A 227,190-nucleotide genomic window follows, 5' to 3' on the forward strand; every position below is an offset into this window, starting at 1 on the left:
GGTGTTAGGACGGTGTTGATATGAATAAGCGAGTTGCTGAAACCGCTGCACAGTTTGATCGCCTCGATCAGCTTCCAGAGGTTGAGGCCATAGCGACTTGCAAGATCGACGAGGTCGGCGACATTGGCTTGGTTCATGATCATCATGGTGTTGTTGAAGAGCTTAGCTGCCTGCCCCGATCCTGAATCCCCCAGGTAAACTACATGGCGGGAAAAGCTCTGGAATAAAGGCTCGCAACGATTTGCCACCGCCTCTGGTCCGCCCACAAGCGTTGTCAGTGTTTTTTCTTCCGCGCCCCGGCGCGCACCACTGACAGGCGCATCCAGGCTCTCGATGCGGTGCTGTGCGCATAATTCGGCCAGGTGCCCAGCATTTGCGGGTGTCCCCGTGCCGTGGTTGACGATAACTGAGCCTTTTTTTAGTCCGGTTAAAAGTCCGTTCTGTACGACTTCAAAGAGGTCGTCATCAGTGCGTAAGCAGAGAGCGACAACGGAGCAGGCTTGCGCGAGAGCGCCTAACCCGTCGTGCGCGGTATAGCGCACTTTCCCCAGATCCTTGTAGCTGAGGGGCCGGCGCGCCCATACATGAAGATCGAAGCCGCCCTCGGCCAGAGCCTTGGCCATGGGAAGGCCTTGATCCCCCAGGCCGATGAACCCCACCGACATTCCGCTTTGCATATGATTCATTGGTCGCTCCTGTTTCAACTGTTTTCATGGCGAACTTAAGGGAAATGCCGCCGCCAAGAGTGAGTGACCTGCACCAAAGGTGCCGCCAAGTGCCACGCCTTGGAGAGCTTCAGCCGAGACTGATATGAACCGCGGCATCCTCCCTGCTGGTCGTGCGAATTGTAGCGCGCGTTGATCGGACCTCCATAATCTGCATGGCGCAGGTGGCCCGAATGGAAAGTCCAAGCCGATTGCTGCACCCACAGCAATGTAATGCTGGGGCTATTGGCAATTTGCCCTTCTTGTTCGAAAGACGTGTTAGAAGTTGATGGCGATGCTGCCGCCGAATGTGAGTGGAGGGTTGGCAAACACGGTTGGGAAGCCAATATTCTGTTCGACCACGGATGTGATAACCTTTTCGTTTGCAAGGTTTTTTCCCCAAATCTTCAGGCTGATAGCATCGCCCGGCAGGTTCCAGGTTACCGAGGCATTGAAGAGGGTATAGGGGCTTTGCCGGACCAGATTGTCCGCCTGGAAGTAATAGTCGCCATTGTAATTTGCAGTGACGTTGAAGTCGAGCGACCCCGCCGGTAAGACGTGATGGTAATCAACTGCCAGCGTTCCGCTGAAGCTCTGCGCGAGCGGCAACCGGTTACCGGTGGCGTCGCCTGGCGCAAGCGTGTTCCCGAGCCCGCCGGGATTGGGATATGCGAACACGGCGCCATTAAAATCTGTGAACTCGGTATGCACGAGTTCGAATCCGCCGGAGGCACGCAAACCATCGGTGATCTGCGCCTCAAAGTCGACATCTACTCCATAAAGCTTGGCTTTAGGTCCGTTCACGACCTGCTGGGTCGTATTGATGAACTGGATCACCTGAAGATTGGTATAGTCGTAGTAGAAGCCTTCTACATTCAGGCGCAGCCGACGATCGAGCAGTTCCGATTTGAACCCGGCCGCGTAGGCCTTCAGCTTCTCTGGCAAGTAGCCAGCAGTTTGCGGCGAGACCGTGTTGAAGCCGCCACTTTTGAAGCCGGTACTGAACGAGGCATATGCCATCATGTCTGCCGAGAATTTATGATCAAGCGCAATGCGGATCGTGGGCTCGCTGAAGCGTACATTCTTCGCGAAGTTGGTAGTCGTCGTAACACCCAGCTTATTTGTCGAGATCACACGCGCATCCTTCAACTCACGGCGTTCATAGGTGTAGCGAGCGCCCAATGTGAGGTGCGTATCAGGGAGAAATTCCCAATTCATTTGACCGAATGGTGCGACGGATTCTGAATTTTCGGTCGCGTAGGACAGTGTCTGCGCAATTGACGTGGGACTTGGCGTGAACAGGCCGCCAAAGTTCCGCTGAATCGGATCCGTAATATTGTCGTAGTTGAAATAATAGACTCCGAACATCCAGTCCAGCCGGCCGCCGCCGTTCGAAATGACTTGGAATTCCTGGCTGAAGCTTCGGCTCGGCAGGCGGGGCTGACGAACGACCTGCAGGGCCGGGGCGTTCGGCGTATTGGGAACAGCAGTATTATCGAACACGTTCGCGGCCACCAAGTCGCGGTATGCTGTTATCGAGACCAGCTTCACCGCTTCGCCCCCGTGGTTTATAGCGAGGCTGACACCGCCACCGTGAAGCGCGATGTATGAGTCGGTGCCTGCGTAGGTATCGTACACAGACTTCAGCGGACTCGTCACATAGGGATTGTCGAATGACAGCCGCGTGCCCGGCAATGGCTGGCGGCTGTTCGCAAAACGCTTCCAGTCGGCATAGTCACCAGCGATCGTGGCGTCGGTATTCTCACCGAGCTGAAAGAACAATTTGCCGCGGATCGAAAAGTCGTGATCGATCCTGAAAGTATCTTTCCCGGTTGTGCGGTTCTTGCCCCAGCCATCGCCCTGCGTCCCGTAGGCGATAGCGAGGCTGGCTGCGACATTATCGCTTAGGCCCCCGGTCAGGTACGCGCCTCCTTTGACCGTAGCGTAATTGTCCACTTCCGCGTGCATCTTACCACTGAAATCAAAACTCGGCCGCTTCGTCGTGATCTGGATAACACCAGCTGTCGCATTTCGGCCAAACAACGTGCCTTGCGGACCCTTCAGCACCGCAATCTGCTCGATATCTTCGAATTCGCGCAGGCCTTCGCGCTGCTGAGGGATGTATACTCCGTCGATGTAAAGCGCGACTGGGTTCTCTGTCACCGTGCTCGCTGTGCCTATACCGCGGATCGAGGGCTGGAAAGAACCGGCATCAACGCGGACGTTAAGGCCGGGAACAACTGTGTTCAGGTGCATCGTGTCCGTGACGCCGCTGGCCGCTAGCTTTTCACCGGATGCTGCGGTGATCGCGATAGGGACGCGCTGAAGATTTTCCGACCGCTTCTGTGCGGTCACGACAATTTCTTCCAGTCCACGGTTGGATGCTGGGGACGGAGGCGAGGCCGCGTCTTGCGCAAGTGCAGTGCCAGAATAGACCGTCGCGACGGCGATGACGATAGAAGATGTTGTGCGGCTCATTTTTACTTCTCCCTCTCCTGATAATATTACCTATAGATGTCACAAAGGTTTAAATATTTTTGTGAGTAAAGTATTGTTTCTACCGCTATATTAATTCTATAGTATTCAATAGAATTTGGTATAGCTCTCAATTTTATTATTTATGGCGTTATTAGAGAAAGAGCTGGCGGAACTCGGCGACTGCACAAAACCTGCTCATCGCGATAAAGTTTTCGCCAATAATTAGCCATGGAACGGTTGACGCGGATCTACCGAGATTGTGTTCTGCACGACGTATTCGCGCTGCACCACAAATCCTTTTCCACGATGTGTTTGCAAGCTGTCACAATCCCCTCCTGCACCGCGTAGCGGCCTCTTTATGATCCACGTTTAGCCTAATGACAATTTGCAATCAACAAAAGTCCTCCATATAGAGAATATTGTTGAATTTATGATTGTGCGAACGCTTCAGGCGGTGCCGGTCGCGGGAAAGCAAGTGGGAGGATGGAATTGGCCAGATGGTTGGTCGGTGTTGATACCGGCGGGACGTTCACAGATCTGTTGGCGTTCGAACAAGAAACTGGCGCACTGAAGCGTGCCAAGGTGCCTTCGGTCCCGCAGGATCCGTCGCTCGCAGTCATTAACGCGCTAGAGGTGCTGTTCGCCGACGGGGTCGAGGCAAGGGACGTTGTGATGTTCACCCACGGCACAACCGTGGCGACCAATGCGCTGCTGGAAGGGCGGGGCGTCAAAACCGGTCTCTTGATCACGCGTGGCTTTAGGGCTGTCTACGAAGCACGCGGTTGGTCCCAGCCAACCGGAAGCGACCTTCTAGATACTTTCTACCAAAAGCCACCGCTTCTGGTGCCGCAATCCCTCACAGAAGAGGCGGTGGAACGGCTGGATTTCAGGGGCGAGGTACTCATCCCGCTCGATGAGGAGGCCCTTCGCCAGTCGGTACGCAACCTTCTCGCCAAAGGCGTGGAGGCGATCGCGATCTGTTTTCTCTACTCATTCGTCAATAGCACTCATGAGGAGCTGGCGGCGCGGATCGTGGCCGAAGAAGCCCCTAGCTGCCGCGTCTCGATTTCGTCGCACGTCTTGCCGGTCATACGCGAATATCCGCGGCTTTCGACGACGGTCATCGATGCGTATGTCGGCCCGAAGATCGAGGTCTATCTGATGCGGTTGACCGAACGGTTGCGGGAGCGCGGCATCGTGACGCCGCAAACCTTTCTGATGCAGTCCAATGGTGGCCTGATGCGGATCGCGCTGGGTGCGCGTCATCCCAACCAGACGCTACTGTCCGGGCCCGCCGCGGGGGTCATTGCCGGCGCCGACCTCGCGCGCGCGATGATGTGCGAACATGCGATAACCTTCGACATCGGCGGCACGTCCACAGACCTTGCCATCATTGTGAATGGCCGCCTGCCGGAGACGGCTCAGGGGGAGATCGCTGGACAAGACATCGGTACGCCGATGCTGCGCGTTCGAACATTGGGGGCAGGCGGGGGAACGATCGCTGCGGCGGGCAGGGACGGCCTTCTAAAGGTCGGGCCGCAAAGCGCCGGTTCTGTCCCTGGCCCCGCCTGCTACGGTCGGGGCGGTACGCAGGCGACGGTGACCGATGCCAATCTTGTCCTGGGCGCGCTCAGCGGCAAGGCACTGCTGGCAGGCACCTTGTCGCTGGACGAGGCGGCCGCACATGGCGTGATAGCCAACTTGGCGGCCGAGCTCGGCATCGACAGTATCGCCTGCGCATCCGGTATCCTGAAGATCGTCAATACGCAGATGGCGATCGACGTGCGGATCGCGCTGCAGGAACAAGGTCAGGACCCTCGCAAATTCACGCTGATAGCTTTTGGCGGCGCGGGGCCGCTACACGCCGCCGCCGTCGCGCGTGAAGTCGGCATCCGGCGCATCCTTGTCCCGCTCTATCCTGGTCTCAATTGCGCTATGGGTATGCTGCAGACCAGTGTGCGGCACTCGTATCTGAAGTCGGATATGGGCGGTTTGGCTGGCTTCCCTGCCGAGCGGATCGAGAGCATCTTCGATGGCCTGTGCACCCAGGCTTATGCAGAAGCCGAGGAAGAAGGATTCGAGAGAGATGCAGTTACGCTTACGCGCCTTCTGGATCTGCGATATCTTCACCAGGGTTATACATTGGGCGTGATTTGCCCGGACCGCATTAGCGGGGGTGATAAGGCCGGCATCAAGGCCAGCTTCGACGAACTTCATCATCAGATGTACGGCCAATCCGCTCCGGCGGAAGACATCGAGATCGTCACTTTCCGTCTGCAGTCGGAAATTTCGGTCCCGACCCTGAGCTTCTCCGATGCCTTGGTAGGCACCCCTGATCCCCTGAGAAAAGTCGAGAGCCGCGAACTCTTTGATCTCGAAAGCGACCGGTTCCTGAACGCGAATGTCTTCGACCGGGCCGACATGCAGCCCGGGCAAGTGATCGCCGGCCCGGCGCTGATCCAGCAATATGACTCCACCGTCGTAATCTTAGCGCGGCAGGACGCAACGGTGATGCCCAACGGCACCTTGGTCATCGAAGAACAGGAAGATCAGTAATCATGGATCCAATAACCACCGAAGTGGTCGGCAGCCGCCTGCGCGAAGCGGCCGCGACCATGGAACACGTCCTTTACCACAGCGGATATTCGCACATTCTGCGCGAATCGAAGGATGGGACGGCCGGGCTCACCGATCCACAAGGCCGGGTCGTCATGCTCGGAGGCGGACTGAAATATCACCTCGGCGCTTATGAGCAAGCCGTATGCGCGGTGCTGGAGCGTTTCCCCGCCGAGACCTTGAAGGAAGGCGACAGCTTCGTCGGGAACGATCCCTACATCTGCGGTTCGCCTCACGCGTCAGATTATGGTGCCATTACCCCCGCGTTCCACGAGGGCGTACTGATCGGCTTCGGCGTCAGCGTAGCGCACAAATCGGATATCGGCGGTATTGTGCCAGGCTCCGCAGGGGCCGCGGCGCGAGAAATCTATCATGATGGTGTCATTTTGCCGCCAGTTCGATTTCAAACGCCAGAGGGTGTCGTCGAAGACGTGGCTGCGATCATCGCGAACAACAGCCGCGTCCCCGATGTCGTCCTTGGCGATCTGCGCGCGCAAGTTGGAGCCACGCGCGTCGGCGCTGCCAGACTTAAGGATCTCTGCGACGAATATGGCCGCGACACGGTGCTTGCCGTGCAAACCGATCTTATCGAGCGCGCCTCGCGTCAAGTCAGCAGCGAAATTGCGCAGTGGCGGGATACAGAAGTCTCGGTCGACGGCTTTATGGACTATGACGAGGCAACGGCGACGACACCTGTTCGCGTCGCATTGAAGGCGACGAAAATAGGATCCCGCCTGATCCTTGATTTCACCGGCAGTGCAGGGCAATCAGACGGCCCGGTCAATCTAAGTGCCTCTACGACCCGGTCAGTCGCTTTGTTGGGGGTTGTCGCTGCAAGTGATCCCTCCATTCCGATCAACGCCGGCATTGCTGGTCCGGTGGAATTTATCCTGCCGGAGGGGTCGATCGTCAACGCCAGCCGTCCGGCGACGGTCAATCTATATTTCCCGCCCGCGCACATGGTCTATAATCTGGTTCTATCAGCACTTTCCGAACTGAACCCGAAGCGGGCTGTGGCACCATCGGGTTTGTGTGCAGGCGCGGTCTCTATCGGCTATGCCAAGGCGCGCAGCGGGAAACCGGCTGTGCTCTATGATCTGTTCAACACTGCCCTGGGCGGCGTCAGCAGCCATGACGGCGCTGCGATCGTGCAACCCATGAATCATTTTACGCCGGGGACAGCGATCGAACTCGTGGAAAGCGAATATCCGCTGCGAGTTCGGGCGTTCGAAATGTTGCGCGATTCAGCGGGTGCGGGCCGGTTCCGCGGTGGATCAGGCTATGCACGGGAATATGAACTGCTGGAAGACGCCAGCCTGACCATCCGTTCTTCGAGCCATCAATTTACGGCGGCTGGGGTGCTGGGCGGTGCGGCTGCCAGTCCGTCCAGGGTCATTCTCAAGCGAGCCAACGGCGAGGCCACCAATCTTTACCCGCTCGAAACGCGCCCGCTTCTGGCAGGCGACATCATCCGTTTCGAGCGGGGCGGCGGCGCCGGTTACGGAAACCCGGCTGAACGTTCGCGCGACATGGTCCAGGCAGATGTCGACAATGGGTATGTCAGCTTGCAGGCCGCGGGCGAGCTTTATGGCTTCCAGGCTGGAGGCGATGGCTGACAATCACGGTTCAATACCTTTTTTGCATAGGAGCAGTCGAGTGAGCGAGCGTCTCAATTTGTCTATCATGTCCGCTGTTTACGACCGTGTGCAGGCGTTGATGGACGGCCGCGTCAGGATCGAAGGATGTGACCACACATTCATGACGGCAGGCCATGAACAGATGTTTTTCCGTGCGTTCGAAACGGCCGAATATGATATTGCCGAACTTTCAATGGGATCGTACATTACTGCCGTTGCGCGCGGTGAGAACAAATATGTGGCCATCCCCGTATTTCTGTCCCGCATATTTCGGCATTCAGCCATATATTATAATGCCGACGCTGGTATCTCGAGCCCAGCTGATCTCATCGGCAAGAAAATGGGCGTCCCAGAATATCAGATGACAGCTGCTTTGTGGGCGCGGGGCTTTCTGGACGATGAATATGGCGTCTCGCCGAACATGATGCATTGGTTTCAGGGAGGACTCGACGAGCCCGGCCGGTATGAGAAAGTTCCGCTTACCTTACCATCGGGTACTAAATTCGACACTATTGCCCCGGACAAAACGCTGGATGCGATGCTCGTATCGGGTGAGATCGACGCGCTGATATCGGCACGGACGCCGAAATCGTTTTCGAGCGGAAGCCCGAACGTCAAACGCATGTTCCCTGATTATCCGGCGGCAGAAAAAGCCTATTATGCCAAGACCAAAGTCTTCCCGATCATGCATGTCGTCGGCATCCGCCGCGAACTCGTCGATAAGCATCCCTGGCTCCCGAACGCCGTATTCGACGCGTTCTGCGCCGCGAAGGATTTTGCCGTCGACTGGTTTTCGAACGTTGCAGCACTGCGCGTGACGCTTCCCTGGTTCGACGCGCAACTGGATGAGACCAAGAGGTTGATGGGTCCGAATTTCTGGCCGTACGGCATCAGCGCAAACAAGAAGACATTGTCGCTGATGCTCGACTATTCCTACCGTCACGGTCTGACTGACCGCCTCCTCACCTTGGAAGACCTGTTCGCACCTTCGACATTTGTGGAAGTCAAGGTTTAGGCGCAGGCGAGGCTTGCAAATTGAAAATGTCACGCGGGTGCGTGAAGTTATCGGAGAATATGACAATGGCTGGCAGTGCTATTCAGTTTCCCAAGGCAGAGGGGCTCTATTATGGCGGTGCTTGGCACAGCCCGATCGAGCAAGGCACCGCCATGGTCGAAAGCCCGGCGACCGGCGAGGTTCTGGCCAAGATCGCCTATGCATCTGTGGCGGACATCGATCCCGCCGTGGCGGCGGCCGTTGCGGGCCAGATCGAATGGCGCGACGTGCTTCCGTCCGAACGGGCGAAGATTCTGCGGGAGATCGCGGCGATCATCCGCAAGAACGCTGAGGAATTGGCGTTGCTGGATGCCGTCGATTGCGGCAATCCTGTGGCGGAACTGCGCCGGGATATCGAGCTTTCGGCAGAAGCGATGGACTTCCACGCGGGCTTAGTGACCGAGATGAAGGGTGCATCGGTTCCGATGGGGCCAGACTCGCTCAGCTTCTCTGTCCGTGAACCTTATGGTGTCGTGGCCCGTATCGCGCCGTTCAATCATCCTTTCATCTTTGGCGTCGGACGCGCCGCTGCGCCGCTCGCAGCAGGCAATTCGGTGGTGGTGAAGCCACCGGAGCAGGCACCCCTCTCCGCGCTGCGCGCAGCCGAACTGATCGGTCATCTGCTCCCCGCGGGCGCGTATAACGTCGTTCCGGGCGACCGCGATGTTGGCGCTGCACTCGTCGCGCATGGCGATGTCGCCTTGGTCGCGGTGACCGGAAGTGTGCCCACCGGCAAGGCTGTCATGCGCGCCGCATCCGGCTCGCTAAAGCGTGTCATACTCGAACTTGGTGGCAAGAACGCCCTGATGGCTTTGCCTGACGCGGACCCGGAAAAGGTTGCCGCTGCCGTAGTCCGGGGCATGAATTTCACCTGGTGCGGCCAGTCCTGCGGATCGACCAGCCGGGCGTTCATTCATGACGATATTTACGATCAGGTTCTCGAACTTCTTCCGAAATATGCAGCGAATTACCGTCCGGGTCTGCCCACCGACCCGCAAACCACGATGGGCAGTCTGGTCAACAAGGCGCAGCTGGAACGTGTCCTGGGCTATATCGAAAGTGCTAAAGCAGAGGGCGCCCGGCTCATTTTCGGCGGATCCCGACCGGAGGATCCAGAGTTGGCCAATGGCTGTTTTCTCTATCCAACTATTTTTGCTGACGTGACAATGGACATGCGGATCGCGCGCGAGGAAATCTTCGGCCCCGTATTGTCGGTCCTTCGCTGGTCCGACGAGGAGGAGGCGTTGCGCCAGATCAACAATATCGAATATGGTCTCACCTTTGCTGTCTTCACCGAAAACCTCGTCAAGGCGCATCGTATCATCGGACGCGCGCAGTCAGGCTTCTGTTGGATCAACGAAGTGTCGCGTCATGCCGTCGGCTCGCCCTTTGGCGGCTTTAAGCAGTCCGGCATCGGTCGTGAAGAATGTTTGGAAGAATTACTCTCCTACACGCAGGAAAAGAATGTTTTCATCAACCTGGCTGGAAAATAACTGTACGAAACAAAGAGCTGGGCTAATAGCCGAAATAGATGACGCGCTATTGCTGGGAACCATCTCATGTACTTCAAGATTTTACTAAATAATGCGCTGATCATCAGCGCCGATGACTTGGAGGTTTATTCAAGTATTTGAGATCATTTCTGATGTGCCCCCAGCGAGTGGATCGCGTTAAAACAAGGCCTAATAGGTCGCGGGTCTGCACCAAGTCGGCGCAACCGTAAAAGCGAGTCTGTTCCAATGGCACCCTCTGAAGCAAATGATCCCCGGCTCATTCTCGAAGACACACCAATGTCTCGGCCCCAGATTGTCGGCATACTCATCACCGCACTGTTGTCCGCCCTGGACGGCTATGACCTGCTTGCCGCGGCTTTCGTTGCACCAGCGCTCGCGCAAGAGTTCAAAGTAGGAGCCTCCGGCTTGGGTGTCCTGCTATCGACGGGGTTGGGCGGAACACTGGTCGGCGCTTTCCTTCTCGCCCCGCTGGCCGACCTTATCGGTCGCAAGCCAGTCGTGCTGGGGAGCCTCGCCATTATGACGGTGGGCATGCTCGCGTCCGCCCTTGTCTCGTCAATCGAGCAGATGGCAGCAATCAGGCTCATCACCGGGATCGGCATCAGCGCGACGATGGTCATTGTAAATCCTGTCGCCGCCGAGCTCTCGAACATGAAAAACCGAGTCTTCGTCGTTGCCATCAAGGCGATCGGTTCCGGATCGGCGGCGTGGTTGGTGGCTGGCTCGCCGCGGCGCTGCAGGAGCGTGTTGGCTGGCAGTCGGTTTTCCTTCTGGGCGGATTTGTCGGTTTTGCATCATCAGCTGCGCTCCAAGTCTCCCTGGACGGAGCGGAGTTGGCGGCTGAACAGTACAAGTGAAGCTGCCATCAACGTACAGAGCGAGATCATTACGGAGACACTCGGACGCTGGAGCCCGGCGGTGAACAGAAAACCTGCAAGCGCCGGAGAGATAACGCCGGCAAGCCTACCCACCCCCATGACAAAACCAGCGCCAGTTGCCCGACTGTCGACCGTGAAGCTGTTCACAATCAGACCATTTATCGCTGTCGTCCCACCATAGAGGAACGTGCCCGTAACCGCAACGAGCAATACGAGACCCATGGTGCTGAAGCCGCCTATACCAAATGCGGCGGTTGTGATGGAGAGCCCCGTCATAAGCCCTGCGGTGATCCAGCGGAGCGGAACATTGATGCCGATCAGCCCGATGGCCAGCGACGCAAGCACGCCAACCATCGCGCCCAGTGAGACTGCCATAGTGGCAAAGGCACTTGTGTGTCCTAGGTCGACAATTAGCTGCGGGGTCCAGCTAAGCACGTAATAGACGGTCATAAGGTACAGCATGTCGATAGCCGCAAGGGTAATTGTCACAGTCCATTGCCGATGGGCAAATATCGTCACATAGCTCGAGTGCTTCGGTCCTTCCGCGTTTGGCGCCGGCAGCTGCAATGCCGGCTCGTGACCGCAACGGCGCAGATAATCGTTATACAGTTCCAATGCGCGTGGCCCGCGACGGGCAATCAGAAAAGCAGGAGATTCTGGCAGCCAAAAATAAGCGGCGACAAGAAGCCCCAGCGTTGCGGCCGCTCCCAGCAAGAATACAGAATGCCACCCATGATATTGCAACAGGGCCGCTGCAGCGAACCCACCCAGCGTCGCCCCCAATGGAAATCCAATTGTCATGATAGCCAACGCAAGTCGCCGCCTGTGCACGTTTGAATATTCGATTGCTAGCGGCGCGATTATCGGGATCAGCGCACCCATGCCCACGCCAGTAAAAACGCGAAGGAGCGACAACTCGGTGACCGACCGCGAAAACGCGGTCAGCAATATACCAAGTCCCATAACAGCAAGAACCGCAAGGATCATCTTCCTACGGCCGAATTCATCTGCAAGTGGTGTGAGCGTCAGCGAGCCAAAGGCCATGCCTGCCAGCCCGCTGGAAAGCGCGATGCCCAGCGTTGCCTTGTTTATTTGCCATTCTTCCGTGATGCCAGGTGCGGCATACGCCATTGCCAGCACGTCATAGCCATCCACCGCTCCCATCAAGGCCGTTAGCGCAATCGCGATGATCTGGGTTCGGCTAAGCGGTGCCTCGTCGAGCGTCCTTTGTGTATCAGTCACGAACCCTCTCATCACGTCTCGGACGCTATCATTTTCATTTCGGCATTGGTTCGCCGCAGATGAGGATATGTCCATTAGCGGCACCTGTCCACACCACATTATAAATTCTCTATATGAGAGATTTATTCTATCGGCGCGACCTGGACGACAGTTCGTTGGCAACGGTGTTCTGGCATGAATTAATGTCTGTAGCTCGTTCCGATCACCGCCAGTCCCGCGCTGCGCTGGCTTGCCGCGCTTGATTTTCGACAAGGATGGACCCCGGCCGTGATACGGGCTTGCATTGGCGCGCAATGCCGTGGTCTTGGTTATGCTGGTTAACTCAAGCGTTCCCGCCGCTGCCGGATTGAGGTTTCCGCTAGGAGCGGGCTGGCGGTGTTCGGTAGTTTTGAATTCGCACCGCTCGGGAGCCGCCGCCGACGGGCTCTACCTGGCTAATCGGGTGAGCGCACTTTGCACCGTCTTGGCGCCTATATAAAAGATCGTGCTCGTGGCCGTTTAAAACTTGGTTCGCATGTCGGCGGCATAGTAGCGGCCGACCGCGTTGTAGCCAGATTAGCGATCGTGCAGTGCGCTGCGTAAATCATCGCGACATCGAGCGCTGAACGATAGCCGGTAAGGTCCTATCCAGCCGCCCAAGATTCGCCGTCCAGACCGAAACTGGGCAAGCATGTTCTAACGGTGATAGCTATCCTGTTTAATCTTTCGGCCGCAGCACAAGGTGGCCGACGGCAGTATTGCTCGCGGGAACGTGGTAGTGTCGGTGAAGGAGAGTGGTTTCGGCTCCCAAAGCGCCGCGCATGATCAACCACATCACCATCTCGATTCCTTCTGAGCCGGCCTCGCGCAGATATTCGATGTGGGGGATATGGCGAAGCTCGTCAGTGGTGCCGACCATTCGATCCAGGAATCGATTGTCCCATTCCTTGTTTATCAGGCCGGCGCGCTTGCCCTGCAATTGGTGGCTCATCCCTCCCGTTCCCCAGATCTGAACGTTCAGGTCATTTGGAAAGCTTGCCACCGCTCGCGCGATCGCTTCGCCTAGTGCCCAGCAGCGGCTGCCGCTAGGCGGCGGGAATAGAACCACGTTTACAGCAACCGGAATGACCTTGATCGGCCATGCACCGACCGGTCCAAACATCAGTGACAGAGGCACAGTCAGGCCATGATCAACCTGCATCTCGTTGATGACGGTAATGTCAAAATCGTTGAGGATGCAACTCTGCGCGATATGCCATGCCAGGTCGGGATGACCGATTACTTCCGGGACAGGCCTAGGTCCCCAGCCTTCGTCGCAGATAGGGAACCTTTCTGCGCATCCGACTGCAAAGGTAGGAATGATGCGCATGTCGAACGCGGAAGCGTGATCGTTATATACCAGGATTACGACATCAGGCTTTTCCTCAGCCATCCACCGCTTGGTCCATTCATAGCCGTCGAATGCTGGTTTCCAGTAGAGGTCGTTCGAATTGCCCTGGTCCAACGCGACGCCCATCGCAGGAATATGGCTGGAGGCGACGCCAGCGGTGATGCGCGCTATCATCTCTTTTCCTTGATGCTACGGTTGCCGTCCGGCGAACGGCCGCCGGCGATCATCATTGCGCGATAGGATTCGATATCGAGACCGCTCATGGTGCTGACGCATTGAAGCGTACTCAACCCATCGGTCGAGGCGATCTTCACGAGAAAATAGATGTTACCGCCAAGTTCAAGGCATCGATTGTAGTCGCGCGCCAAAATGGCGTCGCGTTGCTCATCACTGAGCGTCCATTCAGCGAGGTATGATCGTTCATCCGCTTTCCACCGTGTGCGGTTCTCTTCCTTCATCAACGACATTGCGAACTGATTCATGTGGAAGCCGGCACGGGCGCGTTTAGCATCGAAGATGTAGGTTCCGGGGATGTCATCTAGATCTGCCAAATAGGCTTCGACATCAATTGGCGGCCTTTCAAGCACTTGCATCTCTCCTGAATGAATCTGTACTTACTCGGTGCCGATACTGGCGAAGTTCGCGTCCTCCGACGATTGCTGGGCCTGTAAATTTTCAAGAATGAACGCGTGGAGCAGGGTCGTGAGCGCATCGGGCGCTTCGGCGGGGAGCATATGCCCAGCCACCTCGACAATCTCCAGTCTCGATCCCGAAATGGCGTGCGCCAACTCTTCGTGCTGGGTAGGGGATGCCCAGGTGTCTGCGTCTCCGGTCACTATGAGTGTCGGCAGGCAAAGGCTTGCCACAAAACGCAGCCGGTCGGGACGATTGAGTAGCGCATGCTGCTGCCCAGCAAAAACCTTCGCATCGGCGCGTTCAATCATGGCCTGTATCGCACGGCGTGTCTCTTCGGGAGTACTGGCGCTCATCATGCCGGGCATCCAAGCCCGCGCGACTGCGGTCATGCCGTCCGTGATTGCAAGATCAACCAGCGTTTGCCGACTGGCAGCTTCGGTTTCTCGCGCGCCATGGGCACCGGTGCTCACCAGTGCCAAAGCGATGACTCGGTCCGGCGCCCGCGCTATCATTTCGAGTGCGACGCGTCCGCCCATCGAATGACCGACGGCGATCAGTGGCCCTTGCGTAGTCTCGAGAATACGGTCCGCCATGTCGGCAAGCGTGGTAAGTCCGTCGTTGCAGGCAACATAGACTGGGCCCATCCGGGACAGGCTACCAAGCTGGCCTGTCCAAACCCAGCCGTCGTTCATCAGGCCGGGGATGAGCACGATGGTTGCGGCAGTCACAATCCCGGCTCCCGTGGGTAGGCGGCTATTAGATGCGGGATAAAGGCGTACGATGGTCGTCGTTGTCCTCGAAGGCACGCAGAGCCACATAGGCTTCGGGATCCGGAGCAGTGTGGAGCAGATCGCCCAATGCCGAGCGCAAGAGCTTCAAGAAACGCGTCTCTGGCCGGCTCGGCTGCTTGCCTGATGGACGAAGAATATAGAGCGTTCGCTCGATCACCGGATCTGTGATCAGCCGTACCGAGAGGTCGGGTGTCGAAGTTCCGGACATCGAAGCATAGGGCCCGATCGACCCGGCAATGCCGCGCCGGGCGAGGTCCATTCCGGCATGAGGCGAAGCAAGTTCGCAGGTGCCTACTACCGGCATGTCGATAGAAAGCGCGGCTCCCTCGATTGCTTGCCGAATAGAATTGAACTCCGCTGGGAGGGCTAAGGGCCGCTGCAGGACTTCCTCTAGTGGGATCGGTCCTGTCCGCGCTTCGGCCTTCGAGATATAAAACATCCGCTCGCGCAGGATCGGCTCGTAATCCACTGCGGTCGTCTCGAACAGACCGCAGGCGATGCCGATATCCGCACGGCCTGTCTCCACCCATTCTGCGATCGAATGGCTCAGCCCTTCCAGCAGTCGGATGGTGAGCTTCGGGCTCATAGACGCGGCCGACTGGATAATCGATCCTGCCAGCAAGTTCGTAAGGCTGGGCGTCAACGCAAGCGTAATCTGTCGGCTGCCTTCCTCGGTCATGTCGCGCAGACGGCGTTTGACCTCGTTCGTATGGGTCCAGACCGACCGTGCCCATTCGAGCACGATCTCGCCCTCCCTGGTCGTAGTGACGCCTCGGTGGCTGCGATGAAGCAGGAGCACTCCGAACTCGTCTTCCAGCCCACGAAGCTGCAGGCCGAGCGCCGGCTGGGCGATATGCAACTCCGCAGCGGCTCGGCTGATGCTTCCCAACTCGCACGCCTTGATGAAACATTCCAGTTGTCGGATTCGCACAGCACATTCCTAGCGTCTTAGCGGGCCGACACGGCGACAACCCTAAACAGATTTGGCTTACATCCAGATGGATTCGGCTTTGGTAAGGAGGCCGCACCTTGCTGTACCGCTGCGGCAACAGATCGCAAGACATATATAACGGGGAGGAAGAGTAGATGCTTGGAGCTAAAATACGATGGCGGACGGCGTGCAGCGGCCTTTCGTTGGTGTTTGTGATGATGACAGTAAGTGGTGTGCAAGCTCAAGTCGGGAACCCAACAGAAAATCTGCCCCAGCAAGTTCCGGCTAATAGCGACATGACTTTGCCATCAGCGGGTTCGAAGGATGCAAGTGCTATCGCCGACATCGTAGTTACTGCGCAACGTCGCTCCGAGAATCTACAGCGCGTCCCGATTGCGATTACCGCCGTTTCAGGGGATCAGCTCATGTCAGCGGGCGTGACGAGCACGCAGCAACTCAATATCGCTGTCCCCGGCCTCAACCTTCGCAGCAGTATCGGCGCCTTCCAACCTTCGATCCGAGGCATCGGGACCACCAGTAGCGTAGTTGAAAACCCTGTCGCGCTTTACGTTGATGGGGTCTATCTGCCGCAGCAGCGCGACGGCACGCGCGAACTGCCGGATGTCGAACAATTGACCGTTCTGAAGGGTCCGCAAGGTACGCTGTTCGGACGAAACGCGACGGGCGGTGTTATTCAGATTACAACGCGTAGGCCGTCGCACACATTCGGTGTGGAGGCCAAGGCTGAGTACGATAATTATGAGACGTTTCGTGGAAGCGCCTACCTTACCGGCGGTCTGTCACAAGACCTCGCAGCGAGCCTTTCCGTTCAATATGCCGATCAGGGCGAGGGTTACGGTCGCAACCTGACGACCGGCAACGACACATTCAAACTCCGCCACGCTTTTTCGGCGCGTGGCAAACTTCTCTGGGAGCCAGGTTCGGATACCAGCGTCATTCTCATCGGCGATTATATGGAGCGTGCCGATTTAACCAACAGTTTCCAGCCTTATCCAGGCACAACCTCACGCTCGCCGGGCATTGGCCCGTTGCGCAATCGCTATGACACCTATTCATCCACTGATCCGCGTAGCGCTTATCGTAGCGGTGGTGCCAGCGTGACAATTGAACACGACATCGGCTTCGCCGACATCACTTCGATCACCGCCTATCGACAGGGCAAGACCCGATATAATTTCGAGACCAGTGCGGCCCCTGTGCCTTACCAGACAGCGGGCACGAGCAATGGGCCTAACGAACTCTTTACGCAAGAACTCCAACTGTCATCGCAGGCCGGATCGGCCCTTACTTGGACTGTGGGCTTATTTTACTTCTACTATATCAATGAGCTATTCCCGATAACCCGCACATTCGCCGGATATTTGGCACCCAATCCCACCTCAAACGCACGCACGGATTCGTTCGGTTCTGAGAAAACAGAGTCCGTAGCCGCATTCGGTCAAGCTACATACGAGTTCTTGCCCGCTACTCGGCTGACGCTGGGACTCCGCTACAGTTATGAGCGTCGTGATTTTGAAGGGCGGGTCGACACGATACGCAACAATGGCAGCACGGCGTCCGCGCTCTACAATGGCCGGCTGGAAGTCGATGATCCCACTTGGCGGGTAAACGTGGATCATGACTTCAATGATCATATCATGGGGTATTTGTCCTGGAACCGCGGTAATAAAAGTGGCGGCTTCAATATTCAGCAGCCGCAAAATCCTGTCTACCAACCCGAACGGCTTGATGCGTTCGAATTGGGTTTGAAGACGCAGTTCTTCAATCGGCGTCTACGTCTGAATGCGGCTGCCTTCTACTATGACTATTCCAATCTACAGGTGATCCAGTTTCTTAATGCGATCCAGACGATCGTTAATGGCCCGAAGGCTGAACTCTACGGCCTGGATGTCGACCTGAGCGCCCGCGTCACTAATCGGCTAACTCTGTCAGGTGGATTTGCGCTATTGAGCGCGAAGTTCATTGATTATTCGGGCGCTGTTTTTTCGACGCCGCTTCCTACAGGAGGCTCCCAGGCGCGCCCCGGCGATGCCTCGGGAAATCGATTGCCCCAGGCGCAGAACGTTACCGCCACACTTTCCATGAATTACGAGCTTCCGACAAGGATCGGGAATTTCAATTTCAATCTTACCAACAATTATAACGGAGATTATTACGCGGAGTCTGACAATTTCCTGCGTCAGCCTGCGTATGTCATGACCAATCTCGGAGTGACATGGATATCTCCTGACGAAACGTACAGCGTCGGGGCCTTCGTCCGGAATCTCTGGGATGAGCGCATCGCGACACAGCTCTCAACATCGCCAACCATCTATCAGGCCGCATGGGGCGGCGCGCCTCGTACCGCTGGAATAACGGCCCGCATCAAAATGTAAGTCGCTGATCAGCGCCACAACCTCAGCAGCATCTGCCTTGATCGGCGACTTCAAATCTCAACCGCTCTTTTGCCTAAAGCTCCAAGGAATCGATGTGATATGACGACTGCCGCGTACACTCTCCCTCGTGAACGAGGTATCTATTACGGGGGGGGCTGGCACCCCTCTAAAGGTGGAGTCGTCACGCCGGTTCACAGCCCGGCAACCGGCGAATTACTTACGACCATTAACGAGGCGACGGCAGAGGACGTAGACGCAGCGGTCGCCGCCGCACGTGAAGGGTATAGAGTCTGGCGTGACGTAGCACCGAAGGAACGGGCGCGGATCATGCGTGAGATGGTGCGGGTGATCCGGGCCAATCTCGAAGAACTTGCGCTGATTGACGCGGCCGACTGCGGGAACCCGGTCGACGAGATGCGCCGGGACGTCGAGATGTCGGCAGGGCTGATCGAAATGTTCGCTGGCTTCTGGTCCGAGATGAAGGGCAGTTCGGTGCCGTTTGGCCCTGACATGCTTAGCTTTTCCGTGCGTGAGCCCTATGGCGTCGTTGCGCGTATCGCGCCGTTCAACCATCCCTTCGTCTTCAGCATCGGCCGGCTTGGCGCGCCGCTCGCAGCTGGAAATGCAGTTATCGTCAAGCCGCCGGAACAGGCGCCGCTATCAGCGCTGCGCGGTATGGAGTTACTCGATGGGTTACTTCCCAAAGGAGTGCTCAACATGCTGCCTGGCGGACGCGACTTCGGAGCGGCATTGACGGCGCATCCAGGCGTCGACTTTGTTGCGGTGACAGGAAGTGTCCCGACCGGAAAGGCGGTCATGCGTGCGGCTTCCGATCGGTTGAAGCGCACGATGCTGGAGCTTGGCGGCAAGAACGCGCTGCTGGCATATCCTGATTCGGATCCCGACAAGGTGGCGCAGGCCATGGTTCGTGGCATGAACTTCACGTGGTGCGGTCAATCATGCGGATCGACCAGCCGCGCCTTCGTTCATGAGGATATCTACGACGCGGTTCTGGAGCGTGTACCGACCTATGCGGCGCGCTTTAAGCCGGGGCTTCCGACCGATCCGGAGACAACGATGGGCTGCTTGGTTTCAAAATCACAGCATGATCGGGTTCTAGGCTACATCGCCAAAGCGAAAGCCGAGGGAGCAAGGCTCATTTGTGGCGGCAAGCAGCCCGATGCGCCCGAACTGGCCAATGGCTTCTTCATCGAGCCTACTGTGTTTGCCGACGTGACACAGGAGATGGCAATCGCCCGCGAAGAAATTTTCGGTCCGGTTCTGTCCGTTTTCAAATGGAACGACGAAAGCCAGGTCATGGCTGACATCAACTCGGTTGATTATGGGCTGACATTTGCGGTCTTCACCCGGGACGTTGCGGTAGCCCATCGGGCAGTGGCACGCGCCGAGGCCGGTTTCTGCTGGATCAATGAGGTATCTAAACATGCAATAGGCTCGGCCTTCGGTGGGTATAAGCAGTCGGGCATAGGGCGCGAGGAGTGCCTGGCTGAGCTTCTGACCTATACCCAGGAAAAGAACGTCTACATCAACCTGGAAGGTTGATGCCGATCGCACAGGAAATTGGGAGAGGCTGATGGATGTGAAGGGGAGCGCCGGCATTCTCAGCGATCTATCGATGACACGCCAGCAATGGATGGTCGTTGGACTTCTAATCGCGTTGAATGGGTTGGACGGCTTTGACGTTCTGGCGATCACATTTGCGGCACCGGCGGTTGCGGTTGAATGGCAGCTTCCGCCTACGGCGCTTGGTATCGTCCTATCGGCGGGGCTTGCCGGCATGATGTTGGGTTCGCTGGTCATTGGACCCATGAGTGATCGGCTCGGCCGACGGCCGGTGGTTCTTTTTTGCTTAGCCGTCATGGCTGCCGGTACCCTTTGGTCGGCTGCTACGGCTGACATCGGGTTGCTTGCATCGTCACGATTGCTGACTGGCGTTGGCATCGGTGGGTTGCTGCCGACGATGAACGCGCTTGTCGCCGAGTTCTCGAATACGAAGCATCGCGATCTCAATCTCAGTCTGATGGTCGTGGGCTATCCTGTCGGTGGCGTAATCGGCGGACTGATCTCGGCCCATCTGATAGAGGTCGGCGGTTGGCGCATGATATTCTACGCTGCCTCCGCTCTGAGCCTGTTGGGGTTGGTGAGTGCATGGAAGCTACTCCCGGAATCTGTCGACTTTGAGCAGCAACGTGCGAGTAGCACCAGCGATGTAGATGGCGTTAACCGCGTACTTGCACACCTGAAGCAAAGGCTTGCTGAATCGCTTCCTGTCGAACGACCGGAACGCCAGCGTGGCACATTGTTCGGCGCTTTCGCAGCACCATACACACGTGGAACTTCGGTGATCTTGGCGGCCTATCTCCTTCACGCACTCAATCTATATTTCTTCATTAGCTGGTTGCCTAAGCTATTGGTTGAGTCGGGCTGGAGCCAGCCTGCGGCGATCGCAACCGCCACATTTCTGAACCTGGGTGCCATTGCCGGAGGCGTCTTGTGTGGGGCGCTGTCGCACCGGCTGGGGCTTGATGCGGTATTGATTACTGCCTTGGGCACGAGCTCGGTGCTCGCAGTCATTTTCGGGGTATTTGGACCTTCGCCTGATTTCGCGTGGATACTTATCGCCGTTATAGGCGGGCTTCACCAAGCGGGGGTAGTCGGCTTCTATGCGTTGATTGCCCGCTTCTATCCGCCATCTCTTCGGTCGACCGGGGCAGGTGCAGTTCTTGGCCTTGGTCGAGGTGGTGCGGTTTGCGGGCCTCTTCTCGGTGGCGCTTTTCTCGCAGCCAATTTTCAGCCGCAGCAAGTTGTCCTGATTGTCGGATTTTCGTCTGCGTTATCCGCTCTCGTGCTCGTCTCACTACGATCAACGACCGCGCCGTCCATCAACTCTGAAGCGGCACCGCATCGGCGTGCCGCAAAACCATCCTGATGTGGGAGCATTTATGGCCAAATTGAGACTGTCTATCGCATCGGCGGCATATGATCGCGTTGCTGCCCTGCGCGATGGTCGCATTTCTGTTGAATGCTGCGATCATGATCATCTCGTGGTCGGTCATGAGCAGATGTTCCAGCGCGCTTTTCAGTTTGCGGAATATGATGTCAGCGAGTTGTCGATGAGTTCCTATCTCGTCAGCTTGGCACGCGACGACAGTCCCTATGTGGCGGTTCCCGTGTTCCTTTCACGGTTGTTCCGACATTCGGCGATCTACCTTAACGCTGATGCCGGTATCGTCCGGCCCGAGGATTTGCGGGGCAAGCGAATTGGCGTGCCGGAATATCAGATGACAGCGGCGCTTTGGGCGCGAGGACTTCTCGACGACGAGTACGGCGTGCCGCCCAGCGCGATGGAGTGGTTTCAAGGCGGCTTGCATGAGACAGGGCGCGCTGAGAAGCTGAAGCTCAACCTACCCGATGACATCAGGATTCGGTCAATCGCAGCAGACCGGACGCTCAACGATTTGCTCGCGTCGGGTGAGATCGACGCATTGATATCAGCGCGCGCTCCGCGTGCATTTCTTCAAGGCGATGGGTCGGTAACGCGTCTATTCCCCGAGTATCGTGGCGAAGAGCAGGCCTATTTCAGGAAAACCGGCATCTTCCCCATCATGCATGTTCTTGGCATTCGCCGTTCCCTCGTTGAGGAACACCCTTGGCTTGCCAGCAGTGTTTATGACGCATTTGTTCGTGCGAAGCTGGCTGCTGACGACTGGCTATCTGACGTGTCGGCGCTTCGGGTGACGCTGCCGTGGTTGGGCGCTGAACTGGACGAAACGCGAGCAGCGATGGGACGCGACTTCTGGCCTTATGGCGTAGAGCGCAATCGTACAACGCTTGAGCGGCTTTTCGACTATGCCTATCGCCATGGAACGGTCCCTAGGCGCTTCACGCTAGAGGAGGTGTTCGCGCCTTCAACCCTTATCGAAACGCGCATCTGACCACGGTGCCGGATGGGGTGCCTCCTCAACGACGCGCACCTCGATAAGGCGCTATGTAGCTGAAGCTGATGAAGGACTTGTATTCCTGCAGGTGGCGACATGTATGCTCGGTAGGGAGGATTCGCCGACATCCGGTAGTGGGGCCTCCCGCCATTGAGAGGCGCCCTTCATGCCGCCATCGATTGCGCCTCGTCTCCGTACAGCTCAAACGCCGTGTCGCTTCGCGGCATATCCAGTTCATCGGCCATCTCGTACAGTGCCGCAGGTGCCGTTTCGCCGCGGGCGGGGCAGGTCAGCGGCTGGATGATCCCCGTGTGGCGGAAACCGACCTTTTGCAAGACCTTGCCAGATGCCGGGTTGTCCAGGAAATGCCGTGCGGTGATGCCGCGCATCCCAGTTGCACGGGCGATCTGCATAACGGCCCGCGCTGCTTCGGTCGCAAAGCCCAGCCCCCAATAGGGACGCGCGATCCAGTAACCCAGCTCCAGCCCCGCCTGATCGTCGGTTGAGGATATTCCGCAGCCGCCGATGAGTCGCGGCGCACCGCGCGTGCGCGAGAAGATCAGGAAGTCGGGCAGATGCGATTCGCGTGCTGCCGCCAGAAACGCTCCCGCATCGGCTTCGCCATAAGGCCAAGGCGCGCGCGCCAGATTGCGCACGATGCTCTCTTCGCCAATGGCCTGCGCCAGCGCGGGCGCGTCCTCCATCCAGCCCGGCCTCAGCAGCAGGCGATCTGTACGTGCAAACATGGGAAGTCCTCTCTTGTTCTTTTCGCCAGTTCCGCAATCGATGCGCATGTGCGCGCATTTGATGACGACTTGGCGACAGCCTCATTCGGTGGAGGCTCGGCCGTGTGACGCATGAGCCGAGCTGTTGTTCCAGCAAAAACCATGAGGGAAAAGAAAAGGATAGAACATGAATTACCCCGGACATGGAAACGGGGCGCTACCCTTTCGGGGCGCCCCGTTTTTCCCTCATCCGATGGAGCTTTTCCGTTAAGGAGAAGCCTTCATCCGGGGCGCCCAATGGACGACCCGTTTGGAAAGTCGTCCGTTATTCTGCGGCTTCCGCCATCATGTCCACCGACACGTATTTGCGGCCCAGCTTGCCATCGTGGAATACCACGCGGCCTTCGGTAAGCGCGAACAGCGTGTGGTCCTTGCCGATGCCGACGTTACGGCCCGGATAGACGCGCGTGCCGCGCTGACGAATAATAATGTTGCCGCCGATGACGTCCTGGCCACCGAACTTCTTCACGCCAAGGCGACGGCCAGCGGAGTCGCGACCGTTGCGCGAAGAACCGCCTGCTTTCTTATGTGCCATTGTCTAAACTCCCAAATCTCTATCTGGTATCTCTAGTCGCGCTCAGGCTTCTGCAGCCGCTGCGTCTTCGGTCTTGGCTGCGGCCTTCTTCGGCGCTGCCTTCTTCTCTTCGCCGCCGATCGCAATGATCTTCAGGATCGTGTGACGCTGGCGATGACCGTTCTTGCGGCGATAGTTATGGCGGCGGCGCTTCTTGAAGACGATAACCTTCTCGCCCTTCGCCTGCGCAATGATCTCCGCAGCGACCGTGAGGCCTGCGGTGTCCTTAAGATCGCTGCCTTCGCCGGCCAGCAGGACATCGTCCAGCGTGATCTGGTCGCCGGCTTCGCCAGCGATCTTCTCGATCACGATCTTGTCTCCTGCGGCAACGCGATACTGCTTGCCGCCCGTGCGCACGACTGCGAACATGGCTTTTCTCTTCTAATCCAAACTGCGTGGCGCGAGACAAGGAGCATCAGCCCCGGAAGACCCGCGCGGGAAAGTGGCCCGTTATTGAATTGAGTCCGCCCTGTCAACTGAATTACCTTTTGCGCCGCCCCTTTTGGAGGAATGAAGCAGACGCATAAACTTGCTATCGATGCAGTAGCGACAGCACTGCGGCTATGGTCGCCACCGATGCCAGGGTCGTCACCATGATCGTTCCCGACGTCACTTTGCCATCGCGCGCATAGAGTTCGGCAATCATAAACGGACCTGTCCCGGTAGGGAGCGCGGCGACTGCAATCGCTGCTACTGCTATGTCGGCGGGCAATGCGAACACGTACCACGCCAGCCAGGCTGTGATCGCCGGATGCACGATCAGCTTGACCAGCGACAGCATACCGATAGCCGGACTTTGTACGGTCTGGCGCAAGGGCCGCTGGGCGAGGAACAGCCCGACCGCCACCAGTGCGACAGGACTCGCCACGCCACCTAACGTAGACAGAAAGCTGGTGAGAGGCGCCGGCAGCGTCCATCCCGACAACCAGAATGCGAGACCGGCGAGCGGTGATACGATGACCGGGTTGCGCGCCATGCCGGAGAAGATACGCAGCATAGCATGACCCATGCCGTCTGACGCGCCGGGACGATGGCTTCGCCCGGCTTCGATCAGGCCGACTCCCGCCACGAACAGGCAGGTCAGCGTTACCGTTCCTGCCACCACGACGAAGGGCCTGACTGCGCTTCCCAGCGTCAGCGTCAGCAACGGCAAACCAATATAGACGGCATTGCTATAGCTGGCGTTCAGGCCATCCACGCCCATGTCGGCAATCGACAATCCTCGCATACGGCCGACGATCAGGCCCAGCCCGAAGACCATGAAGCTGCCGATCAGCGACACGGCAGCGAACCCGGGATGCCACAATTTCTCCCAGTCGGTCGTCGCCACCACTTCAAACAGCAGGCAGGGCAGCGGCACCCACACGACGAAGCGGTTGAGCATCGTCGCTGCGCCTTCACCCAGCACGCCCGCCTTCCCCGCGATGAAGCCCGCGAGGAGGATCAGGAATACCGGCAGGATCGTGATGATATTGCCCAGCATGGGCGGGCGTTACGGGATTCACGGCGTCCTGCCAATCCGGGATGCTTTGTCCCCGGTCCCGGCGGCATTGCATGGATGCCCGACGCGCCCTAGATGCAATGCCCATGATGTTGCGTCCGCTCCTCTCCTCGCTCGCCCTGTTCCTTACTGGCTGTGCCGCGGCGGTCGGGGGTGGCGATGGCTATCCCTCGCTCGCACGGCGACCGGTTGAGTCACAGGATTACGAAACTCCGGCGGCAGCGCCCTCCGTACCGGCCCCTGCCGTCGCCGTCCCGGCTGACGATGCGGAACTCAGCCGCTATGCTGCGCAGGCGAGCGCGGGCGCTGCAAATTTCGACAAGGCCTATGCCGACGCGGAACGTCTTACGCGGGCGGCTTCGGGTGCTGCGATATCCAGTGATCCGTGGGTGGCGGCGCAGGCGGCGATCAGCGCCCTTGAAGCGGCGCGCAACGACAGCGTGTCTGCGCTGGCGGCGCTTGATACGCTGTACACGGAGCGGACGAATGCCATTGCCGACGGCAAGGCGACCGGCACTCTCGACGCGATCGACGCGGCGCGCGGGCAGGCTCTGGCAGCGGTCGATGCGCAGAATGATCGCCTCGACGCGCTGAAGGCGAAGCTCGCCCAGCCCTGACGGGCTTATTCGTCCAGCGCGGCGTTGACGGCGCCCTTATGAATCTGTGCATTGTGGACATAATGCACGACGCCCGCACGCATACCCGCCACCGCTTCGTCAGTCAGGTCGCGCATGAACTTGGCGGGACGCCCACTCCATAATTGCCGGCTTGGCAGGCGCTTGCCCGGCGTCAGCAATGCGCCCGCGGCCAGCATCCCGTCACTCTCGATCACGCAGCCGTCCATCACGATCGTGCCCAGTCCCGCAAAGGCGCGATCCTCCAACGTGCAGCCGTGTAGCATCACCATATGCCCGACCAGCACGTCCGCGCCGATAATCGTCGGAAAGCCGCCCGATCCATCCTTGTCGGAGTCGCAGTGGATTACGGTGCCATCCTGAATATTGGTTCGCGCGCCGATCTTCACCTGATTGATGTCGCCCCGTATCACGCAATTATACCATATGCTCGCCCCTTCACCGATCTCGACATCGCCGATGATCCGGCATCCCGGCGCGATGAACGCAGTTTCATGAATGCGCGGCGCAATGCCGTTCAGCGCGATGATGCTGGCGCCCGGATGCCGTTCCTGTTTCATGCGCCGAGCAGCCTCGCGGCCAAAGGCGCATGATAGGTCAGCACGCCGGTGCAGCCCGCCCGTTTGAAACTCATCAACGTCTCCAGCACCAGCGCATTGCGATCCCCTGCACCGGCAGCGGCCGCCGCCTCGATCATCGCATATTCGCCCGACACCTGATAGGCGAACACCGGCACGGCGAAGGCGTCCTTCACGCGCGTGACGATGTCGAGGTAGGGGAGGCCCGGCTTCACCATCACGCTGTCGGCTCCCTCGGCGAGGTCAAGCGCCACTTCGCGCAGGGCTTCCTCGCCATTGGCGGGGTCCATCTGATAGCTTTTCTTGTCGCCCTTCAGCAGCCCGCTCGATCCCACCGCGTCACGGAACGGGCCGTAGAAGGCGCTCGCATATTTAGCGGCGTAGGCCATGATTTGAACGTTGACATGGCCTGCGCCCTCCAGCGCTTCCCGGATGACGCCGACGCGTCCGTCCATCATGTCGCTCGGCGCGACGATGTCCGCGCCCGCCGCCGCCTGATTGAGCGACTGGCCTACCAGCACTTCCATCGTGGCGTCGTTCAGCACATAGCCTGTGTCGTCCAGCAACCCATCCTGCCCATGCGCGGTATAGGGGTCGAGCGCCACATCGGTCAGTATGCCGACTTCGGGCACCGCGTCCTTTATCGCGCGGATGGCGCGGCACATCAGATTGTCAGGATTAAGCGCTTCGGCCCCATCGTCGCTCCGACGCTCGGGCTGTGTGTTGGGGAACAAGGCGAGGCAAGGGATATGAAGGTCGCGGGCCAATCTGGCCTGGGCGACGATCCCGTCCACTGACCAGCGCGAAACGCCGGGAAGGCTGCCGATCGGCTCCTCGACACTACTGCCTTCGGTGACGAACAATGGCCAGATCAGATCGGCAGGGCTGATCCGATGCTCGGCATGCATCGCGCGGGACCAGGCGGATGCGCGTGTGCGGCGCAGGCGTAAAGCGGGGTAGGGGGCATAGGACATGGCGGGGGTTTAGGCGTGTGCCATCGCCGGATCAACCCGAGCGCGCGAGGCTATCGTCTCGCTGCAGCCTTGCGTTAATGCGCGCCCGACTTCAGCAATTGCGCTGCCATTTCAAGCTGCCGGGCATCCATCTCGGAATAGGCGAAATCGCCGCCCAGATCGACCGGCTCCTGAAATTCGGCGTAAGCGGCGAAGCGCTCATCCTCGTCCAAACCGGCGAAGATAGCGACGCATCCCTTGAACGTGCAACGGTAGCCCGGCTCGCCATTGCCAGGGTAAAAGCGGACGGGTGTATCCCAAGAAAGACTCATGCCAGCCCCCACTCGTTGTGGAAGCGTATCGTGTCACAGAATTGACGGAAATCAAGAGGAGCGGCAAAGAAACTTGACGGCGAAGCTGACTCTATTCGTCAGGTCGCTTGTGCAGCTTTTCCCACAGCGCCGACGTCCCCGCCTCCTGCGCGCGCGTATTATACTGCGCCGCGATCAGCCAGCCCTTGATCGGCCGCAGAGGAAGAACGGTGGTCAGCAACAGCACCGGCACACCCACCAGCAGATGCACCCACAGCGGAGGCCGCGCCAGAATCTCCAGCATGACGATGAAGATAACGCCGGGGACGCAGGCAAAAAGCTGTACGAATACGGCGGGACCATCGGCGGGATCGGCAAAGGAATAGTCGAGCCCGCATACCTCACAATGATCGCGAACCGTCAGGAACCCCTTGAAGATCTGCCCTTTCCCACATCGGGGACAAAGCCCACGCACACCCGTTTGAACGGCCGAGAGCCGTACCGGCGGCGCGGTTGGCACCTCTGTACCCTTGTCAATCCCGTCCATCACCAGCCTCCGGCACCCAGTTCCTGCGTATCGCAACTGGGGTCGATCTCCGCGCGGCGCAAGTGGACATTATGCCTAAGCATGAAGCGACCGGCGCGCCGGGGGCCAGCTTGGTCCATTTGCCGATACCGTCTCGAAACGCTGAATATCGCCGTAACAAAAAGGCCGGCTCCTTACGGGACCGGCCTCTTCGTTTTTAACCGTCAACTTCGCAGTCGACTTTGGCCTGCTATTTAGCAGCGGCGGCCATCACTTTTGTCAATGGCGCGACCGGCAAGAGCGCCTACGCCTGCACCAAGGACCGTGCCGGTGGTGCGATCACCGCGACCCGCGACCTGGTTGCCGAGCAGGCCACCAGCGATCGCGCCGATGATAGTGCCGCCCGTGCCGTTGTCGCGGCAGCGATAACGGTCGCCGCGATAGCCGCTGTTGCGATAGCCATCATTACGGTAGCCATTGTTCCGATAGTAGCGCTCGCTATTGTAGTTGCGGCGGTCGCCACCGCGATAATAGTCACTACGGTCATAGCCGCGCTCGTAACCGCGATAATGATCGCGAGCCATTGCAGGGGCCGAGGTGGCGACGAAAGACGCAACGCCCATTGCAAGCGCGGCACCCATGTTGAGGAAAGCGGACTTCTTCATGGCGTTACTCCTTTTCAAATTCTTCGAGAGCGTGACGTTTGCGAATCACCTTGCCTCTCGATGACACCCTTATGCAGGGATCGCCTTGAGGGGAGGCTGAACGCAGGTGACAGCCCTCGTTCAGTTAGCTGGCGTTCACACTAACCCCATTTTGAAGTGTGCGTCACAGGACAAATCCCCTATCGCCTGCATCCAGATGTCGCGCATTGCCCTCATTCTCCTGCTGGCCGTCCTCCTCCTGTCGCCGCCGTCGCCGCCGCACAAGACGGCGGCGCGCGTGGCGGGATCGTTGCTGGTGACCGCGCATCCGCTGCCGCTCGACAGCGATGATCCTGCGCTCGATCATGCGGGACCGTTTCGGTTCTTGGGTGGCTGGCAGTTGACTAGCACACATGCAGACTTCGGCGGCCTTTCCTCGATGCTAATCCACCCGGACGGCAGCATGTTGGGCCTTAGCGATTCGGGCACGCTGTTCGGCTTCTCGCTTGACGGGAAAACGGGGAGGCAGTTCGTCGCGCCCTTGCCGGTTCGTCCGGCGGAGAAAGATCTTCCCGGCTGGACATGGGATTCAGAAGCGCAGGTCTTTGATCCCGCTACGGGTAAGCATTGGGTTTCATTCGAGCTAATCCAGCGGATCTGCCGCTACTCCTCCGGCTTTGCCAGCGTCGAGTCCTGCAAGGAGTGGCCTGCCGTCAAGCGCTGGCCCGAAACCGGCGGGGGAGAAGCGATGGTGCGGTTGCCCGACGGCCGCTTCCTGCTGTTCTCCGAATATGGCTATGGGAAGGATGGCGGCAATGACGTGCTGCTGTTTCAGCAAGACCCCGCCGAATCGCGCAGCGTGCCGCCGCTGCGCCTCAGCTATCGCCCGCCGCAGGGCTACCGCCCGACGGATGCGGTTGCACTGGACGATACGCATTTGCTCGTCCTCAATCGCCGCGTGACGTTGCACGAGGGGTTCACGGCGGTCCTCGCATTGGTCAAGCTGCCGCCGCTTCGTGCGGGCGCGGTACTGGTCGCGCAGGATCTTGCCCGATTCGCGCCGCCCCTGCTGGCCGACAATTTGGAGGCGCTGGCGCTATCCACCGAAAATGGCCGCCGGGTGCTCTGGATAGGGTCCGACGATAATCATGAGTTCTTCCAGCGGACGCTGCTGTTGAAGTTCGAGGTTCCGGTGACACTCACGCAATAAAAAAGGCGACCCGCAGGCCGCCTCTCTTACATCGCAAAAGCCGAGTCGCTGCTTACGCGGCGACCTTCTGCTTCTTCACGATTTCGCGCTTCAGGCGCTGGGCCTTGAGCGAGAGCTTCTCGTCATTGGTCTTGACCAGCCAGTTGTCCAGGCCGCCGACATGCTCGACCGAGCGGAGCCCCTTCGTCGAAACGCGCAGCTTCACGCCCTTTTCCAGCACTTCGGACAGCAGGGTCACGTTCTGCAGGTTCGGCAGGAACACCCGCTTCGTCTTGTTGTTGGCATGGGACACGTTGTGGCCCACTTGGCGGGTCGTGCCGGTCAGCTCGCAAATGCGCGACATATCAAATCAGCCCTGTATGTTTAATGTTCGATGTGGTTCGGGGGTTGCCCGGAAAGCGGCGCGGATAGCCGGAACGCCTTCATCCGTCAACCCTTGGAGTTCGTTACGCATGGCAACCTTAATGGCTGCCCTGCGTTGGGCATGCTGTAGCTGGAGGAAGAAAAAATGATACGATTCTTATTGGGGCTGGTGCTTCTTGCCGTCATCGTCATCGGCGGTGCGATGGCGTTCGGGCTCCTGAAGGTCGAGCAGACTCGCGACGCGACGCTCCCCGCTGTTGCGGTCAAGGAAGGCACGCTCCCGGCGTATAAGGCGGATGTCGTGAAGGTCGATGTCGGCACGCGCAACGAGACGGTGCAGGTGCCCACAGTCAACGTCCAGAAGCCGCAATAACGCGCGACGCTTGCCCTAGGTGCGGCGCGGACGGTAGAGCGGCGCATGTCCGCGCCCTTTCCCCTGCCCGAATATATGCGCCGCGCGATGGAACTGGCGCGTGCGGCAGGGGAAGCGGGGGAAGTCCCGATCGGGGCTCTGGTGGTCCGCAATGGCGCCGTTATCGGCGAGGGCCAGAACCGCAACCGCCGCGATAATGATCCCACCGCCCATGCCGAGATCGTCGCGATTCGCACGGCTGCGACGGCTATCGGCGACTTTCGCCTGATCGATTGCGAACTCTGGGTGACGCTGGAGCCCTGCGCGATGTGTGCCGGGGCGATATCGCACGCCCGAATCGCGCGCGTCTATTATGGCGCGTCCGATCCGAAGGGCGGCGGAGTCGATCATGGCGCGCGGGTATTCGCGCATCCGCAATGCCTGCACCGGCCGCAAGTCTATAGCGGCATCGGCGAATCGCCTGCCGCCGCGCTGCTACGGGACTTTTTTGCCGCCCGGCGCTGAATAGTTGATGCGATAGAGGGTGTAGGGCAGGGCGAAGCCGGTCTTGAGGTTTACCGGCATCAGCCAGGACGGCACTTTGCCGCGCACCAGTTGCGCATAGAAGCCTCGCGGGCTGCGCGACTGATAGACGGTGCCTTCAGGGAAGTCCGGGCAGATCACCAGATATTGCGCGTGGTGCCGCGCTGCGATCGCGCGGAACCCGTCCGGCTGGCCGTCCAGCGCGTGATGGATGTCGAGGATCGCCGCGCCATTGCGATGATAGGGGCCGGCGATCGCACTGTGATGCGTCGTTGCAATGATGCGCGGGCCAAGGTCGACCATCGTGAAGATCGTTGCGGGCGGGAGTCGGTTCAGCGCCTCCAGCGCGGGGAGCGAGCGGCACCGGCCGTTGGCTTTGCGGATCGCCGCCGTTCGCTTGACCATTGCGGGGCGCGGCGGAGTTGGATGCGCGTCGGTGATGTCCGCGATCAGCCGGTTGGCCTCCGGATATAGCGGATAGGCGAACAGCACTGCCGCCACGATCAGCAGCGCCACGCCGCCCGCCAGCCGCCATTTCGGCCCGCCGAACAGGATGATTCGCGCCGCGCTCCACGCCAGCCAGGCCGCGGCCGGGATCGCGAGGAACTGCGCCGCTGGCCCCGCCCGCAACTGCCAGAACAGCAGGCCAACCGCGACGATCGTCATCAGCGTGACCGTCGCCCACGCCCATAATTTCTCGCCATCGCGCCGCACCGTCCAGCACGCGATCAGTGCACCGATGATCGCTATCACAGGCATTGCCAGCAGTGGGATCGCGACATTGCGCGCCTGCGCGGTGATCGGCTTGGCCTCGCGGATGTTGGCGAGCCACAGCTTCTGCAATTCGGGCGAAAGCTGATAGGCGCTCGTCAGGCATTGCGGCCATGACGCGAAGGCGAAAGCGGCCACCACCGCGCCGACGACCGCGCCCGCCGCCAGCCGCTGTTGCCAGTTCCGCAGCGGCAGGCAGGTCAGCAGCAACATACCGCCCGAGGCTGCGCCGAATATGCCCACCCACACCGGCGAAAGCGCATCGCACACTGGCGCGCGATTGGCGTAGCTGGCGGTCAGCACGAACAGCAGCCCGGTGCCGCCGCCGAGGCTGAGCGCATAGGGTCGCATCCGCCCCGCGGCGCCATCCTCGAACACCCAGCGCAGCGCGATGATGCCGCCCGCCGCGACAAGATAGACGATCATCTCCATGCCGATGGCGAGGGAAAAAGCGCTTGCCAGTCCGGCAACGATTCCGCCGCGCATCCAGTTGCGGTCCACTACGCCCGCCAGCGTCGCGACTGTCAGCGCCAACTGCCAGCCATGGTGATCGATCCGCATCGGCAGGTACATGCTGAGGCCCATCTGCGCCGCCAGAGGCGCGAACGCCGCGACGATCCAGGCATTGCTCCCGGCCAGCCGCCGCACGATGAAGGCGAGGCTCAGCATCATCGGCAATAGCGGCAGCATGGGCGCGACTGCGCAGGCGAGGCGATCTGCCGTCGGGATATCGGTGAACAGGCGGAAGAACATCATCAGTCCGGCGATCGGCAAGTCCACCAGCCGCGACCAGTGGATGTTCGCGCCGCCGGGCGGATCGAGCCGATATTGCCGCAGGTCGTACCAGCCTTGCCCCGCCAGCCAGTCCTTCACCTGCACGAAGCGGATATTGTCGTCGGTGTCGCTCAGCACCAGCCAGTGCACTTGCGACCACATGGCGACGACATAGAAGGACGCGATCCCGACCCAGATGACGAAGGTCAGGAATACCCATTCCTCGTCTGCCTTCGCCGACCAGCGTTCGAGCCGGGGCACCACCGCCTCGCGCCACCACGCCATCTTGCCCGTCGCTCGTCTGTCCATCGTCCCGTCGATCATGCCGCTTCCCATGTCATGCACGCGGGATTAGACCGCGCCGGGCAAAGCGCAAAGGGGTGTCGATGAAAATCATGGAGAAGGCCGCTGCGACGCTGGACGCGCTTCCGCCCGAACGCCGCGCGCTGTTCTGGCAGATCGTGCGCTATGGCCTCATCGGCCTCACCGTGACTGCCATTCAGTCCGTAATCTACTGGACGTTGGCGGCTATCGCGAATGTGCATCCGCAACTCGCCAATCTGGCGGGCTATGTCGCCGCAGTCAGCGCCGGCTATGTTCTCCATGGCGCCTTTACCTTCCGGGATCAGGCGCGCCAGAACCGCAGCGCCACTCGCGCGCCGCGCTTCGTCGCGGTGTCTGCGATCAGCCTCGCCCTCAATGCGCTATGGGTGTGGCTGTGCGTGACCCGGATCGGCTGGCCGGAATGGACACCGATCCCTGCGATGATGACCCTGACGCCGGCCTGCGTGTTCGTGCTGAACCGACAGTGGGTGTTCCGGTAAGCTCGGTTGCTAATCGGCTTCCGGGACTGGCAGTGGGAAGAACCCACGATAGGGTCGAGCTTCGTCCACGGCCCGCGCAAAGGATGGCCGCTCCAGCAATCTTGCACGATAGGCCAGGACATTGGCGAAGCGATCCGCCACGGGATGCACCCAGTGCGCATAGAAAAGGAACGGTGCCGCGCCGCAATCGGCCAGCGTGAACGTCTCTCCGCACGCCCATGTCCGGCCCGCCATCGCATCGTCCAGCCAGGCATAGGCGGTATCGAGCAGTGAACGCGCATCGCGCACGCCGGGCTCGTCCTTCTCGCCTTCAGGCCTCAGCGCATTAAACACGATCTTCTGTTGCGGCGTGGAAATATAGTTGTCGAAGAAACGGTCCATCATTCGCACTCGCAAGGCCGCATCACGATCTTCCGGGATCAGCCGAACCGGCCCCGGATAATGGATGTCCAGATATTCGACGATGATGCTGGCTTCGGCAAGCACCTGTTCCCCATCCTGAAGAACCGGAAACCGCTTTATCGGCCATACCTCCGCCCATTCCGCAGCATTATCCGGCTCGTCGGGCGAAACCATGCGGAGCGTGAACGGGATGTCGTTTTCGTAGAAAGCGATGATCGCTTTTTGACAATAGGAGGAGAAGGGGTGCCCAAATAATTGCAATTCGGCCATTCTCTTCTCCCCCGATTATCAGCGCAGCATCAATGTACGAAACGCGCCACCACGTCGCGGTAGCTGCGGCTGACCTTCACCTGCGCGCCGCTGTCCAGCACCAGGAAGCATTCGCCATTGGTGTGGGGTTTCACTTGCCGCACCTGTGAGAGGTTGACGATGGTGGAACGATGCACACGCTGGAAATTGCGCGGATCGAGGCGCTTTTCCAGATCCTTCATCGTCTCGCGCAGGATCAGCGAATTGTCGGCGGTGTAGATGCACATATAGTCACCCGCCGCGTCGATCCGCTCGATGCTGTCGACATCGACGCGGAAGATCTGCCCGCGATCCTTGATGTTGATGAGCTTCTCATAGCGGCTGGCGGCGTGACCGTCTTCCTCTGGCGCGAAGTCGCTCATCGCCTGGGGTGCGACTTCGGCCAATACTTCGCGCAGCCGCTCGACTTCCTGCACCTGACGCTTTTCATTGAGGCGCTGGCGCACGCGATCCAGCGCATCGGCGAGACGATCCGGCTCCACCGGCTTCATCAGATAATCGACGGCCTGCGCCTCGAACGCGCGAATCGCATGATCGGCATAGGCCGTCACGAAGATGAACAGCGGCGGCTCGATCTCCATCATGCCCTGCACCACCGAAAAACCGTCGAATCCGGGCATCTGTATGTCGAGGAAGACGAGGTCGGGCTTATGCGTCTTGATCGCGCGGATGGCCTCTCGGCCATTCTGGCAGGTTTCGATGATTTCCACATCCTCATGCGGTTCGAGGCGGAGCTGCATGCCCTGTATGGCAAGGCTCTCATCATCGACGAGGATTGTTCTGATTGTCATGCGGCCACTTTCATTGGATCTTCCGTAATCAGCGGCATTTCGATGGTGACCGAAAAACCGCCGCCGGGCGTGGAACGCGCTTCGAAGCTGTGGCGTTCCCCGTAGGCCTGAAACAACCTGTCACGAATATTCGCCAATCCCACGCCCGTCGAGAGACTTGGCCGAGGCGCGATTTCATTCAATCCCGGACCGGTATCGGACACGACGATCCGGACGTTTTCACCGGCAGGCTGCGCCACGACCGTGATTTCCGCGCCTTCTTCCTTGGGCGTCACGGCATATTTGATGGCATTCTCAACCAGGGGCTGAAGCAATAACGACGGGAGCCTGGCATGAGCCACCGCGGGATCGATGCTGAACGCGGGACGTAAGCGATCCTCGAACCGCATCTTCTCGATCTCCAGGTACAGCTTCAGCGTCTCGACCTCCTGCTCCAGCGTCACTTGCGCGGTAGGCTCGTTGATCAGCGTGTAGCGCAGGAAGGAGGACAGGCGCGATAACATGGCATTGGCGCGGTCGGTCTGCTTCAAAAGCACCAGCGTGGAGATGCTGTTGAGCGTATTGAACAGGAAGTGCGGATTGAGCTGATAGCGCAGCATGGCGAGCTGCGCGTTGCTTGCCTGTAATTCCAGCCGCTGCAACTGGTCGGATTGCTCCTCCACCGTCAGATAGAAGTTGATCGCATAATAGAGCGCCGACCATGCGCCGAGCAGGGTCACCGTCAGATAGAAAGCACCAAGGAAGAGTTGCAGCCCCGCCGTCGCGCTCGACTGGTTCTGCGTCGCGAACACCCATGCATCGATAAAAGCGCACAGGGCAGCGGCGGCTACCACCGAAATGATCGAGACGCCCCACGTCACGATCGGCCGCTGCTGGAGCAGGTTGCGGAAGATGACGGCCATCAGCAACGTCACCGAATAGCCCGATATGGTGGAGATCAGCACTGGGACGAGGAACGATAACTCCTGCCCGTTCGCTACGCCCGACGCACCGCGAAGCACGAAAGTGCCGAGCCAGCCAAGCGATTGCAGGTTCCAGAAGGCCCGGTTCTTGTCCGCGAAAAACGGCTGCGGCTGAAGGGGATTGACCGACATGGGCCGAGACTTAGCGGCTTTTACCCGGATCGAGAAGGCTCCTCATGATCCTTCTTCGACGCCTGTTGGCAGGATCAGGCCGCTAACGTCTTGTCCGCATCTTCGGGGACGCGGCTGCCGTTGGGCAATACCCAGACGAGATCCTCCATGGCCAGTTCGCGGCCGTCATGTGCGAAGATCTTAACGGGCTTAATGGGCTTGCCGTCGCGCGTGTCGCATAGCTGAGGCTTGGAATGAGCGCAGCACTCCCATTTTTCGCCCCATTGGCGCAGCGCGACCATCATCGGCGCCAGTTCCTTCGCCTTCTGAGTCATGCGATATTCAACCTTGCGCCGGTCGCAACTCATCGGCTCGCGCAGTAATATACCCTTCTCGACCAGCCGGGTCAGGCGATTGGCTAGAATGTTGCGGGCAATGCCAAGATTGCTCTGGAACTCTTCGAAATGCTTGAGACCACTGATCGCCCCACGCAAGATCATGAAAGACCAGCGCTCCCCCATCGCTTCAAGGGCGTTGGGAAACGGGCACTCCTCAAAGACCTCGTCGAGCTTCTCTATCATAACCAGCTATGTTAGTCCGATTCGCGGCGGGTTGCAAAAAGCAATTTATACATTCGCGCACATTGATCGGGAATTAACCTCCCAAAATGGTAATTTTTTGTTGCGTAACAGAGGCAACACCGCACAACGGGTGTCATGTTACGTCAGTACGAACTTGTTGAACGTGTGAAAAGCTACGATCCGGATGCGGACGAGGCAATGATAAACCGTGCCTACGTCTTTTCCGTTCAGAAGCATGGCAGTCAAAAACGCGCGAGCGGCGACCCCTATTTCAGCCACCCCATCGAAGTTGCAGGCATTCTGACTGACCTGTATCTCGACGATCAGACGATCGTGACTGCGTTGTTGCACGATACGATAGAAGACACACTCGTCACGTATGAAGAGATCGAGAGCGCATTCGGCAGGGATGTAGCGCGGCTGGTCGATGGCGTGACCAAGCTCAGCAAGATCGAGGCGCAGTCGGAAAACGAGCGCGCCGCGGAGAATCTGCGCAAGTTCCTGCTCGCCATGTCGGACGACATCCGCGTGCTGCTGGTGAAGCTCGCCGATCGGCTGCACAACATGCGCACGCTGCACTTCATCAAGAACCCGGACAAGCGCAAGCGCATCGCGAAGGAGACGATGGACATTTACGCGCCGCTCGCCGAGCGGATCGGAATGTATGATTTCATGCGCGAGATGCAGCTTCTTGCCTTCCGCGAACTCGAACCCGAAGCCTATGACAGCATCACCAAGCGTCTGGAGCAACTGAAGGAAGGCGGCGAGGACAAGGTTGCCCGCATCGCCGCTGGCCTGCAACTACTGCTCGGCAGCAACGACGTGCGCGTGACGGTCTCAGGCCGGGAGAAGCATCCCTTCTCGATCTGGAAGAAGATGCAGGAACGACATATCAGCTTCGAGCAACTGACCGACGTCATGGCCTTCCGCGTCATCACGGAAAGCACGGAGGAATGCTATCACGCGCTCGGCGTGATCCACCAGAAGTTCAAGATGGTGCCCGGTCGCTTCAAGGATTACATCTCGACGCCCAAGCGCAATGGGTACCGGTCGATCCATACGACCGTGATCCACGACGAAAACGCCCGTATCGAAATCCAGATTCGCAGCAAGGACATGCACCACAACAGCGAGTTCGGCCTTGCCGCGCATTGGGCCTATAAGCAGTCCACGCATGGCTCGGAAAAAAAGCCGGACGCGCAAGCGGCCTGGCTGCGCGATCTTGTCGAAATCCTGGAACAGAGCCAGGACGCCGACGAACTTCTCGAACATACCCGCATGGCGATGTATCAGGACCGCATCTTCGCCTTCAGTCCCAAGGGTGAGTTGCATCAGTTGCCGAAGGGTTCGACGCCAGTCGATTTCGCCTATGCTGTCCACACGCGCCTCGGCAACCAGACAGTCGGGGCGAAGGTCAACGGGCGAGTCGTGCCGCTGCGCACGCGCCTCGAAAATGGCGATCAGGTTGAGATCCTTAAGTCCGACGGGCAGGAGCCGCAGCCCGGCTGGCTGACGTTTGTCGGCACTGGCAAGGCGCGCGCCGCGATCCGCCGCCATATCCGCAATAAGCAGCGCGGGGAGCAGATTGCGCTGGGCGAAAAGCTGTACGAGGAAATCGCCAGCCGCCTGCCGGTAGAGATCGGCGAGAAGGGCATGAACGCGGGTCTCAAGCGCCTGAAGCTGGAAGACCGCGCAGCGCTGATGATCGCGATCGCGACGCATCGCGTCACCGATGCCGAAGTTATGGAAGCCCTCATTCCCGGTTCCACGACAGCGGAGGGATCAGAGGAAGCGCACCCGCGCCAGCATGAAGCCGTGTCGATCCGGGGTCTGACGCCCGGTATCGCCTATGTGTTGGGCGAATGCTGCCACCCTGTGCCGGGCGACCGCATCGTAGGCCTGCGCCGAGTCGGCGTGCCGATCGAAGTCCACACGATTGACTGCAAGATGCTGGAAAACAGTCAGGATGCCGACTGGGTTGATCTCGACTGGGACGCCAAGTCGAAGGGCGGCACCGCGCGTCTCTCGATTATCGTCAAGAACCAGCCGGGCGCACTCGCTTCGGTCGCCAATATCTTCGGCGCGAACAAGGCGAACATCCTGAACTTGCAGCTCGTCAATCGCGAGGGACCGTTCCACACCGATATCATCGATCTGGAAGTGAGTGACGCGCAGCATTTAATGCGCATTATCTCAGCCTTGCGGTCCCTCGATATCGTGGTGCAGGCAGATCGGGTCTAAGAGGACGGCGCTTAATTCGGCAGTGTTGTCGCCGCGTCCTCTTCGGCGCGCTGAATAGGCGGCGTTTCGACATCGCTGCGGGTTGTGCCGCGCGAGGATCTCACATCCTGCGACGCGGGCGGAATGACGCGATACTCGTCCACCAGCTTCTTGGTCCGGTTCTGCGCCTTGGCGACACCTGCCGCCGCGATGATATCGAGTACGGTGATGCCGACCACCATCGCCATCGCGATGAGAGCGGCGTCGCGTTTCGGATTGGTCGGCCGCAGCGCCGTTGCCAGCGTGGCGAGGTCCAAGCCATCGCCCAGCACACGGCTGACCAGCCCGGCTTTCGGATCGAGCGATAGTGTCGGCACCCCGGCGGCAAGCTCCCGCACACCATAAGCGCGCACCAGCCCTTCCTTGCCTTCCATGCCAAGCGCTCGGGTAATGCGCCCTGGCGCCACCAGTTCGGCAACGCCGAGGCCGACGCTGAACCAGCCAAGGAACCGCGCCAGCCGTTCGGGCTGCGTCATCGAACTTGGTGTATTGCGGGTGGAGGCGTCCCCTGATTGATGGGCACGTGAGATGTTGGTGATGGCGTTCATTTTCTCTCCTTTCCCTCTGGCTTCATCGCTGGAGCATCATTCCAAAGCCGGCGCCCGCCCGTCTCCGAACGAGCGGCTGTGAATCAGGAGAGACAATCGCGTGCGCGGGATTACGTTCCCTAACAAGGGTTTATGTCGGTCTGTATTGGCGCGTGCTTTTGTGGGAGGGTGCGCTACCGCTCTTCGCCGCCGCACAGCACTCGGCCCGCGCCGTTGTGCTTCACAGTGCACGCTGCCTTGCCCTGCACCAGCACATCGCCCGACCCGAACGCGCTGACGTCCGCTGTCGCCGAAGCCGTGGCGCTGATGCTCCCCGTCCCCTCATTCACCAGCCTGGCATCGCGCGAGACGAGCGCGTCGGCCGTCAACACGCCCGGCCCGGACACCCGCATGTCCGCGCGCCCGGCCTTGCCCGCTAGCGTGACGCGCCCCGCACCGGACAGCAGCACGCTGACCTGATCGAGCGCTACGGCACCGATGCTTATATCGCCGCCGCCGCCTAGCATGATGTCACCACGCTGCCCGCGCATCTTGTCGATCGTCAGCGATCCGCCACCGGTCAGCGTCGCCCGCCGCAAATCATCAGTCGACAACCGCAATGTCACTGGCCCGCCGCCGCCCTTCTCCTCGGGCCGTCGCGGCTTCATCCGGATGACGAGCAGATTGCCGGATACCTGCATGTCTACGCGGTCCAGCGCATCACGGTCGCCATCGCCCTTGGCCGTCACGCCCATGCCGGTCGTGACGAACACCCGGACCGGAGCATCCACCCGGATGCTGTCGAAGCGTGTGATCGTATAGCCTTGCGTCGCGGCGGCAGCGGGCGCGGACGCTGCCAGCAAGGGCAGGAGAAAAGCGAAGCGGATCATAATGCGCCTAGATCGCACAGCATTTATCACCACCGCGTTAACCCTAATCCGAACAATTCGCCTCGCCAGAGCCAATCACGGAAAGTTTGCACTTCGCGCCGCCGCGCACTGTCGCATTGCCCGATCCCATGATGTCGATCGACACCGCGCCGCCGGAATTGAGGCTCACGTCGCCCGATCCCAACACGTCGATGCTTCCGCCGCCCGCTTTCAGCGCCGAAGCGTCGATATCGCCCGATCCGGTGGCGGCGAGTTCAACCTCACGTGCCGCGCCGGCGAGCCGCATTGCGCCCGATCCGGTAAGATCTGCCTTCAGGTTCTCCAATGTTCCGCCGCCCAGGGTCAAGTCGCCGGACCCGGTGAGCGAGAGCGTCAGGCGCGGCCCCTTGGCCGTGCCGATCCGCATGTCGCCTGACCCCGTCAGCGCAGCTTTTTCGATCGCGGGCATGGCAACACGGATCGTCGCGCCCTTGTCGCTCACGCTCCATAACGTGTTGAGACCCTTTTTTCGCCCGATCTTGAGGGTGCCGCCGTCCACACCGATTTCAATGCGTTCCAGAACCTTTGAGTCACCTTCCGCCGTGACCTTGAACGCAGGTCCGACCGTCACGATCACATTGTCCGGGCCTGCCGATTCGATGCCGCTGAAGTTCTTGAATCCTGAGAGATCGCTCGTCGCGGCGACGCCATTCTCGATCCCGTCATCGCCCTTGATGTTCACCGAGCAGCCCGCCAGGCTCGCCAGCAAAAGGGGAAGCGCTAGACTCATGAGCAGGCTTCTGGACATTCTTCATCTCCCAACTGTATTGCCCGCATAATACAGAAAGGCTGTTCGGTGCAAAGTGGAAATAGCGGCAGCCTGGTCCTCAGGCTCCCGCAACGAAAAAGGGCGCCCCTCGCAGGACGCCCTTCCAGTGTCGCATTTGCCCTAGTGGGCTCAGTCGACCTTTTCCTTGTTATATTTGGGTGCAGCTTCATTAAGGATCTGCAGGATCTTCTTCAGCGCACCCGGTTCGTCCGTCTCTTCCATTGCCGCAAGTTCGCGGGCAAGGCGGCTCGACGCCGCTTCGAAGATCTGGCGCTCGGAATAGCTCTGCTCAGGCTGATCGTCGGCCCGGAACAGATCGCGCGTCACTTCGGCGATCGACACCAGGTCGCCCGAGTTGATCTTCGCTTCATATTCCTGCGCACGGCGTGACCACATGGTCCGCTTGACCTTCGGCTTGCCCTTCAGAGTATCCATCGCTTCTTCGAGCGTCTTGTTGGAGGAAAGCTTGCGCATCCCCACGCCTTCGGCTTTATTGGTGGGCACGCGGAGCGTCATGCGCTCTTTTTCGAAACGCAGTACATAAAGCTCCAGCTCCATGCCCGCGATCTGCTCTTTCTGCAGTTCGACTACACGGCCAACGCCATGCTTGGGGTAAACGACATAATCACCAACGTCAAAGGACAGCGCTTTGGCAGCCATTTGGAACCTTTCCATCACAACAGGAGAAACCGGTGTCGCGCAGCTGCATGTAATACGGGCATACATGCGGCGAATTCCGCAACGTCACCTTAAGATCATGGGACGATTTCACTCCACACGGACGCGACGGCGCCCGCTGCTGCGAAGCATATAGCAGATTCACAACAAAATTACCAGCCCGCGCATTATAAAGCGGTACGAGCGTCGCAGGAGAGTTAATATACTAAGTGCTCACCCGAACTTCTCGCGAATGTCAGTCGCCCGAACCGGGTTCTGCCGAGAAGTATTTCTCGAATTTGCCTTCTTCATCTTTGAAGGCGTCGGCATCAGCAGGCGCTTCGCCCTTTACGGTGATGTTCGGCCACTCGGCGGAGAATTTGGTGTTAAGCTCCAGCCACTTCTCAAGACCATTCTCGGTATCGGGAAGGATCGCTTCGGCAGGGCACTCAGGTTCGCACACACCGCAGTCGATGCATTCGCTCGGGTTGATGACCAGCATGTTCTCGCCTTCGTAGAAGCAGTCGACGGGACATACTTCGACGCAATCCATATATTTGCAGCGGATGCAGGCGTCGGTCACGACGTAGGTCATTGCAGGGGCCTTTTTTCCCGAATTCGGATTGCGCCCTGCTATGCGTCGCCTCGCCCTGCGTCAACAGGATAGGGCGATGCGCGGCACTGCTTTGTGTCAGCCGCCGACAACTATTTCTTCATAGCAGGCCTGCGCCTCCGGAGCGGGACCGCGCCGTTGCGGCAAGCTACTGACGCGCACCACGCGCACCTTCTGCCCATAGGGGAAGGTGATGAGGTCGCCCGCACGGACGATCGTATGGGATCGCTCGACCCTGCGGCCATTGATCCGGATGTGCCCTTCCTCCGCCAGCTTCTGCGCGCTGGTACGGCTGCTCGCCAGGCGCGTGAACCAGAGATATTTGTCGATCCGAAGCGTCGGGCTGCTCGCGCCCATGCTGAGGGCCCGCTCAGCCATTGCGCCCCAGTAGCGCCGCAAGTCCTGCAAAGGCGGAGCCTGCCGAAGGGGAAGGCGCGGCGGCAGGCGCAGGTTTTTGCGCCGGGCGCAGCCCGGTGTTGCTATTCCGTGGCTGCCGCTCCGGCGCTTTCGCCTTCTGCCGCCCGCGGAATGCCCAGTTTGGCTTGCCTTCCTCCCCTTCGACGGGACGAAAACCCGCCGCCCGCATCAATTGCAGGAAGCCGGGCTCCTGCAATCCCAGCGACACGATCCGGGGATCGGCGGCATGGAACGGCTCACCCTTGGCGATGGTCTCATGCGCCGCCCGCGCCATGCGTTCTGCCATGTCGATCCGCACGAACTGCGGGCCGAAGCCCCGGAACCCGGCAACCCGCGCGCCCGCTTCGGCATCGCGTCCCTCCAGCGCCAGCAACGTCGCGCCAGCCGGGGGCAGCGGGAGCATCGGCGTACCCTTACGCGCGGCGATCAAAGCCATCCGCCAGAGTGCGGCACCCGGCTTCAACAGGCCGGGATGGAAGATATCGAGCACGCCCACGGTGATGCCGGACTTTCGCAGAATATAGCGCTGATCCTTATCGAGATGCGCCAGCGCCTCGTCGATCTCGACTCGCTCGATGATCCCGCCGGCGTCCGCCAGTTGCGCGAATACGGCGCGCACCACGGGCACGACCTCGGGATCGCTCGCCGCCGCCGCCATCTTCACCAGCGGCAGAAGGTGGCGCTCCTTCTGCGCGGTCATCCATGCGCCGAGCCGGTCAGCGACGCGCTTCTGCACATCCTGCCCCAGCCCCAGCAGGCCGCGATCCAGCCGCAATTCGGGCGTCATCAGCGTCTGGCCATTGTGCAGGGTGGCAACGGGAACGCCATCCCAAAGGATCGTCGGCATGTCGCCCTGGCCCGGCGCCAGCACCAAAGCGGCATCGGGCGCCGCCAGTAATTCGTCCACTTTCACGCGCAATATCGCCCCAAGTCGTTTCTCTGCGGCTGCCAGCAACATGCGCCGGTCCTCTCCACGGGCATCGGGATCGACCGAGAAACGAAATCCGTCAAGCCGTCCAATCGATTCTCCGTCCATGTTGACCGATCCATCTTCGTCCACTGTGACCGGTAGTTGCGAGATATTCTGCCCCATATCGCGCAGCAGTACCGCCGTCCTCCGGTCCACGAAGCGCTGTGTGAGCGCGGCATGCAGCGCGTCCGACAGCTTCTCTTCCAGCGCCCGCGTCCGCTCCGCCATCTCGGCCGGATATTCGAGCCAGTCGGGGCGGTGCGCGATGTACGACCATGTCCGCGCCGCCGCGATTCGGCCTGAGAGCGTGTCGATGTCACCCTGCACCGTATCGAGCCCCGCGATGTGTTGCGCGAACCAGTCGCGGGGGATGTAGCCTTGCCCCTCGGACAGAAAGCGCCAGAGCCGCGAGACCATCCGCGCATGATGATCCGCGCCGAGCTTCTGGAAATCGGGTAGCCCGCAAGCGGACCAAAGACGCCGCACCTGCTGCCGGTTCCGCGCCCGCTCGATCACCAGCGGATCGTCGGCCATGCGTTTCAGGACCGAGAGATCGACGGCTTGCGGTGCGGCGCGGAGTTCGGGCACCTCCGGGCGTGCTTCCAGATCGGCGATCAGCCCTTCCAGCGTGTCGCAACGCGGCGCGCCGTCGCGCCAGTAGAGAAAGTCGAGCGACGGAAAGCGATGCTCCTCGATTGCCTCGATTTCCTCTGGCGTGAACGCAGAGTCGCTGCCTTCGCCGCCGAGCGATCCGAAGGTGCCGTCGCGATGATGTCGCCCAGCGCGCCCCGCAATCTGCGCCATTTCGGTGATCGACAGGCGGCGGGTGCGGTGTCCGTCGAACTTGCGCAACGACGCAAAAGCGACATGCGCCACATCCAGGTTAAGCCCCATGCCGATCGCGTCGGTCGCGACCAGATAGTCGACCTGGCCCTCCATGAACATCTTCACTTGCGCATTGCGCGTGCTCGGCGAAAGCGCGCCCATCACTACCGCCGCGCCACCGCGCAGCCGCCGTAGCATCTCGGCCACGGCATAGACTTCCTCAGCCGAGAAGGCGACGACGGCGGAGCGCTTCGGCAGGCGCGAGAGCTTCTTCGCACCGGCATAACTCAGCGTCGAGAAACGCGGACGGCCGATAATTTCCGCGTCCGGCACCAGCTTGCGGACCAGCGGCGCGATGATCGAGGAGCCAAGGATCATCGTCTCCTCCCGACCGCGTGCGCGCAGCAGACGGTCGGTGAACACATGGCCCCGCTCGGGATCGGACCCCAGTTGCGCTTCGTCCAGCGCTACGAATGCATAGTCGCCCTCCACGGGCATCGACTCGACGGTGCAAAGGAAATAGCGCGCCTTGGGCGGGCAGATCTTCTCCTCGCCGGTGATCAGCGCGACACTCTCGCGCCCCTTGATGGCGACGACCCGCTCATAGACTTCGCGCGCCAACAGGCGCAGGGGAAAGCCCATCATCCCGCTGGAATGGCCGCATAATCGCTCGACGGCCAAGTGAGTCTTGCCGGTGTTGGTCGGGCCAAGGACAGCAGTCACGGCGGATCGGGCGAACTGGGCCATGACTTTATGTCGGGCAAGCGATGCGCGGGCACAAGAGCCGAAGTCCGCTACAGCCGCAGAAAAAGCAGGTTCCACAATTCTTTTGTAGTTCAGCGGTCGCAAAGAACGGTTGGCCGCAGAAATTCGGGCTTTCCAAGGGTCTTAAATTGACTTTAACCTTATGTCTTCACAACGCGAATGCCAATGTCACGGCGCGGGGTCAGTGACAGCGAACACATCCCGGGGGATGCCGGTTGTTTCAGAAGAACGAGTTCGGGTCGTCGCAGGGCGGTGCTACGGCATCCCTGTGGCTGGCTGGCGCGGTCGCCAACCCCGGACCTCTGCATGATTCGCGCGACTGGCGCATGCGGCTCAAGGACTGGGCCGAGGATGTCGAACTGGTGCCCGATCTGGGCCAGCGCGTGGGCAGCCTTACCTGGTTCCGCGGCCTTGCGACCTGTACCGCCCTCTGTGCCAGCGCGATCTACCTCTCGCCGGGTTTCGCGCCGATCCCGGGCGCTTCCGATCCCGTCATGGATGCGCGGCAGTTCGATGAGGTCCGCAGCCAGACGATCACGCCACTTGCCCTAGGCGCAGACAGCGGCCGTCACATGGGCGCGACTGACGCCGTGTCGCCCTTGCGCGAAACGCCTGAACGCCCGCAGATCGAACTCACGACGCAGATCGGCAATGGCGACAGTTTCGCTCGGGCGCTCTCTCGTGCTGGTGTCAGCAGCGCCGATGCAGGCCGCGTCATCGGATTGACGGGCCTCGACATGGGCGATGCGCTAAAGCCCGGCACGCGCCTCGACATCACGCTTGGTCGCCGCACCAGCCGCACGATGCCGCGTCCGCTAGAGAGCCTTTCCTTCCGCGCGCGCCTCGATCTCGCCATCGACGTGACGCGCGTCAACGGCGCGTTGCAGGCGCAGCGCATTCCCATCCACGTCGATGATACGCCGCTGCGCATCCAAGGCACTGTTGGCGAGAGCGTCTATCGCTCGGCCCGCGCCGCCGGTGCGCCGCCCAAGGCGATCCAGTCGTTCCTGCGGACGATCTCACAGCAGATATCGATCGGTGCACTGAGTTCTGGCGACCGCTACGACATGATCGTCGCGCATCGCCGGGCCGAAACCGGCGACGTCGAGGTCGGGGACTTGCTGTATGCGGGCCTCAAGCGGGCGGGCGGCAAGAATATTGATATGCTGAAGTGGACGACCGGCGGCCGCACCGAGTGGTTCGAGGCATCGGGCGTCGGCGAACGCCGGGGCGTGCTCTCGCAACCTGTCTCGGGCCGTATCACGTCCGGTTACGGGATGCGCCGTCATCCAATTCTCCGCTTTACACGCATGCACGCAGGCATCGATTTCGCCGCGCCTTACGGTTCGCCGGTCTATGCCGCCACTGATGGCATCGTGGAATATGCCGGGCGTCACGGCGGCCATGGCAATTACGTCAAGCTGCGGCATGGCGGCGGAATTGCCACGGGCTATGCCCATATGAGCCGGATCGCGGCGACGCCGGGGCAGCAGGTCCGGCGTGGTCAGGTGATCGGTTATGTCGGCTCCAGCGGCCTCTCGACCGGGCCTCATCTTCACTATGAACTTTACCGCAACGGCCAGACGGTAAACCCCTCGTCCGTCAGCTTCACGACGACTGCGCAGCTTGCAGGGCGTGACCTTGCCGCTTTCCGCGCCCGCTTGGCGTCGTTGAAGTCGCTGCGGGTGGGACTGGCGGCGCAAGCGATGCCGAAGGACGGCTCCGCCACGGGCGGATGATCGGGGATTCCCCATCGCGCCTAATCGTCCTAGCGCAGGTGTCATGATTACTGACCAGATCCCCGACGATGCCCGCCTCACCTTACGGCCGGTCGGCTTTGTCGATACGCCAGTGGGGCTGGACGGCCGCACCGCGCGGATCGGCAATAGTCTCCTCTGGTTTCAGAGCTATGAAGTCGTCGCGATACGTCGGAATATGCCTCCACTTCGCCGTCAGCTTAGCGTGGAAGAGTTCGCCGGTTGGGTATCGCAACAATCGGAGCCGCTGTCGGAGCGCCTCGCAAGGCTCGCTGCGAATATCGCTGCGCCACGGCAGCCGCTTCAACTCGGCGCGCGAACGATCCGGCTCGATACACCGCAAGTTATGGGCATTTTGAACCTGACGCCGGACAGTTTCTCCGATGGCGGCAAACATGTCGGCGACGCGGCGGCGGCGGCGGACGCAGGCTTCGCGATGACAGCGGCAGGCGCGGCGCTGGTGGATGTCGGCGGCGAATCGACACGTCCGGGTGCCGAAAGGCTTTGGGAGGGCGACGAGATCGCACGCGTTGTCCCAGTGATCGAGCGGCTGGCGGCTTCTGGCGTCCCGGTGTCCGTCGATACGCGCAAGGCGGCGGTGATGGAGGCGGCCCTGGCTGCGGGCGCTTCGGTGGTGAACGACATCAGCGCGCTGCTGCACGACCCGCGCAGCATGGATGTGGTCGCCAAAGCGGGATGCCCCGTCATCCTGATGCATGCGCCTTCAACCGGCGACGACCCGCATGAGAATCGCGGCGGTTACACTGATGTGGCGACCGATGTGTTCGAATGGCTGGAGGCGCGGATCGCGGCTTGCGAGGCGGGGGGAATTGCGCGGGACAAGATCATCGTTGATCCCGGCCTGGGTTTCGGCAAGTCGCTGACGGACAATCTGACGCTGATAAATCGCCTCGCGCTGTTCTCCGCCTTGGGCGTTCCTTTGCTCTTCGGCGGGAGTCGCAAGCGAATGATCGGTGCGTTATCGAACGAAGCGCCTGCGTCGGACCGGCTAGGCGGTTCGATTACGCTGGCTGTGAAAGCGGCGGAACTCGGCGCGCAGATGGTGCGCGTGCATGATGTGCCGGAAACCGTTCAGGCGCTGCACATCTGGCGTGGCCTGCGCGACACCGCGCTCGCCGCCGCTGGATAGCCTGCGCTAATTGGAGGCGTTACTGGCGTTGGTTGCGTTGCCTGCCGCTTCCGGAGCGGCCTTAGATGTGCCGGCATCGAACACGCGCAGACTGTCGAGTGTCTGCTGCGCGATCCCCTGATACTGCTCGCTCAGCAGTTCGGGGTATACGAACGTCGCGCTTACCAGCGATCCGTCCTTCTTCCGGACCAGCCGCACGGCGATATTGTTGCCTTCGCCATCGTTCGCTGTTCCGCGATATTCGCTTTCCCCGACGAAATCGCCATCGACACCCTCGGCACGCGTGTTCATCGCCTCGACGACCTGCTGCAAGTCCTTGTCGTCGGCATTGGCGGACCAGAATACACGGATGTCCGCGCCGGCGCCCGGATCTTCCGACACGATGCCGTCGGCCGTCGTCGCTTGGGTGTTACGCGCCCAGCCTTCGGGTAAGGTGATCGAGAAGCCGCGCGCCTGATTGACGTAATTGCGCACTTCGGCGGCTTGAGCTTCGTTCGCGCCCGCGCGTTCTGCGGCGTTGTCGGCGGCTGCCTTGGCCGCCGCTGCGAGTTCCTGACTATCGGGAACTTCGGACACTGCCTCTTGCCGTCCGCAAGCCGTGACGAAGAGGAGGAAAGCGAGGCAGGGGAGGGCTGTCTTCATCCCACAGCCAAAGCATAGTGTGCCCATGATTTCAACCGCAGAGCGGCAAGCGTATCAGGCTGCGCTGTCGATCCCGAGTTCGGCGAGCTTCCGGTATAGCGTCGAACGCCCGATCCCGAGCCTGCGTGCGACTTCGCTCATGCGCCCGCGATAATGGCCGATGGCGAGCCGCACCACGTCCGCTTCGATGTCGGCCAGTTGCCGGACATGGCCATCCATCTCGAACAGGGTGATGCCCGCCGCTTCGCCATCGCTGACACGCGGCGCAGGCGTTGTGCTGCCCTTCTGGCGTATCATGATCTGCGCGGCGATCTGCGGGAAATCCTGCGGCGTCAGCGCGTCGCCCTCGCATAGCACGGCGGCGCGGAACAGGGCGTTCTGCAATTGCCGCACATTGCCCGGCCAGTCGTGCCGCATCAGCAAGGCGACCGCTTCTCCGGTGATACCGAGGCTCCGCAAACCCGGCTGCATGGCTATACGCGCCAGCAGATGACGGGCCAGCGCCGGAATGTCGCCTGACCGCTCGCGCAACGGCGGAATGGTGAGTTGCACGACGTTCAGACGGTAATACAAATCTTCGCGAAAACGCCCGGCCTCCACTTCGTCCAGCAGTCGGCGATTGGTCGCGGCGATCACACGTACATCGACGTGGATCGGCATACGCGCGCCGAGCGGCTGGACCTCGCCATCCTGCAAGACACGTAACAGCTTGACCTGCGCATCGAGCGGCAATTCGCATACTTCGTCCAAGAAGATGGTGCCGGTGTCCGCATCGAGGAAGCGGCCCGACTGCCGGTCGAATGCGCCGGTAAATGCGCCGCGCTCATGCCCGAACAACTCCGATTCGACGAGGTTGGCGGGAATCGCGCCACAGTTGACGGCTACCATGCGTTGGCGAAAGCGCGGCGAGGCGGCATGAATGGCGCGCGCGATCACGTCCTTGCCGACGCCACTTTCGCCCTCGATCAGCACGGGGATACGCGCGCGTGCGGCCTTCGCTGCGACGGCCAGTGCGGCCCGGAATTGCGGGGCCGACCCGACGATTTCCTCGAAAGCGAGCGGCGCGGAGATTTTCTCCGTCAATGGCCGCAATTCCCGGCTGTCCGGCGCGGCGCTGAGCGTAGCGTTCAACGCGGCGAGTAACTGATCCGGTGCGATAGGCTTGGACAGATAGTCGGTCGCCCCCGCACGCATGGCATGTACGGCCACCGCGACGCTGTTATGCGCGGTCAGGATCAATATCGGCAGGGAAGGGCGCTGTTCCCTTATATCCTGCACCAGATCGGTAGGATCGTAATCCGGGCTCCACTGATCGATCATCACGGCGTCCAGCCGCATGCCGTCCTGCGTGCCGAGTGTCGCCAGCGCCATTTCGCCATCGTTGGCGAACAGCGTGCGCCATCCTGCGCGCGCCGCCAATGCGCCGACAAGCCGCCGCTGGGCAGGCTCGTCATCGATCAGCAACAGCATGGGCGTGTCGTCACGCAAACCGTATTCCCCTCACTTCTGACAGGGCGTCATCAGTAGCAATGCGGGGTAAAGACGCGATTAAGCCTCCCACATAATTCTTTGGCCCCAGGCAGGGTTGAGGGGGGAGAAGGTTGTGAGTAAGAGGATGCCCAATGGCTGAACACTAAGAGGGCAAATATGGCTTCCGAAGGTAACATCAAGAACGCTGAGCAAACCTATTCCAGCTTTCTGAGCTTCATGAAGTGGGGCACGATCGTCAGCGTCGGGTTAGCGGCCGTCGTCGTTCTGCTCATCTCGACCTGAATGACACGGATCAATAAATTGGGCTGAACAGCCGGTCGAAGGAAGGCCGGGACAGCAGGGGGGATGCAGTTGAAGATAGTCATTGTCAAGGAACAGGCAGCAGGGGAGCGCCGCGTTGCCGGCACGCCTGAGACCGTAAAGAAGTTCATTGCACTCGGCGCGGAGGTTGCCGTCGAATCGGGGGCTGGCGTTACGGCATCCATCGGTGATGATGCGTATGCCGCGGCGGGAGCGACGGTAGCGGATCGGGTTACGGCCGTATCCAATGCGGATATCGTCCTGGCGGTCCAGGCTCCACCGGCGGAAAGCATCGGCAATGCAAAGCCGGGCGCTTTGGTCGCAGCTAGCTTCAACCCGTTCACCGAACGGTCGCGTGTTGATGGCTACGCTTCTGCGGGCTTTGAGGCGCTGGCGATGGAATTTATGCCGCGTATTACCCGCGCGCAATCGATGGACATCCTATCGTCGCAGTCGAACCTGTCCGGCTACAAGGCCGTTCTGGATGCGGCGGCAGAATATGACCGCGCTTTCCCGATGATGATGACGGCGGCAGGCACTGTGTCCGCCGCGCGTGTGTTCGTCATGGGTGTGGGCGTTGCGGGGCTGCAGGCGATCGCTACGGCCCGCCGTCTCGGGGCGCAGGTCTCCGCGACGGACGTGCGCTCCGCGACCAAGGAGCAGATCGAAAGCCTTGGCGCGAAGGCGATCTTCGTCGAGAACGTCAAAGGCATAGAGGGCGAAGGCTCGGGTGGCTATGCCACGGAAATGTCCGACGAATATAAAGCTGCGCAGGCCGAGCTGGTTTCCAGCCATATCGCCAAGCAGGACATCGTCATCACCACGGCGCTGATTCCGGGTCGCCCGGCGCCGCGACTCATCAGCGATGCGCAGATCGCTTCGATGAAGCCGGGCAGCGTTCTCGTCGATCTCGCGGTAGAAGCAGGCGGCAATGTCGAAGGCGCAGTCGCGGGCGAAGTGGTCGAACGCCACGGCGTCAAGATCGTCGGCCATCGCAACGTGCCTTCGCGCGTCGCCGCTGATACCTCGGCCCTGTTCTCGCGCAACCTCTACAACTTCCTGTCCGCCTTCTGGGACAAGGAAACAAACGCGCCGGTACTGGACGAGGAAATCGGCAACGCCATCCGCCTGACGCAGGGCGGGAAGGTCGTGAACGAACGACTTCTGTAGAAACAAGGGCGCAATCCGGGGAGTTCCGGATTGCGCGGGGCCGCAGCCAAAAAGCGGCGAGCCAAGGGGGCCAATATGGACTTCGTATCAATATTATCCATCTTCGTGATGGCCTGTTTCGTGGGCTATTATGTGGTGTGGTCTGTGACGCCTGCGCTGCACACGCCACTGATGGCGGTGACCAACGCCATTTCGTCCGTCATCATCGTCGGCGCGCTGGTCGCCTCGGCTGAGGCGGGAAGCGCGGCTGCCAAATATCTCGGGCTGCTGGCGGTGGTGTTCGCATCGGTCAACATCTTCGGCGGCTTTGCCGTCACGGAACGCATGCTCGCCATGTATAAGAAGAAGGAGCGCAAGTGATGCACGAAGCCGTCACCGCAGTTCCGCCCTTCGTCGCGCTGGCCTATCTGGTCGCAGGCGTCCTCTTCATCCTCGCGTTGCGCGGGCTGTCCAGTCCGGCGACCAGCCGCACGGGTAACCGCTTCGGCATGGCCGGCATGGCGATTGCCGTTGCGACGACGCTTTATACCCATGATCTGACGAGCCTTCCGGAAATCGTCGCGGCGATCGCCATCGGCGGTGTCATCGGCTTCATCACCGCGCGCAAGATTGCGATGACGGACATGCCGCAGTTGGTTGCGGCCTTCCACAGCCTCGTCGGTCTTGCTGCCGTGCTGGTGGGCGCCGCCGCTTACCTCAATCCAGCCGCGTTCGGCATTCTCGACACCGTGACGAACGAGATCCACAACGCCAGCCGTATCGAACTCGGCTTGGGCGTCGCGATCGGTGCGATCACCTTCTCCGGATCTGTGATCGCGTTCCTGAAGCTCAACGGAAACATGTCGGGCAAGCCGATCATGCTGCCGGGCCGCCATGTCATAAACCTGGGTACGCTGGTTGCGATCCTCGGCTTGATCGCCTGGTTCTACGTAATGGCCGCGCCGACGGTTGCTGCACCATGGCTGTTCTGGACCGTCATTGCGCTGAGCTTCATCATCGGCTTCCTGCTGATCATCCCGATCGGCGGCGCGGATATGCCCGTCGTGGTGTCGATGCTCAACAGCTATTCGGGTTGGGCGGCTGCCGCGATGGGCTTCACGCTGGGCAATAGCGCGATGATCATCACCGGCGCGCTGGTGGGTTCGTCCGGCGCGATCCTGTCGTACATCATGTGCAAGGCCATGAACCGCAGCTTCATCAGCGTGATCGCGGGTGGCTTCGGCGCTGCTCCCGAAGCGTCGGGTGGCGGTGCGGTCATCGACCGTCCCTACAAGCGCGGGTCTGCCGAAGACGCGGCGTTCCTGATGAAGCAGGCGGACAGCGTCATCATCGTGCCGGGCTATGGCATGGCGGTCAGCCAGGCGCAGCATGCGCTGCGTGAAATGGGCGACCTGCTCAAGAAGGAAGGCGTGTCCGTCAAATACGCCATCCATCCCGTTGCAGGCCGTATGCCCGGCCACATGAACGTGCTGCTGGCTGAAGCGAATGTGCCTTATGACGAGGTGTTCGAACTTGAGGACATCAATGGCGAATTTGGTCAGGCCGATGTGGCTTTTGTCATCGGCGCCAACGATGTCACCAACCCGGCGGCAAAGACCGACAAGACCTCGCCGATCTACGGCATGCCGATCTTGGACGTCGCCAACGCCAAGTCGGTGCTGTTCGTGAAGCGTTCGATGGGCGGCGCGGGCTATGCCGGCGTCGACAACGAAGTCTTCTATATGGACAACACCATGATGCTCCTTGCCGATGCCAAGAAGATGGTCGAGGAAATCGTGAAAGGCTTGGCGCACTAAGCCAGCTATGTTTAGGTGAGGACGCTCCCCTGCCGTGTGCCTCGCGCATTCGGCAGCGGGAGCGTTCTTGTACTCTGACCTGGGAATGACATGCGCAAAATCGGTTTGATCGGCGGACTTAGCTGGACCTCCACGGCCCGCTACTACCAGATCATCAACCAGGCCGTCGCACGCGCCAGGGGTGGGCTGTCTAGCGCGCCAGTTCTGATCGAGAGCCTGAACTTCGCCGACGTTGCCCGCAGCGCCAGTGCGGATGATTGGGACTCGGCCTCCCGCGAATTGATCGGCGCAGCGCAGCGGCTGGAAACGGCAGGCGCGGAGACGCTGCTGATCTGCGCCAACTCCATGCACAAGGTCTATGACGCTGTGGCAGCGGCGGTCGGCGTGCCGATCATCCACATCGCCGAAGTCGTCGGCGACAAGATGAACGCGGACGGCGTCAAGTCCGCCGCACTCATCGGCACGCGCAATGTGATGACGGAGAAGTTCTACCGCCAGCGCCTCGTCGCGCACGGCGTATCCTTGCTCCCGGCCGACATGAAGCTCGCCGACCGCATCGACACCATCGTCTATGACGAGCTGGTGCTGGGCAAGGCCACGCGTGAATCCGAACGCTTCATGAAGTCAGAACTGACAGACATCGCGAAGCAAAATGTGCAGGCAGTGATACTCGCCTGCACCGAGCTTGAGATGATCGTCGATGTGAAGGCGAATGTGCTCCCGATCTACGATTGTACGAACATTCACGCGATGGCGGGCGCGCGCTTCATTCTTTCGGAATAGACCTCAGCGCGCCGCAGCCCAGGTCTGCGTCTTGCAGAAGAAGGCAATGCAACCCTGCACTTTCAACGTGCCATTCGAGTTGCGCGTCAGTTTGGACGTGTAGGTCTTGCCCGACTGGGGATCGTAGATCTTTCCCTTCCACAGGCTGCCTGCATCCGTAAAGTCGCTCAGGATCGTCAGCCCCTCGATAGGCCGGGCGCGTAGCTTTTCGTCAGGATTGTTCGCATCGTTCCGGGGCGCGCCGGGCGTGGGTTTGATGACCTTCACGATCTGTCCGCACAGGGCCTTTCCACAGGGTCCGATCTGTACGAGCGCCTTCCCGTTCTCGGTCAGCCAGCGGCCCGCGATCGGCTGCGCAGCGGAGGCGGTGGACGATAGCAGGATAAGCGCCGCTGTAGATGCGGCGCGTGCGATCATAAGGAGTTTCAAGGCTTTTCCTCTCATGCGACTTTGCATGAGACATAAGCCCGTTGGCACAAGGCGGCTAGGGGGTAACGCATAATGCCGACCGGATGATCGCGGTTCTTTCCGCGGGACCGGCGCATTGCGACCACAAACTTAGTGCACTGATATTCTGTTGCCAATGAGGATGAACTCACAGGTCAGTGCCTTCGCAAGGTGCAAGCCTCCGGTAGTCTGAGATAGGCTTAGCCGTAGGCTGATAACGGCAACTCGGACCTAAAAACGGTCCTGATCGTCTCCGCCCTTTGTTTAACCAAGCATCGTCGCTTTGAGGAAGCGCCTCACTCAACACGTAAACGAGTGCCACTTCATTTTCTCGACTGAAGGACCACACCCTCGCAGGATTCTCGTGCTCGGTTATCCGGGAGGCCCTAGGTCATTTGTTGCTTACTCGGGGCGTAATCAAACTTTCCTGGAAACGCAGCGAAAACCGATATGGGTCGTCGCGCTGTCTATATGCTGAGGATGACGCGCCGCAGGGCGATAGCGCTGACAGTAATTGACCGCGCATAGATGTGATCCGCCCTTCAGCACCTTGCGGCCGATCTTAAATCCACCCGCCTCGTAGCTCTCCCCGACAGTGGCGCCGCGCGGGTTGATTGCTTCGCAGCATCCGCCGCGGCTCTTCAGCGAGGTTGGAGTACCATACCAGTCCTTGGTCCACTCCCACACGTTGCCGATCATGTCCGACAAGCCGTAGCCGTTAGGCGGGAAGCTGCCCACGACGCTAGTGCGGAAATTACCGTCGGCCTTGGTCGTCGTGAACGGAAACAGCCCCTGCCAGTAGTTGGCGAGCATTGCGCCTGCGGGTGCCAGTTCGCCGCCCCAGGCGAACTCGGCGCCTTCAATGCCGCCGCGCGCGGCAAACTCCCATTCGGCCTCGGTCGGCAATGCCTTGCCCGCCCATTTGGCGTAGGCTCTTGCATCCTCGAACGCGACATGGACCACGGGGTGATCGGCAAGTCCTTCTACACTGCTGTCGGGGCCGGTGGGATGCCGCCAGTCGGCACCGGCAACGAAGCTCCACCAACGCGAATGATCGTCAAGCGGTACGGGCGAACTCGGCGGATTGAAGACCAGCGATCCCGGGACCGCGAAGGCCGGGTCCATTCCGGGATAATGTTTGGGATCGGGCGGGATCTCGGCGGCGGTCCGATAACCGGTCGCCTCGACGAATGCCGCGAAGGCGGCGTTGGTGACGGGGGTCTCGTCGATCCAAAAGGGGTCCACCTTCACCCGCCGCAACGGGCGCTCTTCCTCGTAGAATTGCTCTGATCCCATAGTGAAGCTGCCGCCCGGGATCAGCCGCATTCCTTCATGCGACACTTGCGGCTTAGTCTTGTAAACGGACTTTTTCATGCCTGCGCTTTGCTGTGCAAATATCGGGCGGGCAAGGCCTGGACAAGGGCGCGGGCTCTGGCGTCAGCCTGTTCGGCGGTCAGGCGGGCATGTACAGCGCCTAGCTGAGACCAATCATGCGGCTTCCCCCCGAACCAGGGCTGCATGCTTTAGGGGCGCAATGCCTTCCACCGGAAACGCACGGATATCCTGGACCGCTCCGCGCGCATCGACGGCACAGAAGACGACGATTATGCGATCAATTTGCGGCAAACTCCTCACGCTCAGTCCTCTCCATGATCTGGCGGACAGCGCCGGAAAGTCAGCGAAAATATTTATCATATCAATGGTCTTGTTTAGCGGCGCTTTCGGCTTAACATGCTCCGGCCCCTATAAAGGCGGGAAAGGGAGCAGACCTTTGATGATTGCATCATCGACTTTGTCAGTGGACAGTTCGCCGCCTCAACTCGGTCGAAACCTGACATATGGCCTACTCGACAGTCTGGGGCGCGCGATCGTTACCGGGCAATACGAACAGCAGGCGTTCCCGACCGAGGCCGATCTCGCCAAGCAGCACGGCGTCAGCCGATCGGTGACGCGGGAGGCGGTGAAGATGCTCACCGCGAAGGGCCTGCTGAGCGCGCGTCCACGGCAGGGCACAGTTGTTGAACCAACTACTTCGTGGAATTTGTTCGATGCCGACGTCTTGCGATGGCTGCTCGAACGGCAATTCTCGATAAAGCTTCTCAAACAGTTTAATCAGCTACGCGTGGCAATCGAACCGGAAGCCGCGGCGCTTGCGGCGCAATTTGCCGACGCGGAGCAGCGAGCGCGCATTACATCCGGGTTGAAACGGATGAAAGCCGCAGAACTAGGGATGGAAGACGTGCTTGAGGCTGATATCGCTTTTCACGTCGCGATCCTACGCGCTTCCGGCAATCCGTTCTATGTCCAGTTCCGCGATGTGGTAAGCACTGCGCTGAGGACTTCCATCCGCTTTACGAACCGGATCAAGGGCCGTTCGGCGAACGTGGCAGATCACGCGGCGGTTCGCGATGCAATTGAGGTGCGAAATCCTGATGCGGCGCGAGCCGCGATGCGTGCGCTTATCGGTGACGTGCTATCGCTCATCGACGATGCAAAGACGAGTGAACTCAGCTGATTGCGGAATCTGACGCCCAAGCGATAGACGCTTTCTAGGAACCAAGTCTTCCAACGATAGACTTGGTTCTGAGCATTGAACTGGCGGCAGTTGTGAGATGCTGCACCAGTCAGATTATTAACGTTGAAAGTCAGCGTCACATTCAGTTGGCGAAAGCGTTCCAGCGAGTCGGGCGTCCTTCGGTCCTTCACGATTATGGAAACGCCGTGCCAAAGCACACCGGGCCGCGTCAGCGTATTCCGTGCGTGCCTGATGGCTTGGGTTGCCGCACAGAGGGCGCTGTCGGGCGCGCGATGTCAGGATCGCCATTCGCTGTCCAATTAACCCTGCTCAAAAAGGGCGAACGCTTGAGGGTGCAGCCCATGTTCGCAGCCGGGTTGGCATGATAGACGATCCATTGCTCGCGCCCGTCGGGCGAACGGAAGAAGCCGTTGTGCCCCGTGGCGAAGATGCCATTGGCGCTCGACAGCACCGGTTGTGGGCGCTTCGTCCAACTGCCCTTCGCCAACAGGTCCGCTCCGGCGGAGGCGCTTAGTAGCCCGAGCGAGTAATTATCCGACCAGCACGCCCCAGCTGAGTAGGTGAGGAAGATTTGCCCTTTCGGACCGGCCAAGAATTCAGGCCCCTCGAGGATGCGTCGGCCGCCCTGGTTCTCCCACTCCTTGTCGGGCTCAGCGATTAGGGTTTCCTCGCCTTTTATCGTCCATGGATTGGCGAGCTTCGCCAGAGCAAGTCCGCTGACTGCCCCTACATAAGGCGAATAGGCAAAATATAGCCCGCCACGATGCTTAAAGACGGTCCCGTCGATCCCCGCGCGCTTGGTATTTACGCGCCCGCGGTCAATCCATTCCCCCGCGAGCGGATCCTTGGACGCATTCTCCAGAACAAAGACGCCTCGATGCGCGTCGTCTTTGAACCCCGATTCCGTCGCAGAATAGTAGATATACCATTTGCCGTTCAGCCGGTGCAGCTCAGGCGCCCAGATCAGATGGGCGTTCTTCCCAACTTCCGGCGGCGTCCAAACTACCTTTCGCTCGGCATGCGCAAGATCGGTGATATCTCGGGTACGCCACAACGTGATGCGGTCGCGCATCGTGTGCGTATAGTAATAGACGCCGCGGTACTGGAACACCCAGGGATCGGGACCCGACGTCAGAAGCGGGTTCGTAAATGTTGCATCTGCTGCGGTCCGCGCGTGCGAAGTCGTTGAATTGGGCAAAGCAGCCAGCAAAGTGATCGCCGCCGACTGGACCAAGGCCTTGGTAATGAACGCTGCACGAGGAAGCGGGCGGTCAGCCATTAATCTCTCCATCATCTGCTTTAATATACGATAAATATCATATACTCTGGCCAGATCGAAAGCGAATTACAAGGAGAGGTATCTTGCATGCCGGAATCACGCGTCGTGGCGTTCTGCTGGCGGGCACCGCCGCGCTCATCACGCCCCCCGCATGGGGAAGAACGCGCGCAGCGCGGAAACCCAATATCATCGTGATCTATGCCGACGATCTCGGTTATGGTGACCTCAGTTGTTACGGCGCTGACACCATTCACACTCCCAATCTCGATATGTTGGCAGCACGGGGTACGAGGTTCGTCAACGCGCATTCGCCATCCGCGACCTGCACGCCATCTCGTTATGCATTGCTTACCGGGGACTATGCCTGGCGCGCGTCCGGCATTCAGATCCTGCCCGGCGATGCGCCGGCGTTGATCCGTCCGGGCAAATACACGCTACCGACGATGCTGAAGCAGGTCGGCTACGCCACCGGCCTAGTCGGAAAATGGCATCTGGGGCTAGGCAATGGCAAAGTCGACTGGAATGGAGAGATCGCTCCGGGGCCGCTCGACATCGGGTTCGACTATGGATTCTTCATGCCCGCGACGCTTGATCGCGTTCCAACCGTGCTGATCGAGAATAGCCGGGTGGTGAACCTCGATCCCACCGATCCGATCCGCGTTAACTACAAGGACAAGGTCGGCACCGAGCCAACGGGTGCCGAGAACCCTGGACTACGTAAATTCGGCGCTGACCCCGAACATTCAAACACGATTATCAACGGCATTAGTCGCATCGGCTACATGACCGGTGGGCGGCAGGCGCGGTGGAAGGACGAGGAGTTGACCGACGTGCTGCTCCGCAAAGCGCTCGACTTCGTGAAGACACGAAAGGACGACCCCTTCTTCCTGTATTTCGCGATGAACGAACCCCATGTTCCACGCGCACCGCACCCCCGTTTCGTCGGGAAGTCGGGCATGGGAACACGCGGTGATGCGATCCTCCAACTAGACTGGACGGTAGGCGCGCTTGTGGAGGAACTGACGAAGCTTGGCCTCGCCGACGACACGCTGATCTTCTTCAGCAGCGATAACGGCCCGATCCTGTTCGATGGCTATAGCGATCAGGCGGTCGAGCGCGTCGGCAGGCATCGCCCGTCCGGCCCGTTCACCAGCGGCAAGTACAGCATTTACGAGGGGGGGACGCGCGTGCCGATGATTGCCTGCTGGCCAGGCCATGTCCGCGCTGGCTATGTCTCACATGCGCTTATCGACCATGTCGATCTTACCGCCTCATTAGCCTCCCTCGTCGGCGCCACTCTGCCGCGTGACGTAGCGGTGGACAGCTTCGACATGCTCGCACCATTGCTAGGCGAGACGGATAGCGGTCGCGACTACGTGATCGAGGACACCAAAATGATGGTGACTACCGGTAGCACCGTGGCGAGTAGCGGGGCGCGCATCCTCGCCTTGCGCGAAGGAAAATGGAAGTTCATTCGGGGGAGCGTCCGACCACAGGAATTTCACGGGAATGCGATCGGCACGTCGCCCGCACATCAACTCTACGACTTGACGCGTGATCCCGGCGAGCGCTTCGACCTGTCGAAAAAGCTACCCGAGCGAACGCGCCAATTGGCGGCAAAACTCGACAGGATCGAGCGAGAAGGACGTAGTCGACCCTGACCCGTTACGCACGTGCGGCACAAAGCTTGCCTCCCGTCGAACAACTTATATGATTTATAGGAAAGATGGAGAGGTGTAGGTGAGTCGTTTCCCTCGGATCGCAAAGTGTGCAATTGCCCTGATGGCGGCAGCAACGATCGGCGCATGCACGCAAACGCTTCCAGTGCCGAATTCCGGCCTCCACAGTTCCACGCTCATCCCCACGAAACGACCGAACATTCTCCTCATTATGATCGACGACCTGAAGCCCACCCTGGGTTCCTTCGGTGATCGGACCGCGATCAGTCCTAATATCGACGCTTTGGCTGCGCGGGGCACACGCTTTGAGCATGCATATGCCAACCAGGCGGTATGCGCGCCCAGTCGCATCAATCTGATGACTGGTCGCCGCTCGACATCGACCGGCATTTACGATTTCGGTATGGACTTGAGGCAGTATGTTCCCAATGCCGTAACCCTGCCTCAGGCCTTCAAGCTGGCAGGTTATGAAGCGGAGAGCATTGGCAAGGTATTTCATGTTGGGCACGGCTCGCACGATGACGACGCCAGTTGGTCACGGCCGCCGATCCACGATCATGTGATCGAGTATAACGATCCGGAGAGCACCGGCGGGAAGCCGACACGCGAGCAGGCGCTGTTCAACGAGGTGCCCGTAGAAGGCAATGTCTGGAAATATGCAGCCACACTGAGCAGAGGCGCGGCGTGGGAGAGCCCCGACATCCCTGACGAAGCCTATGCAGACGGCCGCACCGCAAAACGGGCCTCGGACAGGCTGCGCGAGCTTAAGTCTTCAGCTTCTCCGTTCTTTTTGGCGGTCGGTTTCGCGCGGCCGCATCTGCCATTTTCCGTTCCCAAAAAATATTGGGACATGTACGATCCCTCCAAGCTGCCTATGCCTAATTTCGAGCGGCTGCCTGATGGAGCCCCCCCGTTCGCCGGTAAGGTAGGCGGCGAGATCGCAGCTTACAGGCCGATACCCGAAGGGCAGGTTCCCGGAAGGGATTTCCCGGAACCACTCAAGCGCAAGCTGATCCACGGCTATTATGCTGGAGTTAGCTATGTCGATGTTCAGATCGGCAGGGTACTGGATGCGCTTAAGCGCGAAGGACTCGCCGATAACACGATTGTGGTCCTGTGGGGTGATCATGGCTGGCATCTCGGCGATCACGGGATCTGGACCAAGCACACCAATTTTGAGCAGGCCGTTCGGCAGCCATTGATCATCGCTGGCCCCGGCACGGGACTTGGAGGCAGGGCGCCCGCGCAATTGGCGGAAACAGTAGACATCTATCCCACCCTCGCTGCGCTTGCAGGTCTCACGTTACCGCGGACGATGCAGCCGCTTGATGGGCTGAGCCTTGTTCCTGTGCTGCGCGACACACGGAAGATCGTCCGACCCTACGCCTACCACGCCTATCCTCGTCCTGGACACATCGGCCAGGCGATCCGCGGAGCACGCTATAGGCTTGTCCGCTGGACCCAAGAAACTACTGGCGAACGCAGTTACGAACTTTACGATCTTCAAGCCGATCCGGGCGAGACGCGCAACCAGGCGGACGTGCTGCCCAAGGTTCGCGCCCAGCTCGAGACCTATCTCGATGCGCAACCCAAGCCCGTGACTTTGAGACTCGCGGCAGAGCGGCCGACACGGCCGGGAAACTAGTCCAAGAACCAACCAGGGAGATGGAAATGCGGATTATAGGACGTGCGACATTCCTGGTATTGGGTGCCGCAGTAAGCCTCGCGCCGGTCGTGGCACTGGCCCAAGGGGCGCTGGGCGCAAATTACAACGAACATTTCGAAGACGTGGATTATCGCGATCTCAAAAAAACCGACACACAATGGGTCCGATTGTTTCTGCCGATGCCGCAACTCGATAGTGGCCCCGCCATTAATCACGGCGCCATCAAGACGATCCTAGACGTAGCGACCCACGGCTACAAGACGATCCTCACTCTCAAGTTCCCCTATAATCGCGTGGCGTTTCCTAAAGCAGACAGCCCAACCTTCGCGAGGGACCTAGCACGGTTGGACGCGGTGTTGCCGCTGGTGATGGGTAAGGTGGACATTCTGGTGATCGGCAACGAGCCTTACATCGAAAGCCGCCCCGAGGACTGGAATGAGAATTTCAACGTCTATTACGAAGCTCTGGCCAAGCGTGCGATCGCCTATCGCGCGCAGCACTGCGCGACCGGCTGCAAGACACGCCTTTATATGGGAGCGCTTAATCGGCTCGACCTCAAGCCAAACCAGAACGAATCCACTGAGCGTTGGATGGCGTTTGTCAAAGCAACGCCTGAAATCGACGGCGTCAACATTCACCCGCATATACCGACGATCGAGGCGTCCAGGCCTTTCCTGGACTTCATCCTGACGCGCATGCGGCCCGACCAGAAGTTCATCGTCACCGAGTTCTCGCTAATTTGGTGGTGGCAGCAAAATCTGCAAGGCAATATCCCCACCGCGTTCGCGGCGAAATATGGCGCGCCGGCTAATGCCCAGAATTGGCAGATCATTAAGGCGGCGTTGGAGACGCCTTTCTCAAAAACGCAGTGGGATGACTTCCTTTCGCAAAGTCCTTGGTTCGAGAACCGCAAGCACTATCTGCGTAATCAGATGAAGGCGTTCCGCGACACCGGACGCCTCGCAGTGGCAACGTACGGATTCAAACAGGGCAGCTCGATGGCCGTGAACTTTGGTCCGAATTCAACGCCTTGGCTGCTTAACAGCATCTTCGCAGGTCGCACGGTGAAGCCAAACCCTGACGGCAGTGCGGCATTCAATTATGCCTGGGTCGACGACTATAAGGCGTTGCAGAAGCAGTGATCTCCATGCGTCTAAATCAAATCCGTAGCCTCCTTCTCTTGGCGGCGCTCTCAGTAACGCAGCCGGCCTTTTCCCAGGCGCAAGAACTGAAAAAAGCTGTGGCTGACGATATCTTCGCAGACCATCCTTCGATGGATAAGAACGCTGTGGTGATGCCCGCAGCAGATGCGGAGCCAGTCGCACCGTTGTTCTCAGAGCGGGCTATCAGCGACGCGTCTATCGCGCGCACGCCCGATGGACTTTGGATCCTGACCGGTACGTCGCTGCGCAGCGCCCCGCGGCACGGCGTTGAGCTCTGGACTTCCAAGGACAGCAAGACTTGGAAGAGTATTGGGCCAGCGAACATTACCGGCAATGGAATTATGCCCGGCAACGTCTCCGAACGCTATCTAGCTCCGTCGCTGACGGTGGCGGGCGACAAGCTTTACCTTGCCTTTTCAGACAAGACTGGCTGCGCGCGCGTCGCCGCTGGCAGGGGCGCTGATCCGGGCGGCGCCTTCGCCGCGTCTCCCTGCCTCGTCGAGGACGCGTCCGACGTTTCGCTGTTCGTTGATACTGATGGCGAGGGATATCTGCTGTGGGGCGGCGGCATGATCGTGCGGCTGGCGCCCGGATTCACAAAGATCGCGGAATCGCCGCGCTTCCTCAAACCCGATCAGAAGCTCTTCGAGCAGCATCCTCCGGTCGGCAAGGACTGGCCAGTACGCACGCGCGTCGGTGGTGCCAGTGCGACCATGTTTCGCGATGGCGACCGCTATGTGCTTGCGGCCACTGAAGTCACCGGCCGCATGCGAACCGCTACCGAAGACTTGTTCATGGCAGAGGGCCCCACTCCCTATGGGCCCTTCGCAATGCGGATGCTAGCCGTTCCGCACGCGGGAACCGGGTCGATCGTACAGCTTGATGACGGTGCGCTCGCCGCCCTGTACAACCCAAGGTGCGAGGACGGGTTCGCCGTGTTCTGCGAGCAGGTGGGCCTGGTTCCTTTGGAACGCGCACCCGGGGGCCGGCTCCGCCAGGGGGCGGCAGTGATCACGGAGGACAGCGCAGTCGCCGCACGCAAGCCGCTGGTGACCACTGAAACGATGCGTGACCCTTCCGTAGCGCTGGGTGGCGACGGTAACTACTACCTCGTCGGAACGCTTGACGGTTACGGCTATCACAAGCCGGAAGGCGGCGTGAAGTTGTGGCGCTCGGCCGATTTGAAGAAGTGGGAGGAAGTTGGCTTCATTTTCAAATGGGAGGGCATGGGTTATGACTTCGGCGAGAATATCGCCGAGCTTTGGGCTCCCGAGATCAAATGGGTCGAACGCGATAAGACATATTACCTCGCCTTCTCTGTGATGGAGCGCGGCGCGGGCGGCAAGACGTGGCTTTACCGCTCGCGCAGCGGTAAAGCCGAAGGACCATACGAGAACGTCTCCAAGAGCTTCCTCGTCAACGGCATTGATGGGTTCCCGTTCGAGGATGACGACGGCCTGTATTTTCTTTGGGGCGGAGGCAGCATCGCCAAGCTCAATGCTGCGCGCAACGGATTCGATGGCCCCGTGCGCAAGCTGGTCGATGTCGATGGAGACGCGGTCGGCTATGAAGGCAATGGCTTGATCAAGGTAAATGGCGTTTATTTCCTCACCGGTGCTGAATGGAATGGCCCCCTGCGTACCCATGGCACGTACGACATGATGTACGGCACGTCGAAATCGTTGTTCGGCCCATACAGCCAACGCCGCATGGGCGCTCCGCACGGGGGGCACGGAACGCCGTTCAAGGACAAAAAGGGAAGCTACTGGTATACGATGTTCGGCAACGATCCGACTGCACCGTGGCGGATGCATTTTGGCCTGGTGCCAATTGACATCGGAGATCCCGCGTCCATAGGCGTGCCGCGCATTCGAGCAGCACGGGAATAGCCATGCTTACGCCGATATCCGGCGCGTGATCGAGTCGCTGTTATCCCATAAGCGGCGAGGCGTTTCATGCATCGATGATCGCGGGTGCTGAATGGCATCGTCCGGGTGCTAGGGTCCGGCGCGCCCCGTCGTAACGCCATAGCGCACATACAACAGCCGCTTCGTGCGCTAAGAGGCTGTAGCCTGGGACCAGATGCTCGAGGCGATCACCGCCGCGTATGATCTGTCAACGCGGGATGCTGGTGCTGCCGGCGAGGATTGAACTCGCGACCTCAGCCTTACCAAGGATGCGCTCTACCACTGAGCTACGGCAGCATACCATTTCCGCATGCGCATTGAGGTGCGGCTGGTTAGGCCGGACTGCGCGGGAAGCGGGCCTATGGCTTTGTTTGACCCCAATTGTCAAGCGCCCGATACGCTGTTCCACTTGCCAGCCTCGGCAGATTTTTCCTACACGCGGATTATGAGCAAAGAGGATGAACGCAAGAAGCGGCTGGCGCAGGCGCTGCGGGAGAATCTGCGGCGCCGCAAGGGACAGGCGCGCGAGCAGTCCGCGCCCCCTGCCAGCCCGTCCCAACGCAACGAGGAGCTATAAAGGCGCGCAGGCGCTTTCGAGCCACGTCTTTGCGTCGCCTTTCAGTTGTGGGCCGACAACCTCCAACACCTTTGCATGATAACTGTTGAGCCAGTCGCGTTCTTCGGCGGTCAACAATGCCAGGTCGATGACATTGCGATCGATCGGCGCAAATGTCAGCGTCTCGAAGCCCAGCATCTTCTGTTCCGCGCCGGCAATCTCGCGCTCTTCAACCAACACCAGGTTTTCGATGCGGATGCCGTATTCTCCGGCCTTGTAATAGCCAGGTTCGTTGGACAGGATCATGCCCGCACGCAGCGGCTCGTCGCCGCCGCCGAAGGTCGCGATCCGCTGTGGCCCTTCATGCACCGATAGGAAGCTGCCCACGCCATGTCCGGTGCCGTGCGCGTAATCGAAACCCTGCGCCCAGAGATATTGCCGCGCCAGCACGTCGAGTTGCCCGCCGCGCGTGCCCGCGGGGAATACAGCGCGCGCAAGGGCAATATGCCCTTTCAAGACCAGCGTGAAACGTGTGCGCATTTCATCGGACGGCGTCCCGACCGCAATGGTACGCGTGACATCGGTTGTGCCGTCAAGATACTGGCCGCCGGAGTCGACAAGATAGAGTGAGCCGCTCTTGATGGGCAGGCTGGAAGCCTCGTCCACTCTGTAGTGCGGACTGGCGCCGTTTGGACCGAAGGCTGAGATCGTGTCGAACGACAGATCCTTGAGCTTGCCTGTCTCCTCGCGAAATCCATGAAGCTTCGCCGCTGCACTCAGTTCGGTGAGTACGCCCTTTGGAGCCTCCACAGACAGCCAATGCAGGTAACGGCTGAGCGCTGCGCCATCGCGCGCCTGCGCGGCGCGATGACCGTCCACTTCAGCATCATTTTTGACGGCTTTTGCGAGCACGGCGGGGTCGCGCTGCGACAATATCTTCGCCCCGCCCTTATCGAGCAAGTCGAAGATCGCGGCCACGGCCCGCTCAGGGTCCACCGCCACGGTTTTGTCCACAAAAGATGCCAGAGTATCGGCAAAACCAGCACGGTCATGCACCCGCACGGCATTGCCCAGATGCTGGATCACATCGTCGCTAATCTTTTCTGGCGCGACATACAGGTCTGCGGTCGCGTCGGCATGGACTATTGCATAGGCGAGCGCGACAGGCGTACGCTCCACGTCAGCCCCGCGGATGTTGAACGTCCAAGCAATCGAGTCCAGCGCCGAAAGCACCACCGCATCCGCTTTGCGTGCCATGAGCCAGTCCGCCATATCCTGCCGCTTGTCGCGCGCGCTACGCCCTGCGTACACTTCGTCATGCCTAACGAGCCGCGCCTTGCTGGGTTCGGGCCGGTCGGGCCACACGGCGTCGATGGGATTGGTGTTCACGGCCACTAGCGTCGCGCCCTTTTCGGCCAACGCGCTGGTCGCCTGCTTCACCCAGGCGCTGGTGTGCAGCCATGGGTCGTAGCCGATGCGTCCGCCATCCGCGGCATGTTCGCCCAGCCAGCTTGCGACACTCGTCTGCGGCACACTCTGATATTGCCACAGATTGCCATCCACCTGCTCGCGCACCTGTAGTGTGTAGCGCCCATCCACGAAGATCGCGGCGGCTTCCGGCAGCACCACGGCGCTGCCTGCCGATCCCTGAAACCCAGTGAGCCAGGCAAGGCGTTGCGCATAGGCGCCCACATATTCACTCATATGTTCGTCGGTCAGCGGTACGACGAAGCCATCGAGCCGGTCCTTCTTGAGCTGTTCGCGCAGGGCGGCCAGGCGGGCTTCATAAGTAGACATGCAGTTTTCCAGTACGATACGCTATTACAGCAACATAGTCATACATGCACGGTTGCGCCAGCGCCCGCGTCAGGACAAAAGGCGCGCATGACCATTGCTCCTTCCGTTCCGCCCGTAGCTTCCAAGCGCCCCCACAGCTTCACCACCCATGGCATCACCATCGAAGACCCGTGGGCGTGGCTGCGCGATCCGGGCTATCCCAAGGTCACGGACAAGGATGTTCTCGATTATCTCGGCGAGGAAAACGCCTGGTTCGAAGCTGCCATGGCCCCGCACAAGGCGCTGACCGACGCGCTGTTCGAGGAGATGAAGGGCCGGATCAAGGAAGACGATCAGTCGGTGCCGCAGAAGGACGGCGATTACGTCTACTGGCGGGCGTTTGAAACCGGTGCGCAGTATCGCAAATGGTTCCGGCGTCCGGTCGCGGGAGGTGACGATCAGTTGATCCTCGACGAACCGATGCTCGCCGAAGGTCATGACTATTTCCGCCTCGGCGCGATGTCGGTCAGCCCGTGTGGCCGTTACCTTGCCTTTGCGATCGACACCGACGGGTCGGAGCGATTCGAGGCGCGGATCAAGGATCTCTCCACGGGCGAGATGCTGCCCGATACGATTCCCGGCACCTTGTCGTCGCTGGTGTGGACGAGCGACAGCAAGGGGCTGCTCTACAGCCTCGCCAACGAGAACTGGCGGACCGATAATGCCCGGCTGCACTGGCTCGGTTCGCCGATCGACAGCGATGTCGAGCTGTTCCACGAGGATGACGAAGGCTTTCGCGTCAGCATCGGCCTTACGTCATCTGAAAAGTGGATCGTCGTCGCGACGGGCGACCACGTGACGAGCGAGGCGTGGCTGCTCCCCGCGAACGATCCGCTGGCCAAGCCGCTGCTCGTCTCCGCCCGCAAGCCGGGCCGCGAATATGATGTCGATGAGCGGGATGGGGCGCTCTACATCCGCACCAACGACACGCATCCCAATTTCCGGCTGGTACAGGCAGCGCTGGACACGCCGGATCAGTGGGCCGAAGTGATCGCGCCGTCCGATCGCTTCTATCTCACCGATTTCACGCTGTTCAAGCAGTTCTACGTGACCGAAGGCCGCGACGACGGCCTCGATCAGGTCGAGTTGCGCGATTACGACACGCACATGGCAAAGCGTATCGCCTTCCCGGAGGCAAGCTACTCCGCGAGCCTGGACGACAACCCCGAATATGACGTGACGAAGCTGCGCATCGGCTATGAATCGATGGTGACGCCCGATACGATCTACGACTATCATCTGGACGATGGGCGGTTGGAAGTCCTGAAGATTCAGGAAATCCCTTCGGGCTATGACGCGTCGCTCTACGCGACCGAACGCCTGATGGTGCCCGCGCGCGACGGGACGCAGATCCCGGTGTCGATCGTGTACCCGAAGGACTTCAAGAAGGATGGCAGCAGTCCGCTGCACCTGTATGGCTATGGCGCCTATGGCATCGCGATGGAGCCGGGCTTTTCCACCGGTCGCCTGTCCCTGCTCGATCGCGGCTTCGCCTTCGCGCTCGCGCATATTCGCGGCGGCGATGACCTTGGCCAGCAATGGTATCTGGACGGAAAGCTCGACAAGCGCACGAACACGTTCAACGATTTCGTGGATGTGGCAAAGGGTCTAATTGACCGCGGCTACACGGCGAAAGGCCGGATCAGCATCTCGGGTGGTTCGGCGGGCGGTGAGTTGATGGGAGCGGTCATCAACAGCGATCCTGATCTGTGGGGCGCAGTCGTCGCGCATGTGCCGTTCGTGGATGTGCTGAACACCATGCTGGACGAGAGCCTGCCGCTCACCCCCGGCGAGTGGCCCGAATGGGGCAATCCGATCGAGGACAAGACTGCGTTCGAGACGATCCTGTCCTACGATCCGTACAACAATGTGAAGGCGCAGGATTATCCGCCGCTGCTGGTGACGGCGGGCCTCAACGATCCGCGCGTGACATATTGGGAACCGGCGAAATGGGTGGCGCGGCTGCGGGCAACCAAGACCGACGACAATGTCCTGCTGCTGAAGGTCAACATGGGCGCGGGCCATGGCGGCAAATCGGGGCGTTTCGAGAGCCTGCATGAAGGTGCAGAGGAGTTCGCCTTCATCCTTTGGCAAATGGGCCTGACGGGATAAGGCGATGCCCACCCCCTTCGCCACCACGATCACGGCGCTGCCCGAGCATATCGACGAAATGGGGCATGTGAACAACGCGGTGTGGGTGCAGTGGTTACAAGAGGTTGCTACTCGTCACTGGCAGGCCATCGCCGACCCGTTGCATGTGGATGCCTATGCCTGGGTCGTGAATCGCCATGAGATCGATTATCGTGGAAATGTGCGAGCAGGTGACGCGGTGACGGCGAAGACATGGGTCGGCGAAAGCCCACGTGGTGCGCGCTTCGACCGTTTCGTAGAGTTCACCGGTCCCGACGGAAAGGTGAAGGTCAGCGCCAAATCGACATGGGTGATCGTAGATCGCGAAAGCGGACGTATCCAGCGCATCCCGCCAGAGGTTGCAGCGCCGTTCCTGGCTTAGCCGACGATCAGCCGGGCGATAGTGCGGATCGCCTTCGGATCGGCGATGAACGCCATATGCGTGCAATCGAATTCCAGCGCCATATCGCGCTCGCCATCCTGACCACGCGCGCAAGCCGGTGCAACCACACCATCGCGCGCCGACCAGCAAGCGATGGTCGGTACAGACGGCTTCTGCGACAATGTGCACTGCACTGGCGGACTATCGACAGGATGCCCAGCAATCCGCTCATACATGCGCCAGGCGTTGTTCGCACGCGGATCACCCGAAAAGGGACTGCCCATCGTAATGACGCGGCTCACGCGATCCGGCGCCAGCTTGGCATATTCGCGTGCGATCAGGCCACCGAGGCTCCAGCCGACGATCGTAACCGGACGATCGACGGAAATCGCAGAGACACGCCGATCAATCGCTTCCAGCATATCGGCATTGACGCCCCGATTACGACCAAGGCCCCAACCGTGCACAGCAAAACCGGCCCCAGCCAAAGAGCGCCGTAGCCGCGCCGTCGTGTTGTCGGACGCCATGAAACCGGGAAGCACGAGGACCGGACGTCCTTCGCCTTGTACGGGCAAAGACACCGGACGCGCAAAAGCGGCAGCCCAGCGCATATGGACGAATGCCCGCACTTCGCTCGCCAACAACGCCTTGGAAGGCGCGGAGACGCCGATGGCGTGAGAATCGGTAAAGGCGACGGCGCGGGACATGCCGCCACCATAAGCAAATCGGAGATTTATGAAAGATTTATGACGTGACGATTGCGTATTTGATACGCTCTACTGAGCGACTCTCGCGGCGTTCAGGTCGGCGGGTACGACACGGACCGGCGGACTTTCCAATATCGCTGCCGTCTCGATCAGGTCGAGCGCGCGGCGCGCTTCCCGGTAACGGCGGGCCATTTCCAGCCAACGCTCTGCCGTCGCCTTGCCCGGCAGTCGCGCGATCTCTTCCATTGCAGGAGCAACCCGCCCGCTGGCCAGCAGGCGGGCGATACGCGGGATCGCGCGCTCCGGCAGCGGTGATGGCGTCGAAGCCTTACGGATGATGACAAGATCATGCGCCTCGCGCTGGAACGCCGTCCACCAATCGGTGCCAGGCGGCACTGTGCGGAGCGACGGCGCAATATCATCAAACCCAGCCTGCAAGTCGATGAGCGTAACCGGCTCCCGCGCGGCATTGATGATCGTGGCGACGGCGCGCGGCTGTGCCTGCCCGAAACGCAGCCGCAACTGGCCCTCCAGATAGCCAAGCGGCGAGCCGCTATCCAACGCTCGGCGCGCGGCAAAGGCGACCAGCATCCCTTCGGATCGCGTCGCATTGCCCGATGCGGCCTGCGCCGCCACAGATACGCGCGCCAGTCGATCCTCAAGCTCGCTCATGCGGAGCGCGAGCAAGTCTTGTCGCGCGGCATCGGCGGGCAGCGACACAGGCGCGTTGGGGCTGGACGCCTTCACTCCCGTCGCGACCATTACGGGCTGCGCCGTCCCATTCCACCAACCACTCAGGCGGGGGAAGGCGAGTGCGGCAGCGGCAATCCCTCCCAGGAAAGCCAGTACGATCAGTGCGACCCACAACGGCGCGTTGCTGCGCCGCTTCTCGCGAAATGCGCGCGGGGCGCTTGCAGGTGCATTCGCCGTGAAGGAGGAATCCGTATCATCGGGAGCCGCTACGTCGGCGGGCGCGGGCGCGGGCGTCGTGCCGAGCGGCAGCGGGCTAATGGCGTCTTGGCTCATGCCGTTTCCTTATCGACCCGTTCAGTCAGGAGCGCCACAGTCATTTGCACAATCCGGCGGCAAGGGCCAGCATCGCGTCGTCACGAGGGCTTCGCGCTGCGACGACGCTGGCCCATCCGGTGCCGCACAGGGCAAGCGCCGCTTCGCTGATCGCGACGACATGCAGATCGGATCGACGCGTTACGGGTACGAGTGCCTCCAGCCGCTCACCCGCGCGAGGCGAGTGGACCAGCAGCGCCATGCCTGGTGTCAGGAGCGCAAGGAGGTCTTCGGCATTGCCAATCTCGACCGCTGCATAGACGCAGGCCGACACCACGCGCAGTCCTTTGGGGTCGAACGTCCGGATGTCGCGACCCGAGATATGCAGGACACGATCATGTCCGCGCGCCGCAATCGTGTCGAGCAGTGACTTGACACCATCATTGCCGCTCGTGACGGACGCAAAGCCCGCCTCCGCTACGGCCTGCGCGGTCGCGCCGCCCACCGCAAAGGCAGGCAAATGCCTGTAGAGATAAAGCTGCTCGCCACTCAGTCGAGCAGCATTGGCGCTTGTGAACATGACTGCGTCCACAAGATGCGGCTCCGGTCCCGTCCACGGCAGACCGGTCGTCATGAACAGGGGATAGGCGTGCGCGTCGAAACCAGCCGCGCGCGCTCTTTGCACCGTGACGCCAGCGCCCGGCTCAGGGCGCAGGACGAGCAGGGGACGAGCGGCGTTTATGCCGAAGCCTCCGCAGCACCATCGAACAGGGCGCGAATGGCCGGCGAGGCTTGCGCCAGCAGACTGCGGCCCAGCGCCGACGCGGCGCTCAGGTCGCCCCGCTGCACCAATGTCGTGTCCGACACGCGCTCGGCGCCCTCAGCCGTCAGGATCTCGGCGATCAGGTAGATTGCGTCACCCTCGATCCGCGCCAGGGCGCCGATCGGCGAATGGCAACTGCCGCCCAACGCCAGCAACAGCGCGCGTTCCGCCAGCACGCAGTCCAAAGTGTCGGCATCCGAAATTGCAGATAACAGCGCGCTCATCTCGCCATTTGTCGCCAAGGTCTCGACACCCACGGCACCCTGCGCCGGCGCGGGCATCATCACGTCTACTGGAATAAATGCCCCGATATCATGCTGACCCAGACGGTCCAGACCCGCCGCCGCCAGCAGTGATGCGTCGACTTCGCCCGCGCTCACCTTCGCCAGTCGCGTCGCGACGTTGCCGCGAAACAGCGTCGTCGTCACATCGGGGCGCAGCCGGCGCACCTGTGCGGCCCTGCGCGGAGAGCTGGTTCCCACCACGGCGCCTTCGCGCAGTTCGGTGAGACTTTCTGCGCCAATCAGCTTGTCGCGCACATCGGCGCGCGGCAACATCGCGGCGATTGTGATCTCGGGCGGTCGGATCGTTTCCACATCCTTCATTGAGTGGACGGCGAAGTCGATTTCCCCATCCACCAAGGCCCGGTCCAATTCCTTAGTCCACAGCGCCTTGCCACCAATGTCCGCTAGCGCCCGGTCCTGAATCCGGTCGCCGCTGGTCTTCACCGTGACGATCTCAATAGCCTCGCTGTCCCAGCCGTGGGTCGCACAGAGGGCGGACGCCACCATATTGGCCTGCACCAGCGCCAAAGGCGATCCGCGCGTGCCGAGGCGCAAGGGAAGTCGGGAAGTTGGGGAAGCTGCAACCATATCGCGCTTCCTTCTATCCAGAGGTCGGACTAGAGGGAAGCCCCATGACGATCATCCTTGGCCTGGAATCGAGTTGCGATGAAACCGCAGCAGCGCTGGTGACGCAGGACGGGCGCATATTGGCGCACCGGCTCGCGACACAGGAGGAGGCGCATCGCCCCTTTGGCGGGGTCGTGCCGGAGATCGCTGCGCGCGCACATGTCGAGGTGCTGACGCCGCTTGTCGAAGCCGCCTTTGCCGATGCGGGATTGACGCTCGCCGATGTGGACGCAGTCGCTGCCACGGCAGGTCCGGGGCTGATCGGTGGCGTGATGGTGGGCCTCGTCACCGGTAAGGCGCTGGCGCATGCCGCGGGCAAGCCGTTGATTGCTGTCAACCATCTGGAGGGTCATGCGCTCTCGCCGCGCCTGGCCGATCCGTCATTGCGGTTTCCCTATATGTTGCTGCTCGTCTCGGGCGGGCATTGCCAGCTTCTGCTGGTGCGGGGCGTCGGCAACTATGCGCGCCTTGCGACCACTATCGACGATGCGGCAGGCGAGGCCTTCGACAAAACGGCGAAGCTATTAGGTCTCGGCTATCCGGGTGGACCCGCCGTCGAACAGGCGGCGTTGCGCGGCAACCCAAAGGCCGTGCCGCTGCCGCGACCGTTGCTCGGCGCGGCCGAGCCGCATTTTTCGTTCGCGGGCCTCAAGAGCGCCGTCATGCGCGCTGCCCAATCCGGAAATCACAGCGTCGAGGATATCGCCGCGAGCTTTCAGCAGGCCGTGATCGACTGCCTGATCGACCGCAGCCACCGCCAGCTTGCCGCTCATCCCGAAATCAGCGCCTTCGTCGTCGCGGGCGGCGTTGCGGCGAATCAGGCGATCCGGTGTGCGCTGGAAACGCTCGCCGCGTCCCATGACCTGCGCTTCGTCGCGCCGCCGCTCTGGCTGTGTACCGACAACGCCGCGATGATCGCATGGGCTGGCGCGGAACGCTTTGGGCTCGGCCTCACCGATGGCCTCGATTTCGCCGCGCGGCCTCGCTGGCCGCTCGACCCAGATGCACAGGCGGCGCGCGGCGCAGGAGTGAAAGCATGAAGATCGGCGTAATCGGCGCAGGCGCATGGGGCACGGCGCTCGCGCAAGTGGCGGCCTCTGGCGGCGAAACCGTGCCGCTGTGGGCGTTGGAGCCGGAGGTCGTAGAATCCGTCAACGCGCGGCATGAAAACAGCCTGTACCTTCCGGGCGTAACGCTCGGCGGCCATGTGCAGGCGACCGGCAACCTCGATGATCTGGCAGACTGCGATGCCTTGCTGATCGTCACTCCGGCCCAGCATCTCCGCACCCTGCTGGCGCAGGCACCGTGCGAGAACAAGGCGCTTATCATCTGCTGCAAGGGGATAGAAGCTGGCACTGGCCTGCTGATGTCAGAGGCGGCGCAAGCCACATGCCCCGTCGCGCCCGTCGCGGTGCTCTCCGGCCCTACTTTCGCGCATGAGGTGGGCCGCGGATTACCGACCGCAGTTACGCTCGCTTGCGAAGATGAGGCATTGGGCGCTCGGATCGCGAGCAGGATGAAACGCCCGTCCTTCCGTCCCTATCTATCGCGCGACGTAATAGGGGCGGAGATCGGCGGGGCGGTCAAAAATGTGCTCGCCATCGGCTGTGGCGTCGCGGAAGGCGCTGGCCTTGGCCTCAATGCTCGCGCGGCGCTCATCAGCCGGGGCTTTGCCGAAATGACCCGCTTCGGACTTGCGCGCGGCGCGCAGGCGGAAACGCTTGCGGGCCTGTCCGGCCTCGGCGATCTGGTCCTGACCTGCTCGTCCACCAATTCGCGCAACTTCTCGCTCGGCAAGGCGCTGGGCGAAGGGAAGTCCGCCTCCGAATTGCTAGCCAATCGCCGCACCGTTGCGGAAGGCGCATTCACGGCCCCGGTCCTGCGCGATGTGGCGCGCGCGGCAGGCGTCGACATGCCGATCGTCGAAGCGGTCTGTGCGTTGCTCGAAGGCAGCCGGCCCGTCGGGGATGTCGTCGAAGCGTTGCTTTCACGTCCCATTCGCGCAGAATCGACCTTGCAATAAGCATGGTGGACCGAATTGTTCTTTTACCCGCCCGCGATTCCAATACAGTCGCCCGTTAACGACGAGAGGGGCACTGATTTTTGGCCGTAGGGGCAAGTTCCGACGCGAATGGCGCGCGGCCTCTGGCCGATGCTGCCAACCACGCACGCACCGATGACGAAGATATCGCAGCGCTCGCCAAGGGTGGGCGCACGAATATCTTCGGCTTCCTGCTGCGCCTCGCCGCGCGCCTGCCGTTCCTGTTCATCGCAGGGCGTCTGTATGGCGCGGACGTGCTCGGCCGTTTCGCCTACGCGATCCTGGTCGTTGAATTTGCCGCCCAGCTTGCGACGATGGGCCTGAAGCGCGGTCTTGCCGGCGAACTCAGCGGCACGGAGCGTCCGCACGGGCACATCGTCGCCGAAGCGATGCTGGTGACGCTGCTGGCATCGCTGCTTGCCGCCGGACTGCTGATCCTGATGCCGCAGGCGATGTTCCCAAATAGCGGCATCAACGGCCTAGACCGCCTGCTCCCCCTCATCATCATCGCCGTCGCAGGATCGGACGTGGCGTTAGCCGCCTGCGCCTATCACTTCGACATCAAGGCCACCGTGCGCGCGCGCTCGATCATCGAGCCGTGGGCGATCAGCGCCGGCGCGCTTGGTTTCTACTTCTATTCGGTACGCGATGGCCTCATCCTCGCTTACGTCATCTCGATGATATTGGCGCTGATCGCCTCATTGGTGCCGTTGGTCCGTCACTATGGCATTCCGCGCGGTTGGACGCCGCACTGGAACGTGATGGCGAAACTGACGCGCCACAACCTGCCGCTTGCCGCTGCCGACGCCGTGGAGTGGGGATCGCGTCGCCTCGATCTCGCGATACTTGGTCTGTTCGCTACGCCGTATATCGTCGGCATCTATTATGTAGCGCAGCAGGTCGCGTCCCTGCCGCAGAAACTCAAAACCAGTTTCGAGCCGGTGCTCGGCCCGGTCATCACGCGCAACCTGGCGGAAAACAACCTGCCCGGCATCGCGCGACAGGTCAGTCAGGTCGGCTTCTGGATCATCGCCGCGCAGGCGGGGATCGCGCTGGCGCTCGGCATTCCCGGTGAGGCGGTTATGGGTCTGGTCGGCCCCAACTTCGTGGGTGGCACGGGTGCGCTCGCTTTCCTGCTCGCCGCCGAAGTGGTCGCCGCCACCGCCGTGGTGAGCGAATCCGCGCTGGTATACATGGCGCGGCTCCGCAACCTGGCGATCTCGCTGGCGATGATCGCCGTGCAGGTATGCCTCAGCTTTGCTCTCATCATGGCCGCGCGGCGCAGCGGGTTCAGCCCTCTGGTCGTCGCTGCTGCGCCTGCACTGGCTCTGACGATCGCGCTTGGCCTCAGCTCCCTCGTAAAGGCCAAGCTGCTGTCGCGCCTGCTCAAAGCGCCGGTGAATGCGTGGCGCTGGGCGTTGCTGTGGGCCGCCGCCGCCGCGACGCTGGCGGGCAGTGCGTTTGTCGCACTGCCGCCGCACATGGAGTGGGTCGAATTGGTGTTCGGCGTGCCGGTCGTGCTGGGCGTCTATGCGCTGGTCATCTGGCGGCGCGGCTTCGGACCCGAAGACCGCGCCTTGTTCCGCAAAGCGCCCAAGCCCTAGAGCTGCTGCGCGCGGAGCAGTTTCAGGTCCGCCTCGGGCCGTGCACCGTAATGCGAAATCACTTCGGCTGCGGCGATAGCGCCCAGCTTCAGGCTGTCTTCGACCGAAAGGCCATCGACATAGCCAGTGAGGAAGCCGGAGGCGAACAGGTCGCCCGCGCCCGTGGTATCGACGATCTGCGCGACAGGCGCTGCGGTCGTTTCCGAACGGACACCGTCGACAATCGCGATCGCGCCTTCCGCGCCGCAGGTGCAGACCAGCACCGGAACCTTCGGCGCGATCGCGGCTATCGCCGCTTCCAGGCTTTCCAGTTCGGTCAGCGCGCGGATTTCATCCTCGTTCGAAAACAGGATGTCGATCAGGCCCTCCTCGATCAGCGCAAGGAAGTCGGCGCGATGGCGGGCGATCACGAAGTCGGCGGAGAGCGTGAAGGCGACCTTGCGCCCGGCTTCCTTGGCATAGCCGATTGCGGTCCGCATCGCGGCGCGGGGCTCTTCGGGATCCCAGAGATAGCCTTCGAGATACAGGATCTTCGCGGCCTGGATGGTCGTCTTGTCCAGCGCCAGTGCGGGCAGGAATTGCGACGCGCCAAGATAGGTGTTCATCGTCCGCTGTGCGTCGGGCGTCACCATGATGAGGCAGCGCGCCGTCGGTGGCTCCTGCGTGCGGACGGGCGTATCGAATGCGATGCCGAGCGCGCGAATGTCATGCGCGAACACCTGCCCCAACTGATCGTCGCGTACCTGGCCGATGAAGGCGCAGGACTTGCCGAACGCCGCCATGCCCGCAAGCGTATTCGCCGCCGATCCGCCGCTGATCTCCACCGCCGAACCCATGGCATCGTACAGAAACTCCGCCGTTTCCGCGTCGAGCAACTGCATCGCGCCCTTGGTGAGGGCATGCGTGGCGAGAAAGGCGTCGTCTTCGCGGGCGATCACATCGACGATGGCGTTGCCGATGGCGATGACGTCATATTGGGCGGGGGTCTGGGTCACATAAAGTCCTGATCTGAAAGGCGGGCGTTGGCGGCGTCCTAATGAAAGGAAGCGGGGAGCGCAACGCGGCCATGTTGACGCATGCGACAGCGCCGCCGATAGTCGCTGCATGATCCTGTCTGCCGCCCTGCGTGCCTTCCCGCAAATCTTTCACCCGACGGCGCGCGCGGTGCTGTTCAAGTCGCTGGCGTTGACGCTGGTGCTGTTTACGGGATTGGGCTTTGGCTTATGGGCTGGCCTGCACTGGTTTTTTGCATGGATCGGGTGGGCGAGCACGACGGGCGGCTTCGTGGAAGCCGCCGCCGCATTCGTCATCACGCTGGCCACGACATGGCTGTTGTTTCGTGCCGTGGCGATTGCCGTCTTAGGGCTGTTCGGCGATCAGATCGTCGAGGCGGTGGAGCGCGAAAGCTACCCCGCCGCCGCTGCGGTGGCCCGACATGTGCCCTTCACGCGCAGCATGGCGCTCGCCGCGCGATCGATCCTGCGTACGGTTGGTTGGAACCTCGTGGCGCTGCCCTTCTACATCGCGTTGCTGGTGACAGGCGTCGGCACGATCGCGCTGCTGCTGGCGGTCAACGCCTACCTCCTCGGGCGCGACCTCGCCGACATGGTGGAGGCACGGCATCCTGATCTGCACGCCATTCCCAAGGGCACGCGGATGGCGATGGGCTTCGCTTCGGCGCTGCTGTTCCTGGTGCCGGTCGCGAACCTGCTTGCGCCGATCTGGAGCGCGGCTATGGCCGTGCACATCCTGCATGGCCGCAAAGGGAAGACCCATGGCTAAACGCATTTTTCTGGCGAGTGTGTTGGCGCTGGGCCTTTCCGCCTGCGCCAGCGTACCCGCCGCAGCGCCCGTGTCGACGCTTCCGCCACCCAGCGGGCCGATGGCCAGTGCTTATGGCAAGGGGCATCTGCTGATAGGAGCGGACGCGAAGAAGCTGATCCAGATGTTCGGCCGGCCGCGCCTCGACATTCGCGACCCCAGCGTGCGCAAGCTGCAGTTTGCCAACGGACGCTGCGTGCTGGACACCTATCTGTATGCCAGCGCCAAGGGCAAGGAGCCGGTCGTCACCTACGCCGATAGTCGCACGCCCGCGGGCAAGGACGTGGATCCCGCCGCCTGCGCTACGATGTTGACGGCGAAGTAGAGGCTAAAAACGCCAATTGCCGGACGGCCCAGTCAGCCGCCTCGGCAACTACTGGGTCGGCATCCGCTTTCAACGAATCCAACAGCGGTAGAAGGGTCGGATCCCTGCTGTTCCCCGCCGCGATCGCTGCATTGCGCACCATCCGGTTGCGCCCGATGCGCTTGATCGGGGAGCCGGAGAACACTTCCCGGAACCCCGCATCGTCTAGCGCCAGCAACTCGCGCAATTCCGGTGCGGCCATTTCCGCCCGGCCGATGAACGCGCGGTGCGTCGCCGCCGTCTGCGCGAACTTGTTCCATGGGCACACCGCCAGACAATCGTCGCAGCCATAGATGCGGTTGCCGATGGGCACGCGGAATTCCTCGGGTATCGGCCCCCTATGCTCGATGGTGAGATAGGAAATGCACCGCCGCGCATCGACGCGGTAGGGCGCGGGGAACGCATCGGTGGGGCAGGCCGTCTGGCAGGCGGTGCACGAACCGCAATGGTCGCAACCGGGCGAATCAGGCGTCAACTTCACCGTCGTGTAAATCGCACCCAGGAACAGCCAACTGCCATGTTCCTGGCTCACCAGATTGCTGTGCTTCCCTTGCCAGCCTAGCCCCGCAGCCTCGGCCAGCGGCTTTTCCATGACCGGCGCGGTATCCACGAACACCTTCAACTGGCAATCGGCAGCCTCTACCAACCAGCGGGCCAGCGCCTTCAGCGCTTTCTTGACGATGTCGTGATAATCCTGCCCTTGCGCATAGACGGAGATCCGCCCCCGATCCCGCACGTCTTCCAGCGCCAGTGGATCGCGTGCCGGGGCATAGCTCATGCCCAGCATGATGACGGACTGCACCTCCGGCCATAGCCCTTGCGGCGATCCACGCTGCGCGGCGCGCTCCTCCATCCACAGCATGTCGCCATGGCACCCTTCCGCGATCCACGCCTGCAACCGTTCGGCCGCGAGCGGTGCGGCATCGGCGCGCGCAATCGCACAGGCGGCAAAGCCGATGTCACGCGCGGCACTCTTCAGCCGCTCTTCGAGAGGAATAGGTTGTGTTGTCATGGAGCGCGGCTATCGTCGATCGGATGAACGGCCCTTCCGATCCTGTCCCCTATGCCCTTGAGGGGCATGGACTTGTCAAGCGTTTCGGCAGTTTCCGCGCAGTCGACGGCATCGACATCGCGGTGCCTGCGGGCAGCATCTACGGCGTGCTCGGCCCCAATGGCGCGGGCAAGACGACGCTGCTGCGCACCCTGCTCGGCATTATCGACCCGGATGAGGGCTATCGGACATTGCTCGGCGCGCGTGAGCCATTGAGCCAGGCGCGGATGGTTGGCTATCTGCCCGAGGAGCGTGGCTTGTATCCGGCGATGAAGGCACTGGAGGCGATTGCGTTCATGGGCGCTCTGCGCGGCCTACCTTTGAAAGAAGGGCGGCGGCGCGGGCGCGTGCTGATGCAGGATCATGGTCTTGGCGATGCCATCGACAAGCCGGTTCGCGCCTTGTCGAAGGGGATGGCGCAGACCGTGCAACTGCTTGGCACGATCGTGCATGCGCCGCGCCTGATCGTGCTGGACGAACCATTCTCCGGCCTCGACGCGATCAATCAGGGGAAGCTGGAAGCCCTGATCCGGCGGCAGGCGGCGGATGGCGTGACGATCCTGTTTTCCACGCACGTTATCGCGCACGCCGAACGGCTCTGCGAGCGTATTGCCATCGTCGCGGGTGGGCGAATAAGGTTCGAAGGATCGGTGAGCGATGCGCGGGATCGCTTGCGCCCGCAGGTTCGGCTGGAAACACGCCGCAGTCATGGACCTTGGCGAGAGGCGTTGCCGCTGAACGCGTTGGTCGAAGGCAATGTCTGGTCGTTTCCTCTGCCGGAGAATGGTGTCGAGCCATTGCTCAAGGCGCTGATGGATGGCGACGCGGGTATCGAAAGCCTGTCGATCGAGCGTCCCGGCCTGCACGATGCCTTCGTCGCCATCGCGGGTCCGGATGCTCTGCGGGACATGGGGTCCGACGCGCCAACGGAGGAAGCGGCATGAGGGAGATCCTGCGCGCCGCATTCGTGATCGCGCGCCGCGATTTCACGGCGATCATCTTCTCGAAATCCTTCATCCTGTTTCTGATCGGGCCGTTGCTGCCTGTGGTGTTCGGTGTCGCCTTCGGCACGATCGGGGATCGGATGGCCAACGACAGCATGCGTCCTGTCGTGGCCGTAGCTCTCTCTGCGGCCGAGTCGAAAGCGCTGGACGCGGCGCATCGGCGTCTCGACGCGCGCGGCGTTCCCGACCTGCGCCGCTATCCTGCATCGTCCTATCCGCAAGCGTTGCTGGCGGGCAAGGGGCAGGGGGTGATCGCCGTCCTGTCCGGAACATTGGCGCGTCCGGTCCTGACCGGCAGGCGTGGCGACGTCGACCAGATGCGCGGCGATCTTTCGCTCCTCATCAGCGTCGCCCGTGCAGGCACAACGCTCCCCGACACGCGGATCGCCACGCGCATTGTCGCCGAAAGCACTGGCTCCGACCGCCAGTCGCGCCTGCTGACCGGCCGCGCCGCGCAGGTGATCCTCTTCATGCTGACGATGTTGCTCGCGGGCATGGTGCTCTCCAACATGGTCGAGGAGAAAACGAACAAGATCATCGAAGTGCTGGCCGCCGCCGTGCCGGTGGACGCCATCTTTCTGGGCAAGTTGCTGGCGATGCTGGCGATGTCCTTTGTGGGGATCGCCGTGTGGGCGACGACGGCGCTGGTCGGCTATCTGCTGCTGTTCGGCAGTACAGTTCACAGTCCGGAACCCGCGGTAGGCTGGCCGATGTTCGTTATGCTGGGCGTGCTCTACTTCACTATGGCCTACACGCTGCTCGGCTCGCTGTTCATCGGCATTGGCGCGCAGGCGTCTACGGTGCGGGAAGTACAGACGATCTCCATGCCGATCACCATGGGGCAGGTGCTGATCTTCTTCTTCGCGAGCTTCAGTGTCGATCGTATGGGCCAAACGCCCGAAGTGATCGCCGCGATCTTCCCGTTCAGTTCCCCCTTCGCGATGATCGCCCGCGCCGCGCAGTCGGACGCGCTACTGCCGCATGTGCTGGCGCTGTGTTGGCAGGCGCTGTGGGTGGCGGTCATCATCCGGATCGGCGTCCGACTGTTCCGGCGCAATGTCTTGAAGTCCGGGACCGGCGAGAAGCGACGCGGAATTTTTTCGCGTGCGCTTGTATCCATCGGCCTTTCCCGAACGTAGCTGCTTCAAGTCTGTCAGGAGCGACCCCATGCCCGTTTCCAATACCCTCACGCGCCGCGCCTTGCTGGGCACCGGAGGCGTTGCCGTCATCGCCATCGCCGTTGGCATGTTGCCCGGCGAGAACGACACTGCCAACGCGGCGAAGTTTCCGGTCGCGTTGACGCCCGCGCAGTGGAAGAAGAAGCTTAATCCGCAGCAATATGCGATCCTGCGCGAGGCATCGACCGAGCAGCCCTTTTCCAGCCCGCTGAACAAGGAGTATCGGGCGGGAACGTTCTCCTGCGCCGGATGCGATCAGAAGCTGTTCTCGTCCAAGACCAAATTCGACAGTGGGACAGGTTGGCCGAGTTTCTGGCAACCGCTGCCGCGCGCCATCGCCACCAGCCGCGACAATGAACTGGGCTACAGCCGCACCGAAGTGCATTGCAGCCGATGCGGAGGGCACCTTGGCCATGTGTTCGATGACGGACCGAAGCCCACCGGCCTGCGTTACTGCATGAACGGCGGCGCGATGAAGTTCATGGCTGAGGCCTAGAGCTTCGTGTCGTAGCTGACGCGATACACCTTGATGGTTTCGCCGGGGCGCATGGGCACAGGATGCAGCCAGTCAGGCGGAGTTCCCGCTTCTAGCATGTGCATGAAACCCTTGGGGCCGAGCTTTACGTAATTGCCGACTTCAATGGCAGGGCAATAAGCGACATAGGACACGTGATGTCGGGCCATGATCGAGCGAGCTTGCGTGGCGGGTCCGATGAAGGATTGCATGACATCGCGCATGGAGAGATTGTTGCGGTGATGGCCAGTCGATACGACATTATGATGTGTGTACGCGAGGATCTTTGGACCTTGGTCAAGCGGCGCAAGAATCGTACCGCGTGGAAGGCTCGCAAGCGCGGCTAGCTTGTCCAGAACTAAGCACGGCTTTTCGGTGATAAGTTCATCCGGAACATTGTTTTGCGCGGTTGGCGACTCTTCACCGGGCAAGAAGATCGCGGCAACGGCGCCGATGCCAAGCGGCATGGTTGCGAACAAGGCTAAGGTCGCCGTTATGCGAGCAGGCGCCGTACGCAAGTTCTGTGCCTTGGGCAGAAAGAAGAGAATAACCGCCGCCAAGCCGGGAAGAGCGTAGACATAGGAGATCGACATCGCCCGCGCCACGAGCATCGACACGGCATAGGCACCGCTGCCAAGAAGCAGCATCTGGATCCACTGAAAGCGACGATCGGGTTGCTGCTCTTGCTTTATCGTAAGTAAGATGCCTGCCAGACCGACCAACGGCGGCGCGATGATGATGACCGACAGCAGCGGATTCTGTTCCCAGGCCGGACGACCTTCGCTGACGTTTAGATACCAGTATTTGTACACGAGCGGATCAAGCGCAGCAAAAGGACCGGTCCGGCATTCGCCTCCGGTTGAAAGATACGTTGCAGCCCCCAAGGCGGCTGCCATTGCAGGCGTGGCTGCCCGGCGCCACCAGTTTGCTACCCCAGCGAAATATCTTGTGCCAAGCAAGGCAAGAGTGACTGCGGTGATCGGCAGCAGATATATGGGCGAGATGGCGTCGCAATAGGGTTTGGCCGCTTCAGGCCAACCCCGCGTGCCTAGGAGCAACACCGCGGAGCCTATCGACAATGACATCATGTAGGTTGACAGCTTTGGCCAAGCCTGCCGACCACGCAGGAATGCCAGTGCGAAGACGCAGCCGAACATCGCGGCATAGGGCAGACCTTCGCTCGAGATATGCATCCAGAACGCCACGGCTAATCCCGCAACAATCCCCCCGCGCCTCTGGCGTGCATCGAAGGCGGCCCAGAGCGCCACTGCCGACATTAGGATCTGCCAGCCATGATGGTCAACACGCATTGGCCTCAATTGCGCCAAAACAGGCATCGAGGCGCTGATAAGAAGCATCGCAACTATAGCGGCCATGGTGCCTCCCAGGCGGCGCACGGCCAAGGCAACCATGAAGCAGACAGCGCAGAACAGCAGCAGCGGCACCACCGCCAGTGCGATCCGGTCTGCCATCCCCGTGCCTGCCAGCGGCCTGAACAGTAGCATGATGGTGGCGATGGGCAGGTCCACGATCCGCGACCAGTGCATGGGGCCGCCGAAGGGCATATTGACGCGGTGCTGGGAGACATCGAACCAGCTTTGCCCCGCTAGGAAATCACGAACCTCGACATAGCGTAGGGCATCATCAGGATCGTGAAATCCCAACGAAATGATCTTCGCCCAGTTCGTGCACACCATCATGACGCACATCATGGCCGCGAACAGGCTGACGACAGGCACCAGCCGCCATTCCGCCGGTGGCGGGAACCGGAACGGGCGGCGGGGCATCAGGCGAAGACTATGGTCTTGCGGAGGAGATAGGTGGCGTGGAAGCTCACGATGACGGCGGCGATCTTGGCGAGCCGTGCGTCAATTCCTAAGCCGTCGGCAAGGCCAACGATTCCAGCCGTTAAACCCAAGCCGATCAAGGCGGAACCCAGGAACAGCAGCCGCTGGCGGTGGCGCGTCGTTGCATAGCCGGGGCTTGTGAACACTGCGCGGCTGGAGAGCACCCAGTGCACCGCTATGCCGCAGATGTAGCCAACGGCGGACGACCCAGCCGCGTCCATCCCACTCGCCAGCAGCAACATGAAGACGGCAAGATCCGCCCCCAGCGCCGCAGCGCTGGCGACGATGTAGCGCGTGTAGGTCAACTGCACCCCCGCCGCGAGCCAGCGTGCCAGCATGGTCAGGCGGCCTTGCTGTCGCTGATGCGGCTCGGCACGAGCCGTTCGCTTGCCAGTGCCGCGCGCTCGCCTTCGTCGCCGGACTCGTGATATTCGGCGTCTTCGTTGACGCCCCAGATGTCGTAAACGCGTGCGCCCGCCTCGATATTGCGGACCGTCAGCATCGCCGTCATCATCGCGTGATCTTGATTATTGTAACGGTGCATGCCGTTACGCCCGACCAAGTGCAGCGTCGGATATTTCTCTTCCAGCTCGGATCGCATGGCCAGAACATTGGCGGCATAGCTATCGTCATAGACAGGGTACGCCTTTTCCTGCCGCACGACCGCGCCGCCCACGACATCCTGCGCCTTGCACAGGCCTAAGATCGCCATTTCCTTCTTGGCGAGTGCGATCAAGTCGTCGTCGGTCGAGGACCAGAGGCCGTCACCTTCGAAGCAGAAATATTCAAGGCCGACGCAGGCGATGCTGTCGTCCGGCACCATTTCGGGCGACCAGCTACGGAAGTTCTGCACGCGGCCGACCTTCACCTTGCTGTCGTGAATGTAGATCCAGTTGTCGGGGAACAGGTCTTCCGACTTTATCATGAGCGCGACTGTCAGGAAGTCGCGATATTTGAGGTCTGCCGCCTCGCCGGTCGTGGCGGGCATCGGATGGATACGGCTCGCCAGTTCGCGCATCGGCGCGGAGCTGATGACGTGGGCGGCGTTGACCGTGACGGTGTCGCCATCGGTTGTCGTTGCCGCCACACGCCAGCGGCCCGTCACCTGATCCTGCGCGATCTGCTTGAGGGCATGGCCCATCAGTATCTGATTGCCGCCCTTGACGATCCGGTCGCGCGCGGCTTCCCACATCATGCCGGGGCCAAGGCGCGGATAGCGGAAGGTTTCGAGCAGCGTCTTGGTCGCCATGCCATCATTGGGGCGCTTGTTAAGGCCAAGGCTGCGTTTCAGGCCGTCGAGCACCGCCGCGCCGAGGCTCAGCCCCTTGATGCGCTGCGCCGCCCAGTCCGCCGACATTTCGTCACACGGCATGCCCCACACCTTTTCGGTGTAGGTCTTGAAGAAGATCGAGAACAGCTTGTGGCCGAACTGATTGACGGTCCAGTCTTGGAAGGAGCGGACATTGTGGTTCGGGAACATCTTCGCCTTGGCAAAGCTCGCCATGCATAGCGTCGAGCGTAGGATGCCAAGGTTCCAGAGCGCTTCGAAGGCGCGCAGCGGATAGCTGTAGAATTTGCCCTCATAATAGATGCGGCTCATACGCGGGCGTCGGATGAAGTCGTCGGGCAATATCTCGTTCCAGAGATCCACGACTTCCTTGGACTTGGAAAAGAAGCGATGCCCGCCGATGTCGAAGCGGAAGCCTTCATGCTCCACCGTGCGGCTGATACCGCCGACATATTTCGAATCTTTTTCTATGACGGTGACGCTGTAGCCCTTCTTCGTCAGAAGGTAGGCCGCCGTCAGGCCCGCAGGGCCGGCACCGATGATCGCAACATCGACGCTCTTGTCCGTACGCAGCATAGAAAATCGTCCCCCGGATTGGTTCGCAACCCAGAGTGAAGGAAATCCTCTAAGGAATGGTTAACGAGACGTTTCGAAATGCCGTGGCCTTCGTTAAGGTCAATGCCGGAAGTGGCGCATTCCCGTGAAGACCATCGCTAGACCGGCTTCGTCTGCTGCGGCGATGACTTCATCGTCGCGAATTGATCCGCCCGGCTGGATCACTGCCGTCGCGCCCGCCTCGACTGCGGCGAGCAGGCCATCGGCGAAGGGGAAGAAGGCGTCCGACGCCACGGCGGACCCGATGGTGCGGGGCGTTGCCCATCCGGCCTTCTCGGCAGCGTCTATGGCTTTCCATGCAGCGATCCGCGCGGATTCAAGGCGGTTCATCTGTCCTGCGCCGACGCCTGCCGTGCTACCGTCTTTGGCGTAGACGATGGCGTTGGATTTGACGTGTTTGGCCACCGTCCAGGCGAACAGGCAGTCGGCCAGTTCCTGCTCGGTCGGCGCGCGCTTGGTTACGACTTTCAACGTGTCGCGCGTGATCTGGCCATTGTCGCGGCTCTGGAACAGGATGCCGCCCGCAATGCTCTTCATCGCCAGCCCCGCACGCTTCGGATCGGGCAACTCACCGGTCAGCAGCAGGCGCAGGTTCTTCTTGCGCGCGAAAATCTCGCGCGCCGCATGATCGGCGGCAGGGGCGACCACGACTTCGGTGAAGATGCCGCTGATAGCTTCGGCTGTTGCACCATCCAGCGGACGGTTCAACGCAATGATGCCGCCGAACGCCGACACGCTGTCGCAGGCAAGAGCGGCTTCATAAGCTTCGATCAGGGTTTCGCCGCTGGCAACGCCGCAGGGATTGGCATGCTTGACGATGACGACCGTGGGCGGGCCGTCGCGAAATTCGCTGACCAGTTCGAGCGCCGCATCGGCGTCATTGTAATTATTGTAAGAGAGTTCCTTGCCCTGAAGCTGGATGGCCTGCGCAATCCCCTTCGCACCCGGCGCGACGGGGACGTACAGCGCGGCGGACTGATGTGGATTCTCGCCATAGCGAAGCGTCGAGGAGAGGGTGCTGGCGACGGACAGGCTTTCCGGGAACATCGACCCCTGATCGGCAAAGGCAAACCAGTTGGCGATCATGCTGTCGTAGGCGGCAGTGGCGGCGTAAGCCTTGGCCGCGAGCAGACGGCGGAAGTTGTAGCTGGTGGCGCCGCTCTCCGCCATTTCTGAGATCAGGCGGGCATAATCGGCGGGATCGGTGACGATCGCCACGCTCTCATGGTTCTTGGCAGCGGAGCGGACCATCGACGGCCCGCCAATGTCGATATTCTCGATGATCTCTTCGCGCGACGCACCCTTCGCAACAGTCGCGGCGAAGGGGTATAGATTGACGATGACCAGATCGATCGCGCCGATCGCATGGTCCTGCATCGCCGCGACATGCTCAGGGTTGTCGCGCACGGCCAGCAATCCGCCATGCACGATGGGGTGGAGGGTCTTCACGCGGCCGTCCATCATCTCGGGAAAGCCAGTCAACTCGCTGATGTCCATCACGCTCAGTCCGGCGTCGCGCAGTGCCTTGGCCGTGCCTCCGGTCGACACCAGTTCCACGCCATGCGAAGCCAGTGCCGCGCCTAGCTCGGCCAGACCGCTCTTGTCAGAGACCGACAGGAGGGCGCGATTTATGGTGATGTCGGTCATGTGATGATTAGTCCCCGTTGGGCCGGTGCATGTCGCAGACCCCATAGTTTCATTTTCGCGAAATAATAGCCCCGTGAAGGGACAGCGTGCCTATCCGACGCGCTTGAGCAGCCATCCGGTGCTGGTGCCGCCCGGTTGCGCTTCGCCGGTGACGACGAGCTGTTGGCAGGCATGCGGCTGGCCGTCGCCGTCCACCCACAGGCTGTCCTCGATCGCCAGAGTGCCGCTGCCGGTGCGGAACTGCCAGAGCGCACCGAGATCGATGCGCAGCAGCGCGCCCATTGCGTCGGCGGTCAGCGTCGGCTCCACGCCGGGGGCCAAGTGGAAGCGGATGACGAACGGCGTCGCGGCGGGCTTGCGCCTGCGCTGGGCGGGGAGCAGCATGTCCTCGCCCCGGACCTCGCGCCCGTCCATGCTCAGCATCAGCAGGCGGCGATGCACATAGCCAATGCGGCGGACGTAGCCATCATGGCTGAGTTCCAGACGGCTGCCGGTCTCCAGCTCCTGCCGGTTCAGCTCGACTTCGGTGACGCCCTTGCCGAGCGTACCGTCGGCGAGAATGGCGGTCGAATTGCTGTCCGCCAGCACAAGCGTACTATGCGCCGCCGTGGTGCGCAGCCCCTGCGCCAGATCTTCAGTGATCGCCGCTCCGGCCAAAGCCGCGCCGCCGCAATTGACGATCAGGCGATGCGGGCCATCGCTCAATTCCATCGCGGCAGTCGAAGCGCATCCGGCGGCAGCGAGGCGCGCGATCGGCGGCGGTGCGGCATCCACCAGCAACACGCTGTTCCCGGCCGTCAGTCGTTGATAACCCCAGTCGCGGGCCTGCCGCAGTGGGCGGGCACGCACGCCGCTGGCCAGCACGACCGCTTCGACCAGCGCGGGATCGGTAGCGCCCGCGCCCTGCCAGCTACCCAGGCCCCGGTCGCCATGTGTGAGACCAAGCAACGCAGGCACGGCCTTGCTCAAGGCTTCGGTGATGAAGTGCGGCATCTCCTCGCGACGCACGTCATAGACGGCGCGCAACATGGCGAGCAGCATGATGCTGTCGAGTTGCGCCAATGGCGAGCGGGAGATCGTGCCGCCATCGGCGTGGAAGGCCGTGTCGAGTGCGCGGCGCAAGCCTGCCTCTCCGAAGACTTTGCGCGGTCCGCCGCCCGGCAGCAGCATCGAGGCCGCGACGATCGCGCCCCATGCGACGAGGCGCTGCAATCCGACCGGCGCTTTCTCGGCGCTCTGGTCGAGATGCCGCGCGGTGCGGGCGATGCAGTTCAGCATCAGCGAGCGATAGATGAGGTCGCTGGACGAGAGGATCAGCGGCGCCTGTGTCGTCCAGAAGAATAGCCGCCATCCGGCATTATCTGCGCGCCATGCGGGCTCGCTCGGCTTCTCGGCATGTGCCTCCAGCCATTTGCGCGTGATCGCCTCGGCAATGGGTGCACCCTGCTCACGAGTCGCGACGGTCGAGAGGTCGCGCAGCCAGAGGAAGCTGTGGATATAGTCCTGAAACGCGGGAGGCAGGTCGAGATTGGCGAAATCCAGCGCGTCGATCGGCTGCTTCAAACCCCGAAACAAGAAATATCCGGCGCGCAGTGCCTGCCCGGATCGCACGTCGCCGGGAATATTGTCGTTCGGTACCGCCAGCAGCTTCAGCGGGAACTTGCCCTTGAGCCGCATCGAATGCAGCGGCGTGCGCCATGTGAAACGATGGAAGCTGTCGGCGACACGCGCTACTAGCGAACGGCCCTTGTCATCCGACACGCGGATGAGGCGCTTGCCCTCTTCGATCTGCGCGCCTTCGTCAGGCTCGGGCAGATCGACTGGCTTTGCTCGGGAGCGGGTGCGTTCGCTCACCCGCCCCGCAACCTCTTGATATTGTCGGCATAGGCATCCGGCCCACCCCGGAACGTCGCTGTGCCTGCGACCAGCACATCGGCCCCGGCCTCGATCGCCCGCGGTGCCGTAGTGAAGTCGATACCGCCATCGACTTGCAGGCGAATGTCGCGACCGCTCTTGTCGATCATCTTGCGGATCGCCTCGATCTTGCGAAGCTGGTTCTCGATGAAGCTCTGCCCGCCGAAACCGGGGTTCACGCTCATCACGAGAATGAGGTCCACGTCATCGATGAGGTAATCAAGCATCTTGGCTGGCGTGCCGGGATTGAGCACCACGCCTGCCATCTTGCCCAGGCTCTTGATGTGCTGCACCGTGCGATGAATGTGCGGCCCCGCCTCGGGATGGACCGTCAGGATATCCGCGCCCGCCTCTGCAAAGGCGTCCAGAAAGCTGTCGATGGGCGAGATCATCAAGTGTACGTCGAGCGGCTTGGTCGTGTGCGGGCGCAGTGCCTTCACGACGGCAGGACCGATAGTGATGTTGGGCACGAAATGCCCGTCCATCACGTCGACATGAACCCAATCGCATCCGGCGGCGTCGATGGCGCGCACTTCCTCGCCCAGCCGTGCGAAGTCGGCGGAGAGGATCGAGGGAGCGATGCGGACGGCGCGGGGTTCGGTGACGGTCATTGACCCATCGCCTTAGACGCGCGAATCAGGTGGCGCAACCGCTGTTACGCGGCTTCAGTGACGAACCATGCGCGCGATGAAGAAGCCGTCCGTCCCGCCCTTATCGGCCAGCGGTAAGGGCAGGGTTCGGACCCATCCTTCCGCCGTAGCCGTCACGCCTTGCGGAAGTTCCTCGGCCTCGGGCGGAGCGATTGTAAATGCGTGGTTTTCGGCCAGGAAACGCGTGATCTGCGCTTCGCCTTCGGCCTGTTCGAGCGAGCATGTTGCATAAACGAGCGTGCCGCCGGGCTTCACCCAATCCGCCGCGCGGATGAGCAACGCCGCCTGCAATTCGGCAAGTTCAGCGATCTGGCGCGGCCCGATGCGATGGAGAACGTCAGGATGGCGACGGTAGATGCCCGTGGCGGTGCAGGGGGCATCGAGCAGCACGGCATCGGCAGGCGCTTCCGGTGCCCAGTCACGCAAGTCGGCGGTGACGACACTCGCCGAAAGATCGACGCGCGCCAGATTGTCCGACAGCCGCGTGAGGCGCTTTGCCGACTGATCGATGGCAGTCACGGACCATCCGGCAGCCGCGAGTTGCATCGTCTTGCCACCGGGTGCGGCGCAGAGGTCCAGCACATGGCGACCCTCGCCTGTGCCAAGCAGTCGTGCGGGGATCGAGGCAGCAATGTCCTGCACCCACCATGCGCCATCATCAAAGCCGGGCAGCTCCGTTATGGCATCATGCGCGGGCAAGCGGACGTGGCCGGGCGCGAGCGACTCGCCGCCCAGCCGTTCGGCCCACATCGCCGTCTCCGTGGGATCACGTAGCGTGACGTCAACGGGCGGACGAACCACGAAGGCCTTCGCCGCTGCTTCGGGCATGGCCTCGCCCCATTGCTCCGCCCAGCGCGCAGCAACTTCCGGCAGTAGGGCAGGAACGGCGGGCAAGGTCGCCGTGCCCCGCATCAGTGTCCCGAAAACGCCGTGCACCAGCTTGCGCGGACCGCCATCCACCAGCGGCAAGGCCGTGGCGATCGCCGCGTGGGGCGGGGTGCCCAGCACGAGCGCCTGCACCAGTGCGATCCGTAGCACCATGCGCGCCTTTGCATCGTCAGGGAGGCGATTGCGCGTGGCGCTGTCGATGAGAGCATCCAGATCGGGCAAGTGGCGGAGCGTCTCGGCCGCAATCGCGTGCACCAGCGCCCGATCCGCCCGATCAACGATCCCCTGACTTGCACCATGGAGGGCGATCTCCAAAGGATCACCTCTGCGCAACACGGCGTCCAGCAGGCGGAGTGCAGCGCGGCGGGCGGGGAGGCCGGGCGCATCGGGTGCGCGAGCGGGATATCGGGAGACAGGGGGAGTCGAAGCCATCGCGTCCCACTAGCGCCATTTGGCTTCGCCGTCACCCGCCGCTATGTCACGTCGTTAGAAGCCATCACTTGCCTCACACGGGTACAACACCCATGTCGCAGGTGCAGTGTGTTTGTGTGTACTGTGCTGGCATGCGTTCAGGAAGAAGGAAGCGAACATGGCGAAACGTCCCGATCATGTGAAGCCGCCCGCGCATTGGTCAAAGAGCCCGCCGGTTCCCACGCCTGATCCCATCGACAAACAACCTGCTATCCATGAAGAATTGAGTCCGACCCGCTACGGCGATTGGGAACGGAAAGGCATCGCCGTCGACTTTTGACGAGCTGTGCAACCTGTTGATTCGCTGAGGGACGACAGAGGTTTGTGACAATTTCACACAACTTAAGTTAAGTTGTGCCTGATATGCGGGGAGAGCCATGGTTGCCCCTCGATTTACCCTAGGATCGCCCGCCGCGCGCCGATACCCTGCATGTCTTGTCAGGGGAACCATTGCGTTGATGAAGCACGCGCCAGCATTTGCGGAATTGAACGCGCTGGACGACGATCTGCTTTGCGGCGTGGGGCGGCTCGTCTGCGCCTGGGGCGTGCTGGAACAGCGCCTGGAGCAGAAGATCAGCCTGTTGCGGGAAGCGGCGGGCGATGTGCGGACGCTGTGTTCGCGTTCGCGGCCCGGCATGGGAAAGCTGCTGGGTGAATTACGCGCGATGGTGTCGATACGTGACAAGCGCAACGCGACGGTGCTGGGTGAGATTGCAGAGCTTGAACGCGATATTCAGCGGATCGATCGCTTCCGTGGCCTCATCATATCGGGTTTCCAGGGGGCGGAGCCGGGTGGCTTTGCCTGTCGCGACCAGAAGAACGTACAGGCGCATGTGTCCTACGATCAATTGAACGCGGAGATCGTGAACCTCAATCGCATCGGCGAGCGGCTGCTGGCGCTGTAACGGCAGCTATTTGGGCGTGGCTGCGCCGACCGGCGCGCGCACGCCAGCGCGACCCCGTCTCGCGAGTTCGGCCTTCAGATGTTCGGGTTTGGGGGCGACAAGGAAGCCGAAGCTGACCGTGCCTGCCTTTGTCTCGACGGCATGATGCAGGCGGTGAGCCTGCACTATGCGCTTCATATAGGGGGAGCGCGGGACATAGCGATGGTCCACGCGTCGGTGCACGATGACATCGTGGAAGCCGAGATAGATCATCCCGTACGCGGTGATGCCCGCGCCGACGGCGGTCGCCCAATGCCCCCAGCCCCACTGCACGCCGCCCAGCAACAACAGGATCGCGGGCGCGGCGAAGATCACAAAATAGGCGTCGTTCAGTTCCCAGTTGCCGGTGCGCGGCCGATGGTGGCTCTCATGCAGGAACCAGCCGAAGCCGTGCATTACCCAGCGATGCATGACGTAGGCAAAGGCCTCCATGCCCGCGACGGTGAGCAGGAACAGCAGGATCAGCGAAGGCAAGCTGGTGAACATGCCGCCTATATAGCGATCCGCGCGCCATATTCGAACAGCAATATGTCGATGCGCGAGCGTACATAAAGAAAGGGCCGCCAACCTTCTGGTCAGCGGCCTCCCGTACGCTAGATCAGACGGATCAGAAAGCGACCCCCACCGAGCCGACTACGCCGGCCTTGCTGGCATTGCGGCCCGAAGGCGTGAACACGTCGCCGTCAGTATCGACATAGCTCACACCGAAAGTCAGGTGGTTCCAGGTGTAGCTCGCGCCAAGGCTCCAATCAGTGTAACCCTTGCTGAAGCTGGAACCTGCCGTCAGATAGCTCGGTCCGAAGCTGTGGCCGACATGCGCGGACAGGCTGACGGGCGTTTCAGGGATACCAGCGCCCAGATCGAACGCGGTGTACAGGTTGTCCTGGCGAGCCTTGCCGAGGCTGGCAAGCGCGTGTTGCTTAGGAGCATAGGCAGCCGATAGCTTTGCCGTGGCAGGGCCGAACGTGTGCGACACTGCGGCATAGGGTTCAATGAAATCGGTGTTGGTGCCGCCTGAACCGGGGTAGTAGTAATACAGAACACCCACGTCGAGCTTCGTGCCGTTGAAATCCTTGGCCCAACCGGCGATCAGGTCGATTTCCTGGTCGCTACCGGTGGCGATGTAATCGTCGATCGAGGAACCCCAGACGGTGGCGTAAAAGCCTGATTCGTGCGCGACAGTGAAGGTGCCCTGTACGGCGAACCTCTTGTCGGTCTGCGAAATGCCACGGAAGCGATAGTCGGTGACGACTGTCGCGCCGCCGGTCACGGTAACTGCGGGCGCCGGTTCTTCCTGTGCGAAAACAGGGCTGGCGATGGTCGAAAGAAGTACGGCCGTGAGGCCGATAATGGACTTGCGCATGATATTCCCCTTGATGGCTATGCGGCCGTCCCACCTGCGCTATGGCCCCCGCTTCTCTCTCCGGCTTTGGAAAGCAACGGAGGGAGCAGGCTTGCCGATAACGCGATCGCAATGCCCCGCTGTACCGCAGCGCACAAGAGGATTATGTCTAATTATGTCGGTTTGTTGCCCTATTGTTGCTGTCATGCAACAATGTACGACAGTCCAAAATTACATCGCTGAGCGCCAGCGTTTAAGACCTGAGGCGAGATCGGCGATCAGATCGGCAGGATCTTCAAGCCCGATACTGAGCCTGACGACCAGCCCTTCTGCTTCCCATCGCGTTGCGGTGCGGTAGCGTTGCGGATCGACCGGCAGGGCAAGACTTTCGAAACCGCCCCAGCTATATCCTATGCCAAAATGCGCTAGATCATCGATCAGAACGGCCCGCGCCTTATCGGCTTTTGCGCCGGAGCCGCCAGTCAGCACGAAAGAGAACAGGCCGCTCGATCCGTTGAAATCCCGCTTCCAGATTTCATAGCCCGGACATTCGGGGAGTGCCGGGTGGAGAACGCGGGCGACCTCAGGCTGTTGGGCAAGCCACCGTGCGACTTCGAGCGCCGCGACTTGGTGCTGCGCCAGCCGCACGCCCAAGGTCCGTAACCCGCGCGCGGCGAGCCACGCATCGTCGGGGCTGGTCATCTGCCCGAAATATTGCGCGCTGCTGCGCACCTTCTCCCATGTCGCGGCGTTGGCCGTGACCGATCCGATCATCACGTCGCTATGGCCAACGATATACTTGGTGCAGGCGAGGATGGAGATATCCACTCCGTGCGACAGCGGCTGAAAGTAGAGCGACGTGGCCCATGTGTTGTCGATCAGCGTGACGATATCGCGTGACTTGGCGACGGCGACGATCGCGGGCACATCCTGCACCTCGAAGGTCAGGCTGCCGGGGCTTTCCATGAAGATAGCGCGGGTGCGATCTGTGCAGAGATCGGCAATTCCGCTGCCGATCATTGGATCATAGTAGATCGTGTCGACGCCGAACGGCCGCAGGACTTTTTCGCAGAAGTTGCGCGTCGGGTCGTATGCGCTGTCGACCATCAGCAGTTCATCGCCGGGTCGCAGCACGCCCATCAGCGCGCAGGCTATCGCCGCGACGCCCGACGGAAACAGCGCCGTTGCCTCCGCACCGGGTTCGAGCGAGGTCAGCGCGTCCGCCAGCGACCATGCGGTCGGCGTTCCCTTGCGCCCGTAGAACAGCCGCTCATGCGTGTCGTGCACCGCCGAGCGTAAATGGGCGACATTGTCGTACAGGATGGTGGACGCCCGCCACACAGGCGGATTGACGATGCCGCCGGGTTGCCCCGGCATACCGGTCCATTCCGCCCTGCGCCCTGCCTGCACCATGTGGGTCAGCGGCTGGAGATCGTCCTTATCCTCGTTCATCGTCGCGCTTTCATGCAGGTCCGGTGGCCTTGGGCGTCGCAGGATCGGCGCCCCACTCGCTCCAGCTTCCATCGTAGAGCGAAATGTCCGTCTTCCCCAGCAGGTGCGCAGCGAACAGCACGTCGGCTGCGGTCACGCCGCTGCCGCAACTGACGATCATCGGCTTTTCCAGATCGACGCCCGCTTCATGGAACAGGCCGCGCAATTCATGGCCGCGTTTCCACCTTCCGTCCGCGTTGAACAGGCGGCTGTAGGGCAGGCACACCGAACCCGGAATATGGCCCGACGCCATGCCCGCGCGGGGTTCGGGGTCTTCGCCGGTGAAACGGCTCATCGAGCGGGCGTCCACGACCTGCGCTTGTCTCGTCGTGATGTTCGCCAGCACATCGGCCTTGGTGACGATCGTCGTGTCGTCCTTCCACACCGTGAAATGGCGATGGCGCGTCTCGGGCTTGCCGGTTTCCAGCGCGCGGCCTTCCGCCACCCATTTCTGCAAGCCGCCGTCGAGGATTGCGACCTTGTGCGCGCCGAAGACGTGGAACATCCACCATGCCCGTGCCGAGGTGCGCAGGGGAGAGTTGTCGTAGATTACGATGCGGCTACCATCGCCCAGACCCAGTGCGGCCATGCGGCTCGCGAACTTTTCAGGCGGCGGCAACATGCCGGGACGCGGATCGTTGAGGTCGGCCAACTCGGGCAGGTTCAGGAAGAACGCGCCGGGAATATGCCCCGAATCATATTCCGCTTGCGGATCGCGGTCGCTGCCCGGCAGAAACGCCGTCGCATCCACTATGCGCAAGTCCGAAGCCCCCGCTTGGTCCGCAAGCCAATCGGTAGAAACCAGCAAATCCATATATCGCACCCTCCGTCGCAGGGCTGCTTTATGCGTAAGGAACCAGACTGTCGAGGAAGGCTGACGCGCTATCGCGCACGGCCTGTCTGTCGCTCTCCGCCATCTTCTCCCATGTACGATACGGCATGGCGAGCCGTTGATTGTTGCGCAGCTTGCGGGTGTTGCGATCCAGGAAGTGCCAGTAGAGGGCATTGAACGGGCAGGCGTCTGGCCCGGTCCGCTGCTTCACATCATAGCGGCAGGGCCGGCAATAATCGGACATCCGGTCGATATAGGCGCCGCCCGAGCAATAGGGTTTCGATCCCAATATACCGCCGTCCGCGAATTGGCTCATGCCCAAAGTGTTGGGCAACTCCACCCATTCATAGGCATCGGCATAGACCTCAAGATACCAGCGATGCACCTGCGCCGGGTTCGCGCCGATCAGCAACGCGAAATTGCCGGTAATCATGAGGCGCTGGATGTGATGCGCATAAGCATGGTCGATCGTCTGGCCGATGGCCTGCGAGAGGCAATGCATGTCCGTCTCGCCCGTCCAGTAGAAGGCGGGGAGCGGCCGGTGCGCGTCCAGATGATTGCGCGTTACATAGTCCGGTCCTTCGCGCCAATACACGCCACGCACGAATTCGCGCCAGCCGATGATCTGCCGGATGAACCCTTCCGCGCTGTTCAGCGGCACCTTGCCGTCGCGGTAGCGCTCCTCCACCGCACGGCACAGCTCCAGCGGATCAAGCAGGCCGACGTTGATATAAGGCGAGAGTGCCGCGTGCCAGAGGAATGGCTCGCCGGCCAGCATTGCGTCCTGAAAGTCGCCGAATTGCGGCAGGGCTTCGTCGAGGAACGTCGCTTGCGCTTCAAGTGCCTGCTTTCGAGTCGTGGCGAAGGCGAAATGGTCCAGGCTGCCGATGTTATCCGGAAAACGGCCGCGCACTAGTTCGAGCACGTCCTGCGAGATCGCGTCGGGCGTAAAGTTGGCGGGACGCGGCATCAGCAGGGTGCGCTGAGCGGACTTGCGATTTTCCGAGTCGTAGTTCCATTTGCCGCCTTCAGGCTTGTCGCCGTCCATCAGCAGGCCGGTCTTGCGGCGCATCTCGCGGTAGAAGAACTCCATCCGCAATTGTTTCTTGCCCGCCGCCCAGGTGTCGAATTCGGCATGCGAGGCGATGAAGCGCGTATCGAGGCGGATGTCCACAGGCAGTCCGAAGCGGTCCGCCCATTCTTCCAGCATTGCCTGAACGCGCCACTCCCCGGCTTCGGTGACGACAATCCGGGCGGGGTTATGCCGCTCAATAGCGCGGGCCACTTCTCCGGTGAAGCTGCCGCTGTTGTCGGGATCGTCGAGCTTTATGTAATCCACCATCCAGCCCGCATCGCGCAGGGCTTCGGCATGATGGCGCATTGCGGAGAGGATGAAGGCGATCTTGGCGCGATGGTGCCCGACATATTCGGTCTCGTCCGCGACTTCCATCAGCAACAGGACGGTGGTGGCCGGATCGGCGTCCTCCAGCGAGGAGAGGTCAAAACTGAGCTGGTCGCCCAGCAAGGGAATCAGAGTCTTGGGCGTGCCGGTCATGCCCCTAAGTCGGACGGCGCACCTGCATTATCAAGCGGCCTCATGCAACACGGCTTCCAACGTCGCGATACTGGCGCGGTCCTTGATCAAGACGGAACGGTCCCATCTTCGGACGCGGCGGCGTGCTTTCCTGCCCCACGATAAACGTCGCGCGCGCGAGATCGTCGCCGTCCAGAGAGATGGCTTTGAACGCCACCAGCGGGATCAGCAGCGCACGGCCCTGCACGTCGATCGGTACAACTTGGTCGAGGCTCAATGCGCCGTTCACTACGATCTCCGCACCTGGCTCTAAATGCGTAATGCGATGCTGTTCAGGTGCAAAGGGATCGTCGAAAAATGCCGCAAGCACCTGCATTTGCTGCGCCTCGGCGTTGGCCATGAAGGCGGCAACCGCAATGCCATCGGCCGGCACGGCAGTGTCGTTACGCAAGGTCAGCCGATATTCCAGCTGCACGCCCGTAAAAGTCGTGCGGACCTGAATTGGGGTAAAGCGTAGAGTAAGCGGGTTAGAAACGGGCGTCTCGGCCCGTACTCGCGTCACGACAGCAGGCGGCGGCGGGGCAGGGGCAGGGACGAGGGGTCCCGCCATGGCGGGGTCCGGTTCCGGCGCGGCAACAGGTACCTCTTCGACCAGCTCTTCCGGCACAGTCGCCGTCTTGTTCCGCCGCCTGAACAGCAGAAACGCTGCAACCAAAACCGCTGCGATAGCACCCATTATCCACGGCAATGGGTTGGCCGAGGATGTTGCCGCTTCCGCGACCGGCGGAGTCGGGGCAGGAGCGGCTTCGTTCGTCGGCACAGCGATAGGCGACGCAGTTTCTGGAACCCCATCCGCCACCGGAGCTAGGCGATCCGAGGGCGCTGGCGCAGGCCGTGCTTGCTCTTCCACGACTGGACGCACCGGCCCGGCTCGCGCAGGCGCAACGGTACGCGCGACCGGTGGCGGAGGCGCGGCAGCAACAGGTGGCGGCGCACTTACCGCAGGTGCGTCGATCGAAGGCAGTGGTACCGCATCGGGTACATTGCGGATTTCCGGACCGGCACGTTCAGGCGCACGCGGTCGATTGGGATCGCGCGACGGGTCCAGCCGGAAGTCCTGTAACACCGGCGCGGCGCTATCATCCTGCGCCACCGCGACGACAGGCGCGGCCAGTATAGCGACCGTCAGCAAACTAAACTTTACTATCCCCATGATCTTCCTGCCAAAGCTGGCGCACGCGTGAACCTTTGCTGAACCCTATAGGGAGTGCACCGGGGAATGACATCAGTTGTGTGATCGCGTAGATGGCTTTCATGCAACCGATTCATCTGGGCCAGACCAGCGCCTTGCCGACGACGCCGCAAGAGGCGGTGCTGGATTACGTGCCGAACCCCCGTCCCGGCTCCCCTTATCTCGTGCGCTTCGCCGTGCCGGAGTTCACGTCGCTGTGCCCCGTCACCGGCCAGCCCGACTTTGCGCATCTCGTGATCGACTATGCGCCGGGCGAGACGATCGTCGAGTCGAAGTCTCTGAAACTGTTCCTCGGCAGCTTCCGCAATCACGCGGCATTCCATGAGGATTGCACAGTCGGCATCGGACAGCGCCTGTTCGACGAAATGGCGCCTTTGTGGCTGCGAATCGGCGGCTATTGGTACCCGCGCGGCGGCATACCGATCGACGTATTCTGGCAATCGGGCGAGCCGCCCAAGGGGCTGTGGTTGCCCACTCAAGACGTGCCGGGTTATCGCGGACGCGGCTAAACAGCGCTGGAAATTGGGCGCAACTTACATTAATGTAAGCCTATGACCGCTGCCGTCCACCATCATTCCATCGCCGTGCTACCCGAAGACATCGACTTCATGGGTCACGTGAATAATGCCAACTATCTTAAATGGGTGCAGGAAGCGGTGGTTGCCCATTGGGAAAAGATCGCGCCGCCCGCCGCCGTGGCCGAGCACCTATGGGTCGCGCTGAAGCATGAGATCACCTACCGCAAACCGGCGTTCCTTGATGATCCCATTATCGCGACAGTTATTGTGGAGAAGATACAGGGCGCGCGGGCCTTCTATGAAACGCTGATAAAGCGCGGCGAAGATGTGCTGGCGGAAGTGAAGTCGAGCTGGTGCTGCCTCGATTCGGCTACGTTGCGTCCCGCACGCATCGCACAGGAAATCGCCGAGCGATTCCTTCCAAAATCGCAGGGCTGACCTTCCGCCGTTATCGGCGCGAGAAGGTCAGTAGTCGATCGTAGCGCGGCAGCGTGAGGTTCTCGCCGGAGATCGTTAGCCGCCCATTGCCGAACTTCTTCGCCGCGTTGCCGGGATCGTTGGTCATGTAGCGTTCGGGCGCAAGTTCGATGTTTTCGCCTTTTAATGTCCACGTTCCTTCCGCCGCTTCATCGAGTGCGCCGTAGCTCAACTCGAAGCCGAAGCGGCCATCGGCGCGAAGTTCCAGTGCTGCGGCCAATTCCATCTGCCCGCCGTCGTATACGCCAACCCATTTGCTCGCCGCAGCAGATAAGGGCGGAGCAACAGGCGCGTCGGCGGCGATCAGCATCAGCGCGCCTAATGCCAGGCCGATCCGGCGGATCATTTGAACAGGCTGCCCAATATGCCGCGCACCAGACTGCCCGCAATGCCGCCGGATGTGGATTTGCGGCTCGATCCGCCGAACACTGCCTTGGTGAGTTCATTCGCGACTTGCCGTCCTACCGTGGAAGCGGCGGAGCGGGTGGCGGACTGAACGGCACGGCCCAGTGCGGAGGGCTTGGCGGCCTCGCGCGCAGCGGCCGCTTCGGCGCGGGCCTGTTCCTTCAATGCGGCTTCCTGCTGCTTGGCCTCCACCTTCGCCTGCGCCGCTGCGGCCTTGTCGGCTTCCGCCTGCGCCTTGGCTGCGGTCGCGGCAGCGGCGGCGGCATTGCCCCGCGCGGCCAAGATTTCCTCGGCGGACTCGCGGTCCACGGCATCGTCATATTTGCCCGCGACGGGTGAGATCGACTGGATGATGGCGCGTTCCTTGGCATCCACTGGGCCAAGGCGCGAACGCGGTGGAGCGATCAGCGTGCGCTGGACGATGGAGGGCGACCCATCCTCCTGAAGCAACGACACCAGCGCCTCGCCGGTCTTGAGTTCGGTGATCGCGGTCGCGACGTCGAGATCGGGATTGATGCGGAACGTCTCGGCGGCGGCCTTGATCGCCTTCTGGTCGCGCGGCGTGAACGCGCGCAGGGCGTGCTGGACGCGATTGCCCAACTGCCCGGCAACGTCCTCGGGAATGTCGATGGGGTTCTGCGTGATGAAGTAGATGCCGACGCCCTTCGAGCGGATCAGGCGGACCACCTGCTCGATCTTGTCGGTCAGCGCCTTGGGCGCTTCGTCGAACAGCAAGTGAGCTTCGTCGAAGAAGAAGACGAGGACCGGCTTTTCAGGGTCGCCGACTTCGGGCAGCGTCTCGAACAGTTCGGACAACAGCCATAGCAGGAAGGTCGAATATAGCTTCGGGCTCTGCATCAGCTTGTCGGCTGCGAGCACGTTGATGTAGCCGCGACCCTGATCGTCGGTCTTGATGAAGTCGTGAATGTCGAGCGCGGGTTCGCCGAAGAAATGTCCGCCGCCCTGACTGTCGAGTTGCAGCAATTGCCGCTGGATCGTGCCGACGCTAGCCTTGGTGACGTTGCCATATTTGGCGGACAGCATTTCGGCATTTTCCGCGCAATAGGCGAGCATCGCCTGCAAGTCGCCGAGGTCGAGAAGCAGAAGCCCTTCCTCATCGGCATAGCGGAACGCGATGGACAGCACGCCTTCCTGCGTCTCATTGAGGTTCATCAGGCGCGAGAGCAGCAATGGTCCCATCTCGCTGACGGTGGTGCGGATGGGATGCCCCTGCTCGCCGTACAGATCCCAGAAGATCGCCGGATTGTCCGAATAGGCGTAATTTCCGAGGCCCACTTCCTTGGCGCGAGAGACCAGCTTGTCGGCATTTTTGAACGTCGGCGATCCGGCCATGGATATGCCGGATAAATCACCCTTCACGTCGGCGACGAAGACCGGAACGCCCGCGGCGGAAAAGCTTTCGGCGATACCCTGTAGCGTCACGGTCTTGCCGGTGCCGGTCGCGCCCGCGATCAGGCCGTGGCGGTTGGCGCGCTTGAGGTTGAGCGACTGCGGCAGGCCGCCCGCGTCATTGGAGGCCAGCCCGAGAAAAATGCCGTCGCTCATATAAGAAAACTCCCCGTCCGCCTTTTCCGAAGACTAGCCTCAAGCGGCAGTCATGGAAAGGCCGGACGGGGAGCCGGAGGGTTTAGTGTCGGGCGATCACTTGTCGCGCAGGCGGATGCCCACGAAGGTTGCAGGCTGGCCACGACGCAGAACCTGCAACAGGATCGCATTGCGCCCTGCCGCAGTGACCTGTGCCACCGCTGCCTTCAAGTCCGCCTCGCTGAGGGTCGGGCGATTGTTCGCTGACAGGATGATATCGCCGCGACGAAGACCCTTGCTGCCTGCGTCGGTCGATGGATCGACCGAGGTCACCACTACGCCGCGCGTATCCGCAGGCACGCCCAGCTGACGCGATATGCCTGCAGTCAACGGCGTCACGGCAAGACCAAGGCTCTGCTGCGCAGCGGCACCGGTATCGGGCTGCTGTTGCGGATCGGAGAAATCGTCGCCATCCGGGTTCGCGAAGCTGCTGAGCTGGTCTTCCGGCGGCCGTTGGGCAACGACGGCGTTAACGGTCATGCGCTTGCCGTTGCGGATCAGTTCGATCGGCACACTGGATCCGATTGGCAGATTCGCAACGATGAACGAGAGCGTCTCGTCCGGCGTTACCTCGCGGCCATTGACCTTGACGATCACGTCGCCAGCTTTGATGCCGGCCTTGTCGGCGCCTTGGCCGGGTTCAACACCCTGAATAAACTCGCCGCGATTTTTAGCGAGGCCGAGCGATTCAGCGATATCGTCCGAAAGCGGGGTGATCTGCACGCCAAGATAGCCGCGACGCACGCTCTGGCCCTTACGCAGTGTGTCGATCACCGGTACTGCTTGTTCAGAAGGAATGGCGAAGCCGATGCCGACGTTGCCGCCCGAGGGAGACAGTATCTGGCTGTTGATGCCGATGACATTGCCGTTCATGTCGAACATCGGGCCGCCGGAGTTGCCCTGATTGATCGACGCGTCGGTCTGCAGGAAGCGGTCGCTACCGCCGCCGGTGTTGCGATGCACGGCCGAGATGATGCCTGCGGTCACTGTGCCGCCAAGGCCAAAGGGATTGCCGATGGCGATCACCCAGTCACCTACCCGCGCCTTCGTGCTGTCGCCGAACTTGACGAACGGCAATGCCTTCTTTGGTTCGATCTTCAGCACGGCAAGGTCGCTCGCGGCGTCGCGGCCTACCAGCTTGGCCGTGTATTCCTCGCGGTCAGTCAGCGTGACGGTGATGCTGTCGATCGTCGCGCCTTCCGCACCGGGGGCAACGACATGGTTGTTGGTGACGACATAGCCATCCGCCGAGATGATGAAACCTGACCCCAGCGACTGCGCCTGCCGCGTCTGCGGTGTGCCGCCACCTTGTGAACCGAACAGGTCGCCAAAGGGCGTTCCAGCGAAGGGGTTGTTGGGCACCTTGACGCGCTGGCGCGTGGAAATGTTGACGACGGCGGGTTGCAACTTTTCTACCATGTCGGCGAAGCTGACGGGCGCACCGCGAGGCGCGGCGGCCTGCATGCCTTCATTCTGGGCAGTCTGCGCGCCAAGGGGTTGGCTGGAGGTAACGGCAATGGCGGTGCCGCCGAGCAGCAAGGCTCCGGTAATGGCATAAGCGTAGCGCACGAATGATTGTCCTCTCATGACTCTAAGGAAAAGGTCGGGACCGAAGGTATTCCTGCGATGCCTCGTCTTCCCTTAACCCACATTGAATGATCTGCGTTCCGGGCGCCGGCGCCCGGAACGCCCGGAAAGCTTATTTGCCTTGGAATTCCCGAAGGAAATCGTTGTTGGGCGACAGGATGACTGATGTCTGGCCGCTGCGACCCGGATCGAACGTGTAACGATAGCTCTGCATGGCGCGATAGAAATCGTAAAACGAGGGATCCTTGCCGAAGCTTTCAGCATAGACGCGCGCGGCGCTGGCGTCGGCTTCGGCGCGAATGATCTGCGCCTGCTTTGCGCCTTGTGCGCGGATCGTCAGCGCTTCCTGCTCACGCGCGGTGCGCATGCGCTGAAATGCGCTTTCGAGCGGCGCGCCATCGGGAAGATCCGCGCGCTTGATCCGCACGTCGACGATTTCCGCACCATATTGACGGGCGACGCGATTGAGGCCCGCCTCGATATTCTGCATCACCTGACCCCGCTCGGGGCTAAGCAATGCGGCGAACGGCCGCTTGCCCAATTCGTTGCGCAATGCCGAACCGAGGATCGGGCGTAGCGCTTCGGACACGCGGTCTTCACTGCCGGCGGAGATATACATGCGCAGCGGATCGACGATGCGGTAACGGGCGAAAGCATCGACCTGCAAGCGGAGCTGGTCGGTCGAGAGCACCTGCTGGCGCTCCATCTCGACAGACAGCACGCGCTTGTCGATCCAGACGATCTGCTCGGCAAAGGGAAGCCGAGCGATGATGCCGGCGCCGGTCGAACCGAATTGCTCGTCAGGTTGATAGCGATTGACGATTCGCACAGGTTCGCCAAAGCGCACGATCACAGCCTGGCGCGTCTCGGGCACGATCGAAATCGTGCTGCCGAGCAAGAGCAGGACAGCGATTGCGACCAACGCAAATGCGATGGGATTACGAAACAGCGTCGGCATTATCGGGCTCCCGTCGTGGCAACGGGGGGCTCGGCAGGCTGTGCCGCACGGCGCTTGAGTTCGGGAAGCGGCAGGTAAGGCGTGACATTGCCGGTTTCGACGATCGTCTTGTCCATATTACCCAGCACTTGTTCCATGGTTTCATAATACATGCGGCGGCGCGTGACTTCCGGCGACAGTTTATACTGCTCGTAGGTCTTGTCGAACTGCGCGGCTTCACCCTGCGCGCGGGCGGTCTGCTGCTGCGCATAGGCACGGGCCTGATTGAGGTCGGTCTGTGCGGCCTGTTGCGCGGCGGATACGCCCTTAAAGGCGTCGTTCACGGCGGCGGGCGGGTCGGCCTGCTTGATGGCGACACCCTGTACGCGAACGCCGGAACGATAGGCGTCGAGAATTTCCTGCATGCGCTGTTCGACCTGCTGCTCAATGCCGGTGCGGCCTGCGCCCAACGCTTCGTCAAGGCTGACGCTCGCGACGACCGAACGCATCGCGCTTTCCGCAACTTCGCGGATGGCGCTGTCGGGATCAGACAATTGGAACATGTAGAGGCCGGGGTCGCGGATGTTCCAGCGCACCGAATAAGCGAGGTCGATGATGTTCTGATCGCCCGTCAGCATCAGGTTTTCCTGATCCGCGCTCGTCGACCCGATATCGATCGTACGGATTTCCTCGACGTCCACGGTCTGCACTGTCTCCAGCGGAGCGGGCAGCGTGATGCTGATGCCGGGCGTGAGCGTGCGGCTGTATTTGCCAAGCATCATCGCGACACCGCGCTCCTGCGGCCCAACGCGGTGGATGCAGGTTAGTGCGAGCCAGACCAGGACGATCAGGCCAAGCGCAATGGGCCATAGCGGCTTGCCGTCGGGACGCTGCGGTATACCGCCGAAGCCACCGCCGCCGCCTCGGCCGCCGAAACTTTCACGCCCGCGGCGCAGCAGTTCCTCGATAGCGGAGGGACCGCGACCGGGTTGAGGGCGATTGCCGCTGCCGGGCTGTGTCCATGGATTGCGTGGGCCATCATTGCCGCCCTCGCCACCACCGCTGCCGCCGTCCTTGTTGCCCCATGGTCCCTGGCTCATCGCGGCGATCGATCGCGGCATCCACCCGAATATTCTCTTCATCCACCCTGTATAGGAAGGCGGGACCGGGAAAAACAGTGCCTTTCCGACGATATTCCATTATGCGCCCGGCCCATGACCGATCCCACGCCCGACCTGAAGTCGATTGCCGAACGCCTCGCCACCCTCACCAGGGGACGCGCGAGCGCACCGCGGCTGAAAGAGGGCGTCCTGACGCTCGTGCTGGATGTGAGTGGCCTATCCGCCGATCAGCGGGCGGTAATGGAAGCCGCTGTCCGCGCCGAGTTGCGCCACATTCCGGAGATCACGCAAGTGCGGATCGCGATGACGGCGGAGAAAAAGACACTGCGGATCATCGCGGTGGGATCGGGCAAGGGCGGCGTCGGCAAGTCCACATTGTCCGCCAATCTCGCCGTCGCGCTGCATCGGTTGGGGCACCGGGTGGGCCTGGTCGATGCCGATATCTATGGTCCGTCGCAGCCGCGCCTGATGGGGAGCGAGGGTGAAAAGCCGACGGCGGAAGAGAAGCAGATGATTCCCATCGTCAGCCGCTCAGGCGTGCCGATGCTCTCCATGGGGCATCTGGTCGATCCGGGGCAGGCGATCGCGTGGCGTGGGCCGATGGCAGGCAATGCCTTGGGTCAGTTGCTCGACGCCAAATGGGAGGATGTCGATACGCTCATCGTCGATCTGCCTCCGGGCACAGGCGACGTGCAGTTGTCGATGATGTCCAAGCACAAGCCCGCGGGCGCTATCATCGTGTCGACACCGCAGGATCTGGCGCTGATGGATGCGACTCGCGCTGTCAGCCTGTTCGAGCAGGTGGAGGTGCCCCTGATCGGCCTTGTCGAGAATATGGCGGGCTATGTCTGTCCGCATTGCGGCGAGGCTTCAGATCCGTTCGGGCAAGGAGGCGCGGAGGCGGCGGCGGCGCATATGGGCATGCCGTTCCTTGGCCGAATCCCGCTGACGATCGGCATCCGCACCGCTTCAGATGCGGGGCTTCCGCCTGCGGGTGGCGACGAGAATGAGGCGGCGCCGTTTCTGGCCATCGCCCGCAAGCTGGAGGAGTGGCTGAACGCAGCGCGCTGACGCGGAACGGAAGGCAGTCGCGCTCGTTCTTTGTGCGGAGGCGACGATGGACGAAGAACCTAAAGACGACGAGCCGCGCGGCGACGAGGACGGCATTTGCCCGAAGTGCCGTGGCACAGGTATGGTGGATGGCGTGACGTGCCCGCGCTGTGACGGATCGGGCAAGCTGACCGAAGGCATCGGTGGGGGATAAACTTGCAACCATAGGACGGAATATTCATGCCGCTCAGCACTGATAACGACATAGCCACGCTCCTCAACGAAACGCGTACAATTGCATTGGTCGGCGCGTCGGACCGGCCTGACCGGGCAAGCTATGGCGTTATGGCAACCTTGCAGGCGCATGGCTATCGCGTCTTGCCGGTCAATCCGCAACTCGCAGGCGAGCACATCCACGGCGAATTCGTATGGAACGGCCTTGCCGACATCGGTGTGCCGATCGACATGGTGGACATATTCCGCAACAGCGCTGCTGCCGGGCAAGCCGTGGATGACGCCATATCGGCTGGCGCCAAGTCCGTGTGGATGCAGCTAGGTGTCGTCAATGAGGATGCAGCAGCACGCGCCGAAGCCGCCGGATTGAAGGTCGTGATGGATCATTGTCCCGCCATCGAAATCCGCAGGCTTGGTCTCGCGCCAATCTCCGCCGAACAATAGGCTGATACGCCTTCCCACAAGCAACTTCGCCTTCTATCAGGCGGCATGACGCGCAGAACCTTTGGTACGGCAGGCAAAGCACGAAGTGCTTCGATAGATCGCCGCACCTTGCTTGTCGGGGGCGGGGCTGCGGCGGGGCTGCTCATTGCATGGGCCGTGTGGCCTCGTGCGTACACGCCGAATATCAACGTTGCGCCAAGCGAGACGCTCTTCAACGCTTTCCTAAAAATCGATCGGTCCGGGCAGATCGTCGTTACCGTCCCGCAACTGGAGATGGGGCAGGGCGTGACGACCTTGTTGCCGCAGATACTGGCGGATGAACTCGGAGCGGATTGGCGCACGGTGGCGGTTCAACCGGCACCGATCAGCCCGTTTTATGCAAATACGCTGCTGGCTAGTGAGGAACTGGACAGCGATTGGCTGAGGTTGCTGGGATCGGCAGGGCGCTGGGCACAGCAACAATATGCGGTGCGCTCCGCGTTGATGCTGACGGGTGGCTCCACTTCGGTGCGGATGTTTGAACCCGCGTACAGGCAAGCTGGCGCGGCGGCGCGGGTGCTGTTGTGCAAAGCGGCGGCGGCACGCTGGGACATCGCGTGGGAAAGCTGCGATGTTCAGAACGGGGTGGTCACGGACGGACAGCGAACGCTGAAGATCGGCGAGCTGGCAAACGAAGCTGCGGATCTCTCGCTGCCCGATATATTGCCGATGCGGCAGGGAACGGATGGGCGGCTGGCGGGACAGGATCTGCCGCGCCTCGACCTGCCCTCAAAGGTCGACGGGTCGACCAACTTCGCTGCCGACATACGCCTGCCCGACATGGTGTTCGCCTCTGTCCGCCAGGGTCCGATCGGCGATGCCACGCTGAAGAGCCTGAATGAAGCAGCGGCTGCGAAGGTCACGGGGTTTCTCAAGATCGTTCGAAACGACCGCTGGGTGGCCGCTGTCGGCACAAACTGGTGGGCGGCGAACAAGGCGCTGGATGCGGCCGATCCGGTGTTTACGGTCTCAGGCCCGCTGCTTTCTAGTGAACACATTAATAGCACGCTCGAAGCGGCGTTTTCCAGCAACGCGGGACGGCGGCTGTATGAAGTCGGAGAGCTTCTGCCGGTGTTCGAAGGCGCAACTATCGTCGCTAGCGAATATCAGGTCGCGCCGGGTCTGCACCTGACTGCGGAAACGCCGGCTGCGACGGCGCGTGTTGGCGACGGCCGTGCAGAGGTCTGGATGGCGAGCCAAGCGCCGACATTGGCGCGCGCGGCCATCGCCGATGCGCTTGGCATCACCGACACGTCGGTCACGATCTATCCCGTGCAAGCGGGTGGATCGTTCGGAAGCCGGATGGAGCATGATGTCGGGATACAGGCGGCGCTGATTGCGCGCGACATCGGGCGCCCGGTGCAGGTGATGCGATCTCGGCTGGAAGACATCATACAGGATCGTCCACGCGCGCCTGCCCATGCCCGGATGGCCGCTAAACTGGGCCGTGGTGGACGGGTCGAAGGATGGCTTGCGAAGGTTGCCGCGCCTGCCGCTCTAACCGAAACGTGGCACCGGATTGCAAGTGGCGCGCTGCCGCATGATGCCATAGCCGATGCGGCGAAGCGGGCAGATCGGCGCGCGGTGGCGGGGATGGTGCCGCCCTACACCATAGGCGCTTTTGCGATCGATCATTATCCGGCTGATATAGGGCTTCCGACGGGACGGTGGCGATCCAATGCCGATCACTATGCCGCGTTCTTCACCGAATGTTTCATCGACGAATTGTCGCGGATATCGGGAATCGAGCCGCTCTCTTTCCGCATGCAGATGCTCACCGATCAGCCGCGCCTGGCCCATTGCCTTGCCACCGTTACGGCGCTTGGCGGCTGGCAGGGCGGCGTGCAGGGCAGTGGGCAGGGGCTGGCCTGTCACGCGATGAGCGGCTCCTATGCTGCCGTGATGGTTGAGGCGGGCCTCTCAGGCGGCAAGCTGTCGGTCAGCCGGATCGTCGCCGCTGTCGATTGCGGGGAGCAGGTCAATCCGGACATCGCCCGGCAGCAGATCGAGGGCGGGCTGATTTTCGGCCTTGCCTCCGCGATGGGCGCGGCGGGAAGCTATGCGGGCGGATTGCCGACGCGTGCGATTCTTGGCCGTATGGGGCTGCCGCGGCTGGCCGATGTGGGTGAAATCACGGTGGAACTTATCAGCAATACCGCCAGCGCTGGCGGTGTCGGCGAAGTCGCCGTTCCACCCGTTGCGCCCGCTATCGCCAATGCGCTGTTCACCGTAACAGGGCAGCGCTTCCGCAGCCTTCCGCTTTTTGCCGGGGATTAACGTCATGTCCTTCGTTCCCCTGTCGCCGCCTGCGGGTCATCCGCCGATCTCGACGCCTCGCGTGGGCGTGCTGATCGTCAATCTCGGAACGCCGGATGATCGCGATGCCGCTTCGGTCAAGCGCTACCTCCGCGAATTCCTCTCGGATAGGCGCGTCGTCGAGATCCCGTCGCTGATATGGCAGCCGATCCTGCGCGGGATCATCCTGAACACGCGGCCGAAGAAATCCGCCGCCGCTTATGCAAAGGTATGGATGCCCGAAGGATCGCCGCTGGCGGTGTTCACGCGGCGGACCACGGAGGCCTTACAGGCGCATCTTGGCGGTGAGTTGATGATCGACTGGGCGATGCGTTACGGCAACCCTTCCATCGCGAGCCGGTTGCAGGCCATGAAAGACGCTGGATGCGATCGCATTTTGCTGGCGCCGCTTTATCCGCAATATAGCGCCGCCACGACGGCGACGGCCAATGATGCGGCCTTCGCAGCGCTGGCCAGGATGCGCTGGCAACCGGCTATCCGCACTTTGCCGCCCTATTATGATGATCCGGCTTATATCGATGCCCTGCGGGCATCGGTGCAGCGGCACCTTGCGAAGCTGGATTTCGCACCGGAGCTACTCGTCGCCAGCTTCCATGGTATGCCGGAGCGGACGTTGCACCTGGGCGACCCCTATCATTGCCAGTGCAGGAAGACGGCACGTTTGCTTTCAGAGGCGCTTGGACGCGAAGTCGCGGTGACATTTCAGTCGCGGTTCGGGCGGGCCAAATGGCTGGAGCCTGCGACGGACGCCACGCTGCGGCAATTGCCCGGTCAGGGCGTGATATCCATCGCAATTCTCACGCCCGGCTTCTCCGCCGATTGCCTGGAGACGCTGGAGGAGATCGCAATGGAGGGGAAAGCTACATTTTTGGCGGCTGGCGGCGAAAAATTCGCGTATTTACCTTGTTTAAACGACGAGGCGGAAGCTATCACTACGTACACTAGACTCCTTGGCCGCGAGCTTGCAGGGTGGTTTAACGTCGGTACATAAGCAGGTTAGGAGAGGCAGATGAGCAGAGTTGCAATCGTAACGGGCGGAACCCGCGGCATTGGCGAAGCCATCAGCCTTGCGCTGAAGGATATGGGTTTCACCGTAGCTGCGAACTACGCCGGGAATGAAGAGAAAGCGAAAGCCTTCACCGACCGCACCGGCGTTGCGGCTTACAAGTGGGATGTGGGCGATCATGAGGCGTGCATCGCGGGTTGCGAGCAGGTCGCGAGCGATCTTGGCCCGGTTGACATCGTCGTCAACAATGCAGGCATCACGCGCGATGGCGTTTTACAGCGGATGAGCTTCGATGACTGGAACGACGTGATGCGTGTCAATTTGGGCGGTTGCTTCAACATGGCCAAGGCGACCTTCGGGGGATGCGCGAGCGCGGATGGGGCCGGATTGTTAATATCGGCTCGATCAATGGGCAGGCCGGGCAATATGGTCAGGTGAACTATGCGGCGGCAAAGTCCGGCATCCATGGTTTCACCAAGGCGCTGGCGCAGGAAGGCGCGAAATACGGAGTCACTGTGAACGCGATCGCGCCCGGTTACATCGACACCGACATGGTGGCTGCCGTTCCGCCGCCCGTGCTGGAGAAGATCGTGGCCAAAATCCCAGTCGGGCGTTTGGGACAAGCCCATGAAATCGCGCGCGGCGTGGCGTTTCTTTGCAGCGAAGACGCCGGGTTCGTAACCGGCTCCACTCTGTCGCTGAATGGCGGGCAGCATATGTATTGATGCCGTCAATTCCGCCACCTCGATTGTGCATCAAATGACAATTGAGGTGGCAAGCGAATGAATCGGAACATCATGGCGGGGCCGGTGAAGCGTAGCGTCACTATTGCCGGTCACCAAACTTCCATCAGCCTGGAACCCCTTTTCTGGGATAATCTTCGTGCCGTAGCGGAGGAATGTGCGCTGCCACTCAACGCATTGATTGCGCAGATCGATGTTGAACGCATTGCTGCGCCCAATCCTCCCAATCTGGCAAGCGCAATCAGGCTATGGTTGCTCGACAGGCTATCAAGTGAAAAAGTAGGCGACAATCACTCGCAATAGCATTGACTGTGCGAATGCCTCTCAATAACAGGCCTCTCTGAAGAGGGGTACTAATGCGTTTAATCGATAAGGGTGCTGTCGCCCATTCAAGCTTCTTGGCGCTGTCTTGCGTCGGCGTCATCATTTCATCCACAGCGATGGCCGCAGAGCCAGCGTCGTCCACTGCCGACGCGGAAACGACTGCTGATACGGCAGGTCGCATCATCGTGAATGGTCAGCGGATGGAGGCTGATCCTGGTCCGAAGATCACTGCGCCGCTCATTAATACGCCACGTTCGATTGTCGTCGTCGACAAGCAGGTCATCAAGGACACCGGGTCGGCTACTCTGGTCGAAGCGCTAAGGACCGTGCCGGGCATCACTTTCGGCGCGGCAGAGGGCGGCAACCCCATTGGTGACCGCCCGTTCATCCGCGGATTTGATAGTCAGGGCAGCACCTATCTGGATGGCGTGCGCGACATCGGCGCGCAAAGCCGCGAAGTCTTTGCTGTCGAGCAGATTCAGATCGTGCGCGGGTCGGATAGCACTCTGGGCGGACGTGGTAGTGCAGGCGGATCGCTTAACATCATTTCGAAGCTCCCTCGGCCGGAGAATTTTGCGGCAGGATCCCTTACGATCGGCAACGCTAACTACAAGCGCATTACGGGCGACGTGAATTATCTGCTCAGCAGCAACATCGCTTTGCGCGTGAACGGCATGTGGCATGACCAGGACGTTGCGGAGCGCGACGCGATTTTTCAGAAGCGCTGGGGTATCGCACCGTCCTTGTCGATCGGCATCAATGGCCCGACGAAGCTCACTCTATCCTATTACCACCTTGATACGGAAGAATTGCCAGACAGTGGCATTGCGTATCGCTATGTCTGCTCTGCCACCGTTTGCAATGCGCCAGCCGGGACCGTCTACTCAGAGCCTGCCGTCGGCACCATCACGACGCTTGGCGGTCAGACCGGCAAGGTCGATCGTGCCAACTTCTACGGGCTGAAAAACCGTGATTTTCGCGATTCGAAAACCGATCAGGCGACGGTGCGGTTCGATCATGATTTCGGCAATGGAATCCGGTTCCGCAACACCTCACGCTACAGCCATACCAGCCAAGCCTATATCCTCACACAACCAGACGATTCTCAAGGCAATGTGATCGGCACCAGCGTCACGGCGGTAGCGACAAATCCCGCGGCGCAAGGTGGTTATGTTTGGCGTCGTTCCAACAGCCGCTTTGGCTACACCGACAGTATGGTCAATCAGACCGATTTATATGGGACGGTCGAGACCGGTGCGCTCAGGCACAGCTTCGCCATCGGCGCGGAGTTTTCGTTCGAGAAGGCGGAGCGTGGCGCGTACATCCTTTCCGACACCCGCACGACGCCGCGCTGTACGGCGCAGGCCATCGCACGCTTTAATTGCACGAGCCTGTTCACCCCTAATCCAAACGATCCATGGGTGAACTACGCGGGGGATGCTGCGGATGCGGCCGTAACGCCAGTGACGCGCGGCGGACCGGAGACCCGTACGATCAACAACGCCAAGACGCAGGCGATCTATGCCTTCGATTCAATATCGATAGGCGAACAGATCGTAGTGAACCTGGGCGCACGCTACGATAGCTTTAAATCCAAGACCACGCTCCCCGTATTCAACGGTGCGCGCACCGCAGTTAAGCGCGACGATGGGATCTTCAACTGGCAAGCGGGGCTGATCTTCAAACCTACTCCGAACACCAGCCTCTACGCATCCTATGCTACGTCGGCCACGCCACCCAACAGCCTGCTTGGCGAGGGGCAGGAGAGCAACGGACTGGGCACCGTCAGCGCCACCAATTCGCCCGCCGCGGTCTTGGCCGCAGCGGACGCCTTGAGAGTCGAGCGCACCAAGTCCTACGAAGTGGGCGCAAAGGCGGACCTGTTCGAAGCCCGCCTGTCCTTGACGGCGGCGGTGTTTCAAACGGAAACCAAGAACGCCCGTGTTACCAGTGATGCCAACACCGTCACTTTTGTTGGCGAGCGGAGGGTCAAGGGCGTGGAACTGGGCTTCAACGGCACTGTCCTGCCGGGCTGGACCGTCAATGGTGGTTACACCTATCTGGATGCGAAGATCGTCAATGGCGGCTTCACCGCATTGACGGCTGCGGCCGTTGGTGCACAAGCGGCACAAACCGTTCTGGTCACCTCACTCAACACCGGAAGGCCGTTCCCCCAAACGGCCAAGCATAGCTTCACCGTCTGGTCGAACTATGAAGTGTTGAAGGGTCTTTCGCTCGGCGGCGGAGCATTTTACACCAGTCGGGTGTTCGGCGGTTATGCTGACAATCGCAGGGCTTCGCAGAACAGCGCAGGGGTCGTGACGGTAACGCCTGCGACCTCTGTCATTTTGCGCTCCGTACCCAGCTACTGGCGCTTTGACGCACGGGTTGGATATAAGATCAATGAGCAACTGGACCTTACTGTCAATGTAAACAACCTGACCAACAAGGTGTATTTCAATCAAGCCTATACGTCCCATTATGCCGGGATGGCGCCCGGCCGCACCGCTCTTGCGACGCTCAACTTTAAATATTGATGCCGCGGCTGATGCTTCCCTTCGATGCCGGAACCCGCTTTGCCATCGGCAGGGCGGGGTTCCCGTCGTAACGGGCCTGCGCTGCCCATGGCCACCCCTGATCTCGACAGCCTGAAAGCAATGTCCGCACAGGAGCTTGCGGCACGGCTGACGCATGATCCGCAGGAGCGTTTGCAGATCATCCGCATTGCGGCAGAAGGCGGTCTTGCCGAGGCGCAACTGATCTACGGCCAGATGCTGCTCGACGGTATCGAGCTGCCGGCAGACCCGGTCGCCGCGGTATCGTGGTTCAATCGCGCCGCGCAGCAGCATGACATGATGGCGCTCAACATGGTCGGGCGTTGCTATGATCTTGGTTGGGGTGTTGGGATCGACAAGGCTCGTGCCGCCGAATGTTACCGGGTGGCGGCAGCGGAGGGTCTACCACATGCGATGTATAATTATGCCACGCTGCTCACATTGGGAGAGGGCGTGGTCGAAGATAAGGCGGGAGCACTGGAGTGGTTCCGCCGTGCGGCCGCTGGTGCCGATACGGGAATAGCCGCGAAAGCGAGTAACTACATCGGCAGCTTCTACGAGGATGGCTGGGTAGTGGAGCGTGACATGGCGAAGGCTGCGCAATATTACCTGGAAGCGGCCGAAGGAGGAGACTTCCGGGGGCAATTCAATCTTGCCCGGCTGCTGGGCGACGCAGGCGACTTGGACGAGGCGCTGTTCTGGCTGGCCAAAATTCGTGAGACCGCGACAGTCGCTTTCGTTGAGAAAGCTCATGCGTGGTTGTTGAAGTCCGATATTCCAGGATTTGCCGGTCGCGGTGTGGCTGCTCTGGTTCAGGGACAAGTGGGAGCATGACGATGAGCAAGATTGCGCTACGCAATTTCTGGTTTCAGTTTCACAAATGGATCGGGCTGATCCTTGCCATCCTGATTATTCCAATCTGCATCACCGGTTCAGCACTGGTGTGGCACGACGCGCTGGACCAGGCGATCAATCCGCAGCGCTATGCCTTCACTTCTGCGCAGGCGAAATTGCCGCCATCAGCGTACGCTGCCGCGGCGCAGCGGGTACTGGCTCCGGGCGAAAAGATCGTGTCGCTCCGCTTTGCCGAGGGCGAGCCGGTGATGGTTGCGGCGGCGCAGCCGCGCAAAGGTAGCCCGGCCGCGCGTCCTGCCGGGCGTCCCGGCCGAACAGTCGTCTACATGGACCCCGGCACCGCAAAGGTGTTGGACAAGGCGGACGGTAATGCGGGACTCGTCCGCTTTATGCATGGCCTTCACGGCAGTTTGCTGGTACCTGGCGTGGGGCGGCAGATTGTCGGCTGGATCGGCGTCGCGATGGTGATATCCAGTGTCTCGGGCATTTGGTTATGGTGGCCTACGGTCGGAAGCTGGCTGCGTGGCCTGCGCTGGAAACGCCATCGCAATTTCGACACGAACCTGCATCATCAACTGGGCTTTTGGATCGCGCTGCCGCTGTTCGTGCTTTCGCTGACGGGGGCCTGGATCAGCTTTCCGGCGTTCTTCGGCCAGATATCGGGCGAAGCGCGGCAGCAGCCTCGACGTGGCCAGCCTGACCGTATGGCGATGATGCGCGCGCAGCCGCTGGCGACACCCAAGACTACGCTCGATCAGGCCATCGCTGCGAGCAAGAAGCTGGCTCCGGAGCAGGTCACGTCCGTCAACTGGCCCACTGACCTGAAGGCGGAATGGAGCGTCTCCTTCAACGGGAAAACCGTCGCCGTCGACGACGGGACCGGCGCTGCCAAGCTCAACGCGCCGCGCGAGACCACCGAAACCACATCCCGCCTGATGCGGCGCATCCATGACGGCACCGGCATGGGCATGGTCTGGCAGGTCGTGATCTTCCTTGGCGGCCTCATTCCGGCGATACTTGCGATCACCGGCATCATCATGTGGTGGCGTGCACGTAAATGGCGCGGCGATCTCGCCAAGCGTCAAAAGCGCAAGATTGCATCGGCCTGATTACGAAGAAGAAAGGCTTCCCCATTGGAGAAGCCTTTCTTTTTTACCGCCCCAGCAACCCACGTGCCTGGCCCGCGATTTCCGCCAGCATCGCGACGTTGGGCACTGCAGCCGACTTGGCCCGCTTCACCAGCGCCCGGAATTGCGCGATGCGCGACGCCTGCCTTTCCAGCCATGCATCGACGAAGCCGGTCACGTCGCTGCCCTTCGCCTGCGCCAGGAAGTCGAGGCGCACTTGCTGCATGTCGCGCGCCACCCCGGAGATCAGCAGGCGCTCCCACGGATCGCTTGGCTCCATGCGTGCGGCCGCGGACTGCACCCAGTCGATCCCTACCGCTTCACCCAAATGCGTAAATGCCTGCGTAATGGTGATTTCATCGACTTTCAGCTTCGACGCCAGTTGTGCCAGGCCCACGGCGCCATCGAGCTTGAACAGCGCCGAAGCCCGCGTCACCAGTTCCTCCGGCGCGCCTAGCGCTGTCAGGCTTTCCGCGACCGCGCCGCTGCGACGGATAGCCTCGTGCGTCAGCAGCGAGTCCACCTGAGCGGACAATTTAGCGACGCCGGGTGCCAGCGTCTCAACCCCGACCTGCGGCAAAGTGCCTGGGGCAAGGCTGCGCAATATGTCGGCGATCTGCGCGCGCATACCCGACGCGATGTTGCCGAGCAGGGCAAGCCGCGCATCTTCGGGCATCGTCGCGGCGTCGATGTCCTCCCACAAGCTGCGCACGTCGAACAGCCGCTCCGCCACCACGAATGCGTTGGCAAGGTCGGAAAGCGCGCAGCCCTCTTCCTCAGCCAATTCGAACGGATGGATGAGGCCGAGGCGATTGACGATGCGGTTGGCAAGCTTCGTCGCGATGATCTCGCCACGTAGCTGGTGCTGAACGATAGCGTCGGCTTCCTTCTGCTGCATTTCGGCAGGAAAGGCGGCGGCGAGCTCACCGTCCATTCCATGATCCGTGCCCAGCGCGCCATGTTCTATGGCATCCTGCAAAGCGAGCTTGGCGGTCGCCAGCAGCACGGCGAGTTCGGGGCGAGTCAGCCCCTTGCCGTCCTGCGCACGGCGCAGAAGCTGCTCGTTGCTGGCCAATCCTTCAACAGCGCGGTCGAGCCGCCCGTTGCCCTCGAACGTCTCGATCAACCGGACATAGCTGGCAAGGCTGGTCGCGCCGCCGCGTTCGGCAATCGACAGGCCAAGCGCTTGCAGGCGATTATCCTCCAGAACCAGTTCCGCGACGTCATCGGTCATGCGCACGAGCAAGGCGTTGCGATCTTCGAGCGACAGGCGGCCCTCGGCCATTTCCTTGTTGAGCGCGATCTTAATGTTCACTTCATTGTCCGAACAATCGACGCCCGCCGAATTGTCGATAAAGTCGGTGTTGATGCGCCCGCCCGCCAGCGCGAAGGCAATGCGCCCGGCCTGCGTAATGCCAAGGTTCGCGCCTTCGCCTAAAACCTTGACCTTCAATTCCTCTGCATTGACGCGCAGGCGATCGTTCGCCGGATCGCCAACATCGCCATGGCTTTGCGCGGCGGCTTTCACATAGGTTCCGATGCCGCCGAACCACAGAAGGTCGGCCGGGCTACGCAGGATCGCGGAGATCAGCGTCGTGGGATCCATCTCGCTATCCGCTACCCCCAGCATCGCCTGCACTTCCGGAGTGAGGGTAATGCTCTTCATCGAGCGGGGGAACACGCCGCCACCCTTGGAGATCAGCGACTTGTCGTAATCGTCCCAGCTTGAACGCGGCAGCGCGAACATGCGCGCGCGCTCCTCCCAGCTTTTTGCAGGATCGGGATCGGGGTCGAAGAAGATGTGCCGGTGGTCGAACGCCGCAACCAGTTTGATCGATTTGCTGAGCAGCATGCCGTTGCCGAACACGTCCCCCGACATGTCGCCGCAGCCGATGACATGGACCGGCTCGCTCTGCACATCGGTGTCCATCTCGGCGAAATGCCGCTGCACTGAGAGCCATGCGCCGCGCGCGGTGATGCCCATCGCCTTGTGGTCGTAACCGTTGGAGCCGCCGCTGGCGAAGGCGTCGCCCAGCCAGAATTTACGCTCCAGCGCGATGCCGTTGGCGACATCGGAGAAGGTTGCTGTCCCCTTGTCCGCCGCCACGACGAAATAGGGATCGTCGCCATCACGGATGACGATGCCCGCCGGATGCTTGACCTTTCCGCTAACGAGGTTGTCCGTGACCGACAACAGGGAGCGGATGAAGATGCGGTAGCTTTCAGTTCCTTCCTTCAGCCATGCGTCGCGATCCGTCGCAGGGTTGGGCAGTTGCTTCGGATAGAAGCCGCCCTTCGCGCCGGTCGGCACGATGACGGCGTTCTTGACACGTTGCGCCTTCATTAGGCCAAGGATTTCCGTGCGGAAGTCGTCGCGGCGATCCGACCACCGCAGCCCGCCGCGCGCCACGGGTCCGGCGCGCAGATGGATGCCCTCGACACGGGGTGAATAGACCCAGATTTCGCGCCAGGGGAGGGGGGCAGGGAGGCCGGGCACCTTCGCGCTATCCAATTTGAACGCGAGCGCTTCCTGTGCGGCAGGCGCGAAGAAGTTGGTGCGCAGGGTCGCCGCGATGACGGCGCGCAGCAGGCGCAGGATGCGGTCCTCGTCGATGGCGGAGACATTCTCAAGTCCCGCATCGATGTCGTCCTCTGCCGCTTTCGACGCGTCCTCGCCGCCCTTCTGCGCGGGGTCATGAAGCGCCGTGAACAGGCGGACGAGCGCGCGCGCGATATCGGCTTCGCGGCGCAGCGTTTCCGCCACAGTCGGCATACTGTAAGCCATGCCAGTCTGACGCAGATAGCGATAGAGCGCGCGGAACAGAACTACCGCCTGCGGCTCCAGCGCGGCAGTCACGACAAGTTCGTTGAACCGGTCGTTTTCTGCCGAGCCTTGCAGCACTGCGGCAATGGCCGTCTGTACGATGTCGGCGCGCTCCAGCACGGGGGCTGCATCGCCGCCGGGCAATTCAAGCACGAAGCGCTGAATGTGCCCCAGCGCGCCGCGGTCGATGGGCGTCGTCATTTCCTCAATCGCGCGGAAGCCGAAATTCTCCAGCGCCGGGACGGCTTCCGACAAGGCGACGGGGTCATTGCTGTACAGCTTCAGGCGCAGCCGTGCCGCCGCGTCGTCCTCATTGCGATACAGGCGCACGCTGCGCGCAATGGGGCCGGACAGACGATAAAGCTGCGCGATGTCGATAGCTGCTTCCGCCGGCCCAGCGCCGTTGCGATAGTTCTGCGGAAAGCCGTTCGCATATTTCTGCGCCAGCGCCGCCGCGCGCCCGGCTTCCTCGCTTTCAGCCAAGGATGCCTCGACGGCAGGCAGCCAGCCGCGCACCATTCGCTGCAACTCGCGGTCGAGCGCTTCGGTGTCTGGAACGCGGCCGCCTTCGCGCAGGTCGAGCGTGATGCGGAGCAGCGCGAGGCCGCCTTCTTCCAGCGCTACCGACCAGCTCAGCACGGCGGCGTTTGCAGCTTCGGCCAGCATGTCCTGCACGGAAACCCGGCGGGCCGTGGTCAGTTCGTCACGTGGCAACCATACGAAAGCATAGAGGTGACGGGCAAGCGAACTGGTCGCCAGCGCCAGCTTGGGCCGCGGCCGGTCGGAGAGCGACATGAACGTCAGCGCCAGTTGCTCCAGCGTCTCGCGGTCGAACCCGATCAGGATATCATGCGGCAGCATGGTAAGGGCGTGCACCAGCGCCTTGCCCGCGTGCCCGGCGGGATCGAATCCGAACTTCTCCATCAGCACGGTAAGCGCCGACCGCAGCACCGGCACCTTGTCCGGCGTGGCGGCGAGTCCGGCGCTCGTCCACATGCCCGCATGAATCGAGAGGGCAGTGATGTCTTTCCCTTCGCGAACCGGCACGATGATGAGATCGACGAGCACATTGCGATGCACACGCGACGTCCGGTTCGACTTGATAATGAGCGGCGCGCGGCGGCCTTCCTCGAACCAGACGAATGCGGCCTCTATTGTGGCGGGCGCAAGAAGCTCTTCTCCCTTGAGCGCGCATACGCCCAGTTGAGAGAGGATCGCACCCTGCCGCGTGCGGCGTTCGTAACCCGTTTGCGTCAGATGCCGCGAGAGGAACCAACGCAGTAATGCCGCGCCTTCTTCTTCCTGTATCGTTTCCGCGTCGGCGCGCAGCGCCTGCTGCATGGCGGGCCAATCGGTGACGGCGGCGCGAACATGGGCAAGGACTTCGTCCAACGCCTGCTCCAGCGCCCGGCGCGCTTTTGCGTCGGCACGATCCGCTTCGATGTAGATCATCGATTCCCGCCGTGCACCAGGCGCATCGGATGGCAGAATGGCGGTGAGCTTGCCCTGCGCATCGCGGCTTACGGAAAGTATAGGGTGAAGTAGACGGTGAATCACCAGATTTGCCTGGGAAAGGCTGTTGGCGATCGAGTCGACCAGGAACGGCATATCATCGTTTACGATGGCGATCCGCATCGATCGCGGCGCAGGCGCCGGGTCGGCGGCGCTGGTGCTCGTCTCTCCACCTGCAGTGTCGATTGCGATGACGGGCGTACCGGGAGTGCGGTTTCCTGCCGCCGCAGAGAGGAACGAGGCGGCGCTTTCCAGTGCGCGGTCATCGAACCCTTCGCGCTCTCCAGGCAGGGCACCTAGTGCAAGAGCGGCGCGCAGCGCCTCTTCGATGGCGACCGCTTTGGGCCGCGCAACTTGCGTCATTTTCCTCACCTCATAAGGCCATGAGTACAGCTTTGTGCGGCCTGTATGCGCCAGTGAGAGATGAGGCTCAACCTCTTTTTGGATAGAATATTTCTACGAATTGTAACGAAATAACAATAGAAACGACTTAGCCTTTGATGTTGACCATCACCTTCGCCGTCAACTTGTCGCCATGTGGCAGCGCCCCCACGATAGACAAACTTCCGTCCAACTCGCGTCGACCGACGAGGATGGCAAACCCGTCTTCGTCAGTTGCTATATTCTCCGTTGTCATGACCGGCGCCGCCTTTAATGACTGGCGTGCAATTGCAGTGCGATCCTGTCGCTCAGGCTGAGCCGCCTTCCGCGCGGTGCGCTCGTCGCGGACGAGTCCCTTCAAACCACCGGGATAATGCTCCAGATGCTCGGCCAACATGCCGGTTGCAAGGCCATGTGCCCGGCCGTGCTCCAGCGCGCTGGCGAACTCAGTGATGCGCGTCTTGTCATAGGTGACGCCAAAGATAAGCTTGATGACCGCGGTCATCGGGCTGCGCGCCTGCACCTTGATGCCGGCATCTTCCAGCATAATGGCATAGTCCCTCGGTGCATCCTCGCTCGCGATGGCGAAGTCATAGGCAAGGCCAATCGCGCGATACAACGCCGCTCGGCTACGCACGTCGTTGTGCCCGGCTTCCAGCGCGCAATCACGCGCAACCGTCAGCCAATCGGCTAGCGAGGCGTCGTCTCCCAAGTCGAACGTGTCCGTCAGTTCCAGTTCCGGCAGGAGAGAGAGTTCTTCCGGCTCTTCCATCATCTGTGAGGAGTCGGCGGCGTGGTCCTCATCGAAGGAAGGCCCGTCCGCCCAGACGGGTGCTGCCGAAGCGTTGACTGGCGCGCTTCGCAAAGCCTGGTCGACTTCTTCGGCCAGCGCATCGGTCAAGTCGCGGCTGGCCATTTCCTTCCAATTTATCACGCCGTACACGAAATCGATGGTGTCGTCGTCCGACGAGAACGGCATCAGAATGCCGCGATACATGATTTCCGCGCCACGCTGATTGACGAATTCCGCTTCGAAACCGATCGGGGCGGCGTTGGCAATAATCTGAAGATAATGATCGGTGAGCCGCGACAGCAAGGAGCGCGTGGGGACATCGCCGATCGTGTCGATATGCCCGACTATTTCGCACTCCCGGCGCAATTCCGTGCCGAGATAGACGACGGCCGGGTTCTCGATGCCTGCGGTAAAGTCCAGGAGGACGCTGTGTGGCCCGAAATCCTCGATCTGTTCGGGATTGAGATCCTCAATCGACGGCAGCATCCGGTCGCCCAGCAGGGACGCCCAATAATTATAGGCGCGCACATGCATGCGCCGCTCGTTCGCGCTTATCCCCGACGGCGAATCGATGGCATGGTCATCGGCAGCGTAGATGCTGTCCTCCTGATCGTTAACGGCATCATGCCCCCGCATCGTGTCCATCTCGGCCGTCCCAATCCCTAAAGCCATTCAGGCGTCGGCACGCGGTGTCGCACAGGGATGGTAAACAGAACGTAAATTGCGGCTGAACATGGACGACCTCGATCGAGCATTGTCATGTCGGCGATGCTTGCAACCCGCCGCCTGTCCTGTTAAGCGCCCGCTTCGAGCAAGCCTCATTGCCGCTTTAGCTCAGTTGGTAGAGCACATCATTCGTAATGATGGGGTCAGGTGTTCGAGTCACCTAAGCGGCACCATCCCTCCGAGAAGGGAAATCCGGAATATCCTTGCGAAGGTGCCTTTGGCATGGGAGCCGATTTGGGTCCTGTTTGGGGCGCTTTGGGTGGGAAAGAGGATAAACGCAACGGCCCGGAACGGTACCGCCCATCTGCACGAACAGCCAGCCATCCCCTTCGAGCTTCTGCATGATAAAGCCTTGGCCACAGAGCAGACCTGTCATGATCCGCTGCTGGAAGTGAATACCGATCGAAACCCCTTTCGCGGCCGCTAGGAAACTGTTTTTTTGGCAGATGAGACGGCCACCATAAAGAGGCCTTCAAGCCACTGTCCCCGAACTTCGGGTTTAGCCGGTCGACAAATACTCACTGCATTCCCTAAAAAATCGGGAACAGGTGGCGGACCAGGCGGCGCCAAAGCCGCGAGGTTCGGCACGGCGGGCATCACCGCAGCGGCCTCGAGAGATCCCGCTGTCTAGCTCGCGAGCCCGTTCAACGCCGCAAATGGGTCATCGGCAGGGTCGTCATGCCAGCGATACTCAGCGCGGTTGGCGACCCATTGCGCTGTTTCCTTGCCATACATCTTTGCTATGAGCGCGAGGGCCATGTCGGTGCCCGCAGATACCCCCGAGGACGAGATGAACTTACCGTCTTCAACCCAGCGCGCCTTGGCTACCCACCACACCTTTGTGCTTTGTGCCGTCGCCCACTTCCAGGCCATCTTGTTGGTCGTAGCCTTATGACCGTCAAGTAGTCCGGTTTTCGCCAGAACGCCCGATCCGGTGCAAACCGTCGCGACCTGCGGCGTCTTTTCGGCTAACGCACGGACCGCGCTGATGAACTCCGGGCTGGCCACCTCACGCCGCGTACCAATTCCGCCGGGAATCATGACGATATCGAGAGGAGGCGCATCGACTAATGCACTATCGGCAATGACCGATGGACCGCCGCCGCTCCTGATCGCACCGGCTTTCTCAGCGAGCATCACAATTTCCACCCGGTCCTGCAATGCTCCGAACATCGACAAGGGTCCGAAAACGTCAAACAGCTCGAAGCCATCGAACAATATCATGCCGAGCCGCTTTTTGGGACCGGTAGGTGCCAGCGTCGGCGGCTTGGTCGGGATTTGTGCGGTTGCGGGGATCGACGCTGTCATGAGGGAAAGCCCGGCAGCGGCGGCCAGCAGGTCGCGGCGCGACGGGTCGACAGATTTCAAGGTCATAACATGTCTCCTTAAGCCCCGTCGGAGAAACGATCAAAACACCTTTTCCTGCAAGCGACAATAATGCGGCAAGGTTAATTCCCTTAAGTGATCAGACGGTTCAGAAGGCTATTACTAGCATATCGACTAAAGTGGAAAATCCGCTGCTGAGAAGGTGAAATTGACAAAGTGAAGTCCGAAAACGTCGACATTGGCAGGCGGCAGCTGGGACGAAGCCGCCATTCCCGATGGCCGCGGCAACCAGCGGCTTTTAGTGGGCAACAGACGTTAGCAGGGTAGCTGATCTCATCCCAACCGAGGATTAGCAGCGATGCCTTCGCACGATCACGCGGCGAACCTCGCACCTCTTCAATGTTATCATCAGTCTGCTCGAGGAGACCCGCAAACCCGAGGACCTCAAGTGCGATAGCAGCGGCGAAAAGTCGAAGGATAAGTGAATTTATACGACCGAGCCTATTTGAACTTCGCGCGTCCCCAGCCATTTCGCGATGGCGTGACGGTGTTAACATAGAGGGTGCGCTAGAGGTTCTCACTCACATCGCCGATCTGCAAGTGGCGAGCACTTGGGGAGCGACCTGAACGCGGCCCCCGCGGTCGCCGCTTCTCCCCGAAGACGTTGACTGCAGCGCCGTCGATGAGCGGGCCGCAGCTTTCGGCAATGAACCAGCCATTCAAGCCGACGCCGGTGAACGGCGCCATCTGGTCGCCAGCCGCCGAAATTGTGGACCAGCCTAGCCATCTCGTTGTGCGTGCAAGGCTAGAAATCTGCAGCCAGGCAGGTTCCGGAAGAGAAACCGGAACTAGCCGCCTCTCGGGACCGGCTAAGAACGATCATATTATTGGAAATCTACACCGGGTGCGCATTTGGTCGATCGTCAAACCTCTCGCCTGCCAACTCGCTCGTTAGGGCATCGAACGCTGCGTTCAGCAGTTCGATGAGCGAACGCCGCTCGCCCTCCTGACTCAGGGCCTCGGTCGCCAGGCGGATCGCTCCGATCGCGAGCATTGCGATGAGCCGGAGCGCCATCCCGCGTGCAGGATCGGGCCAGCGTGCACTTAGCGCTGCGAACAATATTCGCTCTTGCTCGACGTAGCTGGCCTGCTTGCGTGCCTGAACGGCCGGGCTCGACCGCATGAGCCGGTCGATCGCGACCATGTCGTCGGCCGGCACTTCGGCGCATACCCCAATTACTGACGCACGGATCGCATCGAGGGGCAAAGCGTCTTCGTCCGCCTGTCGAATCCGACCAGCGATCATTCCGCCCAGGCCCTTCTGGAGCGAGATGAGGATGTCGTCCTTCGACTTGAAGTAGTGGAAGAACGTGCGGCGCGAGATGCCTGCCATCGCAGCGATCTCGTCCAGCGTCGTCGCGTCGATGCCCTTTTCAATGAACAGACAGATGCCTGCATCGGTGATTCGCCGCTGCGTCTCCTGCCTCTTTCGCTCACGCAGGCCCGACGTCGACGGGATATCGTTTTCAACCATTGTCATTACACTTGATCGTTGCACTGAGTGCAATATAATAAATGCACTCAGTGCACATAACAGGGTTGGCAGAGATGGAAAAGTGGACAATCGGCGACATGGCTCGTCAGGATGGGCGGATGGCGGTGGTGACTGGCACGGGTGGACTCGGCTTCGCGGTTGCGCACGCGCTAACCCGTGCCGGTGCCGACGTCGTGATCGCCGGACGCGATACCGGCAAAGGTGCAGAAGCCGTTGCTCGCATCCGATCGGACGTGGCGGCGGCGAACGTTCGCTTCGAAACACTCGACCTCGCCTCGCTGGGTTCAGTGGCGCGCTTCGCCGAGCGTTTGGGAAAGGATGAGCAGCAACTCGACCTCCTGGTCAACAACGCAGGTGTGATGGTGCCGCCCGAGCGGCGCGAAACGGCAGATGGCTTCGAACTGCAGTTCGGCACCAACCACCTCGGCCATTTCGCGCTGACGGGCCATCTGCTGCCGCTGCTATGCGCGTCCGATGGAGCGAGGGTGGTTTCGGTGTCGAGCGTCGCTGCCCGGTCGGGATCGGTTGACTGGGATGATTGGAACGCGACTGCCAGCTACAGCGCGATGCCGGTGTATGCGCGCTCAAAGATCGCATGCCTGATGTTCGGCTTCGAGTTCGAACGGCGCAGCGGCGCGGCGGGATGGAAGATCAGTAGCATCGCGGCTCACCCCGGCGTCGCACGTACCGAACTGCTGCACAACGGACCGGGCCGCGGAAGCTTGCACAGCCGTGTGCGGTCCCTGCTGCCGTTCCTGTTTCAGCCCGCGGCTCAAGGGGCGTTGCCGCTGCTGTACGCGGCCACGTCGCCGAACGCGCGCGCTGGGGGCTACTATGGTCCCGATCGCCTCGGCGAGACGCGCGGCCATCCAACCGAAGCGAAGATCCCGCCGCAAGCGCTGGATAGCGCGGCAATAAAGCAGCTGTGGGCGTTGTCGGAAGACGCGACGGGGGTGCGGTTCTGAACGATCTACCAGGATGGAGCATGCATGGCGAGATTCTTGCCTTTGCCGCGTTCGGCTGGCTGACCTTCACGGGTACGTTGCACTTCGCGATCGATGTCGCGAGCCAGTATGTGCGCGGCAAGCGTGGGCCAGGACCTGAGACAACCCTTACGGACTATGCTCAGCCTCGCGCTCGGGCAGGTGCTGTTCGGGCTGATGTGCCTGTGGGCGGCGCGGCGCCATCCAGATCTGCTGCGCGATCCCAGTGTTGCTCTGCTCGCCGCTGCGGGCGCAGCGGCATGGCTGGCACTCAGATCGACTGACACGTCGCCCATCTCGATGATGGCGGCAACTCGATCGCGAGCAGCTCGCGATCCCCACTGCGCATGCTCGGCCAGGCGGTTGTCTATCAGCTGATAGGCGCGCACCTGGGCGGAAATCTCATGCGCTCATCGGATATGCCAGCTTTTCCTTGGCCAATGAAAATCAAAGATTTAGAAAAATCGCGATCTGCCTTGGAAGGTAATCTTTATATAACTCGGCTCCACCATCTTCTGAAATTCGCAGTCGCCACGCTTCTGGCGCGATCTTTAGGTTTTGCGCCTTTCTCCGTCTCCGTTAGATTACCTCCGCATTTCTGTCGAATGGACAGATGTATCGCAGCATAGGATTGCTCCGGATGGCGCTCTGGCTTTGGGCCGGAGATGTAAAACCGCGATCTCATAGGTCGATACAAAAAGCCCGAAGGACCACGGATGACGAATGCTCCGCTCGACGTCTCCTTCGTCATTCCCACGCATGATCGCACTGACTTGCTCGTTCAAACGGTGGAGTCCGTCCTCGCGCAGACGCTATTGCCAAGAGAGATCATCGTCGTCGACAATGGCGTCCAGAATCGCGCTTCGGCAGCGCTCGCGCCCTTTGGTGATAGGGTGCGGCTGGTCAAATCCACGCCGAACATCAAGCAGATCGCGCGCAATGTCGGCATCGACTTTGCTTCGGGCGAATGGATTGCGACCCTTGACGACGACGACTTGCTCGCGCCCGACTATCTTGCCCAAATGGCCAAACCGATGCGCGACGGGCGGGCTGACATCCTGTCGTCGGATCACCGTAAATTCCGCGATACGGAGCAAGATGCGCAAACCAATTTCGAGAAGGCGCCTCCCGGCTATTGGGATGGCATTCCCGTCGCGTCGGACGGAGAGAGCTGGTCTTACGTCGGAAAATTCCCGCTCGACCGACTTCTGAAGCGCGTGCCGATCTATCCCTCCACGATGATGATACGGCGAAGGTTTGCGCAGGACATCGGCGGCTATGATCCGCGAATGCTCGGCATCAAGGCGGAAGACCTGGAGTTCCTTATTAGGGCACTGACACGTGGTAATCTGTCGCTCGTCTGGAAGCCGCTCGTCCACTACCGGCTCCATCCGGGTAATGAGACGGCCAGCCTGGACGGACAGGCGGTTGGGCGGTGGCGGATATTCGAATTTGCGCGCGCCAACCACACCGGTCTTCCCGATTATTTTGTCGAAGCGCTGAACCGCGACCTGCCCGGCCGGCGGCGGCGTATCTACGCCGTGGCGCACAGGCTTCAGGATCGAGACGCAATGGAGCTGTTGCTAACGCTTCTGCGCCCCAGTGATCTGGTGGAAATCTACAAGCAAGCCTATCGCGACCACGATCGTGCGTTGATGCAAAATATCCTTCCTTTGATCCCGCGAAACGCCTGGACGATGAACCTGACCGCGCGCCGGCTTCTCTCGTCGATTCCGCCGCCTATTGCGCGCTCATTTCACAGGACAATCTCCAGGCTTAAGGCTTCATGAGGGGAACTCAGGCTTTCAGCTTCCGTACGTTCTTGTTTTCGATCAGGTCCGCGTAACAGCCCCGGTCGACCACTTCGCCTTTGTCGATATGGAAGATAATGTCGCAATTGCGCAGTGTCGTCAGGCGATGCGCGATCATGATGATCGTCAGATCGTCGCCTAGTCCCTCCACGGCGTCGATGACGGACGCCTCCGTCGCATCGTCCAGGGCGCTGGTCGCTTCGTCCAGGATGAGCACGCTCGCCCGTTTGTAAAGGGCACGGGCGATGCCGATGCGTTGCCGCTGCCCGCCCGACAACCTCACCCCGCGCTCGCCAACCAGTGTCTCATATCCGTTCGTCTGGCCGCAGATGTAATCGTGTATATCGGCTTTCCGCGCCGCATCATGGACGCGGTCGATGTCGATCTTGCTGCGGTCGACGCCAAAAGCAATGTTCTCGATTATCGGCCCGTCGGAGAGGTATATCGCCTGCGGCACATGAGCGAGCTTGTCCTGCCACGCAGCGACATTGGCGCTCGTTAGTCGCGCGCCATCGATCAATATGTCGCCGCTGCTCGGTTCCAGCAGACCAGTGACCAGATCGACGATGGTGCTCTTTCCGCTTCCCGTTTTGCCCATGAAGCCCACTCGCGCGCCCTTGGGGATGCGCAGTTCCACATTGTTGACGGCGTTCACGCTGGCACCGGGGTAGCGAAAGCAGACACTTGCGAACTCGATTTCACGGGCGAACGGAAGATCGATGGGGATGGACGGCTTTCGCTGTTCGGCCGACTGCGGCTGATCGAGCAGGGTCAGAACATCGAAGAAGGTGGACCTGTTGTTCATGATCTGGGTCCAGCCGTTATAGGTTTGCTGCAGCAGCGGAAGCAGGCGCTGCGCGCCAAGCGCGAGCGCGCCGAGAACGGGCAGGGCGGCCGCCAGACCGCCCGTTCCCCTGACGAGGAAAAGCGCGAGCACCGCGATCATCACCATGCCCAGGCTCTCGATCATGAAGCGCGGCGCAACACCGATCAACGCATTGGCAGCCTGCGCATCTCTGAGTTTTTCGTCGATCCGGGAGAATTTCTTGACATATATGGCTTGCGAACGATCGATGAGCACATCTCTGATGCCGCCCAATCCCTCCTGCACAGTCTTCATCTTGGACGTGTTGGATTGCGCGATTATCAGGCTGTTCGCGCGAAGGCGCTTTCGCGTCGCCAGCGACACCACGAGATAGATAAGCCCGAAACTCATGGTGGAGACCAGCGCGACCGGCGCGTCGATGAACAACAGCCCCGCAAGAATGAAGATCGCGATGATGAGCGACGTCAATCCCTGCATCAGCGGCAACATCATATTGTTGAGCACCTGCTGAACCTTGTTCACGCCTGCAAGTATCTGGCTGCTGTTATGCGCGACGTGGAAACTGTACGGCTGGAACAGGACGCGGGAATACATCGCGACGCCCAGATCATATCCCACGCGGAACATGAACTTCTGGCTCGCCCAGGCCAGCAACACGCGCACCGCCGCAGCGGCCAGAGCGATGACGCAGAATATCCCCGCAAACACCGTCACGGCATCTGCATGACTGTGGACATTCAGGCTGGAGAGCAGCCATCGCGCGGCTTGATGACGGCTCGCCGCTTCCGGATCGGTGATGAAGGCCAGAAACGGCAGCACCGACCCGACGGTCAGAAGCTCCGCCAGTGCGCCCGCGATCATGATGGCAAGGACCAGAAGACCCTGCCAGCGCCGACGCGGCGACACGAATTGATAAAGCTGGAGCAGCCCCTGCCAGATACTCGAAACCGGTTGTGTCATCGCGCCGTCCGAAAAAGGCGCGGCCGCTGGCGGAGCCGCGCTCATTGCTGAACCTCTTGCAACGCTCGGGCTGCTTGGGATCACCCCTATCGGGTTTGGGCGCTGCTTACACTCAGCACTATCCCTTAGTATTCAGCCACGAGGGCCGGGGAGTGCTCGCATCGGGACATGGTTGGCGCAACTCGCGCAGTCAGTGCGCCTTGGCCAGAACCGCCTGCCGCTTGCTTGGTAGGACCTTTGACGCCCGAAGGACCGGTCTCAGCTTCAATATGGTCCCGTCATGCAGCACAACGATTGGCCCATGTTGATCCATCCCGGTACGTTCGATCTGCGCCGGGTCGACATGGACGCTGTATCCATCGCGATGAGCAAGCTTTGCTAGGACGTTCATCATGATCCTGCCTTGGTGGTGGATAGTGGTCACGGGGAAGGCCGCTTTCTAAACCCCACATATTTCATCGGTGTTACAAAGCGGCTCAACCGAGATTGCGGGAACTACGTATATCGCGGCTGCGGCGATTGCCATAGTCCCGGACCGGGGACCGTATCTTAGAGTGGTGTATGTCTAGATCGATCGCTATCATTTTGGCCAGCGGCACAGGGGAGCGCTCTGGCCTTGGTCGTCCCAAACAGTTGGTCAAACTCGCCGGCCGCCCTGTCATTGCGCACGCCATGGAACGCTTTCAGGGCCACAGGGGCATCGATGAGATTGCCATCGTCACCAATCAGGCGTGTTTGAGTGAGATCAAGTCACTCATCATCAAACAGAATTTCACGAAGGTCAAACGTGTGCTGCTGGGCGGAAAGGAGCGATATGAATCGTCGCTGGCCGCCATCCGGGCCTATGCAAACGAAGACGATGCGGACGATCTGAACCTGATCTTCCATGACGCTGTCCGTCCGCTGGTAAGTGAACGCATGATCGGCGAAGTGCTTGACGCGCTGCAACATTACTCTGCGGTCGATGTTGCCATTCCATCGGCCGATACCGTCGTACTGATCGATGGCGACACAAATACGATCAGGGAAATTCCCGATCGGAGGAAAATACGCCTTGGCCAGACGCCGCAGGCGTTCAAGCTGCCGGTCATAAAGGCGGCCTATGATCGCGCGCTGATGGACCCGGATTTTCGCACGACCGATGATTGCGGGGTGGTTCTTCGGTATTCGCCGGAAGTGCCGATCTATGTCGCGACAGGCGCGCCGAGCAATGTGAAGCTCACCTATCCCGACGATCTGATGTTGATCGACAAGTTGATGCAGACAAATGCCGGCCGTCGCCTCGACGCCGTACCGGAAACGACGTTGCTCGCCCGTTTGCAGGGGCAGACGATCGCGATCTTCGGCGGCACCAGCGGTATTGGGGCGTCAATGGCGCGCATGGCCACTGCTTACGGCGCCAATGTGCACGTCGCCAGCAAGTCGACCGGCGTCGATATTGCCGATGCTGCGTCGATCGAACGATTCCTCGACAGCGTAGTGGCGTCCGACGGCCGGATCGACGCGATCGTCAACGCCGCCGCCGTTCTCAATCGTCAGCCTTTGATGAACATGACCGAGGCGCAGGTGGTGGAAGACGTGAACACGAACATCTTGGGCGCAGTACTGCTGGCGCGCCTGGGATATCGGCACCTTGTGCGGCATCAAGGTCACCTGCTGTTCTTCGCCTCCAGTTCCTACACTTATGGCCGAGCCTTCTATTCGACCTACAGCGCTTCGAAAGCCGCCGTCGTCAACTTGACACAGGCATTGGGAGACGAGTGGGCCGACGCACGCGTGCATGTGAACTGCGTCAATCCAGAGAGGACGCAGACACCAATGCGCGTGAAAGCCTTCGGCTATGAGCCGCCGGAAACGCTTTTGAATGCAGATGAAGTCGCGAGAAAGGCGCTCGGCATTCTGGTGACCGACACGACGGGATTTGTCTATGATATCGTTAAGCAGGATCAGCGGATACGCCGCGCGGCTGTGGATGGGGCTGTTGAACCTGACCGTCTACCCGCTTTTGTCGCTGGTGCCGCGGGATGAGCAGCGCTGGGCCTTCGGGCATCAGGGAGGCGAGTTCGCCGGGAATTCCAAATATCTCTATTTGTGGCTGTCCATCCACCGCCCCGACATTCAGGCTTCGTGGATCACGCCTGACAAGGCGCTGCAACGCTTCCTGACCGACGCTGGATATAGATCGCATCGAAAATGGTCGGTGGGCGGCATTCTCCACGCACTGCGGTCGAGCGCGCACCTGTTCGATCATAGCGCCAGCGACGTCAATCTCCTCGTGAGCGGCGGCGCAAGGCTGATAAACCTCTGGCATGGCGTCGGGCTGAAAGCGACGCAGCTTGGCGACAAAGGCGGTGTCATAAGCCGGCATCAGAAATATAGGCGCAACTGGTTCATGCGCGCCCTCTTCCTCGACTATCTCAAGCGCCCCAGCATCGTCGTGACGACATCACCCTTCATGCAGGCGCACTTTTCCAGCCAGTTCGACCTTCCCCGGGAACGCTGCCCCCGACTGGGCTATCCACGGCTGGACCCGGCGAGCGACACGACACTGAAGGCAGTCGCAGCCGCATTGGACAGCAAGTGGAGCGAGAAGCCCTTCGAGGATAGCTTTGCTGAACGGTACATCTACCTGCCGACTTATCGCGATACGGAGCGACCCTTTATGGAGGAAGCGCTACCGGATCTGGATCGATTGTCGACGACCTTGGCGGCCAGGAATGCGGTGCTGTATGTGAAGCTGCACCCGCGTACCACGGGCACCATCCCTGATATGCACGCCAACATCAGGCCATGGCCTGCGGGACTGGATTATTACGCCTGGCTCGATGAATTCGATATCCTCATCACGGATTATTCCTCGGTGCTCTACGACTATCTGTTCGTCCGGTCGCGGGGCGCAATCCTGTATACCTTTGACCTTGCGCGATATCTTCGCGAAGATCGTCAACTGCTCTATCCTTATGCGGAGAATGTGGCGGGCGTGCGCACCTCGTCCTTCGGCGACTTGTGCGAAATCCTGAAGCAGGGCGTCGCGCTCCACCCGTCATGCGACAAGCAGCTTGAGCGCGTGAGGGAGAAGTTCTGGTCCAGTTCCGCCGCGCCTGCATCGCCGGAAATCGTGCGCTATGTTGAGGCGCTGGTGGATCGCGAGATGAAGAGGCGTGACCGCCCGAGATCCGGAAATGTCACAATGCCGGAGCGGGCATGATACACGCCGGACCATTATGAGTGCGATTGCGCGCGCCAAGACGCTTCTCCGCCCGTTTAAAGCGCGTTCCCGGCATCTCGTCACGTTCCTCCTGAACGTCACTCTGTATCCGGCGTCCGGACTATTCCCTCGCTCGCCCTATCGCTGGGTCTTTGGCTATACGGGCGAAACCTTCGCCGATAATCCCAAATATCTGTACCTGTGGATGCTGCTGTTCGAGCCTCGGATACGCGTAACATGGATCACCGGATCAAAGGCGACCCGTAACCAGCTCCGCCGCCTCGGCTATCCGGTCGAGATGCGCTGGTCGTTGCATGGCATGGCCGCAGTTCTCCGCGCAAAAGTCATCGTCTTTTCACACGGCATGAGGAATGTGAACACCTTCCTCAGCAAGGGCGCCGTCCTCGTAAATCTCTGGCATGGCGTCGGCATCAAATCGGTTCACCTTGGCCACAAAGGCGGCAACACTGCTGCCGCTCATCGCGCCGCGGGTGGCTGGATCGGCCGTGTCGCAGGCATAGAATATCTGCGCCCGTATGACATTCTTGTGAGCACATCGGACGTCATGCAGGCGCACTTCGCATCGCAATTTCAAATGCTTCCCGAGCGCTGCCCGCAATTGGGCTATCCCCGGCTGGACTGTACTTTGGGCAGCAAGTTGCGAGAAGTAGCCGAAGGGATCGATAAGACCTCAGGCTTCACGATGCGGCCGGACGGCTTCGATGAAGTCTATATCTATCTTCCGACCTACAGAGATTCCGGCAGGGACTTGTTCAGCGAAGCCTTGCCCGATCTTCGCGGCCTATCCGACGCCCTCGCGGCCAGAAACGCGCTCCTCTACATCAAGCCGCATCCCCGGACGCAATATCGCTATGGAGACAGCGTTGAAAACGTCAGAACCTGGCCGACAGGCATCGACTTCAACACCTATCTCTCGGACTTCGACTGCCTCATCACCGACTACTCTTCCGTCTTTTATGATTACATCCTGCACCGGTCGGCGGTCATCCTCTACACGTTCGATCTGGAGGAATATCTCAGCAAGGACCGCGAACTGGTGATGCCGTTCAAAGACAATGTCGTGGGCATTCCGGCGTTCGACTTCCAAACTCTATGTCGCATCATTCGTAATGGCGACGCCTTCACGGCCCAGAATTCCGAAGCGATTGCTCGCCTTCGCGCGAAATTCTGGGGTGGCTCAGCAGTTCCTGCATCCCCCGCCATAGTCGACTACGTGATGCGTCAGCTTACCGGCCGCGCGTTTGCGCCGGAAGACGTTCACGCATTGAAGGAAGCGATTAGCTGAGCGCTCAGAAAATCGTCGTCAGCGCATAGAATAGCGCGCCCACCGCAGCCGACGCGGGTATGGTGATGACCCATGCGGTAATCACCCCGCGCGCAACGTCCCATCGCACTGCCGAGGCGCGCCGCGCGGCGCCCGCGCCGATGATGCTGCCTGTGATGGTATGCGTGGTCGAAACCGGTATTCCGAGCAGCGACGCCCCGAACAATACGACAGATCCGCCCATCGACGCGCTGAACCCCTGATGCTGCGACAGCCGCGTTATGCGTGACCCCATCGTCTGAATGATCTTCCAGCCGCCCGACATCGTGCCAAGGGCAATGGCGATATAGCAGCTTATCGCGACCCAGTGCGGCACGGCGAACTCTCCGGAGAGATAGCCGGTCGAGTAGAGGAGCACCGTGATGATCCCCATCGTCTTCTGCGCATCGTTGAGGCCGTGGCTCAGCGAATAGGCGGCGGACGACAGGAGGTGCAGCGCGCGGAAGCTGCGTTCCGCCCGACCTGCCGTCGCGTTGCGGAATATCCAACTCGACACCAGCATCACGAACATCGCCAGAAACATGCCGAGCGTCGGCGATAACACGATCGCCAGGAGCGTCTTGTTGAGGCCACTCCACTGAATGCCGTTCAGCCCCGCATGCGCGACACCCGCACCAATCAGCCCGCCGACGAGCGCATGGCTGCTGGAGGAGGGGATGCCCTTCAGCCAAGTCACAACGTTCCAGAACATGGCGCCTCCCAGCGCACCGAAGATGACCGCAGGCGTCACCAGTTCCTTGTCGATCAACCCCTTGCCGATCGTTTCCGCAACGGCATGGAGGCTTGGGAAAGCGAGCGTCAGGAAGTAGGCTGCGAAGTTGAAGGTCGCGGCGAACAGCACGGCCTGCAACGGCGTAAGCAACCGCGTCGCCACCACCGTTGCGATGGAGTTCGCCGCATCGTGAAGCCCGTTAAGGAAATCGAACGCGAGCGCACAGAAGATGAGGCCCACCAGCAGCGGGAATGCCAACTCGTGCATGGTCAGGCGTGATCGATGACGATGCCGTCAATCTCGTTCGCGACATCCTCGAACGAATCCACGATCCTCTCCAGATGCTTATAGATTTCCTGATCCACCACGAACTTCAGCGTGTTCGGGCCGCCATTGGCCTTGAATGTCTTCTTGAGACCGGCGGCATGTATCTCGTCCGCGTGACCTTCCATCCGCACCAGACGTTCGGTCAGTTCGTGAAGCCGTTTGCCGTTCCGCGCCACATCGCGCAGCAATGGCATCGCTTCGGCAGTCAGGCGCGCCGCATCCACGACGATGGCGGTCATGTCGCGCATCTCTGCTTCGAACGCCTCAACTTCATACAGGTCGATCGCTTGCACGGCCGCCTGCATCTCGTCGATGCAATCGTCGAGGGCACCGATGAGGCTCGTGATTGCGCCGCGATCGAACGGCGTCAGGAACGTCTTGCGCACGGTCTGAAGCGTTTCGCGCGTGATCTCGTCGGCGTCATGTTCGCGCTCGATCACTTCGCGGATGTGGTCCTTGCGCGCCGAACCGCCTTCGAACAACCGGGCCAGCGCGTCGGCGGCGGCCATTACCGTCACCGAATGCGCCTCGAACAGCTCGAAGAAGTTGCCGCTCTTGGGAAGCAGCCTCTGGAACCACGCAAACATCTCACCAATCCCTGTTTTCTTGGCAACCAGGCCAAACACACGCATACGTTGCGCCGCTGCCTTGAACTCGCGTGCGCCGAACGAACGTATGAGATCGCGAAGATCGTCCTCGTCCACGGCGTTCGCCGCTTCGGCGAGCGAGAACCAGCGGCGTTCGCGTTCGTCCGCTTCCTTCCACTCGCTAAGTTCCCGTGTCACTGCAAGAGGATAAACGTCGACATCGACCATCAGCGACGCGCCGCTGCCCTTGGTCTTGCGATAGCGGTAGGAGCCAAGTGGTGTCGGGCAGACGGGTCCGCAAACACCCGCTTCCTCTTCGGCTTCCTGCGCCGCGGCGGCATGAGGCGCGATGCCCGCGCCGATATTTCCCTTGGGAATGACCCATCGTCCTGACCCGCGCGATGTCACCAGCATGATGCGGACGGCGGCGTCCGTCGCTATCGTATCGGCCCGATAGGGAAGGGCTGCGATCTGACGAATTTTCAAGGCTCCCGGCTTATAGTTATGCGTTCGACGGCGTTGGACTCGCGCTGCGGCTACTGCAAGACCTAAATTATCTGTTGGTCTATGCACGCTATAACGGGTTAACGGCGTGCGCGTGTTCCCATTGACGATCGGCCGGGCAGTGCCCAGCAAGGCCGCACATAGGCAAGCCAGAAGGACCAAGCATGAGTCAGACCCAGCTTTTCACGCCTTACAATATTGGTCGTATTGCGCTCGCGAATCGGATCGTCATTGCGCCGATGTGCCAATATTCGGCGGAGGATGGCTGCATGACGGATTGGCACCTGATCCATCTTGGGCATCTGGCTCTCTCCGGCGCGGCGTTGCTGACGATCGAGGCGACTGCCGTGGTGCCGGAGGGGCGGATCACCTATGCCGATGTAGGCCTGTGGTCCGATGAGACGGAAGCAGCGATGGCGCGCACGCTGGCGAGCGTGCGGCGCTATTCGGACATGCCGATCGCCATTCAGCTTTCCCATGCCGGTCGTAAGGCGTCCACCGACAAACCTTGGCATGGGGGTGCGCAGATCGGGCCTCAAGAGAAGGACGGCTGGCAAACCGTCGCTCCTTCCGCATTGGCCTTCGATCAGGACCAGAATGCGCCGCTGGCGCTGGATCGCGAAGGGCTTTCAAGAGTGCGCGACGGTTTTGCGGATGCAGCGAAGCGGGCGGCACGGCTGGGGATCGACGCAATCCAGATCCATGGCGCGCATGGATATCTGCTCCACCAGTTCCTTTCGCCCTTGTCCAACCGTCGTGAGGATGAATATGGCGGAAGTCTGGAAAATCGGATACGCTTTCCCCTCGAAATATTCGATGCCGTTCAGGCCGCTTTTCCCGCCGATCGCCCCGTCACCATGCGCGTGTCGGGCACTGACTGGGTGGATGGCGGCTGGGATATCGAGCAAACCATCATATTGGCCCAGGCCCTCGAAGCGCGCGGCTGCGATGCGATCCATGTATCCAGCGGCGGCCTTGCGCCTGCCCAGCGAATCTCGGTCGGGCCAGGCTATCAGGTTCCGCTCGCCCGCGCTGTCAAGGCTGCGACGAACATGCCGGTCGTGGCCGTTGGCCTCATCACCGGATACGATCAGGCCGAAGAGATACTCAGGGCAGGGGACGCCGACCTTATCGCCTTGGCGAGGGGCGTGCTCTACGATCCGCGATGGCCCTGGCATGCTGCCGCCCATTTCGGGGAAAGTGTGAAGGCGCCGCCTCAATATCTCCGGTCGCAGCCGAGGGAATATAGCGACCTCTTCAATTCATGAGGCCGCGAACCATCGCCTGACCAAGCGGCCGCTCAAGCAGAGCGAGTCATCGCAGCGATCCGCTCGTCGACACGGCGTTCCAGGATCGTGAGCGGCATAGCGCCTTCCTTCAGGATCTCATGAAATGCCTTGAGATCGAATTTTGCGCCCAGTGCCGCCTGCGCCTTCGCCCGCGCACGGCTCCACGCCATGTGTCCGACCTTGTAGCTGCACGCCTGTCCCGCCTGCGTGCAGTACCGCTCGACTTCGCGCTGTGTGCGCGGACGCGCGAAGCCCGTCGTCGCGACCATGTAATCAGTCGCTTTCTCGCGGCTCCATTGCTTCGCGTGTATCCCGGTGTCGACGACTAGCCTTGTCGCACGGAACAGGAACGACTGGAGATAGCCGACACGCTCCAAGGGCGTCGTATAAGCCTTCAACTCGTCGGCAAGCTGCTCGGCATACAGCGCCCAGCCTTCGGAATAGGCCGAGAAGAAGCCGATCTTGCGCAGTGTCGGAATGTCGCGCGATTCCTGCGCCAGGCTGATCTGGAGATGGTGGCCGGGCACGCCTTCATGATAGGTGAGCGAGGGCAGCGTATATTTGGGCCAGTCGCCCACGTCCTTCAGATTGACGAAATAGATCGCGGGCCGCGAACCGTCCAATGACGCGCGATTATAATAGCCGTTCGATGCGCCATCCTGAATCTCGACCGGCACCGCGCGGATTTCCAGCGGCTGTGTCGGCACGGTGGCGAACGCCTGCGGGAGCTTCGCATACATCGCCTTCACGCCTTCGTTCAGCCCGGCGATCAGTTCCTCCCGGCCAGCGGCGGTATTCGCATACAACTGGTCGGGCGCGACATTGAGCTTGGCAAGGCGTTCGCCGACCGTGCCGCCGGTATAGCCCTGCGACGTCAGGATCGCGTCGATCTGCCCGCTGATCTCCGCAACCTGTGCAAGGCCCAACTTGTGCACGTCGTCCGGACTCATCGTGGTCGTGGTCGCCTGATTGAGCGCCATCGCATAGATCGCGTCGCCGTTGGGCACGCGCCAGATGCCGTCGCCCGGCTTGGTCGTAGGCTTCAGCTTTTCGATCAATGCGATCTGCCGGTCGAGCGCAGGATAGACCTTGCCCTCGACGATCGACGCAGCCTGCGCCTGCCAGTCGCCTGCGATGCCCTTCGCCCCCGCGCGTTTGACGAGCGACTGCACGATACTGGACGTGGCGGCGGGTTGCCCGCGCAGCTTGCGCATCTGCCCCAGCGTCAGGTCGAGCGACCAGCCGGGCGCGAGCAGCCCCTTGGCCGCCTCCGCCTGCTGCATGGCGCTTTCCTGGTCGAGTACCGTCGCGAACTGATCGAGCCGCGCCAGATAGGCGTCGGCATCCGGCTTCTGGTTGATCGTGTGCGCGGTATTGAGGAAGTCGGGCACCGAGAAATATGCGCCGCCCTGCTGGAAGATACGATAGGGGCGAATAGGGCTGTCGATCCCGAAGCGTTCGGTCGCTGCGATCTGCGTATTGAGCGAATACAAGACCACTTCGAGGTTGAGCCGCGCCGCAGGAGACAGGGCAGGCGTGTCGAAGCGACGCAGGCTGGCGATCGACGCCTTCACTTGCGCGACATCCCTCGCGCGCTTTTCTGGCGTCCGTGGCGACAGCTGGCTTTTCGCTGCGGCAAGCGGTCCGCGATCCAGCCCCAGCGATGTCGTCAGTTCAGGCGAACGCGCCAGCGACTGCTGGAAGACATGCTCGAACTCGGCGTTGAGCGCAGCATCTCCAGCGGGTTGCGCGAAGCCCTTCGTCTGGATCAACGCAGCGCTGATTGCGGCTGCACCGCTGGTGGCAAGAAATTGTCTGCGATCCACGGCTAAGTCTCCGCCTTAGGTATAATTGGTAATCTTTACTATGGCTTACGCTACCTTCGATCAACCGGTAATCCGACGAGCACTTGCTGTGACGGCCATCTGCCGGAAGTACGATTACATCGCCCTGGTGCCGCATCGCGGCCCGCGAAGCGGCAAATGCTCTCCGTCACCGGTGAAGCAGGCTCGGACCGAAGCGCTGGTCGCAGTCCCTGTCGGCAGCATGCCACCTGACGTGTACTGCAGGTATGTTCGTGCAGAAATTCGGTCTTCCTGCATCGCGACATCTTTCGGTACTTCAGGGATTTAATTCAGCCTTCTCAGTACTATATTCCCTTTGTGGCAGACGACGCCGCCGTTTCACATCTTCAGGAGTCTCGATTGACCCGTTCGTTTTGGGGCGTGCTTCGGCGCGTTGCTCTGGTCGCGTGGGCCGCCGCCTTGTGCCCGGCTGCGCACGCGAATGAAACCCCGCGCCCGCAGCGCGGCAGTCTGGAATACCGCCTCAGTTGGGGCGCTGGGGCGGTGCGGGCGGACCGCGCCTACCGCGCGGGTGCGACCGGCAATGGCGTCGTCGTCGCCATGATCGACACTGGCCTTGGCGGACCCAATCTGTTCGCGCATCTCTCGCCCGCCTCAACCGACCTCGTGCCAAGGCGCGAACCCGACCAAGGGCAAGCCAATCATGGTGAACAGACCGCATCCCTGCTTGCCAGCGCGCTGGATGGCAGCGGCACCTTCGGCGTGGCCTATGACGCGACGCTGCTGTCGATACGTGCCGACCGCGACGGGTCGTGCCGCACGACGTGCAGCTTCGATCCGGCAGTCCTGGCGAAAGCCATTGACTATGCGGTCGACAATGGCGCGCGCGTGATCGGCCTGCCGCTCGCGTCCTATCGCCGCCTGCCTGCCATGGAAAAGGCGCTGGAACATGCGGTCGCGTCCGGCGCGCTGATCGTCGCAGCAGCCGGGAATGATGGCGACAAGGAACCCGTCTGGCCCGCACGCTATGCCTCCGATCCGCGCTTCGCCGACGCGGTGATCGTTGCGGGGGCGAGCACTGCAACCGGAAAGCTCGCCAACTGGTCGAACAAGGCGGGGTCCGCAGCGGAGCGCTACCTCGTCGCACCGGGCCAGAATGTCATTGTCGATTGCGGGCAACGTTATTGCTCGCTCGTGTCGGGCACGTCCTATTCGGTATCCTATGTGGCCGGAGCAGCGGCATTGCTGATGAGCCAGCGCCCGGACCTGAAAGCGGGCGACGTGGCGCGATTGCTGCTGGACGGCGCGCGCGACCTCCGTGCGCGAGGCACTGACGCGGTGAGCGGGCGGGGCGTTCTCGACATCGCGCGCTCGCTCAAGCTTGCCGCTAATTAGCGGCTGAAGAGCCAACTTTGTCGCTAACTTACATCTAGCCCTTGGAACGGGCCAATTTCAGGAGGGTTCAACTCGCGATCATCATGGAGAACATCATGAAAAAGCGAGTCTATCTTACATATGCGTCCGTGATTGCGTGGGGGGCGCTTTCTGCATGTTCAGGCAATAACGCGTCGTCCGATCCGAATGGCAATGCATCGAGCATCGGCAATATGTCGGCAGGCAACGGGGCGTCGGGCAACAACGGCATGATAGGCGGCAGCGCGGGCACGACCGGCAACGCCGCTGGTGATCCGGGCATGGGCACCGCAGGGTCGCTCGGCACGGCAGGAAGCTCGACGGGCAGCACCGGGACGGCCACTGGCGCAAGTTCAGGCGGCTCATCCGGTGGCGGTACAACCGGCGGTGGCACGACTGGTGGCGGTATGAGCGGCTCCTCCGGTGCAGGCGGTGGCACGACCGGAGGCACCACAAGCGGCGGCAGCACTGGAGGTGGCAGCACGACTGGCGGCTCTGGCGGTTCCAGCGGTGGCGGCACATCAGGTGGTAGCAGTGGCGGTTGAACGCACGGCTTCGCCATCATAGGTCAATGAGATTAGTAGGCAGCTTTATCAGTAGCTTACATAGGTTAAAGGCCGGATGTGCATCTCGTCCTAAAGGCGCGGGATCACTCCGGCTTTCGAGGATTTCATGGCAAAGCTCAGCATGGTCAATAAGAACGAGCGACGCAAGAAGATGGTCGCCAAATATGCGGGAAAATACGCGCGCCTAAAAGAGATGGCGAATGACGAGAGGCTGGACGAAAGCGAAAGGCTGATCGCGCGATTGAAGATGGCGGAAATCCCTCGCAACGCAAACCCGACCCGCGTCCGTAATCGGTGCGAGATGACGGGCCGACCGCGCTCCTATTACCGTAAGTTCCGCCTGTCGCGGATCATGCTGCGTCTGCTGGCGAACCGAGGCCAGCTGCCCGGCGTCATCAAGTCGAGCTGGTAGGGCGCATCGCGGCCTCATAAATTTGGTCCAGCGTGGTGGCGACATCGACCAGGCGTTCCGCCGCTGGATCGAACCTGCCGCCGCTCGCCAGGCTTCGCGCCCAATCTACAGCCGCGCGACCACCCCAGGGGTCATCGCCGCTCGCCAGCAATGTGCGCGATGTGCCTTGCATCGCATGGGCCTCGAAATCGTAGAAGGAGCCGCCGACATTACGCATCGCGGCACCGCCCTGCGCTCCATGAAACTCGGCGCCGATGACGGCTTCCTGTCCCGCGTGCAGGTTCCATGAGCAAGCAATGCGAACAACGGCTCCCGTCGTGAGCCGGAGCGTCGCTACCCCATAATCCTCGACTTGCGCCGTGCGGTCACGCAAAGGCGCACCCTGAGCAAACAGCGCGCTGTCCACCGCAACCACCCCCGGGAAGTCGAGCGCCCATAGCGCCAGATCGACGAGATGCACGCCAAGGTCCATCATGCACCCGCCGCCCGATTGCGCCGGGTCATAGAACCATGGCTTGTCCGGCCCATAGGCATTGTGGAACACCAGATCGACGCCGTGGACCGCTCCTAGCGCTCCTTCCCCTATCCGGTCGCGAATGGCCTGCATGCCCGCCGTGAAGCGATAGGACAGATCGACGCCCAACAGCCGGTCTGCCTTTCGTGCTGTGTCGACAACGGCCTGCACTTCGAGGGCGCTACGTCCAAGCGGTTTCTGGCAGAACACCGCAATGCCGCGATCGAGCGCCTCGATCGACTGCGCCGCGTGCAGGGCGCTGGGCGTTGCGATGACGATGCCGTCGAGGTCCATGTCCAACAGGGCGTCGAGGGACTCCGCTTCGGTTGCTCCGGGCGCGACCTGCAAGGCTTCGCGGAGGTTGTCTGGACTGAGGTCCGCAACCGCCGCCGCAGTTGCGAGACCGCTGTCGATCATCGCCTGCATCCGATGCCGCCCGATCCAGCCGACGCCCAGGAAGCCGATACGCGGCCGTCCGATTTTACCGTCAAGTTCGCCCTCAGCTTCCATCGCCAGCAACTCGTTCATAGCGTCACCACCGCCTTGAGGAACCCATCCGGCCGGTCGCGCGCCGCGTCCAGCGCCTCGCCCAGACGCGAAAGCGGAAAACGGTGCGTCAGCAGGGGCTTGGGGTCTAACCTGCCCTCCGTGATGGCTGCGATGGCGTCCCTTATCCCTTGCGCATAGACTTGCGGATCACGTTCATGCGCGTTGACGACATCGATGCCGCGCCAGTTCCACAGCCACATGTTGACGTTGCGCGGCCCATCCTGATGATAGCCTGCGATTATGAGCTTGCCGCGTTCCGCCACAAGTTCCCCGGCCAGATCGAGCGGCCACTGCTTGCCAACCGCTTCGATCACCCGGTCGCAGAAGCGCCCGTCCGTCAGCGTCTTGACCTGCTCGATGATGGCATGATGGTCTTCCATCGGGATTACTTCCGCCGCACCATGATCGCGCGCCACCTCCAGCGAGTAGGGCCGCCGCGATATGGCGATGACACGCGCACCGGCGTCAGTCGCCAGCCGCGTCAGGATTGCACCGAGAAAACCGATCCCGACAATCGCGACAGTCTGCCCCGCCCGAATATCCGATCGCCGGAAGATGTTGAACGCGCACCCGAACGGTTCGCCTGGGAAATCCAAGCCGTTCAATGCGGCGGGTAAGGGCACCACGGCAGCGGCGTCGGCAATGTCATACTCCGCATACCCACGGGATGAGAGCGCCGCCACCCGCTGCCCGACCTGCACCCCCGTCACGCCATCACCGACAGCATCGATCACACCCCAGCCTTCATGGCCGAGGTTGCCCGGCTCTCCCGGAAAGGTCATCCACTCCGGCCCTTCCCACGGCGTCAGGTTCGACGCGCAAATGCCGCAGCCCTCCAACTTCACGCGGACCTGCCCCTCTCTCGGTTCGGGGATCGGCACCATGGCCACTTCCATCTCACCCGGCCCGGTTTGCACGGCGGCTTCCATCATGCCCATCGGGCCTCCTGTCTCATAACCTATGTTACTGAACGAATGTGGCGCGGAGCGTTCTGCTTCTGCGCGTGTTTGTTGCGGTATCGACCCAAGAGGAGACACCCTGATGGCCACGAGCAAAGCACCCGCGAAGGAACCGAAGAAGGCCCCTGCAAAAGCTTCGGCAAAGTCCAAGTCCGCTGGCGGAGGACAAAAGGCGGATGGCCTGCACCGGCCGGTTCAACCCTCGCCCGAACTTGCAGCCATCGTCGGCGAAAAGCCGCTTGCCCGTTCCGAAATCGTCTCGTCGCTCTGGGAATATATCAAGAAGAACGATCTTCAGGACCCCAAGGACCGCCGGGAGATATTGGCGGACGACAAGCTGGAGAAGGTCTTCGGCAAGAAGAAAGTGTCGATGTTCGAAATGAACAAGCACATCTCCAACCACGTCAAGGCGACCGCCTGACGGATCCGTCCGAGGCTGAGCGGCTGCGGTCATTCCGCAGCCAACGCCACGGACGTACTATCGGCCAGAAACGCCTCCAGCAGTGCATGTGCGGCATCGTCCGTCATCTGCTCTGGAGGATGTTTGCAGAAGCACGCCGCGACCGGCACGACAGGCCCTGAAAGCCCGCGATCCAGAGCCACCTTCGCGCACCGGATCATGTCGATGGCGACGCCCGCCGAGTTGGGGCTGTCCTCCACAGACAGCCGCAGTTCCAGGTTCATCGGTACGCCACCGAATAACTGCCCTTCCATCCGCAGGAAGCAGACTTTGTTGTCGTTCTGCCACGCCACGTAATCCGATGGGCCGACATGGATGTTCTCGTCCGCAAGCCGGGTCTCGGCGACGGATTGGACAGCCTCGGTCTTTGAAATTTTCTTCGATTTCAACCGGCTGCGATCGGACATGTTGAGGAAGTCGGTGTTGCCGCCAGTATTCAACTGATAGGTGCGATCCAGCTTCACGCCGCGCTTGGCGAACAGGTCGGTGAGCACGCGATGCACGATCGTCGCGCCCATCTGCGCCTTGATGTCGTCGCCGATCAGCGGCACGCCCGCCTTCTCGAACCGCGCCGCCCAGTCGGGATCGCTGGCGATGAACACCGGGATGTTGTTGACGAACGCGACGCCCGCTTCCAGCGCACATTCGGCATAGAACTCCGTGGCCTGCTGCGACCCGACGGGTAGGTAATTGCACAATATGTCGGCCCTGGATTCCTTCAATCGCGCGACGATATCGGCCTTGGCGGCTTCGCGCGCGTCGGCAGGTACAAAGCGGCGATCTTCGGGATAGTCCGCCATGTGCTCTGCCACGCCGTCCAGCACGCAGCCCATTTCCACAATTGCTCCGGTTGGCGCCACATCGCCGCAGAACGTCGCCGTGCAATTGGGCTTTGCGAAGATCGCATCGGCCACGTCGCGCCCCACCTTGCGCGCGTCGACATCCCACGCGGCGACAACCTTGATGTCGCCGGGCGTATAGCCGCCGATCTCCCAGTGCATCAGCCCTGTGCGATCATTGCGGCCCTCGCCATAATGGCTCAGCCCCTGTACCAGCGAACTCGCGCAATTGCCGACTCCGACGATGGCGATGTTGACGCCGCCGCTCATGCCGCCGTGACCTTGGGCAGGGCTTGCGCAGGCGCATAGCGTTCGATCATCCATTCGCAGAAATCGGCGAAACCCTGCGGTTCGCGCGCGGCGCTGGTGTGATGCGGCTGGACCCCCAGATGCTCGGGCGTGAAGCAGAAGGTGACGGTCACGTCGAAATCCGCCAGCGCTTCCATCTGCCGATCGAACCAATCGATCGCGCCGGGGCGGAAGCTGTCCGCCCAGCTAAGCCCTGTGCGCAGATGCCGGACCCCTAGCTGCTTCATCCAGCGGACGGCATCGTCCAGCCGCGGGTCTTCGAAATGGAACCACTGCATCAAGCCCATTTTGTCCGCGACCTTCGCATAATGTTCCAGCGAGGGCTTGGGCGTCCCGTCCTCGCGGATCAGGCCCATGTAGAAATGGCGGTAATAGCTGGAACCCTCCGCTTCCCGGTGCCGCGTCGTTGCGCCCCAGCTTTGCGGCAAGTCGTAGAGGCTGTACCAGAACACGCGCGGCACGCGCCCGACCAGCAATTCGGCGGTGCGGTTGACGCCGAACACCTGCACTTCCTCCGCGCCAAACGATCCGACGCCCACTTCGGTCGCCCAGATCTCCTTGTCCGGCGCAACGGCTTCGATCTCGGCGATCTTGTCGGGCCAGGCGTGGATCGGCCACAGGTTCCAGTCGAGCGGGAAGCCATGCACCGCCACGACATCGACCGCATCCAGCGCGCCCATGTCGCGCATCCGCTGGACCCAGAACGGATCGATCGGCGACATGCCGCCAAGGACGCGCTTGACCTCCGGGTTGACGCGCTGGATCGCCGCGCCGGCGCGGATCACCGTATCGGCATAGATCGACCAGTCGGGATCGACTTCCGGGTCCCAATGCGACTTGTTGTTCGGCTCGTTCCAGATCATCGCGCCTTCGATCATGCTTTCTCCTCCTGTTCCCGTGCGGGATAGACCGCGCCGCCGCCCGGTCCCCAGCCCGTGAAGGGCCGCTCCGTCACCTTGCAAAGATAGACTTCGGCCTCCGGTTGCGCCTCGATGCGGAAGCCGGCCGCGCGCAGCATCGCTTCGCTGCATGCGCGATTAGGCGCCCACCAGTTTGTCCAGTCCCCGGCATATTGCCGCTCGATAAAATGCATCTTCGGATAACCCGGATCATCGAAATAGGCGGGTGGTTCGGTGGTGCCAGGCACGTGGAAGGGATGGTCTTCGGGCACGTCCGCCACATCTTCACTGCCGCGCTGCATTGTTTGGAAAAGCAGCATGTCGTCTGCGACATGATCGCGGATGAGGTCGAGCGCGAGGAGCGGGTGCCGCAGGTGATATAGCACGCCCATGAAGATCACGAGATCGAACTTCCGTCCGATCCGCGCCACGTCATAGACGGACAGGCTACGGAACTCGATGCCGTCGAACCCAAGCGTCTCCGCCACGAACTCCGCCTGCGCGAGGTAACGCGGATCAGTGTCGATCCCCAAGACCTCCGCCGCGCCGCGCCGCTTCATCTCGATGGAATAAAAACCCGCATTGCAGCCGATATCCAGAACCGATTTACCCGTCAGATCGGCGGGCAACGCATCGGCAAAACGGGCGAATTTGAACGCGGGATAGTCGCCAAGGAAATGATCGGGCGCCGTCTGCACTGTGCCAAGGTCGATATTCTGGAACCACGGGCCGAGCGCATCGACCGCCCGCTGCAAGTCGTTCGCTGATTGTTTGACGGAAAGGGACGATCTGGTCATGCAAATACCCGATTGAGCGTGGTGAGCCGGGCTTGCCCGCCCTCGAACTGCAAGGTGCTGAGCGACGCCGGATCGACATCGAACCGCAGAATATTATCGAGGCTGAGGCCAAGATAATGGGCGATCGCACCGCGAATGATGTCGGCGTGGGTGACGCACAGGACCGTCTGCGCGTCTCCGGCACCAAGTTTGTCCAGAAATGCCGCCACCCGCTCGATGGCCTTCGTCATTCGCTCTCCACCGGGCGGTTGCGTTTTGCTCCGCGTGGTGTTCCAGCGGTGCCAGAGCGCATCCTGCTCAAGATCGGTGAACTCTCTTCCGGTCCATTCTCCGAAATCGATCTCGTCCAGTGCGTCGGATGTCTGCACCGCTAGCGCCAAACGATCGCCGATGATCGCTGCGGTCTGACGGCAACGGTGTTGCGGGCTGCTATATATTGCAGCGACCGGCCAGTCCGTCAGCGCCTGCGCCAGCCGTTCGGCCTGCGTCACGCCATCGCTGCTCAACGCTATATCGGAACCCCGCCCTGTAAGTATTCGACCAAGATGCCCATGGGCAGCATGGCGTACCAGAAGTAACGGAACCGTCACGATATGTAAAAGGCGGAAAGTTTCGGCATGGATACGAAAACATCTATGTAGATGCTGCGTTCCACAGAGTCATAAACTCGCTAACATATGTTTATTACATCGTTTTCAGCGGAACGTTGATGAAGATGAAGCCGTTAAGCGGTGCGGGTTCAGGGGACAGGAGGCTATAAGATAGTCTACGTCGACGGAGTCCATCTCTTATAGATGCAAGGAGCATTATAACCGATGGAAACGGTATTGATTACTGGCGGCGCGGGGTTTATCGGTCGTTTCGTTGCAAAGGAACTCCTAAATCGCGGCAATAATGTCCGTGTTCTCGATAGCCTCATAGAACAGGTGCATGGCGGCACTGGCAGACCTGACGATCTTGATGACGATGTAGAATTGATAGAGGCCGATGTTCGCGACGGAGACGCGGTTAAGCGTGCTCTACGTGGAATTGACAGCGTCATTCACTTGGCGGCCGAGGTCGGCGTAGGTCAATCGATGTACGAAGTCGAACGCTATACGTCGGTGAACGACGTCGGCACCGCCGTACTTTTCGAAAAGCTGATCGATAATCCCGTTCGTCGCGTCGTGACTGCCTCGTCGATGAGCATCTATGGGGAGGGTCTCTATCGCGATGCCGACGGCGGGCTGGTCGAGAATGCCGAGCGTACCGCGCTACGCGATCATCAGCGCAATTGGGAACCCGTCGACGGACAGGGACGCCCGTTGTCGCCGGTCGCCACGCCCGAATGGAAGCGGCCTAACCTGGCCTCGATCTACGCGCTCAACAAATATGTTCAGGAGCGCACAACGCACATCATGACCGCGCCGTATGGCATGGAAGGCGTCTGCCTGCGCCTGTTCAACGTCTACGGACCGGGGCAGGCACTTTCCAATCCCTATACCGGCGTGCTGGCGATCTTCGCCTCGCGTTTGCTGAACGGCCAGTCGCCGATGATCTTCGAAGATGGCGAACAGCGCCGCGACTTTGTGCATGTGAGCGACGTTGCCCGCGCCTTCGCCGATGCGCTCACATTGCCGCAGGCGGTGGGGGGCACCTACAATATTGGCTCAGGTCAGGACCGCTCCGTCAACGAAGTTGCCCGCGAACTCGCCCGCGCGATGGGCAAGAACCGGATCGAACCGGAGATCGTCGGTAAGGCGCGGACCGGCGACATCCGCCACTGCTTCTGCGATACCACCAAGGCGCACGACGATCTTGGCTTTCAGGCGCAAACAGACTTCGGCGAAGGCTTGGCCGAACTCGCCGAGTGGGTCGCGCAGCAGACCGCCAGCGATCGCGTGGAGCAGGCGCGGGCGGAGCTTGAGGCACGAGGACTGGTCGCATGACCGCTGGCGATCCCCGGCCCGTACTCGTGACCGGCGGGGCAGGCTTCATCGGCTGCAACCTCGCCGATCGCCTTGCGACCGACGGGCACGATGTGATCGTGTTGGACGCGCTGCGGCGGCCCGGCGTGCAGCGCAATCTCGACTGGCTGCTGGAGCGTCACCCTTGTCGCATCCGCGCGGTCATCGACGATATACGGGAATCATCCGTCATCTTCAGTTTCATGAAAGAGGCCAAGGCCGTCTTCCATATGGCCGCGCAAGTCGCCGTGACGACCAGCATGACCGACCCGCAGGAAGATTTCGACATCAACCTGCGCGGCACCTTCAACGTGCTCGAAGCGGCACGGCAATGCGGCACCCGCCCGCCGGTGATCTTCGCCTCCACGAACAAGGTCTATGGCGATCTTGGCGATGTACCCCTTGCGTTGACGGCCGGTGCGTATAGGCCGACCGACGACGCGATTTCCGCAAACGGCATTGGCGAAGATCGCCCGCTCGATTTCCACACACCCTATGGCTGCTCAAAGGGCGGCGCGGACCAGTATGTACTGGACTACGCCCGCAGCTACGACTTGCCGACGGCGGTGCTCCGGATGAGCTGCATCTACGGTCAGCGACAGATGGGCACCGAGGATCAGGGTTGGGTCGCGCATTTCCTCATACGAGCGCTCGAAGGCGCGCCGATCACGCTATATGGCGACGGGCATCAGGTGCGCGACATCTTGGACGTATCCGATGCCGTTGACGCGTATCTGGGTCTTTGGCGCAACATCGATCGGCTAAGCGGGCGTGCCTATAATCTGGGCGGCGGGCCGCAGAATGCCGTCAGCCTCCGCCAGTTGCTTGGCCATGTCGAGGATCTGCTCGGCACCTCGCTCGACATCCGTTTCTCCGACTGGCGCGCGGGCGACCAGCGTTACTTCGTCGCCGACCGTCGCGCAGTCGATGCGGCGCTCGGATTGAACAGGCCGAAGGACTGGCGCGAGGGCGTCGAGGCGTTGCTGCAATGGCTCCGCACGGAACGGGAGCCTGTCGATGCACCCATGGCGGTACAGGCATGAGCCGAACGCGCCTGTTGATGACCGCCGATGCGGTGGGCGGCGTCTGGCAATATGCCACCGATCTCGCCGCTGCGCTCCAGCCGCTCGGCTATGAGACGATCCTGGCGGTCCTTGGTCCTGCGCCCACGAGCGCGCAACGGCAGGAGGCGGAGCGGATCGCGGGAGTAACCGTGCGGCATGTACCCGTGGAAGTGGACTGGCTGGCGAGCGGTCCAGACGAAATTGCGGCAGGGCGCGCCATGCTGGGCCAACTGGCGCGCGAATTGCGCGTCGATCTCGTCCAGATAAACAGCCCGGCCTTCATCGGCTGCGGCACATTCAATGTGCCAACCATCGGCGTCATGCATAGCTGCGTCGGCACATGGTGGGATGCGATGGAGGGCAGCGCCCTGCCGTCCGACTTTCTGTGGCGCACCCGGATGATCGCGGAAGGACTGGGGAACGCCGACGCTATCGTTGCACCTAGCCGCGCCTTTGCCGAAGCGGTGCAGCGGCATTATCGCCTCCTTCGCCAGCCTCACGTCGTGCACAATGGCCGCACAGCGGTTTTGGCAGCACCGCGAGCCATGCACGATTGCGCCATCACGATCGGGCGGTTGTGGGACGCGGCTAAGAACGTCCGCGTGCTGGATGCCGCGGCGGCCAAGCTGGCCATCCCGTTCAAGGCTATCGGCGCGGTTACTGGTCCGAACAGCGAGACGGTAACGCTCGAACATCTGCACATGATCGGTCAACGCGACAATCAGGCTGTCGCGGAATGCCTCGCAGCCCGCCCGATCTTCGTATCGGCAGCACGCTACGAGCCTTTTGGCCTCGCGGTGCTGGAAGCAGCCCAAGCAGGATGCGCATTGGTCTTGTCCAACATCCCGACCTTCCGAGAGCTTTGGGAGGGCGTCGCAACCTTTGTCGATCCGCAGGATGCGCAGGGATTCGCTGACGCTATCGAAGCCATCGTCGGCGACATTCCCCGCCGCCGCGAGGCGGGCAAACGCGCCCGCAAACGGGCCTCCCGGTACACGGCGCAGGCGATGGCGCGCGGCATGGACACCATTTACCGCAGCCTCATGCAACAGAAAGCCGCCGCATGAAGATCGTCTATTTCACGCATTCGCTGCAATCATGCTGGAACCACGGCAATGCCCATTTCCTGCGCGGCGTATTGCGCGAATTGGCAGCGCTCGGTCATGAGGTGGTGGCGCTCGAACCGGAGGGCAATTGGAGCCTCGCCAACCTGCTTGCCGATCACGGCACGGCAGGGCTGATGCCGTTCCGCGACGCTTATCCAAGCTTGCGGAGCCGCAGCTACCAAACGGTGCCCGAGGCTTTAGGCTATCTCGACGATGCCGATCTGGTGATCGTCCACGAATGGAACGAGCCCGCGCTGGTCGCCGCAATAGGCAGCGCCCGGTTGCACGGCGGGCACTTCACCCTGCTTTTCCATGACACGCATCACCGTGCCGTCAGCGATCCCGATGCGATCCATGCGTTCGATCTGGAGTGCTATGACGGCGTTCTCGCGTTCGGCGAAGCCTTGCGCCAGGTCTATCGGGATTGGGGTTGGGGCAACCGCGTCTGGACGTGGCATGAGGCGGCGGACGTTCGGCACTTCCACCCGCCTTTCATGGAGCGGCAGCGCGCCGGTCTCGTCTGGATCGGTAACTGGGGCGATGGCGAGCGGACGCAGGAACTGGAAAGCTACCTGTTCGAGCCTGCGCGCGCGGCGGAGTTGCCGCTCGATATCCATGGTGTGCGCTATCCGGAAGAGGCGCTTGCGACCCTTGAGCGTTATGGCGTCGCCTATCGCGGCTGGGCGCCTAATGCCCGCGCACCAGAGATATTCGCGCGGCACCTTGCGACCGTCCATGTGCCGCGCCGCTACTATACGACGATATTGCCGGGCATTCCGACGATCCGCGTGTTCGAGGCGCTCGCCTGCGGTATCCCGCTCGTTTCGGCACCTTGGGAGGACAGCGAAAACCTGTTGCGGGTGGGTCAGGACTTCCTGATGGCGCAGGATGGCAAGGCGATGACCGCGCATCTGCGTGCGATCGCCCATGATGCCGACCTCCGCAGTGCACTGGTGCGCAATGGCCTTGAGACCATCCGTGCCCGCCACACTTGTGCGCACCGTGTCCGCGAATTGCTGGACATCGTCGGCACGCTACGGCCCGATCAAGAGATGGCTACCCCACAACTCGAAGGGAGCGTCGCGTGAAGATCGCCTTTTACGGGTCCAGCCTGCTATCCTCCTACTGGAACGGCGCGGCGACCTATTATCGCGGCATATTGCGCGAATTGGCAGCGCGTGGGCACGCCATCACCTTCTATGAACCCGACGCGTTCGATCGCCAGCAGCATCGTGATATCGATCCGCCGGAATGGGCGCGCGTCGTGGTCTATCCCGCGACGGCCGAAGCATTGGCCGAGGTGATCGCCGAAGCAGCGCAAGCCGATGTCGTCGTAAAGGCGAGCGGTGTCGGCGTGTTCGACGACGAACTGCTCGAAGGCGTAATGGCGTCCGCCGCACCGCATGCGTTGCGCATCTTCTGGGATGTGGACGCGGCGGCGACGCTTGATGAAATGCGGGGGCAAGCGGATCACGTGGTTCGTCGCGCCCTGCCGAAGCTGGACATGGTTCTGACCTATGGCGGCGGGCAGCCGGTGATCGACGCCTATCGCGGGTTTGGCGCGCGAACTTGTATCCCGGTCTATAATGCGCTCGATCCGACGAGCCACTTCCCGGTCCCGCCGGATCCGGATTTCCAGTGCGATCTCGCTTTCCTCGGCAACCGCCTCCCCGACCGGGAGGCACGTGTGGAAGAGTTCTTCCTGCGCGCTGCCGCGCTGCTGCCTGATCGGTCATTCCTGATCGGCGGCAATGGGTGGGAGAGCAAGGCGATGCCCGCAAACGTCCGCCATCGCGGCCATGTCTATACCGCGCAGCATAATGCCTTCAATTGCACGCCGCTGGCCGTCCTGAATGTGGCCCGCGACAGTATGGCAAGCATCGGTTTCTCGCCTGCCACGCGCGTGTTCGAAGCGGCGGGCGCTGCCGCCTGCCTTATCACTGACGCATGGGAGGGGATCGAGATGTTCCTCACGCCCAATGAGGAAGTACTGGTCGCCCGCGACGGGCAGGACGTAGCCGACCATCTCTCCGCACTGACGGTCGAGCGCGCGCGGGAAATCGGTCTGGCCGCTCTGGCCCGCGTGAAGGCGGAGCATACCTACGCGCTACGCGGTGCGCAGGTTGATGAAATCCTGTCCACGCAGGCATCCATGCTCTCGGCAGCAAGGCTGGAAAGAGCATGAAGCTCGTCGTCCTGGGCCTCAGCCTGTCGTCGTCGTGGGGCAATGGCCATGCCACGACGTACCGGGCGCTCCTTGCGGCCTTTGCCGCGCGCGGGCACGAGATACTGTTCCTCGAACGTAACGTCCCCTGGTATGCGAATGCGCGGGACTTCGACCAGCCGGATTATTGCCAACTCGCCTTCTACGAGACTCTGGACGACCTTGCAGAATGGCGCGAAGCCATTGCCGGGGCCGACGCCGTCATGGTGGGTTCCTATGTTCCGGATGGCATTGCTGTCGGCCAGTTCGTGCAGCAAGTCGCGCGAGGAACGACCGCTTTCTATGACATAGACACGCCGGTCACACTGGCAGCGTTGGAACGAGGCGACTGCGCCTATATTTCGCCCGAGTTGATCCCCGGATACGACATCTATTTCTCGTTCACGGGTGGTCCAACCCTCTCGCGGCTAGAGCAGCAATATGTTTCTCCGGCGGCGCGCCCGCTCTACTGCTCGGTCGACGTGCAGTCTTACATGCCGCTGGATGTGCCGAAACAGTGGGACTTGAGTTACCTCGGCACCTATAGCGACGACCGCCAACCGACATTGGAGCGGCTACTGATCGAACCTGCTCGCGCCCGTCCTGATCTGCGCTTTGTCGTGGCAGGGCCCCAATATCCCGATACGATCGAATGGCCGGACAATGTCGAGCGGATCGCGCATCTCCCCCCGGCGCAGCATGCCGCCTTCTATTCCGCCTCCCGCTATACATTGAACGTGACGCGTGCCGACATGATCGTGGCAGGCTGGTCGCCTTCAGTGCGGCTGTTCGAAGCGGCGGCATGTGGCACGCCTATCATCTCGGACGTCTGGCCGGGCCTCGACAGTGTGTTCGAACTGGAGTCGGAAATACTGCCTGCGACAAGCGGAGAAGACGTGGTGGCGGCACTCGACCGGGAGGGCGCGCGCATCGGCGAAGCGGCGCGCAGGCGCGTCCTTACCGCTCACAGCGCAGAGCATCGCGCCGCCGAACTTGAGGCCTATCTGAAGGCCGCTCACGCATCGGCGGCTTCGGCAGCGCTCGCACAAAACGCACAATGATAATGAACAGGACGGGACACGCATGACACGCACGGAAGAGACCTACATCCTTGTTGCAGGCGGGGCGGGCTTCATCGGTTCGCACCTGTGCCGCGCCTTGCTCGATTCTGGCCATTCGGTGATCTGCGTCGATAATCTGCTGACGTCGCGTCGTGAGAACCTGCGCGATCTGGAGCCGCATCCCCGTTTCACGTTCATCGAGGCCGATATCGTCGAGCCGCTGCCCGAGCAACTGCGCGCGCCCGACCTGAAGATCAGCCGCATCTACAACATGGCCTGCGCCGCATCGCCGCCGCTCTATCAGGCGGACCCGGAACATACGATGCTCACCAATGTGATGGGCAGCGACCGGCTATTGCGACTTGCGGAAGAAAAGGGCGCGCGCTTCCTGCTGAGTTCCACCAGCGAAGTCTATGGCGATCCGGAACAGCACCCTCAGCGCGAGGAATATCGCGGATGGGTCAGCTGCACTGGTCCGCGCGCCTGTTATGACGAGGGCAAACGCGCAGCCGAAGCGATGACGTTCGATTTCGCCCGGCTCGGCCGTGCAGACGTTCGCGTCGCGCGAATTTTCAATACCTACGGCCCGAACATGGACCCCAATGACGGGCGCGTGGTCTCGAACCTGCTATGTCAGGCGCTGACGGGGCAGGAGATCACCATCTATGGCGATGGATCGCAGACGCGCAGCTTTTGCTATGTGTCGGACATGGTTGATGGGCTGATGGCGTTGATGGAGGCTGAAGTAGACGGTCTAACGCCAATCAATCTTGGCAATCCGGAGGAGTATAGCGTGGCCGAGCTAGCCGAGCAGGTGATCGCTCTGGTCGGCACCCGCGCGAAGGTTGTACACAAGCCGTTGCCCATCGACGATCCGCGCCGCCGCCGTCCCGACATCAACCTCGCCCGTCAACATCTTGGATGGGTGCCTAAAGTGCCTCTTGCCGAGGGACTGGCGCATACCTGCGCATGGTTTTCCACGGAAGTCAGCGCGAACGAAGGGTTGTGCCCGATCGCGGCCGAATGAAGATCGGATGACTCCGCTCAATCTACCTGAGTTGGGGAGGGCGACGCATCCGCAACGTCTCGACGGCCTTGCGATAGGCAAGATCCCAATCGAATTGATCGCGCATTTCCTGCCGCTTCTGCCCATGTCGTTGGTTACGCTCTTCGGCATAACGCATATCTTCTCTCCGTTCGCCCCGCTCTACCATCTCTGGTTTACGGCTCTGTGACGCTCGTCACGTCAATGCTCATCTGCGGACTCGCGAGGCTGAGCGTAAAATATGATGCACGGGCCGTCGGAACAATCTTCTGGGCACTAACACAGATCAGGCGGCCTTGAAGCCTTGGCGTCACGTAGGGAAAGGTAATTTCAATGGTTTAGCGTGGACCCATCCTGCGCCTGAGTGGTTGCATAACTGAGTCCGCAGATCCTGTCAGGAGGACACTATGGATGGTTTGTATGGAATGATGAGCGTCGCAGGGCCGATACTGCTCGCGGCGGTTCTGCTCTACGCAATATGGAGCAACAGGAGAAAACGAAGTGCTGCCGATCTCGCGGAGACAGAGCGCGGGACAAGGGCGCTCCGTGAAGAACTGAATCGGGAGGATAAGGCGCGTTCAACGAGTGCGGTGACTCCATCAACATCCTCAAACCCCGGCGTCGTCCGGCAGGAGGATGAGCCGCACGGAATAGCTCGACCCAATCTGTCGACCGAGCATCAGCCTATCGGTGGCGCCCAGCATCCCCGCGATACGCTGGATCGCGAGCCGAAGCGCGACCCGCTCTCGAAAGGCGCGATCCCAAGCAATTACGATCCAGCCACGAGTAAGCGGGTCGGAGACGGTGAGACGGCTGCGGACGCGGAAGCCGCTCGCGTGGCCAAGCCGGGACGGGCCTGAACCATAATGTTGTAAGCGGACGCCGGTTCACATGCGTTAACGCAGTGACCGGCCCAATCCTTCAATCTGGCGGCTCGTCAACGCAGTCGCCTGCGCCAAGCTAAAGAGGAAAATATGCAATTGTCGCATAACGCCCTGGTAGCGGTCGTCGATGGCAGCAAGATGCTGTTTTTCAGGAATGAGGGGGATGCGGTCCATCCGAACCTGACTGTCGAATATGGGGAAGAGAAGCCCAACCCGCCGGATCGCGATCAGAAGACCGACGCACAGGGACAAAGGCCGTCAAGCGCCACCCCCGGTCAGGAGTCCACTGCCGAAACGGATTATCATCGCCAAGCCAAGGACGAGTTTGCCGCACATGCCGCCGAGGAATTGAAGGCGCGCGCGTTGCGCAATGATTTCGACGATCTCGTGATCGTCGCCGCACCGAAGGTGCTGGGCGAAATGCGCAAGCATTACCACAAGGAAGTATCTGCACGGATACGGGCGGAAGTACCCAAGGATCTGACCGGCCACACGCCAGACCGGATCGAAGCCATATTGTCGGAGAAAGTGTAGGCCATGCGCACGGCGCTGTTCCTCTTGACCATGCTCGCTGGTTCAGCCGTCGTCGCATGGCGGAGCAGCAGGCGGCATGAACCGGCGTTGTGTCGGCGGACGCAGGACCGGCTGACGCTTGCAGCGGTTCCTACAGCCGCTGAGATCAACGTGCCGATTAGCTGAAGATGCGTATCCACCACCTGAATTGCGGCACCTGCTGTCCGGTCGGGGGACGCCTTTTTGACGGCGCGTCCGACGGACCGCTGGCACGGCTCGTCTGCCACTGCCTTTTGATTGAAACGGAGAGCGGGCTGGTGCTGGTGGATACCGGCTTCGGTACACGCGACATTGCGCATCCGCGGGAGCGACTGTCTAACTTCTTTCGCGCCTTGAACAACATTCAACTTCGCACTCAAGAAACCGCGTTGGCGCAGGTCAGGGCGCTGGGGTTGGATCCGGCAGACGTTCGTCACATCGTCATCACCCATCTTGATTTCGACCATGCAGGTGGAATTGAGGATTTCCCCAACGCTATAGTGCATGTGACGGCGCGCGAAAAAGATGCCGCTTCCCATCGCAATGGCGGCGCATTCGTTGGCACGCGGCGCTATCGCCCGCAGCAATGGGATGAGGATGTGTCCTGGCGGCTGTACCCGTTTGGCACCGGAGAAGGCTGGTTCGGTTTCGACGCAGTGCGCGATCTGGAAGGATTGCCGCCGGAGATATTGCTGATTCCGCTGGCCGGGCATACGTGGGGCCATTCCGGTGTGGCGGTGCAAGGACCGGACGGCTGGCTGCTCCATGCGGCAGATGCCTATTTCTACCGCGGGGAGATCGGATCGAAAGCCTATGAATGCCCACCCGGCCTGCGCGGATACCAGAGCTTGATGGAGGTCGATCGCGGTGCCCGGCTGCGCAATCAGGCGCGTCTGCGGCAACTGTCGCTCGAGCATGGCGAGCATGTTCGCATCTTTTGCGCGCATGACGCGGTTGAGTTCGATTTGCTCAGCAGCGCCGCATGACTCCGAACGAAATGGCGGGTACTTCGATCGGGTTGATCCTCGCGGGCGGCATCGGCCTGGGCGCATTCCAGGCCGGACTATTCGAGGCTTTACAGGAAGAGTCGGGGCTCCGGATTGAAGTTGTTGCGGGATCGTCTATCGGCGCCATCAATGGCGCGATCATTGCCGGCAACGCGCCCGAAAACCGGCTGGCGATGCTCAGCCGCTTCTGGCAGCGAGTGGAAACCGAAACCTTTGCCGCTCTCCCAAATTTTATGGAGAATGATGGCTGGCATAAAGTGCAGAGCATCACGAGCACGATAATGGCGCGCATCGGCGGCGTTCCGGGATTGCTGCGCCCATCCGCTGTCGCATTTACCAAGGCGGGCTGTGGCCCGAGCCTCTATGATGCCTCGCCCACGCGCCAGACGCTTGAAGAACTCGTGGATTTCGGTCTGCTTAATTCCGGTAGCGTGCGCTTCTGCCTTTGCGCGACGGATATCGAAACTGGTGAGCCAGTCTTCTTCGACACCCATGCAGGGGACAGGATCACGCCTGCCCACATCCTCGCCAGTGGCGCGCTGATGCCCAATCTTCCGGTGGTCGAGATAGACGGGCGGTTTTTTTCCGACGGAGGCCTGTCCGCCAACGCGCCGATGGAGCCTTTTCTTTCATCGGAGCGGCAGGGCGACCTGCCACGATGGATGGTCCTGGCCGATCTGTTCACGCGTCGCGGAGCGCCGCCGCAGTCCCTGGCCGAGGCGGCAGAGCGCGCAAATGATCTGAAATACGCGATGCAAACGCATGTGCGTCTGGCAGGGTTGGTGCGGGAACGAAGGCTTGAAGCCGCGGCACCGCAAAAGAGCGGTGGGCGGGGAACCGACCTTATCGTGGTCGATCATCATGAACCCGATGAGCCTAGCAGGATGGAGAAGGTGTTCGACTTCTCGCGCGCGACGCTACGCCGGCGTTGGTTCGCGGGCCGTGAAGCCGCGCAAGCGGCACTCGAACAAATACGAAAGGGAGGGGCGGAAGCTGCACCGGGTCTTCGCGTTCACGATCTGACGTAATCGCGAAGCAATTGGACGTCGCTGCATTGGTGGCGCGGACCTTGTCCATTGCCATGGTGTTGATGTGGTGGATGACAAATCGCTTGGAACAACCGCATAATGGAGAGCAAACATGAGCCATGTTGAAGACCGCGACGAGGAAGCCGCCCGCAACCGTGGTGCGCCGCCAGCGGAAGGTGTGGGTGAAGTTAAGGGCTCCGGCGCTGGCGCAGGCGGCGGAGGCAATCCGGAAGACTATGATGTCGATGCGGTTGGCGGCAGCGGCGTTGGCACGTCCGGCCAATCCTCCCCGCAACCGGTAGAAGGCGACGAAGAGGTCGCCCCGCCATCTGAGGGATCGCCGAAGGGCTGAGGAATTGGCACCGCGCTATGATGGGTTAGCGGCACGGGACTCATCATTTGGCTGCGGCGCGCTAAAATGAAGACATCCCGACCCAATCGCTCGTGGGTATCAGGGAGACGGCCCCGCTGCTGACCCGCAATCACGCGGGGCCGTCACTCCTTAAGATCGCAGCACTTCGCGCAATGCCGTCCAGGCTGCGTACTTTACCGAAAGGTCGACGGCGTGTGCGGGGCTGCTGGATGGCAGTGGGATCAACGCCAGCTCTTTCACGGGCGCCAAGGCTTTCACGCCTTGCATGAACGCCGTTTTCCCATTGAATGCGACCGCGGCCAGATTGGGCAGCGTGCCTACGAAATCCACCAGCATATTGGGTTCGATGTCCCGCATGGCGGCATCCAGACTGCCGCGCCGGCTGGCGCTCGCCACCACATCCCAAAGCCCGATCCGGTGCTGTCGGAGCGTAGCCAACCGATCGGAATAATCCAGCGCCCTGAGTGGTACGTCTATTACGCCGCCTACCAGATTCCAGAAGTGGTTGCGCGGATGTGCGTAATATTGGCTCGCCTGCAATGACTTGTCGCCGGGGAGACTGCCAAGGATGAGCAAGCGCGTGTCGGCATCAACAATCGGAGGTAGTCCCCGTTTAAGATCGTCGGCATTGCTCACCCTTGCATTGTAGTGGAGCGTCAGTTGGCTGTCATGCCCGGCTTGAGCACGATCTTCGTGACCTCATTCTGATGATCGTGGAACATCTTATAGCCCTCCGCAGCCTGCTCCAGCGGCAGATGGTGGCTGATGAGGAAGGTCGTGTCGATCTTGTCCTCCTGGATCGCGTTGAGGAGCGCTGGCATATAGCGCTGCACATGCGTCTGCCCGGTTTTCAGCGTCAGGCCTTTCTCCATCAGCGCGCCCAAGGGGAATTTGTCGACGAACCCGCCATAGACGGCCGGCATGGAGACGCGGCCGCCCTTGCGGCAGGCAATGATCGCCTGACGGATCGCGTGGATGCGATCGGTGCCAAGGAAGGTCGATGCCTTAACCTGATCCAGCACATTGTCGAGGAACAGGCCATGCGCCTCAAGTCCCACGGAATCGATCACGGCGTCGGGGCCGATCCCTCCCGTCATTTCCATCAACGCTTCGTAGGTTTTGCTTTCCTTGAAGTTGATGGTCTCCGCACCGAACCGGCGCGCCAGCTCCAGCCTGCGCGGAAAATGGTCGATGGCGATGACGCGTTCCGCACCCATCAGGAAAGCGGATTGAACGGCAAACAACCCGACAGGACCGCAGCCCCATACGGCGACCGTATCGCCCGGCTCTATCTCGGCATTTTCCGCCGCCATCCAGCCGGTCGGCAATATGTCGGACAGGAACAGCACCTTGTCATCGTGCAGCCCGTCGGGGATCACGATGGGTCCGACATCGGAATAAGGCACGCGCACATATTCTGCCTGCCCGCCCGCATAACCGCCTGTCAGGTGGCTATAGCCGAACAGCCCTGCCATTGGATGCCCGTACATTTCGCGGCCAATATCCTGATTGTCGGCAGGGTTGCTGTTGTCGCAGGCGGAATATTGCTGCTTCCCGCAATGATAGCAGGAACCGCAGGAGATGGTGAACGGCACCACGACCCGCTGCCCTTTCTGGAGCGTGCTTTTGGCGCCGGTTTCCACCACTTCGCCCATGAATTCATGGCCCAGGATGTCCCCCTTCTGCATCGTCGGAATGTAGCCATCGTATAGATGCAGGTCCGATCCGCAGATTGCAGTTGAGGTGATCTTGATGATCGCATCGCGTGGGTTGATGATTTCGGGATCGTCCACCGTTTCCACGCGAACGTCGTGCTTGCCGTGCCATGTCAGTGCGCGCATCGGCTTACTCCTCTTCTTTCGCGCGTTGGGCGCGGGTTCTGGCTGCGGTCGAGATTTCGCCAGTTTCCATCAGTTGCTTGAACCGGCGAAGGTCGCGGCGCGCCTGAATGGCGGGCTCGCGCTGGAACAGCTTGGCGACGATTTTGCCGACAATGCCCGCGGGCGGATCATAGGCAATGGTGGCTTGTACGATGGTACCGCGACCGCCCTGTGCGTCCCGAAACTCCACGCGCCCGCTATTGGGTACGTCGGCGTCTTCCGCTGCCTCCCAGGCAAGCACTTGACCCGGCACATCCTCCGTCAGGCGCGCATCCCACTCCACGGTCTTGCCTGCGGGTGCCTTAACGACCCAGTGGCTGCGGTTGTCCGAGAGCACGTCTATGCGCTGAACATTATCCATGAACGTGGGCAGGTTCGAAAAGTCGCGCCAAAATGAGTATAGTTCCTCGCGCGGTTTGTTGATGGTGACGGTTCGAATGACGACTGAGTCATCCTCCCTGCCTCCGGCACCGACAGCGGCAGTCGAACGATTTTCCCGATCCTTGGCGAGCGCCAATGGGGCGTCGTCTTGCACATCAGACATGCTACTCTCCTGAGGGTGAGAAATCATCAGGCCAGCCGATTCTGCGCTGGCCTGATCCTGCTTAAGAAGCAAAAGGAAGGACTTGGGGTTCCCCGCAGGTTTCCATCCACAAACATATGTTATGGGTTCAGGGTTTTGGCGGGTCACTTTCCTGTACCCAGGACGGCGTCTTTTCCACACCGGGCGCGTGTTCGGTAAACGGCACTTCGCCTTCCTCGTCGAACCCGCTTGGCGGTTCGCCACGCCCTTCACCAAGCGCATCGTCGAGGCTCCAGCGTTTCACCAGCGCTGCATCGATCATCCGCTGCCAAACGTTCAAGTCGCCCACTTCCAGCATGTGCGAATCAGGGTCCTTGATGACGGCGAGGAGCGATGCCGCAGCCTCGATATGGTTGGGCCATGTATCTGCCTGCGAGGGCATCGGGTGCACCTTTCGCGTGGCAAGATAGCGGGCCAGCCTCTCCACCAGCGTCCGCTCCTCCAATGGAGCCTCCGGGGTCCGGTCATCCTCAAAACTGTTGTCGGCCATGATTTTGCCTTTCCTGTTTCAAGCTGCCTGCACACGCGCAGGCCAGTCCGCCGGGTCGAGAGGTTCCCGCCGCAGAATGTCTTCGCACTTGGCGGGGACGGTAAATCCTTCGTCTGACGGCTTAAGTTCGTCCCACGGGACGGTATGCAGCGTCTCGCTTACCCCGCCCAGGCCGCCGTTTGCCACAACCACATAGGAGATCCGGCCACTGTCACGTTCCACCATGCCGCCGCGGATGTGGCCGATCAGCGCACCATCCGCCGCCGTGATGCTCCGCCCTTCGATATTGGACAGGCTTAGCAAAGTGGGAGCAGGAAGCGCCTCGCTCTTGCGCTCCGCCGCCTGCGCGCCGTCATCGAGCCGCGCGCGCACGCCAAGCCAGCGCCAGATGCCGACCGCATTGATAATGCAAAGGAACCCGTTAGCCGCGAGGAGCGACTTCTGCCCGGTGGCCACGCCCAGCAAAGTCCAATGAATAGAGCCGATGAGAAACACTACGAACCCCCAGCCTGTCACTCTGGAACCCAAATTGACTGCTGTCATGATGGCGGCAATCATCGTCGCGATGGGAGCCACCCATTCCGACCAGTTCGCGACATAATCCCAGTTCAAAGTTCACCTGCCTGTCGACTGCTCCGCCGTGGCCCACAGGCCGCCGCAATGCATGTTAGTGTTTGGTCCGCAGAGGGATACTCCCGTGCTCTTGGGGGTTAACGCACTAGAAGGCTTCGCGTTTCTTGCGAAACGCCATCTTCCTGCAATGGAAAGGCTCAGCTATGCGCTCTCACTCAACTCTTCTCGCGCCCAAGACAAAGCATTCGACGCTCGCGAGCTTCAGCAAAACGGTTGCAATGACCGTGGGCGCTGCCGCGATCGCCAACATCGGCCGCAAGCTGGCGGTCCAGTCACCCACCACTTTAGCTGGAGATTGGTTTGACGGTCTGGTGGCAGAACACCGCATGGTGATGAAGGTTTTTGATGCATTGGAAGCGACGGAGAGCAGTTCAACCGCAAAACGCCAGTTGTTTCTTACGCAGATCACACACGCGTTGAGCAAACATGCGTTCGAGGAGGAAAATGTGATCTACACCGCGCTCCGCAACGCGGGTCGTGTGGAGGACGCCGACAAGCTCAACAATGACCATGGCTATGTGAAACAGTATCTGGCCGACCTGAACGCAATGAAGAAGGACGATCCGGACTTCCTGCCGAAGGTCACAGCGTTCCGACGCCACTTGGAGAGCCATATCCGCGAGGAAGAAGACGAGCTGTTTCCGGCGCTACGTTCCCATCTTGATGCTGCTGCCAATAGCGCACTCACGCGCAAGATGAATGTTCAGGGTCTGCTGCTGGCCTGAACCAGCTGCGGGAGTCGGCCTCCGGCTCCCGCACGATATGCGGACGGTCAAGATGCGGACGGGTCAGGGATTTGCCCTAATTTCCTCTGCATCCTCTATTTCCGAATGGAGCAGTTCATCTGTAATCGGAACCGTTATTTGGAGTCTGAGACCGTCCGGTGGGAAGCGGACGGTGGCCGAGGCGCCAAGTTCGAAAGCCATGCTGTTTTCGATCATGTCAGTGCCAAAGCCACGATGCTCCGGTGCGTTGTCATGCAAAATCACGCCGCTTTCCCGCCATTCCAGAAAAAGGAACGGCCTGCGCCGGGCGTCATATTCGCGCCGCCACGTTACGCTTATGCGGCCGTTCTCCGTTCCCAAGGCGCCGAACTTCACGGAGTTCGTGGCAAGCTCATGGATCGCCAGACTTATCGTTTCGGCCGACCGCGTCCGTAGCCGAACCGAAGGACCTTCGACAGACAGTCGGTCACCTGTACGCATCGCATGTGCCATGAATTCATCGAGGATCAGTTCGTCCAGCGCGACGCCGTAGGTATCGTAAAGAACCAGATTCGACTGGATGCGCGAGAAGGCGTCCAGTCGTCCGAGGAAATGGCTCACAAGTGTATCCGTATCCGGGCTGGCCTGCGCCGTTCTGCGGAAGATGGAGCGGACCACTGCAAGGCAATTGCTGATGCGGTGTTGCACATCCTGCTGCGGGGTTGTCGCGACCCTTGGATAGCGGTCACTCCCGGCGGGATGGAAGAACACAGCGCTGTACAAGCCGCTGGTCCGGTCGAGCGGCAGGAGCTTTGCACGTATCGCTTGATCTTCGTCGGTCGCGCCGGCCACCATGACATCGATGGTGCTGGGCGTGTCGCTGTGCGGTGCCGCATAGTCCGGAATGAATAGCGGAAGCCCGGTTATTTCACCTTCCGGCAGATCGAAGAGCTGGCGCGTCTGACTATCAGCGCTTTCGAATGTCCAGGGGTTACTGCGTACAATGGCATGCCCGATGCTCATCGATGCAACGGCACCCTCCGGACTATTGCTCATGCATGGCCTCCCTTGCGTCAGACTCTCGGGGCTTGGGATGAAGATACAGCGGATCAAAGAGGGCAACTGTTTGCAGCCGGATAAGGTCCGGTATGAACAGGTCGGGGCGCTGAAGCTGTATCAAGCCACGGTTACGCAATTCCTGAAGAACGCGGTTAACGTGCACCGCGGTCATGCCGGTCGCATCCGCCAGGTCATATTGATTGACCGGAAAAGCGCATCGGCCCTCCTGTGCAAGCCCGACAACCTCCAGTCGCGAATACATCTCGCAAAACAAGTGACTAAGCCGTTCGAACGCAGTGCGTTGGCCGATGCTGACGCACCATTCCCGCTGGATAGACGCTGTGACGAGGGCGTTCACCCACATCGCCTTGGCAAGTCCCGGGTGGGCAAGGACGATGTCCTCCATGGTCCCGCGGTCCACTGTCACGGTGGTGACGTCGGTTATGGTGCCGATGCTGTGATCCGCTTTGTGAAGCAGGAAGCAATAGGGGTCGCAAACGTCCCCCGCGACGAGGAAGGACAGGATCTGGCGTCGACCGTCCGCCAGGGTCTTGTAGCGCATGGCCCATCCCTCGACGATTATGAACATCGTTTTCAGGGACTGGCCCTGCAATACGATGTCCCGTCCTCTGGAATAGGATTGTAGTCGTCCTTCCGACAGCGCGCCCATCACACCGACTTCCGTCGCGGACAGCGACGCATAGGCAGCCAGTTTCTGGGCGGGAGCGGAAAACGTCATCGACGCCTTTTGCTCTGGATGACGCTAATGTGGAACCTCAACTTCTTAATCCATGTTAAATAAATAGCGATCATCTCCGATGAAGCACCGGACGTGGGCTTTAGATGTCATCCCAGCAGGGCATTACTTCCCTGATTTCGTCGCGGCGTTGGGATTCTCATCTTCTCCTATTTCCTGGTCGCCTAATTGCTGGGGGCCATGATAGCCGATTTCCGTCTGTCCGCCATGGCCCGTGAAAGATTCCGGTTTAGCCTCCGCTTCTTTCCCACGATGAGGATTGGGATATCCGCCTCCGCTCGACTCGCTGCCGCCTTTCTTACCATGCGTGTCCGTGTCACTGACGCCATCACTCCGGCGGGAATCGGTGTTTTTTCCATCGGCCTGCATCGGTTGCTTGTCCGCCATGATCGATCTCCTGAAATGCGCTTGTTCAAGCCATCAACGTCGGCGAATGGGTGCGTTCTCCCGCAAGCCGCACTGTTCACAACATAGGTTATTATCGGCGGACAGGGCTGGAACGACAGCGTAACTCTCCGTGTTCGGCATCGTCTAAGGAGAAATGCCATGAACGTTTCCAAATACTTATATTGTTCGGCTGCGCTTTTGATGAGCGTGAGCGTTCCATCGCTCGTCGCGGCACAACCTGCTGCGACATCGGCCACGCCCACCAAGGCTACGGGCGCAACCGGCTATCTGGCGATGGCAGGGGCAAGCGACAAATATGAAATTCAGTCTTCCGAACTGGCGTTGGGAAAGTCGAAAAGCACGGCCGTCAAGCAGTTCGCGCAGATGATGATCGACAATCACAACAAGACGACGCAGACGTTGGTGAAAGCGGCATCCTCTGCCGGCATTACTCCCCCTCCGCCGCAGCTGATGCCCGCACAAACGAAGATGATCGAGCAATTACAGGGCTTGTCCGGCACGCAGTTCGATGCAGCCTATGTCAAGCAGCAGCGTCAGGCCCATGACATGGCTCTCGCTCTGCACCGCAATTATTCCAAAGAAGGCGATGTACCTGCCCTTCGCACTGCTGCCGCCGGAGCCGTTCCGATCGTCGAGCAGCATCGTCAGCACCTAAGTCACATGAAATAACGGCCTGTCGCTGGTTTGGCCCGCTTCATCCTGTAGTTCGCCGCATACAAACATAAATCAGGAGCAACTGTAAACCGGGGGTTAACGTGTGACCGGGGCAACAGGGAACTACTTATGCAACTGTCAGGCCAGACCCAATTTCTTCCGCCACTCCAGCAGCGTGCTTCACAATTCGGACCCGGCACGCCGCACATGCTCCGACCTCATCAATATCTTGCCCGAGAGGCCGAAGCGCAATCGAGCATCCATTTGATCGTCGAAGGGTGGGCGTGCCGCTACAAGCTGCTGCCCGACGGGCGCAGGCAGATCACGCAGATCTTTCTTCCGGGCGACCTTTGCGAACCAGGCTGGTGCTGGTCGCCGGTGGCAAGCCAGCACGTGGCGACCATCACCAACGTCCGTACGATCCGCTATTCCTGCCGCGCATTGAAAGAACGCGCCGCTGCCGACCCACTGGTTGAATCGATGCTGTGGTCGGGGATGATGAGCCTTGCCGATGCTCGATCCGAATGGCTCATCAATCTGGGTCGGAAGACGGCGCTCGAAAAGCTCAGCCATCTGTTCTGCGAGCTATTCTACCGTATGAAATCCGTGTCGCTGACCACGGCGAACCAGTGCGCCATGCCGCTGACGCAAGTGGATATGGCGGACATTGCGGGCCTGACCCCGGTGCACGTAAACCGCACCTTGCAGGAAATGCGGCAGTTCGGCCTCATCGATTTGAAAGCGAAGTGGCTCATCATCCCGAACATCGCGACCTTACGGGAGGCGGGGTTGTTCTACGATCATTACCTGCGGCCGCATCCGGTCGACGCGCAGCACGCTGCCGCCAACTGAGTTTTCAATTGTTCCGCTAATCATCGACGCTTTCCAGGATGAGCGCCTTCAATGCGTTGGGGTTGAAGGGCTTGTTCAGGCGCGGAAACGACGCGAAAGGATCTGGAACCACCAGATCATCGTAGCCGGTGACGAAAATCACCGGCACGCCGCGCTCCGCCAGCACCTCCGCGACTGGGTAGGATCTCTCTTCGCCCAAGTTGATGTCCATGACGGCCACGTCGAGTTGCCGGTCGTTTGCGATGGCGATAAGCGCCGTTTCGATAGAAGGGGCAGGGCCGACGACCTGCGCGCCCAGTCCTGTCAACGTCACGTCCATGTCCATGGCGATCAGATACTCATCCTCGACCACCAGGATCTGGAGTCCTTCTAGCGGCTTTCCATTTGTACGGATCATTTTGCTCTCAACAGACGATTGAACGGTACACGTATAGTGCAGCGCAGCCCATCCGGTTCAAAATCAACGATAGTTTTTGCGCCGAGTTGATAGGGCAGGGCGCGCTGCACCAGTTCCATGCCATATCCCGATCGGGTGGGCGGTCCACTTATCGGCACGCCGCGCTCAGCCCAAAGCAACGACAGCGAAGGCGCGTTGGAATCCTCTTCCTCCATCCACATGATCTCCAGCGTGCCTTCGTCTCTGCTGAGTGCGCCATGTTTGACGGCGTTGGTCGTCAATTCGTGCAGCGCAAGCGCCAGTGTCTGCGTAGCGCCTGCGTCCAGCGTTACATCCGGCCCATGGATGCGGATGCGGCGCTGCATGTCCTCCTCCGATACATAGGCCGCCAATTCTGCTTCGATGACGCTCGATAGGGCCGCAGTGTGGTGGTCGCTGCGCGCCAATATACCCTGCACGCGACTGAGTGCGCGCAACCGGATGGAGAATTGCTCGCTGAATTCCTCCACGGTCTGAGCCGATCGCCGGATCTGCTGGGCAACGGCCTGCACGACCGCGAGCAAGTTGCGCGTTCGATGTTGCAATTCGGCCATCAGCAATGCCTGCGTATCCTGCGCAATCCGCAGGTCGTGGATATCCGTCGACGTGCCGACCCATTCACTCGTGGCAGGCTCCCCATGATCGACCGGTTTTGCGCGAGTCTGGTGCCAGCGGTAAGTGCCGTCAGCGACACGCAGGACGCGATGCTCGCAATAATATTCGCCTTTGCTCACGGCTTCGCGCCAACGCGCCTGGGTTTCGTCGCGATCATCGGGATGCACTGCGTACAGCCAACCCAGGCCGCGGCTTTCCATGTCGTCCAGCCCGGTGAAGCTGGTCCACTGCGGACTGCCCCATGTTCGGTTTCCGTCGGGCCGGGTACGAAAGACAAGTTGTGGGATGCTGGTCGCGAGAATGCGGAACTGCTCCCGGCTTTCACGCAACTGCTGCTCTGCATTATGCTGGGCTGTGAAGTCGCGCAGGATCTTCACATATTGGTCGGGCCTGTCCTTCAGCGGCATCAGCAGGCCCGATCCCCAGAACCGGGTGCCGTCGCGGCGCATGTGCCATCGTTCATCCTTGACACGCCCATGTTGCCGGGCTTGTTCGCGCTCCCATTCCGGCGCGTCTTTTGCGCGGTCTTCAGGCGTAAAGATGACGTCCGAGTTCTGCCCGATCATCTCCTCGCTGGAATAGCCGAGAAGGCGCTCCGATCCTATATTCCAGCTTGTCGCCTTGGCGTCATCGTCGAGCGTGAAGATCGCGAAGTCCGTCGCACTTTCCAATATGAGGCTGAGCAGACGGCTGTCTCCTCGCGAGTCGTCCGCCATCAGCGCGCATGTCCGTTCGATGTGTCCGTCACCTTCGCGCTGTGCGCCGCGGTTAAGGAGAGGCTGGTGAATATCGCAAGGGAGGAGCGCCGCAAAATTGCCATCTCGTTCAATGACGTGGCGGCGGCACCGGAGCATCCACATAGATTAGGCACATTCTGGTTCCTGTGCGAAAACGCATGGCGTGGGGCGTGGCGACATTTACATGGGTTATGGCGCCTCTATCGCCCGCCAATATTTTGACGCGGATGCCGACCGGAAAGGGAGGGCGACCATGATCCGATTTTCAGCATGTGCCGGAGCGCTTATCGTAACATCCCTGATCGGTGGATGTGGAAACGAAAGCGGCAGCCCGCCCGCAGCGCCAGCAGGAACCAATCAACAGCAGGCCGTGAACAGTGCGGGGCAGCCGGATTCCCCCGATATGATGCCTGGCGTCGGCGCGCCCGGATCAGCCGGAGCCGGAACGCAACCGGGGACCTCCAACTCCATCGATAACCAGGCAACAGGGAACCAGACTCTTGATAACAGCACGACGAAATCAGATTAAGAACATGCGGCGCGCGCCATTGACCTTGCTACCGCTGGTCGCCCTGATATCCGCCTGCGGGCAGGGCGGGGATACGCGGCAGAATGAGAGCAGTACACAAAACGGGCCTGCCAGCGGAAGCGCGACAATCGCCAAGACCTATGAAGGGCCGAAGCCGGAGGGCGTTTCCAGCCCGAACGATGTCTTCACGCGGACTTACTATATTCCCGCAGCCGCCAGCAGCGACATGTACGAGATCGAGGCGGGCAAGCTAGCGCTGAAGCGCGGCACCCGGCCGGAGGTTAAGGCTTTCGCGCAGCAGATGATCGAGGATCATGGCAAGACGACAAAAGCGCTAAGCGCGTTCGTCGCCAGCCATCCGGTGAATGTCGCCATCCCCAGCCATATGGATGCGCGGCATCAGGCGATGATGGAAAATCTGGAAAACAGCACCGCAAAGGAATTCGATAAGGTCTATATCGGCCAGCAGGCGGCGGCGCATCAGGAAGCGCTCAATCTCCACAAAAGCTACGCCTCCAATGGGGATGACAAAGCGCTTAGTGCTGTGGCGAAAAGCACGGCCGGAGTGGTCGAACATCACGCCGCCGCCGTGCACAAGTTGGAGCAGACCCTGGGTGCCGGGCACTCAACCGCAGGTTAGGCGGGCGCGGCGCCTTGCAGGTGCCGCGCGATCTCCGAAAGCAGGTCGGGTATCTTGTACGGCTTTTCGACAAAGTGGCAGGATCGATATCGATCGGGCAACGCCGACCGGCTGTAACCCGTGGCGAGCAGCACGGGCACCTGCCGGTCGAGCAGTTCGTCCAGCAGGTCGAACACCATCTCGCCCCGAAGATTAACGTCGAGAACCGCTATGTTGAGTTTCTCGTTTTTGGCCAGTTCGCGAGCGTCGGCCAGGCGGCCGCTCGGTCCGACGACCTTAGCTCCGGTGCCCCCGATTGCTTCGGCCAAGTCGCTGGCGAGAAAATACTCGTCCTCCACGACCAGGATACGCGCATCTGCAAATAAGGTGTCATGCGACGACATAAATCGCTCCCCGTTTCCCATACTGCTGGGCAGATACAACCCCGCGTAAAATAACATAAATCAATATCCTGTGCAGCACCGCAGCCCCTGTTGAGCTTCGGTGCCCCGTGCCCGAAGAATACACTTCATTATAAAACATGATCTACGTGTCACAATTGATGAAAGGATTAGCTCCGGAAGGAAGGATGGCCTGTGTTTTTCAGCACATTGCATCCATCTAAGGACATAATGCATCAACCGGGAATTCGAACCGCAACCACCTCGCAATCCTAGGTTAATTCCTTAACGGTTTGCAATTCCTACTAGTGCGCAGGGCATGAACGCCAATAAAATATGACCGTTGGCGGAACTAAGTAACTGCCGCACGGGATATCACGTAGCGTAATGGGAGAGATCGTTGAAAGCCGAAACATTATCGCCGATCTTGCCGTCTGAGATCGAAGCGGCGGCGAAGAAGGTTCTGGAACTTGCCTGTCGAGATGAACTGACGCTTGCTACCGCGGAGAGTTGCACCGGCGGATTGCTCGCGTCACTGCTGACCGATGTGGAAGGGTGCAGCCATGCGTTCGAGCGCGGCTTCGTCGTCTATAGCGTCGACGCGAAATGCGAATTGCTGGGATTGGCGCGGCAAGATGTGGAATCCTGCGGCGCGGTTAGCCGGGAAACGGCGGTCGCCATGGCAAAGGGGGCGCTGGACAATTCCCCCGCGTCCATCGCGCTGGCCATCACGGGCTTTGCGGGCAGCGGCGACGAACCGGGTCTTGTCCATTTCGCCTGCGCGCGCCGTGGCGGAGAGATCCAGCATCGCGAAGAGCATTTCGGCGACATCGGCCGCGGACCGGTCAGAATTGCGTCATTGCGCGTGGCGCTCGAAATGATCCATCATGCGCTGACATGACGACACATCCATTTTTCTCGATCCATCGGCACGGCATGGTGCGCGTAGCCGTCGCGACTCCGCTCGCCAGCGTCGCCGACGTGCCCGCCAATGCCGACGCAGTACTGGCTCTCGCCAGGCAGGCGCATGAGGAAGGCGTTGATCTCGCGGTGTTCCCGGAACTGGCGCTTTCCTCCTATGCGATCGACGACCTGCTGTTGCAGGAGGCATTGCTCGATAGCGTCGAGGCGGCGGCAGTGCGGCTGTGCAGCGAGACGCAGCAGCTATCGCCCATATTGATCGTTGGCGCGCCGGTGCGGCGGGGAGGGCGGCTGTTCAACTGCGCGCTGGTGATCGCAAAGGGTCGTATCCTGGGCATCGTGCCCAAGACGTTCCTGCCGAACTACCGCGAATATTATGAGAAGCGCTGGTTCGCCTCCGGGGCAGGACAGACCGGACTTGAAGTCTCCTTCGCGGGCCAGACCGTCCCGTTCGGCACGGACCTGATTTTCGCGGCGAGTGACTTGGCCGACTTCATCTTCCACGTCGAAATCTGCGAGGATTACTGGGCGCCGATTCCGCCCTCCAGCTACGGCGCAATGGCGGGTGCGACGATCCTGTGCAATCTCTCCGCGTCGAACATTGTCGTGGGGAAGGCGCGGCAGCGTGCCCTTCTTTGCAGCGCGCAGGCGATGCGGGCGATGGCAGCTTATGTCTATTCCGCCGCCGGGCCGGGCGAAAGCACGACCGACTTGGCGTGGGACGGGCAGGGGATGATCTACGAGCAGGACGTGTTGCTTGCCCAATCCAGCCGGTTCGTGTCGCCCGAACTCATCTCCGCCGACGTTGACGTGCAGCGGCTCCGGCTGGAACGCATGCGCAATGGCACCTTCTCCGATGCCATGAAGCAGGCGGGTGATCCGGAACGCGCCTTCCGCCGCGTCCCGTTCGCGCATGAGCCGCAATATGCGGACATCGGTTTCCGCCGTCCCGTCGCGCGGTTCCCGTTCGTGCCGAGCGACCCGCTGCGGCTGGACGACGACTGCTATGAGGCGTTCAACATTCAGGTGAGCGCACTCGTCCGCCGCTTCCAGTCCACCGGCGGCACCCGCATGGTCATCGGTGTGTCCGGCGGCCTCGACTCCACGCACGCGCTGATCGTCGCGGCAAAGGCCTGCGATCGAATGGACCTCCCGCGCGACACCATCCTCGGCATCACCATGCCTGGTTTCGCCACGGGTGACGTGACTAAGGCCAGCGCATGGGCATTGATGCGCGCGCTCGGCATAGAGGCGCAGGAGATCGACATCCGCCCCGCCGCTCGCCAGATGCTCGGCGACATGGGCCATCCGTTCGCCAGCGGTCAGCCGGTATATGATGTGACGTTCGAGAATGTTCAGGCGGGGCTTCGCACCGACTATCTGTTCCGCATCGCCAACCAGCGCGGCGGCTTCGTGATCGGCACCGGCGACCTTTCGGAAATGGCACTGGGCTGGTGCACCTATGGCGTCGGCGACCAGATGAGCCATTATGCCGTCAACACCGGCGTCCCCAAGACGCTGATCCAGTATCTGATCCGCTGGTGCGTGCAGACCGATCAGTTCGATGCGGAGACGGCAAAGGTACTGACGGACGTCCTGAACACCGAAATATCGCCCGAACTCGTGCCCGCCGATGCGGAAGGCAAGATCCAGAGCACGCAGGATCGCATCGGACCCTACGAGCTTCACGACTTCTTCCTGCACCACATCATGCGCCTCGGCCTGCCGCCCTCGAAAGTCGCGTTCCTCGCCTGGCACGCGTGGCGCGATGTGCAGGCAGGGGACTGGCCCGCGAACATCCAGCTTTCCGCCCGGAACAGCTACGACCTGCCAGTTATCCGCAAATGGCTGGAGGAGTTCCTCCGCCGCTTCTTCCAGACCAGCCAGTTCAAGCGCTCCGCCATCCCCAACGGCCCCAAGGTGTCGGGCGGCGGGAGCCTCTCGCCGCGCGGAGACTGGCGCGCGCCCTCGGATGGCACCGCGAAATTGTGGCTCGATGAATTAGCCGCGGCATGGCCGGACACCCCCGGCTAACGCATGTTACCGGCACGGCGGGAACGCCCTAAGCCAGCATCTGTTCGCTTCCTGACCTTCAACATCAGGAGCGCGATATGCCCGATTACCCCAAGCCGCCCTTTCCCGATCAGCCGCAGGCTATGCCGGGCGAAACCGCCAAGATGGACCCGGTGCCCGATCACGGCGAGGCAAGCTATAAAGGCTCGGGCCGTCTGGAAGGGCAGAACGCTATCATCACCGGCGGCGACAGCGGCATAGGCCGCGCTGTCGCCATCGCCTTCGCACGGGAGGGCGCGAACGTCCTCATCGCCTATCTCGATGAAGACAAGGACGCACAGGAAGTCGCCCGCCTGATCGAGGCGGAGGGCAAGCAGTCGGTGCTGGTCCCCGGCGATATTTCGGACCCTGCGCACTGCCGCGCCATCGTCGACAAGGCGGTCGAAGCCTTTGGGCGCGTCGATATCCTCGTCAACAATGCGGCGCATCAGGATAGTTTCGAGGATATCGGTGAAATCAGCGACGAGGAGTGGCAGAAGACCTTCGCGACCAATATCCACGCGATGTTCTACCTGACCAAAGCCGCCGTGCCGCACATGCAAGAGGGCAGTGCGATCATCAACACTGCCTCGGTCAACGCGGACAACCCCAGCCCGCAACTGCTCGCTTACGCCACGACCAAAGGCGCGATTCAGAACTTTACCGGTGGCTTGGCGCAACTGCTCGCGGAGAAGGGCATCCGCGCCAATGCCGTCGCGCCGGGCCCGGTATGGACGCCGCTCATCCCCTCCACCATGCCAGCCGAAAAGGTGAAGGAATTCGGCAGTCAGGTGCCGATGAAGCGCCCCGCGCAGCCGGTCGAACTTGCGCCGGTCTATGTCATGCTTGCCAGCAAGGAGGCGAGCTACGTCTCTGGCGCGACCGTGGCCGTGACGGGCGGAAAGCCCATCATCTAAAGAGGCTGCTGCGTCAAACTCCCGATCCGGTAACGCATGTTAATCAACACGTTAGGTGGGAGAACCGATTTGGTAGCTCGCGGCGTTAACCCTCTACATTCGATCACGGAGAATATGCGACATGGCAAGTGAAAGCGACATCACCGTCCTCAACAGCCTCATCAAGACGACGCTGGACAGCGTCAAGGGCTTCCAGGACGCAGCCGAGGACAGCAACGCTGGACGCTTCTCGTCCCTGTTCAGCCAAATGGCGAACGATCGCGATCGCATTGCCAGGGAGCTTCAGGATGCGGTGCGCCGGCTCGGTGGAACGCCCGCCGACAGTGGCAGCGTCGCAGGGTCCGCGCACCGGGCTTTCATGAACTTCAAGGAACTGCTGTCGGCCAGCGATGAGAAGGCGGTCATTAAAGAGGTCGAACGCGGCGAAGATTATATCAAGTCTAAATTCGAAGCTGCGGTTGCTGACGGCAACCTTGCCGTTGAGACACGCGGCATCGTGGAAGGATGCTACGGCTCCGTCCGCGAGGGGCACGATCGGGTGAGCGCTCTAAAGCATTCGATGGTCTGAAATATCATCGTGCCGGATCGGAGCTAGTTGCGGAAAACCGGCAGGAATGCGGAAGGCGCATTGGCATCGGCAGAAGCGCGCAAACGGTCGGCCTCGAACGACAATCTCTGGGCGTCAACCAGGCGGGGCGCACATCGTGCCTCCTCTTCAAGTCGCGCGGCGCGTTCGAATAATTTCCGTCGGTCCATTCACGCACACAACACCGATCAGGATGTCACAGCACTAACATACAGCACAACAGAACATGGGTGCGGCGGAGTTTTTCAAGGTCTTTTGAGGCTCAGAGATGCCATCGCTAACCCTTTTCCTCTTGTTCCACCTTCCTAACACGGAGTTCCTCTGATGTTCATGCACAATAAAAGACTGCAATATACCGTTCGCGTATCGGAACCCAATCCGCATCTGGCGACGATGATGCTGGAGCAGTTCGGTGGCGCCGACGGAGAGCTTGCGGCGGCGATGCGCTACTTTACGCAGGGACTGGGCGAAGACGATCCGGGCCGCAAGGATATGCTTCTCGACATCGCGACCGAGGAACTGAGCCATCTCGAAGTCATCGGCTCCATCGTTGCGATGCTAAACAAGGGCGTAAAGGCGCAGCTTGCCGAAGGCGCGATGGAGGAGGCGGAACTGTATCGCACCATCGGCAGCTCAGGCACGAGCGCCAAGGAATCGATCCTGTTCGGCGGCGGCCCTGCATTGATCGACTCCGCTGGCGTGCCATGGACCGCTGCCTACGTAGACAGCCGTTCGGAACCGACCGTCGATCTGCGGTCCAACATAGCAGCCGAAAGCCGCGCCAAGATCGTTTACGAACGTCTCATCAACATCACCGACGATCCGGGTATCAAGGAAGCGCTTGGTTTCCTGATGACGCGTGAAGTCGCGCATCAAAAGTCATTCGAAAAGGCGCTTTATTCGATCGAAGACAATTTCCCGGTCGGGAAGCTTCCCGGTGTTGAACCCTATGGCAACATCTACGTCAACACATCGCAGGGCGATGGCGATATGCAGGGGCCATGGAACACTGGCGATCAGTGGACCCGGATCGACGATCTGACCCAGACCATGCCGATCGACAGCGGCGCCGGCACGGCAACTGTGGAACTGGGCACTGCCGATTCTGCGGTCGCCGCGAAGATGATGATGCGCACCAAATCCGATCCGGCGGCAAACCCTGTCACAGGCGCAGATTTGGGCGCAGGGCCGGGCGCGGGCCGGACGACGCAGCAGGATTTCGGCCAAGCCCCGAACATCCATGAGGCACCGGCAATGGCGGAAGCGAACGCGCCTAAGTAAGGAACCAAACCTGTTGGCCTGGTTCCGGGGAGGACGCGCATGTGTCCTCCCCTTTTGGCTGTTAGCGCAGGAGGTATCGATTGGACGCCACAATGTCGCCGGTCATGGCAGGGTCGTTGGGAAGCCTGCTCGCGGGTCTTGCGACTGTCATCGGCGCGCTCCCGATCCTCGGTTTGCGCAAGCCGGATGCGCAGCAGCAGAACCTGCTGCTTGGCTTTGCGGCGGGCGTGATGCTGGCGGCGGCATTTTTCTCCCTCATCATTCCGGGCATCGAGGCGGCGAGAGATAGCGGCTTGTCGCGCATGACGGCCTCTCTGCTGATTGCCGCCGCAGTATTGGGTGGAGCCGTGGGTCTCGCGCAGCTCAATCACCTCGTTCCGCCTCTTGACAAACTTGGTGTCGGCCCGGCTGGAATGGCGGAAGCCTCGTTCCGGCAAAGCTGGCTCCTCCTCGTTGCGATCACTCTCCACAACTTTCCTGAAGGAGCGGCGGTCGGCGTCAGCTTCGGCACCGGCGATTTTGCAGCAGGCCGTGCTACGGCTCTGGGGATCGGCCTACAGAATATTCCCGAGGGGCTGGCCGTGGCGGTCGCGCTCACCTCGGTTGGATGCAGCCGCGCCGTCGGCATTTTGGCGGCGCTGCTATCAGGTCTTTTCGCGAAACAGGAAATCGCATTCTCGATGGTCATTCCTTCGCCGTGCCCGGTTCCGCCATATGCCGGTGCTGCTCGGCCATCATGGACGCAGGCGCCACATGCGCGGCTGCCACCTGAAGTTTGTTCTGCCAACCTGAAATAATATGCGCCTTGCCGCTCATCAGCGCTTCCCAGCCATCTTTGGCTACCTTGCCGGCATCATCCTTCTCGTCGGTGCCGACTTTGGTGTCCATCATATCCGCGCGGTCGAAGAACTCGGTCTCGGTCGGTCCCGGCATCAGCGTCGTCAAAGTGACGCCTTTGCTCTCCTTGATCTCGTTCCGAATAGCATCGGTGAAGCTGTCGATGAATGCTTTGGTGCCATTATAAACTGCCTGGAACGAGCCGGGAATGTAGCCTGCAATGGAACCCGTCACGAGTATCTTGCCTGAATCTCGCGATACCATTTCACGCAGGACTTTCTGGAGAAGATATATTGTGCCTGTGACGTTGGTATCGACCACGCGCCGCCAATCGGCGACCTCCTGATCGATGAAGGCATGGCCAAGCCCACGCCCCGCATTGGCGCAGAGCAGATCGACGGACCGCCCGCTTGTTGCCGAGAGAAGTTTGTCGACACCCTCCATCGTCGATAGATCGGCTTCGACCGCCTGCACGTCCACGGGATGCTGGCGAAAATCCTGAGCAGCGGACTGAATGAGCGGTTCGTCCGCCACTACGAGCAGGTCATATCCATTCTGCGCTGCCAGATGCGCCAATTCAAAACCGATGCCTGTCGAGGCACCCGTTACGATCGCGAATTTGCTTGCCATATCCAACTCCTCAAGGACTTCGCCGGGTGACTGACATTCCTGGATGAAAAATAGAGTGGTCCCACGGACACCAATTGATGCCAGTCACATCGTAATGAACGGGCGATCACATGGTCCGTTGCGCCAATTTCAAAGGAAAAGTTACACGACTAACGCAGATCAGCTATTGTCGATTTACAAACTTGTTCAGTAATAGACGATGAAAATCACGTGGCTACGGCGATGGCCGTACCTATCATTATCCACAATGTCGCGGAGAGCAGAAAACCAGTTGCCAAGCCGGACATAGCCCGGGGCGGTTTTTCTATACGATACATGAACCTGTCCTTTCAATCCTCTCCTCAAATGAACGAGCCAGCGGGCGGGATGTTCCCGTCCACTGGCTTAAGCTATTAACCTGCCGACATAATTCAGGCGGCGATTTCCAGCCTGTCCGTCCAGCAGCGGCTACATTTCGCCCAGCAGTTGATTATGCCGCTCGCGATCTCGTGGTCAGGTGCGAAAGAAGGTATCTTGCACTTCGTCATTGATCGACCTTCTGGATCACCGCGCGTCCAAAGCGAATAGTGGCAGAGGGTGAGTAGCTCCCATTCTCCGCGCGAAGATAGGCGAACATGCTATGCGTCAATTCCCCGGCCGCCAGCGGCAGTTCACCAGCGACGTAGCTATGCGGCGCAGTTCGCAACACACCAGTGATTGCCTCGGTTGGCAACCCGCCGACAAGGTCCGGCAGTTGCAGATCGGCATTGTAATTGGTCGGACCCTTCCACCGCATCTGCAAATGGGGAAAAGCGATGCAGTTGTTGCCGGCGTCGATCTCGAATTCGACAAGGGCTTCGATGGTATCGCCGGCCCCAATAGACGCCAGCGATGCTGTCGAAGGGTTCTGCAACAGGCGAGCGAACGGCCCCCACGTGGACATGGTGAAGCCGCTGGCCGTATAACTTCCACCGAACGTGATCTGATGCATCCTGCGTCCTGTAACAGGGGACGCGACTTGCGCATGTGCTACAGTCAAGCCAACCGTATTGGACATGGATGCTGACCAACTGGTAGGCGCCGTTCCGCTGATCGCGCCGGAGGATGGCGTCGTGACGGTGCCACCCGCACCCTCCATCATCGGGTTCTGCAGATAATTGGCGTAGGACAGACCACTTGCCCATGCCAGATTATTGCTGGGCAGCACGTCGAGCGGCGGATACCAGTTGCGCAGAATAGCCGCCACAGCCTTGCCCGCGTAATAGCCACCTGCAATTGCCGGATGCGTTCCATCATAGGTGTAGCCCGTACGCGGCTGCGCCCCGACGGACGCCGGATCGGTGATGTCGGGAAGGCAGGCAGACGCCACTGCAACCATCCCCTGCGCCCGTGCTGCAAACCTGGCCAGCCAGCGGTTACAGCGGTCCATGACTTCAAACTGCGTCGCGCTGAACAAGGCGGAAAAGCCGCTGGTCCGTGGCAGGATCGGAGCGAAGATCGTCCGGCAGTTGCGTTGCGCATTCAGCACCGCAATCGCCTCCCAGTTTCCGGTGATGGCGCTGAAGGATAGTCCGTCCTTAACGTCGTTGGTGCCGCAATGGATATACATGAAGGCCGGTTTGCGCGGCATCTGCGCATGGAATGCTGGCAGGTTGGCAAGGATGGTGGCGCTCGTTTCACCGGGAAAGCCCCAGATGTTCGTCGTCGTTGGGATCTGCACGCGCTGGCCGCACAGGATCAGCGCCCACGTCATTATGCCCTTTGCCGCCTTCAGGACGTTGGTGGGGGCGGGGGGCAGGGTAACGCGATCGGACCCATTATAATCGGCGGTCGCGATGCTATCGCCGATGGATGCGCCGAGCGGCGTCGTTGCGGCAAGGGCTGCTCTTGCAAGGGCGGCGTTGGACAGGCCGCCGAGGCTTCCGGAACTGCGGGTCATGGATCAGGCCTCCGCAATGAGAGCAGAGGCTGTGGTGCCCGTCGCGCGAACATGGCTGGCGCGAACCGCTATGTAGCTGGCATCGGGCAGATTGCGGTATGTGACATCGGCGCTTGCCCCGATGCCGCGCAACGTTACGTCACCGCCTATCCCAACGTACAAACCCTTGGGAACGAGGGGCAGGGCGTTGCTGTCATGCGGCGATACGGCATAGGGAGCGCGAGACGGGGCATGCTCAGCGTCTTGGTAGGGGGCAAAATTGTCAGCCATGATTCGAATCTCCTCCAGATAGGTAGGAGGCCTAAAACCATATTGGTTATGTAGGACAGAAGAATAAAACCAATATTGAAGAGCGGTTGCCTGAGCCTAATTCAATGCCTATCTCTGCGTCATGGGAAAAGTGGCATTTGGGCAAAGAATATGCGTCTACACTCGGGCGTGGCAATCCGGCGGTGCAGGGCTGTTCGCGCGCGAACTTGTCAACGGCCTGCTGGACAATGGCGCGGCAGTGACGTTTATTTCTCCCGTTTGCCCAGACACTCGCTTCGAGACACCTCGCGCTGGACTACAACGCCTTCGCCCACCCCGCGAAACGCCAGGAAAATCAAAGCGTTTCAACAGACTGCGTGGTGTGGGCCGGATTGTGGCGAGCGCCGGCTTTCTGCTGTGGAAGCGCCTCACGATCCGCGTCTATCTCGTTTCAATACCCGATGTGCTGCCCGTCATGCTGCCGGTTTTGGCGGTGCTGCGGTTAACCGGCGCATGCGTCATCTTCATAGTCCATGATCCGCTGCCTCATGCCTGGAAACTGCCGTCATCCCTACACTGGCTGGAGCGTTGGTCGCATGGCGCCTGTTATGCGCTCGCGTCGGCTACCGTCGTGCTCAGCGAACCTTCGCGGGCGAAGATGGCGCAGGCGTTCCCGCGCCTCTCGACCCCGGTCCATGTTATCGAGCATGGGGTATTCGTTATGGGGGAACCCACGGAGATGCCGGGGAACGGCGTCCTGCTGATCTTCGGATCGCTGCGGCGAAACAAGGGCATATTGGAAGCCATGAAGGGGGGGTCATTGCGCGTGCGCAGGGCGTTCCCGGCCGCCTGATCGTCGCCGGTGGTCCACATCGAGAGGAGCGCGACTATGCCGCCGCGCTGGCCGAATACGCTGCCCATGCACCCGATGCCATCGACTTGCGCATGGGCTATGTAGAAGACGACGGCGTACGCGCGCTGCTCGCCGAGTCCGACGCGCTACTTCTGCCCTATACCGATTTCCACTCGCAAAGCGGCGTAGCACTGCTTGCCGCGTCCAATGCCAGGCCAATCATCGCGTCACCCGCAGGCGGGATTGGCACGTTGATGGCGGAGGGCATGCCGTCCATCCCCATATCCCAACCGGTGTCGCCTGATACAGTCGCAGAGGCAATCATAGCGTTTGCGGCTATACCTGCCGCGACCTGGAACGAGCGTGCAGGGCAATATCTCCAGCATACGCTTGAGGTTCGTTCGTGGCGTGCCATTGGTGCGCAGTATCTGGCGCTTGCGGAGAGCCTTTAACCTCTACCGTTCGCCCTGAACGCGAGCACGAATGCGCCGCCGCAGATCATCGGGCAACATCCACAGCAGCGCAAAGGCGAACAACTGCTTGAACGTCGGTCTGCCGTTGTGAAACGCAGCCCGCAATAGGGGGATAAACGCCTGCCATTGCCGATCAGCGGCAGCCGATTGCGCTATCACAGTGAGACAGAACCCGGCGTAAGCGCGCGGTGTCAGTAAGCGCCCCACGCTGTCGGCCCATTTCAGAGAGCGCTCCCACGCACTGTTGCGGCTAAGCGACGGCCGCGCTTCGCCGACATAATGCACCACCAGCGGATAAGGCGCGGTCAGCAATGTGCAGCCATGCTCTTTCACGGCACGGAGTATAAGCTCCCAGTCTTCATGCAGTCGCGAATCGGCAAATTGAAGCTGATCGAACAGCGACCGCGGCAGCATGAACGACGATGTCTGCAAAAAGCTCTGCCCGCCTTTCAGCCAGGACCGCCGGTCGAACAGCCACTCGTCCAAGGGCCGATCACCGGAATATGCTTCGGTCGGACGAATGAATGGCCCCTGTGGCGTCATCACGCGCGTCAGGGTGACTAGCAATACCCTTGCAGGATCAATGCTGCCGTCACGGGGCACGAGCGCCAGTTGCCGCTCCAGTTTTTCCGGTAACCACTCATCGTCATCGTCCAAAAACGCGACCCACTGTCCTTTCCCGGCAATTGCGCCGGTGTTCCGCGCCACCCCTGGTCCGCGCTGCACCGGTTGAACGATATGCCGCAAGCGATGGTCGGCAATTTCGCCCAGCGTCTGCAACGTCGCGGGATCGTCTCCATCGACCACGACGATTATTTCGAAGTCCATAGCGGTTTGCGTCAGAACGCTGGCGATGGCGCGACGCAGAAGTTGGGCACGACCGAACGTCGGTATTACCACGGTTACGATTGGCCCCGAATGCATATAAATCTGGCCCCCCGCTTGGCCGTGCTTCACGTCGGTGGATGCTCTACCGGCGATATGAGGCCGCTACCATAGTCCATAACGGCGATATTCATATTGCACTGCAACACAAACTGCTGCTTAACACGCAGTAAAGGTTGGTGGTGCTATGGCGTGTGGAATTCCAACGCTCGTAATGCGTCTCCATTACGGATAATTTACGAACGTCAAGAAGGAGCAAGGCTCCGTCAAACGAGGGTAAAGGTGCTTAATTTCGGTCGTTTGCTCAAGGCGCGTTCCTCTATGCCGTCCACTGCGGAGGGCGAACGCATTTACGCCATCGGCGATATCCACGGCAGGCTTGACCTGCTTAAGGATTTGCTGAGCCGAATCGAAAAACATGCAGCGTCGCTGCCTGCGCCGCGCTCCGTCCACATCGTGATTCTGGGTGACATGGTAGACCGTGGTCCCGATTCCGCCGGGGTCCTGCGGTATCTGCATGGTGTTCAGCAGACGACCGGCAGGCTGATCGTGCTGCAAGGGAATCATGAGGAACTGATGCTGCGCGCCTTGGCCGCGGAGCCCGGTATGCTGCGCGCGTGGATGCGCATTGGCGGTTCGGCAACCATTCGCAGCTTCGGAGCGGAACCGCCGCATCGCGATGACGATCAGCGCGCCGCCGTTGGGGATTTGCTTAAGGTGATCCCTGCCAACCTCGTCGACTGGATACGGCACCTGCCGCTCACGGCGCGATCGGGCGACTATCTTTTCTGCCACGCTGGGATTCGTCCGGGTGTTGCCATCAAGCGGCAGAAGCGGGCGGACCTTCTCTGGATTCGCGACGAATTCCTGGAGGATCCCAAAGATCATGGCGTGATGGTCGTTCATGGGCATAGTGTATCGGCCGATGTCGAGATGCGCGGCAATCGGATCGGCATTGACACTGGCGCCTACCGCACCGGTGTCCTGACGGCGCTTTATCTTGAGGGCGAGGATAGGCAGATCATCTCGACCGAAGCGCCTCTCGATCTCAATGTCTCGGCAGTACCGCCGGTCGCAGCGGAAGCACTGTCTGCGGGCGCGGCTGGCGCGGTGATGGGCTAAGCTGTGATAGCGAGCCTGTTGATGATGCTGGCCGCGGCGGCTCCGCAAGCCACACCGGCCCCCGCTTCACCGCCCGCTGCCCCGGCCCCGATCGCGCCAGCGGCAAGTCCGCCTTATTCAGCGAACGCCGCTCCAGACCTCGGCTATCTGTCTGCAGGTGCTCTGGTGGATCGCTGTTCGGAAAACTCGCCTGCCAGCACGTCCTACTGCTTCGCCTATATCGCCGGGGTGAGCGATGCGATGCGCGCTTACGAAATCTGGCTCAACACCCGTGAATTCTGCCCCCCGCGCGGCAATCGCAAAGCGACCTGCGCAAGGCTTTCGTGGGTTTCGTCTCCGCCTATCCGAGCAATCGTACAGGACAGGCAGCATCCGTCATCGTCGTAGCGCTGAAGCAGACCTTCCCCTGCGCACCTGATCCCGCGCCCGTCGCACCGGCTCCATCGCCGCCACAGTAGCCGCCCCGCACTCCGTTTAGCTATGGAAGCGTGATCGCAGGTTCCGCAGGGGCGTCGTCATCGTGAAGGAAAGCTGCGCCATCGCGTAAGTGAAGGCGAAACCCACGACGATCATGATGAGCTTCGTCATAGTGTCGGCTGACATCATCTTGACGCCAGACCACCAATAATAGGCATTCACAGGCTCTAGATGCCACAGATACGCGCCATAGGAGAGCACGCCCATCTTACGCATCACCGGCACTTCCAGAAACCGGATCGCGAGGCCCGAGCCATCGCCGAACAGCCCGTAGAACAGCACGACCATCGCAACACCCTGCACGCTATAGCGATAGGTTTCGCGGAAATCGGCGTCGCGCAATGCCAGCGAAATCACGACCAGCAATCCCGCCACGACAATGGCCGACCAGCAAGCCAAAGTGCCCTGAAGCCTGTAAGCAAAGCGATGGAACAACACGGCAGTGAGGCACCCATAGGCAATGCTGTCCATCCTCGCATCGCTTGCGCAATAGGTGTAGGGATGCAGCGTGCTCCCCGACTGATGAAAGCCAAAGGGTGCGCCATAATGCACGATATGCAGCCGCCACAGCAGGCACCCGACGCAGATCGCGACCAGCGTCCCGATCAGCAACCGTGTCCGCCCGCCGATCAGCGCTATCAGCAGCGGGAATGTGATGTAGAAATGCTCCTCCACCGCCAGCGACCAGAGATGCGGCCAGCGAACACGGGCATCGGTGAATGCCTCAGCATACATCGTATAATAATTGGTGGTGTAGGTGGAGGCCACGACCACGTCGGAAACCCGGACGGGGAAGTACCACCAGCCAAGCAATAAGCTGAACACGATCAGGAACAGCAGTTCGGGACTCAATCGCACGAAGCGCCGCGCATAGAAGTTCTTGAGCGACACCGTACCGCGCTTGTCCCGCTCTTTCAGCAGCAGGCCAGTGATGAGGAAGCCGCTCAGGAAAAAGAAGGCAGTCACACCTAAGCCGCCGGGCACGATATTGCCGAACCCGTAATGCGCCACCATCACCAATGTGATGCAGATTGCCCTGATCCCGTCGAGGCCCGGAATATATCCCGCCGAAGCCGCAGGCCGCGCAGAGGCCACATTGCCGAAAGACGCGTTGTTACCCGCAACCGCTACAGTCATACTCGTCTGCTCTCTGGCTGTGCGGATTGCAGGAAGACAGGCAATTCGCTCCGATTCGGATGATGCGGTGCAGCATATCGGCTGATATTCGCATAAGCAATTCTACTTACCCACGCTTTAGCGCCGCCAGTCCCGCAGCCGATGCACCCTACCGTTTATTTCGGCATGACGGTGGTGGTGGTCTTCAATGCCTTCAGCATACCGGGAACCCATGCACCGTTCCGATAAAAATCAAAGCCGTTGGTGTACGACCATGCACAACTCTGCACCCCTATCGAGGCGAAGGCGGCGCTCACCGTGCCATAATATTTAGCGCGCTGGCCAGGCTTGATGCTCTCGTCGTTAACCGCACCGAACTCCCCAACGAACGGCACGCGCCCGGTGCGATCCATATAGGCTTTCACCGCCACAAGCTGTTCGTCGATCACAGCGCGGTCCGAATCGAGAAACGCACGCCCCCGCGCATATCGCTTGATCGTCCATCCCGCGCCTTGATGCGTAAACGGCTTGGGTTCGTAAGTGTGGATAGTCGGCACCAGATAAGGATCGTCAGGCATCTGCAAGGGTTTAAGAGAAGCGACGGTGCTGCCCAGATTACCCGCAATGATGACCGGGCGCGTAGGATTGGTCTTGCGGATCGCCGCCAGTGCAGGGCGATATACCACCCAGACGCTGACTTGATTCCAGAATTTGTAGCTCGGCTCGTTCAGCAACTCGAACCACAGTCCCTTGGGCGCATCCTTGAACTCTTCCGCAATCTGTCGCCAGATCGCCGTGAAGCGATCACTCTGCCCTTCGGGGTCTTTCATCAGGTCCGTGTAGTGATGGACGTCGATCATGACGTTCAGCCCTGCGGCCAGACCGGTGTCCACGACATGCCGAACGCGCGCCATGAATTTGGGGTCGATCTGGTACGGCGGCGTCTTGGCGGTGTAGGCGGAAAAGACGATCGGCACGCGCACTGTGCGGAAGCCCGCCGCCTTGATCGTTTTGAAGTCGGCATCCTGCAACAGGCGTCCGTCGCGGCTCTCCGGCTTGAATTCCAGCATCCCTCCCAGGTTGATGCATTTGCCCAAGGGGAGGGCAATACCGACACGCGGCCTGGCTGCGGGCGCTGGCGTATAGCCGAAACTCGTGTTCTGCCTTCGACCGATGGACCGCGCGCTCTTGCCCTTAGCCTCGGCAGTGCCGCAGGCGGCGAGGGCGAATGCCAGCGACAGCAGGAGCATGTTCCGCAATGTCATGATTTCAAATCCCAACTGTCAGCGACTGGCCAACTTATCATGCCGGACCTGAAGCCGACCGAAGATCAATGCGCTGACGCCGCGCCAACCGTAGCAGGCGCAGCCGGAGAAGTTGTCGCCACTGAACCGGGCTCAGCGGCCGGACGCGCACCTATCACCCAGCGTGTGGGGGACGGGACTGTCACAGGGGCATTGCTCGAAGCAACCGGCGCACTCGCCTCCGCGGCGGAGCGAGCGGCAAACGGCAGGACGGAGCGCATGGTCGGTATCGCAACTGCGGGTGTTCCCTGCGCCTCCGGGTCAGACATCCCGGCAAAGGCGGGCATGTCCTCAAGTTTCAGTCCCGTCGCACCGCCGGCCATATCGACCAACGGCTCCGCACCAGCATAGCGCGCTGTGAAGGCGGACGGACGGCCCCAGCCGCCCGGCCAGCGATAGAATATATGCGCGCCCACCACTGCCGCCTTGGCCAATGTCGGTGCCCAGTAAGGCGCGACATAATCGGTGTGGTAATGCGTCGCCCAGCCAACTGGCCCATAGACATAGCCGGCCAACGCCGCATCGGCGACCGCGCGGGCCTGCGCCCAGCCGCGTTTGGACGGCGCGCGCATAAGCGAGCCATCGCAGGTAAAGGTGAACTGGCACCCTGTCCTCCGCTCCGATCCCTGAAACACTACGCCGCAGACACTGTGTGGAAACGCGGGGTGCCGGGTACGATTCAACACGACCTGCGCCACGGCGCGCTGCCCGTCCAGGCTCTCGCTGGCCGCCTCATAATAGACGGCAGCCGTGAGGCAATCGAGCGAACGAACAAAATTGGTGCCGTCGCCCAGCGGCACGAACATGGATCGCGCCGCTGGGTTGGGCGTGGCCGACATCGGGATGGCCGCGTTCAGCACCTCGGCTTCCTGCGTGGAAACAGGCCGTAGCGCTTCGGGCGCCACGACGAGACTGCTCACTGTCGTAGCGATAGGCTGATTATTGATCCGATTTGGCAGGCGATCCGGCACAGCCCGCTGCGCCATCACGAACCAGGCGGACAGCGCCAGGCACAGCATGACAGCCACCGCAAAGCCGATGAGCGTCATCGGATAGCGCGATACCCGGCCGCGCGCTCCATATTGGTCGACGATCAAAAAAGCTGGCTTTCCGCAATCATAGCGCCGCCCATAAAGCATTTTGCGCCATAGATGAAGTGACAGATGCTGCACTGCAATGTAAGCGTCCCGATCTGAGGCACGGACCATCGCAAAGGTTTATGTCTTAGGTATAAGTCCTAAATCCATCCGGGGCCGATCCATGATACAATCCAAAGCGGACCTTGATCGCTATGTAAAAGCCGATCTGGCCATCGTCGGCATCACGCGCTGGCGACTATGGATGGGGCTGCGCTATCCCCTGCTCCGCTATCAGCGAATCCTGCGCAAGACGGAATATGCCGTTAATTGCACGCGCGGACCCTTGCGCAAACCTTATGTCTTCCTGCGCCAATATCTGTTGCGGCGCGCAGGCATGAAATTGGGCTTCACGATCCATCCCAATATCTTTGGCCCCGGCCTGTCGATCGCGCATTGGGGCACCATCGTCATTAACCCCAACGTGCGGATCGGCGCCAATTGCCGCATCCATCCCAGCACCAGCCTCGGCGAGTATAAAGGCGGATCGCCGCAGTTGGGCGACGATTGCTACATCGGCCCCGGCGCAAAGCTGTTCGGTCCGATCACATTGGGCGATCGCGTGAAGATCGGCGCCAATGCCGTCGTCACCAAATCCTTCCCGTCGGACGTGGTGCTGCGGGGCATTCCTGCTGACATCGTGAAACCCCGCGTTCCTGAAGGAAATTAGCGGCCGTTCAGTTGCGCGGCGACAATGGGCGCGATCAGCCGATGCGCGTAAGGCGACCAATGGGCGTCAACCGGCGCACGATCGAACGCGATCTGATGTTTTGTCCAGTCCGCGCGGAAAACAGGTTCGGTATCGACGACCCTCATGCCTGCCTGCCGTGCCAGTTTCATGAGCGCCAGTCGCGCTTGCGCGTCACGATCCAGGCAGGGTTGCGACTTCGTTCGGGAATAAATTGCGGGGCGATCTGCGTCAAAGAGGAGCACGACCTTCCCTGCGGGAAGGTTCAGCGCCTTGGGGAACTGCTCGACCCAGCGCGCCAGCAAATTTTGATCTTCGCCGGAAAGAACTGCCGCCCCGCATTGCGGCTTTGGCGCTTCCTCAAAACCGGATTTGGTGAGGACGGCGGCTGTCGCCTTCAGATTAACCCGCGCGTAGCGGACGATGGCAAGGCTGCGTAGAATTTGCCCGAATCCGCCCCGCTGCTTTTCCGCAACCGGTTCGATCAGCGTCGCGCCTTTTGACCAGCGGTAGATGCCGGGATCGGAATTAAAGCCCTCCATGAAGTCGCGGGCGGCAATGAACACCACCGCGAACTGCGGCCGGTAATCGCGGCCAACCAACTGCGCGATACCCAGATAGTGCGGCAGGCTCGCGCCCGACGTGCCGAAATTATATATGCTATCGGGCCGTCGCCCCATCGCATGCGCGAGTTGCGACTGCAGCATCGCGGCATAGGGGTTCATCATCCCCTCGACGAAGCTGTCGCCGATCACCACCCCGACTGTCGCGCCTTTGCGATAGGCGAATGGCGCGACATAGCCCCGGTTATTGATATGGCCGCGCTGGACATTCTCCATGCTCCACCCGCTGGATGACACATATCCGCTATTGGGAACCATGCGATGCGCGGGCCATGCCGGATCGGGCGCGGCGCCGACGATGCCCGCAGGCGTAGGCAGCACGCGCAGAAGCAATTCGGCGAACAGCAGCGCCGCTATCATGCCAATCCCGAAGACAATCATTCTGCGAAGGATCACGGTCCGCTACCCTTCAGAAGTTGAAATAGATGAAGGCGCTGTTGGCGCGCGATGCCATCACCATCGCTAACCAGACGATGAAGATGACGGTGAAAGCGATGCCTATCATCACGCCGTCGCCCCGCCGCGCGATCGAGCGATCTACGGCGGGCGCGATCCGTGTCGAGACCAGATGCTGGCTGTTAGGCAGCATCACGGCAATCAATCCGAGCGTCAAGATCAGTGTCCAGTTCGCCGCATTGCCAATCGCGAGCGCGTCGGTCGTGTGGCCTGCCATCGCGCGCAGCATCGTCATCGCCTCGGCCACACTGACGGCGCGGAAGAAGACCCAGCCTACGATCACCGCAACCATCGTGACGATCCATCCTGCTCCGATCGCGACGCCGCTTTTTGCAATTGGGGAGCGGCCCGCCAGCTTCTGCCACCCATGGTTTATAATGAGGTAAATGCCGTGAAGTGCGCCCCAAATTACGAACGTCCACGCTGCCCCGTGCCACAATCCACCCAGCAGCATGGTCAGGAACAAGTTGACATAGCGCCGGAAATGCCCCCGCCGGTTCCCGCCCAGCGCAATGTACAGATAATCGCGCAGGAACCGGGACAACGTCATGTGCCACCGCCGCCAGAACTCGATGATGTTACGCGCCTTGTAAGGCGAATCGAAATTGAACGGCAACTGGATGCCGAAAAGCAGGGATACGCCCACCGCCATGTCCGAATAGCCGGAAAAGTCGTAATAGATCTGCATGGTGTAAGCGAGAGCACCCTCCCATGCGTGCGCCATGCCGATGCTGCCGTGCCCGGCGGCGGTGAAGGCAGTGTCGGCGATCCCCGACACGCTGTCCGCCAGCAGCACCTTCTTCGCCATGCCCATCGCCAGGAACGCGACGCCGATCGCCATGGTGCGCAGGCGCGGACGGTAAGTGGCCGGGTCGGCGAACTGCGGCATCATCTCCGAATGGTGCAGGATCGGTCCGGCGATCAGGTGCGGGAAATAGGTGACGAACAGCGCATAGTGCACCGGCCGGAATTCCTTCACCTTGCCCTGACAGGTATCGACCAGGAACGCGATCTGCGTGAAGGTGTAGAAGGAGATGCCTATCGGCAGGATCACGTTGAGGATCGGCACCGGCACGGCGACGCTGTTCAGCGTATCGGCAAAGAAGTTGTAATATTTGAAGTAACCGAGCAGCGCCAGATCGACGACGATGCACGTGACCAGCACCAGCTTCGCACGAGGCGTGCCAAGGTTCCGGTATATTCCGATCCCGCCAGCGTAATTGATGGCGATGGACGCGAACAGCAGCAGCAGGAACGCGGGTGCCCAATAGCCGTAGAAGAAGAACGACATCGCCGCCAGCCACGCTGCGGCCGCCTTCATGTTCAGCGCTTTCGCAACTGCGAAGAATACTACCAAAGTGATTGGTAAAAAGATGAACAAAAAGAGGCCGGAGGTGAACAGCATGTCTTTCCCTCTGGGGCGATTTGCCCGTCCGAACGGTTACGCCACCATGCTGGTGATCCCAGCAGTGTTTGCGCATCAAATTAGCAAGTGGCTCTAACTGCCCGCCTTAGAGGCTGTAAACAGCATTTTCGCAGACTTCAACGCGGGAAATGCCGAACTTTTTTGACAAGTGATGTCATCGGGGCTGAGACTTGTTTCCAACCTATGTTAAACGCGGCTCGTCGCTAATTTGAACTCCAAAATGGAGAAATTGTGTTGCGCAATCCCTTCGCATGCGCAAAAGAAACCCTCATGCGGGTTAGCTCTGAGGGTGCAGCGATGGGCTTCCATCGGCTGAGTGCGATCGCTTGGTCGCCCCTCTTCCCATGTCCTGAAGCGCGCAACCCATGCTGATTCGCCAGACCCTGCTATATCTGCCCGCGCAGATACTGGCCCCGCTGGTGCAATTCGCATCGGTCTTGATCTGGGCGCATCTTCTGGTGCCCTCCGATTTAGGCATCGTCACCTTGCTGGTGGCGATACAGGAGATTTGCTATGCCGCCTTCTTCGGCTGGTGGGGTTTCTACACGCTGCGCTTCATCGCCAAATATGCCGATCCGGTTGAGCGCGTTTCTTTTCTGAGGGCCGAAACTACCGCGATCATCGGTTCGGCGTTGTTGCAATCGCTCGTCATTCTGCCGGTTCTCTGGCTGTCCTTCGGCAAGGCTATCGGCCCGGACGTCGTGGCGCTGGCGATCGTCTTCATGATTACGCGGTCGCTCAACAACTATTCGGCGGATCGTGCACGTGCCGAGGCGCGCATCCTGCTCTACAGCTTGATCCAGGTGATCGGCCCTGTGATCGGCTTCCTGTTCGGCCTCCTCTGCATCTGGTATTTCGGGCCATCGCCCGACGCCGTGCTGGCCGGGTTCATCACCGCACAGCTTATCGGTGTGGGCCTTTCCTTCACCATGTCCGATTTCGGACGCAGAATAGGCGGTGCATCCGCCGATATCTTCAAAACCGCGCTCAAATTCGGCGGCACGCAGACCACGTCGCAGATGTTGGCGATCTTCGCGATGAATGCGCCGCGCTTCATCGTCACGCATCTGCTGGGCCTGTCCGCGGTCGGCATGTTTTCGGTCGGTTACGGGCTTGGCCTGCGCGCCTCGGCCTTCGCCGCGACCCTGGTGACGGCGGGCGCCTATCCGATGGTGGTGCGCAAGATGCAAACCGAAGGCCGCGACGCCGCCTTCACGCAATTGCGGCAGAACATGATCCTCGTCGCGCTGACAGTCGCCCCCGTCACCTTCGGCCTGCTCGGCGTCAACCGCTCGGTCGTGGAGCTGTTGGTCGCCGCGCCCTATCGCGAGGTCACGCTGCTGGTCCTGCCACTGGCGACGGTCGGCGGACTGTTCCGCTATCTGCGTGCGCATACCTCCGATCAGGTGTTCCTGCTGAACCTTCAACCGCGCATCGGCACGATGATCGCAGTGTGCGACTTCATCGTCGCCGTTGCCTCCGCCTATTTCGGCATCCGTGTATTCGGTGTCGTCGGCGCGGCTTTCGGCCCGATGATGTCGGGCATGGTGACCTTCACGCTCAGCTTTACCTTGTCGCGCCTGAAGTTCGGTTTTCACGCGCCGCTCGGCACCTTTGCGCGGATCGTCGCCGCCGCCGCCGTGATGGCTGCCGTGATCTGGATGCTGCCCACTGCGCGCAACATGACGATCCTGCTGCTCCACGTGGCGCTCGGCGGATGCATCTACGCCATCGGCGTCGGCCTGGTGCTTCCCCGCGAAGCGCGGATGGCGCTCGACAAAATCCTGCGCCGCCGCAAGAAGGCGACTGCCTGATGCCCCGCCTTGCCCTCTACATGACCGAGTTCGCGTCCGGCGGCGTTCAGCGGATGAACCTCAACCTTGCGCCGCGCTTCATCGCGGCCGGCTATGAGGTGACGTTCGTCGTGCATGAGGCGAAGGGCGCTCTCGTCGACAGCGTACCCGCCAACATCCGCGTCCATTCGCTAAACGCCCCGCGCGCGCGCAACGCCGTCCGCCCGCTTGCCGACTATCTGAAGACACAGAAGCCCGACATCCTCGTGTCGAGCCTCGGCCAGCCCAATCTGATCGCGCTCCTCGCCAACAAGATGGCAGGCCGTCCGACCAAGATCGTCGTCAGCCAGCGCAATCACCTCACCAGCCAGGCGCGCGATATGCCCGACTGGCAGTATAAGGTGCTGCCCTTCCTCTACCGCAAGTTCCTGCGCCATGCCGACGGGATCATCGCCGTTTCGGAAGGGCTCGCGCAGGATCTGGTCGCAGTCACGGGCCTGCCGCGCGACCGCATCACCGTCATCTACAATCCCGCCGTACCCGACGATATCGACGCACGCGCTGCGCAGCCTGTCGAGCATCCCTGGTTCGAGGCGAAATTGCCGGTCGTTATCGCCATCGGGCGCATGGTCGCGGTGAAGGACTATGCGACGATGGTCAATGCCATTGCCCGCGTGCCCGAAGCGCGGCTGATGATCCTGGGCGAAGGGCCGTTGCTTCGCGAACTGGAGGCGCAGGTCGCCTCGCTCGGCATCGCCAGCCGCGTCGCGTTCCTGGGCTTCCGCGACAATCCGTTCGCCTATCTGGCGCGCGCGTCGACCTTCGTCCTCTCCTCCCGCCATGAAGGGTTCGGCAATGTCATTGCAGAGGCATTGGCCTGCGGCACGCCGGTCGTCACCACCGATTGCGAGTCCGGGCCGGCCGAAATCGTCGATCATGGCCGCTATGGCCGCCTCGTGCCGGTGGGCGACGTCGCCGCGCTGGCCGATGCATTGCACCAATCCTTAACCGCCACCGTGGATAAGGAGCAGTTAAAGAGGCGGGGTCAGAGCTTTTCGGTCGATCGGGCGGCCGAGGCCTATCTCGCATTGTTTGGAAAGCTGCTCGGTCATGGGTGACGATTATGCAAAAGTGATGGAGTCGAGCCGCTCCATCTTCGGCATCGCCTTCAGCCAGACGAGCCTCGACCGGCTCGTCGAGGATTTGCTGCGTCCGGTGGAGCCGGGGCAGGGCGCGCGGCTGGTCGTCACCGCCAATGTCGATCACGTCGTGCAACTGCGCCAGAACGAAGGACTGCGCGCGGCCTATGCCCATGCGTGGCGGCGCACGATCGATGGCTTTCCCGTCTATCTCTATGCGCGGGCGCGCGGCCTTGGCGTCGAGGAGAAGGTGACGGGGGCTGACCTCTTCCCGCTGTTGATGGAGCGTTTCGATTCCGCGCGGCATCGCCCGTTCTTCGTCTGCGCGGACGAGGGAATCGCCAAAGGTCTCACCGACTGGCTGGTGGCGCGCGGCATGCCCGCCGATGCCGTCGGATCGGCTGTCCCGCCTTTCCGATTTGAGCAGGACAAAGCTTATAGCGACTGGCTGGCCAGCACCATCCGGGCGCACGGAACCACGCATCTGCTGTTCGGTGTCGGCTGCCCCAAATCGGAAATCTGGATCGATCGCCACCGCGACAAAGTGGGTGACGTCTATGCCTGCGCAGTCGGTGCCGCGCTCGCTTTCTTCACAGGCTCGCTCACCCGCGCACCCTATCCGGTCCGCCGTGCAGGCTTCGAATGGCTATGGCGCGCCCTCCAGGAGCCCAACCGCCTCCTGAAACGCTACTTCTTCCACTCGTGGGGCTTCCTCGCCGCCGTCGTCGAAGACATGCGGTCGCCTGCATCCGCGACGGACTGACCTCCAAGAGCAATGCATCCTTTACCATCGGCGGGGTAAACGGTCGCTTCGGTGTCGGGCATCTAGTGCTGACAGGCAGGTCCGGGGCAGGAAAGCATTGAAGACCTTTATAGACGCGGTAGAGCGCGCCACAGAATTGACGTCTGACAAGCGACCCCGGTTGGAGGAACTGGACGCTTTGCGCGGGATCGGTGCGCTGGCCGTTATGCTGTTTCACTACAGCACGCGCTTCCATGAGTTGTTCCCTTACGCGCCGCACGTGCCGTTCAGTTTCCTGGGCGGCAATTATCGCGTGCTGCTGTTCTTCGCGATCTCCGGCTTCGCCATCTTTTTCACGCTCGACAAGCTTCACCACGCGTCCGATTTCGTCATGAACCGGGCATCGCGACTGCTCCCCGCATATTGGGCCGCAATGCTGCTGACCCTGGGTGTCGAATATGCCGGCCATGTCACTGCCTTGCAGATACCGCCGCTCGCGATCCTGGCCAATCTGTCGATGCTTGAGGGTTTCGTCTTCCTGCCTGCGGTCGATGGCGCGTACTGGACGCTGACGGTGGAGATCGGTTTCTACGCCTCGATGCTGACGATCTGGGCATGCGGCGGACACAGGCGTCTGGAGCCGGTTCTGCTCGTCTGGCTTGCGCTCAAATGGCTGATGGTCGCGTGGCCGCAATTTCCGGAGCGCGCGGTCATGGTCATGGTGCTGCGCTACATCCCGTTCTTTGCCATCGGCATGTTGTTCTACCGCATATGGTCGGGACAGCGGACGGCGCGGGCGCAAATCCCCTACTTCGCGGCTATAATCCTCACGATCGCGGCGCAGGAAACTCCGGACGTACTCGCGGCATCCCTCATCCTGATCGTGCTTTTCGCCGCGATGTTGAAGGGTGCGCTGCGCTTCCTGCGCGTGCGGCCGCTGCTCTGGCTGGGCGGGATCAGTTATTCGCTCTATCTCGTCCATCAGAATATCGGCTTCGTCATCATGTTGAAGGCGGCCGCCTGGGGTATCGGCCCTTGGACGAGTTTCGCAATAGCCTGGACCATGGCGATCGGCCTCGGCGCTATATTGAACAGGTTGGTAGAGCGACCGGCACAGCGCGCCATCGAAAGCTGGTGGAGGGCGCGCCGCCACCCGGCTCGCACAGTAACGGCGAGTGCCTGAAATGAGCACCGAAGCGCATCCGAGAGAACGCCCGCCGTCCACGCGCCTCAGGGAGTTGGACGCTTTGCGCGGCCTCGCTGCGCTGTCGGTCGTGATCTATCATTACACCGCGCGGTTCCCCGAGATGTTCCCGGAAGCTCCGCATGTGGGCTTCGCCTTCACTTGGGGACATGAATCGGTCCTGCTGTTCTTTGCCATCTCAGGCTTCGTCATCAGCTTCTCGCTGGACCGCGCTGAGAGTGTCGCCGATTTTGCAGTGAAGCGATTCGCGCGGCTTTATCCCGCTTATTGGGCCGCCATGGCGCTGACCCTGCTTGTCGAGCATCTGGCGGGGGCTACGATGTTTGAGGTGCCGTCGGTCGCCATCGCAGCCAATGTGACGATGCTTCAGGGTTTCGCCTATTTGCCCGGCGTGGATGGCGCTTACTGGACGCTGGGGTTGGAACTCGCCTTCTATATCTGCATGGTGGCGGTCTGGATAAGCGGCGCGGCGGGCCGTATCGAGCAAGTGCTGCTAGTATGGCTTTGCCTTGGCTGCATCGGCTGGGCATGGGACGGGATGCCCAGCCGAGTGACGATGCTGCTTGTGCTTCAGTACATCCCCTTTTTCGGCATCGGGATGCTCAGCTATCGTGTGTGGCTTGGCGTGAGATGTTGGCGAGACCAACTACCGTGCGCTTCGGCAATAATCGCCAGTCTATGTGTTCAGGCACGTCTCGAACTTGCAATTCTGGCATTGCTGCTGTTCGTCGTTTTCGCGGCGATGGTAGCCGGACGGTTGCGCTTTCTGGCCGCACGTCCTCTCCTGTGGCTCGGCTCGATCAGCTACACCCTCTATCTTGTGCATCATAATATCGGCTTCATCATTCTTCTGCATGCCGATGAGATGGGCCTGTCGCCACTGATGGCAGTTTTGATCGCCATAGGTGTCGCGGTCGCCCTGGCCGTCCTGCTTCATCATTGGATCGAGCAGCCGCTGGCGCACGCCATTACGGACTGGTGGCGAAAAACGCGTCAACCTGTCGGGCCGACGAGTTCCTACGAACTTTCCTGAAGGCGGCAGATTAATCCGCCATAGCTTTCTTGACGAGTTGGGAGAGGCGGCCTTCGGTAAAGGGCTTTGCAAGGAAATGGTTGAAGCCTTCTGCCGCAGGATTTCGCGAACCTACGAATCCGGACATAACGATGATCGCAGCATCGCTGATTGACTTCACGCGCTTGGCCAAGTCGATACCGTCAATCGTGCCGGGCATCCTGACATCGGTCAGCAGGAGGTCGAAACGCAGTCCATTCTGAACCATTTCCCACGCCGCTTCACCCGAATCGGCTTCTTCGACATCAAACCCCATATCGCTGAGGGAACTATGCAGCATCTCCCTGAGCAGTTTCTCATCTTCAACGAGTAGCGCGTCCATCACCTATAACGGTCCCCCCGATCTGATCTTCTTACCTGTGTGGCATTCCTAAGTAATGTCAACAAGATAGCGATGAATTCCTCGTTACTACCCCGTTAGCTAGGCTTTAACTGACGGTTCCAAGCCATTTCAGCGCGTTTCGAGGCCAAATTAATCATCATCCAAGATGGCTTATAAATCAAACGTCTCGGCTTGGCGGGCCTTGGCATTTTGAACATTGTCGGCTGATCTTCGTCTCTAATCCCATGCTCCGCGGTGAGCAGAGATTCCCGAGGCGAGAGGTCATTGATGTACGGTTCCACAATGCCGGATTCCGGCGCGCGCATATTGATTTTGGAAGATGACGTCTTCCTTGCCGATGATATGCGCCGGTCTCTGGAAGATGCTGGATATGAAGTGCTCGGGCCGTTCGATGAACAATCTTCAGAATTGAGCCATGCCTTCGATCGGGAGCCACATGCCGCCATTCTGGACATGAAGCTGCGTGGAGATGGCACGTCTGCAATCGTCGATCGACTGCAATCCCTCGATATCCCGATCATCGTCCCTGCCGGTTACGCCCATGCGGAGGTGCGCAGTCGTATTTCCGACTTGTCTCTGGTGGAAAAGCCCTATTCCATGAGCAAGATCGTCGCCGCTGTGCGATCTGTCCTCCGGCGGCGGCCTGGAAAGGCAGTCTGACGCTTTTTTAGTTCGCCCTCGAAGGGGCGATCGTGTCTCAATTTCACAGTGATCTTCTCTCGTGCTGGTGCGCTTTTTGCCAGTCACGCAAATGAATCTGCCCCGCCTTAACCGAATTTTTTGAGTTCAGAGCGCATTGGTCCTCCATCGAAAGAGGTCCCTTATGCGAAATTTACTCCGTTCGGTTAGCATATTAGCATTGTCCTCGCTGAGCGCGTGCGGCGGCGGTGGCAGTTCGGTCAATTCCGGCGGAACGCAGGCGCCAGTCGCGTCGCCGACGCCCGCTGTGACGCCGGCACCGGACACCTCCACCTCGAACCCCACACCTACGCCAACCCCGGCACCCGGCACCAGCATCGTGACACCGGCCAACCTTCAGTCGGTTCGTTCGGCGAACGACACGGCGGAATATCGGCAGAATTACACGGCCAGCGAACTTATCCACGGCCTCTACGCATTGGACAGTGGCTGGACCGGGAAGGGCGTCACGGTCGGCGTGCTGGACGACGGTGTGAACACATCGCTTTCGGCATTCAGCGGCCAGATTTCCTCACTTTCGAAGGACTTTGGAACCGAGACGACGAACGGCGTCACCGCCAAGCGCGACCGGTTGGGGGATGCGCAGGCCGATCACGGCACGGCGATCGCCGCGATCATCGCGGGCAAGAAAGACGGCAGCGGGACCATGGGCGTCGCACCGGATGCGCAAATCGCGGTGCTGCGGACGTCCGATTACAATGTCGACACGAAGACGGAAGTACTGACGCACGATGCCGAAGCGCTGGACTATGCGAGCAGCGTCGGGATCAAGATCATCAATCGATCCCTCACCTCGCAGGGCTTCAACGTCAGCATTCGCAATGCTGTGGAGCGCTACGCGGTCGGCGGCGGGCTGCTGGTCAACGCGGCCGGTAATCAGGGTTCGGCCGATCCCACGGATGCCGTTAACGTGAACAACGCCAATCGCGATGCATGGCTGTTCGTCGTCGCCCTCGATCCCACGTCGCAGTCAACCTACGCGCTGGCGAGCTATTCGAACAAGGCAGGCACCTTGGCCGATCGAACAGTAACCTCTCCAGGCACGAACTACACGACCAGAGTCGACGGCTCGGTCTCCGCATTCTCCGGCACTAGCTCGGCCACCGCGCAGGTTTCGGCGCTCGCAGCACTGATTGTCAGCAAATGGCCACAATTAAGTGGCGTGGAAGCGGGTAACGTCATTCTCAGCACGGCGCGTGACATTGGAGATCCGGGCGTGGACACGGTGTTCGGCCATGGCCTGATTGATGCGGAAGCTGCATTGTCACCCGTCAATCCGGTAATCTCGAATGGATCGAAGCAAACGTTGCTTGCAGAGTCGGTTATGGTCGTACCTGAGGCACTGAACACAAGCTCCATTCAGACGGCGCTGTCGCAAGTCACGATACTCGACGAATATGGCCGGGATTTCTCCGGCTCCGTCGCGAGCATGGTAGTGAAACCGGGTTCGGGCAATGCGACATGGCTGCGGCGGCGCATTGCTCAAATGGCGAGCGGCGGGGGCAGCAGCTTCAACCTTGGCAAGTTACAGGGTAGCGTCAATTACGCGACCTATCGCTATGGCATGGACAGGAGCGAAGTGCGCAGCGTGATGCGTGCCGGCGAAATCAATTATCAGGATGGCCGCACCGGCTATCATGTCGGCATCAACGCCGGTGACTCGCTGCAAAGCGATATCATGGGCCTTGCCCCCTTTGCCGACGGCATATTGGCTTATGCACCGCAGGCGGGGAACAGTTTTGGCGTGGATCGCTCGACCGGTATCGGACGCCTCGGGCTTACGCTTTCGACCGGATCGTTTGGGAGCGCCCGCGCCAGCGCTGCCACCGTGTCGCTCGATACCGGGCGTACTTCGATCCGGGCGTCCTGGATCGATGAGAAGGGATCAGTGCTCGGCGTTGCGTCGTCCGGTGGTCTGGCGCTCGGGCGCGGCACCAATACGGCGATGGTGGAAGCACATCACAGCCTCGAATTGGCAGGCGGCTGGAGCCTTGAGGGTTACGGCTCGGTCGGCGTGACGCGGCTTAAGATCGATCCGTTATCTGTGGTCACCGCCTCGACATCATTGGTCGGAACGCGCGCAGGATTACAGGCAAGTCGTGCCGCTCTAGGTGGTTTAGTAAGTTTTGGCATAGCGCAGCCGCTCACAATCGAAAGCGGCAAGGCGAAGCTCACGCTGGCGTCAGCCTATGATCTCGCCTCGCAATCGCTCGTTTTCCGCTCGACCAATGCCAGCCTCTCCAGCACGCGTCGACCCTTGCAATTGACGGCAGGCTTTGCGCGTGGGGATGCCGTCTCCAACTTGCGGATCGGCATGATGCAGAATGTGACCGACGGCTCGACCACGGCTCTGGCGGGATATTCCTTCCGCTTCTGAGCCGTGGTCGGCGCCGGTCGCATCCGACACGGTGTCTTACATGCTGATCTTCACGCCCACGGAACCGCTCGTGGAGTGACCCGCTACGCCTTGCCCGTTGTCGAGCGAGAAGCGGTGATCGGCCTCGCCATAGATCGCGAAACCGGGCTTTAACGTCCAAGTCACGCCAGCGCCCGCTTCGCCCCATAGCGACGACGTTCGCGTGCTGATGATCGTGGTTGCTGCGGCCGTGCGGAAGTAAGTCCGATCGGTCGCTGCAAAGCCCTTCCACAGATTAGCACGCAGATAAGGCTGTACCGATCCACTGTTCGTCTCGAACCGGCCCTTGGCACGCAGGCCAAGCCGACCCGTCACGTAGCCGTCGCTATTCTGCGACACGCCTGCGTTGGGAATGGTTGTCGGGTCAATCGAAACGCCCTGCGCGATAACCTGCACCTGCGGTTCAAGAGTCCACTTCGGCGACAGCGTGATAGCGTAGCCTGCCTCGATGGACGCCAGTATGCCGGTGCCGTCTATGTCGATCTTGTTGCCGTTGACGGCCGTGGCCTTGCCGCCATACCAGCTATGCTGGAGCACGGTATCCACGTAGAGGCCATTATTGCCGACATAGGTCCAGTACAGCCCGGCATATTTGCTCTTCGGATCGAGCTTGCCGACATATTGGCCCTCTAGGCCACCCGCAAAACCCGTCACTCGCGCGTTGCCATTGGTGTAGCCACCATAGATGCCAAAGTCGTGATGGCCGCCCCTGCCGCCATAGCGGAACAGATCGATCCCGGCCTGGAAGCCATAGAGATGACCGTCCGTCTCAGGACGTGCGTCGCCACGCTGGCGATAATTCTGGTCTTCCGCGATGGCGCGGCCCCAGATACGTCCGGGGAAAGTAAAGCCCGGATCGACAGCGTCTTCATTGTCGCCCATGCGCTTGTGGTACGTCGCGACCATCGCGAGGTCTCCGCTACGCAGGCTGTTCGGGATCGCTGCGAGCAACGGCACTTCGACACGATAGGTCGTGGGACCAGTAGGCGGCGTAGGCTCCTCCGCCGGATCAGAAGGGGTTGGCGTCGGGGTAGGAGTGGGGGTGGGCGTCTCACTGGGCACGGAACCCGCCTGCGTCCTCAGATACCAGCTCTCGTTCGTGCCTGCGGTGTTCGAGGCATAGAGACGATATTGGAAAGCACCCGCATCCACACTGCCGCCCGCCAGCGCGAAGCCGGTGCCGGTAGTTGTCGCAGTTGTCGTGCCGCCATTTATTGCGCTCACGACTTCGATGCCATTGCCCGTCGTTTGCGCGCCAAGCCCACCAGCATTGGCGATCTGCAACGACGTGGTGCCGCTGACCGCGCCGCCATCAATGATGATCCTGTCGGAAGGCGATCCATCGCCCGCAAGCACGGTGTTAAGTCTGATCGTGCCATTCTGGCCGACGTAGTTGCCGCGCACCGTCAAACTGTCGGTCGCCCCCGACCCGCCGTTGGTAAGGTCGATCGTGCCCGCGTTCACCAGGGTCGCCGTACCACCTGCGGCTGAGCGGATCACAGCGTTGACACCATTTCCGGCAAAGAGCGTCGAGGTGTTGTCGATTGTGGCTGTCCCGCCCGCGAGAACCAGATCGCCATCCGCCGTTAGGTTCGATCCGTTGGTGAGGTTCACGCTGTTCCACCCGACGAGGCGCTGCGTGCCTGTCGAGGTCGTGTTGTCGAACGTCAGCACATCGTTCCCGCCCGGCGCACCGTTTCCGGCGATGCTGGTGATGCCGGACATGTTGGCGTCGGTAAGGCCACGGAATGTCGCGGAGTCATTCCCCGCTCCGGCAGAGAACGCCCCGTTCAAAGTACCGCCCGTCATCAGGAACGTATCCGCTCCCGACCCAAGAGCGACGGCACCAGTGACCGCGCCTGATGCCAAAGTGACGGACTGGCCATTGTTCCCACCACTGATCGCTGCGGCGGTGTTCGACGAAGCGGTGATCGCACCGTTGTTCGTGAACGCCAGCGCACCACCTGTCAGATCGACGACCGGAGCCGCCGTGCTCGCCGAAACCAGCGTGCCGCTGTTGGTGATCGATGCAGCGGGGCCGCCTACCAGAGCCGCGCCGCCCAGGCTGTTGGTCACGTCCACCCGGCCCGTGAGCGATGCCGTGCCGGTCGTATTAAGCCTGATCCCGCTCGCGCCTGCGCCGCTCGCCTGGATGGTAAGGCCATTGCCGATCGTGAGGTTGTTCGTGGCAGCTGCGCCTCCGGTTTCAGCAAAGGTGAAGCCCGTGCTGTTCGCGCCGGCTGCTGTCAATGTTGCGGTGGAGGCCGGGTCGAGCGATACCGCTGTGCGGATCGCAGAACCTGAGCCATTTGCGGTAATATTGGTGCCATTCAGCAGGATCTGAGTTGAATTCGCTGCGTTTTCAATGCCGTTGCCAGTGCCGCCAGTCGTGATAGAGCCGCCACCAAGAGTGAGCGCACCTGCGCCGCTGTCGACTAGGACGCCGTGCGCCGTGCCGTTCCCGGAAAAGCTGCCCGCGCTGTTCACTGACGCGCCATTGACAAGGCGCAAGGCAGCTACGCCGTCATTGGCGATGACAGCGGCAGTGCCGGTCCCCGTCAGCGTCGATCCTGCGCCGTCCACCACTATGCCAGTGCCAGAGGCGATGGTGATCGCGCCCTGATTGTTGAACGACGCACCATCAGCAATGCGCACGCCCGTGCCGCTGCCGGTTATGGTGCCGCTATGGACGGCCGACGTGCCTGCGCCTGTGATGTCAATTCCAACGCCACCTGCGCCAGAAAGCCCGATGGCGCCGCTGTTGTTCACCTGAGCGCCCGTAGTCGCCAAAATGCCGGTGCCGTTAGCGCCCGAGAACGCGATCGTGCCGGTATTGTTAAACTGCCCCTGGTTGCGCGCAACGTAACCTGTCAGATCGTCGAAAGAGGACGTCAGATTGGCATTGCTGGTCAGGCTGGTGCTCGCCACCGGCGTGCCCACTACCGTGCCATCCAGGCTATAGCCCTGACCGTCAACAATCGCTGCCGTGGTGCCAGCTCCTGTCAGTTCGATGGTGCTCGCGCCGTTAATTGCTCCCGTCGCGCCGCCTTCGATACGCACGCCCGATGCTCCTGCGCCGGAAACCGCAATGCGCATGCCCGTTGTGTCGACAGTTGTGCCTGACGATGCGCCGGTGCCTACGATACCAACGGCATTCGCTCCCGACACATTAAACGCCAAACCATTGCCGCGCGCAACTGCGCCGCCTTCCACACGCAATCCCGTCGAGGATGCCGTGTCCACGTCCGTTGTAGAGCCGATATTGATGGTCGAGCCTGCGCCAAGCGCATAATAGCCGATCTGGCCTGCGCCTTGGAAATCTACCGTTCCGGTCGTTCCCACGTCGACTGTGCCGCCGTTTCGCGCATGAACGCCGATCGCCCCGTCGCCCTGCAGGATGATCGCGCCGTCCTGCTGCGCTGAGGAGGATGCGTTCTCGACGAACACGCCATAATTGCGCAGACGATCCACCGAAATGCCGCCGTTGACCAGGATCGTCCCGGTATTGAGCGCACGGGCCGATCCATTGTCGAAGCTGTTTTCGACCAGCAGACCGACGCTGTTGACGCCGCGAATATCGATTGTCCCAGCGTTGGTCGCATTTAGGCCAGCAGCCGTGCTTCCGAGGACCGAAATGCCTGCGTTACGCGCGCTGGGCGTCGTCACCGCAGAGGGATCGATAAGGATCGTGCCGTTGTTGACAGCGGCGTTCCCGCTCCCGCCTACCAGAATGCCGCTTGCATTCTGCGCCAACGATCCAATGCGAATCGCGCCGTCGTTGATGACGGTTCCGCCGCCGCCGAACGACGCCATGCCCGACGCATAGTTGACGGACTGAACGTCCTGGATATTTGCAAGGTCGGCGCTGTTTTCAGCAAAGGTCGTGCCGACCCGGATGGTCCCACTGGCCGCATTGGTCGCGGTGCCGCCGTTGAAAGCGCCCATGCCGGTCGCGCCTCGGAACTGCCCGAGATTGTTGGCGACGGCGCTCGCCCCACCACCAACGAGGATGGTGCCCGCATTGGACGCGCTCGCGCCTGTGCTAACGACGATTCCGGCGTTCGCTTTGCCTATCGTCGGATTGCCGGTTTCGCCCGGTATGTCGCGGTTTGCGACATTGACAATGCCCAGATTGTTGACGCTCGCGCCACTGGCTGCGCTGATCGCTACATTGTCGGTCGTATAGCCGCGACCGTTAAAGCCAGTTGGGACGGGCGTGCCGCTCGACCGGTCGAGCGTTTCATAGCCGATGCCGATAACACCTGTGCTGGAATTGGTGAGCGACGTTCCCGAACCAGTGAGAACCACACCAGCCGCGCGCTGGGCCTGCGCGATGATGCCGTTGTTGACGATGGTCGATCCATTTTCAGCCCGGATCAACGTAGCATTGCCCGCGGCATTGCCGTCTGCCTCGGCAACGCCGACGAGCTGAGAGTCCACGGTGGTAGTGAGGTTTGAACCATTCAGGCTCATGAACAGCCGCTCGCTGGTCGTGGGCGGCGCGGTGTAGCGCGGGATCACCCGGTTCGCGACCGTTACGCGTTCGGTCGTCACCGGCGCGGCTGCCTTGATGAGGCTCTCATACTGGTCGGGTGTGATCTGCCCCTGCGTAAGTTGCGCGATCAAGCTGCTGTTGTAACGCTTGAAGCTCGCCAGATCGGTAACGCTGTCGTTGCCGTTGAATGCCACGCCCGAATAGGTCGTAATCGGCACGAGATAAGTCCGCGTCGCAGCTTGGCTAAGGTTGTTCTGATCCTGCCCGTCCATCGTCGCTGTGCGGGAATCATAGACGATGTTGCTGCCGTCGGTGACGTTATAAAGCGTGGACCCGCTGTCTGCCGTCAGGATCGCAAAATTCGTGCTGGCGTAAAGGTCACGGGACTTTGATCCGGTGGCGATCGTCACGTCTGAATTGCTGATGTCTGCGAGCCGGAGGTCACCGTAAACGGGGCGACCTGTATCTAGGTAGTTGACTGTGACCGTGCTGGTTCCCGGTGTCTCTGTCAGCCGATCGTTGTCGTACACCAGCGTCGAAACTCGGGTGCCCTGGATCTGATCTGGATAAGTGACGGCACTCGTCTTCTGCTGCGTCCCTAATGTCAGGCTGCTGCGCCCATCAATGGTGTCATAACCAGAAACGATCTGCCCCGCCGCGTTGCGCTGCTCCAACGTCGTCGCATTGGACGTAAAGCGCCGGGCGCTGGTGCCGCGCAAGCGATAGTCACCGGTGATAGTATCAGTCTGGTTGGTAATCGTGACGATATCGGCACGACCTGCATTGGCACCGCCGCCGTTATTGGAGGATGGGGAGTATGTGGAATTTAAGGGTTCGGCCTGAGCGGCTGTGATGGTGCCGACGAGGAGGGCAGCCAAGGAAACGCCGGTTAAAGTAACATATTTGGTGGTGGAAGCTTTTACGGAGGTGTTATGATTTGGTCTGTTGAAGTTCGGCATTTATGGCCCCTAATGATCGTTAACTTTTTGTTAACGGCCTCAACACGCGAGCGCCAAAATGGATGCAACTGCGGAACGACATTCGCACAATTTCTTCATCATACGTCCTTCTCTGTATCAAAATGGGACGCGGATGCCGCGAGATCAATCATCTGCTTGAGAGATCCGACTGCCGCGCTTCAGGCACATTCTGTCGCTGCGTGGATGACCCGTTGCACTCCACAGGCTCTCACATCAAAGGGGGCATAGATCACCCGGGCGGGGAACCCGGCCATAATTGGGAGGATTGAATGCGTTACAAATCCATCGTTCTGGCAAGTCTGGGCGCGATTGCACTTGCAGGCTGCACGAAGAAGGAAGTTGTCGTCGAAGCACCGCCGCCACCTCCACCGCCGGGCTCCGTAGCGGGCAGCACTGCGGCTGACCGCGATGGCGATGGGATCGTCGACGGCTATTATACCTCGGACGGCATCTACCACGCCAACTACGTCGCGCCGCCACCCCCGCCGCCGCCAGCGCCTACGCGTAAGGGGGAACGGGGCTGATCCTGCATCTTCCGGGGATGCGGCACGCCCGCATCCCCCTCTGGCTGTTCCTATCGATCGCGTGTTTTGGAAACGGCTGGGTGCCAGCCGCAACGGCGGCGCCTGCACGTCGTGTCTCTCTCGGCAAAGCTGCCGATGTCGCGCCCACCTCATTGACGCGCGCCATTCAGGAGCAAGCGAACGGCGCCCTGAATCGCTTCTATGCCAGTCGCGGGTTTCGGCCGCTGTGGGTGTCGTCCGGAGAGATAGGTGAACAGGGGGATGCGCTTATCGCCTATCTGGCGTCCGCCGATAGCGATGGGCTGAATCCTTCGTCATATGATGTCGAGCGGCTTCGCGAACTCATCGCTTCAGCACGAAATGGTGGCCCTGATGAAATCGCCCGCGCCGAACTCGCGTTGTCCTCAGCCTTCGCGCGGTACGTCCGCGATCAGCGCCGCTTCAAAGACGTGTCAGTGACCTACGCTGATCCTAGGCTGAAGCCAAGAAAGCTGAAGGCAGAGGGCGTCCTGCGCACCGCTGCTTTCCCGAAATCATTCGCGGGCTATATCGCCGATATGGGCTGGATGAGTCCGCAGTATGTCCGCATTCGAAACCTGATGGCTCGCGCGTTGAAGGATGGATTGTCCAAAGACGTCTTGGCCCGCCTTCGCCTTAATCTCGACCGCGCCCGGTTGCTGCCTGCCCCTTGGGTGCATCACGTCGTGGTCGATGCCTCATCCGGCAGGCTCTGGTATTATGAAGCGGGCAAGCAGGTGGGCGCGATGCGCGTCGTTGTCGGAGCAAAGGAAACGCAGACGCCGATGCTCGTTGGCACGCTCCAATGGGCCATCCTCAATCCGTACTGGAACGTGCCGGATTATCTGGCCCGCAACAAGATCGCGCCCAAAGTGCTGGCTGGTCGATCCCTCGCCTCGATGCGTATGGAGGCGTTGTCTGACTGGACCGCATCGGCGCATAAGCTGGATGCGTCCGCAGTTGACTGGGCGGCAGTCGCGTCGGGCAGTCAGGAAGTGCGCCTTCGCGAGTTACCGGGTGCTGGCAATTCCATGGGCCGCGTCAAATTCCTGTTTCCAAACGACGAAGGCATCTACCTGCACGACACGCCCGAAAAGGCGCTGCTGCAAAAGAGCGACCGCCATTTAAGCAATGGCTGCATTCGCCTTGAAAATGCGGCAGAGCTTGGCCGCTGGCTCCTGCAAAGACCCGTCCGCGCGATCTCCAAGGAGCCGGAGCAAGCCGTGCCGCTGCCGGTGCAAGTGCCCGTATATCTCACCTATCTCACCGCAACAGCGACGGATGCGGGTGTGGCATTTCGCGAGGACGTCTATGGCAGGGATCAATAGCGCACCGCTTAGCGTTCTGGCGTAAGAAACAGTAACTGAGCGAATTACCTACGCGGGTCATGAAATCCATCGATAAACATGCGGCACTGGACTTGCTGATGCATCTCCAGTCGATCGGCTATCAATTCGTCACGATCACACCTGCGAGCCACGGTCGCGTTGTAGCGCGAGCCGGTCGCAAAGAGGCGCAGTCGATCCGCGACATATTAGGATGGAGCCAGCCATACCGCCCGGGCGCGATTGATGCGAAGGTCGAGCGGCTTCTGGAGGACGCGGGCATCGTATCCATAGAAGATCAATTGCGGCACTCTGCGGTCAGGGTATCGTCTCTACACGGATTGTTGTTCCTGCACTCCGCTTATCCCACTGAAGCCGAAGATGCGGTATTCTTTGGCCCTGATAGCTATCGCTTCGCCGACTTGATTGAGCGCGAATTGGCGGCACACCCGTGCGCCCAGGATGCCCGGATCATCGACATAGGAACCGGGGCGGGGGTGGGTGCGATCGTCGCGGCGCTAGCGGTTCCGGGTGCCGAAGTTTTGGCAACGGACGTCAATCCCCAAGCGCTTGCCCTTGCGAGCGTTAATGCGCAGGCGGCGGGCCAAGATGTCGCCTTCCTAGAAGGCCGAGATTTGGGGGAAACGGAAGGCCGCTTTGATCTTATTCTGGCTAATCCGCCCTACATCATCGATGATGAAGAGCGCGCCTATCGCGACGGCGGCGGCATGCACGGCGGCGAAGTCTCCGTGGACATGGCGCAGGCGGCGCTGCCCCGGTTGAACACAGGAGGTCGGTTCATCCTCTACACCGGCAGCGCGATAGTGGACGGGCAGGATCAGCTTCAGCAGCGACTAGGGAAGTCGGCGGAGCGGAACGGCTGCTCACTTTCCTATCGTGAACTCGATCGGGATGTGTTCGGCGAAGAACTAGAGCATTCCGCCTACGCCGATGTCGATCGCATCGCGGTGGTCGCCGCGATCTTTACGCGCGCTTGAAGATCCGAAAATCGATCCCGCAATAACCTTCTTTAACAAGCCACTACGAGCAACGAGCGCCCGGAATAGCCAAAATATCGGCACGATATTTGTAGGCTACTGGAGGTTGCCCGAGGCGCATCATGACGAAGCTGGAATTATGGGGCGGGCTTGAATGCACGATCAATCGCGTTGCAGATCGTTTCACCGATCAGACGATGCTCAGCGGTCACGCCGATCGTGTATCGGACATCGATCTGTTCGCCGACCTTGGCATCTCGGCGCTTCGCTATCCGGTGTTGTGGGACAAGATTGCGCCGACCGATCCTGAAGATTGCGATTGGAGCTGGGCGGACGAACGGCTGAAACGGCTGCGCGCACGTGGGCTGCGCGTCATCGCTGGCCTGGTACATCATGGCAGCGGACCCCGGTACACTGATCTACTGGATGATGGGTTTGCGCAGGGGTTGGCGGCATTCGCGGCGAAGGCAGCAAAACGCTACCCATGGATTGAGGACTGGACGCCGGTCAATGAACCACTGACGACGGCACGTTTTTCCGCGCTCTATGGCCATTGGTATCCCCACACGCGGGAGGAGGGAGCCTTCTGGCGGGCGCTCCTCAACCAGATTGATGGGGTGAGACTATCGATGCGCGCCATTCGCGCCGTCAACCCTGCCGCCTGCCTCGTCCAAACCGAAGATCTCGGCCGAACTTATGCCACTGCACAGTTACGTCAGCAGGCGGGGTTTGAGAATATGCGCCGCTGGGTCACATGGGATCTCCTCTGTGGCCGTATCATTCCTGAGCATCCGCTCTGGAACCGGATCGCGCGCTATGGTCTGACGGAACGGCTGCAGCGCATCGCCGAGGATCCCATTCCGCCGGATGTCATCGGGATCAATCACTACGCCACCAGCGACAGGTTCCTCGACCATCGGCTTCAGCGCTATCCCGCCCGCGCCCATGGCGGTAACGGGGAAGTCGCTTATGCCGATGTCGAAGGCATACGCGTCCTCGACCCCGCACCACAGGGGTTGGCGGGCGCGCTACGCGAGGCATGGGAGCGCTACAGGATTCCGGTCGCAATTACAGAGGCGCACATCGGATGCACGCGTGAGGAGCAGATGCGCTGGATGGCGGACGCATGGGATACCGCCGTCCGGTTGCAGGCCTATGGCGTAGATCTGCGCGCCGTAACAAGCTGGTCGCTGCTGGGAAGCCATGGATGGAACACACTCCTGACAAGGCCGGGCATCTATGAGACGGGCATATTCGACGTACGGAGCGGCACACCCAGGCCCACTGCCATGGTGCCGCTGCTGAAGGGCTTGGCAAGCGATGCGGCGAGGCATCCAGTGCTCGGCGGTTCCGGATGGTGGCGGCGGCCCATCCGGCTTGAATATCATCCTGTTGCTAGACCTGCGGCTATCGGCGCGCATACATCAGGCTCGGCTAGCCCGGTCACCGCGCCCGATGTCGCGCCGTTGCTGATCTGTGGAGCGACTGGCACGCTGGGGCAGGCATTCGCCAGAGCCTGCGTCCATCGCGATATCCGTCATGTGCTGACCAGCCGGAAGGAATTGGCGGTCGATGATGCTAATTCCATTGCGCGGGTGCTGGACGAACTGCGTCCCTGGGCTGTCGTCAATGCGACAGGCTGGGTGCGAGTGGATGATGCAGAGGACAGTCCCACTGCCTGCTTTGAGGCGAACACGACAGGCGCGCGCCTGCTCGCCGAAGCTTGCGAGGAGCGGGGCATTCAGACCCTGTCATTTTCCAGCGATCTCGTTTTCGATGGGCGCGAAGATAAGCATTATATCGAAACCGATATGCCGCATCCACTCAATGTCTATGGGCATAGCAAGGGCTGCGCGGAAGCGGCAATCTCGGCGCTACCCGGCGCGCATCTCATAGTGCGCACCGCCGCTTTCTTCTCTCCCCACGATCCCCATAATTTCGCGGTGGCGGTCGCACGGGCATTGAGGGAGCGTCATACGTTCCCGGCGGCAGACGATCATTTCGTATCTCCAACCTACGTACCCGATCTGGTCGATGCTGCGCTGGATTTGTTGATCGACGGAGAGCGCGGTGTTTGGCATCTCACCAACAATCACACGCTGTCCTGGGCGGATTTCGCACGGATGATCGCGCGTGCGATGGAGTTGGACGAGACGCTGGTGCAGGGCGTTCCCGGCACTACGCTCGGATGGCGGGCAAGACGTCCTGCCTGTGCCGGGCTTGTCAGCACCCGAGGCGCGATGCTCCGCTCGCTGGACGAAGCTGTTGCACAATTCGCATTGCATATCGAAAAGGCGAAGAGGACGCGTCTGGCGCAGGCCGCCTGAAAGTACGCATGCCAAAGGGATGCATTCCGGTCTCATACGCCTTATCTCTGCGTCATGAAAATCTTCACCATCGGATATGAAGGCGCCACGCAGGCGGAAGTCATAAACTGCTTGTCAGGCGCGGGCGTCAAACTGCTTGCCGATATTCGAGCGGTGCCGCTTTCCAGACGTCCCGGCTTCTCCAAGAACATCTTGGCGGCGGGATTGAAGGAGGCGGGTATCGACTATGTCGGGTACAAGGCATTGGGCACGCCGCCGGAAGGCCGGGAAGCTGCTCGCAAACATAATCATGCGCGTCTGGCCGAAATCTATTCAGGGCAATTGGAATTGCCTGAAGCGATGTTCCAGGCAGCGCAACTGGTCGATACGGCAAAAGAGACGCCAACGGCGCTGCTATGTTTCGAACGGGAGCCGGGCGGCTGTCACAGGTCCCTTTTGATAGAGGCGGTCATGCCCGAGGCCGAAGTCGTAGACCTATTTGTTTGAAAAGGCTCCCGCTGCTGATGTAGCGGGAGCCTTCCAAATCAATTCTGGGTAGTGACGGTGGTCGTCGTCTTCTCCGTTACGGCCGCACGCGCTGGTGTGCTCGTGCTGCGGCGGACGACCTTGCGCTTCGGCGCGACGGCCTTGCGCGTCACCGGAGCTGCAGTAGTCTTCACCGTCTCGGTTGTCACTGTCGCCGTCGTAGGCGCCGGAGTGGCCGCCTGTGCTGCGCGGGCGGCCTGAGCATCCGCTGCTGCGGAAGCTGCGGCCTGCTCGGCGGATGTCGCCCGCGCATTGGCGGCGGCGGCATCCTGCTGCGCATTGGCAACCGTCGCGGCCTGCACTTCGGCGGATACGGCAGCGTTCTGCTGGCTCTCACCGATTGCCGTGTCGGCAAATTGTTGTGCCTCGATCGCGGCCTGTATGGCCTTCTGCTCGTGACCGCTCTTCAGCTCCTCCTGTGCAAGGCGGAGCGAAGCCTGAGCCTTGGCGATGACAGCCGGAGACGTGTCGGTTGCCTTAAGCTTGCCCGCGGCGTCGATCTTGCCCTTTGCCTGAGCGATAGCGGCCAGAGCGCGTTCCTCGTCTCCGGCAAGCGCTGGGCTCGCGACCAGGAAAAGGGCCGAAGCCGCCATCAAGGCGCGCAATGTATTGCCTGGCTTACGCATATTCTCTCCTGTCGTCGTTATTGGTGGGCGGAGAACGTGCCAGTACCGTCACGGTTCCAGTCGGCGCATGTTCGCGGCGGTCCGTCTCACTATCTTACGGGAAATCCACGGTATAATCCGGAGGCAGATTTGGATCTTCAGATCAGGTAACGGGCGCGGAGCAGAGCGTTCGTATCGGGGGCATGGCCCCTGAACTGTTGATAAGACACCATCGGATCACGCTGGTCGCCCTGGCTCAGCACCTCGCGCCTGAAGCGTGCCGCGAGCGCGGGATCGAAAATATCCCCTGCTTGCGTGAACGCCTCGAATGCGTCGGCGTCCAGCACTTCGGACCAGAGATAGCTGTAATAGCCACTCGCATAGCCGCCATCGAAAATGTGTGAGAAATAGGGAAGCTGATGCCGCAGACCGATCGTGTCCGGCATGCCGAGCCGCGCGAGTTCTGCTTGCATGAATGCCTTTGGATCGGCGGCGGCGTCCGGTGACTGGTGCATCGCCAAGTCGAGGAGGGCACAGGACACCAACTCGACCGCTGCGAACCCCTGTCCATATTCTTCCGCCTTGCGCAGCGCGTCGATCAGTGGATCGGGCACGCCCATGCCGGACAGAACCTCGCGGCTCACCATCCAGTTTTCCATGAACTTGCTGGGAAATTCCACGAAATCGCGCGCGACCGATGTGCCCGATTGGCTGGGATAGACGACATCGGAAAGCAATCCGTGCAGCGCATGGCCGAATTCGTGGAACAGCGTCCGCGCTTCGTCGACCGACAGGCGCGTGCTGCCAAGATCGGGCGGCGGGGCGGGCGGAAAGTTCGCGACGAGATAGACGATCGGGCGAATGTCGCCGTCCAGCTTTTCCTGCACGCGCAGGCTGCCCATCCACGCGCCGCCATGCTTCTCCGGCCGCGCAAGATAATCAGTAAACAGCAGCCCCACCGCCGCGCCCGCGCCATCGGTGACTTCCCATGCCCAGACGTCGGGATGATATCCCACGAGATCTTCCCGCCGATGGAAGCGAAGATCGTAGAGGCGGCTTGCGGTATCGAAAGCCGCTTGGCGTACTTCATCAAGGCGCAGATAGGCGCGGATCGTGCCGCCATCCATCGCATAGCGATCGCGCCGCACTCGCTCGGCGTAGAACCGCCAGTCCCATGCGGCGAGCGCAAAAGTGTCGCCGTCCGCATCGATCAGCGCCTGAAGTTCCGCCGCTTCCTCCGTCGCGCGGCGCAGTGCTGGAGACCAGAGTTGATCGAGCAGATCCCTCGCGGCGTCGGGCGTCCGCGCCATGCTGTCGTCCAGCACATAATCGGCATAGTTCGCAAACCCAAGAAGCCGCGCCCGTTCGTCGCGCAGGCCAAGGATCTCCGCGATGATCGGCCAGTTGTCATGCGCGCCGCCATCGCAACGGCTGGTGAAAGCTAGCCACAATTTTTCGCGCAAGTCCCGGCGCGAGGAGAAAGTCAGGAACGCTTCATAGTCGCCCCGCCCGAGGGAGAAATGATATTCGCCCGGCTTCCCTGCGGCTTCGGCCCGCGCGGCGGCACCGCTGCGCATCGCGTCGGAAAGTCCGTCCAGATCGTCCTGCGTCAGGACCAGCGCCCAGTCGCTCGTGGCCGCCATGATATTCTGGCTGAACTGGATGGAGAGTTGCGCAAGCCGGGCGTCGATCTCCGCAAACCGCGCCTTGGCATCGCCATCGAGCGCCGCGCCGCCCCGCACGAAGCCTGCATAGCTGGTTTCCACCAACCGCAACTGCGCGCCGTCAAGACCGCTATCCTGTCGCGACGCATAAACCTTAGCGATCCTGCTGAACAAGGCACTGTCGTGACTGATCGCGGTGCCATGGTCATTCAACAGCGCCGAAACATCCGCCTCGATTCCACGGATCGCGTCTGTCGCCTGTGCAGAGGATAGGGTCCAGAACATGCGGCGGATACGCGCCAGCGCTGCGCCCGACCGTTCCAACGCGGCTATCGTGTTCTCGAAATCCGGCGGACTGTCATTCTCCCGGATGCTGGCAAGCTCCGCGTCATGCAATGCAATAGCGTCGTGGAGCGCCGGGAGAAAATGCGCGGGTTGCGCCTCCGCGAACGGCGGCGCGCATAACGGACCGCTCCATGCATTCAACAGAGGATTGGCAGTCTCAATCAATGGACTGGACTTCGTCGGTGTGCACCTGAAAGGACATCAACTCGGCAGGACCGAACGCCGTGGTCAACGCGGTGTCGGTCGCGTCACGCCCCCGCGCCATCAGGATTCGGCCGACCCGGGGCTGGTTGTGGCGCGCGTCATAGGTGTACCAGCCGCCATTGATGTACACATCGAACCACGCGCTGAAATCCATCGGCGCATCGACCGGCGGAATGCCGATATCGCCCAGATAGCCCGTGCAATAGCGTGCCGGAATGTTCATGCAGCGGCACAGGGTTATCGCCAGATGTGCAAAGTCGCGGCACACGCCCTGCTGCTCCTGATATCCGTTCCAGGCGGTCTTATCGCATCGCGCATGATGATAGCCGAACTCGATATGATTGTGGACGAAGGCGACGATGGCCTCCACCCGGTCGCGGCCCGATGTGATATGGCCGAACTGCGACCATGCCACGTCCATCAACCGATCGGTTTCGCAATAACGACTGCCTAGAAGATAAACGAGAATTTCGTCCGGCAGCGCCTCGACCGGCAATTGCGGACCATCGGGCGCACGCTCATCCACCAACCCGCTATCCTCGACCACGAAGTCGGCAGACAGGGTCACGCCTCCCGCCGGGACAGTCAGCCTTGTGCAGACGTTCCCGAAAATATCCTCATATGTGTAAATCGGAACATCGGGCGACGTCTCCAGCCGCTGCGGCGTCTTCAAATCCTTGTGTCGCGACGGATGGATGCTGAGCAGCGCCATCATGGCGGTAGGCATCTCCGTTTCGAAGCGTATCTCGTAACCGGCGCGAATGAGCATGTCAGGCGCTCCCTGTGCTGCCGGCGAAGCGGCTGTTGATGGCCCCGTGCAGGGGGGCCGGCATTGCGTCGCTACCAGCGACGCGGACGGAAACATCGAGGTGCATGTCCAGGAAACTCGATGGAAAGCCCGACCACGTCCCCGATAGCGGAATTGCCTGATAGGGATCGCGGGCGATGGCGACGCGGATCAGCCCGCGATTGCCGATGATGCCGTTGGTGGGGTCGAATTCCACCCAGCCCGAACCCGGCAGGAATATCCGTACCCACGCATGCGTGTTGCCGCCGCCGACGCGGCCTTCCGAGGCCGAAGGGTTGTACACATAGCCTGAAACGAACCGCGCCGCGAAACCCAGCGCGCGAACCGCCTCGATCATCAGCACGGCGAAATCGCGGCATGTGCCCTGACGCAGGTTCAGCGTCTCGATCGGCGTTTGCGTCCCCTTCTCCTGCCGGGGGACATAGGTGAAGTCGCGCTTGATCCGCGTCGCCATGTCGGTGAGGAGGCCGATGGTATCGGTCGCGCCATGATCGTTGACGAAGCCTCTCGCCCAATTGTCCACGATTCGAAGTGGATCATGATGTTGACGCTCTATCGACCGTAACAGGTCGGGCATGTCTTCCGACGAGTAAGTGAAAGGGAATAATCTGGCGTAATCTTCGACGTCCACTTCACCCTGCGCCAGCGGCGCGTGATCCATCGTCACTTCGCTCATCACGCGCAGCGATCGCGCACGCCGGTCGAACAGGGCAATGGCGACGGAATTGCCCAGCACATCGTGCAGCCAGCGCAATTCGCGCGGCTCCGGGTCGATTTCGAGCTTGGCTTCGATCAGCCTCTGGTCGAAACTCTCGCGCGGGCGCATCATGATGCGATGTTCACCAAAGGATACCGGCTGCCGATAGCGATATTCCGTAAGGTGTCTGATCGTCAGCAGTGGCATGGAGCGCTTTCATGACGATCATCTCGGATACGGAAGGCGGGCTTCTCGGTCATTACGATGCCGAACCCGTGAAGCTGTATAACGTGCAAGGCACTTCTCCGTTCCTTTTGCTAGGGGATCATGCGGGGAATGCCATACCACGGGCGCTGGGTACATTGGGTTTGTCGGCCGAGGACAGGCAGCGGCACATTGCGTGGGACATCGGCGTGCGCGAAGTGGGCGAGCGGCTGGCGGATAGCCTGGACGCGATGTTCGTCCATCAGCATTATTCGCGGCTGGTCATAGACTGCAACCGCGATCCCTCGCATGCCGAGGCGATTGCGGAAGTGTCCGATGGGAGCGCTGTGCCGGGCAACAGGGCGCTCGATGGGCACGCGCGCGCGCAACGCGTGCGGGACATCCATGCGCCCTATCACGCGTCCGTCGCCGCGATCTTGCGCGAACGTGCCTTCGCGGGGCGAGAGACGATCCTCGTTTCGTTGCACAGCTTTACGCCCGTCATGGCGGGAGCCACGCGGCCATGGGAGATCGGACTGTTGTATAGCGATGGCGACGCATCCTTTGCGCTGGCGTTGCTCGCCGTCCTCAACGATGTTCCCGATATCGTGGTCGGCGATAACGCCCCTTACCAGATGGACGAGACCGACTACACGGTACCGCTTCACGCCTTTTCGGCGCGGCTGCCTTATGTCGAGGTGGAGATGCGGCAGGATCTCATTTCCAGCGCGGCAGGTCAGGAACGCTGGAGCGCGATCCTGACGCAGACCCTGCAAGATGCAAGGCTGCGGCGAATGGCCGCCGCAGCCTGCTAAGCCCTAAAGAATGAAGTCGCCGGCATCCAGCGTGCTGCCGCGATTTTTGAGCAGGATGTCGAGATCGGACCGGCCATCGCCATCGGTATCCGCCTGAACCAGAACATGCGCGCCCCGATCGGCATAGCGCAGTTCCCCCGCAGTGTCCGAGAAACCCTTGGTCCCGATGAAACGGAAGGCATCGTTCGCGCCGGTCCCTTCCCGCGCATCGATCTGCGCAAGATCAATGTGATCGCGGTTGCGGACGAAATCGGTGATGTGATCCATCGCGCCTGGCGCGCTGTCCCGGACATCGGTGAAAATGAAGAAGTCATGCCCGCTACCGCCGGTCAGGGTGTCAGCGCCGCCATTGCCGGTTATCTTGTCCTTGCCCGCGCCACCATTCAGGCTGTTGGCTTTGTCATCGCCGCTGATCGTGTCGTTGCCGGACGTGCTGCCTTTGTTGGTGCTGTTGTTATTGTTTCCAGCGGCAGGCGCGCTCGGCGCAGCCTTATGTCCCGCAGGATTGTCCGCCCTGTCGAGCCGCGCCGCAAAGTCCTTCATATAGGCGGAGCGGTCCTCGGCCACGGTCTTCGCGCCATCCCATGATCCCATGCGCAGGGAACTGCTGCTGTTGTCGGTCCAGTAATTATCGCCCTTCTTAACGAACTCGCCGCCCCAGCCTTCCTGCGTGGGGCTGGTGCGCCCCGAAAAGACGACATCGAGCATGTAGAGCAGCGTGGGCGTGTCACCCATCTTGATGCCATAGCCTTCCCATACCGGGCTGATACCCTGCTGATAGACGCCGTGGCTCATCTTGTCGAAATGGTCGCCAAGCGCGCCATGCCCATCGGCATTCTTCGCTACCCAGTCGCCCGATCCGTCATAGGGGCGGTTCTTGCCATCGTCTGTGTACATGCCCCGGAACGTCTCGAGATCCTGCACCCACCAGATGTCGTTCTTCCAGTTCTTCTCCAGATAACGCGTAGCATCGCTGTCCTGCTTGCCGATGCTGAGCAGTCGGATGCTGTCCGCGATGTCGGGCGCATCGTGCAGAGCCTGCGCGATGTCGGTCTCGCCGCCCCATGTCAGGACGTATAGCGGATCTTTCGCACTGGCATCGCGTGCGGCCTCTACGATTGCGCGCGAACCGTCAGTGGGTTTGGAATAGCCCGCCGAAGGCGCTGCGGTCGTCGCGCCCTGATGCGTGATCGAGCGGAGGTAGTCGGCGGTCGGATAATCGCCATACGTCTTCAGATTCTTGTAGTCCTTGGCGTAGGCGTCGATGACTTGCAGAATGTCGGACTTCCGGCCGCCAGGGGTCGCTTCAGCGACTGTCTGGGACATGCCGACGATATTGAGCACGTCGGAATACAGCAGCGCGTGGACCATCGACTGATCGTCGTCATGATCGCCGCCGCCAATGTCGGTCGAGATGAATATGCGGGGTTTAGCAGCCATAAAAAATACTCGTGCATCAGCAGCGCGCGAACCGCGCGATACCGTTGTGAAAACAACATGTTTGAAATGATGTGACCGCGCTTGCGAGCGGGCGAAGACCAGCGGCCTTCACGTAGTGCTTTGTAAAGCGAAGCATTTTCTGATCAATGTCGCTAATCTAGGTTAATGCACGGCACAACGTGCTACTGTGACTGGGATGTTTCTGAAGCCGGTTTCCCTCGCGCCGCTGGAACAGGAGCTGCACTCGAAAGTCTCATGCCTATGATTATCGACATCACAACGCTGGGCCTGATGGACGAGGCGGAGCTGGAGCTGGACCTTGCCGCCTTGGCTCTGAGTGCGCTCGATCATCAAGGCACCGACCTGCAACCTTATATCAATTTGCTAAGATCCATCGGCACAAGCCTGCGCGACGTAGGAGAAGATGCCGATGGCTCGGCAGAACAGGCAGAGGCGCTGGCCCGTGTCTTTGCCGGTGAGTTCGGCTTTACCGGCGACACGGAAACATATGACGCACCCTTAAATACAGATATGATCCGCGTGCTGGACCGCCGGAAAGGATTGCCCGTCAGTCTTTCCATCCTCTACGTCGCGGCCGCCCGCCGCCTTGGCTGGACGGCGCATGCGCTCAACACGCCGGGTCATGTGATCGTCAGCATCGGCACATCTCCCGTCACTCTGATCGATCCTTTCAGGGACGGCGCAATCGTCACGCCGCAGCAGTTGGCACTTCTTCTGGCGCGTGCGCTTGGCCGTGAGGCATTGGTGGAACAGCATCATCTGGTGGCGATGTCGAACCGCGCTGTGCTGGTCCGGCTGCTGCTCAACCAAGCATCGCGGGCGGAGCAGGAGGGAGACTTGGCGCGCGCCACGACGCTTTATCACCGCATGACCGTAGTCGCCCCCGAAAACGGGCATGGCTGGTGGGAACTTGCGCGGCTGCAACTGGTCGCGCGCGATGTCGATGCGGCGCGGCGGAGCCTCAGCGCGATGCTGGAAGTCACGCGCGATCCGGAGCGCCGCGAGCACATCTCCGCCGCACTCGATGCCATCTCACCACGATAAAGCCGGAACCCTGAAGCCTGTCACGCGCTTATTGGCAAACCTTACAGGAGGGAAAGCGCCATGGGCAAAACGATCATCGGAACCTTTCCGACGCGCCGCGAAGTCGAGATCGCCGTCGAACATCTGGTGCAGGATTACGGGCTTGATCGCTCGGATATCTTCATCGAGCCGGTCGCCGATCAGAATAGCGCTGGCGAGAATGTAACCGGAGCCGATGCGGAAAGCGGCCATCCCAATACCGACACTGATGCGGAGGGTGCCGCCTATAACGGCGCGCTTACCGTATCCGTCGATGTGAACGATGACGAGGACGAAGCCGTCGACAAGGCGTTTCGCGATGCGGGCGCATCGAACGTCACGGTTCGATAAGCAAGATCATCCAAGGAAATGGCAATGACTACCGAAAGTATGATTCACGAGGATGGACTGCCGGGCCATGAATCAAAGCTCAATCCCAAGCCCGAATGGGAGCCGCGCTATCCGGGTTCCGGTCGCCTGAAAGACAAGGTAGCGCTGATTACCGGCGCGGACAGTGGCATAGGTCGCGCCGTAGCGGCGCTTTTCGCCCGTGAGGGGGCCAATGTGGCTATCCTCTACCTCTGCGAACATGACGATGCAGCGAAGACGGCTGAGATCGTCAAGGCGGAAGGCGGCGACGCGCTCACGATCGCAGGCGATGTCGGCGACGCCCAATTCTGCAAGGATGCTGTAGGCCAAGTGGTGGAGCGCTTCGGCAAGCTCGACATCCTGGTCAACAACGCAGGTGAGCAGCATCCGGACAAGGACATCCGCGACATCACCGAGGAACAGCTTCGGCGCACGTTCCAGACGAACATCTTCGGCATGTTCTTCATGACACAGGCAGCGCGCGAGCATCTGAAAAGTGGCGCGTCGATCGTGAATTGCACTAGCGTCACCATGTATCAGGGCGAGAAGGAACTGCTCGATTATTCCAGCACGAAAGGCGCGATTACCGCCTTTACCCGCAGCCTGTCGGAAAACCTGATTGGGGACGGCATCCGCGTAAACGCCGTCGCGCCGGGGCCGATCTGGACGCCGCTCAACCCTTCGGGCGGCGCTACTCCGGAGAAGCTGGAGAGTTTCGGCGAAGGCACGCCGATGGGTCGGCCCGGCCAACCCAACGAAGTCGCGCCAAGCTTCCTGTTCCTCGCTTGTGAGGACGCAAGCTATATGTCGGGACAGGTTCTGCATCCCAATGGGGGCACCATCGTCAATGGCTGACGCCCATCAGAGGCGTGCGCGCTGGCCCGAACGCCTCTGGATCGTCCGCCACGGTCAGAGCGCGGGGAATGTGGCGCGCGACGCGGCCGACGAAGCGAAACTCGACCGGATCGGGCTTGACGGACGCGATGTCGATGTGCCGCTGAGCGCGCTTGGCGAGCAGCAGGCCATCGCGCTCGGCCACTGGTTCGCGCAAGGGGAGGAGGGCGAACGGCCGGACATCATCCTGACGTCGCCTTACGTCCGCGCTGTCCAGACCGCGCAGCTTTTCCGGGAGGCGGGCGGCGCTGCGGATGATGTGCCGGTGTGTATGGACGAGCGCCTGCGTGAAAAGGAGTTCGGCGTCCTCGACGGGCTTACGACGCTTGGCATCAGGAACACCTTCCCCGACCAGGCGGAGTTTCGTCGGCTGCTGGGCAAATTCTATCACCGTCCGCCCGGCGGTGAAAGCTGGTGCGATGTAATCTTTCGCCTTCGCGCCGTGATGGACACGATTTCTCTGCATTATGCGGAGCGGCGCGTGCTGATCGTCGCGCATCAGGTGGTGGTGCTGTGTATGCGCTATCTGATCGAGAATATGGACGAGCAACAGATCCTCGCCATCGATCGGGAAGCCGATGTCGCCAATTGCGCGATTACCGAATATGAGCACGACCCTGACCTCGGTAAGGCAGGCGGCCTGCGCCTGCTGCGCTACAATGTCACCGCACCTATGGAGAAGGAGGACGCGCCTGTGACTCGCGCGCCGGAGGCCATCGTGGCGTCGCGCGGATGAGCCAACGGATCGACCAGGAATGGCTTCGAGCGCATCCGTTGCCGGTTCATGGCGAAGGTACGGACAAGAATACACGGGGCCGCGTGCTTGCCGTGGGAGGCTCCGAATTCGTGCCCGGCGCCTTACGGCTAACAGGCGAAGCGGCGTTGCGCGCAGGCGCGGGCAAATTGCAGATGGCGACGGTGCAATCCGCCGCGATGGCGCTGGGCGTATTGGTGCCTGAAGCGGCGATGATAGCTTTGTCGGAAAATGACGAGGGTGAAATCTCCGCAGAGGCTGCCGGCAAGCTAGTCGACTCTTTGGAGCGATGCGACACGCTGATCTTCGGACCGGGAATGCGGGGCGGCGACAATGTGTCGGCGATACTTCGCCGATTGCTTGAAAATCCAAAGGCGGAGAGATCGGTCCTGCTCGATGCAGCCGCAATCGAAGGCGCTGCTGATCTGCCAGATATGACAGCCGCGCATGACGGTCGCATCGTCATAACGCCGCATTTTGGTGAAATGGCTGCAATGAGGGGCATGGCCATGGAAGAGATCGAGGGCGATCCCGAAGCCGTGGCGCGTGATGTGGCCCGGCGTTATGGCGTGCTGGTCGTGTTGAAAAGTGCCGCCACGATAATTTCGTCACCCGATGGGGAAACTATGCTCTATTCCAGCGACTGCACCGGACTGGCAACCGGCGGTTCTGGCGATGTCCTTGCAGGCGTCATCGGCGGATTAATGGCGCGAGGCGCGTCGCCGTTGGTGGCTGCGGCGTGGGGTGTATGGCTTCATGGCGAAGCAGGGCGCTGCGTCGCCGAAAGCATCGGACCTACAGGATTTCTCGCCAGGGATTTGCTGCCTGAAATTCCCCGCCTGATGGCGCAATGAGCTGCCATGGTAAATAGCCCGCCGCGCATTGGCGCGGCGGGCATAAATTGGTCAGGCCCCGACGAGGTTTACCGCATGTGGCTTTGCAGGCGGCAGACCTTCGCTCTTGGCGAGTTCAAGCAGTTCCGCTTTCCGTGCCGCCATCTGCTCACCGAGCGCGGCTAGGTCGACGTCCGTCTTTCGGCACTGCGCGAACATGCCTTCGGACGGCATTTCTTCTTCGTGGACGTGGTGCTTAATCTCTTCAGACAGCACCGTCACCTTCGCATCGTAGAAGTCCTGATCGGGTGATCCGGCTTCGATGTCGTTAATCAACACCTTCGCGCCATCATGTTCCACATAGGCTTCGTCCAGAGTGTCGTCTTCGATCTTGCCGCGAAAGGCGGGATAGAAGATCTCTTCCTCGATCATCGTGTGGATCTTCAATTGCAGGCAGATCTCGTTGGCCAAAGCCTGCTTCTTGGAATCGGCACTGGCCTTCTCGAACTTCTCGAACAGATCCTCGACGGCGCGATGATCCGCCTTCAGTAAGGCAATCGCATCTTTGAACTGACTGTCGCTCATGGTCGTCTCCTCTGCATCTACAGCATTAGAAGCGTGAACGAAGGTCGTTGTTCCTTGCTAACGACTCGCAACTCAGGTGCCAGCGGAATATGCGTTAGGCACGATGAAGCAGCGCGCCTGCCAGGGGCAGACGCGCCGTCGATCCATTTAGGTGGTAATCAGTAATTGGCGGGCGGGTCGCTTGCCGGAAAGCTTTCATCGACCTGTTGATCGACCATATCCCAATCGTCATTGGCTATACCCGATTGCTCTTCCGGCCCCGCATTGCGGACGATGCCCGACGATCCGGACGGTCCACGATCATCCTTGGTGCGCGCCTGCGCGGCCTGCGTGTACGTGTTGTAGGCAAAGATACCCAGGCCCGTAAGCAGCCCAAGTTTAATCAATCCGCGCATATGTCTCTCCTCCGGCTACGCCAGTTCGCTGGCTGAAACTCATAAGAACAACGTTCGCTGCGCAACGACGTTCCCCTTCCGCAGGAGAAAGGCGGCAAAGCCTAACCGAAGATAAGCATGGAGCGCCCTGATCGTCAGCGCCCGGAGAACGCCCAGCGCAGCGAACTAGCCAACAGGAACGTCGATCCCCTGACTGCGGGTTTAGTCAGCCTCGGCCCGCTCAGCCCATGCTGTTTCCTCGCCCAGTCGGGCAGAAGGTCCACAGCGGCCTGCATCACCATCTCCTGCACAGGCGCGGACCGCAGGTTTGGAGGCGGGCGGTTGAGGATCAGCCTCGCGACTTCGCGCGTGCGCTCATCGCTTCTAAGCTCGGGCCGATAGGTCTGGATCACCGCCTCAGCCTCGGCGCGCGTCTCTGGCACTGGATCTGTACCCAGCGCACGCGCTATGGCCGCAAACTCCGCGAAATATCGGTCCTGATCTGCACGGCTCATCTGCGGCTCGGCATAGCGCCGCCATGCGTCCAGAAAGCAGATCGCCTCCGCCACATGCACCCAGGCAAGGAGATGCGGATCGTTTGCGGTGTAAGTCGCGCCGTCGTTCGACGTACCTGACACCCGTGCGTGAACATCACGCACGCGCGCAATTGCGGCCTCGGCAATATCGCGATCGGCAAATGTTGTCTCCGATATGAACCGGGCAGTCCGCCGCAGACGCCCCAGCATGTCCGTGCGGAAATTCGAATGGTCCCAAATTCCGGCCAGCGCGGCAGGATGCAGCATCTGCAGCAACAGCGCAGAGATGCCGCCCACCATCATGGTCGTGATGTCGCCATGCACGCGCCAGATCACCGAGTCCGGAGAATATAGTCCGCGCGCCGATCGCTGAACCGGCCTTTCGCCCCGCGCTTGATCGTTGAACAGCGCCCGCACTTGCCGCTGCATCATGCGGCGTAGCGGATTATCGGGGAAATTCGGCATGATAGTGGTAATGGGCCTTGGTTGATGCTTGCACGATCAGCACATAGCCCTGTAATTGGTTCCCACACCAAACTCGGTATGGCACTCGCCAGCCGCAAGCTCGCCATCGGCAGGCTTGGACCAACATCAGTGCGGCCAAACAAGAACTTCCAGTCATTGGGCCTGCTGCCAAGGTGCCATGTGGAAAACGGGGACAGCATGGCGCAAAAGCTGGCATCAGATTCAGAATTCGAAGCACTGCTTCAGTATATCCAGCAAAGTCGCGGCATGGACTTTCGCGGTTACAAGCGCACAAGCCTGAAACGCCGGATCGCCTTGCGGATGGAGGCTGTGAATGTAACGCAATTCAGTGAATACCAGGCCAATCTCGAAGCGGACCCTAGCGAGTTTGAAAACCTGTTGAACACAGTGCTTATCAACGTCACCTCATTCTTCCGCGACCCGGAGGCATGGGATGTTCTGAAGAGGGACGTGCTACCGGAACTCCTCAAGAAGGCGGACGGCCAACGGCCTATTCGCGTCTGGAGCGTGGGCTGTGCCTCGGGAGAGGAGCCTTATTCTATCGCAATGTTGTTGGCCGAGGAGATGGGCATCCCTGACTTCTGCCGACGGGTAAAGATCTATGCGACTGATCTGGACGAAGAGGCGCTGAAATCCGCACGGCTTGCCACCTATCTCCCGCGCGAAGTGGAGAATGTGCCCTCGCCCTTCCTCGACAAATATTTTGAGCGCACGAACAACCATTATGTCTTCGAGCGCGAGCTTCGGAAATGTGTGATCTTTGGGCGTCACAACATAGTGCGCGACGCACCGATTTCCCGCATCGATCTTCTGATCTGCCGCAATCTGCTGATCTATCTGGAGGCCGAAACGCAGGCCGTGGTGCTGCCGCGGCTGCATTACGCGCTGAATTCGGAAGGTTGCCTGTTCCTGGGCAAGGCCGAGACGCAACTGGCGCGCTCGCCGCTTTTCCGGCCCGTGGAGATGAAGCACCGCATCTTCACCAAAATAGCGCAGGAGCCGCGCCGCCATATCACCGGCAGGTTCGGTATGGGCCGCGATCTGCGGATCGACGCGCCCCTGCCATCGCCTGCTTTGCTCGAGGCCGCACTGGATCAGGGAGGCACCGCCGTACTTATCGTCGATGAGGATGGCGCCGTCGCTTTGGCCAATACGCCTGCACGCGAACTGCTGGGCGTAGGGCCCGCGGATGTGGGACGCCCCTTCCAAGATTTGCCGATTTCCTATCGTCCGATGGAACTGCGTGGGCCGATAGAGGAGGTGTTCCTAAGCCGCCGCAGCATCAAGCTGGAGGATCAGGAATATCGCCTTACTCAGAACGAAGTGCTGCGCCTCACCATCGACGTAAGGCCGCTACAGCGCCCCGATGGCTCGGTTCATGCCGTTCTGTTGAGCTTCACCGACTCGACCGCCCTGCATGTGCTGCACCGCGAGTTGGAAGCGGCGCAGGAAAATCTGGAGAACACCATCGAGGAACTTCAGTCGGCGAACGAGGAACTGGAGACGACCAACGAAGAGTTGCAGTCCACGAACGAGGAACTCGAAACCACCGTCGAGGAGTTACAGTCCACCAACGAGGAACTCGAAACGCTGAACGAGGAGGCGCGGTCCAGCAACGAGGAAATGGAGTCCATCAACGAGGAGTTGCGGGTTCAGGCCGATCAGGCAGCGAGCTACCGCCTCTATCTGGAGTCGGTGCTGCGTAGCATGAACGGCGGGATCACCGTGCTGAACCAGGCACGGGAGATTCGCAGTTGGAACCGGTGGATGGAAAAGACATGGGGCCTGCGCAACGAGGAAGTCGTCGGAATCAACATCGACAGGCTCGAAATCGGCTTGCCCGTCGATGCCTTGTTCGACGGGATCGCAGAGATTGAGAGCAACCGCGCCGAGCAGGTCGAGAAAGTTCTGGAAGGCAT

General features: G+C 61.0%; 215 protein-coding genes, 2 tRNA genes and 3 pseudogenes (2 of these 220 cut by a window edge). 113 read left to right on the forward strand and 107 right to left on the reverse strand.

Annotated features, from left to right (window positions below; translation table 11 throughout):
• On the reverse strand, positions 1–686 hold the 5' portion of the coding sequence (locus tag C1T17_RS02805; protein ID WP_104952117.1) for an NAD(P)-dependent oxidoreductase. Its footprint begins 157 nt before the window's first position; 686 of the gene's 843 nt are visible here — the first part of the coding sequence; the start codon lies at positions 684–686; its stop codon lies off the left edge, out of view.
• Between the two features lie 297 nt (positions 687–983).
• Positions 984–3,182, reverse strand: coding sequence for a TonB-dependent receptor (locus tag C1T17_RS02810; protein ID WP_104952118.1), 2,199 nt, complete (start codon positions 3,180–3,182; stop codon positions 984–986).
• A gap of 489 nt (positions 3,183–3,671) precedes the next feature.
• Between C1T17_RS02810 and C1T17_RS02815 the strand changes: the two genes are divergently transcribed.
• The 5 genes and pseudogenes from C1T17_RS02815 to C1T17_RS22075 all read left to right on the forward strand — a co-directional run.
• A complete protein-coding gene (locus C1T17_RS02815) occupies positions 3,672–5,738 on the forward strand; it encodes a hydantoinase/oxoprolinase family protein (protein ID WP_189338471.1) in 2,067 nt (688 codons plus the stop codon).
• A 2-nt stretch (positions 5,739–5,740) separates the two neighbouring features.
• Entirely contained in the window at positions 5,741–7,414 is a 1,674-nt protein-coding gene (locus C1T17_RS02820) for a hydantoinase B/oxoprolinase family protein (protein WP_104952120.1), read from the forward strand.
• 40 nt (positions 7,415–7,454) lie between these two features.
• Entirely contained in the window at positions 7,455–8,450 is a 996-nt protein-coding gene (locus C1T17_RS02825; RefSeq protein WP_223262763.1) for a PhnD/SsuA/transferrin family substrate-binding protein, read from the forward strand.
• A gap of 65 nt (positions 8,451–8,515) precedes the next feature.
• Entirely contained in the window at positions 8,516–9,982 is a 1,467-nt protein-coding gene (locus C1T17_RS02830; RefSeq protein ID WP_104952121.1) for an aldehyde dehydrogenase family protein, read from the forward strand.
• A 297-nt stretch (positions 9,983–10,279) separates the two neighbouring features.
• Positions 10,280–10,699, forward strand: a pseudogene (locus C1T17_RS22075) (MFS transporter); the annotation flags it as partial.
• Between the two features lie 101 nt (positions 10,700–10,800).
• Here the strand turns inward: C1T17_RS22075 and C1T17_RS02840 are convergent.
• The 5 genes from C1T17_RS02840 to C1T17_RS02860 all read right to left on the reverse strand — a co-directional run bounded on the left by C1T17_RS02840 (position 10,801) and on the right by C1T17_RS02860 (position 15,850).
• Positions 10,801–12,375 (reverse strand): MFS transporter, encoded by a 1,575-nt coding sequence (locus tag C1T17_RS02840; RefSeq protein WP_145958941.1) that lies wholly within the window; start codon positions 12,373–12,375, stop codon positions 10,801–10,803.
• Between the two features lie 445 nt (positions 12,376–12,820).
• Positions 12,821–13,663 (reverse strand): class III extradiol dioxygenase subunit beta, encoded by an 843-nt coding sequence (locus C1T17_RS02845; RefSeq protein WP_104954961.1) that lies wholly within the window; start codon positions 13,661–13,663, stop codon positions 12,821–12,823.
• Positions 13,663–14,085, reverse strand: coding sequence for a protocatechuate 4,5-dioxygenase subunit alpha (gene ligA, locus C1T17_RS02850; protein ID WP_104952124.1), 423 nt, complete (start codon positions 14,083–14,085; stop codon positions 13,663–13,665). Before ligA ends, C1T17_RS02845 begins: the two co-directional genes overlap by 1 nt.
• Before the next feature lie 21 nt (positions 14,086–14,106).
• A complete protein-coding gene (locus C1T17_RS02855; RefSeq protein ID WP_189338472.1) occupies positions 14,107–14,856 on the reverse strand; it encodes an alpha/beta fold hydrolase in 750 nt (249 codons plus the stop codon).
• 28 nt (positions 14,857–14,884) lie between these two features.
• Positions 14,885–15,850, reverse strand: a complete 966-nt coding sequence (locus tag C1T17_RS02860; RefSeq protein ID WP_104952126.1) for a LysR family transcriptional regulator — start codon at positions 15,848–15,850, stop codon at positions 14,885–14,887.
• Between the two features lie 155 nt (positions 15,851–16,005).
• Here C1T17_RS02860 and C1T17_RS02865 point away from each other — a divergent pair, with 155 nt between their 5' ends.
• The 4 genes from C1T17_RS02865 (at position 16,006) to C1T17_RS02880 (ending at position 22,202) form a co-directional block, all read left to right on the forward strand.
• The gene (locus C1T17_RS02865; protein ID WP_104952127.1) at positions 16,006–18,246 is read left to right on the forward strand and encodes a TonB-dependent receptor; all 2,241 of its coding nucleotides are present in this window, start codon (positions 16,006–16,008) and stop codon (positions 18,244–18,246) included.
• A gap of 99 nt (positions 18,247–18,345) precedes the next feature.
• Positions 18,346–19,809 (forward strand): aldehyde dehydrogenase family protein, encoded by a 1,464-nt coding sequence (locus C1T17_RS02870; protein WP_104952128.1) that lies wholly within the window; start codon positions 18,346–18,348, stop codon positions 19,807–19,809.
• A 31-nt stretch (positions 19,810–19,840) separates the two neighbouring features.
• Positions 19,841–21,196: an MFS transporter gene (locus C1T17_RS02875; RefSeq protein ID WP_104952129.1), complete on the forward strand. Its 1,356-nt coding sequence runs from the start codon at positions 19,841–19,843 to the stop codon at positions 21,194–21,196.
• 13 nt (positions 21,197–21,209) lie between these two features.
• Positions 21,210–22,202, forward strand: a complete 993-nt coding sequence (locus C1T17_RS02880; RefSeq protein ID WP_104952130.1) for a 4,5-dihydroxyphthalate decarboxylase — start codon at positions 21,210–21,212, stop codon at positions 22,200–22,202.
• Between the two features lie 167 nt (positions 22,203–22,369).
• On the opposite strand, the gene C1T17_RS02885 is transcribed toward C1T17_RS02880, so the two are convergent.
• The 4 genes from C1T17_RS02885 to C1T17_RS02900 all read right to left on the reverse strand — a co-directional run bounded on the left by C1T17_RS02885 (position 22,370) and on the right by C1T17_RS02900 (position 25,047).
• Positions 22,370–22,951, reverse strand: coding sequence for a GNAT family N-acetyltransferase (locus C1T17_RS02885; protein WP_104952131.1), 582 nt, complete (start codon positions 22,949–22,951; stop codon positions 22,370–22,372).
• A 304-nt stretch (positions 22,952–23,255) separates the two neighbouring features.
• Complete coding sequence (gene rpmA, locus C1T17_RS02890) at positions 23,256–23,525, reverse strand: 50S ribosomal protein L27 (protein WP_104952132.1); 270 nt, start codon at positions 23,523–23,525, stop codon at positions 23,256–23,258.
• Between the two features lie 42 nt (positions 23,526–23,567).
• Positions 23,568–23,933, reverse strand: coding sequence for a 50S ribosomal protein L21 (gene rplU, locus C1T17_RS02895; RefSeq protein WP_104952133.1), 366 nt, complete (start codon positions 23,931–23,933; stop codon positions 23,568–23,570).
• 163 nt (positions 23,934–24,096) lie between these two features.
• Complete coding sequence (locus C1T17_RS02900; RefSeq protein WP_104952134.1) at positions 24,097–25,047, reverse strand: AEC family transporter; 951 nt, start codon at positions 25,045–25,047, stop codon at positions 24,097–24,099.
• A 104-nt stretch (positions 25,048–25,151) separates the two neighbouring features.
• Here C1T17_RS02900 and C1T17_RS02905 point away from each other — a divergent pair, with 104 nt between their 5' ends.
• Complete coding sequence (locus C1T17_RS02905; protein WP_104952135.1) at positions 25,152–25,682, forward strand: hypothetical protein; 531 nt, start codon at positions 25,152–25,154, stop codon at positions 25,680–25,682.
• A 5-nt stretch (positions 25,683–25,687) separates the two neighbouring features.
• Here the strand turns inward: C1T17_RS02905 and C1T17_RS02910 are convergent, their stop codons facing one another.
• The 5 genes from C1T17_RS02910 to C1T17_RS02930 all read right to left on the reverse strand — a co-directional run bounded on the left by C1T17_RS02910 (position 25,688) and on the right by C1T17_RS02930 (position 28,733).
• Positions 25,688–26,260 (reverse strand): gamma carbonic anhydrase family protein, encoded by a 573-nt coding sequence (locus tag C1T17_RS02910; RefSeq protein WP_104952136.1) that lies wholly within the window; start codon positions 26,258–26,260, stop codon positions 25,688–25,690.
• Positions 26,257–27,252 carry a porphobilinogen synthase gene (gene hemB, locus C1T17_RS02915; RefSeq protein WP_104952137.1) on the reverse strand — a complete coding sequence of 332 codons (996 nt, stop codon included), beginning with the start codon at positions 27,250–27,252 and terminating at the stop codon, positions 26,257–26,259. Before hemB ends, C1T17_RS02910 begins: the two co-directional genes overlap by 4 nt.
• Positions 27,253–27,326: 74 nt before the next feature.
• Positions 27,327–27,563 (reverse strand): hypothetical protein, encoded by a 237-nt coding sequence (locus C1T17_RS02920; RefSeq protein ID WP_104952138.1) that lies wholly within the window; start codon positions 27,561–27,563, stop codon positions 27,327–27,329.
• Positions 27,564–27,654: 91 nt separating this feature from the next.
• Entirely contained in the window at positions 27,655–28,089 is a 435-nt protein-coding gene (locus tag C1T17_RS02925; RefSeq protein WP_104952139.1) for a DUF983 domain-containing protein, read from the reverse strand.
• Between the two features lie 233 nt (positions 28,090–28,322).
• The gene (locus tag C1T17_RS02930) at positions 28,323–28,733 is read right to left on the reverse strand and encodes a glycine zipper 2TM domain-containing protein (protein ID WP_104952140.1); all 411 of its coding nucleotides are present in this window, start codon (positions 28,731–28,733) and stop codon (positions 28,323–28,325) included.
• 196 nt (positions 28,734–28,929) lie between these two features.
• On the opposite strand from C1T17_RS02930, the gene C1T17_RS02935 reads away from it, so the two are divergent.
• On the forward strand, positions 28,930–29,922 hold the full coding sequence (locus tag C1T17_RS02935; RefSeq protein WP_104952141.1) for an esterase-like activity of phytase family protein: 993 nt from the start codon (positions 28,930–28,932) through the stop codon (positions 29,920–29,922).
• Between the two features lie 52 nt (positions 29,923–29,974).
• Here the strand turns inward: C1T17_RS02935 and rpmB are convergent, their stop codons facing one another.
• The gene (gene rpmB, locus C1T17_RS02940; RefSeq protein WP_104952142.1) at positions 29,975–30,265 is read right to left on the reverse strand and encodes a 50S ribosomal protein L28; all 291 of its coding nucleotides are present in this window, start codon (positions 30,263–30,265) and stop codon (positions 29,975–29,977) included.
• 165 nt (positions 30,266–30,430) lie between these two features.
• On the opposite strand from rpmB, the gene C1T17_RS02945 reads away from it, so the two are divergent.
• Complete coding sequence (locus C1T17_RS02945; RefSeq protein WP_223262764.1) at positions 30,431–30,658, forward strand: hypothetical protein; 228 nt, start codon at positions 30,431–30,433, stop codon at positions 30,656–30,658.
• Between the two features lie 45 nt (positions 30,659–30,703).
• Positions 30,704–31,162: a tRNA adenosine(34) deaminase TadA gene (tadA, locus tag C1T17_RS02950; protein ID WP_104952143.1), complete on the forward strand. Its 459-nt coding sequence runs from the start codon at positions 30,704–30,706 to the stop codon at positions 31,160–31,162.
• Here tadA and C1T17_RS02955 read toward each other — a convergent pair.
• A complete protein-coding gene (locus tag C1T17_RS02955) occupies positions 31,133–33,010 on the reverse strand; it encodes a hypothetical protein (protein WP_104954963.1) in 1,878 nt (625 codons plus the stop codon). The two genes, tadA and C1T17_RS02955, sit on opposite strands and share 30 nt — an antisense overlap.
• A 101-nt stretch (positions 33,011–33,111) precedes the next feature.
• Here C1T17_RS02955 and C1T17_RS02960 point away from each other — a divergent pair, with 101 nt between their 5' ends.
• Entirely contained in the window at positions 33,112–33,549 is a 438-nt protein-coding gene (locus C1T17_RS02960) for a GtrA family protein (protein WP_223262765.1), read from the forward strand.
• A gap of 9 nt (positions 33,550–33,558) precedes the next feature.
• On the opposite strand, the gene C1T17_RS02965 is transcribed toward C1T17_RS02960, so the two are convergent.
• The 4 genes from C1T17_RS02965 to C1T17_RS02980 all read right to left on the reverse strand — a co-directional run bounded on the left by C1T17_RS02965 (position 33,559) and on the right by C1T17_RS02980 (position 36,705).
• On the reverse strand, positions 33,559–34,221 hold the full coding sequence (locus C1T17_RS02965) for a glutathione S-transferase family protein (protein ID WP_104952144.1): 663 nt from the start codon (positions 34,219–34,221) through the stop codon (positions 33,559–33,561).
• Between the two features lie 29 nt (positions 34,222–34,250).
• Positions 34,251–35,051 (reverse strand): LytR/AlgR family response regulator transcription factor, encoded by an 801-nt coding sequence (locus tag C1T17_RS02970; protein ID WP_104952145.1) that lies wholly within the window; start codon positions 35,049–35,051, stop codon positions 34,251–34,253.
• Positions 35,048–36,145, reverse strand: coding sequence for a sensor histidine kinase (locus tag C1T17_RS02975; protein ID WP_104952146.1), 1,098 nt, complete (start codon positions 36,143–36,145; stop codon positions 35,048–35,050). Before C1T17_RS02975 ends, C1T17_RS02970 begins: the two co-directional genes overlap by 4 nt.
• A 74-nt stretch (positions 36,146–36,219) precedes the next feature.
• Positions 36,220–36,705: a winged helix-turn-helix transcriptional regulator gene (locus C1T17_RS02980; protein WP_104952147.1), complete on the reverse strand. Its 486-nt coding sequence runs from the start codon at positions 36,703–36,705 to the stop codon at positions 36,220–36,222.
• 135 nt (positions 36,706–36,840) lie between these two features.
• On the opposite strand from C1T17_RS02980, the gene C1T17_RS02985 reads away from it, so the two are divergent.
• On the forward strand, positions 36,841–38,946 hold the full coding sequence (locus C1T17_RS02985) for a RelA/SpoT family protein (RefSeq protein ID WP_104952148.1): 2,106 nt from the start codon (positions 36,841–36,843) through the stop codon (positions 38,944–38,946).
• 11 nt (positions 38,947–38,957) lie between these two features.
• On the opposite strand, the gene C1T17_RS02990 is transcribed toward C1T17_RS02985, so the two are convergent.
• The 7 genes from C1T17_RS02990 to C1T17_RS03020 form a co-directional block, all read right to left on the reverse strand.
• Positions 38,958–39,533, reverse strand: a complete 576-nt coding sequence (locus C1T17_RS02990) for a hypothetical protein (RefSeq protein ID WP_104952149.1) — start codon at positions 39,531–39,533, stop codon at positions 38,958–38,960.
• 173 nt (positions 39,534–39,706) lie between these two features.
• Positions 39,707–40,402, reverse strand: coding sequence for a GIN domain-containing protein (locus C1T17_RS02995; RefSeq protein WP_104952150.1), 696 nt, complete (start codon positions 40,400–40,402; stop codon positions 39,707–39,709).
• Between the two features lie 43 nt (positions 40,403–40,445).
• Positions 40,446–41,189 (reverse strand): head GIN domain-containing protein, encoded by a 744-nt coding sequence (locus C1T17_RS03000; protein ID WP_104952151.1) that lies wholly within the window; start codon positions 41,187–41,189, stop codon positions 40,446–40,448.
• Positions 41,190–41,339: 150 nt separating this feature from the next.
• Positions 41,340–41,870: a CarD family transcriptional regulator gene (locus C1T17_RS03005; RefSeq protein WP_104952152.1), complete on the reverse strand. Its 531-nt coding sequence runs from the start codon at positions 41,868–41,870 to the stop codon at positions 41,340–41,342.
• A gap of 253 nt (positions 41,871–42,123) precedes the next feature.
• Entirely contained in the window at positions 42,124–42,462 is a 339-nt protein-coding gene (gene fdxA, locus C1T17_RS03010) for a ferredoxin FdxA (protein ID WP_104952153.1), read from the reverse strand.
• Between the two features lie 96 nt (positions 42,463–42,558).
• Positions 42,559–42,858, reverse strand: coding sequence for an RNA-binding S4 domain-containing protein (locus tag C1T17_RS03015; RefSeq protein ID WP_104952154.1), 300 nt, complete (start codon positions 42,856–42,858; stop codon positions 42,559–42,561).
• A complete protein-coding gene (locus C1T17_RS03020; RefSeq protein ID WP_104952155.1) occupies positions 42,851–45,439 on the reverse strand; it encodes a helicase-related protein in 2,589 nt (862 codons plus the stop codon). The genes C1T17_RS03015 and C1T17_RS03020 overlap by 8 nt, the downstream gene beginning before the upstream one ends.
• 233 nt (positions 45,440–45,672) lie before the next feature.
• On the opposite strand from C1T17_RS03020, the gene C1T17_RS03025 reads away from it, so the two are divergent.
• Both C1T17_RS03025 and folP read left to right on the forward strand, forming a co-directional pair.
• Complete coding sequence (locus C1T17_RS03025) at positions 45,673–47,196, forward strand: M23 family metallopeptidase (RefSeq protein WP_104952156.1); 1,524 nt, start codon at positions 45,673–45,675, stop codon at positions 47,194–47,196.
• 43 nt (positions 47,197–47,239) lie between these two features.
• Positions 47,240–48,364, forward strand: a complete 1,125-nt coding sequence (gene folP / locus C1T17_RS03030) for a dihydropteroate synthase (RefSeq protein WP_189338473.1) — start codon at positions 47,240–47,242, stop codon at positions 48,362–48,364.
• A 6-nt stretch (positions 48,365–48,370) separates the two neighbouring features.
• On the opposite strand, the gene C1T17_RS03035 is transcribed toward folP, so the two are convergent.
• Entirely contained in the window at positions 48,371–49,006 is a 636-nt protein-coding gene (locus C1T17_RS03035; RefSeq protein ID WP_104952157.1) for a hypothetical protein, read from the reverse strand.
• Between the two features lie 54 nt (positions 49,007–49,060).
• The gene (locus tag C1T17_RS03040) at positions 49,061–50,476 is read right to left on the reverse strand and encodes a sigma-54-dependent transcriptional regulator (RefSeq protein WP_104952158.1); all 1,416 of its coding nucleotides are present in this window, start codon (positions 50,474–50,476) and stop codon (positions 49,061–49,063) included.
• Positions 50,477–50,653: 177 nt separating this feature from the next.
• Here C1T17_RS03040 and C1T17_RS03045 point away from each other — a divergent pair, with 177 nt between their 5' ends.
• From C1T17_RS03045 to C1T17_RS03065, 5 genes are all read left to right on the forward strand, one after another.
• Positions 50,654–50,779, forward strand: a complete 126-nt coding sequence (locus C1T17_RS03045; RefSeq protein WP_104952159.1) for an aa3-type cytochrome c oxidase subunit IV — start codon at positions 50,654–50,656, stop codon at positions 50,777–50,779.
• A gap of 69 nt (positions 50,780–50,848) precedes the next feature.
• Complete coding sequence (locus C1T17_RS03050; RefSeq protein WP_104954966.1) at positions 50,849–51,967, forward strand: NAD(P) transhydrogenase subunit alpha; 1,119 nt, start codon at positions 50,849–50,851, stop codon at positions 51,965–51,967.
• 75 nt (positions 51,968–52,042) lie between these two features.
• Positions 52,043–52,327: an NAD(P) transhydrogenase subunit alpha gene (locus tag C1T17_RS03055; protein ID WP_104952160.1), complete on the forward strand. Its 285-nt coding sequence runs from the start codon at positions 52,043–52,045 to the stop codon at positions 52,325–52,327.
• On the forward strand, positions 52,327–53,763 hold the full coding sequence (locus C1T17_RS03060; protein ID WP_104952161.1) for an NAD(P)(+) transhydrogenase (Re/Si-specific) subunit beta: 1,437 nt from the start codon (positions 52,327–52,329) through the stop codon (positions 53,761–53,763). Before C1T17_RS03055 ends, C1T17_RS03060 begins: the two co-directional genes overlap by 1 nt.
• Positions 53,764–53,853: 90 nt before the next feature.
• Positions 53,854–54,546 (forward strand): aspartate/glutamate racemase family protein, encoded by a 693-nt coding sequence (locus C1T17_RS03065; protein WP_104952162.1) that lies wholly within the window; start codon positions 53,854–53,856, stop codon positions 54,544–54,546.
• A gap of 3 nt (positions 54,547–54,549) precedes the next feature.
• Here C1T17_RS03065 and C1T17_RS03070 read toward each other — a convergent pair whose 3' ends face one another.
• Both C1T17_RS03070 and C1T17_RS03075 read right to left on the reverse strand, forming a co-directional pair.
• Positions 54,550–54,990 (reverse strand): DUF2147 domain-containing protein, encoded by a 441-nt coding sequence (locus C1T17_RS03070; RefSeq protein WP_411269206.1) that lies wholly within the window; start codon positions 54,988–54,990, stop codon positions 54,550–54,552.
• Positions 54,991–55,410: 420 nt separating this feature from the next.
• Positions 55,411–56,319 (reverse strand): formylglycine-generating enzyme family protein, encoded by a 909-nt coding sequence (locus tag C1T17_RS03075; RefSeq protein WP_104954967.1) that lies wholly within the window; start codon positions 56,317–56,319, stop codon positions 55,411–55,413.
• Between the two features lie 448 nt (positions 56,320–56,767).
• On the opposite strand from C1T17_RS03075, the gene C1T17_RS03080 reads away from it, so the two are divergent.
• Positions 56,768–57,508, forward strand: a complete 741-nt coding sequence (locus tag C1T17_RS03080) for a FadR/GntR family transcriptional regulator (RefSeq protein ID WP_104952164.1) — start codon at positions 56,768–56,770, stop codon at positions 57,506–57,508.
• A 229-nt stretch (positions 57,509–57,737) separates the two neighbouring features.
• Here the strand turns inward: C1T17_RS03080 and C1T17_RS03085 are convergent, their stop codons facing one another.
• Positions 57,738–58,808, reverse strand: coding sequence for a family 43 glycosylhydrolase (locus C1T17_RS03085; RefSeq protein WP_104952165.1), 1,071 nt, complete (start codon positions 58,806–58,808; stop codon positions 57,738–57,740).
• Positions 58,809–58,891: 83 nt separating this feature from the next.
• Between C1T17_RS03085 and C1T17_RS03090 the strand changes: the two genes are divergently transcribed.
• From C1T17_RS03090 to C1T17_RS03105, 4 genes are all read left to right on the forward strand, one after another.
• Positions 58,892–60,469: a sulfatase family protein gene (locus C1T17_RS03090; RefSeq protein WP_223262766.1), complete on the forward strand. Its 1,578-nt coding sequence runs from the start codon at positions 58,892–58,894 to the stop codon at positions 60,467–60,469.
• A gap of 121 nt (positions 60,470–60,590) precedes the next feature.
• The gene (locus C1T17_RS03095) at positions 60,591–62,132 is read left to right on the forward strand and encodes a sulfatase (RefSeq protein ID WP_104952166.1); all 1,542 of its coding nucleotides are present in this window, start codon (positions 60,591–60,593) and stop codon (positions 62,130–62,132) included.
• Between the two features lie 26 nt (positions 62,133–62,158).
• Positions 62,159–63,295 (forward strand): hypothetical protein, encoded by a 1,137-nt coding sequence (locus C1T17_RS03100; RefSeq protein WP_223262767.1) that lies wholly within the window; start codon positions 62,159–62,161, stop codon positions 63,293–63,295.
• A gap of 98 nt (positions 63,296–63,393) precedes the next feature.
• Positions 63,394–65,205: a family 43 glycosylhydrolase gene (locus tag C1T17_RS03105; RefSeq protein ID WP_223262768.1), complete on the forward strand. Its 1,812-nt coding sequence runs from the start codon at positions 63,394–63,396 to the stop codon at positions 65,203–65,205.
• A gap of 240 nt (positions 65,206–65,445) precedes the next feature.
• On the opposite strand, the gene C1T17_RS03110 is transcribed toward C1T17_RS03105, so the two are convergent.
• Positions 65,446–65,520 (reverse strand) — tRNA-Thr (locus C1T17_RS03110).
• A gap of 64 nt (positions 65,521–65,584) precedes the next feature.
• Here C1T17_RS03110 and C1T17_RS03115 point away from each other — a divergent pair.
• The gene (locus C1T17_RS03115; protein ID WP_104952168.1) at positions 65,585–65,800 is read left to right on the forward strand and encodes a hypothetical protein; all 216 of its coding nucleotides are present in this window, start codon (positions 65,585–65,587) and stop codon (positions 65,798–65,800) included.
• Here the strand turns inward: C1T17_RS03115 and C1T17_RS03120 are convergent.
• A complete protein-coding gene (locus tag C1T17_RS03120) occupies positions 65,795–67,576 on the reverse strand; it encodes an aminopeptidase P family protein (protein WP_104952169.1) in 1,782 nt (593 codons plus the stop codon). The genes C1T17_RS03115 and C1T17_RS03120 overlap by 6 nt on opposite strands.
• 87 nt (positions 67,577–67,663) lie before the next feature.
• Between C1T17_RS03120 and C1T17_RS03125 the strand changes: the two genes are divergently transcribed.
• Complete coding sequence (locus C1T17_RS03125) at positions 67,664–69,727, forward strand: S9 family peptidase (protein ID WP_104952170.1); 2,064 nt, start codon at positions 67,664–67,666, stop codon at positions 69,725–69,727.
• Positions 69,728–69,731: 4 nt separating this feature from the next.
• Complete coding sequence (locus tag C1T17_RS03130; RefSeq protein WP_104952171.1) at positions 69,732–70,127, forward strand: acyl-CoA thioesterase; 396 nt, start codon at positions 69,732–69,734, stop codon at positions 70,125–70,127.
• On the opposite strand, the gene C1T17_RS03135 is transcribed toward C1T17_RS03130, so the two are convergent.
• The 4 genes from C1T17_RS03135 to hemC form a co-directional block, all read right to left on the reverse strand.
• Complete coding sequence (locus C1T17_RS03135) at positions 70,124–70,834, reverse strand: esterase/lipase family protein (RefSeq protein WP_104952172.1); 711 nt, start codon at positions 70,832–70,834, stop codon at positions 70,124–70,126. The two genes, C1T17_RS03130 and C1T17_RS03135, sit on opposite strands and share 4 nt — an antisense overlap.
• Positions 70,835–70,903: 69 nt before the next feature.
• On the reverse strand, positions 70,904–71,860 hold the full coding sequence (locus C1T17_RS03140; RefSeq protein ID WP_104952173.1) for a hypothetical protein: 957 nt from the start codon (positions 71,858–71,860) through the stop codon (positions 70,904–70,906).
• A 40-nt stretch (positions 71,861–71,900) separates the two neighbouring features.
• Complete coding sequence (locus C1T17_RS03145) at positions 71,901–72,524, reverse strand: uroporphyrinogen-III synthase (protein ID WP_223262769.1); 624 nt, start codon at positions 72,522–72,524, stop codon at positions 71,901–71,903.
• A gap of 53 nt (positions 72,525–72,577) precedes the next feature.
• The gene (hemC, locus tag C1T17_RS03150; RefSeq protein ID WP_104952175.1) at positions 72,578–73,534 is read right to left on the reverse strand and encodes a hydroxymethylbilane synthase; all 957 of its coding nucleotides are present in this window, start codon (positions 73,532–73,534) and stop codon (positions 72,578–72,580) included.
• 44 nt (positions 73,535–73,578) lie between these two features.
• Here hemC and tsaD point away from each other — a divergent pair, with 44 nt between their 5' ends.
• The 3 genes from tsaD to C1T17_RS03165 all read left to right on the forward strand — a co-directional run bounded on the left by tsaD (position 73,579) and on the right by C1T17_RS03165 (position 77,218).
• Positions 73,579–74,613: a tRNA (adenosine(37)-N6)-threonylcarbamoyltransferase complex transferase subunit TsaD gene (tsaD, locus tag C1T17_RS03155; protein WP_104952176.1), complete on the forward strand. Its 1,035-nt coding sequence runs from the start codon at positions 73,579–73,581 to the stop codon at positions 74,611–74,613.
• Positions 74,610–75,596, forward strand: a complete 987-nt coding sequence (locus tag C1T17_RS03160) for an NAD(P)H-dependent glycerol-3-phosphate dehydrogenase (protein ID WP_104952177.1) — start codon at positions 74,610–74,612, stop codon at positions 75,594–75,596. The genes tsaD and C1T17_RS03160 overlap by 4 nt, the downstream gene beginning before the upstream one ends.
• A gap of 122 nt (positions 75,597–75,718) precedes the next feature.
• Positions 75,719–77,218, forward strand: a complete 1,500-nt coding sequence (locus C1T17_RS03165) for a lipopolysaccharide biosynthesis protein (RefSeq protein WP_104954970.1) — start codon at positions 75,719–75,721, stop codon at positions 77,216–77,218.
• Here C1T17_RS03165 and C1T17_RS03170 read toward each other — a convergent pair.
• Positions 77,215–78,213 (reverse strand): adenosine kinase, encoded by a 999-nt coding sequence (locus C1T17_RS03170; RefSeq protein WP_223262770.1) that lies wholly within the window; start codon positions 78,211–78,213, stop codon positions 77,215–77,217. The genes C1T17_RS03165 and C1T17_RS03170 overlap by 4 nt on opposite strands.
• A 109-nt stretch (positions 78,214–78,322) precedes the next feature.
• Between C1T17_RS03170 and C1T17_RS03175 the strand changes: the two genes are divergently transcribed.
• Both C1T17_RS03175 and C1T17_RS03180 read left to right on the forward strand, forming a co-directional pair.
• On the forward strand, positions 78,323–79,000 hold the full coding sequence (locus tag C1T17_RS03175) for an EI24 domain-containing protein (protein WP_104952179.1): 678 nt from the start codon (positions 78,323–78,325) through the stop codon (positions 78,998–79,000).
• A complete protein-coding gene (locus C1T17_RS03180) occupies positions 78,993–79,364 on the forward strand; it encodes a hypothetical protein (protein WP_104952180.1) in 372 nt (123 codons plus the stop codon). The genes C1T17_RS03175 and C1T17_RS03180 overlap by 8 nt, the downstream gene beginning before the upstream one ends.
• Here the strand turns inward: C1T17_RS03180 and queG are convergent.
• Positions 79,342–80,415, reverse strand: a complete 1,074-nt coding sequence (gene queG / locus C1T17_RS03185) for a tRNA epoxyqueuosine(34) reductase QueG (protein ID WP_104952181.1) — start codon at positions 80,413–80,415, stop codon at positions 79,342–79,344. The genes C1T17_RS03180 and queG overlap by 23 nt on opposite strands.
• A gap of 23 nt (positions 80,416–80,438) precedes the next feature.
• Here queG and C1T17_RS03190 point away from each other — a divergent pair, with 23 nt between their 5' ends.
• Genes C1T17_RS03190 through msrB form a run of 3 tightly spaced genes read left to right on the forward strand, consistent with a single transcriptional unit; the run spans position 80,439 to position 83,132 of the window.
• A complete protein-coding gene (locus tag C1T17_RS03190; RefSeq protein ID WP_104952182.1) occupies positions 80,439–81,398 on the forward strand; it encodes an ABC transporter ATP-binding protein in 960 nt (319 codons plus the stop codon).
• Positions 81,395–82,597 carry an ABC transporter permease gene (locus C1T17_RS03195; protein WP_104952183.1) on the forward strand — a complete coding sequence of 401 codons (1,203 nt, stop codon included), beginning with the start codon at positions 81,395–81,397 and terminating at the stop codon, positions 82,595–82,597. Before C1T17_RS03190 ends, C1T17_RS03195 begins: the two co-directional genes overlap by 4 nt.
• A 28-nt stretch (positions 82,598–82,625) precedes the next feature.
• Complete coding sequence (msrB, locus tag C1T17_RS03200) at positions 82,626–83,132, forward strand: peptide-methionine (R)-S-oxide reductase MsrB (protein WP_104952184.1); 507 nt, start codon at positions 82,626–82,628, stop codon at positions 83,130–83,132.
• Here the strand turns inward: msrB and C1T17_RS03205 are convergent.
• The 7 genes from C1T17_RS03205 to C1T17_RS03235 all read right to left on the reverse strand — a co-directional run bounded on the left by C1T17_RS03205 (position 83,129) and on the right by C1T17_RS03235 (position 92,431).
• Complete coding sequence (locus C1T17_RS03205) at positions 83,129–84,937, reverse strand: hypothetical protein (RefSeq protein ID WP_104952185.1); 1,809 nt, start codon at positions 84,935–84,937, stop codon at positions 83,129–83,131. The two genes, msrB and C1T17_RS03205, sit on opposite strands and share 4 nt — an antisense overlap.
• A complete protein-coding gene (locus C1T17_RS03210) occupies positions 84,937–85,335 on the reverse strand; it encodes a GtrA family protein (RefSeq protein ID WP_104952186.1) in 399 nt (132 codons plus the stop codon). The genes C1T17_RS03205 and C1T17_RS03210 overlap by 1 nt, the downstream gene beginning before the upstream one ends.
• 2 nt (positions 85,336–85,337) lie before the next feature.
• Complete coding sequence (locus C1T17_RS03215; RefSeq protein WP_104952187.1) at positions 85,338–86,861, reverse strand: NAD(P)/FAD-dependent oxidoreductase; 1,524 nt, start codon at positions 86,859–86,861, stop codon at positions 85,338–85,340.
• Between the two features lie 99 nt (positions 86,862–86,960).
• Positions 86,961–88,547: a bifunctional phosphoribosylaminoimidazolecarboxamide formyltransferase/IMP cyclohydrolase gene (gene purH, locus C1T17_RS03220; protein WP_104952188.1), complete on the reverse strand. Its 1,587-nt coding sequence runs from the start codon at positions 88,545–88,547 to the stop codon at positions 86,961–86,963.
• A gap of 90 nt (positions 88,548–88,637) precedes the next feature.
• Positions 88,638–90,362 (reverse strand): heparinase II/III family protein, encoded by a 1,725-nt coding sequence (locus C1T17_RS03225; protein WP_223262894.1) that lies wholly within the window; start codon positions 90,360–90,362, stop codon positions 88,638–88,640.
• Positions 90,363–90,397: 35 nt separating this feature from the next.
• Positions 90,398–91,072 (reverse strand): ribulose-phosphate 3-epimerase, encoded by a 675-nt coding sequence (gene rpe, locus C1T17_RS03230; RefSeq protein ID WP_104952190.1) that lies wholly within the window; start codon positions 91,070–91,072, stop codon positions 90,398–90,400.
• A 54-nt stretch (positions 91,073–91,126) separates the two neighbouring features.
• The gene (locus tag C1T17_RS03235; protein ID WP_104952191.1) at positions 91,127–92,431 is read right to left on the reverse strand and encodes an RsmB/NOP family class I SAM-dependent RNA methyltransferase; all 1,305 of its coding nucleotides are present in this window, start codon (positions 92,429–92,431) and stop codon (positions 91,127–91,129) included.
• Between the two features lie 157 nt (positions 92,432–92,588).
• On the opposite strand from C1T17_RS03235, the gene C1T17_RS03240 reads away from it, so the two are divergent.
• Together C1T17_RS03240 and C1T17_RS03245 are read left to right on the forward strand one after the other, a co-directional pair.
• Positions 92,589–92,750: a DUF1674 domain-containing protein gene (locus tag C1T17_RS03240; RefSeq protein WP_104952192.1), complete on the forward strand. Its 162-nt coding sequence runs from the start codon at positions 92,589–92,591 to the stop codon at positions 92,748–92,750.
• A gap of 178 nt (positions 92,751–92,928) precedes the next feature.
• Positions 92,929–93,375 carry a hypothetical protein gene (locus C1T17_RS03245; protein WP_104952193.1) on the forward strand — a complete coding sequence of 149 codons (447 nt, stop codon included), beginning with the start codon at positions 92,929–92,931 and terminating at the stop codon, positions 93,373–93,375.
• A gap of 6 nt (positions 93,376–93,381) precedes the next feature.
• Here the strand turns inward: C1T17_RS03245 and C1T17_RS03250 are convergent, their stop codons facing one another.
• From C1T17_RS03250 to C1T17_RS03275, 6 genes are all read right to left on the reverse strand, one after another.
• Entirely contained in the window at positions 93,382–93,900 is a 519-nt protein-coding gene (locus C1T17_RS03250) for a sterol desaturase family protein (RefSeq protein ID WP_104952194.1), read from the reverse strand.
• 121 nt (positions 93,901–94,021) lie between these two features.
• A complete protein-coding gene (locus tag C1T17_RS03255; protein WP_104952195.1) occupies positions 94,022–94,777 on the reverse strand; it encodes a TorF family putative porin in 756 nt (251 codons plus the stop codon).
• Between the two features lie 210 nt (positions 94,778–94,987).
• Positions 94,988–96,208, reverse strand: a complete 1,221-nt coding sequence (gene metC, locus C1T17_RS03260; RefSeq protein ID WP_104952196.1) for a cystathionine beta-lyase — start codon at positions 96,206–96,208, stop codon at positions 94,988–94,990.
• 10 nt (positions 96,209–96,218) lie between these two features.
• Positions 96,219–97,061: a 3-mercaptopyruvate sulfurtransferase gene (gene sseA, locus C1T17_RS03265; RefSeq protein WP_104952197.1), complete on the reverse strand. Its 843-nt coding sequence runs from the start codon at positions 97,059–97,061 to the stop codon at positions 96,219–96,221.
• Between the two features lie 28 nt (positions 97,062–97,089).
• Positions 97,090–98,634, reverse strand: a complete 1,545-nt coding sequence (locus C1T17_RS03270; RefSeq protein ID WP_104952198.1) for a cryptochrome/photolyase family protein — start codon at positions 98,632–98,634, stop codon at positions 97,090–97,092.
• Positions 98,635–98,674: 40 nt separating this feature from the next.
• Complete coding sequence (locus C1T17_RS03275) at positions 98,675–99,826, reverse strand: hypothetical protein (RefSeq protein WP_104952199.1); 1,152 nt, start codon at positions 99,824–99,826, stop codon at positions 98,675–98,677.
• Positions 99,827–99,927: 101 nt separating this feature from the next.
• On the opposite strand from C1T17_RS03275, the gene queF reads away from it, so the two are divergent.
• Positions 99,928–100,374, forward strand: coding sequence for a preQ(1) synthase (gene queF / locus C1T17_RS03280; protein WP_104954971.1), 447 nt, complete (start codon positions 99,928–99,930; stop codon positions 100,372–100,374).
• Positions 100,375–100,416: 42 nt separating this feature from the next.
• Entirely contained in the window at positions 100,417–100,821 is a 405-nt protein-coding gene (locus tag C1T17_RS03285; protein WP_104952200.1) for an acyl-CoA thioesterase, read from the forward strand.
• 10 nt (positions 100,822–100,831) lie between these two features.
• On the opposite strand, the gene C1T17_RS03290 is transcribed toward C1T17_RS03285, so the two are convergent.
• The 5 genes from C1T17_RS03290 to hflK form a co-directional block, all read right to left on the reverse strand.
• Complete coding sequence (locus C1T17_RS03290; protein ID WP_104952201.1) at positions 100,832–101,206, reverse strand: hypothetical protein; 375 nt, start codon at positions 101,204–101,206, stop codon at positions 100,832–100,834.
• Positions 101,203–102,831, reverse strand: a complete 1,629-nt coding sequence (locus C1T17_RS03295) for a helicase HerA-like domain-containing protein (RefSeq protein WP_104952202.1) — start codon at positions 102,829–102,831, stop codon at positions 101,203–101,205. Before C1T17_RS03295 ends, C1T17_RS03290 begins: the two co-directional genes overlap by 4 nt.
• Before the next feature lie 96 nt (positions 102,832–102,927).
• On the reverse strand, positions 102,928–104,439 hold the full coding sequence (locus C1T17_RS03300) for a DegQ family serine endoprotease (RefSeq protein WP_104952203.1): 1,512 nt from the start codon (positions 104,437–104,439) through the stop codon (positions 102,928–102,930).
• Between the two features lie 130 nt (positions 104,440–104,569).
• Positions 104,570–105,415, reverse strand: coding sequence for a protease modulator HflC (gene hflC, locus C1T17_RS03305; RefSeq protein WP_104952204.1), 846 nt, complete (start codon positions 105,413–105,415; stop codon positions 104,570–104,572).
• Positions 105,415–106,536 carry an FtsH protease activity modulator HflK gene (gene hflK / locus C1T17_RS03310; protein WP_189338474.1) on the reverse strand — a complete coding sequence of 374 codons (1,122 nt, stop codon included), beginning with the start codon at positions 106,534–106,536 and terminating at the stop codon, positions 105,415–105,417. The genes hflC and hflK overlap by 1 nt, the downstream gene beginning before the upstream one ends.
• Positions 106,537–106,608: 72 nt before the next feature.
• On the opposite strand from hflK, the gene C1T17_RS03315 reads away from it, so the two are divergent.
• The 10 genes and pseudogenes from C1T17_RS03315 (at position 106,609) to C1T17_RS03355 (ending at position 117,190) form a co-directional block, all read left to right on the forward strand.
• Positions 106,609–107,586 (forward strand): Mrp/NBP35 family ATP-binding protein, encoded by a 978-nt coding sequence (locus tag C1T17_RS03315; RefSeq protein ID WP_104952206.1) that lies wholly within the window; start codon positions 106,609–106,611, stop codon positions 107,584–107,586.
• A gap of 46 nt (positions 107,587–107,632) precedes the next feature.
• A complete protein-coding gene (locus tag C1T17_RS21155; protein WP_189338475.1) occupies positions 107,633–107,779 on the forward strand; it encodes a hypothetical protein in 147 nt (48 codons plus the stop codon).
• 26 nt (positions 107,780–107,805) lie between these two features.
• Positions 107,806–108,243, forward strand: coding sequence for a CoA-binding protein (locus tag C1T17_RS03320; RefSeq protein ID WP_104952207.1), 438 nt, complete (start codon positions 107,806–107,808; stop codon positions 108,241–108,243).
• A 45-nt stretch (positions 108,244–108,288) separates the two neighbouring features.
• Entirely contained in the window at positions 108,289–110,559 is a 2,271-nt protein-coding gene (locus tag C1T17_RS03325) for a xanthine dehydrogenase family protein molybdopterin-binding subunit (RefSeq protein WP_104952208.1), read from the forward strand.
• A gap of 4 nt (positions 110,560–110,563) precedes the next feature.
• On the forward strand, positions 110,564–111,589 hold the full coding sequence (gene hemH, locus C1T17_RS03330) for a ferrochelatase (protein WP_223262771.1): 1,026 nt from the start codon (positions 110,564–110,566) through the stop codon (positions 111,587–111,589).
• 18 nt (positions 111,590–111,607) lie between these two features.
• Positions 111,608–112,329, forward strand: a pseudogene (gene phbB / locus C1T17_RS03335) (acetoacetyl-CoA reductase).
• A 57-nt stretch (positions 112,330–112,386) separates the two neighbouring features.
• The gene (locus C1T17_RS03340) at positions 112,387–112,650 is read left to right on the forward strand and encodes a ribbon-helix-helix domain-containing protein (protein WP_223262772.1); all 264 of its coding nucleotides are present in this window, start codon (positions 112,387–112,389) and stop codon (positions 112,648–112,650) included.
• 53 nt (positions 112,651–112,703) lie between these two features.
• Positions 112,704–115,208, forward strand: coding sequence for a TonB-dependent receptor (locus C1T17_RS03345; protein WP_104952209.1), 2,505 nt, complete (start codon positions 112,704–112,706; stop codon positions 115,206–115,208).
• Positions 115,209–115,295: 87 nt separating this feature from the next.
• The gene (locus tag C1T17_RS03350) at positions 115,296–116,060 is read left to right on the forward strand and encodes a tetratricopeptide repeat protein (protein ID WP_104952210.1); all 765 of its coding nucleotides are present in this window, start codon (positions 115,296–115,298) and stop codon (positions 116,058–116,060) included.
• 2 nt (positions 116,061–116,062) lie between these two features.
• A complete protein-coding gene (locus tag C1T17_RS03355) occupies positions 116,063–117,190 on the forward strand; it encodes a PepSY-associated TM helix domain-containing protein (RefSeq protein ID WP_104952211.1) in 1,128 nt (375 codons plus the stop codon).
• Between the two features lie 43 nt (positions 117,191–117,233).
• On the opposite strand, the gene C1T17_RS03360 is transcribed toward C1T17_RS03355, so the two are convergent.
• Both C1T17_RS03360 and C1T17_RS03365 read right to left on the reverse strand, forming a co-directional pair.
• Complete coding sequence (locus tag C1T17_RS03360) at positions 117,234–121,907, reverse strand: NAD-glutamate dehydrogenase (protein WP_104952212.1); 4,674 nt, start codon at positions 121,905–121,907, stop codon at positions 117,234–117,236.
• Positions 121,908–122,034: 127 nt separating this feature from the next.
• Complete coding sequence (locus C1T17_RS03365; RefSeq protein ID WP_104952213.1) at positions 122,035–123,363, reverse strand: hypothetical protein; 1,329 nt, start codon at positions 123,361–123,363, stop codon at positions 122,035–122,037.
• A 178-nt stretch (positions 123,364–123,541) separates the two neighbouring features.
• On the opposite strand from C1T17_RS03365, the gene C1T17_RS03370 reads away from it, so the two are divergent.
• Positions 123,542–123,617, forward strand: a tRNA-Thr gene (locus tag C1T17_RS03370).
• Positions 123,618–123,733: 116 nt separating this feature from the next.
• Here the strand turns inward: C1T17_RS03370 and C1T17_RS21535 are convergent.
• From C1T17_RS21535 to C1T17_RS03390, 4 genes and pseudogenes are all read right to left on the reverse strand, one after another.
• A pseudogene (locus tag C1T17_RS21535) lies at positions 123,734–123,904 on the reverse strand (AIM24 family protein); the annotation flags it as partial.
• Between the two features lie 167 nt (positions 123,905–124,071).
• Entirely contained in the window at positions 124,072–124,818 is a 747-nt protein-coding gene (locus C1T17_RS03380) for a DJ-1/PfpI family protein (RefSeq protein ID WP_104952214.1), read from the reverse strand.
• A 519-nt stretch (positions 124,819–125,337) separates the two neighbouring features.
• A complete protein-coding gene (locus tag C1T17_RS03385; RefSeq protein WP_104952215.1) occupies positions 125,338–125,517 on the reverse strand; it encodes a hypothetical protein in 180 nt (59 codons plus the stop codon).
• 148 nt (positions 125,518–125,665) lie between these two features.
• Positions 125,666–126,310: a TetR/AcrR family transcriptional regulator gene (locus C1T17_RS03390; protein WP_104952216.1), complete on the reverse strand. Its 645-nt coding sequence runs from the start codon at positions 126,308–126,310 to the stop codon at positions 125,666–125,668.
• Between the two features lie 68 nt (positions 126,311–126,378).
• Here C1T17_RS03390 and C1T17_RS03395 point away from each other — a divergent pair, with 68 nt between their 5' ends.
• The 3 genes from C1T17_RS03395 (at position 126,379) to C1T17_RS03405 (ending at position 129,098) form a co-directional block, all read left to right on the forward strand.
• Positions 126,379–127,290: an SDR family oxidoreductase gene (locus C1T17_RS03395; protein WP_104952217.1), complete on the forward strand. Its 912-nt coding sequence runs from the start codon at positions 126,379–126,381 to the stop codon at positions 127,288–127,290.
• 20 nt (positions 127,291–127,310) lie between these two features.
• Positions 127,311–127,592: a hypothetical protein gene (locus C1T17_RS20940; protein ID WP_145958942.1), complete on the forward strand. Its 282-nt coding sequence runs from the start codon at positions 127,311–127,313 to the stop codon at positions 127,590–127,592.
• 432 nt (positions 127,593–128,024) lie between these two features.
• Positions 128,025–129,098 (forward strand): glycosyltransferase family 2 protein, encoded by a 1,074-nt coding sequence (locus C1T17_RS03405; protein WP_104952219.1) that lies wholly within the window; start codon positions 128,025–128,027, stop codon positions 129,096–129,098.
• Between the two features lie 7 nt (positions 129,099–129,105).
• On the opposite strand, the gene C1T17_RS03410 is transcribed toward C1T17_RS03405, so the two are convergent.
• A complete protein-coding gene (locus C1T17_RS03410; protein ID WP_104952220.1) occupies positions 129,106–130,950 on the reverse strand; it encodes an ABC transporter ATP-binding protein in 1,845 nt (614 codons plus the stop codon).
• A 145-nt stretch (positions 130,951–131,095) separates the two neighbouring features.
• On the reverse strand, positions 131,096–131,329 hold the full coding sequence (locus C1T17_RS03415; RefSeq protein WP_189338476.1) for a hypothetical protein: 234 nt from the start codon (positions 131,327–131,329) through the stop codon (positions 131,096–131,098).
• 137 nt (positions 131,330–131,466) lie between these two features.
• On the opposite strand from C1T17_RS03415, the gene C1T17_RS03420 reads away from it, so the two are divergent.
• From C1T17_RS03420 to C1T17_RS03430, 3 genes are read left to right on the forward strand one after another with little or no spacing between them, the layout of a single operon-like run.
• Positions 131,467–132,933 carry a bifunctional cytidylyltransferase/SDR family oxidoreductase gene (locus C1T17_RS03420; protein ID WP_104952222.1) on the forward strand — a complete coding sequence of 489 codons (1,467 nt, stop codon included), beginning with the start codon at positions 131,467–131,469 and terminating at the stop codon, positions 132,931–132,933.
• Positions 132,887–134,113, forward strand: coding sequence for a CDP-glycerol glycerophosphotransferase family protein (locus tag C1T17_RS03425; RefSeq protein WP_189338477.1), 1,227 nt, complete (start codon positions 132,887–132,889; stop codon positions 134,111–134,113). Before C1T17_RS03420 ends, C1T17_RS03425 begins: the two co-directional genes overlap by 47 nt.
• Before the next feature lie 16 nt (positions 134,114–134,129).
• Positions 134,130–135,419, forward strand: a complete 1,290-nt coding sequence (locus C1T17_RS03430) for a CDP-glycerol glycerophosphotransferase family protein (protein WP_189338478.1) — start codon at positions 134,130–134,132, stop codon at positions 135,417–135,419.
• Positions 135,420–135,423: 4 nt separating this feature from the next.
• Here C1T17_RS03430 and C1T17_RS03435 read toward each other — a convergent pair whose 3' ends face one another.
• Both C1T17_RS03435 and C1T17_RS03440 read right to left on the reverse strand, forming a co-directional pair.
• Positions 135,424–136,437: an inorganic phosphate transporter gene (locus tag C1T17_RS03435; RefSeq protein ID WP_104952225.1), complete on the reverse strand. Its 1,014-nt coding sequence runs from the start codon at positions 136,435–136,437 to the stop codon at positions 135,424–135,426.
• A gap of 2 nt (positions 136,438–136,439) precedes the next feature.
• Entirely contained in the window at positions 136,440–137,564 is a 1,125-nt protein-coding gene (locus C1T17_RS03440) for a DUF47 family protein (RefSeq protein ID WP_223262896.1), read from the reverse strand.
• A 188-nt stretch (positions 137,565–137,752) separates the two neighbouring features.
• On the opposite strand from C1T17_RS03440, the gene C1T17_RS03445 reads away from it, so the two are divergent.
• On the forward strand, positions 137,753–138,856 hold the full coding sequence (locus C1T17_RS03445) for an NADH:flavin oxidoreductase/NADH oxidase (protein ID WP_104952226.1): 1,104 nt from the start codon (positions 137,753–137,755) through the stop codon (positions 138,854–138,856).
• Between the two features lie 32 nt (positions 138,857–138,888).
• Here C1T17_RS03445 and C1T17_RS03450 read toward each other — a convergent pair whose 3' ends face one another.
• Positions 138,889–140,703, reverse strand: coding sequence for a DUF885 domain-containing protein (locus C1T17_RS03450; RefSeq protein ID WP_104952227.1), 1,815 nt, complete (start codon positions 140,701–140,703; stop codon positions 138,889–138,891).
• Positions 140,704–141,081: 378 nt separating this feature from the next.
• Between C1T17_RS03450 and C1T17_RS03455 the strand changes: the two genes are divergently transcribed.
• The 3 genes from C1T17_RS03455 to rpsN all read left to right on the forward strand — a co-directional run bounded on the left by C1T17_RS03455 (position 141,082) and on the right by rpsN (position 143,073).
• Positions 141,082–142,077, forward strand: a complete 996-nt coding sequence (locus C1T17_RS03455; protein ID WP_104952228.1) for a S8 family peptidase — start codon at positions 141,082–141,084, stop codon at positions 142,075–142,077.
• A 95-nt stretch (positions 142,078–142,172) separates the two neighbouring features.
• Positions 142,173–142,640: a hypothetical protein gene (locus C1T17_RS03460; protein ID WP_104952229.1), complete on the forward strand. Its 468-nt coding sequence runs from the start codon at positions 142,173–142,175 to the stop codon at positions 142,638–142,640.
• A 127-nt stretch (positions 142,641–142,767) separates the two neighbouring features.
• On the forward strand, positions 142,768–143,073 hold the full coding sequence (gene rpsN / locus C1T17_RS03465; protein WP_104952230.1) for a 30S ribosomal protein S14: 306 nt from the start codon (positions 142,768–142,770) through the stop codon (positions 143,071–143,073).
• On the opposite strand, the gene C1T17_RS03470 is transcribed toward rpsN, so the two are convergent.
• Together C1T17_RS03470 and C1T17_RS03475 are read right to left on the reverse strand one after the other, a co-directional pair.
• On the reverse strand, positions 143,057–144,115 hold the full coding sequence (locus C1T17_RS03470) for a Gfo/Idh/MocA family protein (protein ID WP_104952231.1): 1,059 nt from the start codon (positions 144,113–144,115) through the stop codon (positions 143,057–143,059). The two genes, rpsN and C1T17_RS03470, sit on opposite strands and share 17 nt — an antisense overlap.
• The gene (locus C1T17_RS03475; protein ID WP_223262773.1) at positions 144,112–145,068 is read right to left on the reverse strand and encodes an MDR/zinc-dependent alcohol dehydrogenase-like family protein; all 957 of its coding nucleotides are present in this window, start codon (positions 145,066–145,068) and stop codon (positions 144,112–144,114) included. Before C1T17_RS03475 ends, C1T17_RS03470 begins: the two co-directional genes overlap by 4 nt.
• A 109-nt stretch (positions 145,069–145,177) precedes the next feature.
• Here C1T17_RS03475 and C1T17_RS03480 point away from each other — a divergent pair, with 109 nt between their 5' ends.
• Positions 145,178–145,516 carry an SWIB/MDM2 domain-containing protein gene (locus C1T17_RS03480; RefSeq protein WP_104952232.1) on the forward strand — a complete coding sequence of 113 codons (339 nt, stop codon included), beginning with the start codon at positions 145,178–145,180 and terminating at the stop codon, positions 145,514–145,516.
• A 29-nt stretch (positions 145,517–145,545) separates the two neighbouring features.
• On the opposite strand, the gene C1T17_RS03485 is transcribed toward C1T17_RS03480, so the two are convergent.
• From C1T17_RS03485 to C1T17_RS03500, 4 genes are read right to left on the reverse strand one after another with little or no spacing between them, the layout of a single operon-like run.
• Positions 145,546–146,664, reverse strand: a complete 1,119-nt coding sequence (locus C1T17_RS03485; RefSeq protein ID WP_104952233.1) for an inositol-3-phosphate synthase — start codon at positions 146,662–146,664, stop codon at positions 145,546–145,548.
• A complete protein-coding gene (locus C1T17_RS03490) occupies positions 146,661–147,581 on the reverse strand; it encodes a beta-xylosidase (protein WP_104952234.1) in 921 nt (306 codons plus the stop codon). Before C1T17_RS03490 ends, C1T17_RS03485 begins: the two co-directional genes overlap by 4 nt.
• A complete protein-coding gene (locus C1T17_RS03495; RefSeq protein WP_104952235.1) occupies positions 147,578–148,399 on the reverse strand; it encodes a TIGR04290 family methyltransferase in 822 nt (273 codons plus the stop codon). Before C1T17_RS03495 ends, C1T17_RS03490 begins: the two co-directional genes overlap by 4 nt.
• Entirely contained in the window at positions 148,396–148,989 is a 594-nt protein-coding gene (locus tag C1T17_RS03500; RefSeq protein ID WP_104952236.1) for a histidine phosphatase family protein, read from the reverse strand. The genes C1T17_RS03495 and C1T17_RS03500 overlap by 4 nt, the downstream gene beginning before the upstream one ends.
• A gap of 225 nt (positions 148,990–149,214) precedes the next feature.
• On the opposite strand from C1T17_RS03500, the gene C1T17_RS03505 reads away from it, so the two are divergent.
• The 13 genes from C1T17_RS03505 to C1T17_RS03565 all read left to right on the forward strand — a co-directional run bounded on the left by C1T17_RS03505 (position 149,215) and on the right by C1T17_RS03565 (position 160,647).
• Positions 149,215–150,327 carry an SDR family NAD(P)-dependent oxidoreductase gene (locus tag C1T17_RS03505; RefSeq protein ID WP_104952237.1) on the forward strand — a complete coding sequence of 371 codons (1,113 nt, stop codon included), beginning with the start codon at positions 149,215–149,217 and terminating at the stop codon, positions 150,325–150,327.
• The gene (locus tag C1T17_RS03510; RefSeq protein WP_104952238.1) at positions 150,324–151,388 is read left to right on the forward strand and encodes an NAD-dependent epimerase/dehydratase family protein; all 1,065 of its coding nucleotides are present in this window, start codon (positions 150,324–150,326) and stop codon (positions 151,386–151,388) included. Before C1T17_RS03505 ends, C1T17_RS03510 begins: the two co-directional genes overlap by 4 nt.
• Positions 151,385–152,476, forward strand: a complete 1,092-nt coding sequence (locus C1T17_RS03515) for a glycosyltransferase family 4 protein (RefSeq protein ID WP_104952239.1) — start codon at positions 151,385–151,387, stop codon at positions 152,474–152,476. The genes C1T17_RS03510 and C1T17_RS03515 overlap by 4 nt, the downstream gene beginning before the upstream one ends.
• Entirely contained in the window at positions 152,473–153,603 is a 1,131-nt protein-coding gene (locus tag C1T17_RS03520; protein WP_104952240.1) for a glycosyltransferase, read from the forward strand. The genes C1T17_RS03515 and C1T17_RS03520 overlap by 4 nt, the downstream gene beginning before the upstream one ends.
• A complete protein-coding gene (locus C1T17_RS03525) occupies positions 153,600–154,700 on the forward strand; it encodes a glycosyltransferase (protein ID WP_104952241.1) in 1,101 nt (366 codons plus the stop codon). The genes C1T17_RS03520 and C1T17_RS03525 overlap by 4 nt, the downstream gene beginning before the upstream one ends.
• Complete coding sequence (locus C1T17_RS03530) at positions 154,697–155,779, forward strand: glycosyltransferase (protein WP_104952242.1); 1,083 nt, start codon at positions 154,697–154,699, stop codon at positions 155,777–155,779. Before C1T17_RS03525 ends, C1T17_RS03530 begins: the two co-directional genes overlap by 4 nt.
• Before the next feature lie 22 nt (positions 155,780–155,801).
• On the forward strand, positions 155,802–156,806 hold the full coding sequence (locus C1T17_RS03535) for a UDP-glucuronic acid decarboxylase family protein (protein ID WP_104952243.1): 1,005 nt from the start codon (positions 155,802–155,804) through the stop codon (positions 156,804–156,806).
• A 7-nt stretch (positions 156,807–156,813) separates the two neighbouring features.
• Complete coding sequence (locus C1T17_RS03540) at positions 156,814–157,014, forward strand: hypothetical protein (protein ID WP_104952244.1); 201 nt, start codon at positions 156,814–156,816, stop codon at positions 157,012–157,014.
• Between the two features lie 217 nt (positions 157,015–157,231).
• A complete protein-coding gene (locus C1T17_RS21540) occupies positions 157,232–157,684 on the forward strand; it encodes a hypothetical protein (RefSeq protein ID WP_223262774.1) in 453 nt (150 codons plus the stop codon).
• A 114-nt stretch (positions 157,685–157,798) separates the two neighbouring features.
• Positions 157,799–158,242 (forward strand): host attachment family protein, encoded by a 444-nt coding sequence (locus C1T17_RS03550; protein WP_104952245.1) that lies wholly within the window; start codon positions 157,799–157,801, stop codon positions 158,240–158,242.
• Between the two features lie 167 nt (positions 158,243–158,409).
• Entirely contained in the window at positions 158,410–159,246 is an 837-nt protein-coding gene (locus C1T17_RS03555) for an MBL fold metallo-hydrolase (RefSeq protein WP_104952246.1), read from the forward strand.
• Positions 159,243–160,295, forward strand: a complete 1,053-nt coding sequence (locus C1T17_RS03560; RefSeq protein ID WP_104952247.1) for a patatin-like phospholipase family protein — start codon at positions 159,243–159,245, stop codon at positions 160,293–160,295. The genes C1T17_RS03555 and C1T17_RS03560 overlap by 4 nt, the downstream gene beginning before the upstream one ends.
• A 112-nt stretch (positions 160,296–160,407) precedes the next feature.
• Positions 160,408–160,647 carry a hypothetical protein gene (locus C1T17_RS03565; protein WP_104952248.1) on the forward strand — a complete coding sequence of 80 codons (240 nt, stop codon included), beginning with the start codon at positions 160,408–160,410 and terminating at the stop codon, positions 160,645–160,647.
• Between the two features lie 150 nt (positions 160,648–160,797).
• Here C1T17_RS03565 and C1T17_RS03570 read toward each other — a convergent pair whose 3' ends face one another.
• From C1T17_RS03570 to C1T17_RS03590, 5 genes are all read right to left on the reverse strand, one after another.
• Positions 160,798–161,304: a DNA-deoxyinosine glycosylase gene (locus C1T17_RS03570; RefSeq protein WP_104952249.1), complete on the reverse strand. Its 507-nt coding sequence runs from the start codon at positions 161,302–161,304 to the stop codon at positions 160,798–160,800.
• A gap of 20 nt (positions 161,305–161,324) precedes the next feature.
• Positions 161,325–162,509, reverse strand: coding sequence for a zinc-dependent alcohol dehydrogenase (locus tag C1T17_RS03575; protein WP_104952250.1), 1,185 nt, complete (start codon positions 162,507–162,509; stop codon positions 161,325–161,327).
• Between the two features lie 4 nt (positions 162,510–162,513).
• A complete protein-coding gene (locus C1T17_RS03580; protein ID WP_104952251.1) occupies positions 162,514–163,092 on the reverse strand; it encodes an SRPBCC family protein in 579 nt (192 codons plus the stop codon).
• Positions 163,093–163,219: 127 nt separating this feature from the next.
• Complete coding sequence (locus C1T17_RS03585) at positions 163,220–163,621, reverse strand: hypothetical protein (protein WP_104952252.1); 402 nt, start codon at positions 163,619–163,621, stop codon at positions 163,220–163,222.
• An 18-nt stretch (positions 163,622–163,639) separates the two neighbouring features.
• The gene (locus C1T17_RS03590) at positions 163,640–164,233 is read right to left on the reverse strand and encodes a PRC-barrel domain-containing protein (RefSeq protein ID WP_104952253.1); all 594 of its coding nucleotides are present in this window, start codon (positions 164,231–164,233) and stop codon (positions 163,640–163,642) included.
• Positions 164,234–164,358: 125 nt separating this feature from the next.
• On the opposite strand from C1T17_RS03590, the gene C1T17_RS03595 reads away from it, so the two are divergent.
• Positions 164,359–164,979, forward strand: a complete 621-nt coding sequence (locus C1T17_RS03595; protein WP_145958944.1) for a hemerythrin domain-containing protein — start codon at positions 164,359–164,361, stop codon at positions 164,977–164,979.
• Between the two features lie 63 nt (positions 164,980–165,042).
• Here the strand turns inward: C1T17_RS03595 and C1T17_RS03600 are convergent, their stop codons facing one another.
• The 3 genes from C1T17_RS03600 to C1T17_RS03610 form a co-directional block, all read right to left on the reverse strand.
• Positions 165,043–166,014, reverse strand: a complete 972-nt coding sequence (locus C1T17_RS03600; protein WP_104952255.1) for a sensor histidine kinase — start codon at positions 166,012–166,014, stop codon at positions 165,043–165,045.
• Positions 166,004–166,756, reverse strand: a complete 753-nt coding sequence (locus tag C1T17_RS03605) for a Crp/Fnr family transcriptional regulator (protein ID WP_104952256.1) — start codon at positions 166,754–166,756, stop codon at positions 166,004–166,006. The genes C1T17_RS03600 and C1T17_RS03605 overlap by 11 nt, the downstream gene beginning before the upstream one ends.
• 123 nt (positions 166,757–166,879) lie before the next feature.
• Positions 166,880–167,161 carry a hypothetical protein gene (locus tag C1T17_RS03610; protein WP_104952257.1) on the reverse strand — a complete coding sequence of 94 codons (282 nt, stop codon included), beginning with the start codon at positions 167,159–167,161 and terminating at the stop codon, positions 166,880–166,882.
• 159 nt (positions 167,162–167,320) lie between these two features.
• On the opposite strand from C1T17_RS03610, the gene C1T17_RS03615 reads away from it, so the two are divergent.
• Positions 167,321–167,851 carry a DUF4142 domain-containing protein gene (locus C1T17_RS03615; protein WP_223262775.1) on the forward strand — a complete coding sequence of 177 codons (531 nt, stop codon included), beginning with the start codon at positions 167,321–167,323 and terminating at the stop codon, positions 167,849–167,851.
• A gap of 192 nt (positions 167,852–168,043) precedes the next feature.
• Positions 168,044–168,688: a Crp/Fnr family transcriptional regulator gene (locus tag C1T17_RS03620; RefSeq protein ID WP_104954978.1), complete on the forward strand. Its 645-nt coding sequence runs from the start codon at positions 168,044–168,046 to the stop codon at positions 168,686–168,688.
• A gap of 16 nt (positions 168,689–168,704) precedes the next feature.
• Here C1T17_RS03620 and C1T17_RS03625 read toward each other — a convergent pair whose 3' ends face one another.
• Together C1T17_RS03625 and C1T17_RS03630 are read right to left on the reverse strand one after the other, a co-directional pair.
• Positions 168,705–169,085: a response regulator gene (locus tag C1T17_RS03625; protein WP_104952258.1), complete on the reverse strand. Its 381-nt coding sequence runs from the start codon at positions 169,083–169,085 to the stop codon at positions 168,705–168,707.
• Positions 169,082–170,455, reverse strand: coding sequence for a sensor histidine kinase (locus C1T17_RS03630; protein ID WP_189338479.1), 1,374 nt, complete (start codon positions 170,453–170,455; stop codon positions 169,082–169,084). Before C1T17_RS03630 ends, C1T17_RS03625 begins: the two co-directional genes overlap by 4 nt.
• A 554-nt stretch (positions 170,456–171,009) precedes the next feature.
• Here C1T17_RS03630 and C1T17_RS03640 point away from each other — a divergent pair.
• On the forward strand, positions 171,010–171,645 hold the full coding sequence (locus tag C1T17_RS03640) for a DUF4142 domain-containing protein (RefSeq protein WP_104952260.1): 636 nt from the start codon (positions 171,010–171,012) through the stop codon (positions 171,643–171,645).
• On the opposite strand, the gene C1T17_RS03645 is transcribed toward C1T17_RS03640, so the two are convergent.
• The gene (locus C1T17_RS03645; RefSeq protein ID WP_189338480.1) at positions 171,642–172,028 is read right to left on the reverse strand and encodes a response regulator; all 387 of its coding nucleotides are present in this window, start codon (positions 172,026–172,028) and stop codon (positions 171,642–171,644) included. The genes C1T17_RS03640 and C1T17_RS03645 overlap by 4 nt on opposite strands.
• A 424-nt stretch (positions 172,029–172,452) precedes the next feature.
• Between C1T17_RS03645 and C1T17_RS03650 the strand changes: the two genes are divergently transcribed.
• From C1T17_RS03650 to C1T17_RS03675, 6 genes are all read left to right on the forward strand, one after another.
• Positions 172,453–172,926 (forward strand): CinA family protein, encoded by a 474-nt coding sequence (locus C1T17_RS03650; protein WP_223262776.1) that lies wholly within the window; start codon positions 172,453–172,455, stop codon positions 172,924–172,926.
• Positions 172,923–174,980, forward strand: coding sequence for an NAD(+) synthase (locus C1T17_RS03655; protein WP_104952263.1), 2,058 nt, complete (start codon positions 172,923–172,925; stop codon positions 174,978–174,980). Before C1T17_RS03650 ends, C1T17_RS03655 begins: the two co-directional genes overlap by 4 nt.
• A gap of 77 nt (positions 174,981–175,057) precedes the next feature.
• Entirely contained in the window at positions 175,058–175,915 is an 858-nt protein-coding gene (locus tag C1T17_RS03660) for an SDR family oxidoreductase (protein WP_104952264.1), read from the forward strand.
• A gap of 121 nt (positions 175,916–176,036) precedes the next feature.
• Positions 176,037–176,483: a ferritin-like domain-containing protein gene (locus C1T17_RS03665; protein ID WP_104952265.1), complete on the forward strand. Its 447-nt coding sequence runs from the start codon at positions 176,037–176,039 to the stop codon at positions 176,481–176,483.
• 342 nt (positions 176,484–176,825) lie between these two features.
• Complete coding sequence (locus tag C1T17_RS03670) at positions 176,826–177,782, forward strand: manganese catalase family protein (protein WP_104952266.1); 957 nt, start codon at positions 176,826–176,828, stop codon at positions 177,780–177,782.
• A gap of 80 nt (positions 177,783–177,862) precedes the next feature.
• Positions 177,863–178,579 carry a ZIP family metal transporter gene (locus tag C1T17_RS03675; RefSeq protein WP_223262777.1) on the forward strand — a complete coding sequence of 239 codons (717 nt, stop codon included), beginning with the start codon at positions 177,863–177,865 and terminating at the stop codon, positions 178,577–178,579.
• Here the strand turns inward: C1T17_RS03675 and C1T17_RS03680 are convergent.
• The 3 genes from C1T17_RS03680 to C1T17_RS03690 all read right to left on the reverse strand — a co-directional run bounded on the left by C1T17_RS03680 (position 178,467) and on the right by C1T17_RS03690 (position 181,437).
• The gene (locus C1T17_RS03680; RefSeq protein ID WP_104952268.1) at positions 178,467–179,249 is read right to left on the reverse strand and encodes an SDR family NAD(P)-dependent oxidoreductase; all 783 of its coding nucleotides are present in this window, start codon (positions 179,247–179,249) and stop codon (positions 178,467–178,469) included. The two genes, C1T17_RS03675 and C1T17_RS03680, sit on opposite strands and share 113 nt — an antisense overlap.
• Before the next feature lie 523 nt (positions 179,250–179,772).
• Positions 179,773–181,167 (reverse strand): SGNH/GDSL hydrolase family protein, encoded by a 1,395-nt coding sequence (locus tag C1T17_RS03685; RefSeq protein ID WP_104952269.1) that lies wholly within the window; start codon positions 181,165–181,167, stop codon positions 179,773–179,775.
• Between the two features lie 3 nt (positions 181,168–181,170).
• Positions 181,171–181,437 carry a hypothetical protein gene (locus C1T17_RS03690; protein ID WP_104952270.1) on the reverse strand — a complete coding sequence of 89 codons (267 nt, stop codon included), beginning with the start codon at positions 181,435–181,437 and terminating at the stop codon, positions 181,171–181,173.
• Between the two features lie 121 nt (positions 181,438–181,558).
• Between C1T17_RS03690 and C1T17_RS03695 the strand changes: the two genes are divergently transcribed.
• Together C1T17_RS03695 and C1T17_RS21160 are read left to right on the forward strand one after the other, a co-directional pair.
• A complete protein-coding gene (locus C1T17_RS03695) occupies positions 181,559–182,269 on the forward strand; it encodes a glycosyltransferase (protein ID WP_104952271.1) in 711 nt (236 codons plus the stop codon).
• A gap of 47 nt (positions 182,270–182,316) precedes the next feature.
• Complete coding sequence (locus tag C1T17_RS21160; RefSeq protein ID WP_262982742.1) at positions 182,317–182,721, forward strand: glycosyltransferase; 405 nt, start codon at positions 182,317–182,319, stop codon at positions 182,719–182,721.
• A gap of 3 nt (positions 182,722–182,724) precedes the next feature.
• On the opposite strand, the gene C1T17_RS03705 is transcribed toward C1T17_RS21160, so the two are convergent.
• On the reverse strand, positions 182,725–183,666 hold the full coding sequence (locus tag C1T17_RS03705) for a glycosyltransferase family 2 protein (protein ID WP_104952273.1): 942 nt from the start codon (positions 183,664–183,666) through the stop codon (positions 182,725–182,727).
• Between the two features lie 282 nt (positions 183,667–183,948).
• Between C1T17_RS03705 and C1T17_RS03710 the strand changes: the two genes are divergently transcribed.
• Genes C1T17_RS03710 through C1T17_RS22080 form a run of 3 tightly spaced genes read left to right on the forward strand, consistent with a single transcriptional unit; the run spans position 183,949 to position 185,207 of the window.
• Positions 183,949–184,749 carry a metallophosphoesterase family protein gene (locus C1T17_RS03710; protein WP_104952274.1) on the forward strand — a complete coding sequence of 267 codons (801 nt, stop codon included), beginning with the start codon at positions 183,949–183,951 and terminating at the stop codon, positions 184,747–184,749.
• A gap of 21 nt (positions 184,750–184,770) precedes the next feature.
• A complete protein-coding gene (locus C1T17_RS03715; RefSeq protein WP_104952275.1) occupies positions 184,771–185,136 on the forward strand; it encodes a hypothetical protein in 366 nt (121 codons plus the stop codon).
• Positions 185,073–185,207 (forward strand): hypothetical protein, encoded by a 135-nt coding sequence (locus tag C1T17_RS22080; RefSeq protein ID WP_411269207.1) that lies wholly within the window; start codon positions 185,073–185,075, stop codon positions 185,205–185,207. Before C1T17_RS03715 ends, C1T17_RS22080 begins: the two co-directional genes overlap by 64 nt.
• Positions 185,208–185,223: 16 nt before the next feature.
• On the opposite strand, the gene C1T17_RS03720 is transcribed toward C1T17_RS22080, so the two are convergent.
• The 3 genes from C1T17_RS03720 to C1T17_RS03730 form a co-directional block, all read right to left on the reverse strand.
• On the reverse strand, positions 185,224–186,363 hold the full coding sequence (locus tag C1T17_RS03720) for an acyltransferase family protein (protein ID WP_104952276.1): 1,140 nt from the start codon (positions 186,361–186,363) through the stop codon (positions 185,224–185,226).
• A 155-nt stretch (positions 186,364–186,518) separates the two neighbouring features.
• Entirely contained in the window at positions 186,519–187,607 is a 1,089-nt protein-coding gene (locus C1T17_RS03725) for a glycoside hydrolase family 5 protein (protein WP_223262778.1), read from the reverse strand.
• 65 nt (positions 187,608–187,672) lie between these two features.
• Entirely contained in the window at positions 187,673–188,743 is a 1,071-nt protein-coding gene (locus C1T17_RS03730; protein WP_223262779.1) for a cell wall hydrolase, read from the reverse strand.
• 163 nt (positions 188,744–188,906) lie between these two features.
• Here C1T17_RS03730 and C1T17_RS03735 point away from each other — a divergent pair, with 163 nt between their 5' ends.
• Positions 188,907–189,452, forward strand: a complete 546-nt coding sequence (locus C1T17_RS03735; protein WP_104952277.1) for a serine O-acetyltransferase — start codon at positions 188,907–188,909, stop codon at positions 189,450–189,452.
• On the opposite strand, the gene C1T17_RS03740 is transcribed toward C1T17_RS03735, so the two are convergent.
• Positions 189,449–190,489: an SGNH/GDSL hydrolase family protein gene (locus C1T17_RS03740; RefSeq protein ID WP_145958946.1), complete on the reverse strand. Its 1,041-nt coding sequence runs from the start codon at positions 190,487–190,489 to the stop codon at positions 189,449–189,451. The two genes, C1T17_RS03735 and C1T17_RS03740, sit on opposite strands and share 4 nt — an antisense overlap.
• A 13-nt stretch (positions 190,490–190,502) precedes the next feature.
• The gene (locus C1T17_RS03745; RefSeq protein WP_223262780.1) at positions 190,503–191,870 is read right to left on the reverse strand and encodes an MBOAT family O-acyltransferase; all 1,368 of its coding nucleotides are present in this window, start codon (positions 191,868–191,870) and stop codon (positions 190,503–190,505) included.
• Here C1T17_RS03745 and C1T17_RS21165 point away from each other — a divergent pair.
• From C1T17_RS21165 to C1T17_RS03770, 6 genes are all read left to right on the forward strand, one after another.
• On the forward strand, positions 191,869–192,051 hold the full coding sequence (locus tag C1T17_RS21165) for a hypothetical protein (RefSeq protein ID WP_189338614.1): 183 nt from the start codon (positions 191,869–191,871) through the stop codon (positions 192,049–192,051). The genes C1T17_RS03745 and C1T17_RS21165 overlap by 2 nt on opposite strands.
• A gap of 289 nt (positions 192,052–192,340) precedes the next feature.
• A complete protein-coding gene (locus tag C1T17_RS03750; protein WP_104952280.1) occupies positions 192,341–193,789 on the forward strand; it encodes a lipopolysaccharide biosynthesis protein in 1,449 nt (482 codons plus the stop codon).
• Entirely contained in the window at positions 193,789–194,886 is a 1,098-nt protein-coding gene (locus C1T17_RS03755) for a glycosyltransferase (RefSeq protein WP_189338481.1), read from the forward strand. Before C1T17_RS03750 ends, C1T17_RS03755 begins: the two co-directional genes overlap by 1 nt.
• The gene (locus tag C1T17_RS03760; protein ID WP_104952282.1) at positions 194,879–195,670 is read left to right on the forward strand and encodes a WecB/TagA/CpsF family glycosyltransferase; all 792 of its coding nucleotides are present in this window, start codon (positions 194,879–194,881) and stop codon (positions 195,668–195,670) included. The genes C1T17_RS03755 and C1T17_RS03760 overlap by 8 nt, the downstream gene beginning before the upstream one ends.
• Positions 195,671–195,767: 97 nt before the next feature.
• Positions 195,768–196,832 carry an acyltransferase family protein gene (locus tag C1T17_RS03765; protein WP_223262781.1) on the forward strand — a complete coding sequence of 355 codons (1,065 nt, stop codon included), beginning with the start codon at positions 195,768–195,770 and terminating at the stop codon, positions 196,830–196,832.
• Between the two features lies 1 nt (position 196,833).
• A complete protein-coding gene (locus C1T17_RS03770) occupies positions 196,834–197,886 on the forward strand; it encodes an acyltransferase family protein (protein ID WP_104952283.1) in 1,053 nt (350 codons plus the stop codon).
• Positions 197,887–197,896: 10 nt separating this feature from the next.
• On the opposite strand, the gene C1T17_RS03775 is transcribed toward C1T17_RS03770, so the two are convergent.
• Positions 197,897–198,247, reverse strand: coding sequence for a response regulator (locus tag C1T17_RS03775; protein WP_104952284.1), 351 nt, complete (start codon positions 198,245–198,247; stop codon positions 197,897–197,899).
• 288 nt (positions 198,248–198,535) lie between these two features.
• On the opposite strand from C1T17_RS03775, the gene C1T17_RS03780 reads away from it, so the two are divergent.
• Together C1T17_RS03780 and C1T17_RS03785 are read left to right on the forward strand one after the other, a co-directional pair.
• The gene (locus C1T17_RS03780; RefSeq protein WP_104952285.1) at positions 198,536–198,928 is read left to right on the forward strand and encodes a response regulator transcription factor; all 393 of its coding nucleotides are present in this window, start codon (positions 198,536–198,538) and stop codon (positions 198,926–198,928) included.
• 163 nt (positions 198,929–199,091) lie between these two features.
• The gene (locus tag C1T17_RS03785) at positions 199,092–201,344 is read left to right on the forward strand and encodes a S8 family peptidase (RefSeq protein ID WP_104952286.1); all 2,253 of its coding nucleotides are present in this window, start codon (positions 199,092–199,094) and stop codon (positions 201,342–201,344) included.
• 36 nt (positions 201,345–201,380) lie between these two features.
• On the opposite strand, the gene C1T17_RS03790 is transcribed toward C1T17_RS03785, so the two are convergent.
• Positions 201,381–206,756, reverse strand: a complete 5,376-nt coding sequence (locus tag C1T17_RS03790) for an autotransporter outer membrane beta-barrel domain-containing protein (protein WP_189338482.1) — start codon at positions 206,754–206,756, stop codon at positions 201,381–201,383.
• Between the two features lie 371 nt (positions 206,757–207,127).
• Here C1T17_RS03790 and C1T17_RS03795 point away from each other — a divergent pair, with 371 nt between their 5' ends.
• The 5 genes from C1T17_RS03795 to C1T17_RS03815 all read left to right on the forward strand — a co-directional run bounded on the left by C1T17_RS03795 (position 207,128) and on the right by C1T17_RS03815 (position 212,536).
• On the forward strand, positions 207,128–207,382 hold the full coding sequence (locus tag C1T17_RS03795) for a hypothetical protein (RefSeq protein WP_104952288.1): 255 nt from the start codon (positions 207,128–207,130) through the stop codon (positions 207,380–207,382).
• 80 nt (positions 207,383–207,462) lie between these two features.
• Entirely contained in the window at positions 207,463–208,728 is a 1,266-nt protein-coding gene (locus C1T17_RS03800; RefSeq protein WP_223262782.1) for a L,D-transpeptidase family protein, read from the forward strand.
• 59 nt (positions 208,729–208,787) lie between these two features.
• A complete protein-coding gene (locus C1T17_RS03805) occupies positions 208,788–209,723 on the forward strand; it encodes a methyltransferase (RefSeq protein ID WP_104952290.1) in 936 nt (311 codons plus the stop codon).
• A gap of 122 nt (positions 209,724–209,845) precedes the next feature.
• Positions 209,846–212,050: a family 1 glycosylhydrolase gene (locus tag C1T17_RS03810; RefSeq protein WP_189338483.1), complete on the forward strand. Its 2,205-nt coding sequence runs from the start codon at positions 209,846–209,848 to the stop codon at positions 212,048–212,050.
• A gap of 54 nt (positions 212,051–212,104) precedes the next feature.
• The gene (locus C1T17_RS03815; RefSeq protein WP_104952292.1) at positions 212,105–212,536 is read left to right on the forward strand and encodes a DUF488 family protein; all 432 of its coding nucleotides are present in this window, start codon (positions 212,105–212,107) and stop codon (positions 212,534–212,536) included.
• A 38-nt stretch (positions 212,537–212,574) separates the two neighbouring features.
• On the opposite strand, the gene C1T17_RS03820 is transcribed toward C1T17_RS03815, so the two are convergent.
• The 4 genes from C1T17_RS03820 to C1T17_RS03835 form a co-directional block, all read right to left on the reverse strand.
• A complete protein-coding gene (locus C1T17_RS03820) occupies positions 212,575–213,201 on the reverse strand; it encodes a hypothetical protein (protein ID WP_104952293.1) in 627 nt (208 codons plus the stop codon).
• 137 nt (positions 213,202–213,338) lie between these two features.
• On the reverse strand, positions 213,339–215,354 hold the full coding sequence (locus C1T17_RS03825) for a M3 family metallopeptidase (protein WP_104952294.1): 2,016 nt from the start codon (positions 215,352–215,354) through the stop codon (positions 213,339–213,341).
• Positions 215,347–216,162 (reverse strand): transglutaminase-like domain-containing protein, encoded by an 816-nt coding sequence (locus C1T17_RS03830; protein ID WP_104952295.1) that lies wholly within the window; start codon positions 216,160–216,162, stop codon positions 215,347–215,349. Before C1T17_RS03830 ends, C1T17_RS03825 begins: the two co-directional genes overlap by 8 nt.
• A gap of 1 nt (position 216,163) precedes the next feature.
• On the reverse strand, positions 216,164–217,105 hold the full coding sequence (locus C1T17_RS03835; RefSeq protein WP_104952296.1) for a transglutaminase N-terminal domain-containing protein: 942 nt from the start codon (positions 217,103–217,105) through the stop codon (positions 216,164–216,166).
• 11 nt (positions 217,106–217,116) lie between these two features.
• Here C1T17_RS03835 and C1T17_RS03840 point away from each other — a divergent pair, with 11 nt between their 5' ends.
• Positions 217,117–217,917: an N-formylglutamate amidohydrolase gene (locus tag C1T17_RS03840; protein WP_104952297.1), complete on the forward strand. Its 801-nt coding sequence runs from the start codon at positions 217,117–217,119 to the stop codon at positions 217,915–217,917.
• 3 nt (positions 217,918–217,920) lie between these two features.
• Here the strand turns inward: C1T17_RS03840 and C1T17_RS03845 are convergent, their stop codons facing one another.
• Positions 217,921–219,357: a nucleoside hydrolase-like domain-containing protein gene (locus C1T17_RS03845; RefSeq protein ID WP_104952298.1), complete on the reverse strand. Its 1,437-nt coding sequence runs from the start codon at positions 219,355–219,357 to the stop codon at positions 217,921–217,923.
• Positions 219,358–219,612: 255 nt separating this feature from the next.
• Here C1T17_RS03845 and C1T17_RS03850 point away from each other — a divergent pair, with 255 nt between their 5' ends.
• The 5 genes from C1T17_RS03850 to C1T17_RS03870 are packed head-to-tail and all read left to right on the forward strand — an operon-like array spanning position 219,613 to position 223,311.
• Entirely contained in the window at positions 219,613–220,422 is an 810-nt protein-coding gene (locus tag C1T17_RS03850; RefSeq protein ID WP_223262783.1) for a transglutaminase-like domain-containing protein, read from the forward strand.
• Positions 220,423–220,482: 60 nt separating this feature from the next.
• The gene (locus C1T17_RS03855; RefSeq protein WP_104952300.1) at positions 220,483–220,791 is read left to right on the forward strand and encodes a hypothetical protein; all 309 of its coding nucleotides are present in this window, start codon (positions 220,483–220,485) and stop codon (positions 220,789–220,791) included.
• Between the two features lie 24 nt (positions 220,792–220,815).
• On the forward strand, positions 220,816–221,664 hold the full coding sequence (locus C1T17_RS03860) for an SDR family oxidoreductase (RefSeq protein ID WP_104952301.1): 849 nt from the start codon (positions 220,816–220,818) through the stop codon (positions 221,662–221,664).
• Complete coding sequence (locus C1T17_RS03865; RefSeq protein ID WP_104952302.1) at positions 221,657–222,439, forward strand: histidine phosphatase family protein; 783 nt, start codon at positions 221,657–221,659, stop codon at positions 222,437–222,439. Before C1T17_RS03860 ends, C1T17_RS03865 begins: the two co-directional genes overlap by 8 nt.
• On the forward strand, positions 222,436–223,311 hold the full coding sequence (locus tag C1T17_RS03870) for an NAD(P)H-hydrate dehydratase (protein ID WP_104952303.1): 876 nt from the start codon (positions 222,436–222,438) through the stop codon (positions 223,309–223,311). Before C1T17_RS03865 ends, C1T17_RS03870 begins: the two co-directional genes overlap by 4 nt.
• A gap of 51 nt (positions 223,312–223,362) precedes the next feature.
• Here C1T17_RS03870 and C1T17_RS03875 read toward each other — a convergent pair whose 3' ends face one another.
• The 3 genes from C1T17_RS03875 to C1T17_RS03885 all read right to left on the reverse strand — a co-directional run bounded on the left by C1T17_RS03875 (position 223,363) and on the right by C1T17_RS03885 (position 225,250).
• Positions 223,363–223,875 carry a hemerythrin domain-containing protein gene (locus C1T17_RS03875; protein WP_104952304.1) on the reverse strand — a complete coding sequence of 171 codons (513 nt, stop codon included), beginning with the start codon at positions 223,873–223,875 and terminating at the stop codon, positions 223,363–223,365.
• Between the two features lie 158 nt (positions 223,876–224,033).
• A complete protein-coding gene (locus C1T17_RS03880) occupies positions 224,034–224,270 on the reverse strand; it encodes a hypothetical protein (RefSeq protein WP_104952305.1) in 237 nt (78 codons plus the stop codon).
• 134 nt (positions 224,271–224,404) lie between these two features.
• Entirely contained in the window at positions 224,405–225,250 is an 846-nt protein-coding gene (locus C1T17_RS03885; protein ID WP_104952306.1) for an oxygenase MpaB family protein, read from the reverse strand.
• A 198-nt stretch (positions 225,251–225,448) separates the two neighbouring features.
• Here C1T17_RS03885 and C1T17_RS03890 point away from each other — a divergent pair, with 198 nt between their 5' ends.
• Positions 225,449–227,190, forward strand: the 5' portion of a protein-coding gene (locus C1T17_RS03890; protein ID WP_223262784.1) for a CheR family methyltransferase. Its footprint extends 118 nt past the window's final position; the window shows 1,742 of its 1,860 coding nt (coding positions 1–1,742); the start codon lies at positions 225,449–225,451; its stop codon lies off the right edge, out of view.

It is taken from the genome of Sphingobium sp. SCG-1, from assembly GCF_002953135.1.
Taxonomy (GTDB): domain Bacteria; phylum Pseudomonadota; class Alphaproteobacteria; order Sphingomonadales; family Sphingomonadaceae; genus Sphingobium.

What these genes read in the sequence shown, in the direction of transcription:
- C1T17_RS03495 (WP_104952235.1), bottom strand. Translation starts at nt 148,399, where the DNA reads ATGACCAGATCGTCCCTTTCCGTCAAACAATCAGCGAACGACTTGCAG.
- metC (WP_104952196.1), bottom strand. Translation starts at nt 96,208, where the DNA reads ATGAACGAGGATAAGGACGATCTCCAGCCGCTGACCCACATGGTGCAG.
- C1T17_RS03720 (WP_104952276.1), bottom strand. Translation starts at nt 186,363, where the DNA reads ATGACTGTAGCGGTTGCGGGTAACAACGCGTCTTTCGGCAATGTGGCC.
- C1T17_RS03830 (WP_104952295.1), bottom strand. Translation starts at nt 216,162, where the DNA reads ATGCTCATTCGCGCCGGTTACGAGATACGCTTCGAAACGGAGATGCCT.
- C1T17_RS03430 (WP_189338478.1), top strand. Translation starts at nt 134,130, where the DNA reads ATGAGTGCGATTGCGCGCGCCAAGACGCTTCTCCGCCCGTTTAAAGCG.
- C1T17_RS03710 (WP_104952274.1), top strand. Translation starts at nt 183,949, where the DNA reads ATGCCGTCCACTGCGGAGGGCGAACGCATTTACGCCATCGGCGATATC.
- C1T17_RS03065 (WP_104952162.1), top strand. Translation starts at nt 53,854, where the DNA reads ATGCGCAAAATCGGTTTGATCGGCGGACTTAGCTGGACCTCCACGGCC.
- C1T17_RS03840 (WP_104952297.1), top strand. Translation starts at nt 217,117, where the DNA reads ATGACGATCATCTCGGATACGGAAGGCGGGCTTCTCGGTCATTACGAT.
- C1T17_RS03235 (WP_104952191.1), bottom strand. Translation starts at nt 92,431, where the DNA reads ATGGCTTCGACTCCCCCTGTCTCCCGATATCCCGCTCGCGCACCCGAT.
- C1T17_RS03015 (WP_104952154.1), bottom strand. Translation starts at nt 42,858, where the DNA reads ATGGCTGAGCGGGCCCTCAGCATGGGCGCGAGCAGCCCGACGCTTCGG.
- C1T17_RS03585 (WP_104952252.1), bottom strand. Translation starts at nt 163,621, where the DNA reads ATGGCCGACAACAGTTTTGAGGATGACCGGACCCCGGAGGCTCCATTG.
- queF (WP_104954971.1), top strand. Translation starts at nt 99,928, where the DNA reads ATGCAACCGATTCATCTGGGCCAGACCAGCGCCTTGCCGACGACGCCG.
- rpmA (WP_104952132.1), bottom strand. Translation starts at nt 23,525, where the DNA reads ATGGCACATAAGAAAGCAGGCGGTTCTTCGCGCAACGGTCGCGACTCC.
- C1T17_RS03515 (WP_104952239.1), top strand. Translation starts at nt 151,385, where the DNA reads ATGAGCCGAACGCGCCTGTTGATGACCGCCGATGCGGTGGGCGGCGTC.
- C1T17_RS02870 (WP_104952128.1), top strand. Translation starts at nt 18,346, where the DNA reads ATGACGACTGCCGCGTACACTCTCCCTCGTGAACGAGGTATCTATTAC.
- C1T17_RS03130 (WP_104952171.1), top strand. Translation starts at nt 69,732, where the DNA reads ATGCCCACCCCCTTCGCCACCACGATCACGGCGCTGCCCGAGCATATC.
- C1T17_RS03420 (WP_104952222.1), top strand. Translation starts at nt 131,467, where the DNA reads ATGTCTAGATCGATCGCTATCATTTTGGCCAGCGGCACAGGGGAGCGC.
- C1T17_RS02875 (WP_104952129.1), top strand. Translation starts at nt 19,841, where the DNA reads ATGGATGTGAAGGGGAGCGCCGGCATTCTCAGCGATCTATCGATGACA.
- C1T17_RS03210 (WP_104952186.1), bottom strand. Translation starts at nt 85,335, where the DNA reads ATGCTGGCACGCTGGCTCGCGGCGGGGGTGCAGTTGACCTACACGCGC.
- C1T17_RS03340 (WP_223262772.1), top strand. Translation starts at nt 112,387, where the DNA reads ATGAATCGGAACATCATGGCGGGGCCGGTGAAGCGTAGCGTCACTATT.
- C1T17_RS02985 (WP_104952148.1), top strand. Translation starts at nt 36,841, where the DNA reads ATGTTACGTCAGTACGAACTTGTTGAACGTGTGAAAAGCTACGATCCG.
- C1T17_RS03555 (WP_104952246.1), top strand. Translation starts at nt 158,410, where the DNA reads ATGCGTATCCACCACCTGAATTGCGGCACCTGCTGTCCGGTCGGGGGA.
- C1T17_RS03520 (WP_104952240.1), top strand. Translation starts at nt 152,473, where the DNA reads ATGAAGATCGTCTATTTCACGCATTCGCTGCAATCATGCTGGAACCAC.
- C1T17_RS02975 (WP_104952146.1), bottom strand. Translation starts at nt 36,145, where the DNA reads ATGTCGGTCAATCCCCTTCAGCCGCAGCCGTTTTTCGCGGACAAGAAC.
- C1T17_RS03490 (WP_104952234.1), bottom strand. Translation starts at nt 147,581, where the DNA reads ATGATCGAAGGCGCGATGATCTGGAACGAGCCGAACAACAAGTCGCAT.
- C1T17_RS03530 (WP_104952242.1), top strand. Translation starts at nt 154,697, where the DNA reads ATGAAGCTCGTCGTCCTGGGCCTCAGCCTGTCGTCGTCGTGGGGCAAT.
- C1T17_RS03880 (WP_104952305.1), bottom strand. Translation starts at nt 224,270, where the DNA reads ATGCGCGGATTGATTAAACTTGGGCTGCTTACGGGCCTGGGTATCTTT.
- C1T17_RS02965 (WP_104952144.1), bottom strand. Translation starts at nt 34,221, where the DNA reads ATGGCCGAATTGCAATTATTTGGGCACCCCTTCTCCTCCTATTGTCAA.
- C1T17_RS03610 (WP_104952257.1), bottom strand. Translation starts at nt 167,161, where the DNA reads ATGGCGGACAAGCAACCGATGCAGGCCGATGGAAAAAACACCGATTCC.
- C1T17_RS03850 (WP_223262783.1), top strand. Translation starts at nt 219,613, where the DNA reads ATGCCTATGATTATCGACATCACAACGCTGGGCCTGATGGACGAGGCG.
- C1T17_RS03615 (WP_223262775.1), top strand. Translation starts at nt 167,321, where the DNA reads ATGAACGTTTCCAAATACTTATATTGTTCGGCTGCGCTTTTGATGAGC.
- C1T17_RS03195 (WP_104952183.1), top strand. Translation starts at nt 81,395, where the DNA reads ATGAGGGAGATCCTGCGCGCCGCATTCGTGATCGCGCGCCGCGATTTC.
- rpe (WP_104952190.1), bottom strand. Translation starts at nt 91,072, where the DNA reads ATGACCGTCACCGAACCCCGCGCCGTCCGCATCGCTCCCTCGATCCTC.
- C1T17_RS03085 (WP_104952165.1), bottom strand. Translation starts at nt 58,808, where the DNA reads ATGGCTGACCGCCCGCTTCCTCGTGCAGCGTTCATTACCAAGGCCTTG.
- C1T17_RS03845 (WP_104952298.1), bottom strand. Translation starts at nt 219,357, where the DNA reads ATGGCTGCTAAACCCCGCATATTCATCTCGACCGACATTGGCGGCGGC.
- rpmB (WP_104952142.1), bottom strand. Translation starts at nt 30,265, where the DNA reads ATGTCGCGCATTTGCGAGCTGACCGGCACGACCCGCCAAGTGGGCCAC.
- C1T17_RS02990 (WP_104952149.1), bottom strand. Translation starts at nt 39,533, where the DNA reads ATGAACGCCATCACCAACATCTCACGTGCCCATCAATCAGGGGACGCC.
- C1T17_RS03680 (WP_104952268.1), bottom strand. Translation starts at nt 179,249, where the DNA reads ATGGCAAGCAAATTCGCGATCGTAACGGGTGCCTCGACAGGCATCGGT.
- C1T17_RS03360 (WP_104952212.1), bottom strand. Translation starts at nt 121,907, where the DNA reads ATGACGCAAGTTGCGCGGCCCAAAGCGGTCGCCATCGAAGAGGCGCTG.
- C1T17_RS03510 (WP_104952238.1), top strand. Translation starts at nt 150,324, where the DNA reads ATGACCGCTGGCGATCCCCGGCCCGTACTCGTGACCGGCGGGGCAGGC.
- C1T17_RS03645 (WP_189338480.1), bottom strand. Translation starts at nt 172,028, where the DNA reads ATGTCGTCGCATGACACCTTATTTGCAGATGCGCGTATCCTGGTCGTG.
- tadA (WP_104952143.1), top strand. Translation starts at nt 30,704, where the DNA reads ATGTCCGCGCCCTTTCCCCTGCCCGAATATATGCGCCGCGCGATGGAA.
- hemB (WP_104952137.1), bottom strand. Translation starts at nt 27,252, where the DNA reads ATGTCCTATGCCCCCTACCCCGCTTTACGCCTGCGCCGCACACGCGCA.
- C1T17_RS03785 (WP_104952286.1), top strand. Translation starts at nt 199,092, where the DNA reads ATGCGAAATTTACTCCGTTCGGTTAGCATATTAGCATTGTCCTCGCTG.
- C1T17_RS02900 (WP_104952134.1), bottom strand. Translation starts at nt 25,047, where the DNA reads ATGCTGGGCAATATCATCACGATCCTGCCGGTATTCCTGATCCTCCTC.
- C1T17_RS03000 (WP_104952151.1), bottom strand. Translation starts at nt 41,189, where the DNA reads ATGTCCAGAAGCCTGCTCATGAGTCTAGCGCTTCCCCTTTTGCTGGCG.
- C1T17_RS03605 (WP_104952256.1), bottom strand. Translation starts at nt 166,756, where the DNA reads ATGACGTTTTCCGCTCCCGCCCAGAAACTGGCTGCCTATGCGTCGCTG.
- C1T17_RS02925 (WP_104952139.1), bottom strand. Translation starts at nt 28,089, where the DNA reads ATGGACGGGATTGACAAGGGTACAGAGGTGCCAACCGCGCCGCCGGTA.
- C1T17_RS03250 (WP_104952194.1), bottom strand. Translation starts at nt 93,900, where the DNA reads ATGTTCACCAGCTTGCCTTCGCTGATCCTGCTGTTCCTGCTCACCGTC.
- C1T17_RS03460 (WP_104952229.1), top strand. Translation starts at nt 142,173, where the DNA reads ATGAAAAAGCGAGTCTATCTTACATATGCGTCCGTGATTGCGTGGGGG.
- C1T17_RS21165 (WP_189338614.1), top strand. Translation starts at nt 191,869, where the DNA reads ATGTTCAGCGCTTTCGCAACTGCGAAGAATACTACCAAAGTGATTGGT.
- C1T17_RS03565 (WP_104952248.1), top strand. Translation starts at nt 160,408, where the DNA reads ATGAGCCATGTTGAAGACCGCGACGAGGAAGCCGCCCGCAACCGTGGT.
- C1T17_RS03775 (WP_104952284.1), bottom strand. Translation starts at nt 198,247, where the DNA reads ATGGACGCGCTACTCGTTGAAGATGAGAAACTGCTCAGGGAGATGCTG.
- C1T17_RS03815 (WP_104952292.1), top strand. Translation starts at nt 212,105, where the DNA reads ATGAAAATCTTCACCATCGGATATGAAGGCGCCACGCAGGCGGAAGTC.
- C1T17_RS03345 (WP_104952209.1), top strand. Translation starts at nt 112,704, where the DNA reads ATGCGTTTAATCGATAAGGGTGCTGTCGCCCATTCAAGCTTCTTGGCG.
- C1T17_RS03175 (WP_104952179.1), top strand. Translation starts at nt 78,323, where the DNA reads ATGATCCTGTCTGCCGCCCTGCGTGCCTTCCCGCAAATCTTTCACCCG.
- C1T17_RS02945 (WP_223262764.1), top strand. Translation starts at nt 30,431, where the DNA reads ATGATACGATTCTTATTGGGGCTGGTGCTTCTTGCCGTCATCGTCATC.
- C1T17_RS03805 (WP_104952290.1), top strand. Translation starts at nt 208,788, where the DNA reads ATGAAATCCATCGATAAACATGCGGCACTGGACTTGCTGATGCATCTC.
- C1T17_RS03835 (WP_104952296.1), bottom strand. Translation starts at nt 217,105, where the DNA reads ATGCCACTGCTGACGATCAGACACCTTACGGAATATCGCTATCGGCAG.
- C1T17_RS03355 (WP_104952211.1), top strand. Translation starts at nt 116,063, where the DNA reads ATGAGCAAGATTGCGCTACGCAATTTCTGGTTTCAGTTTCACAAATGG.
- C1T17_RS03295 (WP_104952202.1), bottom strand. Translation starts at nt 102,831, where the DNA reads ATGAGCGACGGCATTTTTCTCGGGCTGGCCTCCAATGACGCGGGCGGC.
- C1T17_RS03865 (WP_104952302.1), top strand. Translation starts at nt 221,657, where the DNA reads ATGGCTGACGCCCATCAGAGGCGTGCGCGCTGGCCCGAACGCCTCTGG.
- hemC (WP_104952175.1), bottom strand. Translation starts at nt 73,534, where the DNA reads ATGGTTGCAGCTTCCCCAACTTCCCGACTTCCCTTGCGCCTCGGCACG.
- C1T17_RS02830 (WP_104952121.1), top strand. Translation starts at nt 8,516, where the DNA reads ATGGCTGGCAGTGCTATTCAGTTTCCCAAGGCAGAGGGGCTCTATTAT.
- C1T17_RS02995 (WP_104952150.1), bottom strand. Translation starts at nt 40,402, where the DNA reads ATGATCCGCTTCGCTTTTCTCCTGCCCTTGCTGGCAGCGTCCGCGCCC.
- C1T17_RS03600 (WP_104952255.1), bottom strand. Translation starts at nt 166,014, where the DNA reads ATGAGCAATAGTCCGGAGGGTGCCGTTGCATCGATGAGCATCGGGCAT.
- C1T17_RS03135 (WP_104952172.1), bottom strand. Translation starts at nt 70,834, where the DNA reads ATGTCCCGCGCCGTCGCCTTTACCGATTCTCACGCCATCGGCGTCTCC.
- C1T17_RS02970 (WP_104952145.1), bottom strand. Translation starts at nt 35,051, where the DNA reads ATGACAATCAGAACAATCCTCGTCGATGATGAGAGCCTTGCCATACAG.
- C1T17_RS03795 (WP_104952288.1), top strand. Translation starts at nt 207,128, where the DNA reads ATGCGTTACAAATCCATCGTTCTGGCAAGTCTGGGCGCGATTGCACTT.
- C1T17_RS02935 (WP_104952141.1), top strand. Translation starts at nt 28,930, where the DNA reads ATGTCGCGCATTGCCCTCATTCTCCTGCTGGCCGTCCTCCTCCTGTCG.
- purH (WP_104952188.1), bottom strand. Translation starts at nt 88,547, where the DNA reads ATGACCGACATCACCATAAATCGCGCCCTCCTGTCGGTCTCTGACAAG.
- C1T17_RS02885 (WP_104952131.1), bottom strand. Translation starts at nt 22,951, where the DNA reads ATGTTTGCACGTACAGATCGCCTGCTGCTGAGGCCGGGCTGGATGGAG.
- rplU (WP_104952133.1), bottom strand. Translation starts at nt 23,933, where the DNA reads ATGTTCGCAGTCGTGCGCACGGGCGGCAAGCAGTATCGCGTTGCCGCA.
- C1T17_RS03480 (WP_104952232.1), top strand. Translation starts at nt 145,178, where the DNA reads ATGGCCACGAGCAAAGCACCCGCGAAGGAACCGAAGAAGGCCCCTGCA.
- queG (WP_104952181.1), bottom strand. Translation starts at nt 80,415, where the DNA reads ATGACAACACAACCTATTCCTCTCGAAGAGCGGCTGAAGAGTGCCGCG.
- C1T17_RS03125 (WP_104952170.1), top strand. Translation starts at nt 67,664, where the DNA reads ATGACCATTGCTCCTTCCGTTCCGCCCGTAGCTTCCAAGCGCCCCCAC.
- hflK (WP_189338474.1), bottom strand. Translation starts at nt 106,536, where the DNA reads ATGAAGAGAATATTCGGGTGGATGCCGCGATCGATCGCCGCGATGAGC.
- C1T17_RS03535 (WP_104952243.1), top strand. Translation starts at nt 155,802, where the DNA reads ATGACACGCACGGAAGAGACCTACATCCTTGTTGCAGGCGGGGCGGGC.
- C1T17_RS03055 (WP_104952160.1), top strand. Translation starts at nt 52,043, where the DNA reads ATGGACTTCGTATCAATATTATCCATCTTCGTGATGGCCTGTTTCGTG.
- C1T17_RS03035 (WP_104952157.1), bottom strand. Translation starts at nt 49,006, where the DNA reads ATGAAGACAGCCCTCCCCTGCCTCGCTTTCCTCCTCTTCGTCACGGCT.
- C1T17_RS03665 (WP_104952265.1), top strand. Translation starts at nt 176,037, where the DNA reads ATGGCAAGTGAAAGCGACATCACCGTCCTCAACAGCCTCATCAAGACG.
- C1T17_RS02865 (WP_104952127.1), top strand. Translation starts at nt 16,006, where the DNA reads ATGCTTGGAGCTAAAATACGATGGCGGACGGCGTGCAGCGGCCTTTCG.
- C1T17_RS03505 (WP_104952237.1), top strand. Translation starts at nt 149,215, where the DNA reads ATGGAAACGGTATTGATTACTGGCGGCGCGGGGTTTATCGGTCGTTTC.
- C1T17_RS03750 (WP_104952280.1), top strand. Translation starts at nt 192,341, where the DNA reads ATGCTGATTCGCCAGACCCTGCTATATCTGCCCGCGCAGATACTGGCC.
- C1T17_RS02955 (WP_104954963.1), bottom strand. Translation starts at nt 33,010, where the DNA reads ATGGCGTGGTGGCGCGAGGCGGTGGTGCCCCGGCTCGAACGCTGGTCG.
- fdxA (WP_104952153.1), bottom strand. Translation starts at nt 42,462, where the DNA reads ATGACCTACGTCGTGACCGACGCCTGCATCCGCTGCAAATATATGGAT.
- C1T17_RS03060 (WP_104952161.1), top strand. Translation starts at nt 52,327, where the DNA reads ATGCACGAAGCCGTCACCGCAGTTCCGCCCTTCGTCGCGCTGGCCTAT.
- C1T17_RS03575 (WP_104952250.1), bottom strand. Translation starts at nt 162,509, where the DNA reads ATGCGCGCACTGACATGGCACGGCAAGCACGACGTTCGCGTGGAAACG.
- C1T17_RS03560 (WP_104952247.1), top strand. Translation starts at nt 159,243, where the DNA reads ATGACTCCGAACGAAATGGCGGGTACTTCGATCGGGTTGATCCTCGCG.
- C1T17_RS03315 (WP_104952206.1), top strand. Translation starts at nt 106,609, where the DNA reads ATGACCGATCCCACGCCCGACCTGAAGTCGATTGCCGAACGCCTCGCC.
- tsaD (WP_104952176.1), top strand. Translation starts at nt 73,579, where the DNA reads ATGACGATCATCCTTGGCCTGGAATCGAGTTGCGATGAAACCGCAGCA.
- C1T17_RS03580 (WP_104952251.1), bottom strand. Translation starts at nt 163,092, where the DNA reads ATGTCTGATGTGCAAGACGACGCCCCATTGGCGCTCGCCAAGGATCGG.
- C1T17_RS03270 (WP_104952198.1), bottom strand. Translation starts at nt 98,634, where the DNA reads ATGACCGGCACGCCCAAGACTCTGATTCCCTTGCTGGGCGACCAGCTC.
- C1T17_RS03040 (WP_104952158.1), bottom strand. Translation starts at nt 50,476, where the DNA reads ATGCTGTTGCTGATCGATGACGAGCCTGCCCAGCGGCGGCTTGTCGGC.
- C1T17_RS03725 (WP_223262778.1), bottom strand. Translation starts at nt 187,607, where the DNA reads ATGACATTGCGGAACATGCTCCTGCTGTCGCTGGCATTCGCCCTCGCC.
- C1T17_RS03285 (WP_104952200.1), top strand. Translation starts at nt 100,417, where the DNA reads ATGACCGCTGCCGTCCACCATCATTCCATCGCCGTGCTACCCGAAGAC.
- C1T17_RS03390 (WP_104952216.1), bottom strand. Translation starts at nt 126,310, where the DNA reads ATGACAATGGTTGAAAACGATATCCCGTCGACGTCGGGCCTGCGTGAG.
- C1T17_RS02910 (WP_104952136.1), bottom strand. Translation starts at nt 26,260, where the DNA reads ATGAAACAGGAACGGCATCCGGGCGCCAGCATCATCGCGCTGAACGGC.
- ligA (WP_104952124.1), bottom strand. Translation starts at nt 14,085, where the DNA reads ATGCAAGTGCTTGAAAGGCCGCCAATTGATGTCGAAGCCTATTTGGCA.
- msrB (WP_104952184.1), top strand. Translation starts at nt 82,626, where the DNA reads ATGCCCGTTTCCAATACCCTCACGCGCCGCGCCTTGCTGGGCACCGGA.
- C1T17_RS03630 (WP_189338479.1), bottom strand. Translation starts at nt 170,455, where the DNA reads ATGGCGGACGACTCGCGAGGAGACAGCCGTCTGCTCAGCCTCATATTG.
- C1T17_RS03485 (WP_104952233.1), bottom strand. Translation starts at nt 146,664, where the DNA reads ATGAGCGGCGGCGTCAACATCGCCATCGTCGGAGTCGGCAATTGCGCG.
- C1T17_RS03540 (WP_104952244.1), top strand. Translation starts at nt 156,814, where the DNA reads ATGACTCCGCTCAATCTACCTGAGTTGGGGAGGGCGACGCATCCGCAA.
- C1T17_RS03735 (WP_104952277.1), top strand. Translation starts at nt 188,907, where the DNA reads ATGATACAATCCAAAGCGGACCTTGATCGCTATGTAAAAGCCGATCTG.
- C1T17_RS02980 (WP_104952147.1), bottom strand. Translation starts at nt 36,705, where the DNA reads ATGATAGAGAAGCTCGACGAGGTCTTTGAGGAGTGCCCGTTTCCCAAC.
- hemH (WP_223262771.1), top strand. Translation starts at nt 110,564, where the DNA reads ATGTCCTTCGTTCCCCTGTCGCCGCCTGCGGGTCATCCGCCGATCTCG.
- sseA (WP_104952197.1), bottom strand. Translation starts at nt 97,061, where the DNA reads ATGGATTTGCTGGTTTCTACCGATTGGCTTGCGGACCAAGCGGGGGCT.
- C1T17_RS02930 (WP_104952140.1), bottom strand. Translation starts at nt 28,733, where the DNA reads ATGAAGAAGTCCGCTTTCCTCAACATGGGTGCCGCGCTTGCAATGGGC.
- C1T17_RS03325 (WP_104952208.1), top strand. Translation starts at nt 108,289, where the DNA reads ATGACGCGCAGAACCTTTGGTACGGCAGGCAAAGCACGAAGTGCTTCG.
- C1T17_RS02810 (WP_104952118.1), bottom strand. Translation starts at nt 3,182, where the DNA reads ATGAGCCGCACAACATCTTCTATCGTCATCGCCGTCGCGACGGTCTAT.
- C1T17_RS03320 (WP_104952207.1), top strand. Translation starts at nt 107,806, where the DNA reads ATGCCGCTCAGCACTGATAACGACATAGCCACGCTCCTCAACGAAACG.
- C1T17_RS03620 (WP_104954978.1), top strand. Translation starts at nt 168,044, where the DNA reads ATGCTCCGACCTCATCAATATCTTGCCCGAGAGGCCGAAGCGCAATCG.
- C1T17_RS03045 (WP_104952159.1), top strand. Translation starts at nt 50,654, where the DNA reads ATGGCTTCCGAAGGTAACATCAAGAACGCTGAGCAAACCTATTCCAGC.
- C1T17_RS03670 (WP_104952266.1), top strand. Translation starts at nt 176,826, where the DNA reads ATGTTCATGCACAATAAAAGACTGCAATATACCGTTCGCGTATCGGAA.
- C1T17_RS03820 (WP_104952293.1), bottom strand. Translation starts at nt 213,201, where the DNA reads ATGCGTAAGCCAGGCAATACATTGCGCGCCTTGATGGCGGCTTCGGCC.
- C1T17_RS03470 (WP_104952231.1), bottom strand. Translation starts at nt 144,115, where the DNA reads ATGAACGAGTTGCTGGCGATGGAAGCTGAGGGCGAACTTGACGGTAAA.
- C1T17_RS03070 (WP_411269206.1), bottom strand. Translation starts at nt 54,990, where the DNA reads ATGAGAGGAAAAGCCTTGAAACTCCTTATGATCGCACGCGCCGCATCT.
- C1T17_RS03550 (WP_104952245.1), top strand. Translation starts at nt 157,799, where the DNA reads ATGCAATTGTCGCATAACGCCCTGGTAGCGGTCGTCGATGGCAGCAAG.
- C1T17_RS03075 (WP_104954967.1), bottom strand. Translation starts at nt 56,319, where the DNA reads ATGCGGCTGATCCCGGGCGGCAGCTTCACTATGGGATCAGAGCAATTC.
- C1T17_RS03780 (WP_104952285.1), top strand. Translation starts at nt 198,536, where the DNA reads ATGTACGGTTCCACAATGCCGGATTCCGGCGCGCGCATATTGATTTTG.
- C1T17_RS03180 (WP_104952180.1), top strand. Translation starts at nt 78,993, where the DNA reads ATGGCTAAACGCATTTTTCTGGCGAGTGTGTTGGCGCTGGGCCTTTCC.
- C1T17_RS03685 (WP_104952269.1), bottom strand. Translation starts at nt 181,167, where the DNA reads ATGACCCGCAGTTCCGGAAGCCTCGGCGGCCTGTCCAACGCCGCCCTT.
- C1T17_RS02905 (WP_104952135.1), top strand. Translation starts at nt 25,152, where the DNA reads ATGATGTTGCGTCCGCTCCTCTCCTCGCTCGCCCTGTTCCTTACTGGC.
- C1T17_RS03350 (WP_104952210.1), top strand. Translation starts at nt 115,296, where the DNA reads ATGGCCACCCCTGATCTCGACAGCCTGAAAGCAATGTCCGCACAGGAG.
- C1T17_RS03760 (WP_104952282.1), top strand. Translation starts at nt 194,879, where the DNA reads ATGGGTGACGATTATGCAAAAGTGATGGAGTCGAGCCGCTCCATCTTC.
- C1T17_RS03080 (WP_104952164.1), top strand. Translation starts at nt 56,768, where the DNA reads ATGATTGCATCATCGACTTTGTCAGTGGACAGTTCGCCGCCTCAACTC.
- C1T17_RS03255 (WP_104952195.1), bottom strand. Translation starts at nt 94,777, where the DNA reads ATGCGCAAGTCCATTATCGGCCTCACGGCCGTACTTCTTTCGACCATC.
- C1T17_RS03160 (WP_104952177.1), top strand. Translation starts at nt 74,610, where the DNA reads ATGAAGATCGGCGTAATCGGCGCAGGCGCATGGGGCACGGCGCTCGCG.
- C1T17_RS21155 (WP_189338475.1), top strand. Translation starts at nt 107,633, where the DNA reads ATGGACGAAGAACCTAAAGACGACGAGCCGCGCGGCGACGAGGACGGC.
- C1T17_RS03475 (WP_223262773.1), bottom strand. Translation starts at nt 145,068, where the DNA reads ATGATGGAAGCCGCCGTGCAAACCGGGCCGGGTGAGATGGAAGTGGCC.
- C1T17_RS03405 (WP_104952219.1), top strand. Translation starts at nt 128,025, where the DNA reads ATGACGAATGCTCCGCTCGACGTCTCCTTCGTCATTCCCACGCATGAT.
- C1T17_RS03755 (WP_189338481.1), top strand. Translation starts at nt 193,789, where the DNA reads ATGCCCCGCCTTGCCCTCTACATGACCGAGTTCGCGTCCGGCGGCGTT.
- C1T17_RS03885 (WP_104952306.1), bottom strand. Translation starts at nt 225,250, where the DNA reads ATGCCGAATTTCCCCGATAATCCGCTACGCCGCATGATGCAGCGGCAA.
- C1T17_RS03385 (WP_104952215.1), bottom strand. Translation starts at nt 125,517, where the DNA reads ATGGCGCCGTTCACCGGCGTCGGCTTGAATGGCTGGTTCATTGCCGAA.
- C1T17_RS03770 (WP_104952283.1), top strand. Translation starts at nt 196,834, where the DNA reads ATGAGCACCGAAGCGCATCCGAGAGAACGCCCGCCGTCCACGCGCCTC.
- C1T17_RS03655 (WP_104952263.1), top strand. Translation starts at nt 172,923, where the DNA reads ATGACGACACATCCATTTTTCTCGATCCATCGGCACGGCATGGTGCGC.
- C1T17_RS03115 (WP_104952168.1), top strand. Translation starts at nt 65,585, where the DNA reads ATGGCTTTGTTTGACCCCAATTGTCAAGCGCCCGATACGCTGTTCCAC.
- rpsN (WP_104952230.1), top strand. Translation starts at nt 142,768, where the DNA reads ATGGCAAAGCTCAGCATGGTCAATAAGAACGAGCGACGCAAGAAGATG.
- C1T17_RS03445 (WP_104952226.1), top strand. Translation starts at nt 137,753, where the DNA reads ATGAGTCAGACCCAGCTTTTCACGCCTTACAATATTGGTCGTATTGCG.
- C1T17_RS03870 (WP_104952303.1), top strand. Translation starts at nt 222,436, where the DNA reads ATGAGCCAACGGATCGACCAGGAATGGCTTCGAGCGCATCCGTTGCCG.
- folP (WP_189338473.1), top strand. Translation starts at nt 47,240, where the DNA reads ATGATTACTGACCAGATCCCCGACGATGCCCGCCTCACCTTACGGCCG.
- C1T17_RS03640 (WP_104952260.1), top strand. Translation starts at nt 171,010, where the DNA reads ATGCGGCGCGCGCCATTGACCTTGCTACCGCTGGTCGCCCTGATATCC.
- C1T17_RS02820 (WP_104952120.1), top strand. Translation starts at nt 5,741, where the DNA reads ATGGATCCAATAACCACCGAAGTGGTCGGCAGCCGCCTGCGCGAAGCG.
- C1T17_RS02920 (WP_104952138.1), bottom strand. Translation starts at nt 27,563, where the DNA reads ATGAGTCTTTCTTGGGATACACCCGTCCGCTTTTACCCTGGCAATGGC.
- C1T17_RS03205 (WP_104952185.1), bottom strand. Translation starts at nt 84,937, where the DNA reads ATGCCCCGCCGCCCGTTCCGGTTCCCGCCACCGGCGGAATGGCGGCTG.
- C1T17_RS03410 (WP_104952220.1), bottom strand. Translation starts at nt 130,950, where the DNA reads ATGAGCGCGGCTCCGCCAGCGGCCGCGCCTTTTTCGGACGGCGCGATG.
- C1T17_RS03190 (WP_104952182.1), top strand. Translation starts at nt 80,439, where the DNA reads ATGAACGGCCCTTCCGATCCTGTCCCCTATGCCCTTGAGGGGCATGGA.
- C1T17_RS03240 (WP_104952192.1), top strand. Translation starts at nt 92,589, where the DNA reads ATGGCGAAACGTCCCGATCATGTGAAGCCGCCCGCGCATTGGTCAAAG.
- C1T17_RS03810 (WP_189338483.1), top strand. Translation starts at nt 209,846, where the DNA reads ATGACGAAGCTGGAATTATGGGGCGGGCTTGAATGCACGATCAATCGC.
- C1T17_RS03215 (WP_104952187.1), bottom strand. Translation starts at nt 86,861, where the DNA reads ATGCTGCGTACGGACAAGAGCGTCGATGTTGCGATCATCGGTGCCGGC.
- C1T17_RS03140 (WP_104952173.1), bottom strand. Translation starts at nt 71,860, where the DNA reads ATGAGCCAAGACGCCATTAGCCCGCTGCCGCTCGGCACGACGCCCGCG.
- C1T17_RS03855 (WP_104952300.1), top strand. Translation starts at nt 220,483, where the DNA reads ATGGGCAAAACGATCATCGGAACCTTTCCGACGCGCCGCGAAGTCGAG.
- C1T17_RS03695 (WP_104952271.1), top strand. Translation starts at nt 181,559, where the DNA reads ATGGGAAAAGTGGCATTTGGGCAAAGAATATGCGTCTACACTCGGGCG.
- hflC (WP_104952204.1), bottom strand. Translation starts at nt 105,415, where the DNA reads ATGCCGACGCTGTTTCGTAATCCCATCGCATTTGCGTTGGTCGCAATC.
- C1T17_RS03365 (WP_104952213.1), bottom strand. Translation starts at nt 123,363, where the DNA reads ATGGACACGATGCGGGGGCATGATGCCGTTAACGATCAGGAGGACAGC.
- C1T17_RS03290 (WP_104952201.1), bottom strand. Translation starts at nt 101,206, where the DNA reads ATGATCCGCCGGATCGGCCTGGCATTAGGCGCGCTGATGCTGATCGCC.
- C1T17_RS02960 (WP_223262765.1), top strand. Translation starts at nt 33,112, where the DNA reads ATGAAAATCATGGAGAAGGCCGCTGCGACGCTGGACGCGCTTCCGCCC.
- C1T17_RS03705 (WP_104952273.1), bottom strand. Translation starts at nt 183,666, where the DNA reads ATGCATTCGGGGCCAATCGTAACCGTGGTAATACCGACGTTCGGTCGT.
- C1T17_RS03100 (WP_223262767.1), top strand. Translation starts at nt 62,159, where the DNA reads ATGCGGATTATAGGACGTGCGACATTCCTGGTATTGGGTGCCGCAGTA.
- C1T17_RS03860 (WP_104952301.1), top strand. Translation starts at nt 220,816, where the DNA reads ATGACTACCGAAAGTATGATTCACGAGGATGGACTGCCGGGCCATGAA.
- C1T17_RS03245 (WP_104952193.1), top strand. Translation starts at nt 92,929, where the DNA reads ATGAAGCACGCGCCAGCATTTGCGGAATTGAACGCGCTGGACGACGAT.
- C1T17_RS03020 (WP_104952155.1), bottom strand. Translation starts at nt 45,439, where the DNA reads ATGGCCCAGTTCGCCCGATCCGCCGTGACTGCTGTCCTTGGCCCGACC.
- C1T17_RS03275 (WP_104952199.1), bottom strand. Translation starts at nt 99,826, where the DNA reads ATGGGGATAGTAAAGTTTAGTTTGCTGACGGTCGCTATACTGGCCGCG.
- C1T17_RS03745 (WP_223262780.1), bottom strand. Translation starts at nt 191,870, where the DNA reads ATGAAGGCGGCCGCAGCGTGGCTGGCGGCGATGTCGTTCTTCTTCTAC.
- C1T17_RS03120 (WP_104952169.1), bottom strand. Translation starts at nt 67,576, where the DNA reads ATGTCTACTTATGAAGCCCGCCTGGCCGCCCTGCGCGAACAGCTCAAG.
- C1T17_RS03380 (WP_104952214.1), bottom strand. Translation starts at nt 124,818, where the DNA reads ATGACCTTGAAATCTGTCGACCCGTCGCGCCGCGACCTGCTGGCCGCC.
- C1T17_RS03715 (WP_104952275.1), top strand. Translation starts at nt 184,771, where the DNA reads ATGATGCTGGCCGCGGCGGCTCCGCAAGCCACACCGGCCCCCGCTTCA.
- C1T17_RS03435 (WP_104952225.1), bottom strand. Translation starts at nt 136,437, where the DNA reads ATGCACGAGTTGGCATTCCCGCTGCTGGTGGGCCTCATCTTCTGTGCG.
- C1T17_RS02880 (WP_104952130.1), top strand. Translation starts at nt 21,210, where the DNA reads ATGGCCAAATTGAGACTGTCTATCGCATCGGCGGCATATGATCGCGTT.
- C1T17_RS21540 (WP_223262774.1), top strand. Translation starts at nt 157,232, where the DNA reads ATGGATGGTTTGTATGGAATGATGAGCGTCGCAGGGCCGATACTGCTC.
- C1T17_RS03095 (WP_104952166.1), top strand. Translation starts at nt 60,591, where the DNA reads ATGGCGGCAGCAACGATCGGCGCATGCACGCAAACGCTTCCAGTGCCG.
- C1T17_RS03395 (WP_104952217.1), top strand. Translation starts at nt 126,379, where the DNA reads ATGGAAAAGTGGACAATCGGCGACATGGCTCGTCAGGATGGGCGGATG.
- C1T17_RS03875 (WP_104952304.1), bottom strand. Translation starts at nt 223,875, where the DNA reads ATGAGCGACAGTCAGTTCAAAGATGCGATTGCCTTACTGAAGGCGGAT.
- C1T17_RS20940 (WP_145958942.1), top strand. Translation starts at nt 127,311, where the DNA reads ATGCATGGCGAGATTCTTGCCTTTGCCGCGTTCGGCTGGCTGACCTTC.
- C1T17_RS03625 (WP_104952258.1), bottom strand. Translation starts at nt 169,085, where the DNA reads ATGATCCGTACAAATGGAAAGCCGCTAGAAGGACTCCAGATCCTGGTG.
- C1T17_RS03690 (WP_104952270.1), bottom strand. Translation starts at nt 181,437, where the DNA reads ATGGCTGACAATTTTGCCCCCTACCAAGACGCTGAGCATGCCCCGTCT.
- C1T17_RS03660 (WP_104952264.1), top strand. Translation starts at nt 175,058, where the DNA reads ATGCCCGATTACCCCAAGCCGCCCTTTCCCGATCAGCCGCAGGCTATG.
- C1T17_RS03005 (WP_104952152.1), bottom strand. Translation starts at nt 41,870, where the DNA reads ATGGCTGCCAAAGCGCTGTCCTTTGACGTTGGTGATTATGTCGTTTAC.